General features: G+C 70.9%; 175 protein-coding genes and 5 pseudogenes. 82 read left to right on the top strand and 98 right to left on the bottom strand.

Going from position 1 to position 190,665, the window contains the following annotated elements:
- Nucleotides 1–41 precede the first annotated feature (41 nt).
- The gene (locus tag ACFV6E_RS12530) at nt 42–1,136 is read right to left on the bottom strand and encodes a bifunctional succinyldiaminopimelate transaminase/glutamate-prephenate aminotransferase (protein WP_385461016.1); all 1,095 of its coding nucleotides are present in this window, start codon (nt 1,134–1,136) and stop codon (nt 42–44) included.
- 194 nt (nt 1,137–1,330) lie between these two features.
- Nucleotides 1,331–1,651, bottom strand: a complete 321-nt coding sequence (gene fdxA, locus ACFV6E_RS12525; protein WP_003973842.1) for a ferredoxin — start codon at nt 1,649–1,651, stop codon at nt 1,331–1,333.
- A 140-nt stretch (nt 1,652–1,791) separates the two neighbouring features.
- Between fdxA and ACFV6E_RS12520 the strand changes: the two genes are divergently transcribed.
- Complete coding sequence (locus ACFV6E_RS12520) at nt 1,792–2,844, top strand: GNAT family N-acetyltransferase (RefSeq protein WP_385461013.1); 1,053 nt, start codon at nt 1,792–1,794, stop codon at nt 2,842–2,844.
- Nucleotides 2,845–2,861: 17 nt separating this feature from the next.
- Entirely contained in the window at nt 2,862–3,713 is an 852-nt protein-coding gene (locus ACFV6E_RS12515; protein ID WP_385163270.1) for a transglutaminase-like domain-containing protein, read from the top strand.
- A 55-nt stretch (nt 3,714–3,768) separates the two neighbouring features.
- Here ACFV6E_RS12515 and ACFV6E_RS12510 read toward each other — a convergent pair whose 3' ends face one another.
- The 10 genes from ACFV6E_RS12510 to ACFV6E_RS12465 all read right to left on the bottom strand — a co-directional run bounded on the left by ACFV6E_RS12510 (nt 3,769) and on the right by ACFV6E_RS12465 (nt 13,616).
- Nucleotides 3,769–4,383 carry a response regulator gene (locus tag ACFV6E_RS12510; protein WP_385163251.1) on the bottom strand — a complete coding sequence of 205 codons (615 nt, stop codon included), beginning with the start codon at nt 4,381–4,383 and terminating at the stop codon, nt 3,769–3,771.
- Nucleotides 4,380–5,699 (bottom strand): sensor histidine kinase, encoded by a 1,320-nt coding sequence (locus tag ACFV6E_RS12505; protein WP_385461037.1) that lies wholly within the window; start codon nt 5,697–5,699, stop codon nt 4,380–4,382. The genes ACFV6E_RS12510 and ACFV6E_RS12505 overlap by 4 nt, the downstream gene beginning before the upstream one ends.
- Before the next feature lie 5 nt (nt 5,700–5,704).
- Nucleotides 5,705–6,445: an ABC transporter permease gene (locus tag ACFV6E_RS12500; RefSeq protein ID WP_385461010.1), complete on the bottom strand. Its 741-nt coding sequence runs from the start codon at nt 6,443–6,445 to the stop codon at nt 5,705–5,707.
- Nucleotides 6,442–7,389, bottom strand: coding sequence for an ABC transporter ATP-binding protein (locus ACFV6E_RS12495; RefSeq protein WP_385461007.1), 948 nt, complete (start codon nt 7,387–7,389; stop codon nt 6,442–6,444). Before ACFV6E_RS12495 ends, ACFV6E_RS12500 begins: the two co-directional genes overlap by 4 nt.
- A gap of 256 nt (nt 7,390–7,645) precedes the next feature.
- Nucleotides 7,646–9,790 (bottom strand): hypothetical protein, encoded by a 2,145-nt coding sequence (locus ACFV6E_RS12490; protein ID WP_385461004.1) that lies wholly within the window; start codon nt 9,788–9,790, stop codon nt 7,646–7,648.
- Between the two features lie 160 nt (nt 9,791–9,950).
- The gene (locus ACFV6E_RS12485; protein WP_385163241.1) at nt 9,951–10,370 is read right to left on the bottom strand and encodes a DUF6113 family protein; all 420 of its coding nucleotides are present in this window, start codon (nt 10,368–10,370) and stop codon (nt 9,951–9,953) included.
- Entirely contained in the window at nt 10,370–11,284 is a 915-nt protein-coding gene (mshB, locus tag ACFV6E_RS12480) for an N-acetyl-1-D-myo-inositol-2-amino-2-deoxy-alpha-D-glucopyranoside deacetylase (RefSeq protein WP_385461001.1), read from the bottom strand. Before mshB ends, ACFV6E_RS12485 begins: the two co-directional genes overlap by 1 nt.
- 55 nt (nt 11,285–11,339) lie before the next feature.
- Nucleotides 11,340–11,945: a Uma2 family endonuclease gene (locus ACFV6E_RS12475; protein WP_385163237.1), complete on the bottom strand. Its 606-nt coding sequence runs from the start codon at nt 11,943–11,945 to the stop codon at nt 11,340–11,342.
- 52 nt (nt 11,946–11,997) lie between these two features.
- Nucleotides 11,998–12,906 carry a helix-turn-helix domain-containing protein gene (locus ACFV6E_RS12470; RefSeq protein ID WP_385460998.1) on the bottom strand — a complete coding sequence of 303 codons (909 nt, stop codon included), beginning with the start codon at nt 12,904–12,906 and terminating at the stop codon, nt 11,998–12,000.
- 242 nt (nt 12,907–13,148) lie between these two features.
- Entirely contained in the window at nt 13,149–13,616 is a 468-nt protein-coding gene (locus ACFV6E_RS12465; RefSeq protein ID WP_385460995.1) for an ATP-binding protein, read from the bottom strand.
- Nucleotides 13,617–13,759: 143 nt separating this feature from the next.
- Here ACFV6E_RS12465 and ACFV6E_RS12460 point away from each other — a divergent pair, with 143 nt between their 5' ends.
- Together ACFV6E_RS12460 and ACFV6E_RS12455 are read left to right on the top strand one after the other, a co-directional pair.
- The gene (locus tag ACFV6E_RS12460) at nt 13,760–14,644 is read left to right on the top strand and encodes a helix-turn-helix domain-containing protein (RefSeq protein WP_385460992.1); all 885 of its coding nucleotides are present in this window, start codon (nt 13,760–13,762) and stop codon (nt 14,642–14,644) included.
- Nucleotides 14,641–14,853, top strand: a complete 213-nt coding sequence (locus tag ACFV6E_RS12455; RefSeq protein WP_385163227.1) for a DUF397 domain-containing protein — start codon at nt 14,641–14,643, stop codon at nt 14,851–14,853. Before ACFV6E_RS12460 ends, ACFV6E_RS12455 begins: the two co-directional genes overlap by 4 nt.
- A 27-nt stretch (nt 14,854–14,880) precedes the next feature.
- Here ACFV6E_RS12455 and ACFV6E_RS12450 read toward each other — a convergent pair whose 3' ends face one another.
- A complete protein-coding gene (locus tag ACFV6E_RS12450; RefSeq protein WP_385163224.1) occupies nt 14,881–15,075 on the bottom strand; it encodes a hypothetical protein in 195 nt (64 codons plus the stop codon).
- Between the two features lie 177 nt (nt 15,076–15,252).
- Between ACFV6E_RS12450 and ACFV6E_RS12445 the strand changes: the two genes are divergently transcribed.
- Nucleotides 15,253–17,382 (top strand): prolyl oligopeptidase family serine peptidase, encoded by a 2,130-nt coding sequence (locus ACFV6E_RS12445; RefSeq protein ID WP_385460989.1) that lies wholly within the window; start codon nt 15,253–15,255, stop codon nt 17,380–17,382.
- Nucleotides 17,383–17,547: 165 nt separating this feature from the next.
- Here ACFV6E_RS12445 and ACFV6E_RS12440 read toward each other — a convergent pair whose 3' ends face one another.
- From ACFV6E_RS12440 to ACFV6E_RS12385, 12 genes are all read right to left on the bottom strand, one after another.
- Entirely contained in the window at nt 17,548–18,621 is a 1,074-nt protein-coding gene (locus ACFV6E_RS12440; RefSeq protein ID WP_385460986.1) for an ABC transporter ATP-binding protein, read from the bottom strand.
- Complete coding sequence (locus tag ACFV6E_RS12435; RefSeq protein WP_385460983.1) at nt 18,614–19,588, bottom strand: ABC transporter ATP-binding protein; 975 nt, start codon at nt 19,586–19,588, stop codon at nt 18,614–18,616. Before ACFV6E_RS12435 ends, ACFV6E_RS12440 begins: the two co-directional genes overlap by 8 nt.
- Before the next feature lie 5 nt (nt 19,589–19,593).
- The gene (locus ACFV6E_RS12430) at nt 19,594–20,571 is read right to left on the bottom strand and encodes an ABC transporter permease (RefSeq protein ID WP_385163214.1); all 978 of its coding nucleotides are present in this window, start codon (nt 20,569–20,571) and stop codon (nt 19,594–19,596) included.
- Between the two features lie 17 nt (nt 20,572–20,588).
- Nucleotides 20,589–21,512 (bottom strand): ABC transporter permease, encoded by a 924-nt coding sequence (locus tag ACFV6E_RS12425; RefSeq protein WP_385163212.1) that lies wholly within the window; start codon nt 21,510–21,512, stop codon nt 20,589–20,591.
- 58 nt (nt 21,513–21,570) lie between these two features.
- Nucleotides 21,571–23,199 (bottom strand): ABC transporter substrate-binding protein, encoded by a 1,629-nt coding sequence (locus ACFV6E_RS12420; protein ID WP_385163209.1) that lies wholly within the window; start codon nt 23,197–23,199, stop codon nt 21,571–21,573.
- 197 nt (nt 23,200–23,396) lie between these two features.
- On the bottom strand, nt 23,397–24,542 hold the full coding sequence (locus ACFV6E_RS12415; protein WP_385163206.1) for an ABC transporter ATP-binding protein: 1,146 nt from the start codon (nt 24,540–24,542) through the stop codon (nt 23,397–23,399).
- Nucleotides 24,535–25,593, bottom strand: coding sequence for an ABC transporter ATP-binding protein (locus tag ACFV6E_RS12410; protein WP_385163203.1), 1,059 nt, complete (start codon nt 25,591–25,593; stop codon nt 24,535–24,537). Before ACFV6E_RS12410 ends, ACFV6E_RS12415 begins: the two co-directional genes overlap by 8 nt.
- A gap of 11 nt (nt 25,594–25,604) precedes the next feature.
- Entirely contained in the window at nt 25,605–26,537 is a 933-nt protein-coding gene (locus ACFV6E_RS12405; RefSeq protein WP_385163201.1) for an ABC transporter permease, read from the bottom strand.
- Nucleotides 26,530–27,462, bottom strand: a complete 933-nt coding sequence (locus tag ACFV6E_RS12400; protein ID WP_385163199.1) for an ABC transporter permease — start codon at nt 27,460–27,462, stop codon at nt 26,530–26,532. Before ACFV6E_RS12400 ends, ACFV6E_RS12405 begins: the two co-directional genes overlap by 8 nt.
- A 166-nt stretch (nt 27,463–27,628) precedes the next feature.
- A complete protein-coding gene (locus ACFV6E_RS12395; protein ID WP_385163196.1) occupies nt 27,629–29,251 on the bottom strand; it encodes an ABC transporter substrate-binding protein in 1,623 nt (540 codons plus the stop codon).
- A gap of 620 nt (nt 29,252–29,871) precedes the next feature.
- Nucleotides 29,872–31,779: a translational GTPase TypA gene (gene typA, locus ACFV6E_RS12390; protein ID WP_385163193.1), complete on the bottom strand. Its 1,908-nt coding sequence runs from the start codon at nt 31,777–31,779 to the stop codon at nt 29,872–29,874.
- A gap of 360 nt (nt 31,780–32,139) precedes the next feature.
- Nucleotides 32,140–34,479, bottom strand: a complete 2,340-nt coding sequence (locus ACFV6E_RS12385) for an ABC transporter family substrate-binding protein (protein ID WP_385460980.1) — start codon at nt 34,477–34,479, stop codon at nt 32,140–32,142.
- Nucleotides 34,480–34,854: 375 nt separating this feature from the next.
- Between ACFV6E_RS12385 and ACFV6E_RS12380 the strand changes: the two genes are divergently transcribed.
- Genes ACFV6E_RS12380 through ACFV6E_RS12365 form a run of 4 tightly spaced genes read left to right on the top strand, consistent with a single transcriptional unit; the run spans nt 34,855 to nt 38,793 of the window.
- On the top strand, nt 34,855–35,184 hold the full coding sequence (locus ACFV6E_RS12380; protein WP_385163189.1) for a hypothetical protein: 330 nt from the start codon (nt 34,855–34,857) through the stop codon (nt 35,182–35,184).
- A gap of 21 nt (nt 35,185–35,205) precedes the next feature.
- Nucleotides 35,206–36,042, top strand: a complete 837-nt coding sequence (locus ACFV6E_RS12375; RefSeq protein WP_385460977.1) for a hypothetical protein — start codon at nt 35,206–35,208, stop codon at nt 36,040–36,042.
- Between the two features lie 16 nt (nt 36,043–36,058).
- On the top strand, nt 36,059–38,026 hold the full coding sequence (locus ACFV6E_RS12370) for a fumarate reductase/succinate dehydrogenase flavoprotein subunit (RefSeq protein ID WP_385460974.1): 1,968 nt from the start codon (nt 36,059–36,061) through the stop codon (nt 38,024–38,026).
- On the top strand, nt 38,023–38,793 hold the full coding sequence (locus ACFV6E_RS12365; protein WP_385163183.1) for a succinate dehydrogenase/fumarate reductase iron-sulfur subunit: 771 nt from the start codon (nt 38,023–38,025) through the stop codon (nt 38,791–38,793). The genes ACFV6E_RS12370 and ACFV6E_RS12365 overlap by 4 nt, the downstream gene beginning before the upstream one ends.
- Before the next feature lie 21 nt (nt 38,794–38,814).
- On the opposite strand, the gene ACFV6E_RS12360 is transcribed toward ACFV6E_RS12365, so the two are convergent.
- The 8 genes from ACFV6E_RS12360 to ACFV6E_RS12325 form a co-directional block, all read right to left on the bottom strand.
- Nucleotides 38,815–39,858, bottom strand: coding sequence for a hypothetical protein (locus ACFV6E_RS12360; protein WP_385461034.1), 1,044 nt, complete (start codon nt 39,856–39,858; stop codon nt 38,815–38,817).
- A 436-nt stretch (nt 39,859–40,294) separates the two neighbouring features.
- Nucleotides 40,295–42,919, bottom strand: a complete 2,625-nt coding sequence (locus ACFV6E_RS12355; protein ID WP_385163181.1) for a SpoIIE family protein phosphatase — start codon at nt 42,917–42,919, stop codon at nt 40,295–40,297.
- Nucleotides 42,920–43,247: 328 nt separating this feature from the next.
- Nucleotides 43,248–43,655: an ATP-binding protein gene (locus ACFV6E_RS12350; protein WP_385163262.1), complete on the bottom strand. Its 408-nt coding sequence runs from the start codon at nt 43,653–43,655 to the stop codon at nt 43,248–43,250.
- A 213-nt stretch (nt 43,656–43,868) separates the two neighbouring features.
- On the bottom strand, nt 43,869–44,273 hold the full coding sequence (locus ACFV6E_RS12345; protein WP_385163179.1) for an NUDIX domain-containing protein: 405 nt from the start codon (nt 44,271–44,273) through the stop codon (nt 43,869–43,871).
- Nucleotides 44,270–44,398: a hypothetical protein gene (locus ACFV6E_RS12340; protein ID WP_385163177.1), complete on the bottom strand. Its 129-nt coding sequence runs from the start codon at nt 44,396–44,398 to the stop codon at nt 44,270–44,272. The genes ACFV6E_RS12345 and ACFV6E_RS12340 overlap by 4 nt, the downstream gene beginning before the upstream one ends.
- A gap of 138 nt (nt 44,399–44,536) precedes the next feature.
- Nucleotides 44,537–44,719, bottom strand: a complete 183-nt coding sequence (locus ACFV6E_RS12335) for an SPOR domain-containing protein (RefSeq protein WP_385163175.1) — start codon at nt 44,717–44,719, stop codon at nt 44,537–44,539.
- Between the two features lie 458 nt (nt 44,720–45,177).
- Nucleotides 45,178–45,930 (bottom strand): GntR family transcriptional regulator, encoded by a 753-nt coding sequence (locus ACFV6E_RS12330; protein WP_385163173.1) that lies wholly within the window; start codon nt 45,928–45,930, stop codon nt 45,178–45,180.
- Nucleotides 45,931–46,078: 148 nt separating this feature from the next.
- Complete coding sequence (locus ACFV6E_RS12325) at nt 46,079–47,392, bottom strand: DUF4190 domain-containing protein (RefSeq protein WP_385460972.1); 1,314 nt, start codon at nt 47,390–47,392, stop codon at nt 46,079–46,081.
- 94 nt (nt 47,393–47,486) lie between these two features.
- Here ACFV6E_RS12325 and ACFV6E_RS12320 point away from each other — a divergent pair, with 94 nt between their 5' ends.
- Together ACFV6E_RS12320 and ACFV6E_RS12315 are read left to right on the top strand one after the other, a co-directional pair.
- Nucleotides 47,487–48,692: a serpin family protein gene (locus ACFV6E_RS12320; protein ID WP_385460969.1), complete on the top strand. Its 1,206-nt coding sequence runs from the start codon at nt 47,487–47,489 to the stop codon at nt 48,690–48,692.
- 9 nt (nt 48,693–48,701) lie between these two features.
- Nucleotides 48,702–49,796, top strand: a complete 1,095-nt coding sequence (locus ACFV6E_RS12315; protein ID WP_385460966.1) for a pyridoxal-phosphate dependent enzyme — start codon at nt 48,702–48,704, stop codon at nt 49,794–49,796.
- Nucleotides 49,797–50,032: 236 nt separating this feature from the next.
- Here ACFV6E_RS12315 and ACFV6E_RS12310 read toward each other — a convergent pair whose 3' ends face one another.
- The 4 genes and pseudogenes from ACFV6E_RS12310 to ACFV6E_RS12295 form a co-directional block, all read right to left on the bottom strand.
- Complete coding sequence (locus ACFV6E_RS12310) at nt 50,033–50,869, bottom strand: oxidoreductase (protein ID WP_385163165.1); 837 nt, start codon at nt 50,867–50,869, stop codon at nt 50,033–50,035.
- Between the two features lie 152 nt (nt 50,870–51,021).
- Nucleotides 51,022–51,969, bottom strand: coding sequence for an aldo/keto reductase (locus ACFV6E_RS12305; RefSeq protein ID WP_385163163.1), 948 nt, complete (start codon nt 51,967–51,969; stop codon nt 51,022–51,024).
- A gap of 244 nt (nt 51,970–52,213) precedes the next feature.
- Nucleotides 52,214–52,549 (bottom strand): annotated as a pseudogene (locus ACFV6E_RS12300) (glycosyltransferase); the annotation flags it as partial.
- Nucleotides 52,550–52,551: 2 nt separating this feature from the next.
- On the bottom strand, nt 52,552–53,388 hold the full coding sequence (locus tag ACFV6E_RS12295; RefSeq protein WP_385460963.1) for a MerR family transcriptional regulator: 837 nt from the start codon (nt 53,386–53,388) through the stop codon (nt 52,552–52,554).
- 219 nt (nt 53,389–53,607) lie between these two features.
- Between ACFV6E_RS12295 and ACFV6E_RS12290 the strand changes: the two genes are divergently transcribed.
- Nucleotides 53,608–54,273, top strand: a complete 666-nt coding sequence (locus tag ACFV6E_RS12290; RefSeq protein WP_385460960.1) for an HAD family hydrolase — start codon at nt 53,608–53,610, stop codon at nt 54,271–54,273.
- The gene (locus ACFV6E_RS12285; protein WP_385460957.1) at nt 54,273–55,121 is read left to right on the top strand and encodes a DUF1932 domain-containing protein; all 849 of its coding nucleotides are present in this window, start codon (nt 54,273–54,275) and stop codon (nt 55,119–55,121) included. The genes ACFV6E_RS12290 and ACFV6E_RS12285 overlap by 1 nt, the downstream gene beginning before the upstream one ends.
- Before the next feature lie 33 nt (nt 55,122–55,154).
- On the opposite strand, the gene ACFV6E_RS12280 is transcribed toward ACFV6E_RS12285, so the two are convergent.
- Nucleotides 55,155–55,739, bottom strand: coding sequence for a guanylate kinase (locus ACFV6E_RS12280; RefSeq protein WP_385460954.1), 585 nt, complete (start codon nt 55,737–55,739; stop codon nt 55,155–55,157).
- Complete coding sequence (locus ACFV6E_RS12275; protein ID WP_385460951.1) at nt 55,736–56,776, bottom strand: AAA family ATPase; 1,041 nt, start codon at nt 56,774–56,776, stop codon at nt 55,736–55,738. The genes ACFV6E_RS12280 and ACFV6E_RS12275 overlap by 4 nt, the downstream gene beginning before the upstream one ends.
- A gap of 165 nt (nt 56,777–56,941) precedes the next feature.
- On the opposite strand from ACFV6E_RS12275, the gene ACFV6E_RS12270 reads away from it, so the two are divergent.
- The 6 genes from ACFV6E_RS12270 to ACFV6E_RS12245 are packed head-to-tail and all read left to right on the top strand — an operon-like array spanning nt 56,942 to nt 63,212.
- Nucleotides 56,942–58,192: a methionine adenosyltransferase gene (locus tag ACFV6E_RS12270; protein WP_385460948.1), complete on the top strand. Its 1,251-nt coding sequence runs from the start codon at nt 56,942–56,944 to the stop codon at nt 58,190–58,192.
- Complete coding sequence (locus ACFV6E_RS12265; protein ID WP_385460945.1) at nt 58,192–59,136, top strand: fructosamine kinase family protein; 945 nt, start codon at nt 58,192–58,194, stop codon at nt 59,134–59,136. The genes ACFV6E_RS12270 and ACFV6E_RS12265 overlap by 1 nt, the downstream gene beginning before the upstream one ends.
- On the top strand, nt 59,133–59,888 hold the full coding sequence (locus ACFV6E_RS12260) for a histidine phosphatase family protein (RefSeq protein WP_385460943.1): 756 nt from the start codon (nt 59,133–59,135) through the stop codon (nt 59,886–59,888). Before ACFV6E_RS12265 ends, ACFV6E_RS12260 begins: the two co-directional genes overlap by 4 nt.
- Complete coding sequence (serS, locus tag ACFV6E_RS12255) at nt 59,881–61,176, top strand: serine--tRNA ligase (protein ID WP_385460940.1); 1,296 nt, start codon at nt 59,881–59,883, stop codon at nt 61,174–61,176. Before ACFV6E_RS12260 ends, serS begins: the two co-directional genes overlap by 8 nt.
- Nucleotides 61,177–62,199, top strand: a complete 1,023-nt coding sequence (locus ACFV6E_RS12250; RefSeq protein WP_385460937.1) for a glycosyltransferase — start codon at nt 61,177–61,179, stop codon at nt 62,197–62,199.
- Entirely contained in the window at nt 62,193–63,212 is a 1,020-nt protein-coding gene (locus ACFV6E_RS12245) for a hypothetical protein (RefSeq protein WP_385460934.1), read from the top strand. Before ACFV6E_RS12250 ends, ACFV6E_RS12245 begins: the two co-directional genes overlap by 7 nt.
- 60 nt (nt 63,213–63,272) lie before the next feature.
- Here ACFV6E_RS12245 and ACFV6E_RS12240 read toward each other — a convergent pair whose 3' ends face one another.
- On the bottom strand, nt 63,273–64,181 hold the full coding sequence (locus tag ACFV6E_RS12240) for an alpha/beta fold hydrolase (RefSeq protein ID WP_385460931.1): 909 nt from the start codon (nt 64,179–64,181) through the stop codon (nt 63,273–63,275).
- Nucleotides 64,182–64,458: 277 nt separating this feature from the next.
- The gene (haaN, locus tag ACFV6E_RS12235; protein WP_385460929.1) at nt 64,459–64,974 is read right to left on the bottom strand and encodes a cyclophane-containing RiPP N-acetyltransferase HaaN; all 516 of its coding nucleotides are present in this window, start codon (nt 64,972–64,974) and stop codon (nt 64,459–64,461) included.
- Between the two features lie 128 nt (nt 64,975–65,102).
- Here haaN and cutA point away from each other — a divergent pair, with 128 nt between their 5' ends.
- The 4 genes and pseudogenes from cutA (at nt 65,103) to ACFV6E_RS12215 (ending at nt 67,436) form a co-directional block, all read left to right on the top strand.
- Entirely contained in the window at nt 65,103–65,429 is a 327-nt protein-coding gene (gene cutA, locus ACFV6E_RS12230) for a divalent-cation tolerance protein CutA (protein ID WP_385163152.1), read from the top strand.
- 105 nt (nt 65,430–65,534) lie between these two features.
- Nucleotides 65,535–65,834 (top strand): annotated as a pseudogene (locus ACFV6E_RS12225) (Uma2 family endonuclease); the annotation flags it as partial.
- Between the two features lie 92 nt (nt 65,835–65,926).
- Nucleotides 65,927–66,241, top strand: a complete 315-nt coding sequence (locus tag ACFV6E_RS12220; protein ID WP_385163150.1) for a hypothetical protein — start codon at nt 65,927–65,929, stop codon at nt 66,239–66,241.
- A gap of 58 nt (nt 66,242–66,299) precedes the next feature.
- Nucleotides 66,300–67,436: a hypothetical protein gene (locus tag ACFV6E_RS12215; RefSeq protein WP_385460926.1), complete on the top strand. Its 1,137-nt coding sequence runs from the start codon at nt 66,300–66,302 to the stop codon at nt 67,434–67,436.
- Nucleotides 67,437–68,102: 666 nt separating this feature from the next.
- Here the strand turns inward: ACFV6E_RS12215 and ACFV6E_RS12210 are convergent.
- Nucleotides 68,103–68,711 (bottom strand): hypothetical protein, encoded by a 609-nt coding sequence (locus tag ACFV6E_RS12210; RefSeq protein WP_385460924.1) that lies wholly within the window; start codon nt 68,709–68,711, stop codon nt 68,103–68,105.
- A gap of 777 nt (nt 68,712–69,488) precedes the next feature.
- On the opposite strand from ACFV6E_RS12210, the gene ACFV6E_RS12205 reads away from it, so the two are divergent.
- Both ACFV6E_RS12205 and ACFV6E_RS12200 read left to right on the top strand, forming a co-directional pair.
- A complete protein-coding gene (locus ACFV6E_RS12205; RefSeq protein WP_385163144.1) occupies nt 69,489–69,845 on the top strand; it encodes a DUF6234 family protein in 357 nt (118 codons plus the stop codon).
- A 338-nt stretch (nt 69,846–70,183) separates the two neighbouring features.
- Nucleotides 70,184–70,351: pseudogene (locus tag ACFV6E_RS12200) on the top strand (DNA mismatch repair protein MutT); the annotation flags it as partial.
- A gap of 83 nt (nt 70,352–70,434) precedes the next feature.
- Here the strand turns inward: ACFV6E_RS12200 and ACFV6E_RS12195 are convergent.
- Together ACFV6E_RS12195 and ychF are read right to left on the bottom strand one after the other, a co-directional pair.
- Nucleotides 70,435–70,947: a topology modulation protein gene (locus ACFV6E_RS12195; protein WP_385460921.1), complete on the bottom strand. Its 513-nt coding sequence runs from the start codon at nt 70,945–70,947 to the stop codon at nt 70,435–70,437.
- A gap of 356 nt (nt 70,948–71,303) precedes the next feature.
- Nucleotides 71,304–72,392, bottom strand: a complete 1,089-nt coding sequence (gene ychF, locus ACFV6E_RS12190) for a redox-regulated ATPase YchF (RefSeq protein WP_385460918.1) — start codon at nt 72,390–72,392, stop codon at nt 71,304–71,306.
- Nucleotides 72,393–72,784: 392 nt separating this feature from the next.
- Here ychF and ACFV6E_RS12185 point away from each other — a divergent pair, with 392 nt between their 5' ends.
- On the top strand, nt 72,785–73,423 hold the full coding sequence (locus ACFV6E_RS12185) for a DUF6542 domain-containing protein (RefSeq protein ID WP_385460915.1): 639 nt from the start codon (nt 72,785–72,787) through the stop codon (nt 73,421–73,423).
- Nucleotides 73,424–73,507: 84 nt separating this feature from the next.
- On the opposite strand, the gene ppgK is transcribed toward ACFV6E_RS12185, so the two are convergent.
- Both ppgK and ACFV6E_RS12175 read right to left on the bottom strand, forming a co-directional pair.
- Nucleotides 73,508–74,263 carry a polyphosphate--glucose phosphotransferase gene (gene ppgK, locus ACFV6E_RS12180; RefSeq protein ID WP_385460912.1) on the bottom strand — a complete coding sequence of 252 codons (756 nt, stop codon included), beginning with the start codon at nt 74,261–74,263 and terminating at the stop codon, nt 73,508–73,510.
- Nucleotides 74,264–74,319: 56 nt separating this feature from the next.
- Nucleotides 74,320–75,324 (bottom strand): 4-hydroxy-3-methylbut-2-enyl diphosphate reductase, encoded by a 1,005-nt coding sequence (locus ACFV6E_RS12175; protein ID WP_385460909.1) that lies wholly within the window; start codon nt 75,322–75,324, stop codon nt 74,320–74,322.
- 118 nt (nt 75,325–75,442) lie between these two features.
- Here ACFV6E_RS12175 and ACFV6E_RS12170 point away from each other — a divergent pair, with 118 nt between their 5' ends.
- From ACFV6E_RS12170 to ACFV6E_RS12155, 4 genes are all read left to right on the top strand, one after another.
- Complete coding sequence (locus ACFV6E_RS12170; protein ID WP_385460906.1) at nt 75,443–76,864, top strand: APC family permease; 1,422 nt, start codon at nt 75,443–75,445, stop codon at nt 76,862–76,864.
- A gap of 267 nt (nt 76,865–77,131) precedes the next feature.
- Nucleotides 77,132–78,340, top strand: coding sequence for an exodeoxyribonuclease VII large subunit (gene xseA / locus ACFV6E_RS12165; protein WP_385163130.1), 1,209 nt, complete (start codon nt 77,132–77,134; stop codon nt 78,338–78,340).
- Nucleotides 78,341–78,449: 109 nt separating this feature from the next.
- Nucleotides 78,450–78,683: an exodeoxyribonuclease VII small subunit gene (locus ACFV6E_RS12160; protein WP_385163128.1), complete on the top strand. Its 234-nt coding sequence runs from the start codon at nt 78,450–78,452 to the stop codon at nt 78,681–78,683.
- A 778-nt stretch (nt 78,684–79,461) separates the two neighbouring features.
- Nucleotides 79,462–80,052, top strand: a complete 591-nt coding sequence (locus tag ACFV6E_RS12155; RefSeq protein ID WP_385177987.1) for a malonic semialdehyde reductase — start codon at nt 79,462–79,464, stop codon at nt 80,050–80,052.
- Nucleotides 80,053–80,126: 74 nt separating this feature from the next.
- Here ACFV6E_RS12155 and ACFV6E_RS12150 read toward each other — a convergent pair whose 3' ends face one another.
- A complete protein-coding gene (locus ACFV6E_RS12150; RefSeq protein ID WP_385167628.1) occupies nt 80,127–80,645 on the bottom strand; it encodes a DUF4245 domain-containing protein in 519 nt (172 codons plus the stop codon).
- Between the two features lie 125 nt (nt 80,646–80,770).
- On the opposite strand from ACFV6E_RS12150, the gene glpX reads away from it, so the two are divergent.
- Nucleotides 80,771–81,808 carry a class II fructose-bisphosphatase gene (glpX, locus tag ACFV6E_RS12145; RefSeq protein WP_385167626.1) on the top strand — a complete coding sequence of 346 codons (1,038 nt, stop codon included), beginning with the start codon at nt 80,771–80,773 and terminating at the stop codon, nt 81,806–81,808.
- Between the two features lie 92 nt (nt 81,809–81,900).
- Here the strand turns inward: glpX and ACFV6E_RS12140 are convergent, their stop codons facing one another.
- Both ACFV6E_RS12140 and ACFV6E_RS12135 read right to left on the bottom strand, forming a co-directional pair.
- Entirely contained in the window at nt 81,901–82,278 is a 378-nt protein-coding gene (locus tag ACFV6E_RS12140; RefSeq protein WP_385167625.1) for a WhiB family transcriptional regulator, read from the bottom strand.
- A 199-nt stretch (nt 82,279–82,477) separates the two neighbouring features.
- Complete coding sequence (locus ACFV6E_RS12135; RefSeq protein ID WP_385167623.1) at nt 82,478–83,239, bottom strand: DUF1707 domain-containing protein; 762 nt, start codon at nt 83,237–83,239, stop codon at nt 82,478–82,480.
- Nucleotides 83,240–83,428: 189 nt separating this feature from the next.
- Here ACFV6E_RS12135 and ACFV6E_RS12130 point away from each other — a divergent pair, with 189 nt between their 5' ends.
- Nucleotides 83,429–85,105: a fumarate hydratase gene (locus tag ACFV6E_RS12130; protein ID WP_385167620.1), complete on the top strand. Its 1,677-nt coding sequence runs from the start codon at nt 83,429–83,431 to the stop codon at nt 85,103–85,105.
- A gap of 16 nt (nt 85,106–85,121) precedes the next feature.
- On the top strand, nt 85,122–85,832 hold the full coding sequence (locus tag ACFV6E_RS12125; protein WP_385167618.1) for a hypothetical protein: 711 nt from the start codon (nt 85,122–85,124) through the stop codon (nt 85,830–85,832).
- Nucleotides 85,833–85,861: 29 nt separating this feature from the next.
- Here ACFV6E_RS12125 and ACFV6E_RS12120 read toward each other — a convergent pair whose 3' ends face one another.
- A complete protein-coding gene (locus ACFV6E_RS12120; protein WP_385460903.1) occupies nt 85,862–86,359 on the bottom strand; it encodes an ATP-binding protein in 498 nt (165 codons plus the stop codon).
- A gap of 242 nt (nt 86,360–86,601) precedes the next feature.
- Between ACFV6E_RS12120 and ACFV6E_RS12115 the strand changes: the two genes are divergently transcribed.
- The 6 genes from ACFV6E_RS12115 to ACFV6E_RS12090 all read left to right on the top strand — a co-directional run bounded on the left by ACFV6E_RS12115 (nt 86,602) and on the right by ACFV6E_RS12090 (nt 94,147).
- Nucleotides 86,602–87,453, top strand: coding sequence for a helix-turn-helix domain-containing protein (locus ACFV6E_RS12115; protein WP_385460900.1), 852 nt, complete (start codon nt 86,602–86,604; stop codon nt 87,451–87,453).
- Between the two features lie 3 nt (nt 87,454–87,456).
- Entirely contained in the window at nt 87,457–87,651 is a 195-nt protein-coding gene (locus tag ACFV6E_RS12110) for a DUF397 domain-containing protein (protein ID WP_385460898.1), read from the top strand.
- A 57-nt stretch (nt 87,652–87,708) separates the two neighbouring features.
- The gene (locus tag ACFV6E_RS12105; RefSeq protein WP_385167610.1) at nt 87,709–89,106 is read left to right on the top strand and encodes a class II fumarate hydratase; all 1,398 of its coding nucleotides are present in this window, start codon (nt 87,709–87,711) and stop codon (nt 89,104–89,106) included.
- Nucleotides 89,107–89,179: 73 nt separating this feature from the next.
- Nucleotides 89,180–89,878, top strand: a complete 699-nt coding sequence (locus tag ACFV6E_RS12100) for a DUF402 domain-containing protein (RefSeq protein ID WP_385167609.1) — start codon at nt 89,180–89,182, stop codon at nt 89,876–89,878.
- A gap of 402 nt (nt 89,879–90,280) precedes the next feature.
- The gene (locus ACFV6E_RS12095) at nt 90,281–92,419 is read left to right on the top strand and encodes a SpoIIE family protein phosphatase (protein ID WP_385460895.1); all 2,139 of its coding nucleotides are present in this window, start codon (nt 90,281–90,283) and stop codon (nt 92,417–92,419) included.
- A gap of 264 nt (nt 92,420–92,683) precedes the next feature.
- The gene (locus ACFV6E_RS12090) at nt 92,684–94,147 is read left to right on the top strand and encodes a catalase (protein ID WP_385460892.1); all 1,464 of its coding nucleotides are present in this window, start codon (nt 92,684–92,686) and stop codon (nt 94,145–94,147) included.
- A 57-nt stretch (nt 94,148–94,204) separates the two neighbouring features.
- On the opposite strand, the gene ACFV6E_RS12085 is transcribed toward ACFV6E_RS12090, so the two are convergent.
- Nucleotides 94,205–96,481 (bottom strand): transglycosylase domain-containing protein, encoded by a 2,277-nt coding sequence (locus tag ACFV6E_RS12085; protein ID WP_385460890.1) that lies wholly within the window; start codon nt 96,479–96,481, stop codon nt 94,205–94,207.
- 239 nt (nt 96,482–96,720) lie between these two features.
- Between ACFV6E_RS12085 and ACFV6E_RS12080 the strand changes: the two genes are divergently transcribed.
- The 5 genes from ACFV6E_RS12080 to ACFV6E_RS12060 all read left to right on the top strand — a co-directional run bounded on the left by ACFV6E_RS12080 (nt 96,721) and on the right by ACFV6E_RS12060 (nt 101,795).
- Entirely contained in the window at nt 96,721–97,662 is a 942-nt protein-coding gene (locus ACFV6E_RS12080) for an SPFH domain-containing protein (RefSeq protein ID WP_385460888.1), read from the top strand.
- On the top strand, nt 97,659–97,937 hold the full coding sequence (locus tag ACFV6E_RS12075) for a hypothetical protein (RefSeq protein WP_385167601.1): 279 nt from the start codon (nt 97,659–97,661) through the stop codon (nt 97,935–97,937). Before ACFV6E_RS12080 ends, ACFV6E_RS12075 begins: the two co-directional genes overlap by 4 nt.
- A 308-nt stretch (nt 97,938–98,245) precedes the next feature.
- Nucleotides 98,246–98,770, top strand: coding sequence for a PadR family transcriptional regulator (locus ACFV6E_RS12070; protein ID WP_385167599.1), 525 nt, complete (start codon nt 98,246–98,248; stop codon nt 98,768–98,770).
- Between the two features lie 2 nt (nt 98,771–98,772).
- Complete coding sequence (locus tag ACFV6E_RS12065; protein ID WP_385461031.1) at nt 98,773–99,462, top strand: ABC transporter ATP-binding protein; 690 nt, start codon at nt 98,773–98,775, stop codon at nt 99,460–99,462.
- Nucleotides 99,459–101,795, top strand: a complete 2,337-nt coding sequence (locus ACFV6E_RS12060) for an FtsX-like permease family protein (RefSeq protein ID WP_385460886.1) — start codon at nt 99,459–99,461, stop codon at nt 101,793–101,795. Before ACFV6E_RS12065 ends, ACFV6E_RS12060 begins: the two co-directional genes overlap by 4 nt.
- A gap of 23 nt (nt 101,796–101,818) precedes the next feature.
- Here ACFV6E_RS12060 and ACFV6E_RS12055 read toward each other — a convergent pair whose 3' ends face one another.
- Nucleotides 101,819–102,778 carry a LysR substrate-binding domain-containing protein gene (locus ACFV6E_RS12055; RefSeq protein WP_385461028.1) on the bottom strand — a complete coding sequence of 320 codons (960 nt, stop codon included), beginning with the start codon at nt 102,776–102,778 and terminating at the stop codon, nt 101,819–101,821.
- A gap of 185 nt (nt 102,779–102,963) precedes the next feature.
- On the opposite strand from ACFV6E_RS12055, the gene ACFV6E_RS12050 reads away from it, so the two are divergent.
- Nucleotides 102,964–103,518, top strand: a complete 555-nt coding sequence (locus tag ACFV6E_RS12050) for a peroxiredoxin (protein ID WP_385167595.1) — start codon at nt 102,964–102,966, stop codon at nt 103,516–103,518.
- A gap of 5 nt (nt 103,519–103,523) precedes the next feature.
- Complete coding sequence (locus ACFV6E_RS12045; protein WP_385167593.1) at nt 103,524–104,057, top strand: alkyl hydroperoxide reductase; 534 nt, start codon at nt 103,524–103,526, stop codon at nt 104,055–104,057.
- Nucleotides 104,058–104,182: 125 nt separating this feature from the next.
- On the opposite strand, the gene ACFV6E_RS12040 is transcribed toward ACFV6E_RS12045, so the two are convergent.
- From ACFV6E_RS12040 to ACFV6E_RS12025, 4 genes are all read right to left on the bottom strand, one after another.
- Nucleotides 104,183–105,670 (bottom strand): AI-2E family transporter, encoded by a 1,488-nt coding sequence (locus ACFV6E_RS12040; RefSeq protein WP_385460883.1) that lies wholly within the window; start codon nt 105,668–105,670, stop codon nt 104,183–104,185.
- A 147-nt stretch (nt 105,671–105,817) separates the two neighbouring features.
- Complete coding sequence (locus tag ACFV6E_RS12035) at nt 105,818–106,531, bottom strand: transglycosylase SLT domain-containing protein (protein ID WP_385167589.1); 714 nt, start codon at nt 106,529–106,531, stop codon at nt 105,818–105,820.
- A gap of 439 nt (nt 106,532–106,970) precedes the next feature.
- Nucleotides 106,971–108,296, bottom strand: a complete 1,326-nt coding sequence (locus tag ACFV6E_RS12030) for a PhoH family protein (RefSeq protein ID WP_385167587.1) — start codon at nt 108,294–108,296, stop codon at nt 106,971–106,973.
- 316 nt (nt 108,297–108,612) lie between these two features.
- Nucleotides 108,613–109,386, bottom strand: coding sequence for an isoprenyl transferase (locus ACFV6E_RS12025; RefSeq protein WP_385167585.1), 774 nt, complete (start codon nt 109,384–109,386; stop codon nt 108,613–108,615).
- An 844-nt stretch (nt 109,387–110,230) separates the two neighbouring features.
- Here ACFV6E_RS12025 and ACFV6E_RS12020 point away from each other — a divergent pair.
- The gene (locus tag ACFV6E_RS12020) at nt 110,231–110,575 is read left to right on the top strand and encodes a DUF192 domain-containing protein (RefSeq protein WP_385167583.1); all 345 of its coding nucleotides are present in this window, start codon (nt 110,231–110,233) and stop codon (nt 110,573–110,575) included.
- A gap of 234 nt (nt 110,576–110,809) precedes the next feature.
- Here the strand turns inward: ACFV6E_RS12020 and ACFV6E_RS12015 are convergent, their stop codons facing one another.
- The 16 genes from ACFV6E_RS12015 to ACFV6E_RS11940 form a co-directional block, all read right to left on the bottom strand.
- On the bottom strand, nt 110,810–111,580 hold the full coding sequence (locus ACFV6E_RS12015) for a class I SAM-dependent methyltransferase (protein ID WP_385460880.1): 771 nt from the start codon (nt 111,578–111,580) through the stop codon (nt 110,810–110,812).
- A gap of 70 nt (nt 111,581–111,650) precedes the next feature.
- Nucleotides 111,651–112,523 carry an LLM class flavin-dependent oxidoreductase gene (locus tag ACFV6E_RS12010; protein ID WP_385167579.1) on the bottom strand — a complete coding sequence of 291 codons (873 nt, stop codon included), beginning with the start codon at nt 112,521–112,523 and terminating at the stop codon, nt 111,651–111,653.
- A gap of 57 nt (nt 112,524–112,580) precedes the next feature.
- Nucleotides 112,581–113,228, bottom strand: a complete 648-nt coding sequence (locus ACFV6E_RS12005) for an OmpA family protein (protein ID WP_385167577.1) — start codon at nt 113,226–113,228, stop codon at nt 112,581–112,583.
- A 3-nt stretch (nt 113,229–113,231) separates the two neighbouring features.
- Complete coding sequence (locus ACFV6E_RS12000; protein ID WP_385460877.1) at nt 113,232–113,822, bottom strand: hypothetical protein; 591 nt, start codon at nt 113,820–113,822, stop codon at nt 113,232–113,234.
- 15 nt (nt 113,823–113,837) lie between these two features.
- Nucleotides 113,838–114,377, bottom strand: coding sequence for a pilus assembly protein TadG-related protein (locus ACFV6E_RS11995; RefSeq protein ID WP_385461025.1), 540 nt, complete (start codon nt 114,375–114,377; stop codon nt 113,838–113,840).
- Nucleotides 114,378–114,442: 65 nt separating this feature from the next.
- Nucleotides 114,443–114,655 (bottom strand): hypothetical protein, encoded by a 213-nt coding sequence (locus ACFV6E_RS11990; protein WP_385460874.1) that lies wholly within the window; start codon nt 114,653–114,655, stop codon nt 114,443–114,445.
- A 114-nt stretch (nt 114,656–114,769) separates the two neighbouring features.
- Nucleotides 114,770–115,501 carry a response regulator gene (locus tag ACFV6E_RS11985; RefSeq protein ID WP_385167572.1) on the bottom strand — a complete coding sequence of 244 codons (732 nt, stop codon included), beginning with the start codon at nt 115,499–115,501 and terminating at the stop codon, nt 114,770–114,772.
- A complete protein-coding gene (locus tag ACFV6E_RS11980; protein ID WP_385167570.1) occupies nt 115,494–116,924 on the bottom strand; it encodes a sensor histidine kinase in 1,431 nt (476 codons plus the stop codon). Before ACFV6E_RS11980 ends, ACFV6E_RS11985 begins: the two co-directional genes overlap by 8 nt.
- 16 nt (nt 116,925–116,940) lie before the next feature.
- Nucleotides 116,941–117,831, bottom strand: coding sequence for a DUF5936 domain-containing protein (locus ACFV6E_RS11975; protein ID WP_385167569.1), 891 nt, complete (start codon nt 117,829–117,831; stop codon nt 116,941–116,943).
- Between the two features lie 13 nt (nt 117,832–117,844).
- Nucleotides 117,845–118,786: a type II secretion system F family protein gene (locus ACFV6E_RS11970; RefSeq protein WP_385167567.1), complete on the bottom strand. Its 942-nt coding sequence runs from the start codon at nt 118,784–118,786 to the stop codon at nt 117,845–117,847.
- Nucleotides 118,783–119,148 carry a hypothetical protein gene (locus ACFV6E_RS11965; RefSeq protein WP_385460871.1) on the bottom strand — a complete coding sequence of 122 codons (366 nt, stop codon included), beginning with the start codon at nt 119,146–119,148 and terminating at the stop codon, nt 118,783–118,785. The genes ACFV6E_RS11970 and ACFV6E_RS11965 overlap by 4 nt, the downstream gene beginning before the upstream one ends.
- Nucleotides 119,145–120,491 (bottom strand): CpaF family protein, encoded by a 1,347-nt coding sequence (locus ACFV6E_RS11960; protein WP_385460868.1) that lies wholly within the window; start codon nt 120,489–120,491, stop codon nt 119,145–119,147. The genes ACFV6E_RS11965 and ACFV6E_RS11960 overlap by 4 nt, the downstream gene beginning before the upstream one ends.
- A gap of 18 nt (nt 120,492–120,509) precedes the next feature.
- On the bottom strand, nt 120,510–120,974 hold the full coding sequence (locus tag ACFV6E_RS11955) for a TadE family protein (protein ID WP_385168965.1): 465 nt from the start codon (nt 120,972–120,974) through the stop codon (nt 120,510–120,512).
- Entirely contained in the window at nt 120,971–122,593 is a 1,623-nt protein-coding gene (locus ACFV6E_RS11950) for a CpaE family protein (protein WP_385168968.1), read from the bottom strand. The genes ACFV6E_RS11955 and ACFV6E_RS11950 overlap by 4 nt, the downstream gene beginning before the upstream one ends.
- 225 nt (nt 122,594–122,818) lie before the next feature.
- Nucleotides 122,819–123,532: a Flp pilus assembly protein CpaB gene (gene cpaB / locus ACFV6E_RS11945; protein WP_385168971.1), complete on the bottom strand. Its 714-nt coding sequence runs from the start codon at nt 123,530–123,532 to the stop codon at nt 122,819–122,821.
- 79 nt (nt 123,533–123,611) lie between these two features.
- The gene (locus tag ACFV6E_RS11940) at nt 123,612–124,526 is read right to left on the bottom strand and encodes a hypothetical protein (protein ID WP_385168973.1); all 915 of its coding nucleotides are present in this window, start codon (nt 124,524–124,526) and stop codon (nt 123,612–123,614) included.
- A gap of 449 nt (nt 124,527–124,975) precedes the next feature.
- Here ACFV6E_RS11940 and ACFV6E_RS11935 point away from each other — a divergent pair, with 449 nt between their 5' ends.
- The 4 genes from ACFV6E_RS11935 (at nt 124,976) to ACFV6E_RS11920 (ending at nt 132,364) form a co-directional block, all read left to right on the top strand.
- Nucleotides 124,976–126,709: a chitinase gene (locus ACFV6E_RS11935; RefSeq protein ID WP_385460865.1), complete on the top strand. Its 1,734-nt coding sequence runs from the start codon at nt 124,976–124,978 to the stop codon at nt 126,707–126,709.
- A 100-nt stretch (nt 126,710–126,809) separates the two neighbouring features.
- Nucleotides 126,810–127,355, top strand: coding sequence for an SseB family protein (locus ACFV6E_RS11930; RefSeq protein WP_385460862.1), 546 nt, complete (start codon nt 126,810–126,812; stop codon nt 127,353–127,355).
- Nucleotides 127,352–127,864, top strand: coding sequence for a hypothetical protein (locus tag ACFV6E_RS11925; protein WP_385168982.1), 513 nt, complete (start codon nt 127,352–127,354; stop codon nt 127,862–127,864). The genes ACFV6E_RS11930 and ACFV6E_RS11925 overlap by 4 nt, the downstream gene beginning before the upstream one ends.
- Before the next feature lie 12 nt (nt 127,865–127,876).
- Nucleotides 127,877–132,364, top strand: coding sequence for a DUF6531 domain-containing protein (locus ACFV6E_RS11920; protein ID WP_385460859.1), 4,488 nt, complete (start codon nt 127,877–127,879; stop codon nt 132,362–132,364).
- A gap of 503 nt (nt 132,365–132,867) precedes the next feature.
- On the opposite strand, the gene ACFV6E_RS11915 is transcribed toward ACFV6E_RS11920, so the two are convergent.
- Nucleotides 132,868–133,089: a hypothetical protein gene (locus ACFV6E_RS11915; protein WP_385168987.1), complete on the bottom strand. Its 222-nt coding sequence runs from the start codon at nt 133,087–133,089 to the stop codon at nt 132,868–132,870.
- A 158-nt stretch (nt 133,090–133,247) separates the two neighbouring features.
- Between ACFV6E_RS11915 and ACFV6E_RS11910 the strand changes: the two genes are divergently transcribed.
- Nucleotides 133,248–134,087: a MerR family transcriptional regulator gene (locus ACFV6E_RS11910; RefSeq protein WP_385460856.1), complete on the top strand. Its 840-nt coding sequence runs from the start codon at nt 133,248–133,250 to the stop codon at nt 134,085–134,087.
- Nucleotides 134,088–134,198: 111 nt separating this feature from the next.
- On the opposite strand, the gene ACFV6E_RS11905 is transcribed toward ACFV6E_RS11910, so the two are convergent.
- Both ACFV6E_RS11905 and ACFV6E_RS11900 read right to left on the bottom strand, forming a co-directional pair.
- Nucleotides 134,199–134,546 carry a hypothetical protein gene (locus ACFV6E_RS11905; RefSeq protein ID WP_385168992.1) on the bottom strand — a complete coding sequence of 116 codons (348 nt, stop codon included), beginning with the start codon at nt 134,544–134,546 and terminating at the stop codon, nt 134,199–134,201.
- Between the two features lie 87 nt (nt 134,547–134,633).
- A complete protein-coding gene (locus ACFV6E_RS11900; RefSeq protein WP_385168995.1) occupies nt 134,634–135,071 on the bottom strand; it encodes an ATP-binding protein in 438 nt (145 codons plus the stop codon).
- A 239-nt stretch (nt 135,072–135,310) separates the two neighbouring features.
- Between ACFV6E_RS11900 and ACFV6E_RS11895 the strand changes: the two genes are divergently transcribed.
- Entirely contained in the window at nt 135,311–136,162 is an 852-nt protein-coding gene (locus ACFV6E_RS11895) for a helix-turn-helix domain-containing protein (protein WP_385168998.1), read from the top strand.
- Nucleotides 136,163–136,171: 9 nt separating this feature from the next.
- Nucleotides 136,172–136,363 (top strand): hypothetical protein, encoded by a 192-nt coding sequence (locus ACFV6E_RS11890; protein WP_385169001.1) that lies wholly within the window; start codon nt 136,172–136,174, stop codon nt 136,361–136,363.
- 25 nt (nt 136,364–136,388) lie between these two features.
- Here ACFV6E_RS11890 and ACFV6E_RS11885 read toward each other — a convergent pair whose 3' ends face one another.
- Nucleotides 136,389–137,735, bottom strand: a complete 1,347-nt coding sequence (locus ACFV6E_RS11885; RefSeq protein WP_385169004.1) for an Nramp family divalent metal transporter — start codon at nt 137,733–137,735, stop codon at nt 136,389–136,391.
- 223 nt (nt 137,736–137,958) lie between these two features.
- Here ACFV6E_RS11885 and ACFV6E_RS11880 point away from each other — a divergent pair, with 223 nt between their 5' ends.
- Nucleotides 137,959–139,317: a M14 family metallopeptidase gene (locus ACFV6E_RS11880; protein WP_385460853.1), complete on the top strand. Its 1,359-nt coding sequence runs from the start codon at nt 137,959–137,961 to the stop codon at nt 139,315–139,317.
- Nucleotides 139,318–139,564: 247 nt separating this feature from the next.
- Here the strand turns inward: ACFV6E_RS11880 and ACFV6E_RS11875 are convergent.
- From ACFV6E_RS11875 to ACFV6E_RS11855, 5 genes and pseudogenes are all read right to left on the bottom strand, one after another.
- Nucleotides 139,565–140,212 (bottom strand): annotated as a pseudogene (locus ACFV6E_RS11875) (hypothetical protein); the annotation flags it as partial.
- Between the two features lie 143 nt (nt 140,213–140,355).
- The gene (locus ACFV6E_RS11870; RefSeq protein ID WP_385169008.1) at nt 140,356–141,840 is read right to left on the bottom strand and encodes a GntP family permease; all 1,485 of its coding nucleotides are present in this window, start codon (nt 141,838–141,840) and stop codon (nt 140,356–140,358) included.
- A gap of 150 nt (nt 141,841–141,990) precedes the next feature.
- The gene (locus tag ACFV6E_RS11865; RefSeq protein ID WP_385169011.1) at nt 141,991–142,413 is read right to left on the bottom strand and encodes a RidA family protein; all 423 of its coding nucleotides are present in this window, start codon (nt 142,411–142,413) and stop codon (nt 141,991–141,993) included.
- Between the two features lie 28 nt (nt 142,414–142,441).
- Nucleotides 142,442–143,203 carry an IclR family transcriptional regulator gene (locus ACFV6E_RS11860; RefSeq protein ID WP_385460850.1) on the bottom strand — a complete coding sequence of 254 codons (762 nt, stop codon included), beginning with the start codon at nt 143,201–143,203 and terminating at the stop codon, nt 142,442–142,444.
- Nucleotides 143,200–144,258 carry a sugar kinase gene (locus ACFV6E_RS11855; RefSeq protein WP_385461022.1) on the bottom strand — a complete coding sequence of 353 codons (1,059 nt, stop codon included), beginning with the start codon at nt 144,256–144,258 and terminating at the stop codon, nt 143,200–143,202. Before ACFV6E_RS11855 ends, ACFV6E_RS11860 begins: the two co-directional genes overlap by 4 nt.
- Nucleotides 144,259–144,502: 244 nt before the next feature.
- Between ACFV6E_RS11855 and ACFV6E_RS11850 the strand changes: the two genes are divergently transcribed.
- Both ACFV6E_RS11850 and ACFV6E_RS11845 read left to right on the top strand, forming a co-directional pair.
- On the top strand, nt 144,503–145,786 hold the full coding sequence (locus ACFV6E_RS11850; RefSeq protein ID WP_385460847.1) for an amino acid deaminase: 1,284 nt from the start codon (nt 144,503–144,505) through the stop codon (nt 145,784–145,786).
- An 88-nt stretch (nt 145,787–145,874) separates the two neighbouring features.
- Nucleotides 145,875–147,497 (top strand): amidohydrolase family protein, encoded by a 1,623-nt coding sequence (locus ACFV6E_RS11845; protein WP_385461019.1) that lies wholly within the window; start codon nt 145,875–145,877, stop codon nt 147,495–147,497.
- A 33-nt stretch (nt 147,498–147,530) separates the two neighbouring features.
- Here the strand turns inward: ACFV6E_RS11845 and ACFV6E_RS11840 are convergent, their stop codons facing one another.
- Complete coding sequence (locus ACFV6E_RS11840) at nt 147,531–148,439, bottom strand: serine protease (protein ID WP_385460844.1); 909 nt, start codon at nt 148,437–148,439, stop codon at nt 147,531–147,533.
- Nucleotides 148,440–148,702: 263 nt separating this feature from the next.
- Between ACFV6E_RS11840 and ACFV6E_RS11835 the strand changes: the two genes are divergently transcribed.
- On the top strand, nt 148,703–149,914 hold the full coding sequence (locus ACFV6E_RS11835; RefSeq protein WP_385169021.1) for a pyridoxal phosphate-dependent aminotransferase: 1,212 nt from the start codon (nt 148,703–148,705) through the stop codon (nt 149,912–149,914).
- Between the two features lie 239 nt (nt 149,915–150,153).
- Nucleotides 150,154–150,573 (top strand): hypothetical protein, encoded by a 420-nt coding sequence (locus ACFV6E_RS11830; RefSeq protein WP_385169024.1) that lies wholly within the window; start codon nt 150,154–150,156, stop codon nt 150,571–150,573.
- A 370-nt stretch (nt 150,574–150,943) separates the two neighbouring features.
- Here ACFV6E_RS11830 and ACFV6E_RS11825 read toward each other — a convergent pair whose 3' ends face one another.
- Nucleotides 150,944–152,779: a phosphoenolpyruvate carboxykinase (GTP) gene (locus tag ACFV6E_RS11825; RefSeq protein ID WP_385169027.1), complete on the bottom strand. Its 1,836-nt coding sequence runs from the start codon at nt 152,777–152,779 to the stop codon at nt 150,944–150,946.
- A 326-nt stretch (nt 152,780–153,105) separates the two neighbouring features.
- Here ACFV6E_RS11825 and ACFV6E_RS11820 point away from each other — a divergent pair, with 326 nt between their 5' ends.
- From ACFV6E_RS11820 to ACFV6E_RS11805, 4 genes are all read left to right on the top strand, one after another.
- Nucleotides 153,106–153,819: a hemolysin III family protein gene (locus tag ACFV6E_RS11820; RefSeq protein ID WP_385169030.1), complete on the top strand. Its 714-nt coding sequence runs from the start codon at nt 153,106–153,108 to the stop codon at nt 153,817–153,819.
- Between the two features lie 83 nt (nt 153,820–153,902).
- On the top strand, nt 153,903–154,535 hold the full coding sequence (locus ACFV6E_RS11815) for a TetR/AcrR family transcriptional regulator (protein ID WP_385171488.1): 633 nt from the start codon (nt 153,903–153,905) through the stop codon (nt 154,533–154,535).
- A gap of 73 nt (nt 154,536–154,608) precedes the next feature.
- Nucleotides 154,609–155,340: a Mut7-C RNAse domain-containing protein gene (locus ACFV6E_RS11810; RefSeq protein ID WP_385171485.1), complete on the top strand. Its 732-nt coding sequence runs from the start codon at nt 154,609–154,611 to the stop codon at nt 155,338–155,340.
- Nucleotides 155,341–155,387: 47 nt separating this feature from the next.
- Nucleotides 155,388–155,825 carry a hypothetical protein gene (locus tag ACFV6E_RS11805; protein ID WP_385460841.1) on the top strand — a complete coding sequence of 146 codons (438 nt, stop codon included), beginning with the start codon at nt 155,388–155,390 and terminating at the stop codon, nt 155,823–155,825.
- Nucleotides 155,826–155,855: 30 nt separating this feature from the next.
- Here ACFV6E_RS11805 and ACFV6E_RS11800 read toward each other — a convergent pair whose 3' ends face one another.
- The gene (locus ACFV6E_RS11800; protein ID WP_385171479.1) at nt 155,856–157,898 is read right to left on the bottom strand and encodes a thioredoxin domain-containing protein; all 2,043 of its coding nucleotides are present in this window, start codon (nt 157,896–157,898) and stop codon (nt 155,856–155,858) included.
- Between the two features lie 275 nt (nt 157,899–158,173).
- On the opposite strand from ACFV6E_RS11800, the gene ACFV6E_RS11795 reads away from it, so the two are divergent.
- Nucleotides 158,174–161,395: a tetratricopeptide repeat protein gene (locus tag ACFV6E_RS11795; RefSeq protein WP_385460838.1), complete on the top strand. Its 3,222-nt coding sequence runs from the start codon at nt 158,174–158,176 to the stop codon at nt 161,393–161,395.
- Between the two features lie 227 nt (nt 161,396–161,622).
- Here ACFV6E_RS11795 and ACFV6E_RS11790 read toward each other — a convergent pair whose 3' ends face one another.
- Together ACFV6E_RS11790 and mca are read right to left on the bottom strand one after the other, a co-directional pair.
- Entirely contained in the window at nt 161,623–161,862 is a 240-nt protein-coding gene (locus ACFV6E_RS11790; protein WP_385171473.1) for a hypothetical protein, read from the bottom strand.
- On the bottom strand, nt 161,855–162,715 hold the full coding sequence (gene mca, locus ACFV6E_RS11785) for a mycothiol conjugate amidase Mca (protein WP_385171496.1): 861 nt from the start codon (nt 162,713–162,715) through the stop codon (nt 161,855–161,857). The genes ACFV6E_RS11790 and mca overlap by 8 nt, the downstream gene beginning before the upstream one ends.
- Nucleotides 162,716–162,891: 176 nt before the next feature.
- Here mca and ACFV6E_RS11780 point away from each other — a divergent pair, with 176 nt between their 5' ends.
- Nucleotides 162,892–163,290: a DUF4307 domain-containing protein gene (locus ACFV6E_RS11780; RefSeq protein ID WP_385171470.1), complete on the top strand. Its 399-nt coding sequence runs from the start codon at nt 162,892–162,894 to the stop codon at nt 163,288–163,290.
- 276 nt (nt 163,291–163,566) lie between these two features.
- The gene (gene greA, locus ACFV6E_RS11775; protein ID WP_385171469.1) at nt 163,567–164,064 is read left to right on the top strand and encodes a transcription elongation factor GreA; all 498 of its coding nucleotides are present in this window, start codon (nt 163,567–163,569) and stop codon (nt 164,062–164,064) included.
- Between the two features lie 116 nt (nt 164,065–164,180).
- Here the strand turns inward: greA and ACFV6E_RS11770 are convergent, their stop codons facing one another.
- The 3 genes from ACFV6E_RS11770 to ilvA all read right to left on the bottom strand — a co-directional run bounded on the left by ACFV6E_RS11770 (nt 164,181) and on the right by ilvA (nt 167,519).
- Nucleotides 164,181–164,987 (bottom strand): ABC transporter permease, encoded by an 807-nt coding sequence (locus ACFV6E_RS11770; protein WP_385460835.1) that lies wholly within the window; start codon nt 164,985–164,987, stop codon nt 164,181–164,183.
- On the bottom strand, nt 164,984–166,021 hold the full coding sequence (locus tag ACFV6E_RS11765; RefSeq protein ID WP_385460832.1) for an ATP-binding cassette domain-containing protein: 1,038 nt from the start codon (nt 166,019–166,021) through the stop codon (nt 164,984–164,986). Before ACFV6E_RS11765 ends, ACFV6E_RS11770 begins: the two co-directional genes overlap by 4 nt.
- A 268-nt stretch (nt 166,022–166,289) precedes the next feature.
- Nucleotides 166,290–167,519 carry a threonine ammonia-lyase gene (gene ilvA / locus ACFV6E_RS11760; protein WP_385460829.1) on the bottom strand — a complete coding sequence of 410 codons (1,230 nt, stop codon included), beginning with the start codon at nt 167,517–167,519 and terminating at the stop codon, nt 166,290–166,292.
- Nucleotides 167,520–167,683: 164 nt separating this feature from the next.
- Between ilvA and ACFV6E_RS11755 the strand changes: the two genes are divergently transcribed.
- The 3 genes from ACFV6E_RS11755 to ACFV6E_RS11745 all read left to right on the top strand — a co-directional run bounded on the left by ACFV6E_RS11755 (nt 167,684) and on the right by ACFV6E_RS11745 (nt 169,199).
- Nucleotides 167,684–168,199: a MarR family winged helix-turn-helix transcriptional regulator gene (locus ACFV6E_RS11755; RefSeq protein WP_385171494.1), complete on the top strand. Its 516-nt coding sequence runs from the start codon at nt 167,684–167,686 to the stop codon at nt 168,197–168,199.
- Between the two features lie 257 nt (nt 168,200–168,456).
- A complete protein-coding gene (locus ACFV6E_RS11750) occupies nt 168,457–168,954 on the top strand; it encodes a sigma factor-like helix-turn-helix DNA-binding protein (RefSeq protein WP_385171458.1) in 498 nt (165 codons plus the stop codon).
- Entirely contained in the window at nt 168,951–169,199 is a 249-nt protein-coding gene (locus ACFV6E_RS11745) for a hypothetical protein (RefSeq protein ID WP_385171455.1), read from the top strand. Before ACFV6E_RS11750 ends, ACFV6E_RS11745 begins: the two co-directional genes overlap by 4 nt.
- 13 nt (nt 169,200–169,212) lie before the next feature.
- On the opposite strand, the gene ACFV6E_RS11740 is transcribed toward ACFV6E_RS11745, so the two are convergent.
- Nucleotides 169,213–170,370 carry a cystathionine gamma-synthase gene (locus ACFV6E_RS11740; RefSeq protein WP_385171453.1) on the bottom strand — a complete coding sequence of 386 codons (1,158 nt, stop codon included), beginning with the start codon at nt 170,368–170,370 and terminating at the stop codon, nt 169,213–169,215.
- A 583-nt stretch (nt 170,371–170,953) separates the two neighbouring features.
- On the opposite strand from ACFV6E_RS11740, the gene ACFV6E_RS11735 reads away from it, so the two are divergent.
- From ACFV6E_RS11735 to ACFV6E_RS11720, 4 genes and pseudogenes are all read left to right on the top strand, one after another.
- Nucleotides 170,954–172,072, top strand: coding sequence for a hypothetical protein (locus tag ACFV6E_RS11735; protein WP_385171450.1), 1,119 nt, complete (start codon nt 170,954–170,956; stop codon nt 172,070–172,072).
- 255 nt (nt 172,073–172,327) lie between these two features.
- Complete coding sequence (gene msrA / locus ACFV6E_RS11730; protein WP_385460826.1) at nt 172,328–172,996, top strand: peptide-methionine (S)-S-oxide reductase MsrA; 669 nt, start codon at nt 172,328–172,330, stop codon at nt 172,994–172,996.
- A 36-nt stretch (nt 172,997–173,032) separates the two neighbouring features.
- Nucleotides 173,033–173,671 (top strand): hypothetical protein, encoded by a 639-nt coding sequence (locus ACFV6E_RS11725; RefSeq protein WP_385460823.1) that lies wholly within the window; start codon nt 173,033–173,035, stop codon nt 173,669–173,671.
- 33 nt (nt 173,672–173,704) lie between these two features.
- Nucleotides 173,705–174,046 (top strand): annotated as a pseudogene (locus ACFV6E_RS11720) (Uma2 family endonuclease); the annotation flags it as partial.
- Between the two features lie 98 nt (nt 174,047–174,144).
- On the opposite strand, the gene ACFV6E_RS11715 reads toward ACFV6E_RS11720, so the two are convergent.
- Entirely contained in the window at nt 174,145–174,558 is a 414-nt protein-coding gene (locus tag ACFV6E_RS11715; protein ID WP_385171444.1) for an ATP-binding protein, read from the bottom strand.
- A gap of 210 nt (nt 174,559–174,768) precedes the next feature.
- On the opposite strand from ACFV6E_RS11715, the gene ACFV6E_RS11710 reads away from it, so the two are divergent.
- From ACFV6E_RS11710 to ACFV6E_RS11685, 6 genes are all read left to right on the top strand, one after another.
- Entirely contained in the window at nt 174,769–175,611 is an 843-nt protein-coding gene (locus ACFV6E_RS11710; protein WP_385171442.1) for a helix-turn-helix domain-containing protein, read from the top strand.
- Entirely contained in the window at nt 175,608–175,838 is a 231-nt protein-coding gene (locus ACFV6E_RS11705) for a DUF397 domain-containing protein (RefSeq protein WP_385460820.1), read from the top strand. Before ACFV6E_RS11710 ends, ACFV6E_RS11705 begins: the two co-directional genes overlap by 4 nt.
- Before the next feature lie 127 nt (nt 175,839–175,965).
- Nucleotides 175,966–176,559 carry a DUF4291 domain-containing protein gene (locus ACFV6E_RS11700; protein WP_385171491.1) on the top strand — a complete coding sequence of 198 codons (594 nt, stop codon included), beginning with the start codon at nt 175,966–175,968 and terminating at the stop codon, nt 176,557–176,559.
- Nucleotides 176,560–176,734: 175 nt separating this feature from the next.
- Nucleotides 176,735–177,088, top strand: coding sequence for a DUF6247 family protein (locus ACFV6E_RS11695; protein WP_385171437.1), 354 nt, complete (start codon nt 176,735–176,737; stop codon nt 177,086–177,088).
- On the top strand, nt 177,085–177,357 hold the full coding sequence (locus ACFV6E_RS11690) for a hypothetical protein (RefSeq protein WP_385460817.1): 273 nt from the start codon (nt 177,085–177,087) through the stop codon (nt 177,355–177,357). Before ACFV6E_RS11695 ends, ACFV6E_RS11690 begins: the two co-directional genes overlap by 4 nt.
- Nucleotides 177,358–177,526: 169 nt before the next feature.
- Complete coding sequence (locus ACFV6E_RS11685; RefSeq protein WP_385171432.1) at nt 177,527–178,474, top strand: DUF5829 family protein; 948 nt, start codon at nt 177,527–177,529, stop codon at nt 178,472–178,474.
- A gap of 16 nt (nt 178,475–178,490) precedes the next feature.
- On the opposite strand, the gene ACFV6E_RS11680 is transcribed toward ACFV6E_RS11685, so the two are convergent.
- On the bottom strand, nt 178,491–178,877 hold the full coding sequence (locus ACFV6E_RS11680; protein ID WP_385460814.1) for a VOC family protein: 387 nt from the start codon (nt 178,875–178,877) through the stop codon (nt 178,491–178,493).
- A 164-nt stretch (nt 178,878–179,041) separates the two neighbouring features.
- Nucleotides 179,042–180,082, bottom strand: coding sequence for an NAD(P)-dependent alcohol dehydrogenase (locus tag ACFV6E_RS11675; protein WP_385460811.1), 1,041 nt, complete (start codon nt 180,080–180,082; stop codon nt 179,042–179,044).
- Nucleotides 180,083–180,253: 171 nt separating this feature from the next.
- Between ACFV6E_RS11675 and ACFV6E_RS11670 the strand changes: the two genes are divergently transcribed.
- On the top strand, nt 180,254–181,306 hold the full coding sequence (locus ACFV6E_RS11670) for a helix-turn-helix domain-containing protein (protein WP_385460809.1): 1,053 nt from the start codon (nt 180,254–180,256) through the stop codon (nt 181,304–181,306).
- A 113-nt stretch (nt 181,307–181,419) separates the two neighbouring features.
- Here ACFV6E_RS11670 and ACFV6E_RS11665 read toward each other — a convergent pair whose 3' ends face one another.
- The 5 genes from ACFV6E_RS11665 to ACFV6E_RS11645 form a co-directional block, all read right to left on the bottom strand.
- A complete protein-coding gene (locus ACFV6E_RS11665; protein ID WP_385460806.1) occupies nt 181,420–184,743 on the bottom strand; it encodes a S8 family serine peptidase in 3,324 nt (1,107 codons plus the stop codon).
- A gap of 205 nt (nt 184,744–184,948) precedes the next feature.
- On the bottom strand, nt 184,949–185,632 hold the full coding sequence (locus tag ACFV6E_RS11660) for an ABC transporter ATP-binding protein (protein ID WP_385460803.1): 684 nt from the start codon (nt 185,630–185,632) through the stop codon (nt 184,949–184,951).
- A gap of 84 nt (nt 185,633–185,716) precedes the next feature.
- Nucleotides 185,717–187,231 carry an ABC transporter permease gene (locus tag ACFV6E_RS11655; RefSeq protein ID WP_385460800.1) on the bottom strand — a complete coding sequence of 505 codons (1,515 nt, stop codon included), beginning with the start codon at nt 187,229–187,231 and terminating at the stop codon, nt 185,717–185,719.
- 223 nt (nt 187,232–187,454) lie between these two features.
- The gene (locus ACFV6E_RS11650; RefSeq protein ID WP_385177081.1) at nt 187,455–188,717 is read right to left on the bottom strand and encodes an Ig-like domain-containing protein; all 1,263 of its coding nucleotides are present in this window, start codon (nt 188,715–188,717) and stop codon (nt 187,455–187,457) included.
- Nucleotides 188,718–188,951: 234 nt separating this feature from the next.
- Nucleotides 188,952–189,311: a hypothetical protein gene (locus tag ACFV6E_RS11645; RefSeq protein WP_385177083.1), complete on the bottom strand. Its 360-nt coding sequence runs from the start codon at nt 189,309–189,311 to the stop codon at nt 188,952–188,954.
- A 110-nt stretch (nt 189,312–189,421) separates the two neighbouring features.
- Between ACFV6E_RS11645 and ACFV6E_RS11640 the strand changes: the two genes are divergently transcribed.
- Together ACFV6E_RS11640 and ACFV6E_RS11635 are read left to right on the top strand one after the other, a co-directional pair.
- Nucleotides 189,422–189,784, top strand: coding sequence for a hypothetical protein (locus ACFV6E_RS11640; RefSeq protein WP_385177085.1), 363 nt, complete (start codon nt 189,422–189,424; stop codon nt 189,782–189,784).
- Nucleotides 189,785–189,891: 107 nt separating this feature from the next.
- A complete protein-coding gene (locus ACFV6E_RS11635) occupies nt 189,892–190,638 on the top strand; it encodes a DUF2625 family protein (RefSeq protein ID WP_385177087.1) in 747 nt (248 codons plus the stop codon).
- Nucleotides 190,639–190,665 lie beyond the last annotated feature (27 nt).

Genomic DNA, 190,665 nt, shown 5'->3' with positions numbered 1-190,665 from the left:
GAACCAACGTTCCCCGGACCCCCGTCCGCATGCCGTGGCGGCTACTTCAGGCGCTCCACCGCGGCCGCCACCCGCTCGTCACTCGCCGTCAGCGCCACCCGCACGAACCGCTCGCCCGCCGAACCGTAGAAGTCGCCGGGGGCGACCAGGATGCCGCGCTCGGCGAGATGCGACACGGTGTCCCAGCAGGACTCGTCCCGCGTCGCCCACAGGTACAGGCTCGCCTCGCTGTGCTCGATGCGGAAGCCGTGGCCGAGGAGGGCCTCGCGCAGCAGCGTGCGGCGGGCCGCGTAGCGCTCGCGCTGCTCGCGCACGTGGGTGTCGTCGCCGAGCGCGGCCACCACGGCCGCCTGGGTCGGCGCGGACGTCATCATCCCGCCGTGCTTGCGGATCTCGAGCAGCGGACCCAGCACCTCCGGATCACCGGCCAGGAACGCCGCCCGGTAGCCCGCCAGGTTCGACCGCTTCGACAGCGAGTGGACCGACACGATCCCCTCGTACGAGCCGCCGCACACGTCCGGGTGCAGCACCGAGACCGGGCCGGCCTCCCAGCCCAGCTCGATGTAGCACTCGTCGGAGAGCAGCAGGACGCCGTGCTGCCGCGCCCACGCGACGATCCGGGTGAGCTCCTCCTTCGACAGCACGCGGCCGGTCGGGTTCGACGGCGAGTTCAGCCAGAGCAGCTTGAGACCGGCGGGGTCGAGGTCGGTCGGGTCGTCGTAGGCCACGTGTTCCGCGCGGGCCAGCCGGGCGCCGACCTCGTACGTCGGGTACGCCAGTCGGGGGTAGGCGACCCTGTCGCCGGGGCCGAGGCCGAGCTGGGTCGGCAGCCAGGCCACCAGCTCCTTGGAGCCCACCACCGGCAGCACGTGCCGGTGGGTGACGCCGCGCGCCCCGAGGCGCCGCTCCACCCAGCCGGTCAGGGCGTCGCGCAGTTCGGGCGTGCCCCAGACCGTCGGATAGCCCGGCGAGTCGGCCGCCGCGACCAGCGCCTTCTGGATCAGGTCAGGCACCGGGTCGACCGGGGTGCCGACGGACAGGTCGACGATGCCGCCCGGGTGAGCGGCGGCCGTCGCCTTGTAGGGCTCCAGCTTGTCCCAGGGGAAGGTGGGGAGCCGGTCGGAGACTGCGGACACGGGTTCGGGCTCACTTTCTCGTGCGGACGACGCGGCTGGGCGCCGTACCCACGGCACTTACGGCTGGTGCTGACGGCTCGCGCCGTACGCGACGGCGGCTCGCGCCGGACGTACGGGGCGGCTCGCGCGCCAAACGCCTCGGTCCCGCACGGCGCGGGGCCGTGCGGGACCGAGGCGGCGCGGATCCGGGCCGCTTACTGGTTCTGCGGCGGCAGCGCTGCGACGAAGGGGTGGTCGCGCTCGATCAGGCCCAGCTTGCTGGCGCCACCGGGCGAGCCGAGCTCGTCGAAGAACTCCACGTTCGCCTTGTAGTAGTCCTTCCACTCTTCCGGAGTGTCGTCCTCGTAGAAGATCGCCTCGACCGGGCACACCGGCTCACAGGCTCCGCAGTCGACGCATTCGTCCGGGTGGATGTACAAGGACCGCTGGCCCTCGTAGATGCAGTCGACCGGGCACTCCTCGATGCACGCCTTGTCCTTGACGTCGACACAAGGCTGCGCGATGACGTAGGTCACGCTGTCGTTCCTCCTCGATAGGGCGCTGGCGGGCCTCCTCAGGCTCCGCCGCCTGGCGCGCGGGAGCGCGGCGTCGTCGATGCCCGCACCTAGTATCTCCGTTCTTGGGCATGATCCGAACAGGAGGGGTGAACTGACCTGTGGAAATCTCCGCGGCCGGGCGCCTTGAGGTCCGCATCACCGCCGCTGACGTGGGCAAACGCGTCTCTGTACGACGGGTGAACGAAGATGGGGACACGGCAGAGAAGTTCACCGACACGGTGGGTGTTCTCACATCATGGGACGACGGTGTGCTGCTGATCACACGGCGCGGCGGCGAACGCGTCCCGATTCCGGAAACCACGCTGGTCGCGGGCAAGGTCGTACCGTCCGCCCCGGCGCGCAGGCGGGGCCCCGCGGCCTCGTACGAGGAACTGGCGCGGGTCGCGGCGCGGGCCTGGCAGCCGGTGGAGAGCGAGCGGCTCGGCGCCTGGGAGCTGCGGGCCGCCTCCGGGTACACCAAGCGCGCCAACTCCGCGCTGCCGCTCGGCGATCCCGGTCTGCCGCTGGACGCCGCGCTCGCCGCCGTCCGCGACTGGTACGCCGCCCGGGACCTGCCGGCCCGGATACAGACCGCCACCGGCGCCGAGGGCACTCAGGAACTCCTCTGCGCGGAGCTGGCGGAACGCGGCTGGACGCGTGAGGTGACGGCGGGGCTGTGGACCGGCGCGCTGGCCCCGGTCGCCGACCGGGAGACGGCCGCCGAGGTGCGGCTCGACCGGCACGCGGACCGGGCGTGGCTCGACCGGTACCAGCGCAAGGGGCTGAGCGAGGTGGCGCTGCGGGTGCTCGGCAGTGGGCCGTCCGTGTGGTTCGCGACCGTCCCGGGTGCCGACGGCGCGGCGCCGGCCGCGATCGGGCGGTGCGTGGTGGACGGGCGGTGGGCCGGATTCGCGGCCGTCGAGGTCGACCCCGCGTACCGCCGGCGGGGGCTCGCGAAGGACGTGATGGCCGCGCTGGCCGGGCGGGCCCTGGCGGAGGGCGCCTCGGCGGCCTGGCTCCAGGTGGAGGCGGACAACGCCGGGGCGCGTGCCCTGTACACGGGCCTGGGCTTCGAGGCCCACCACGCCTACCACCACTACCGGGCACCGGAGGCGGCCGGGGCGTCCGGCGGGCATCCCGGTACGGGCGCCGCCGCTTCGGGGCCGGTGTGAGCGGGGGCGAGGGCGCCCTGCGCGGGCCCGAGCCGCCGGAGTCCGGGCGGGCCGCGGAGGTGCGGCGGCGGTTCGCCGAGGAGGCGCGCTCCGAGCGGCCCGATCTGGCGCTCCTGTGCCTGCTGGTCGGGGCGGCGGCCGACCGGGACCTCGACGAGGCCGGGACGGACGCCGCGCAGATCGAGCTGGACCGGCTGGCCGGGCAGCTTCCGTTCCGGCCCGGCGGTCCGCGGTCCTGGGCCACCGCGCTGGCCGAACTGCTCGGCGGCCGCTGCGGGTTCCGCGGTACGCCCGCCGCCTACCAGCGCCTCGAGTCGTCGCTGCTGCACGAGGTGCTGCTGCGGCGGCGCGGGCTGCCGATCCTGCTGTCCGTGGTGTGGATGGAGGTCGCGCGCCGGGCCGGGGCACCGGTGTACGGGGTCGCGCTGCCCGGGCACTTCGTGGTGGGCTTCGGCCCGCCCGGTGACCAGGTCCTGGCCGACCCCTTCGACGGCGGCCGGGTGCTCACCGGTCCCGACGCCGAACTGCTCGTCGCGGGCGCGACCGGCGCGCCGCTCGACCCGTCGATGCTCACGCCCGCCGACCCGCTCGACGTGGTACTGCGGATCCTGAACAACATCCGCGCCTGGGCCGCCGCCCGGCCCGAACGCTCCGACGTCGCCCTGTGGGCGATCGAACTGTCCCTGCTGCTGCCCTCGCACCCCGCGCGGCTGCGCTACGAGCGGGCCCAGTTGCTCGTCCAGCGCGGCGACTTCCGGACGGGCGCCGCGGAACTGGACGCGTACGCGGAGGTGGTGGCCGCCGTGGACGAACCGGCGGCCGACCGGGTGCGCAGGCAGGCCCGCGCCGCCCGGGCACTGCTCAACTGACCTGCGCGCACGGCGGGGACAGGCAGGGCGGGACCGCGGCCGGCCCGTCCCACGGCTACAGCCAGCCCTTCTCTCGGGCCGTGCGGACCGCCTCCGCGCGGTTGCGGACGGCCAGCTTCTGGATCGCCGTGGACAGGTAGTTGCGGACGGTGCCCTGGGACAGGTGCAGGGCACCGGCGAGTTCGGCGTTCGTGGCGCCGTCCGCCGCCGCTCGCAGGATCTCGCGCTCGCGGTCGGTCAGCGGGTTCGCCCCCTCCGCGAGGGCCGCGGCGGCGAGCGTCGGGTCGATCACCCGCTCCCCGGCGAGCACCGCGCGCACCGCGGCCGCGAGCTGGGCCGCGGGCGCGTCCTTCACCAGGAAGGCGTCGGCCCCCGACTCCATGGCGCTGCGCAGATAGCCGGGACGCCCGAAGGTGGTCAGCACGACCAGCTTGACGGCCGGGAACTCCCGGTGCACCAGGGCCGCCGCCTCGATGCCCGTGGCACCCGGCATCTCGATGTCGAGGAGCGCCACGTCCACGTCGTGCGCGCGGACCGCGTCCAGCACCTCGTCGCCGCGCGCCACCTGGGCGACGACCTCGATGTCCGGCTCCAGGCCGAGGAGCGCGGCCAGGGCCTCCCGGACCATCGACTGGTCCTCGGCGAGCAGGACCTTGATCGTACGGCTCATGAGCCGGATCCTACGGTGTCACCGGCGGCCCCGGCGGCCCCGCCGAGGTGGTTGGATGCCCCCGCCGGACCGGAGCCGATACGGTCGGACGCACCCGCCGGGCCGGAGCCGAAACGGTCGGACGCCTCCCCCGGACCGGAGCCCGAACCGCCGGACGCCCCCGCCGGACCGGCCACGGGCACCCGGGCGACCAGCCGGAAGCCGTGCCGCGTCCGGTCCGCCTCCAGTGATCCGCCCGCCTTCGCCAGCCGCTCCGCCAGTCCCGTCAGACCGTTCCCCGGGCCCTTGCCCGTGCCGCCGGATCCGTCGTCCTCCACGGTCAGTTCGAGGATGTCGCCCGCCAGGGTCGGCCGGCGCGCGAGCCCCACCGTGCAGCGCCGGGCCCCGCTGTGCCGGACGACGTTGGTGACCGCCTCGCGCAGCGCCCAGGCCAGCGCCGACTCGCTCTCCTCGGCGACCGCACCGGGGTCGGGTCCGGGCGGCAGGTCCGCGGCGACCCCGGCGGCGGTCAGCGCGACCTGGGCGCCCGCCAGTTCGCCGGAGAGGCGGGGCCGCCGGTAGCCGGTGACCGCCTCCCGGACGTCGACCAGGGCCTGGCGGCTGACGCTCTCGATGTCGGCGACCTGCTGGGCCGCCTTGTCCGGGTGCCCGGGAAGCATCCGGCCCGCCAGCTCGCTCTTGAGGGTGATCAGCGACAGCGAGTGCCCCAGCAGGTCGTGCAGGTCCCGGGCCAGCCGCAGCCGCTCCTCGTTCGCGGCGAGCTGGGCGACGGTGGCCCGCGCCCTGCGCAACTCGACCGTCGTCCGCACCAGTTGCCGCACGCCCGTCATCGCGAACCCGCCGAGCAGCGCCGGGATCGCCAGGTCCGCGTCCGGGCCCCGGTCGTAGCGCAGCCCTATGAGCAGCATCAGGACCGTGGCCGCCGGGATCGTCCACCGGGCGGCGCGCATCGGCAGCGTCGCCCCGCAGGAGACGGCGACGTAGACGAACAGCACCAGCCAGTCCGCGCCGAGGGTCAGCGAGAGCGCGGTGGCGAGCGCGGCCAGCGCGGCCAGCACACCGACGACCAGACGGGGCGAGAACGGCTTGGCCGTGTGCCGGAAGACGAGGCCGAAATAGACGGCGACGAAGGCCACCAGCCCGGCCCAGCCGCACACGGTGCCGGCCGGGGTGTGGCCGCCGGACACCAGGTCGTGCAGCGGGGCGCCGAGGAAGACCAGCCAGATGCCGATCCACAGCAGCTTGCGCAGCGCCTCGCGGCGGTTGGCGGGCGGCCGGCCCGGCTGCACCGGCCCGCGCTCGTCGGCCTCGGTCATCGCGCTCACGCCTTCAGCGTGTCCTTCCGGTAGAGCCAGGCCGCGCCGCCAACGAACAGGACGAAGGAGACGGCGAGGACGGCGAGATCCTTGGCGTGCGGGGCGTCACCCAGCTCGATGGCCTGTCCGAGAGCAGCGTACGCGTGCGTGGGCAGCCAGTCGGCGATGTCCTGGAGCCAGCCGGGGAACGTCGTCGTCGGCATCCACAGGCCGCCGAGCATCGACAGACCGAAGTACACGATCATCGTGATCGGGCGGACGGCGTCGCCGCTCGCGAGATAGCCGATGGCCACGCCGAGCGCGGCGAAGACCAGGCTGCCGGCCCATATCGCGCCGGTGAGCGCCAGCCACTGCCAGGCGTCGAGCCGGACGTCCTTGACGGCCGCGGCGACCACGAACACGATCACGATGGACGGCAGGCTGATCACGGCGGCGCTCGCCGTCTTGGCCAGCACATAGCCGCGGCCCGGCAGTGGGGTCAGCCGCAACTGCCGCACCCAGCCGCTCTCCCGCTCCTTCGCTATCCGCTCGCTGTTGCCCATCAGGACGGCGGTCAGAGCGCCGAAGGAGGCCATGGAGACCATGAAGAAGGTCGGCAGGGTGAGCCCGGTGCCGTCCACCATGGCCGTGCCGTCCTGGCCGCCGGCGATGATCAGGAACAGGGCGGAGGGGTAGATCACCGAGAAGAACAGGAACTTGCGGTTGCGCAGGGCCCGGGTGATCTCCAGCTTGACCAGGCTGTTCACTTCGCCTTCGCCTCCTCGGCCGCGGTGATGGCCACGAACGCCTGCTCCAGGCCGAGTCCGGCCACTTCGAGATTGCGGGGGAAGACACCGAGTCCGTAGAGCGCGTGCACGGTGGCGTCCGCGTCGGACGACTTCAGGCGGAACGTACGGCCCGACACGTCCATCGATGTGAGGAACGGCAGCGTGCGCAGCGCGGCCTCGTCGACCGCCCCGGACCGGTCGTCCGGCAGCTCGAAGGAGATCCGGCGGGCGCCCGCCTTAGCCTTGATCTCGGCGGCGGTGCCGTCGGCCAGCAGCCGGCCCCGGTGCAGCACCAGCACCCGGTCCGCCACCGCGTCCGCCTCCTCCAGGTAGTGCGTGGCGAACAGGACCGTACGGCCCTGGTCCGCCTGCTCGCGGATGGTGGACCAGAACGCCTGGCGGGCGGAGACGTCCATGCCGGTCGTCGGCTCGTCCAGGACGATCAGATCGCTCGCTCCGGCGGTGGCGAGCGCGAAGCGGACGCGCTGCTCCTGCCCGCCCGAGAGCTTGTTGACCTTGCGGTCGGCAAGCTGCGTCAGGCCCGCGCGGGCGAGCACGTCCGTGACCCCGTACGGCTTCGGGTGCAGGGCGCAGGCCAGCTTCACCAGCTCGGCGACCGTCACCTCGTCCATCAGGCCGCCGCTCTGGAGCATGGCGCCCACCCGGCCGCCGACGACGGCCTCGCGCGGGCCGGTGCCGAATATCCGGACCGTGCCGCTGTCGGCGTGCTTGAGGCCGAGCAGCAGGTCGAGGGTGGTCGACTTGCCCGCGCCGTTCGGGCCGAGGAGGGCGACGGTTTCGCCCGGGTGCAGCTCGAGCGTGAGCCCGTCGACGGCCCGCACTCCCCCGTAGCTCTTGTTCACCTGATGGAAGGCGACCACCGGAGTGGTGATCGAAGTGGTGGCCGCCGCAGTCGTCTTCATGCGATCCATCGTGGCCGCGGCGGGGGTGCCCGCGGCAGTGCGAGGTGTCCTCAATACCGGATGACAGATGTCATGCGGTATTGAGAACGTCCTAGTGCCCCGGCAGGCAACGTTTGCCCGTCGAGGAGCGGCGTTCGGTGCGTGCTCTCGGCGTGCCGGGCGCAAGCCCTCGTACTGGACGTACTTGGGTTTGTGCCCGGTGCGGCGAGAGTGCGTGCCGGGCGTCGCGACGGGGCGAACGTTGCCTGTTGGGGCACTAGCTCGGGTTCGTGTCGATCACCGCGATGCGGTCCGCCGCGCTGGTGGACAGCAGGGCCGGGCGGAGTGCGCTGATCACGTCCTCCACCGTGACGGCCGTCTTCTTGCCGGTCCCCCGGGTGACCAGGACGCCGTCGAAGGTGTTGCCGTAGAGCTGCTTCAGCGCCGTCTTGTCGTAGTACTCGACGAGCTTGCCGTCCTGCGCCTTGACGCCGAGGAACTTCCACAGGGAGTTCTGCGGGCTGAACGACACCGCGTGCAGGTCGTCGGTCTTGACCGTGACGTTCGCGGACATGGCGGGCTGGGCGAACTTCTTCATCATCCGGTCGACCTCGGCCTTGGCCACCGTCGGTTCCTTGGTGACCGTCGGCACCTTCACCGGGGTGGACGAGCCGGTCTCCACCTGGGTCCGGTACGCGTTCTCCACGGCCTGGGTGGACGACGCCGCGTCGATGCCCTTGCCCGTCTTGCCGTACACGGCGACGGCCTTGCCGGACTCGAACTTGATGGTGCCGTCGCTCGCCGAACCGGAGCCGCCCGCGGCGCGCTCCAGCGCGGCCTGCAACTTCTCCTCGTCCACCGGCATCACGGGCTCGACCACGCGCTTCTGCCCGAACAGCGAGCCGATCACGGAGACCGGGTTGTAGTCGCTGGTCGCGGCCGCGCTGACGGTGGCCTTGCTGTCGAGCTGGAGCCCCGACTGGTCCGGCTTCAGCGACACGGTGTCGCCGTCGACCGAGAGCTGGAGCGCCTTGTTGGTGCGCTCGCCGAAGGCGTTGTCGAGCTTCTTGACGGCGTCGTCGCGGGTGCCGCCGCCGATGTCCACGCCGAGCACGGTGGTGCCCTTGGGCACGTCCGAGCGGTTCATCAGCAGTCCGGCACCGTAGGCGACACCGCCTATGGCCACCAGGCCGACGGCGAGGAGCACCAGCTTGCTGCGCCCCTTCTTCTTGGCCGGCTTGGCGGACTTCGCGGCGGCCGGGGCCGGGGCCGGTTCGGGCGCCTTCGGGGTGTGCGGCACCGGTCCGTCGGTGGGCCCGCCCGGCGGGAACGGCGAGCTCTGGCCGCCCGGTACGACGGGGATGCCGCTGGTGACGGTGTGGCCGGAGACGTTGTCGTTCGCGCCGTAGCCGTGGCCGTCCGGCTCGGGGACCTGCCGCTGCGGGGTGAGGATCGCGGTGTCGTCGCTGAGGCCGCCGCCGGGGACTCCCGGAATTCCGGGGACTCCCGGGCCGGTGGGGGTCGCGCCGGGACCACCGGGAGGCAGCCCCTGGCCGCCCTGGGACGGACCGGGGGTGCGCGAGCCCGCGCCGGGCGGCATCATCGGGCCGTCGCCGGTGACCGGGCCGCCGGTCGGTCCCGCCGGACCGCCCTGGCCGTTCTGGCCGTTCGCGTCGAAGTACGGCAGGGAGTCGCGGCCCGTGCCGTCGCCGCCGGCCGCCGCGGACGGCTGCGAGCCGGTGCCGCCGAGAGCGCCGGAGACGTCGAAGGAGCCGGTGCCGCCGCCATGGCCGGGAGCCACGGGACCGGCGCCGGTGGCACCGGGGAGCCCGGCGCCGTTCGTGCCGCCGGGGCGTCCGCCGGCCGTGCCGGGGCGCGGGCCGCCCATCGGACCGGCCTGGCCCGCGGGCCTGCCCGTGCTCTGGGCGGGCCCGCCGGTGTCGGCCGGGCGTGAACCGCCCGGCAGTCCGGCGCCGTTGGTGCCGCCGCCCGCACCGCCCTTCGGCGTGGCCTTGCGCGGCGCGAACCAGTCGCTCGTCTTCTCCTTCTTCTCCTCGGCGGGTGCCGGGGGCTCGGCGGCGTCGGCCGCGGGAGCCTGAGGAGCGGACGCGGGCAGGCGCATGGAGCCCGTCGTCTCGGCAACGGCGCCCGTGCCGTCCGTGCTGTCGGCGGACGCGTCGGCGTCCGCCATCGGCGTGCGCACGACCACCGGCGGGATCGGCCGGGACCCGGGGATGTTGATCCGGATCCGGGTCGTCAGCGTGGTCTCGGTCTTGCGTTCCTCCGGCTGCGTGGCCGAACGGCCCGCGTCGGCGGCGGCGTCGGAAGCCGCGGGGGTGCCGTACGGCGGCGTCCCCGACGGGTACGCGGCTCCACCGCGCCCGTTGGGCCCGGAGGACGAACTGTCAGTTTCACGACTCAAGGCAGGTTCTCCCGGTTGGCTCCGCCGCCCGTTTACTCGACCTCAACTCGGGCAGCTCGGCGGCGCGCACCACCATACTGGCCGCGTCCGGCACGCAACTCGCGCCCGCGGGGGAAACCCCCACGGGACCCGCACCTCGCCGATACGGCGAAGTGGTACGTCACTTGCCAAGTCGGACGTCATGCCCGTTCGGTTGCCGCCCGAAGCCAAGGGTGGCGCACATCACACCCACAACCATCCCGCCGAGCAGGAAAAGGTTGGAGCCGAGTCCCGCGGCGAAGAGGAAGTCGCCCTCGGGGCGGGTGGTGGTGAGCAGGACGACCGCGATCATCCAGCCGAGGGCCGGCGCGACGGCGCCCGCCCGGTTGCCCAGGGCGCGTGCGCCGCCGAGGAAGCAGCCGGCCGCGCCCGCGAGCGCGAGCAGCAGGCCGCCCGGGAACCAGGCGCCCTGGAGGAGCGCCCCGGCCAGCCCAGTGAGGGCGCCCAGCAGGGCCAGGCCGATCCCCGCGGCGATCTTCCCTGCCGAGGGCTTCGGCAGGGGCTGTGCGAGTGCGCTGCCGCGCTGGCCTGTCGTGCTCATCAGGCGTTCGCCCTTCCCGAGGGTGCCGCGGCGATGCCCGCGAAGAGGTCCGTCTCCATGCCCGTCATGCTGCCGGACGGGCCGCGGTCGCCGCGCACCAGCTCGTAGTACTCCGTCGGGAACAGCGGCTGCGCCAGCTCGTTCGAGAGGGCGAACCACGGTTCCGCGACCTCGATCTGGGTGGCGTGCGCCCTCATCGCCGCGGCCTTTGCTGCCGCGAAAGCCGAGCCGTCGACCGCCGTGGTGACGGTCGTGTCGTCGACCACGCCCGGTACGTCGCCGACCTCGGCGGACTTGACGAAAGGGAGGTCCGGAAGGGCTCCGCGCAGGTCCGCGAAGGCCGCTTCGGCCACCGAGCGCGGTACGCGGTTCCAGTACACCTTGGCAATGCGCCAGGGCTCCCCGAGGTCCGGACGGAAGGCGGGGTCGGCGGCCAGGTCGGCCGCGCGCATGGCCACGCGGTGGGTCTGGATGTGGTCGGGGTGGCCGTAGCCGCCGTCCGGGTCGTAGGTGACCAGGACCTGGGGGCGGATCTCGCGGACCACCGCGACCAGGTGCGCCGCGGCCTCGTCGACGTCCGCCCGCCAGAAGCAGCGCGGGTCGTCGTTGTCCGGGCCGCCCATCATCCCGGAGTCCCGGTAGCGGGTGTCGCCGCCGAGGCGGCGGTGGTCCGTCACGCCCAGCTCGCGCATCGCCGCGTCCAGCTCCGCGAGGCGGTGGCTCCCGAGGGCGTCGCCCGTCAGGTGCGCGAGTCCGGGCGGGATGACCTCGCCCCCTTCGCCGAGGGTGCAGGTCACCAGCGTCACCTGGGCGCCCTCGGCCGCGTACCTGGCCATGGTGGCGCCGTTGTTGATCGACTCGTCGTCCGGGTGCGCGTGCACCAGGAGAAGACGCCGGTCGGGGGGTTCGGTCATGGGTCCACCCTACGAGGGCGCCGTCCGCGGCAGGACGGCGAGTTCAGGAGCCGGCTTACGCCGAGCCGTCGTCCCTGTAGCGGGGCAGGCCGTCCGTCGGAATCGTCCAGTCACCGATGGTGACGTCCTCGCCGTAGACGAAGTCCTTGCGGGTGGCGTAGCGGGGACCGTCCGGGGTCGGGTGGATGTCGGTGAAGACGGCGCCTGCGCCGGTGCGGGGGTCGAAGACCGCGTAGACGGGGACACCGAGCAGTGGATAGTCGCGCACTTTGCCGACCCAGTCGTTGTCCGGATTGGAGCGGGAGACGACCTCGATGGCGGCGATGAGCATCCGGGGATCGATGGATCCATCGGTGTCCATGTCCTCTTCGCTGATCACCATGACATCAGGGCGACGCATGACGCCCGCGGGCTCGTCTTCCACATCGGGCTCACCCGTGTGGGCCACGATCTCCTCCGGCATCACCTTTTCCAGGCGCTTACGGAGCCGCAGGGTCGTCAGCTCGTGCCGACCACTGGGCGACATCATGTCGTGGACGATCCCTTCCTTGGTGATCTCGAATCTGCCCGGCAGCGTGTCGTCCGTGGAGTGGACGAAATCGCGCATGGCCCGGTAGAGACGCGCGGCACCCCGCTCCGCGTTGCCCGGTACGACGGTCATGGCGCTCGCTCCTCGTCGTCTGTGCCCAGGGGCAAGGATCGTCACGTTCATGCTAGGCGCCCTTCGTGGGGTCGGTTCGGCAGTCGCGGCACAGGCGGGTCCCAGCCGAACGGAAGCCGCGGTCGCAGCCGTCGCAGTTGCGCATCTCGTGGATTGCGGGTGGCGGGGCGGCCGGGGCGCGGAACGGGGGCGGCGGTGGCAGCCGGGCCGCGAGGCGGTGGGCCAGGAGGGCGGCGGGGCGGCGCAGGCCCTCCGGGGGCAGATCGGCGGTCAGCGCGTGACGTACGGCGGTGGCGCTGACGTCTCGCTCCAGCCAGGCCGCGACACCGGGGGCCAGGTGATCGGTGTCGCAGGAGGACAGGAGCAGGCGGGAGTCATGGCGGCGCAGGCCGGAGAGGAGGTCCGTGGCGGCCTGGAGGAGGTCGGGGGCCGGACACGCGGGTTGCGGTACGGCGGGGAGCGGCTTGCGGGGGCCGCGCTTCTCGCGCTTCGGCGGCGCGTGTGCATGGTCGCGTGGTGTCCCCTCCCTCGCTCGCTCAAGGGTCGCGGAGCGCGGCGCGTCGGCGCGCCGCCCGGCCGCGCCCGGCTGGTTGCACGAGACCGTGCGGGTGACGATCCGGCCGCCGGGGACGCGTTCGCGCGTACGGCGCAGATAGCCGTGGGCCTCCAGCTCACGCAGGGCGGCGGCGATCCGGGTGGCTCCCTCCGGGAAGCGGGCCGCGAGGGTCTTGATGTCGACGCGGGCGCCCTTGGGCAGCGACTGGAGGTGGACGCCGAGCCCGATCGCGAGCAGCGACAGCTCGTGGTGCTGGGCGAGGTGGTTGCCGACCACTGTGAAGCGGGTGGTGTGGCGGGTGTTGTCGTGGGCGAGTCCGCCGGGGCGGGGATGCCCGTTCGGGGGCTTGTTGCCCGCGATACGGGACTCGGCGCGCGGGGGCGCGCTAGGGTTCTGGTTACCCATCGGGAAGTCCTTACCTTCCTCGGTGGTCAGGCCCTCGCACTGGGATGCCAGTCCCGGCGGGGGCCGTCGCATGTCTGCGGCTGTGTGGTGCGGTTGCGCTGAGCGTAGAGCCGCGGAGGGCCGTGAAATCCAGCTGAGCCCCGGATGTTCACCCGCCCGAGTGAGCACGGCCTGTGGCGTGGACCGCGGGCGGGAGGGGTGGGGTTCGGCAGGGTGCTTTCCCCCTTGCGTTCTTGTGTTCTTCAGCCGCCGCGCTCACCGGAACGCGTGGGGGCGGGTTCCGGTGACGACAACGCCAGTTCGGCCCAGACGATCTTGCGTGGGCAGGGCCCGTCGGCGACCCCCCAGCGGTCGGCGAGGGCCTCCACGAGCAGCAGGCCACGGCCGGACTCGGCGTCGGGCCCGGGCTCGCCCGCCGCCGGCTTCCGGTCGCCGCGCGCGTCGGTGATCTCGATGCGCAGGGTGCGGCCGACCACGCGGAGCGTGAGACGGAAGCTGCGGCCGGGCAGCCGGCCGTGCGTCGCGGCGTTCGCCGCCAGCTCCGCCACGACGTGGGACGCCCCCTCGCACGGGAGCCCCCAGCTCCGGAGCTGATCGGCCGCGAGCAGCCGGGCGAGGCGGGCACCGCGCGGGGTGGCCGAGAGCAGCACGCTGAAGTGGTGTGCGAGCTGGTCGAGTTGCGGCCCTGCCTGGGCGAAATCCTGGTTCACGTCACCCAGCGTGGCCGACGCGACATACCGTTACGGGTAATCGCGGTGTTGCGTAGTGTCACTGTCCGGTGCTGTCCGGACTGTCGGAGCGGTTGGTCCGGGTGAGGCGTGGCGATACGCGACGGCACTACGGAGGAGCGCGCATGTCGGTTGACGCGGAAGCCGCACGACTTGAGAGCGGCGCGGAGGGGCCGGACGAGCCGGGGTGGGAGGTGGACCCGGACGACGACTGGGCGCTCGCCGTGGTGACCACCGTCGGGCGGCAGTTGAAGCTGCGGAGGGAGGCCTCGGGGATGCGGGCCGCCGACTTCGCCGTGGCGGCCGGGTACGGCGAGGATCTCGTCTACAAGATCGAGAGCGGGAAGCGGATCCCCCGGCCCGAGTACCTGGACAGGGCGGACGAGGTACTGGGCGCCGACGGGCTCCTCGCGGCCATGAAGGAGGACGTCAAGAAGGTCCGGTATCCGAAGAAGGTGCGGGATCTTGCTCAGATGGAGGCGCGGGCGGTTGAGATCGGCGTGTACGTCTGCCACAGCATCAGTGGTCTGTTGCAGACGGCCGAACACGCCAAGGCGGCGTTCGAATCACGACAGCCTTCGTACTCACGGCAGGAAGTGGAGCGGATGGTGGCCGCCCGTGTGGCCCGGCAGGCCATCTTCGAGAAGGAACCGGCCCCGGCGCTCGGCTTTGTGCTGGAAGAAGGGCCGCTGCGCCGCCCCCTCGGGGGCAGAATGGTATGGCGAGCACAGCTCGAACACTTGCTTGCGGTGAGCGAGTTGCGCAACGTCACGCTTCAGGTGATGCCGACGCACTGCGAAGTGCATCCAGGCTTGGATGGCAAGATCGAGTTGCTGAAGTTCGAGGACGGCACCGCGGTGGGGCGAGCCGAGGGCGCGTTCAACGGCCGACCGACCTCGGAGCCAAGGCAGCTCCGCATCCTGGAACTGCGGTATGGCACCATCCGGGCGCAGGCCCTCCCACCCCGGGAGTCGTTGGCCTTCATCGAGCAATTGCTGGGGGAAACATGATCCGCAAGGCCGCCGCCGGGAATGCCGCGGACCTCGCCTGGTTCAAGAGCAGTTACAGCGACGGCAACGAGGGCGACTCGTGCGTGGAGATCGCCACGCAGCCCGGCACCGTCCACGTCCGTGACTCCAAGAACCCCCTGGGCCCCCGCCTGGCCATCACCCCCTCCGCATGGGCGGACTTCCTCCCATACGCCTCCGAGGGGGCGTGACGGCCCGGCGGAACGGCCTGGCGCGGGTCAGAACTTGATGCTGCCGATCATGCCCGCGATGTTGTTGGTCAGCTCGTTGATCGTCGGGGCGATCGTCGAGGAGGCGAGATAGAAGCCCAGCAGGACGCATACGAGGGCATGGACGGCCTTCAGTCCTGATTTCTTCACCAGGATGAAGACGATGATCGCCAGCAGCACCACCGCCGAAATCGAGAGTGCCACGGCGGCTCACCTCCAAAGATCCCAGGGACATGGGGGGTCGGACTCGGGGGACAGCAATTCCTTACAGCAGCCAGCGGGGTTCATACCCACACAGCGCTAGTGATCATAACTATCCGTACGCGCGCATCGATCGGCGCACGGCCGCACAAGGGGGCGCATGGCCAATATGGTCGGGGCATGAAGACCGAGCCCTCAGAGCCCCCTTCCTTCCCGCGACTCCAGGCGCGCACCCAGCGGTTCACACTCGGCGCACCCCGTGCGTTCACCGTGTCGCCGGACGGCGGCCGAGTCGTCTTTCTGCGCTCCCGTTCCGGCACGGACCGGGCGAACGTGCTGTGGGTCCTCGACGTCGGCAGCGGTGAGGAGCGGGTCGCCGCCGACCCGCCGGCCCTGCTCAAAGGCGCCGCCGAGCGGCTGTCCGCCGAGGAGCGGGCGCGGCGCGAGCGCAGCCGCGAGGGCGGTGCCGGGATCGTCGCGTACGCCACCGACAGCGCCGTCGAGTTGGCCTCCTTCGCGTTGTCGGGGCGGCTCTTCGCGGCCGAGCTGCGCGTCGGCACCGCACGTGAACTGCGCGTTCCCGGACCCGTGATCGACCCGCGGCCGTCCCCCGACGGGCGGCTGATCGCGTACGTCAGCGGGGGCGCCCTGCGGGTCGTGGGGGCCGAGGGCGCGGACGACCGGGTGCTCGCGGAGCCCGAGTCGGAGACGGTCACGTACGGGCTCGCCGAGTTCATCGCGGCCGAGGAGATGGGGCGTTCGCGCGGGTTCTGGTGGTCGCCGGAGGCAGACCGGCTGCTGGTCGCCCGGGTCGACGACGCGCCGGTGCGGCGCTGGTGGATCGCCGATCCCGCCCATCCCGACCGGGCTCCGCAGCAGGTCGCGTATCCGGCGGCGGGCACCGAGAACGCGGACGTCCGGCTCTTCGTCATGGGGCTGGACGGGCAGCGCGCGGAGGTGCTCTGGGACCGGGAGCGGTACCCGTACGTGGCGCATGTGCACTGGTCAGCGGCTGGTGCGCCGCTCGTCCTGGTGCAGGCGCGTGATCAGCGCAGCCAGCTTTTCCTGGCGGTGGATCCGGTCACCGGGGCGACCCGGATGGTGCACGCCGATGAAGATCCACATTGGCTTGATCTTTTCCCTGGTGTGCCGTGCTGGAGTCCGGGCGGACAGCTCGTACGGATCGCCGACGAGGGCGGTGCGCGGGTGCTCGCCTTCGGGGAACGTCCGCTGACCGGACCGCAGTTGCAGCTGCGTGCCGTGCTGGACGTCTCGGACGACGACGTGCTGGTCTCGGCGTCCGCGGGCGAGGGTGCCGCGTCCCCGGAGACCGGCGAGATCCACGTGTACCGGGTCAACGAGCTGGGTGTGGAGCGGATCTCGCAGGAGCCGGGGGTGCACTCGGCGGTCCGGGGCGGCGGGGTGACCGTGCTCGTGTCGTCCGTACCGGACAAACCGGGCGCCGACGTGCAGGTGCTGCGCGACGGCAAGCGCGTCGGGACCGTGGCCTCTTATGCGGAACATCCCGGTCTGTCCCCGCGCGTGACGCTCACCGAGGGGGGCGCACGGCGAATTCCATGCGCCGTGCTGCTGCCTACGGACTACGACGGTGAGGCTCCCCTTCCGGTGCTCATGGACCCCTACGGAGGTCCGCACGGGCAGCGGGTGCTCGCCGCCCACAACGCCTTCCTGACCTCGCAGTGGTTCGCCGACCAGGGGTTCGCGGTGATCGTCGCGGACGGCCGCGGCATGCCGGGGCGCTCCCCCGCCTGGGAGAAGGCGATCAAGGACGACATGGCCGCGGTCGTGCTCCAGGACCAGGTCGACGCCCTGGACGGGCTCGCCGGGCGCTTCCCCCTCGATCTGCACCGGGTCGCGATCCGTGGGTGGTCGTTCGGCGGCTATCTGGCCGGGCTCGCGGTGCTGCGCCGGCCCGACGTCTTCCACGCGGGTGTGCTCGGCGCCCCGGTCACCGACCAGCGGCTGTACGACACGCACTACACGGAGCGGTACTTGGGCGATCCGAACCGTCAGCCCGAGGTGTACGCGGCCAATTCGCTGATCGACGACAACGGGCTCGTACTGGCCGCCGGACCCGCGCGGCCGACGATGATCGTGCACGGGCTCGCCGACGACAACGTGGTGGTCGCCCACAGTCTGCGGCTGTCCTCCGCGCTGCTCGCCGCGGGCCGCCCGCACGAGGTGGTGCCGCTGTCGGGCGTCACGCACATGACCCCGCAGGAGCAGGTCGCCGAGAACCTGCTGCTGCTCCAGGTGGACTTCCTGAAGCGGTCGCTGGGGCTGGACTGACGGCCGCCACGCGGTGAGATGCGACGGACCGGGGCGACATGGCTCGCCCCGGTCCGTCTACGGCACCCGCACGGCCGTACGGTGTTCACCTTGGCGCGTCCGTATATCGGTACCGCTTCCGTCAAGTTGCCCCTGTGTAAACGAACTTTGTCGCCGTTTGTGCGCTTATGCCGAGGGCTCGGACGGCCCCTCGGGCGGTGCCGGCCGGCTCGTCTCCGGCGGGACCACGTGTTTCTCCTCCGCGAAGTGGCACGCCGACGGGTGCGCGGCCGGGCCCTCGGTGTAGCGGAACTCCGCGGGCACGGCCAGCAGCGGCACTTCGAGCGCGCACCGCTCCCGCGCCTTCCAGCAGCGGGTGCGGAAGCGGCAGCCGGACGGGATGTTCGCCGGGGACGGGACGTCGCCGGACAGGATGATCCGTTCGCGGTGCTCGCGCGCCTCCGGGTCCGGTACGGGCACGGCGGACAGCAGGGCCTGGGTGTAGGGGTGCGTCGGGTGGTCGTAGATCTCGGCGTCCCGGCCGGTCTCCACGATGCGGCCGAGGTACATCACCCCGACCCGGTCGGAGATGTGCCGCACGATCGACAGGTCGTGCGCGATGAAGACGTACGAGAGGTCGAACTCGTCCTGGAGGCGGTCCAGGAGGTTGACGACCTGCGCCTGGACGGAGACGTCGAGGGCGGAGACCGGTTCGTCGGCGACGATGATCTCCGGGCGCAGGGCGAGGCCCCGGGCGATGCCGATGCGCTGGCGCTGGCCGCCGGAGAACTGGTGCGGATAGCGGTTGATGTACTCCGGGTTCAGGCCCACCACGTCCAGCAGTTCCTGGACCCTGCGCCGCCGGTCGCCCTTCGGCGCCACCTCCGGATGGATGTCGTACGGCTCCCCGATGATGTCGCCCACCGTCATCCGCGGGTTGAGCGAGGTGTACGGGTCCTGGAAGACCATCTGGATGTTGCGGCGGACCGCCTTCAGGGCCCGGCCCGACAGCTTGGTGATGTCCTCGCCCTTGTAGCGGATCTCGCCCGCCGTCGGGCGTTCCAGGTTGACCAGCATGCGGGCGACGGTCGACTTGCCGCAGCCCGATTCGCCGACGATGCCCAGGGTCTCGCCCCGGTCGAGACGGAAGTCGACGCCGTCGACCGCCCTGACGGCTCCGACCTGCTTGCGGAACACGATGCCCCGGGTGAGCGGATAGTGCTTGACCAGGCCGCTGACCTCCAGAATCGGCTCAGGCATCCAGGCACTCCCTCCAGAAGTGGCACGCGCTGCCGCGGACCTCGGAGACCTCGTACAGCGGCGGTTCGTCGGTGCGGCACACGTCGCGGGCCATCGGGCAGCGCGGGTGGAAGGCGCAGCCCGGCGGGATGTGCGTCAGGTTGGGCGGCAGGCCCTTGATCGCGTAGAGCTCCCGGCCCTTCTGGTCCAGGCGCGGGATCGACTCCAGAAGCCCTCTGGTGTACGGGTGCGCGGGGGCCTTGTAGATGTCGTGGACCGGGGCCGACTCGACGATCCGGCCCGCGTACATCACGGCGATCCGGTCGGCGACGTCGGCGACCACGCCGAGGTCGTGGGTGATGAGGATGAGGCCCATGTCGAGCTCGCGCTGCAACTCGGCCAGCAGGTCCATGACCTGGGCCTGGACGGTGACGTCGAGGGCGGTGGTGGGCTCGTCGGCGATGATCAGGGCCGGTTCGAGCGCGAGCGCCATGGCGATCATGATGCGCTGGCGCATGCCGCCGGAGAACTGGTGCGGGTAGTCCCGTACGCGCTGGGCCGCGGCCGGGATACGGACCCGGTCCATCAGCTCGACCGCCTTGGCGCGGGCGTCCTTGCGGGACATGCCGCGGTGGACGGTGAACATCTCGCCGAGCTGGTCGCCGACCGTGAGTACGGGGTTCAGGGACGACAGCGCGTCCTGGAAGATCATCGCCATCTCGGCGCCGCGGACCTTGCGCCGCTCGTCCTCTTTCAGCTTCAGCAGGTCGCGGTTCTGGAAGAGAATCTCGCCGCCCGTGATGCGGCCCGGCGGCGTGTCGAGGATGCCCATGATCGCCTGGGCGGTCACCGACTTGCCCGAGCCGGACTCGCCCAGCACGGCGAGCGTCTCGCCCTTGTCCACGTGGTAGTCGACGCCGTTGACGGCCTTCGCCACCCCGTCCCGGGTGCGGAACTCCACGCGCAGGTCGCGCACTTCGAGCAGCACGGCCGTCACCTCAGCTTCGGGTCGAGGGCGTCGCGCACCGCGTCGCCGAGCATGATGAACGCCAGCACGGTGATCGCGAGGGCGCCGGCCGGCCAGAGCAGCATGTGCGGGGCGTTGCGGATGTACGGGGACGCCGCGGACAGGTCGATGCCCCAGGAGACGGTGGGCGGCTTCAGACCGACGCCGAGGTAGGACAGCGTGGCCTCCAGGGCGATGTACGTGCCGAGCGCGATGGTCGCGACGACGATCACCGGGGCGACGGCGTTGGGCGCGATGTGCCGCAGCAGCAGCCGGGAGTTGGAGGCACCGAGGGCCCGCGCGGCCTGTACGTAGTCGTGCTGCTTGGCGGTGATGACGGAGCCGCGGGCGATCCGGGAGATCTGCGGCCAGCCGAGCAGCACGATGAAGCCGATGACCGGCCAGACGGTGTTGCTGGTCACCACCGAGAGCAGCACCAGGCCGCCGAGGACGACCGGGATCGCGAAGAAGATGTCGGTGACGCGGGACAGGATCGCGTCCCACGCGCCGCCGAAGAAGCCCGCGAGGCCGCCGAGGACGGCGCCCAGGACCGCGACGCCGAGGGTGGCGAGGACTCCGACGAGGATCGAGATGCGGGTGCCGTACACCGTGCGGGTGTAGACGTCGCAGCCCTGGCCGTCGTAGCCGAAGGGGTGGCCCGGCTGGGAGCCCTCCTGGGCGCGCGAGAGGTCGCACTTGAGGGGGTTGCCGGAGGCGATCAGGGAGGGCCAGATCGAGATGACCACGAGGAAGAGGATGACCAGCGCGGAGACCAGGAAGACCGGGTTGCGCCTCAGGTCGCGCCAGGCGTCGGACCAGAGGCTACGGGGTCTGCCCTGGGGGCCGGAGGCTTCGGGGCCGCCCGGTGGCTGCTCCAGGGTGGTCGCCTCGCTCGCGGCGAGGTCCATGGCGCCGCCCTGGCCGGTCGCGGCGACGGCCTTCTCCGGCTCGTAGGGCTCAGGCATGGCGGATCCTCGGGTGCTCAGGCATAGCGGATCCTCGGGTCGAGTACGGCGTACAGGAGGTCGACCAGCAGGTTGGCGACGAGGAAGACGAGGACGAGGACGGTCACGAAGCCGACGACGGTCTGGGTGTTCTGGCGCAGGATGCCCTGGTAGAGCTGGAAGCCGACGCCGTGGATGTTGAAGATCCGCTCGGTGACGATCGCGCCGCCCATCAGGGCGCCGATGTCGGTGCCGATGAACGTGACCACGGGGATCAGCGAGTTGCGCAGCAGGTGCCGGAAGATCACCCGGCGCCGGGGCAGGCCCTTGGCGACGGCGGTGCGGACGTAGTCGGAGCGGGCGTTCTCGGCGATGGAGGTGCGGGTCAGCCGGGTCACGTAGGCCAGCGAGACCGAGGCGAGGACCAGGCCCGGCACGATCAGTTCATCGAAGGGCGCTTCCGAGGAGACCGAGGGTCTGATCACGGCCCATTCGACGCCCAGCAGGAGCTGGAGCAGCAGGCCGGTGACGAAGGTCGGCACCGAGATGACCACGAGGGTGAGCAGGAGGACCACCGTGTCGACGGGGCGGCCGCGGCGCAGGCCGGTGATCACGCCCAGCAGGATGCCCACCACGATCTCGAAGAGGATCGCGACGATCGTCAGCCGGATGGTGACCGGGAAGGCCGTGCCCATCAGCTCGGTGACCTTCTGACCGTTGAAGGCGGTGCCGAAGTCACCGGTGAACACGTTGCCCATGTAGGTCAGGTACTGCTGCCACACGGGCTTATCGAGGCCGAACTCCTTCTTGAGCTGGGCGGCGGTGGCGGGATCGCAGCTCCGGTCGCCGCACAGACCCGCGACGGGGTCACCCATCACGTTCACCATCAGGAAGATCAACAGGGTGGCGCCGACGAAGACCGGGATCATCTGGAGCAGGCGCCGGATCACATACCGTCCCATGGGGGCTCCGGAGGTTCAGGGGGCGGCGCCCTGAAGGCCAGGGGCCGCCCCGCGCGGCCTAGCTGACCTTGATCTCGTTGTAGACGGGCACGCTGAACTGGTTGAGCGCCACGTCCGAGATCCGGTCCGAGTAGCCCGCGCTGCCGTTCTGGTACCAGAGCGGGATGGCGGCCATGTTGTCCCGGACGACCTCCTCGGCCTGCTGGAAGGACTTGATCGCCTTCGCCGTGTCGGTCTCGGTGTTGGCCTTGTCGACTAGACCGTCGAACTCGTCGTTGGACCACTTGCCGTCGTTGGACGAGGCGTTGGTGTAGTAGAGCGGCTGGAGGAAGTTCTGGATCAGCGGGTAGTCCATCTGCCAGCCGGCCCGGAAGGGGCCCGACATCTTCTCGTCCGTGATCTGGTTGCGGAAGTCGGCGAAGGTGCCGACGGGGTTGCCGACGCACGCCTTGTCGTTGCCCAGCGCGTTGTTGATGCTGTTGCACACGGCGTCCACCCACTCCTTGTGGGAGCCGGTGTCCGCGTTGTACGTGATCTTGATCTGGCCGCCGGGCAGACCGCCGCCGTCCTGGACCAGCTTCTTGGCCTCGCCCGCGTCGTACTCACAGGCGTCGCCGCACAGCCCGTCCTTGTAGCCGCCGTCCGCGCCGAGCACCGGTGAGGTCCAGTCGGTGGCCGGGGTGCGGGTCTTCTGGAAGATCGTCTCGGTGATCTGCTTGCGGTTGATCGCCCGCGACAGGCCCTTGCGGACCTTCTCCATGCCGCTCTTGTTCCACCGGTCGTCGTAGAACGGGAAGGCGAGCGTCTGGATGATCCCGGCGGGGGTGTTGATGTACCGGTCGCCGAGGTCGTTCTTGGCGTTCTTGAGCTGGGAGGCGGGCACGTCGTCGACGAGGTCGAGGTTGCCGGCCATCAGGTCGGTGTAGGCGGTGTTGTTGTCGGTGTAGACCTTGAGGTCCACCCCGCCGTTCTCGGCCTTGTCGTCACCGGGGTAGTCGTCCCACTTGCGCAGCGACATCTGCGAGCCCTTGGTGTACGAGTCGACGGCGTACGGGCCGTTGCCGACGGGCTTCTTCAGCCAGGCGTCGTGGTCGTCGAAGAACGCCTTGGGCAGCGGCGCGAAGGCGGCGTAGCCGAGAGTGTCGGGGAAGGTCGAGAACTTCTGGTTGAGCTTGACGGTGAAGGTCTTGTCGTCCTTCACGGCCAGGCCCGACAGGGTGTCCGCGCTCTGCTTGCCGGAGTCGGGGTGGGCCTTGTCGTAGCCGTCGATGTAGCCGAAGAAGTACGCGTTCTTCTGGTTGTTCTTCAGGCTCGCGCCGTAGTTCCAGGCGTCCACGAAGGACTGGGCGGTGACCTTCTCGCCGTTGGAGAAGGTCCAGCCGTCCTTGACGGTGATCGTGAAGTTCTGCGAGTCCGAGGTGTCGATCTTCTCGGCGAGCATGTCCTCGGCGGCGCCCGTCTTGGCGTCGTACCGCTTCAGCCCGCGGAAGATCATGTCGAGGACCTTGCCGCCCTGCACCTCGTTGGTGTTGGCCGGCTCCAGCGGGTTCTGCGGGTCGCCCCAGGACGAGCTGAGCACGCCGGTGCCGTCCCCGCCGCCGTCGCCGCCCCCGCCTCCGCAGCCCGTCGCCACGAGCGCGACCGCCGCCGCGCCCGCGGCCCATCTGGCGTGCGTGGCTCCACGCATGGAGTGCCTCCTCGAAGTGCGCCGCCTCCAGCGCCGGAGCGCTGTACCTTCTCGCCAGATTCGAGGCAGAAGAGGCGTACCGCACATCCACCCGGGCCATTCGGCGGAATCCGGGGGCGAGGCACCGACCCGGAAACGCCGGGTTCCCGGCACCGAAGCACGGTGCCGGGAACCGGACAGGAGCCGTCAGGAGAAGGTCACGCCACGTGCACGACGTCCTTCTCCTCCGCGAAGTGGCACGCCGACTCGTGCGCCGCCGGGGTGTCCTTGCCCACGAAGCGCTGCGGGACCGCGAGCAGCGGCGTCTCCTCGGCGCAGCGGGCCTCGGCCTTCCAGCAGCGGGTGCGGAAGGAGCAGCCCGACGGCGGGTTGGCCGGGGACGGCACGTCACCGGTGAGGATGATCCGCTCCCGGTTCTCCCGCGCCTCCGGGTCCGGCTGCGGCACGGCCGACAGCAGGGCCTGGGTGTAGGGGTGCGTCGGGTGGTCGTAGATCTGCTCGTCGCTGCCGATCTCCGCCATCTTGCCGAGGTACATCACGCCGACCCGGTCGGAGATGTGCCGGACGATCGACAGGTCGTGCGCGATGAAGAGGTAGGAGAGGTTGAACTCGTCCTGGAGCTTCTCCATCAGGTTGATGACCTGCGCCTGCACCGACACGTCCAGGGCCGACACCGGCTCGTCGCAGATGATGACCTCGGGGTTGAGCGCGAGGCCGCGGGCGATGCCGATGCGCTGGCGCTGACCGCCGGAGAACTGGTGCGGATAGCGGTTGATGTACTCCGGGTTCAGGCCGACCACGTCGAGCAGTTCCTGCACCTTGCGGCGCCGGTCGCCCTTCGGGGCCACCTCGGGGTGGATGTCGAAGGGCTCCCCGATGATGTCGCCGACCGTCATACGCGGGTTCAGCGAGGTGTACGGGTCCTGGAACACCATCTGGATGTTCCGGCGCACGGCCTTCAGGGCGCGCCCGGACAGCTTGGTGATGTCCTGGCCCTTGTAGAAGATCTCGCCCGCGGTAGCCCGCTCCAGGTTCATCAGCAGCTTGGCCACGGTGGACTTGCCGCAGCCGGACTCGCCCACGATGCCCAGGGTCTCGCCCTGGTACAGGTCGAAGGAGACGCCGTCGACGGCCTTGACCGCGCCGACCTGCTTCTTGAACAGGATGCCGAGGGTAAGCGGGAAGTGCTTCTTCAGGTTGCGCACCTGGAGGATCGGCTCACCGCGGTCGACGGGCGCCTCGATCGCGGCGACCGCCTCCGACTCGGAGTGGGCGTCGACGACGTCCACCTCGGAGACGTTCGGGGTGGCCTCCTGCTCGTCGTTCTTGCTGAGCTCAGCCATGGATCGTCTCCTTCCAGAAGTGGCAGGCCGAGGCGCGGCCGGCCAGTTCGGTGCCGTCCCGCTCGGTCACCTGGTACAGCTCCGGGATGTCCGTGCGGCACACGTCCTGCGCCTTCGGGCAGCGCGGGTTGAAGGCGCAGCCGGTCGGCACGCGCAGCAGGTTGGGCGGCAGACCCTTGATCGCGAAAAGCTCGGAGCCCTTCTGGTCCAGACGCGGGATCGAGTCGAGCAGCCCGCGTGTGTACGGGTGCGCCGGGCGCTTGTACAGCTCGTGGACCGGGGCGCGCTCCACGATCCGGCCCGCGTACATCACGGCGATCTTGTCCGCGACGTCGGCGACCACGCCGAGGTCGTGGGTGATCAGGATCAGACCCATGTTGTACTCGCGCTGGAGCTCCGCGAGCAGGTCCATGACCTGGGCCTGGACCGTCACGTCGAGGGCCGTGGTGGGCTCGTCGGCGATGATCAGGTCCGGCTCCAGGGCCAGCGCCATGGCGATCATGATGCGCTGGCGCATACCGCCGGAGAACTGGTGCGGGTAGTCGTCCACCCGGGCCGCGGCGGCCGGGATCTTCACCCGGTCCATCAGCTCGACGGCCTTGGCCTTGGCCTCCTTCTTGGAGAGGCCCTGGTGCACCCGGAACATCTCGCCGAGCTGGTAGCCGACGCTGAGGACCGGGTTGAGCGAGCTGAGCGCGTCCTGGAAGATCATGGCGATCTTCTGGCCGCGGATCTGCCGGCGCTCCTCGGCGGACATCTTCAGCATGTCCTGGCCGCGGAAGAGGATCTCGCCCTGCGGGATCTTCGCCGGCGGCATGTCGAGGATGCCCATGATCGCCTGGGCGGTCACGGACTTGCCGGAGCCGGACTCGCCGAGCACGGCGAGCGTCTCGCCCGCGCTGACGCTGTAGTTGACGCCGTTGACGGCCCTGACCACGCCCTCGCGGGTGTGGAACTCGACGTGCAGGTCCCGCACGTCCAGCAGCGGGCCGTCGCCGGCGTCGCCCTCGTGCGGGGCGGGCACCGGGGCGGTGTCTTCGATGATGGTCACGTACGCCTCCCTCAGCGCTGCTTCGGGTCGAGGGCGTTGCGGACGGCCTCACCGAGCATGATGAACGCCAGCACCGTGATGCTGAGCATGATCGACGGGTAGAGCATGATGAACTGCGCCACCCGGATCTGGTTGCCGCCGTCCGAGATGTCGTTGCCCCAGGACACGCCGTTGAGGCCGAGTCCGAGGAACGACAGCGTGGCCTCGGCGCCGATGTAGACACCGAGCGAGATGGTCGCGACGACGATCACCGGGGCCATCGCGTTGGGCAGCACGTGGCGGAAGAGGATGCGGCGGGTGCCGGCGCCGAGCGCCTTGGCCGCCTGCACGTAGTCCGCCTGCTTGATGGTGATCACCGAACCGCGCATCACGCGCGCCGTCTGCGTCCAGCCGAGGAAGGCCAGCGCGCCGATGACGACCGGGATGGTGCGGTCGGTGAAGGAGTTCAGCATCACCATCGTGCCGAGCAGGAACGGAATGCCGAAGAACATGTCCGTCACCCGGGACAGCACGGCGTCGAGCCAGCCGCCGAAGTAGCCGGCGATCATGCCGATCAGCCCGCCGAGGACGGTGACGAGCAGGGTGGTGCCGGCGCCGACGAGCAGCGAGGCGCGGGTGCCGTAGATGGCGCGGGCGTACACGCTGCGGCCCAGGGCGTCGTAGCCCAGCCAGTCGCCCGAGAAGACGTGGCCGTAGTTGGGGTGCTGCAAGTAGTGGTTGGCCAGGTCCTGCTCCGCCGGGTCGGTGCTCGTGAACAGGCCCGGGAAGGCCGCCATCACCAGCAGGAGCACGATCAGCACCGCGGAGACGATGAAGACCCAGTTGCCGCGCAGGTCCCGCCAGGCGTCGCCCCACAGGCTGCGGGTCTTCTCCGGCTTGACTTCCGGCGCGTTGGTGGCGGTGGTGACGACGGGGTCGTCGGCGGTCGTGGTCAGCTCAGGCATAACGGATCCTCGGGTCCAGGACCGCGTACAGCAGGTCGATGATCAGGCTCATGAGGAGGTAGACGAGGACGAGGATCGTCACCAGGCCGACGAGCGTGGTTCCCTCACGGCGGACGATCGACTCGTAGATGGTGCCGCCGACGCCATGGATGTTGAAGATGCCCTCGGTCACGATGGCGCCGCCCATCAGGGCGCCGATGTCGGTGCCGAGGAAGGTGACCACCGGGATGAGCGAGTTGCGCATCAGGTGCACGCCGACGATGCGGCGCCGGGGCAGGCCCTTGGCGATGGCCGTACGCATGTAGTCGGCGCGCAGGTTCTCCGCGACCGAGGTACGCGTCAGGCGTGCCACGTAGGCGAGCGAGGCGCAGGCCAGCACCAGTGCGGGCATCAGCAGCTGCATGAAGTCGGTGTCGTCGACCACCGCCGGCTCGAGCCAGTCGAGCTGGAAGGCGAAGACCGTCTGGAAGATGTAGCCGAGCACGAAGACCGGCACCGAGATGAGCAGCAGCGTCAGGAACAGGACGGCGGTGTCGGCCGCCTTGCCCGCGCGCAGACCGGCGACGATGCCGAGCAGCAGGCCGACGGTCGCCTCGATGAGGAACGCCAGACCGGCCAGGCGGAGCGTCACCGGGAACGCCTCGCCGAGGATGTCGGTGACCGGGCGCCCACTGGCGACCTGGGTACCGAAGTCGAAGTGCAGAACCATGTTCCGCATGTAGTCCCAGTACTGGACCAGGACCGGCTTGTCGAGGCCGTACTCGTGCCGCAGCGCGTTCAGTACCGCCGGGCTCGCGCCCTTGTCCCCGAAGAGCCCTCGCACGGGGTCGCCGGGAAGGGCATAGACCATCAGGAAGATGAGCAGGGTTGTCCCGATGAACACCGGGATCATCTGGAGCAGTCGTCGTGCGACATAGCGCCCCATGGTGCCTCCATGTCAGTCACAGCGGCAGGCCCTTTTCACCGCACGCGTACGGCTTCCGAACGGAAGTCGTCGTACGTACGCGGTGAAAAGGGCCCCCCGGCCGATCGGCCGCCGCCGTGCCGCACCCGGTTCGGGGTGCGGCACGGCACACGCTGTTCGCCAGCGGTTACTTCTTGACCTGAACGCCGGTCAGGATCGGGTCGCCGTCCTGGGCGTACTTCACGCCGGTGACGTTCTCCGAGTAACCCGCGTTGACCTTGTAGTACCAGAGCGGAATGCTCGGCATGTAGTCCGGCAGCTTCTTCTCGAGCTCCTGGTACTTCTTCTCCGACTCCTCGAGCGTCGCCGCCGAGTCGGCCTCGGAGATCAGCTTGTCGACCTCCTTGTTGGAGAAGCCGCCCTGGTTGCCGTCCGACTTGGTGCCGAACAGGTCCCGGAGGAAGTTGGCGTTGAACGGGTAGTCGAGCACCCAGCCGGAGCGGTAGGTCGACTTGACTTCCTTGGCGTCACGGGCGTTGAGGTCCGCCTGGAAGTCCGCCTTGGAGTCGCCGGTGCAGGCGACGCCCGTGGCCTTGGTGATGGAGCCGCAGACGGCCTCCACCCACTCCTTGTGACCGCCGTCCGCGTTGTACTGGATGGAGATCTTGTTGCCCGGGACGCCGCCACCCTCCTTGATGAGCTTCTTGGCCTGGGCGGGGTCGTACTTGGTGACGTCGCCGGCCGCGTCCGCCTGGTAGCCGAGGACGCCCTTGGCGACCCAGCCGGTGGCGGGCTCACGGGTGCCCTGGAGCACCGTCTTGGTGATGGTGTCCCGGTCGATGGCCATCGAGATGCCCTGGATGACCTTCGGGTCGACGTCCTTCCACTGCTTCGTGTAGTACGCGATACCGATGGTCTGGATGGCGGAGTACGCCTGGTCCACGGCGCGGTCGCCGAGGTCGGCCTTGTAGACCGGCAGGTCACGCGGGGCGACCTGGCGCATCACGTCGAGGTTGTTGGACTTCAGGTCCTGGTAGGCCGTCTCGAGCTTGGAGTAGTTCTTGAAGATCACTCCGCCGTTCTTGGCCTTGTTCGAACCCTGGTAGTCGTCGTTGCGGACGACCTCGATCTGCTTCTTGTGCGACCAGGAGACGAACTTGTACGGGCCGTTGCCGACCGGCTTCTGACCGGCGGCCGTCGGGTCCTTGTAGAAGGACTCCGGCAGCGGCGAGAAGACCTCGTAGCCCAGCTTGTAGACGAAGTAGGGCAGCGCCTTGGTCAGCGTGATGGTGAAGGTCGAGTCGTCGACGACCTTCAGGCCGGACATCTCGGTGGCCTTCGCCTTGCCCTTGGCCGGCGCGACGTCGTCGTAGCCCTGGATGTCGGAGAACCAGAAGCTGTTGGTCTGCTTGTTCGACGGGACGGCGGCCCAGTTCCACGCCTTGACGTAGGACTCGGCGGTCACCGCGGTGCCGTCGTGGAACTTCCAGCCGGACTTCAGCTTGACCGTGAAGGTCTTGTTGTCCTTGGTGTCGACCGACTCGGCGTTCATCATGACGATCTTGCCGCTCGAGTCGTAGTCGACGAGCGGGGTGAACAGAGCCCGGGTCACGATGCTGCCGTTGGACTCCATGGCGTTGGCCGGCTGCAGCGGGTTCTGCGGCTCGCCCACCTCGACCGAGAACTTCCCGTTCGGGTCGACGGCGGCCTTGCTGCCGCTGTTGTCGTCATCGCCACCACCACAGGCGGTCGCGCCCAGCGCCACAACCGCGGCCATTGCGACCCACTTGGCGCTCTTGGCACCGCGCATGGGTTCCTCCTCATGAGTCCATTGGTTCACCGCAAAAGGGAGCACGAGACACACCACCGTCACTCAGGACGGAAAAGATGCCGGTGCCCCCTGCGCTCGAAAGTCGGCGCCGCCTGCGGCGCGTGACCCTGAATCCGAGCTCTACGCGCCTAACTATCTGCCATGCGCCAGTGCCCGGCCACACTCACAAGGTCTCGGTTCGATCACACCTGCCACCTACATCTTCCAAAATCCGGACAAAGTGTTTGCTGAAAGATCCCTGCGAAACGGACTTGTTACACATCTATCGGTCGCAGGTGTCCGCATTCCGGACGATCAGGAGAGGAAATTGGGTTGCGGACTACCGTGCGAAGCACCACGGCGCCTTCGGCATGCCCTGGCCCGGAACGCGGAGCGTGTAACGCCCGCCTTCGCCCGGACTCACGTGGACAGCAAGGTAGTGCCAATCGGCCACCCTGTGAGGCCCCGGTGCGCAATCAAAGGGTTTTCCCTAGTCTACGCGCGTAGGGTGCCCTGTCCGCCCCTGAACCACGCGAAGGGGCGCCCCGCGACCGCGGAACGCCCCTGACGACCGGTGCCGGCCCGCGCTGCCCCGAAGGGCCGCGCGGGCCGGCCCGGACTCAGCCGTGCTTGGCGCGGCTGGCGGCGCGGGCGCGCTCGCGGGCGTCCAGGTTCACCTTGCGGATGCGGACGGCCTCCGGGGTGACCTCGACGCACTCGTCGTCGCGGCAGAACTCCAGGGACTGCTCGAGCGACAGCTTGCGCGGCGGGACGATCGCCTCGAACGAGTCGGCCGAGGACGACCGCATGTTGGTGAGCTTCTTCTCCTTGGTGATGTTCACGTCCATGTCGTCGGAGCGCGAGTTCTCGCCGACGATCATGCCCTCGTACACCTCGGTGCCGGGCTCGGTGAACAGCACGCCGCGCTCCTGGAGGTTCGTCATCGCGAAGGCGGTGACGGCACCGGAGCGGTCGGCGACCAGCGAACCGTTGTTACGGGTGGCCAGCACGCCGAACCAGGGCTCGTGCCCCTCGTGGATCGAGTGCGCGATACCGGTACCGCGGGTGCTGGTCAGGAACTCCGTACGGAAGCCGATCAGGCCACGAGACGGGACGACGAACTCCATGCGCACCCATCCCGAACCGTGGTTGGACATGTTGTCCATCCGGCCCTTGCGGACGCCCATGAGCTGCGTGACCGCGCCCATGTGCTCCTCGGGCACGTCGATCGTCATGCGCTCGACCGGCTCGTGGGTCTTGCCGTCGATCTCCTGGGTGACGACCTGCGGCTTGCCGATGGTCAGCTCGAAGCCCTCGCGGCGCATCTGCTCGACCAGGATGGCCAGCGCCAGCTCGCCGCGGCCCTGCACCTCCCAGGCGTCGGGACGCTCGGTGTCCAGCACCCGCAGCGAGACGTTACCGATCAGCTCGCGGTCCAGACGGTCCTTGACCTGGCGCGCGGTCACCTTGCGGTCCTTGACCGCGGCCTTGGCGTCGGCGCCCTTGCCGGTGCCGCCGCGGCCGACCAGCGGCGAGGTGTTGGTGCCGATGGTCATGGAGATCGCGGGCTCGTCGACCGTGATCAGCGGCAGCGCGATGGGGTTCTCGGTGTCGGCGAGGGTCTCACCGATCATGATGTCCGGGATGCCGGCCACGGCGCAGATGTCGCCGGGACCCGCCACCTCTGCGGGCTTGCGGGTGAGCGCCTCGGTCATCAGCAGCTCGGTGATACGGACGTTGGACATCGAGCCGTCGCGCTTGATCCACGTGACGGTCTGGCCCTTGCGCAGTTCGCCCTGCTCGACACGGAGCAGCGCGATCCGGCCGAGGAAGTTGTCGGCGTCCAGGTTGGTGACGTGGGCCTGGAGCGGCGCGGACTCGTCGTAGGACGGGGCCGGGACGTGCTCCAGGATGGTGGAGAAGAACGGCTCCAGGCTGTCGCTGTCGGCCGGCACGGTGCCGTCCTCCGGCTTGGTCAGCGAGGCGATGCCGTCACGGGCGCAGGCGTAGACGATCGGGAACTCGATCTGGTCCTCGTCGGCGTCCAGGTCGAGGAAGAGGTCGTACGCCTCGTTCACGACCTCGTCGATGCGCGAGTCGGGCCGGTCCGTCTTGTTGATGCACAGAATGACGGGCAGCCGGGCCTGAAGAGCCTTGCGCAGCACGAACCGCGTCTGCGGCAGCGGCCCCTCGGAGGCGTCCACCAGCAGCACCACCGCGTCGACCATCGACAGACCGCGCTCGACCTCGCCGCCGAAGTCGGCGTGGCCGGGGGTGTCGATGATGTTGATGGTGATGGCCTCGCCGCCATCCTTGGGGTGGTACTTCACGGCCGTGTTCTTGGCCAGGATCGTGATGCCCTTCTCACGCTCCAGGTCGTTCGAGTCCATCATGCGGTCGTCGAGCGACTCGGCGGCGTGCGCGGCGAAGGCACCGGCCTGCTTGAGCATGGCGTCGACCAGGGTGGTCTTGCCATGGTCGACGTGGGCGACGATGGCGACGTTACGGATGTCGTGGCGCGTGGCCATAGTGAGGCGCTTCTCCCGGGATAGTGGACGGCCGCCGCCGAGCGGGGCCTGCCGGGCTGTACACGCCACGGCCTCACCCCATGGTACGTGGCCGAGAAGCAGCCGTCCTCCGCGGGCCACCGCACCCGGAACACGAGGACCCCATGCCCCGCGGCGACCGCCCCTCCCCGTGCACCGGAAGGGGTGTCTCGCGCGACGCCCCCACGACCGCCGGCCGCCGCCCCTCCCCGTGCACCGGAAGGGAGGTAGGGCGCGATGCCCCCCACTCCCCGCAGGCCGCCGACGCACGGAAGGGGCCGTGCCCCGACCCGAGGACCGGCCACCGCGCCCGGCGGAAAGCCGCCCGCAGCCCGCAGCCCCTCAGCTACGAGACGGCGCGGGCCCGGACCGGGCCCCCTTCTTCAGGAACCCCATGTCCTCGTAGACAGGCGTCTGGAACCCGAAGGCACCGGCGTTGACCAGCCCGCTCCGGGCCGCCATGAGCTGCGGCCGCTGATAGAGCGGAATCGATCCTGCGGAGGCCCAGATCCGGGCGTCGGCCTTCCGCACCAGCGCCCGCGCCTCGTCCTCGTCGAGCTCACCGACGGCCTGGTCGAAGAGCTGGTCGACCTGGTCGGTCCCGACCCGCGTGTAGTTCTGCTCGACGTTGAGCGACCCGTCGGCGGCCGGGACCGGCTTGGCGTAGATGGGCCGGGCGTCGGTGGCCGGGAAGGCGGACGCGGGCCACGAGTACAGCGCCATGTCGTACTGCCCGGACGCGATGTGGTCCTTGAAGTAGCTGTCGTCGTCGACCTTGGAGATCTCGGTGCGGATCCCCACCTTCCGCAGCATCCGGGAGATCCGGTCACCCACGGTGCGCAGCGACTGCGACCCGGGCCCCGAGGGCAGCACGAAGCGCAGGGTCAGCGGCTTGCCGTCCTTGGCGAGCGACCCGCCCGCGGCACCCCCGGCACCCCCGGCACCCGCAGGCGCGGCCGTACCCCGCGGAGCGTACGCACCCGGCGCCCCGCCCTGCCGGGGATGCCCATCCCCGTACCGCCTGCCGTCCAGATGCCCGCCGGCCTGCTCGTCCGCGGCCCGCCGCCGCTCGGACCCGGGCTTGTCCGCGTACCCCTGCCCTTCACCCTCCCCCTCACCCTCCCGCTCCCGCTCCCGCTCCCGCTCCCGCTCCCGGTCACCCTCAACCGGAGCGGCCTTGTTGTCCTCCCCGACGATGTAAGTACCGTCGTCCCCCGATCCGTCGCCCCCCGCCCCCTCCTCCTCGGACTGCTTGCCCTCCGCCCCGGCGGCGGGCTTCTTCGTCGCCTTGACCGCCCCGCCGGGCACCCAGCCGGCGTCCGCGAGCAGCGCCTGCGCCTCCGCGGTGTCCTGCCCGCCGAGCGTGCCGCTGCTGTCCGCGTACGCCGGCTGCCCGGAAAGCGCGAGGTGGCTGCCGACCGGTACGGCGGGCAGCCCGAGCGGCTTCAGGACGAGCCGGGCGAGCTCGCGCCGGTCGATGGCGCGGGCGACGGCCCGGCGCACCCGTTCGTCGGCGAGCGGCCCCTCGGAACCGTTCAGGGCGAGCTGGGTGAACGAGGGCTCCAGCGACTTGCGGACGGTGTATCCGCGCAGCACGGTCTGCTGCCCGGCCCACGCGGCGGCGGCCTTGCGCCGCTTCTTCCGGGCGAGGGCCTCCTCGCCGGCGGCCTTCTCGTCGGAGCCGTTCGCGACGGCCCAGGAGTGCAGCGCCCGCCCGGCCGAACCGGGGGCACCGGACCCGCGCGGGACCGTACCGCCACCGCCACCGCCACCGCCACCACCGCCACCGCCACCGCCGCCGGGCCCCGAGGCGGCCGTGATCCGGCGGGCCTCCTCGGGGTCGATGTCCGCGAGGTCCACCCGGCCCGCGGCGAGGGCGTCGGCCCGCTCGTCGCGGGGCACGGTGCGCAGCACGATCTGGGTGAGCTTGCTGGGGCGGCCCCACCAGCGCGGGTTGCGGGTGAGGGTGAGGTCGCCGTCCGCGCGGTCGGCGCCGCCGAGCGCGAAGGGACCCGCGGTGACCTTCAGCTTCCGGCGGGCGCCGTCGTTGAAGGTGTCCGGGGTACCCATGATCTCCTTCGGGTACAGCGGCGAGAACAGCGACTTCCAGTCGGCGTACGGCCTGCCGAAGGTGACCTTGACCTCCAGGTTGCTGGCGCCGCGCTCAATCTTCTGGATGCGGTCGTAGCCGGCGTTGCGGGCGGTCCAGTACGCGGTGTCCTTGCCGGACAGGGCGCGCCACTGGGCGGTGAAGTCGGCGGCGCCGATCTCCCGGCCGTTGCTCCAGACCGCCTGCTGGTTGAGCCGGTAGACCACGACCTGCTTGGGCTCGCGCTCGACGATCCTGGCGGACTCCAGGTAGTCGGCGTTGCGCACCGGGCGGCCCGTGGCGTCGAGCCGGTACAAGGCGGGCAGCACGGCGCCCGCGACCCGCGTGGTCGCCGGGTCCGCGTCGGCCTGGAAGCTGTTCAGGGTCTCCGGCATGCTGTCCACGGCCCAGCGCAGGGTGCCGCCGTCGGCGATCCGGTCGCGCGAGGTGGCCGCGATGTCCTGCCCCGCGACGGGCCTGCTCGCCTCGTCATCGGCGCCGCAGGCGGTGAGCAGGGGCACCGCGAGGGCGCCCGCGGTGAGGAACGAGACCGAGCGCAGCACCGCGCGCAGTCCGACGCCGTCGTGGGACATCACTGCAACCTCCGGGTTCTGCGGGACCGCTCCGCTCGGTTGAACGGCACCGGTTTCTGATCACATTCGGCCCTATATGGAGCTGATCAGATCAATTCACCTGTACTCGCCCACTGAAAGGGAAATGGGTACGGACACCGCGGCGACACGACACACACCCCGGAATGCCCCTCGGAAGACCACCCGGGCGGCCCAACCGCAGGTCGTTCACTCGCGCCCCAAGGGCGCGCAGGGAGCGCCCCCGGCGCTTTCGGAGGGCCGCGATCCGGGAATCCGTGCAGATCCCTTCACACGGGCTTGTGCGACGCGCCACACTCGCAGGCGCATGAACGTTGCCGCCTTGGACAAAGCCGTCCGCGGAAGTGAGGGCAAGTCATGTCCGTGCACGACGACCTGACGTCAGTACAGCGCTGCCTGGACGACCTCGTGCGGTCCGTGGGGCGCCTGGAACAGCGAATCGGCGGCAGCGGTCTTGAGATGCGCCGCGTCCGGGCCGACGCCGACCACCTCCGCGAGAGTGTGGCGCTGCTGCGCGAGACGGCGGGGTCCGGCCCCGCCCCGGGACGCGCGGCGACCGGATCCGCCGGGCCCCCCGAGGACCGGCGCCCCGACCTCGTGCCGATCCCCGACACCCCGTACGACGCCTCCCTGTGGACCGACTCGGACGACGAGGGTCTCGGCGCCCGTGACCGGCACGCCCCCTGACACCCCCACCGGAGTCCGAAGTTGACCACTGGCACGGAACCCACCGGTACGGAATCCCATCCGAACGGCGGCGGCGTACGGACCGGTACGCGCGCCGCGATCGCCGCCCCGCATCTGCGGACCGACCGCTGGTGGCTGGCGCCCGCCGTCACCGCGGCCGGACTGCTCGCCTTCGTCGTGTACTCGACGTGGCGGGCCTTCGCGGACACGAACTACTACGCGGCGCCCTACGTCTCGCCCTTCTACTCGCCCTGTCTGGCCGAACGGTGCGAGACCATGCACGCCGGGCCCAACGCCGACCTCTTCGGGAGCTGGTGGGCCATCTCGCCGGCGGTCATCATCCTGATCTTCCCGCTCGGCTTCCGGCTGACCTGCTACTACTACCGCAAGGCCTACTACCGGGGCTTCTGGGCGTCGCCCCCGGCCTGCGCGGTGGCCGAACCGCACAAGAAGTACTCCGGCGAGACCCGCTTCCCGCTGATCCTTCAGAACATCCACCGGTACTTCTTCTACGCCGCGATCGTCGTCGCCGGCATCCTCACGTACGACACCGTGCTCGCCTTCCGCGACGAGCACTACAACTGGGGCCACATGGGCCTCGGCACCCTGGTGTTCCTGGTCAACATCGTGCTGATCTGGGCGTACACCCTGTCCTGCCACTCCTGCCGGCACATCGTCGGCGGCAGGCTCAAGCACTTCTCCAAGCACCCCGTGCGCTACCGGATGTGGAGCTGGGTGGGCGTGCTCAACGCCCGGCACATGCTGCTCGCCTGGGCGTCGCTGCTGAGCGTCGCGCTCGCCGACTTCTACGTGTACCTGCTCGCGTCCGGCGTCTTCGACGATCCGCGTTTCTTCTGATGAGTGAGGCTCTGAGATGTCCGTGGTCGACCGGCAGGAATGGGACGTCGTCGTGGTCGGCGCGGGAGGCGCCGGACTGCGCGCCGCCATCGAAGCCCGCGAACGCGGCGCCCGCACCGCCGTGATCTGCAAGTCGCTGTTCGGCAAGGCGCACACGGTGATGGCCGAGGGCGGCATCGCCGCCGCCATGGGCAATGTGAACGCCGGCGACAACTGGCAGGTGCACTTCCGCGACACCATGCGCGGCGGCAAGTTCCTCAACCAGTGGCGGATGGCCGAGCTGCACGCGCAGGAGGCACCCGACCGGGTGTGGGAGCTGGAGACGTGGGGCGCCCTGTTCGACCGGACACGGGACGGCCGGATCTCGCAGCGCAACTTCGGCGGCCACGAGTACCCGCGCCTCGCGCACGTCGGCGACCGCACCGGCCTGGAGCTGATCCGCACCCTCCAGCAGAAGATCGTCTCCCTCCAGCAGGAGGACCACCGCGAGACCGGCGACTACGAGTCCCGGCTGAAGGTGTTCCAGGAGTGCACGGTCACCCGGGTGCTCAAGGACACGGCGTCCGACAGCGGCTCCGCCGCGGGGCGGGTCTCCGGGGTCTTCGCGTACGAGCGCGAGTCGGGCCGCTTCTTCGTGCTCGAAGCCCCGTCCGTCGTCATCGCCACCGGCGGCATCGGCAAGTCCTTCAAGGTCACGTCGAACTCGTGGGAGTACACGGGCGACGGGCACGCGCTCGCGCTGCTGGCCGGGGCCCCGCTGCTGAACATGGAGTTCGTGCAGTTCCACCCCACGGGCATGGTCTGGCCGCCGTCGGTCAAGGGCATCCTCGTCACCGAGTCCGTCCGCGGCGACGGCGGGGTGCTGCGCAACTCCGAGGGCAAGCGGTTCATGTTCGACTACATCCCCGACGTCTTCAAGGAGAAGTACGCGCAGTCGGAGGACGAGGGCGACCGCTGGTACGAGGACCCGGACCACAACCGCCGCCCGCCCGAACTGCTCCCCCGCGACGAGGTGGCCCGCGCCATCAACGCCGAGGTCAAGGCGGGCCGCGGCTCCCCGCACGGCGGGGTGTTCCTGGACGTGTCGACGCGGATGCCCGCCGACGTGATCAGGCGCCGGCTGCCGTCGATGTACCACCAGTTCAAGGAGCTCGCCGACGTCGACATCACGGCGGAGGCGATGGAGGTCGGACCCACCTGCCACTACGTGATGGGCGGCGTCGCGGTCGACTCCGACTCGGCGGCGGCCCGCGGTGTGCCGGGGCTGTACGCGGCCGGTGAGGTGGCCGGCGGGATGCACGGCTCCAACCGGCTCGGCGGCAACTCGCTCTCCGACCTGCTGGTCTTCGGGCGCCGCGCGGGGCTGCACGCCGCGCAGTACGCGGCCTCGCTCGGCGGGGCCCGGCCGCCCGTGGACGACGTACAGATCGACACGGCGGCGGCCGAGGCGCTGCGGCCGTTCTCCGCGGAGGGCCCGGAGCCCGGACCCGCGGACGGCCGCCCGCAGGAGAACCCGTACACCCTGCACCAGGAGCTCCAGCAGGCCATGAACGACCTGGTCGGCATCATCCGCCGGGAGGTCGAGATGCGGACCGCGCTGGAGAAACTGGCCGATCTGCGGGTACGGGCCCGCCGGGCGGGCGTCGAGGGCCACCGGCAGTTCAACCCCGGCTGGCACCTCGCCCTCGACCTGCGCAACATGCTGCTGGTCAGCGAGTGCGTGGCGCGGGCCGCCCTGGAGCGCACGGAGTCGCGCGGCGGCCACACCCGCGAGGACCACCCCGCGATGGACCGGGCCTGGCGCCGGCTCAACCTGCTGTGCCGGCTCACCGATCCGACCGGCGGCCTCGCGGCCACCGACCCGGTCCGCGGCCAGATCGAGCTGACCCGCGAGACCACCGAACCCGTCCGCCCCGACCTGCTCGCCCTCTTCGAGAAGGAAGAGCTGGTCAAGTACCTCGCCGAAGAGGAGCTGTACGAGTGAGCAGCTATGAGGCCCGCTTCAAGGTGTGGCGCGGGGACACCGGGGGCGGTGGCCTCGAGGACTTCTCGGTGGAGGTGAACGAGGGCGAGGTCGTCCTCGACATCATCCACCGCCTCCAGGCGACCCAGGCCCCCGACCTGGCGGTGCGCTGGAACTGCAAGGCGGGCAAGTGCGGTTCGTGCTCCGCGGAGATCAACGGCAGACCGCGGCTGATGTGCATGACGCGGATGTCGGTCTTCACCCCCGAGGAGACGATCACCGTCACCCCGCTGCGCGCGTTCCCGGTGGTACGGGATCTGGTGACGGACGTCGGCTTCAACTACACCAAGGCGCGTGAGGTCCCGGCCTTCGTACCGCCGGAGGGTGTCGGACCCGGCGAGTACCGGATGCAGCAGGAGGACGTGGACCGTCCGCAGGAGTTCCGCAAGTGCATCGAGTGCTTCCTGTGCCAGGACACCTGCCATGTCGTCCGTGACCACGAGGAGAACAAACCCGCCTTCGCGGGCCCGCGTTTCCTGATGCGCGTGGCCGAGCTGGACATGCATCCGCTGGACGCGGCGGCCGAGGGCGGCCTGGACCGCAAGCGCACCGCCCAGGACGAGCACGGCCTCGGCTACTGCAACATCACCAAGTGCTGCACGGAGGTCTGCCCCGAGGGGATCAGGATCACGGACAACGCCCTGATCCCGCTGAAGGAGCGGGCCGCCGACCGCAAGTACGACCCGCTGGTGTGGCTCGGCTCGAAGATCCGCCGCCGGTCCTCCTGACCCCGGGCAGGGCCGGGCCCGTCAGCGCACCCAGCCCTCCCGGTACGCCGTCCAGTCGTCCTTCGTCGCCGCGAAGTCCACGTACAGGGCGACGCCGAAACGTTCGCGGTCCGCGTCGGTGCGGGACAGGCCGAGGCGGACGCCGCGCACCCCGGCGGCGGCGGTCTCCGCGTGATTCCAGTGGCCGAACCGGTTCTCGTGGTAGAAGGGCAGCCCCATCAGCAGATCCGTCGAGTCCGGGGTGACTTCGAGCGCAAGCGCGGTCTGCTGGGCCACGTAACCGCCGTAGGTGCTCTGCAAGGGCTGCATGGTGTCGTACGACATGACGGCGATCTGGTCGACGCGGCGGGCGACCTCGCCGAAGAACTCCTGCGACCACCACTTCGGGTGTCCGGCGACCGTGCCCCAGAAGGAGTGGAAGCCCGGCAGCGGGTCGATCTGGTGCGCGGCGACGGACAGTTGCGCGTGCCGTTCCCCGGTGAGGCGGTGCAGCGAGTCGAGCAGGGAGAGGTAGTCGCGGTCCCCCGAGTGCAGGGGCTCCAGGTCGAAGTGGGCGCCCTCGAAGCCCGCGTCCAGGATGGCGCGGGTGGAGCGGACGACGGCGGCCCGGGTCCCGGCACGTTCGAGACGCATGCCGTCCGGGGTCTCGGTCGCCAGTACGTCGCCGAGCCACGCCTGTACCCGGACGCCCGGCAATTCCCGGTGCACGGCCTTCACCAGCCAGCCGGCCTTCGGATAGGCCGACGCGGGCAGGGTGCCGTCGTGCTCCAGCGGGCCCGCGTGCACGTACAGGTCCCGGATGCCGGTCGTCTTCAATTCCCGCGCCAGGGCGGCGACGTCGGCGTCCTTCTTCCGCCCGTCGACCCAGGCGTGCCCGAGCCAGATCGCGTCCCGGCCCCTGGTGTACGTGCCGTCGGCCGGGTCGCCGGTGTAGTTGACGCGCAACGCGATCTCGGCACCGAGGACGGGGAGAACGAGCGCGAGGACGAGGACGTAGGCGGTACGCCGGGTCCAGCGCGCCCAACGTCGCCGCCGGGCCCGCTCCGCCGCCGACTCCGGCACCACTGCCGACTCCGACCTGGCCCCCGCCGCCGACTCCGACTTGCTTGCCGGCACCGACTTGTCCTCCGGCACCACCGCAGACTCCACCGCCGACCCCCGCCCGGCTTCCGGCACCGACTCGGTCTTGGGCTCCGCCGCCGGCACCGACTTGTCCTCCGGCACCACCGCAGACTCCACCGCCGACCCCCGCCCGGCTTCCGGCACCGACTCGGTCTTGGGCTCCGCTGCCGGCTCCGGATCAGGTGCCGGCGTCGGCTCCGGTGTCACGTCCTCCGCGTCCGCCGGTACTGCGCCGTTCTCCGGCACCCGTTCCGTCCGTTCCACTCCCGGATCCCCCTCGCGGCTCGCCCCCGCCCCTGTGGCCGGTGTCGCCACAGGGGACGACGGCTGCCGGGGCTCCGGTTGCGATCTTGGCCGGATCCGGTCCCCGGCGCTCGGGTCAGAACAGGCTGAGCAGAGCCTCCGCCGGGTCCGTGAGCGCCGTACCGCCGTCGGGGAGCGGGAGTTCGAACCACACCGTCTTGCCGCGCGGCGTACGCCGGGAGCCCCACGCCGCGGAGAGCAGGCCGACGAGCTGGAGCCCCCGGCCGCCCTCGTCCGTGTCGCGGGCCCGGCGGCGACGCGGCTGCACCAGACCCGCGTCCCAGACCTCGCACACCAGCGTCCGGTCGAGCAGCAGCCGCAGCCGTATCTCGCCCTCGCCGTACCTGAGCGCGTTCGTCACCAGCTCGCTGACCAGCAGCTCCGCCGTGTCCACCAGCGGTTCCAGGTCCCACGAGAGGAGCTGGCCGCGCGCGTACTCCCGGGCGCGGCCCACGCTGCGCGGCTCCCGCGGCAGCGTCCAGTCGCCGACGGACTCGGCGGGCAGCCCCTGTACACGTGCCAGCAGCAGGGCGATGTCGTCCTCGCCGTGCCGGGTGTTCAGGGTGCTCAGGACGTGGTCGCAGACGTCCTCCAGGGGTGCGGAGGGGTCGGTCAGGGCACCGACGAACGCGTGCAGCCCCTCGTCCAGCGGGTGGTCGCGCGATTCGACGAGTCCGTCCGTGTAGAGCGCGAGGAGTGCTCCCTCCGGCAGTTCGACCTCCACCTCCTCGAACGGTTCGCCGCCGACGCCGAGCGGCATGCCCGGCGGTACGTCGAGCATCAGCGCGGTCTCGCCCGGCTCGACCAGGACCGGCGGCAGATGGCCCGCGTTGGCGAAGGTGCACCGGCGGGTGACGGAGTCGTAGACCGCGTACACGCAGGTGGCGAGGTAGACCTCGGAGAGGTCGGCGTCGCGGGGCTGGCGGGCCGTGCGGGTGGCCTGCTGGACGCCCCCGGGGGTGCCGAGCCCGCGGGCGATCTCGTCGAGCGCCGAGAGGACCTCGGCCGGTTCGAGGTCGAGCAGGGCCAGGGTGCGGACGGCGGTGCGCAGTTCGCCCATCGCGACGGCGGCGCGCAGCCCGCGGCCCATGACGTCGCCGACGACCAGCGCGGTGCGGTGGCCCGGCAGTTCGATGACGTCGAACCAGTCGCCGCCGACCTCGGTGGCCGCGTTGCCCGGGAGGTAGCGGCAGGCGATGTCGAGGCCGGACGCCTCGGGGTCGCCGGGCGGCAGCAGGGACCGCTGGAGGATCAGCGCCCGCTGGTGCTCGCGCCGGTAGAGCCGGGCGTTGTCGATGCAGACGGCGGCACGGGCCGCGAGCTCCACCGCCAGGCCGCGGTCGCGTTCGCCGAACGGCTCGCTGCCCTTGGCGCGGGCGAACTGCACCAGGCCCACGACCGTGTCGTGCGCGACCATCGGCACGGCGAGCGTGGACTGTATCAGGCTGCCCTCCTCGGCCGGCACGGGCTGCGGCCGGCCGGTGCGCAGGGCGTCAGCGCACGGCGAGTTGAACGGGTAGTGGTGGACGGCGCCGACCGCGACGGGCGCGGGGCCGCCGTTGAAGGGCGCGTCGGAGACGGCACTGGAGAAGGCGACGCGGCGGAGTTCGGCGCTGCCGTCGGCCAGTCCCGGCGGGGCCTCGTCGCCCGCCAGGAGCCCCTGGTAGAGGTCGACGGTGGCGAGGTCGCAGAAGCCGGGGACGACGACGTCGAGGAGTTCGCGTGCGGTGGTCTCCAGGTCGAGCGAGTTGCCGATGCGGGCGCCGGCCTCGTTCAGGAGGGCGAGATTGCGCCGTGCGGCGGCGGCCTCGCGGGCGGCGGCGCGGCGGCCGGTGATGTCGGTGCCCAGCCAGGCGATGCCTATGGGCCGGCCCGTGCCGCTGTGCACGCGGTAGAGGTTGATGGACCAGTGCCGGCGTTCGTCGGAGCCCGGGACCTGGCCGGTGACGTGCATCTCCGTGATGGAGTTGCCGGTTTCGAGGACCCGGCGCAGGGTCGCGGCGACCCGCTCGGCCTCCGAGCGCGGCAGGTAGTCGTGGACGCTGTGGCCGCGGTGGTCGTCGACCTTGCCGCCGAACACCGAGGCGAAGCGCTGGTTGGCCCGGCGAATCCGCAGGTCGGTGTCGATGAGCAGGAAGGCGAACGGAGATTGACCGAAAATCGCCTGCGAGGCGGCGAGGTCCGTCTCGATCCGGCGCAGGGTGCGGACGTCCACGACGATGCAGACGGCGGACCGCTCGCCCTGCTCGGTCGTGGTGGGCATCACATAGACCTCGGCGAGCCCGCTCACCCCCTCGCCGCCCTCGTCGGCGGGCGGCACCCGGAAGGGGACCACGCCGGTCCACTCGCGGCCGTCGAGGATCTCGGCCATCTTGCGGTGCCCGCGCTCGCGCCGGTCCGCGGCGACGAACGCCTCGATGGGGTCCGTGCCGACGGCACGCTCGGCGCTGATGCCGAAGAGCCGCTCCGCGCGCGAGCTCCACTGATCGACGAGCCCGTCGGGGCCGACGGAGAACGAGGCGACCTTGATGTAGTCGTACATCGAGCCGGGCGGGCTGCTCTGCCACATCGTGTCACCCGCGGACTCCGCCGTCAGTGCGGTCTCCGCGGGCCCGCGGGGCGCGTCGTCCCCCGTGGCGTCGGCCCTCTCGCCGTCCGACGGGTCATCGGACTCCGTGGCCCTCGCTGGTATCTCGCTCACGCGAACCGTCCCCTCCAGCTCACCGCGTCCGGCACCGGTCACCGGAGGCGGCTGCCCGCAGTATCCAGCACTACGGCGCCGCACGACACGGTGTTCACGATCACAGCACGGTCCCGATGGTTTTAGGACCTGCCGGCACATACTCCCAGTCTTCTAACCAGGTGAGGCGCGCTCGAACCAAAAGCTGCGGACCGTACCACTGGCTGGAATCGATCTCTTCCGCCCCTGTTCACCCCGGTGCACCCGTGCGTACCGGCCGGGTGCCCGCCCCGCGGGGCGGCCATGCCGGTGGGCCGCGAGCCCCTCGCGCCACGTCCGGCCCGCCGGTTCACCCCGGAACCGCCAGTTCGAACCAGACCGTTTTCCCGCACGCGTCGGGCCGCGCTCCCCAGCGCCGCGAGGAGCCGGAGAGCAGTTGAAGGCCCCGGCCGCTCTCCTCGTCCGCGTGCGCGACCCGCTCCCGGGGCAGCTCGGGCAGCGGGTCGGAGACCTCGACCACCAGGGCGTCCGGCATCCCGGCGGGCCGCACGAGCCGTACGCCGATGGGGCCTTCGGCATGCCGCAGGGAGTTGGTCACCAACTCGCTGACCAGCAGGGCGGCGACGTCGCCGAGGATGTCGAGACCCCAGGTGCGCAGTTGGCCGCGGACGCAGGCACGTGCGGTGCGCACGGCGCCCGGATCCGCCGGGAACGTCCACTCGGCGCATTCGCCTTCGGTGTCGAGCACGCCGATCACTTCCCAGGCCAGACCCACACATGTCCGTTTTCATGGGGTTAATGGGCACATACCCGATATCCATGGCGGCTTACCGCACCCATGGGGGCACTCTGGCACGAACGGCGTACAAGGGCGCCGGTCACTGGCACCCGATGCGCCCCGTACGCCCCACGGACCGGAGCCGTACGCCGCCATGGACGATCCGCCGGCCGCGCGGGAGAGGAACGCGGGTCAGAGCAACTGCCCGGCCGCCCGGAGATCGTCGAACAGCAGCTGGTCGACCGGCGGCACCAGCGGCCGGTCCGCGTACGAGAACCAGGCCGTCTCCTCGATCTCGCTGCTCGGCGCGAGTGTCCCCGCGTAGTCCGCGGTGTAGCAGCTCATACGCACCACGGTGCCGGGCGGCAGCCCGGGCACCCCGGCCTCGTACGTGCCCACGTGGACCGCCGTCGCCGCGTCGAGGAGCACGGTCAGCTCCTCCTTGATCTCGCGCAGCAGTGTCCCGAGATCGTTCTCCGCGCCTTCACGCTTGCCGCCGGGGATGTAGAAGACGTCCTTGCCGCGCGGCCGCGCGCAGAGGATCCGGCCGTCCTCGATCCGCACCCAGGCCACCGTGTCGATCAGGCGGCCCGTCACTTCCCGGGATCTCGGACCTTCCGGCTCCCCTGGCTCTTCCGGGTCCCCCTGCTCTCCAGGGCGGCGATCGTCTCGTCGAGCCACTTGCTCTCCTCGGTGGTGGTGGCCCAGACGATACGGCGCATGCCCTGCCGGAACGGATCGGGGGCCCCCTCGGCCCGCACCGGCTCGCCGCCACGGTGGAAGAAGAGGCCCGACGGCCGGTCCGCTCGTCCTGGCCGGCGGCGCCCGGGAGATTCCGGTTCGGGCGCCGGCTCACCGGATCAGAGGGTCCCGCTCTGGCTGATGCGCTCGACCCAGTAGAGCTGCTTGTGCTCCCGGCTGTCGAGGCTGTCCGCGATCTTCTGGGCCTCGGCCCTCGTCGCGTACCTGCCGACTCGGTAGCGATTGCCGTTGTCGTCCTGCCGTATGACGAGCCAGGGGAGAGTCATCGTGCCGTCGTTCATCGCGCCCCTCCTCTGCCCGCCCTCGGCTCGGGTCGCGCCCCGCCCTCCAAGGAAACCGCAATCCGCATATGCCCGAGCGTACGCCTTACCTTCACTCAGCGAATACGGGTCCACACAAAGAGATACGCAATAAGCCATGAGGAAAGGGGGCAACCCAACGGCGCACGGCAGGGAGTGAGCGCCGGGTAGCGCAGGGTATCCGGCGCGCAGTGCGCGAACGGCGCGGAAGGCGGGGCCCGCGGGGGCCCGCAAGAAAGGCCAGATTCCACCGCGCCGCAGGCCGGACCGGTTCAACGGACGGCGAATCGTCCCGCGCTCGACGGGGCGGCGGACGACTTCTGGGGTCTGCCGACGGCGACCGGGACCCCGCGGGCGCGCGCGGCGGCGGTCACTTCACCGGCGGTCGCCGCTCCGCTCCGGCGGTCACTTCACCGGCGGTCGCCGCTCCGCCCCGGCGGTCACTTCACCGGCAAGTGGTACGCCACCCGGTACCGGTCCGCCGGGACGACCACGTCCGCCGTCTCGACCGGGCGCCCCGACGCGAAGTACGTCCGCTGGACGACCAGGACGACATGGCCCGGCACCCCGCCCAGCGCGAGCAGTTCCTCGGCGAGGCCGGGGCGGGCCCCGACCTCCTCCGTCACGTTGTCCACGACCACGTCGATGGCGGCCATGCGCTCGACGACGCCCATACCGCCGAGCGGGCCCTCCTCGGGGAGCATGACGGGCGTGCGGCCGGTCAGGGCGAGCGGCTCCCAGGACGTGGAGAGCATCATCGGCTCGCCCGCGTCCCGGAACACGTACTTCGTGCGCATCACGCGGTCGCCGGGCCGGATGCCGAGCCGCTCGGCGATCGCGCTGCCGGCCTCGGTCTGCTCGCTCTTGGACTCCCAGGTGCCGCGCGCCGAGGCGTCGGCCTGCTCCTGGCGGAACGGGGTGGCGCCGCTGTCGGGGCGGTAGCCGGAGCGGGCGACGCGGCGCGGCACCGGCCGCTCCCGTACATACGTGCCGGAGCCGGAGCGGCCCTCGACCAGCCCTTCGGCCATCAGCACCTTGCGCGCTTCCAGGGCGACGGTGTCCGAGACTCCGTACTCCTCGCGGATGCGGGCCTGGGAGGGGAGGCGGGTGTGCGGTGGCAGCGAACCGTCCACGATCTTCTTGCGGAGATCACCCGCGACACGCAGATACGCCGGCTGCTCACCGAATGTCACTGGCCGCTCCCATCAGGCTGTACAGACAGCAACAGCCTGGCAACCGTATGTTGCGCCATGCAAGCAAAGGCCAGAGAATCACTCGATGTGATGACTTGTACCGGCGAAGGGCTTTACGCAGGCACTTTCTCCCCGCTATAGGCGACGATCACACCTCCAGCTCGCCGCCGTCTCCTCCGTCGCCCTCGCCGCTGCCGCCCTCCTCGTACGTCGGAGGCGTCGTGGCGAGGCCCAGAGCCTTGCGTGCGGTGACCGTCCGGGTGGCGTCGATGTACCCCGCACCCTTGTCGTAGTGGGCGTAGAAGGTGTCCGCGTCGGTCGCCTTCGCGGCCTTCGCCCACTCCTTCTGGCCCGCCTCCAGGTCCTTGACGATGTCGTCCACGGCGCCCGAGGCGTCGGAGCCGAAGGTGTGGTCGCGCAGCAGGCCCGCCTGCTCGGTGAGCGCGTCCGACACCCGGGTCGCCCACTCCTTGTGGCCCGGCAGGTCGTCCTCGACGTACGGCTCCTCGGGGGCCGAGTCCAGCGCCACGTTCAGCACGTGCGCGGCTTCCAGATAGGCGAGCTGGTCCTCGTCGAGCGTGGTCTCGTCATTGCGCAGCGAACCGGTGAGGGACGCCGTCTCGTCGGTGTTCCCGAACATGCAGGTGATCTCGCGGTCGCCGAGGCCCCAGCTCTGCCGGGTGGGCGTGAAGTAGTAGACGTCCACGTCCGCCGGGAGCGCCCAGGAGTCCATGGCGTACTGGTCCTGGAGCGCGTAGCACTTGGTGTCGGCCGTCTCCGTCACCTCGTCGTAGCCGGGGTAGGACCCGCTCGGCAGGGTGAAGCTGGCGAACACCTCGGCGTCGTGCTCGCCGTCGCACGCCACCTTGTCGACGTCGTAGGCCAGGCCCTCCAGCGAGCCGCCCGGCGTGTTGAAGCACTCCCCCTTGTCGACGGTGAAGGTGACGCCGCCCGCGTCGTCCGCCGCCTCGCTGAAGCCCTCCCAGAAGTCGGAGGCGCCGCCCGTCGTCAGGGCCAGCACCCACAGCAGGACACCGATCGACGACATCACGATGCCGCCGATCGCGAAGCCCTTGCCCTGCTCGCCGCGCTTCTTGATCTGCGTCAGCGCGATGATCCCGAGGATCGCCCCGACGGCGGGCAGGAAGCAGAGGATGCCGAGGACGAGCGCGGTGACCGCGAGGCCGTTCGTCGGGGCGGGGCGGTTGTACGGCGAGTAGCCCTGGTTCCAGACCTGGTACGGCTGCTGCGGGTACGGGCCCTGCGGGTAGGGCTGCTGCGGGTAGGGCTGCTGCTGGTACGGGTCCTGCGCGTAGGCGCCCTGCGGGTACGGGCCTTGCGCGTACGGCTGCTGGTGGGGAGCCTGTGGGTACGGCGGCTGCTGGTCCGGCGCCGCCTGCGGGTGGGGCGGCTGCTGCGGACCCTGCGGCTGCTCGGGTCCGGTGGGCGGGGGTATGGACACGAGTACCGTGCTCCTCAACCGAAATGTCTGCGCGACGAACGTACGACTGTCGTACGTTTGGGCGCATCGTAAGCGGGGTGCGGACGGGGGCGGTATGCGGATACCGGATGCGACGGTCCGGGCCGTGAGCGGTCTGACCTCGCGGTGGGCGCGGACGGTGTCCGGTCCGACCGTCTTCTCGGCGGCCGGTGTCTGGCCGCTGCTGGCGTTCCTCGCGACCGCGGCGCAGGGCACGCTCCGGCGGGACCTGCTGGACGCGGTGGGCCTGCCGTCCGGCGAACCGGCCGCCGCGGCACGGCAGTTGATGGCCGCCATGAACGAGTTGCGCGGCGTCGACACGGCCCTCGGCCTGTGGACGCATCGCGACCTTCCCCTGCGCGCGGAGTGGGTCGCCGGGCTCGCGGCCGGCACGCACGGGGTGCTCACCGGGGACCTGCGGGCCGACCGGGCGGCGCTGGACGCGTGGGCGGCGGAGCGCACGGACGGGCTGATCCGGCGGATGCCGGCCGCGCTGACCGACGACACCGAACTGGTCCTGGCCGGGGCCCTCGCCCTGCGCACGCGCTGGCTGCGCCCGTTCCACGAGCACCCGCTCATGCCGGAGACGGGCCCGTGGCGGGGCCGCGAACTGCTCGGCCTGTACCGCAGGAGCACCCTGCTCGACCGTGTCGGCGTGGCGGACACGCCCGAGGGCACCGTCACCGAGCTGAAGGTGCTCGGCGACCAGGGCACCGACGTCCATCTGCTGCTCGGCGAGGAGCGGATGGCACCGGCGCAGGTCCTGTGCGCGGGCCTGGACGTGCTGGCCGGCGGGCACCAGGTCCTGCCGGGCACCCGGCTCCCGTACGGCTCCCCGGGGCCCGGCCTCGAGGTCGTCCGGGAACACAGCGCCACCCCCGATCCCCCGACGCTCGACGTCACGACGGTGGCCTACGACCTGACGGCCGAGCACGATCTGCTGGCGGCCCACCGGGTGTTCGGGCTGACCGCCGCGTTGCACGACCCCGGCGCGGGACAGTTCCCCGGGATCAGCGCCCACTCGCCGGGCATCGGGGCGGCCCGGCAGTCCGCGGTCGCGGCGTTCGGCGCACTGGGCTTCCGCGCCGCCGTGGTGACCGCGATCACGGCCGTCGCCACCGGCGTACCGCTGCTGCGTCATCCGACCACCGAGGTCCGCGCGACCTTCGACCGGCCCTTCGGCTTCCTGGCCCTGCACCGCACCTCACGTCTGGTGCTCGCGGCCGGCTGGGTCACCGACCCGCAGCCGTTCCGCGAGGGCTATCCGGACATACACCTCTAACCTGCGCGTATGACACCCTTGCCGGACCGTTTCTGTCCCGTCGACGGCACGCGCGTCCCGGCCGGCTCGCTCGCCTGGCGCTGCCCGGCCTGCGGCGGCCCGCTCGATCTCGACTTCTCTCCGACGCCCGCGAACCTCAAATCCCTTTCCGGACGGGTCAATTCGCTCTGGCGGTACGCGGAGTGCCTGCCCCTGGCCGCCCCGACGGTGACGCTCGGCGAGGGCCGCACCCCGCTGGTGGAGCTGCGCGAGGGCGTCTTCGCCAAACTCGACTTCCTCACCCCGACCCTGTCCTTCAAGGACCGCGGCGCCGTCCTCCTCACCGAACTGGCCCTGCGTCTCGGCCCCCGCCAGGTGATCGCCGACAGCAGCGGCAACGCGGGCACGGCCGTCGCCGCGTACTGCGCCCGGGCCGCCCTGCCCTGCACGGTGTACGTCCCCACCGGCACCCCGGCCGGGAAGCTGGAGCAGATCGGCGCGCACGGGGCCCGCGTCGAGGTGGTGGACGGCGACCGGGAGGCCGCGGCCGCGACGGCCCGCGAGGCGGCGGACACCCCGGACACCTTCTACGCCTCGCACGTCTTCAACCCGTACTTCCTGCACGGCACCAAGACGCACGTGTACGAGATCTGGGAGGACCTCGGCGGGCGGCTCCCGGACGTCCTGGTCCTGCCCGTCGGCAACGGCACCCTGCTCCTGGGCGCCGCCCTCGCGATCGGCGAACTGCACGCGGCCGGGCTGATCGGCCGGCGGCCCGCCCTGTACGCGGTGCAGTCCGCCGCGGTGGCGCCGCTGGCCGACGCCTGGGCCGCGGGCGCGGACGACCTGACCGGCACGGCCCCCGCCGCCCCCACCTCGGCCGAGGGCATCGCGATCCCCCGCCCGGCCCGGGCCCGGCAGATCCTGCGCGCCGTCCGCGCGACGGGCGGCACCTTCCTGACCGTCACGGACGACCGGATCCGCCACGCCCAGCGCGACCTGGCCTCACAGGGCCTGTACGTCGAACCGACCGGCGCGGCCGCCTGGGCGGCCGTCCGCGAGGGCGCCCTCGGCGAACGCACGGCGGTGGTGCCTCTGTGCGGGACGGGGCTCGCTCGGGGGTGAGGGGGCGGCCGGGGGTGAGGGAGGGAGAGCGCGGCCGGGGATGCGGGGGCGTGACTGGGGATGCCGGGGACGTGACCGGGGGTACGGGAACCCGCGCCCGCCGGGGCGGTGGCGGTGATCGCGGTGATGCGGTGATCGCGGGGGTGGCGGTGGTGGCGGCGCGGGGGCGACCCGTGTGCCGGGCCACCCCGTATCGCGCCGCCCTGTGCCGGGCCGCCCCGTGCCGCGCCGTGCGCTCAGGCGTCGTCGAAGTCCGTCGCCCGGGTGTCCTTCTCCCACGCCGTGATGTCCGCGCGCACCTGGTCGAGGTGGGCCAGGACCGCCGTCACGCCGTCGTCGCCGAGCGGCAGCCGCAGCGGGGTGCGCTCGGAGTCCAGCGCGGCCAGGATCACGGCCGCCGCCTTCGCCGGGTCGCCGGGCTGGGCCCCGTCGCTGCTCCGCACCATCCGGCGGGTGGCGCCCACCGTCGCGTCGTACGCGGATATCTCGTCGCTGATCCCGGCCCGCCCGGTGTCCATCAGCGAGGTGCGGAAGGCGCCCGGCTCGACGATCAGCACCTTGATCCCGAACTCCCTGACCTCGTCGGCGAGCGCCTCGGACATCCCCTCCAGCGCGAACTTCGTACCGCTGTACGCCGCGAAGCCCGCGAAGGACATCTGCCCGCCCATGCTGCTGAGCTGCACGACGGCGCCGGAGCGGCGTGCGCGCATGTGCGGCAGCGCGGCCCGCACCAGCGCGGCGGGGCCGAAGACGTGCACGTCGAAGAGGGAGCGCAGCTCGTCGTCGCTGGTCTCCTCCAGTGCCCCGACATGCGTCCGCCCGGCGCTGTTGACCAGGACGTCGATCCGCCCGTGCCGCGCCACGACGTCCGCGACCACCGCCTCGGCCGCGGCCACGTCCGTGACGTCGAGCGCCAGTGCCTCCGCCCTGCCGGGGTGGGCGGCGACCAGGTCGTCCAGTGCCTCCGCCCTCCGCGCGGCACCGACGACCGTGTCCCCGGCACCGAGCGCCGCCTCGGCGATCGCCCGCCCGAGCCCGCTGCTGGCACCGGTGACCAGCCATACCCTGCTCATGATCTTCCCCCTCCGCCCGCGCGCCGTGCCGTCCACGTGCGCCGCGGCTCCACCCTTGTCTCAAGTCGCACCGCACGTCCACCGCTTATCGAGCGCGCCGGCATAACTGGTCGGCCGAGCCGCCGTCGGCGGTCGGACGATTGCGGCGGTGGTCAGACGGTTTCGTCCAGGAGGCGGCGGTGTTCGGCGGGGAGGGCGAGGCGGGCACCGGCCAGGGCCTCGTCGAGCTGCCGCGGGGTGCTGACCCCGACGATCGGGGTGATGGCCGGCTGCCCGCCGATCAGCCATGCGAGGACGACCTGACCGCGGCTCACACCGAGCTCCGCGGCCACCTTGGTCAGGGCCGCGAGGCGCCGGGTGGTGCCCGGATGGTCGTACGCCTCGGGCAGTTCGCGGGCGGGGTTGTCGTAGAAGCCGTAGAGCAGCGCGGTGTAGACCCACAGGGAGAGGTCCGGATGGCTGTCGACGTAGTCGGTGACCTCCTCGGTGACCCAGCCGAACCGGTGGTCCTCGCCGGGCACCGGCACACCCGGCCGGGGCTGGAGGTAGGAGTGGCGGAGCTGGAGCGCGGTGTATCCGGTCCAGCCGTTCTCCTGGGCGGTCCGCCGGGACCGCTCCACCCGCCACACCGGGTGGTTGGAGCAGCCGAGCCGCCCCACGGTGCCGTCGGCGGCCAGCGCGCCGAACGCCTCCGCGGACTCCTCCAGCGGCACCGAACGGTCCTCCATGTGGGCCCAGTACAGGTCGATCCGGTCGGTGCCGATGCGGCGCAGGCTGCCCTCGGCGGCCGATCTGATCGCGGGTGCCGACAGTCCCTGGCGGTTGGCCGGCCAGTCGCCGGGGCCGACCGGTTCGGCGCCCACCTTGGTGCTGATGTACACCTGGTCGCGCCGGCCCGGACTGCGGGCCAGCCAGCGCCCGAGCACCTCCTCGCTCTTGCCGCCGCGACCGCTCGGATCGTCCCAGAAGGCGTAGCAGTCGGCCGTGTCCAGCATCGTCCCGCCCGCGTCCACGAACCGGTCGAGCAGGTCCATCGACGTGGCGGCGTCCAGCGTGGTGCCGAATTTCATGATTCCCAGCGCGAACTTCACTTCGGGCACGACTCGGTCCTTTACTGAGGGGCTTCACTGCGGGGCTTCACTGCGGGGCTTCACTGCGGGGCTGCATGCGCTGGTGATGCTGGCAGTTGAAGTGCACGCGAGGGCAAGGCCGTACGGGCGTGGATGTCGGACCTGTGCTTGGTCGCCTGCCCGGCCGTCTGTTCGCCTGGTCGCCTGCCCGGCCGTCTGTTCGCCTGGTCGCCTGCCCGGCCGTCTGTTCGCCTGGTCGCCTGCCCGGACGGGGTCAGGTGATCAGCCGCTCGACCGCCTTGAGGGTGCGGCCCGCGCCGTCCTCGGTCGCCATGTGCTGCGCGGCGATCGCGGCGGCTCGCGCGTACGCCTGCCGCTTGACGACGACATCGAATGCGTCGGCGAGCCGTTCCGCGGTGAGGGACCGGAAGGGTATCGGGGCGGTGGCGGCGCCGAGGGCGGCCAGCCGTCCGGCCCAGAACGGCTGGTCGGCGGTGACGGGCACGGCGACCGAGGGCACCCCGGCGCGCAACGCGGCGGCCGACGTACCGGCCCCGGCGTGATGGACCACCGCGGCCACCCTTGGAAACAGCAGCTCGTGCGGTACGTCCGTCATCGGGCTTCCTGGGTGTTGGGGTGGTCGGCTGCGTTCGTCGGGCCGTCCGTGCGTCGGGTCGCGTTGGCGTGTACCGCTCTGCGCAGGTACGCGGCCAGTCCCGGGCGCTGCTGCGACGGCGGTACGACCAGGGCGAAGGCGCGTGCGTCGGCGGCGAAGTCGTCCGCGATGCGCCGGTGCATGCCGGGCGGGCAGGAGGTGAACCAGCGCGAGACGTGCAGGCGGTGTTCCTCGGCGAGGTCCATGACCCGCTCGCCGTCGTACGGTTCCCCCTCGTCGAAGGCGGCGAGCAGTTCCCCGCGCCAGGCCGCGGCCTCGCCCATGAGCTGCCGCCAGTCGTCCTTGGTGTGCGCGGCTGCGCGTGCCATCGACTCCCGCTGCCCCGCCGAGTCCGCCCACCTCAGCTCCGCCTCCGTGGCGTAGCTCAAGTCGAAGGTGATCTCGCCGAACACCTCGAAGCGTTCCCCGGGCGTCAGGGACACCCCGGTCTGCTGCACCTCGATGGCCCGTTCCGCGACCTCGGCCAGCCGTTGCAGCCGGGCGATCTCCTCGCTCAGCCGCCGCTGCCGGGCCCGCAACTGCTCCACGGCGTTCGCCTGCGGGTCCTTCAGGATCGCGGCGATCTCGTCGAGGGTGAAGCCGAGTTCCCGGTAGAAGAGGATCTGCTGGAGCCGGGCCAGGTCGGCGTCGTCGTAGAGCCGGTAACCGGCGTTGCTGCGGCCGCTGGGGGAGAGCAGTCCCGCCTTGTCGTAGTGGTGCAGCGTACGGACCGTCACCCCGGCGAACGCCGAGACCTGGCCAACGGACCGGGTCGCCCCTGCGGCGTGGCTCATCCCTCATCCACCTCCTCTTTCGTCCCGTTCTCCGTACCGTTCCTGGCGGTTCCGCTCCTGACGGTTCCGCTCCTGACGGCTGCGTTCCTGACGGCTGCGTTCCGTCGGCGCCGGCTTGAAGCCTGACGCACGGGGAGGGTCAACCGGGGGCGGCGGCTCGGTCGGCGCCATCAGCTCGGAGCACGGTGGCGAGTGAACGGGACCGTTAAGGTGCGCGGTATGCAGCGCCTCGTACTCTTCGACCTCGACAACACGCTCGTGGACCGGCGGGACACGCTCGCCGCCTGGATCGCGGATTTCGCCGCGCGCCGACGTCTGGGCGCCGACGCGGAACAGGATCTGATGGGGCTGCTCGGTGAACGTGCCTATCCGTCGAGCTTCGAGCAGATCCGCACCCGGTACCGGCTGGCGGACACGGCGGATGACCTGTGGCAGTCCTACCGCGCCGGCATGGCGGCCATGGTGTCGTGCCCGCCCGACGTACTCGACGGCCTGGCCGAACTACGGGCACGGGGCTGGCGTGTCGGAGTCGCCACCAATGGCGCCACGGACATCCAGACGGCCAAGCTTCGGTCCACCGGCATCCGTGCCCGCGTGCACGGCATATGCATCTCCGAAGAAGCCGGTGTACGCAAGCCGGACCCACGGCACTTCGCCCTGGCCGCCGAGCGCTGCGGCGTGATGCCGGCCTCGAACGGCTGGATGATCGGTGACAACCCGGTCAATGACATCGGCGGCGGGCGCGCCGCGGGACTCGGCACCGTCTGGATCGCGGGCGGTGCCCGCTGGCCGGCCGATCTGCCCGCACCCGACCACAGCGTCGAGCGCACCCGCAGCGCCGTCGAGTTGCTTCTCACGGACGGCATCTCAGGACGTACCGCCTGATGGCCACGGTAGGACTGATGCACCCCGGCAGCATGGGTGCCGCGTTCGGTGCCCAACTGGTGGCCCGGGGACACACCGTGCTCTGGTGTCCGAAGGACCGGAGCGATTCCTCCTTCCAGCGCGCCACGCAGGCGGGCCTCGAGGCTGCCGCGCTGCCCGCTCTGCTCGCCCGAGCGGACCTCCTGCTGTCCCTGTGCCCCCCGGACGCGGCGGAGGACGTCGCCGGGCAGGTGGCGGAGCATGGCTTCGACGACAGGACGTACATCGAGGCGAACGCCATCGCTCCGTCGCGGACGCACCGTATCGCCGAACGCCTCCAGGACAGCGTCGTGCTCGACGCCGCCGTGGTCGGTTCGCCGCCGGTGGGCGGCAAGTTCCCGACGCTGTACCTGTCGGGGCCGGCCCGGCCCGCGACCGAGGCCGAGGAACTCTTCGCGGGCACCGACGTACGAACACGCTTCCTCGGTACGGACATCGGCAAGGCCTCGGCGCTCAAGCTCGCGTACTCCAGCTATCAGAAGGTCTCCCGGGTCCTGGCCGCAGTGGCGTACGCGGCTGCCGACACGCACGGGGTGGCCGGGGAACTGCTGGAGATCGCGGCCGGACGCAGTCGCAGTTACCTCGTGGAGACCGACTACATCCCGAAGACGGCTGCCCGCGCCTGGCGCTGGGGCCCGGAACTGGCCGATGCCTCGGTCCTGCTGGCCGAAGCCGGGCTGCCGGACTCCGTCACGCGCGCGGCCGTCGAGACGCTGGCCCGGTGGGACGGCGACAAGGACGCGCCGCTGGACGTCACGGAAGCCCTGTCCGCCTTGCGGGGAGAGCGAGCGCCGGACGGCCAACGGTGAGCGGGCCCGTACCGCGGTCGTCGCGCCCTGTGCTCAGGCGGAAGGCGGCGAGGCACACACGACGGTGTCGATCCGCTTCGCCGCTTCGCGAGGCGCTGTCCCGTCCGTGTCCACGCGCAGCTCCCACCGAGCGTACGGATGAGCCGCGAGATCGACTCGTGTGGCGTCCCAGGCGTGCAGCCGATCCTCGGTGTCGGTGTCGCCACGCAAAGGTGAGCGCCGGGCGGTGGTCTCCCTCGAACACCACAGCAGGATGCGCGTCCAGTGCGCCGGAAAGCGAGCCGTGACCTGCTCCACGCCGGCCATCTGACCGAGGTGGACGACGGGGACCCGGCCACCGTCCATCGCCTGCTCCAGGCCGGGCCGGTCGACGACATAGATGTTGCCGTACCGGTCATTGCGGTAGACGACGTCTCCGGCCGCCTCCAGACCGGCCAGCTGCGCGGGAGTGCTCATCCGGTAACCCGCCGTCCGGCCTTTCCCGATCTTGAGTCGGGTGAACGGGACGTAGCGCGGATCGAGTTCGGTGAGAGCGGCGGTGACCGTGTCCTTGCCCGAGGCCGGTGGACCGTACATCAGGATGCCGCGCGGGGGTCGGTCCGGCAGGCCGGCCGTCACCGGACCACCGCTCCGAAGACCTGGCGTACCTGGTCCGTGAGCGATATGGCGGCACCCAGGCGGTTGTCGACGACCATGTGCGGTACGACGGGTCGCAGGTCAACGTCGATGACGGCAGCGTACGCGTCCCAGTTCTGGAGCTTCCAGCTGTCCCGGGCGGCGGACCGGAAGCCGATGTACTCGTGCATGGTGTCGATGTCGCACAGCATCCACACCACGGCGACGGTGACTCCGCGTGCTTCGCACCGGTTGATCAGGCGGCGCATCCAGCCCGGGTCGGTGGCCTCGGACAGGAAGGGCGCCGTCAGCACGGTGCTGATCGCACAGTCGACGTTCGCGTACGCGGTCTCCAGCAAGCACTGGTATTCCAGCGGGCGGACCTTCTCCCGGTACAGGTCGGTGTGCCGGTCGTTGGGCTCGCTGCCCATCTCGACGAGGAGGCGCTCCACGAGCGGCCGGGTGATCGGGTCCTTGTCGAGCACGGGCCAGCCGGTGAGCCGGGAGACGAAGCGCGCGAACTCCGATTTACCGCTGCCCGCATAGCCTCCGACCATCATCAGCGTCGGCCGGTTCGGATCACCGCCGGTGTGCCGACGCTTCCAGGCATCGAGGATCCGCTGCTGGAGCCCGGGGCCGTCGGCCTCGTCCGTCCCGGGCGCGAGCTGTTGCAGCGCACGCTCGACGGCCAGCACATGTGCCCCGTTGTGCGGCTCGTCCGACTCGGTGAACGACAGCCGTGTCGCCTCGCCGGGAAGCGGGGTGCGAAACCCGAGGTCCGGTTCGGTGGCGCGGTAGAGCAGACAGTAGGCCCGACGGTAGTGCGGACCGGGATACACCTCCCCCTGCTCGTGCTGCCACAGCGTCTGGAAGTTGGCCGCGGGCACGGCGAGTCCGGCGGCAGCGGCGACCTCACGCAGCCGCTCGCCCGCGCCTTCGAGCGTCAGGCCGTGCGCCTCTCGCTGCTCCTTGAGCTTCTCGGGCCGCCACCCGGGACGGTTTCTGCCCACGTCTCTTACCGCCTGCTCCCCTGTGGTCATGATCCAAAGGCTAAGTCTGCCGCCCATGAGCTCGTGTGTAAGCGGAAGTTGAAAAGACAGGTCACTCCCCGATGAAGAGCAACCGAAACGGCTCGTGATACTCCTCGCCGCCCGCTGCCTGTGTCATGGATCCACCCAAGCGGTGATCGGAGAACGGGAGAAGACATGCAGCGCACCAGCACGACGTTCGGCCCCAGTCACCTGGTCATCGAGACCGGGACACCGCGGCCCGACGCCACGACCATCGTGGAGCGCAAAGGACTGGGCCACCCGGACACGCTCGCCGACCACCTCGCCGAACACCTCTCGCGGGCGTACAGCCAGTACACCCTGGAGCGCTTCGGTGCCGTCCTGCACCACAACTTCGACAAACTCGCCCTGCTCGGCGGCGCCAGCGAGGTCCGCTACGGAGAGGGGAAAATGACCTCGCCCGTCCGTGTTCTGATCAACGGGCGCGCCGCAGCCGTCTGCGGCGATGAGCAGATTCCGGTCGAGGGACTCGCCGAGGCCACCGTGCGTGAGTTCTTCGCCGAGCGGCTCCCGGAGGTTGCCGACCACCTCGACCTCCGGTTCCACATCACGAGCAACTCCAGCCCCGGCGCCGTTCTGACCGACGGTGCCGACGCGGAGCGCACGCGCTGGTTCGCGCCGCGCTCGGTGGAAGACCTGCGGGAGCGGCGTGTGCTGCTCGCGAACGACACCTCGCTGGGCACCGGATGGGCGCCGGAGAACCGTTTCGAGTCCTTCGTCCGGGAAATCGTCGACCACTTCAGCGGCACCAGCCCGTTCACGGCACGGCACCCGTGGTGCGGCAGCGACGTGAAGCTCATGGGCTACTGGGACGGCCAGGCCGCCGACGTCGTGCTGTGCGTTCCGCAGAAGTCCTCGTTCGTCGACAGCCGCGCCGCCTACCTCGACAACAAGCACACCGTCCGCACCGAATGCGAACGCCTCGCCGCCGTGCACCTGCCGGGAGCGCCGGTACGTTTCCGCCTCAATGTGCGGGACGTGCCGGAGAAGGACGAGTTCTACCTGACGTACACCGGTAGCTCCATCGAGTCCGGTGACGAGGGAGTCGTCGGCCGCGGCAACCGCGTGAACGGCCTGATCACCCCGCTCCGGCCGATGAACATGGAGGGCGCCAACGGCAAGAACCCCGTCTACCACGTCGGCAAGCTCTACAACCTGGCCGCCACCCGGCTCGCCGAGCGGCTCCACGCCGAGTTCGACGGTCACGCGGAAGTACACCTGGTCAGCGCCACCGGCGAGCGGCTCGACCGGCCCTGGCGCATCCTGGTGCGGCTCTCCTCCGAGGACGTACCGCCGGAGAAGGTGCAGGAGTTGGTCAAGGACGCGCTCGCTGCGTTCCCCGACCTCACCGAGGAGATCGTGCACCGCGGTGTGGTGATGAGCTGATGGCGACCGCGCCGACGCTGCCCACCGTCCCCGCGGGCTGCCGCAGCCGGCTCACCGCTCACTACGGGCCCGCGGTGAACGAGTGGCTCGACACCGTGCCCGCTCTGTTCGCCACGGCCGCTGAGAACTGGGGCTTCACCGTCGGCGCGTACCACGACGCGGGGCACTCCGCCGTCCTGGCGACAGCCGCCGACGCTCAGGGGGCTCCTCTGGTCCTCAAAGCCTGGCCGGACCGGAACCGCTACGTACACGAGACCTCCGCATTACGGCTCTGGTACGACGACGACGGCCCCGCTTCCGCATCCGTCCTGCGCGCCGACGACAACGTTCGGGCAGCCGCGGCGCTGACCATGGTCGGCGGCCATCCCGGCGGCGCGGTCCGGCCCCCCTCCACCGCCGAACACCTTCTGGTCGCCGAGGCACTCCACGGCCTCCATGCCACCGGACGGACAACGCCGCGGGCCGCCATGACGGACTTCCCTGTCCTCGAGGCGTACGTCGAGGAAGAGGTGGTGCCCCGCATCCACCGCAGGAGAGCACGGTTCGCCGGGCGGCAGATGGTCGACGCGGCGCTTTCCGTCCTCGTCGGGCTGCGTGAGGCATCGGACCGCACGACCGTGCTCCACGGTGATCTGTACCGCGAGAACATCCCCTTCGACCTCGACGGGGAGCCCGTACCGCTCGACCCCCTGCCGCTGCGCGGCGACGCCGTCTTCGACTGGGCGTTCTGGGTCGTCTACTACGAACTGGGGGCCCGTACGAACCACCGTTTCCGCCAGGCACTCACGACCTCGGGAATTCCCCTCACGGACCTGCTGCCCTGGTGCGTGCTGCTCAGCCTGGACGGTCTCCTCTACTACGCGGAGACGGGGGACTCGCGCCTGCCCACCATGACCGCCGTTCTGAACGCACTCCTCGTACGCTGCCGAAGGTCCATGCAATGACCACCTTCCTTCTGCGGCACGGCCGCACTCACTACAGCTCGCGCTATCTGGTCAACGGGGACGCCCGGCTCGCGCTCCCGCTCGACGACGAAGGGGCCCGCGCCTGCCGGACCGAGGGCCCCGCCCTGCGGGCGAAGGCGGCCGCCCGCGTCTGGGCCGTCAGCACCTTCACCCGCACCCACCAGACCGCGACTCTGCTCAGCGCCGATCCGGACCTGCGCCCGCACGTCCTCCCCCAGCTCGACGAACTGTCCTACGGCACCTTCGAGGGCGGACCTTTCCTGGACTACGCGACGTGGCTCCAGCAGCACGGCCCCCGAGCACGTCCGCCGGGCGCCCCGGAGTCCCAGCACGAAGGCATCCGCCGCATGCTGTACGGCGTCCGAGCGGCCCTGGACCTCCCCGGCCCACGCGTGATCGTCTCCCATGGCCTGCTGCTGTCCGTGCTCGGCTGGGACCTGACCCGTCCGCCGGGTGCCGCCATGCCCCTCTTCTTCCCGGAAGCACCCTGCCTGGCGCCGTTGCGCTACGCCGACGATCATCTGAAGGAGCGGACGGAGGCACTGCTGTCCGAGCTCGCCGGCCCCGCCCCGGAAGATCACGCCACCCGGCCGGGCTCCGCCCACGCGATCCCGTCCGCGAACGGGAGCGGCCCGGGCGGCGCAAAGAAATCGGACACGGCGACCGCCCACGACCTTGCTACCGTCGGACCACTATTCATTCCGTCCGAGGAGCAAAGCCCTCATGCATGATGCCCGCGTTCTGCTCGACATGGGTGATGAAGCCGTTCGCCGCCTGTCCCGCCGCGGCTACACCCTGGAGCTCTCCGCTCTGGAGAGCCTGCAGTCCCGTCGGAACAAAAGCATCCAGACCGGCGACGAGCTGCGCTCGGAGGCCAAGCGCGTAGCCCAGGAGGTGCAGCGCACGGCGAAGCAGGGCGGTGACATCTCAGCGCTCAAGGAGACGGCGCGCAAGCTCAAGGAGCAGGTCCGCGAGACCGAAGCCGAGCTGGAGACGGTGCAGGCGGAACTGACCGAGCTGCTGCTGAGCATCCCGAACCTGCCGGCCGACGAGGCACCCGACGGTGACTCCGAGGCCTTCGCGGTGGAACAGCGTCGCGTCGGCACCCCGCCGGCCTTCTCCTTCGAGCCCAAGGACCACGTCGACCTCGGTGAAGCCATGGGGATCTTGGACTTCGGCCGTGCGACCAAGCTGTCCGGTCCGCGCTTCAGCGTCCTGCGGGGCGTCGGCGCCGCCCTGGAGCGGGCGCTGGCGACCCTGCTGCTGGACCTGCACACCCGGCGGCACGACTACGTCGAACACTCGGTGCCGTTTCTGGTCACCCGCAAGACGATGACCGGCACCGGCCAGCTGCCGAAATTCGAGGAGGACCTGTTCAGGACCGGTGTCGCCGATCGCGACCTGTTCCTGATCCCGACCGCCGAGGTCCCGCTCACCAATCTCTACGCGGACGAGATCGTCCCGCCCGCAGAGCTGCCGATCGCCCTGACCGCGCACACGCCGTGCTTCCGCTCGGAGGCCGGCTCCTACGGACGGGACACTCGCGGCCTGATCCGGCAGCACCAGTTCGCCAAGGTGGAAATGGTCCGCATCTGCGCCCCGGACCAAGCACGAGCCGAGATGGAGAAGATGGTCGGCCACGCGGAGGCCTGTCTGAAGGAACTGGACCTGGCCTACCGTGTGGTCACCCTCGCCGCGGGCGACACCGGCTTCTCCGCGCAGCTCACCTACGACCTCGAGGTCTGGCTGCCCAGCCAGAGCACCTACCGGGAGATTTCGTCGGTCTCCGACTTCGGCACCTTCCAGGGCCGTCGGGCCGGCATCCGTACCCGGGACGCGAACGGCAAGCCCACCCCGGCCGCCACGGTCAACGGCTCCGGCCTGCCCATCGGCCGCACCCTGGCCGCCGTCCTGGAGCAGCACCAGCAGGCCGACGGCTCGATCCTGCTGCCTCAGTCCCTCGTCAAGTACCTCGGCTTCCGCCGGATCAAGGCGGACGGCACGCCCTCGGAGGCATAAGTGATAGTCGGCGTCTGCGACTTCCCCGGCAGTTACGCTTTCCCCCCGGCCGGATACGGCGGGATCGAACGATGGCTCTGGGCGGTCGCAGTAGGCGCCCGAGCCGCAGGCGCCGACGTCCACCTCCTCGGTCCGCTCTGGCGCGAAGACCTCGCCCCGCAGTGGACCCGCCGACCGGTCCGTCTGGAGGATCTGGAGGCGGGGTCCCGCACCGCCCGCGACCTGCGGGCCACCAACTACGACCTGCTCGTCGTCGGCCACGAATACCCGACCCTGTCCGCCTGGCGTCGCATGCGCGACACGCTGGACTGCGACGTGGCCACCTTTCAGCACAATCCCGACTTCCAGCACGCCAGTGACGCATTCGACGGCGAGCGCACCCGGCTGTACTGCTACTCGCCGGAGATGACCGAGCGGTACGCCGCCCACCAGCCGATTCCCGAACTCGCTGTGCACCTGGGTCTGGACGAGACCGAGCCCCCGTCCGCTCCGGGCCGCGACCTGGTCTGGCTCGGCCGCATCGACGAGGAGAAGGCTCCGCACCTGGCCGTACGTGCCGCCCAGATCCTCGGCCGCCGCATACGACTGGTCGGTCCGGTCTTCTCCACGGCCTATGTACGCAGCCATGCCCGGCTCTTCGACGCCGGCCATGTCGAATGGGTCGGTGAGGTGGGCGGCCCCGCGAAGACCGCTGCCTTCCGTGACGCCTCCGTGTTCGTCTACACCTACGGCCGCACCTATGTGGAGGCAGGCGCCGCCGTCTTCGGCGAATCACTTCGCGCCGGCACTCCCGTAGCCGCTCTGGCCTGGCGCAAGGGCACCTGCGCCGAAGCCGCGCTGTGCGACCGCACGGGCGCGGTCACTGTCGTCGACCCGGGGCAGGACGACGAGGCGGCGGCCCGGTCCCTGGCGGAGGCCGTGGTACGCGCCGAGGCCCTCGGCCACCGCGAGGTCCAGGCCATCGGGCAGCACCGCTTCGATCCGCAGCGCCACTTCTCGGCACTGGCGTCCCGGCCGTGCTGACCGCCGCCCGGCTGCCAGGCGTTCTCCGCAGGGCACTCGGCCCCCACTGGGAATTCACGCTCGACGGCGACCGCCTGTCCATCGAGCACCCGAAACGGGGCACCCCCTACCGGCCGCCCCGGCGTCACCTGCCCTGGCCGGAGCTTCTGGCCACGCTCGAAACCTCCTTCGCCGACCTCGGCGTCCCCCGCGCCGAGCCGCTTCCTCTGCGCTGGGGACGCGAGACCGAACTGACTGTCTCAGCGGTACAAGCCCTCGACCCGTATCTCAAACACCGCCGCCCCTTCCCGTACCGCCGGGGCTTCCTGCCGCAGCCGGTCGTCCGGCTCACCGGCCGGCGCGACGAACACGGCAATCTTCGCGACGGCTTCCTGACGTCCTTCGTCAACGCGTCCCGCATCCAGCCCATCAGCGACGTGAGCGAGTACGGCACCGTCCTCGACGAGTGGCTGACCGTCCTCTCCCGACTGAGCCTCCACGCACGCCACCTCAGCATCTACGGCGACCTCAGGATCTGGCAGCGCCGACAGGTGCGGGGCATCACCCTGCGCTACGACCACGCAGGTCTGGAGCTCGGCGACATCGTCCTGCTCTGGAACGCCGAAGACCCCTCCTGCATGGCGGTCGACCTCGGCACCGCCCTCGAACGCCTCGCCTGGGTCCGCTCCCGCCGCCGATGGCACGAGCTCATCCACGGCCGCTTCACCGACACGGCCGCGCCTGCGACCCTGGACGCCCTGCGTACGGCCACCTTGCTCCTCGGTCAGGGCATCGCACCGGCAGCCCGTGGCGCAGGAAGCATCACCCGCAGGATCATCGACGCGATCCCTTCTTCGATGCCGCCATTGGGCCTGAGCGCCGCCGTGCGTGAGAACCACGCGTTCTGGGCCCTGACAGCGCAGCTCGTCCCCTGGCCGGACATCAGCCGTCGTCTGGAGGGACTCACGCCGATGTGCGGGCAGCCCGTCCTACGCGCACGGTGGAGCCCCGTGACGCTCGGAAGCAGTCAGTGACCTGACTCCGGGGGTGAATCGGCGGGAACTCAAGGTGCCTACCGGTGGGTTCTCCCGGTGCTACCGGTGAGCAGTGGCCGAAGCGGTGACCCGCTGGATGGCCTCGATGGCTATGTCGGGGCGGTCGACGTGGATGTAGTGACCGCTTCCGGCGGCGGTGCTGAGGCTGCTGCGGCGGGAGAGCGCACGCCACTCGCGCTGGCCGTCGGCCCACATCCGCTCCAGGGCGGGCCCGTAGTCGGGGACCTCGGAGTACTGGGACTCGTGCTTGATGATCCGCACCGGGATGTTCCCGGCGGAGCGGACCCCGGCGTCGGCGATGAGGAACCGCTCCGGGTTCTGCCCCTCGTTCACCGCGATGGTCTGGTCGCGCAGCTCGGCCGCCATGCCGGTGGCCGATGCGGGGATCGCCTTCGTGACCCCGGCGGTCAGGGCGGGGATCGTGGCGTCCATCAGGACCAGGCCCTTGACCCGGTCCCGGTGGTCGGGGGCGTAGCGGGCGGCGATGTAACCGCCCAGGGAGTGGCCGGCCAGGACGACCGGGCGGTCACCGGCGATCCGGTCGAGCACCCCGGTCAGGATTCTGCCGGTGTCGTCGATGGTCTGGGTGCCGTTCGGCTGGTCGCTCGCGCCCTCGCCGAGCCGGTCGTAGGAGCAGACGCGGACCTTCTCACTCAAGGATTTTTGCAGGTCGGCCATCGTGTCGAGACCGTCGCCCCCTCCGGCCATCAGGACGACCACCGGCTTGCGTCCGGCCGAGCGGCCGGAGCACGAGACGTTGACGGAGTGACCGCCGACGCGGATCTTCCTGGTGCCCGAGACCACGCCCCCGTGGCCGTGCCGCCCGGTCGCGGCGGAGGCCAGCGGCGACTGCGCCTGGGCGGCAGCCTCCCCGTAACCGGCGATGCCCGCGCCGGCCACGGCACAGAACGTCACGGCCACAGCGGTTGCCTTGAACGAGCGGTTCACGGGGGCCTCCAAGAGACATGGTGAAGTCGAGAGACGTCGGGAGAAGACGAGGAAGAAGAAGACGACACCTCGTACGCTATGGAGCCCGCGACCCCGAATCGTCACCCCGACGAGGGCTTTTCCGCGTAGCTCTCAAGGGGGACGAACGACCTCCGAGGCGGGAGACGGGCACCGACGGGCCACCGGCAAGATGCCCACGGATACCGACGGACACCGACGGATACCGACGGACCCCGACGGACCCCGACGGACCCCGACCGGCACGGTCAAGGCACCGTCAGACGCCACCCTGTCCACCCTGTCCACCCTGTCCACCCTGTCCACCCGAGTCCACCCGATAAACGATCTTCCCGTCCAACTCCGCGAAACCGAGCGCCGTATAGAAGTCCCGCGCCCGCGGATTGTCGCGATCAGTCAGCCACTCCACCCGGCTGCAACCGGGGCGGGCGGCGGCCAGCGTACGCAGTTCGCTCATGAGCCGGGCTCCCACACCCTGCCGACGGAGGCCGTCGCGTACGTACAGCTCCTTGAGGAACAGGGAGTGGGTGGAACCCGCCGCGGGCCAGAGGAAGGAGTACGAGGCCAGACCGGCGAGGTCGCCGTCCGCGTCCTCGACCACGAGGGCGCACGCCAACGGCGGCGAACCGAACAGAGCCTCACCGACCTGCGCGCGGCGCTCCTCGAACGGCTGCACCTCGCTCGCCCCGTAGAACCGCTCGATCTCCTCGACCAGCCCGGCCAGACCGTCGACGTCGCGCTCCTCGGCGGCCCGAATGGTCACGCCCATGGTCATCTCGCTCTCCCCTCACCGTCGTTGCCTGCCGACAACCTCTCACCAGCGCACTCGCACCAGCCACCGCACCGGCCCCGTCAGGCCCCACTGGGTAAGGTCGAGTGACACCGAGCGGGGGAGGCAGCGCCATGGCCAGCGACATCGTGATCGCGCAGACGACCGTCGACGACGAGGAGCGGGCGCAGGTACTGGCGCGCGGCGCGGTCGAGAACCGCCTGGCGGCGTGCGCCCACATCGACGCGCCGTTCACCGCGGTGTACCGCTGGAAGGGCGCCGTCGAGACGGCCCGGGAATGGCGCGTCTCGTACAAGACGACCCTCGACCGGCTCCCGGAACTGGAGGCGTGGGTGACGGCCGAGCACCCCTACGACGTCCCGGAGTGGATCACCCTGCCGGTGACGGGCGGATCCGACGCCTACCTCGCCTGGGTGGTCGAGGAGACGCGTCCGCAGTAAGCGCCGTATCGGGCAGGGGAGACCAGCAGGCGTCGTGCTCGTGATGTGGTGCTGACGGTGACGGCGGCGGGACCATGACCTGCGGCGACGCCGATCTCGACTCGCGACCGGAACCGCACCTGGTTTGCGCCGGACGAAGTGCGACTCGTCGTCGAGGTCGTCTCCCCCGAGTCGGCCCACCGCGACCGCACGGTGAAGCTCCACAAGTACGCCGAGGCCGGTATCCCGCACTACTGGTGCATCGAGGACGAGAACGGCTCCCCCGTCGTCCACGCCTACGAACTCGACGCACCAACCCGCGCCTACGCACCCGCCGGCATCTTCCGCGGCACCCTCGAGCGCCCGGTGCCGTTCGAAGTCAGCCTGGATCTCGACAGCCTCGTACCGCTGCGCCCGGGGACGTGAACAACAGCCACCGGCACCCATCCGACGCAACGGACGGACGGCTGACCGCGCGAGGGCCCGAGCCACGCGCCGCGCCAGTACCGTGGTTCTCCGTGGACGGACAGCTGAGTGACGCGGAGCTCGACGAGCTGATCGAGCAGGCCACCGTGGACGCCTACGGTGACGACGAGCAGCTCACCGGTCTCTTCACGATGATCGAGGAGCATCTGGCCGTCCCCTTCACGACGGTCGTCCTCGGAGTCGAGGTCACAGTGAAGAAGGTGGACCTGCTGCCCGGCAGCCAGATCGTGGCCGTCTGCACCCGGGGCAGACACCGGCAGACGATCGGCATCCTCGACCTTCCCTTGCCGGACCCGGCGCCCGAGGGTGTCGAGTGGGTCGAGGCCTACCGGCGCTGGGGACCGTGACGGCGCAGAACTCGGCGTACGGCGCGGGGACGACTGCTGCGGCGATAGGGTCCACCCTGTGAGCGAGTACCAGTACTACGAATTCCAGGCGCTCGACCGGCCGCTCAGCTCCGAGGAGCAGGAGCAGCTGCGGGCCATCTCCACCCGGGCCCGCATCACCGCCACCAGCTTCACCAACCACTACGAGTGGGGCGACCTCAAGGGCGACCCGCGCCGCATGACCGAGCGCTACTTCGACGCCCACCTCTACGTCGCCAACTGGGGCACCCACCGGCTGCTGCTCCGCCTGCCCAAACAGTCCCTGAGCCTGCCCACGGCGCAGGTCTACTGCCTCGGCGCACACGTCGATGCCTGGACCACCCGCACCCACCTCCTGCTCGACCTGACCAGCGAGGACGAGGACGGCGACTGGATCGAGGGCGCCGACGACTCACTCGCCGCCCTCATCGGCGTACGCGACGAACTCACCACCGGCGACCTGCGCCCCCTCTACCTCGCCTGGCTCTCCGCGCTCACCGCCCGGGAACTCGAGGACGACGACGAAGACGAGTACCGGACCTGCCCGGAGCCACCCGTCCCCGCCGGACTCGGCGAACTCACCGCACCACAGCGCGCACTCGCGGACTTCCTGCGCGTGGACGCCGACCTGCTGACCGCCGCGGCCCAGGCCAGCCCCGCCCCGCCCAAGAAGCCGGCCAAGCCCACGAAGAAGGAACTCGCCCCGCTGATCGCCGCCCTGCCCCAGAAGGAGAAGGACGCCCTGCTGCTGCGGCTCGCCCTCGGAGGCCCGGAACCCGGTCTGCACACCGAACTCCTGCACCGTCTGCGCGGCACCACCACCCCGACCCCTGCGGCCCCCGGTCGCCGGTCCGCCACCCACCTCCTGGACGCCGCCCACACCCTGCGCACCGAACGCCGCCAGCACGCCGAAGCCGAACAAGCCGCCGCACGCGCCCGGCACCTGACCGCCCTCGCCGACCAGGCCGAATCCGTCTGGCAGCAGATCGAGGCGCACATCGCCACCAGGAAGCCCAGCGCCCACGACCAGGCCGTCACCCTCCTCGCGGACCTGCGCGACGCCTGCGCCGCCCCCGGACAACGCACCGACTTCCACCAGCGCCTGACCCGCCTGCGCGAGGCCAACCGACACCGCCCCGGCCTCCTCCGGCGCCTCGACGGGCGCAACCTTCGATAGGGCCGCCGGATGGCTCGGACTCCCGGCTGTACGGGCGCGAAGCCGTGCACACGGCTCCCGATACCGTCGACGTCTCCGCTGTTCCAGCCGGTCACACACCTTCCGGCCACCACGGACCGGCCACGCCGGATGCCAGCGCTCCTGGGCAGCCTGGCGTGACCGGCGCGGCCGGGTCGTTCCCCGGCAGTTCCGAGGATCGATCGAGCTGCTGAAGTGGGGCGGTCGGCCTGCCGCCTCACTCAGGGCGACGGCCGGAAGCCGGCGGACATGTCGAGGTGGAAGGGGGAGCCTGAAGCCGGCGGGCTCCAGCCTTCGCGAAGGGCTGCTTCGATGGCTCGGGCGACGTCGGACGGCAGTACCGGTCTGGCCTCGCGTCCCATCCAGTTGCCCGAATGCGGCTGGGCGGTGGCGGCCACCAGCGTCGTCCCCGGGGCTGAGGGCTGTCGGCAGAGTGACTTCCGGCTTTGACCTTGGCCAGGCGGGCTGTCTCGCGAGGTCATCGAGTGGAACGGCGCTTTGGCGTTCGTGAGTTATTTTCCGACGGCTCCCTGGGCCGCTCAGGGGTCGACCGGGGCCGGCGCACGTGTTCTCGGCGTTTCCTCAGGCCGAGAACGAGAGATAACGCCGTCTCAGATGGTCGGGGTGAGAACGAGAGGTAACGCCGTCTCAGATGGTCGGGGTGTCGTCAACAATTGGCCTGTGGATCTCAACGACCGGCTTCCACCCCGCGGAGAACTCGATGAAGTCCGCACGGGTGGGGTAGGTGTCGATCGCGCGACGGTCACGCTTGGGGCTGTCGCTCCCCTTGCGCCCCCGGGGAATCTGCTCCTCGAAGATGTCGACCTTCACGTCGGGAACCTCCTTGAGGCCCTGGCGCCAGATCTGCACGACGTCGGCGCCGAACGCCTGCCGGGCCGCAGCGTAAAGGGCCGTGAGGGCCCCCTTGTCCCCACCAGGGACGAAAAGTGCCAGGTCCAGCACGACACCGGCGGACTGCAGGACCTCGATGGTCACCGAGCCGTTCTCGTCGGCCACATAGATTCCGGCTTCATTCTCATCGTCAGGAAGGCAGGAAACCTCTTCCTGGAATACGGTTCTCGCCGTGATCGAGCCGCCCTCAAAATCCTCACCGGACTTGGCCAGAAAAGCAGGGACATAGCAGTCGGGAAGTTTGAGTTCTGCCGTGTCGGCGGAAACGAAGATCCTGTCCTTCACGCCGAGCTTCGTCACCTCTTCCAGCGAGAGGCGGCGAGCGGCGATCTTCTCCGTGTTCACGATTTCCCTTTCAGGTTGCACTGTCCCTCCGAACGAGGACGCTACCACGAAACCCCGAGGTCAACTGCCCAGTAATCGCTGGGTAAATGGCCTCCGATGACCTGCACGCGAGGATACCGAAGCGAGTGCCACTCGGCCGGGAACACGCCTCCACCAGGCAGTGGCCCTCGTCATGGTGTTGGGGATCAACTAACGGTTGCATTCCGGTGCGTTGGGCAGCACGGAGGGACTAAGAAGAGAGTTTCGGTAGATATCGCCCATGCCCCCTTCGGGGAGGTGGCGGCGAGATAAGTCGAAGCGTTCGTCGTACATCTCGAAGGGCGCCGCGGAAACCAACCGGATGGTTCGACGGCGCAACAACGCAGACACCCCCCGGCGACATCTGCATGGAGCGCGAACCGGAAGTCGCGTACTACCGCGCCCTCTTCGGTCAAGTCCTCGGCGTAGTCGTCTGACGCCCGCTTGCTGTCGTCTCGTCATGTCGGGCGGGGTTCGGTAGATGGTCACCTCGGAGAACGACCTGCCACAGATCCTGGCTCCACTCATGAAACTCGTCGAAGGATCCATCGAACAGAGTTGAGGAACGAGATAGGCAGGCAGTCGACTCAGACACGACTCGGTATCGGCCCGGCGAAGCGCAGTGCAGTGCACGCCGTGACGTACGAGCCTGTGACCATGCGCTTCGAGCCGAGTTCTCGTGCACCGCGCTTGCCGGGACCCGATGACCGAGATGGCAGTCTTTCAGACGTGCGAGGCGACGGGTTCGCGGGTGGCTGCATGAGCCTGATCGTGCTGCTCATCGAGATCCCGGTCGCCGTCCTGCTGGTGCTGACCTTGGCCATGCGTGGATGGGCCGGTGCGGACGAGCGAATCGCGACGCCCTCCATGGACTGGGTCCCGGTCCTCTGGCTCGGCGGGTTCACCCTGGGCGTGCTCGTGGTCGCCGCGACCTTCTTGTACTCGGCGCATCCGTTCGCCGGAGCGGTACAACTGCTCGTAGCAGCCGTTGCGCTGATCTTCACAGTGACCGTCTGGCACGAGGAGCATGAGCGCGCCCACCCGTCTCCAGTGCCGACGTGCCCGACAAGGGCCGGGACGCCCTGCGCCTCACCGAGCCCGGAAACCGACCGGTAGAGCCCGCGGCGGACCGCGGAGCGCTAGGCGAACGGCTACGGCAACTGCCTCGGACCGCCATCCGCATGCAGCTTGGCCATGTGCCTCAGATGGCAACGAGTCGCCCGCTGCCGTCTCGGAGCTGCGCCTTCTTCTCTCCGCAAGCCTCGTTGCGCTGAGTGAACGTCGCCGGGATCACGAACCAGACGGATTCCGTCCCCCTACGGCTCAGGAACCCCCAGTCACCTCCGGTGAGTTCGTGGACGATGTGCAAGCCGCGCCCGCTCTCGGACAACACCGCGCCCAACGCCTCCAGGCCGCCGCCGCGGTTCTCCTCGGCCGGAGCGTACGGTGCTCCGGCCCACGAATGGACCGGCGAAGCCGAAAACCGCGAACCCCGCAAACACGCCCAGGTCCGCTGGGTCGATGCCGATGCCATCCCAGAAGAGTTCGTGGACACCACTCCGAGCGCCGTCCACCGCTACCTCGCCGACGGCCCCCAGGCGTCGCTGGACGGGTGGAAGTAAGGACCAGCACTGCGCCACCGTGACCTGCACCTCCCGCAGCGGGGGCCAGGTGGCCCGCACTTCCATGCGAGGGCGCGGCACCTTCAGGACTGCTCGGCGGCGACCTTCCGCAGCCAGCGGCGAGTCCGCCGCCGGTTGGCCAGCAGCACCACGTCGGCTCGGCCGACGGCAAACTCCTCGATCTTCGCCATGACCCGGGGCCGCATCCTGCGACGGTACGTGACGACGTACTTGATCACGCCCCAGTGGATGCGGTTGTGCACACCGTTGCCCTGGTGCCCCGCCCCATGCCGGATCTGCCGGGAGATGACCCCGTACAGCGCCGCCACGGTCGACACATCCATCAGGACCACCGTGTCGCAGGCTTCGAGCCGGACCTGCAGCGTCGAGTTGTAATTCCCGTCGATCACCCACCGCGGCCGCGCGACCAGCTCGCGTTGCAGGTCGGTGAACTTGTCCATGGGTAGCGCGTTCCACTCATCGTCGTAGAACGCGGCGTCCAGGTGCGTTACCGGGGCGCCGAGAACCCTGCCCAGTTCGCGGGCCACGTGCGATTTGCCGCTGCCCCCGCAGCCGACGACAGCGACCTTCTTCAAGGTGCTCCAGCGTGTAGAGATCGGGTGGCCGGCGGTGACGCGAGGCCTCGTTCGTCGGAGCCTGCCATTCCCGCGCAGCCTGCCTACAGTCAGTAAGCAACGATTCCAGTCGTCGCAACATCCGGCTACGACGAGATCCGCACCCACGAAGGTTCAAATACAGCGCGCTTTCGCGAGCCGCACCCAGCTCCAACCCAGCAACAGTACGGATGACCAAGGACGACAATAGGTGACGACCCGTCAGCTCATACAGCGCGGAAACAGCGTCGGACACAGCGACGGGGTCGCTCCGAATCGGAGCGACCCCGCCTGACCTGCGCATTTGCCAGGTCGCCACATAGATGCTGCGGAGCTAGTTAAACGTTGAACCGGAACTCCACCACGTCCCCGTCCTGCATCACATAGTCCTTGCCCTCCATGCGGGCCTTGCCCTTCGCTCGGGCCTCGGCTACTGCGCCCGTGGTCACCAGGTCGTCGAAGGAGATGACCTCCGCCTTGATGAAGCCCTTTTGGAAGTCGGTGTGGATCACGCCGGCCGCCTCGGGGGCCGTGGCGCCCTTCTTGATGGTCCAGGCGCGGGATTCCTTCGGGCCTGCCGTCAGGTAGGTCTGGAGGCCGAGGGTGTCGAAGCCGACTCGGGCGAGTGTCGCGAGGCCCGGCTCTTCGGCGCCTACCGACTCGAGGAGTTCCATCGCGTCCTCCTCGTCGAGCTCGGCGAGGTCCGCCTCCAGCTTGGCGTTGAGGAAGATCGCCTCGGCGGGGGCGACCAGGGCGCGCTGCTCGTTCTTGAAGTCCTCGTCGGTCAGTTCGTCCTCGTCGACGTTGAAGACGTAGAGGAACGGCTTGGTGGTGAGGAGGTGGAGGTCGTGCAGGAGCTCCTCGTTGCCGGAACCCTGGACGATGCCCGCCGAGAAGAGCGTCTCGCCCTTCTCCAGGATGGCCTTCGCCTCCTCGACCGCCTTGACCTTCGGCGCCACGTCCTTCTTGATCCGCGACTCCTTCTGGAGGCGCGGCAGGACCTTCTCGATCGTCTGGAGGTCGGCGAGGATCAGCTCGGTGTTGATCGTCTCGATGTCGTCCTTGGGCGAGACCTTGCCGTCGACGTGGACGACGTTCTCGTCCGCGAAAGCGCGGATGACCTGGCAGATCGCGTCGGATTCGCGGATGTTCGCGAGGAACTTGTTGCCCAGGCCCTCGCCCTCCGAGGCGCCCTTCACGATGCCCGCGATGTCGACGAAGTCGACCGTCGCCGGGAGCACCCGCTGCGAGCTGAAGATCTCGGCCAGCTTGGTGAGGCGGGCGTCGGGGACGCCGACCACGCCGACGTTCGGCTCGATCGTGGCGAACGGGTAGTTGGCCGCCAGCACGTCGTTCTTGGTCAGGGCGTTGAACAGGGTCGACTTGCCGACGTTGGGCAGACCGACGATTCCGATCGTGAGCGACACGTTGCGACTTCCCGTACGTGAGGATGGGCGGCTGGGCCTGCGCGGTGAGCGGGCCGATCCACCAGTCTACGGCGTGCGGCATCCCGCACCGGCGACGTATCGAACGCTTGGCCAAGGTCTGCCCAACGGCGTGTCCCAGGCGTCATTCGGCACATTAACCGACCTAAGTTGGTTCGGTGGAGCAACACAGCACGCGTTCCCCGCAGCCCAGAGCCCGACGCGGTACGCCGCTGCCCCCGCAGACGGGACGCGGCGGATCCGGCGCCGGTCGGCCCGCCGCGCCCGCCGGCCGGCGCGGCCCCTCGGCCGCCGCACGGGGCGGGCAGGGGGTCCGGCAGAGTGCCGCGCCCGGCCGACGGCCGGTCCCGGCGGTGGCACGGGGAGCACGGCGGATGCCGAACCCCCGGCTCACCGGGCTCGGCAGCGGGCTGTTCTGCGGTGCGCTGATGTTCGCCGTGGCCTGCCTCGACCAGTTGCTGTTCGGGGCGTCGCTGACGGTGTACGGGGTGCTCTTCCTGCCGGTCTGCGCGCTGACCGCCGTCTGGGTGCGGCCCGGCGACCTGGTCTCCGCGCCCGTCGTCGTACCGATCGCCTTCGCCTTCGGGATGCTGCCCGTCGCCGACGGCGGCAAGGGCTTCGGCGGCCACCTGATGGGGCTCGTCACGGCCCTCGCCACCCAGGCGGGCTGGCTGTACGGCGGGACGCTCGTCGCGGGGCTCATCTCGTCCGTGCGGAAGGTGCGGCAGATGGGGCGCAAGGCTGCCGCCGCCGCGGCCGCCCAGCGGCGGCCGCCACAGGTCCACGGGGCGGCCGCGCCTCGGTCAGCCGCGTCGCAGTCAGCCGCGCCACGTTCGGCCGCGCCGCGTTCAGCCGCGGTCCAACCGGGTGCGGCTCAGGCGGCTGGAGCTACGGCTCGTCCGGCTGGGGCTCACCCCGCGGCGGACCAACCGGCTGCGAACCCCACGGCCGCGGGCCCCACGGCTGCGCCCCGCCCCGCTGCGGCGACTCGGCCGCGTCGTCGTCCGGTCTGATCCGGTCGCACGTCCGGACCGACCCGGGCGGCGCCTCGGTGTTCCCGGTGACGTCCGGCGCCGGCACGGCAGGCCGTCCAGCCGTCAGAGCGCCTGCGCCGCCTTCGCCGCGCGCATCGCCGCTCCCACGATTCCCGCGTTGTTCTGGAGCGCCGCCGGGACCATCTCCGCCTTGATGCCCTGGATCAGCGGCAGGAACTTGTGCGCCTTGCGGCTGACGCCGCCGCCGATGATGAACAGGTCGGGCGAGAAGAGCATCTCCAGGTGCGCGAGGTACTTCTGGACGCGGTGCGCCCAGTCCTCCCAGCTCAGGTCCTGGTCCTCCTTGACCTTGGTGGAGGCGCGCTTCTCCGCGTCGTGGCCGTGCAGCTCCAGGTGGCCGAGCTCGGTGTTCGGGACCAGGACGCCGTCGCTGAAGAGGGCGCTGCCGATGCCCGTACCGAACGTGAGCAGGAGGACCGTGCCCTGGCGGTCGCGGCCCTGGCCGAACTGCATCTCGGCGACGCCGGCCGCGTCCGCGTCGTTCAGCACCGTCACCGGGAGACCGCCGAGCCGCTCGCTGAGCAGCGCACGCGCGTCGGTGTCGACCCAGCCCTTGTCCACGTTGGCCGCCGTGCGCACCGTCGAGCCGCCGGTGACCACACCAGGGAACGTGATGCCCACGGGGCCGGTCCAGCCGAAGTGGTCGACGACCTCCTTGACGCCGTCGGCCACCGCGTCCGGCGTGGCCGGATGCGGAGTCAGCACCTTGTGACGCTCTTGGGCCAGCACGCCCTGATCCAGGTCCACCGGAGCACCCTTGATGCCGGAACCGCCGATGTCCACGCCGAAGATCTGCATGGCTCTACGTTACGTCGTACGACTGACAGTCACTCACCGGAGGGGGTCAGGGGTTTTCACTTGCCCGACGTACGCTCCTCGATCAGTGCCGCCGCCTCCGCGCGCAGGTCCCGGCGGAGTTCCTTCGGGAGCGAGAAGGTGATGGACTCCTCGGCCGCCTTGACGATCTCGACGTCCTCGAAGCCGCGGGCGGAGAGCCATTCGAGCACCTGCTCGACCAGGACGTCCGGGACGGAGGCGCCCGAGGTCACGCCGACCGTCGTCACGCTCTCGAGCCACGCCTCGTCGATCTCGTCGGCGAAGTCCACCAGGTACGCCGTACGGGCGCCCGCGAGCTTGGCCACCTCGACCAGGCGCTTGGAGTTGGAGGAGTTGCGCGAGCCGACCACGATGACCAGGTCGGCCTCGGCGCCCATCTGCTTCACGGCGAGCTGGCGGTTCTGCGTGGCGTAGCAGATGTCGTCGCTCGGCGGGGAGATGAGCTGCGGGAACTTCTCCTTCAGCGCGTCCACCGTCTCCATGGTCTCGTCCACCGACAGCGTGGTCTGGGACAGCCAGACGACCTTGGAGGGGTCGCGGACCTCGACCTTGGCGACGTCCTCGGGACCGTCGACCAGGGTGATGTGCTCGGGGGCCTCGCCGGAGGTGCCGATGACCTCCTCGTGGCCCTCGTGGCCGATGAGGAGGATGTCGTAGTCCTCCTTGGCGAAGCGGACGGCCTCCTTGTGGACCTTCGTGACCAGCGGGCACGTCGCGTCGATGGTGGCGAGCCTGCCGGCCGCGGCCTCCTCGTGGACGACCGGGGCGACGCCGTGCGCCGAGAACATGACGATGGACCCCTCGGGGACCTCCTCCGTCCGCTCGACGAAGATGGCGCCCTTCCGCTCCAGGGTCTGCACCACGTACTTGTTGTGGACGATCTCGTGCCGGACGTAGATGGGGGCCCCGTACTGCTCGAGCGCTTTCTCGACGGCGATCACGGCGCGGTCCACACCCGCGCAGTAGCCACGGGGGGCGGCGAGCAGGACACGGCGGCCAGACGAAGCAGTCATGCGACCCATCGTAAGGCCGCGCTCGGCAGGTCGATGTTCGTCCTTTTGGGGACACTGGTCGGGTACGGGTGGGGGCACTGTCGACTTACGGGAGGGGCGGGGCCAGGCGCGACGCTCGGAGGCACGGATGTCCCACACGCAGACCACGCCCGGTGCGGCGGGCGGTCCCGGCGGGGAACACGACCGCGGACGCGGGCTGCGGCGCACCCTCGGTTTCCGCGACCTGGTCGTCTACGGGCTGCTGTTCATCGCCCCCATGGCGCCCGTCGGCATCTTCGGGACCCTCGACGCCAAGTCGCACGGCGCGGTCGCGCTGGTCTACGTCGTCGCCACCGTCGCGATGGCGTTCACCGCCTTCAGCTACGCCCAGATGGTGCGCGTCGTCCCCCAGGCGGGCTCGGTGTTCGCCTACGCGCGCGTGGGGCTCGGCAAGGAGGCCGGGTTCATCGCCGGCTGGATGGCGATGCTGGACTATCTGCTCATCCCAGCGGTGGCCTACCTCTTCTCCGGGATCGCGCTGAACGCCCTGGTCCCGGAGGTCTCCCAGTGGGTGTGGACCGCGCTCGCCGTCGTCGTCACGACCCTGCTGAACCTCTGGGGGGTACGGGCCGCGGCCCGGGTCGGTTTCCTGGTGCTCGCGCTGGAGATCGTCGTCCTGCTGGTGTTCGTGGTGTCCGCGATCGTCGTCCTCGCGCGCGAGGGGGCCGAACGGGGGTGGCTGTCGCCGCTGTCCGGCGACGGGTCCCAGGGCGCGTTCGCGCTGTCCGCGGTGATCGGCGCGGTCTCGGTCGCCGTCCTGTCCTACCTGGGCTTCGACGCCATCGCCTCGTTCGCCGAGGAGGTCACCGGCGGGTCGGAGAAGGTGGCCCGTGCGGTGCTGTTCTGTCTGCTGCTGACAGGTGTGCTCTTCGTGGCGCAGACGTATCTGGTGGCGCTGCTCGAACCGCTGCCGTCCGCCCGGCTCGCCGCCGATCCCGCCGCCCAGGGGTCCGCGTTCTACGACGCCGTCGACGTCTCTGTGGGCACCTGGCTGCACAATCTGGTGGCCGTGAGCAAGGCGGTCGGAGCGGCGTTCGCGGCGCTCGCCGGGCAGGCCGCGGCCGGGCGGCTGCTCTTCGCGATGTCCCGCGAGCGGCGGCTGCCGCGGGCGCTGTCGCGGACCGACTCCGGGGTGCCGCGCGCCGCGGTGCTGTGCGCGGCCGTCATCACGCTGGTCGCCGCGGTCTGGGCGGCGCGGCGCGACGACGGTCTCGACCAGCTGGTGTCCGTCGTCGACATCGGGGCGCTCACCGCCTTCACGCTGCTGCACGCGAGCGTGGTGGGCTGGTTCGCCGTACGGCGCCGGGGGCCGGGCGGGGCGGTCGTCTGGTGGCGGCACCTGCTCGTACCGGTCGTCGGCGCGGCGATCACCGTCGCGGTGATCGTCGAGGCGTCCGGGGCGGCTCAGGTGGTGGGGGCGGTATGGCTGGTGGTCGGGGTTGCGGTGCTGATCGTTCAGCGGGGGCGGGTGCCGGATGTTCCGGGGCCTCGGTCGTCTGGGGCGCGGTGACGTTCGGGGGCGGCTCGTGGGGGCGGCTCGTGGGGCCGACTCGTGAGGCCGACTCGTGAGGCCGACTGGCGCCGACTCGTGAGGCCGACTGGCGCCGGCTCGTGAGGCCGACTGGCGCCGGCTCGTTCGGGGCGTACGTCGGGTGCTGGGCCGCGCGGTCCGGCGCGCGCCGAGGTGCATCCCCATCGTCTGTAAGCCTTCGGCCTACGCAGGCCATCCGTCCCAGGCGTCCGGGCGTTGTCGGTGGTGGCCATTACGCTCGGGCGCATGGCTGTGAACAATTCCGCGGACGCCCCGCTGCCCGTCGGTGAGGTGTCGCGGCTCATCGGTGGCTGGATCGACCGGCTCGGCGCGGTGTGGGTCGAGGGGCAGATCACCCAGCTGTCACGGCGCCCTGGCGCGGGCGTCGTCTTCATGACGCTGCGCGACCCGTCGCACGACATCTCGGTGAGCGTGACCTGCTACCGGCAGGTGTTCGACGCGGTGGCCGACGTGGTCAGCGAGGGCGCGCGCGTCGTCGTCCTCGCCAAGCCCGAGTGGTACGCGCCCCGGGGCCAGCTCTCGCTGCGCGCCTCGGAGATCAAGCCGGTCGGCGTCGGCGAGCTGCTGGCCCGCCTGGAGCAGCTGAAGAAGAGTCTCGCGCGTGAGGGGCTGTTCGCGGTCGAGCGCAAGAAGCCGCTGCCGTTCCTGCCGCAGCTCATCGGGCTGGTCTGCGGACGTGCCTCCGCCGCCGAGCGGGACGTCCTGGAGAACGCCAGGCACCGCTGGCCCGCCGTCCGCTTCGAGGTGCGCAACGTTCCCGTCCAGGGGGTGCACGCGGTGCCGCAGGTCGTCCAGGCGGTCAAGGAGCTGGACGCGCACGACGGCGTGGACGTGATCATCGTGGCCCGGGGCGGCGGCAGCGTGGAGGACCTGCTGCCGTTCTCGGACGAGCAGCTGGTCCGGGCGGTGGCGTCGTGTCGGACCCCGGTCGTCTCGGCCATCGGGCACGAGCCGGACAATCCGCTGCTCGACCACGTGGCCGACCTGCGGGCGTCCACGCCGACCGACGCGGCCAAGAAGGTCGTGCCGGACGTGGGCGAGGAGCTGGAGCGGGTGGCGTTTCTGCGGGACCGGGCGCGGCGTTGTGTGCGGGCCTTCGTCGAGCGTGAGGAGCGCGGGCTCGCGCACGCGTTGGCCAGGCCGTCGATAGAGGATCCGTACCGCATGGTCGACGAGCGGGCGGCCCAGGTCGACTCGCTGCTCGACCGCGGTCGGCGCTGCCTTGGCCACCAGCTCGACCGGGCCGACTCCGAGCTGACGCACACCCACGCGCGCGTGGTGGCGCTCTCGCCCGCCGCGACGTTGAAGCGGGGGTACGCGGTGCTTCAGAAGTCGGACGGTCACGTCGTCCGTGCGCCGGAGGACGTCGGTGCGGACGAGGCGCTGCGGGCGCGGGTCGCCGAGGGCGACTTCACTGTACGAGTCGATGTGTAGCGGTGGTTTGTGTAGCGGTGCCGTGTGTAGCGGTGCCGTGTGTAGCGGTGCCGTGTGTAGCTGTGCCGTGTGTAGCGGTGCTTTCTGTAGCGATGCTTAGGGTGGGCGCATGACCAGCAAGACGGACGAGACCCTCGGGTACGAGCAGGCGCGGGACGAGCTGATCGAGGTCGTGCGCCGGCTGGAGGCGGGCGGCACGAGCCTCGAGGAGTCGCTCGCGCTGTGGGAGCGTGGCGAGGAGCTGGCGAAGGTGTGCCGGCGTTGGCTGGACGGCGCGCGGGCCCGGCTGGACGCGGCGCTTGCGGAGGAGGACGGCGAGGAGGAGCGGCCGTCCGGGGCCTGACCGGACGACGCACCGGCGCCTGCCTCAGCGCCTGTTTCGGCGCCACTTCCGGCGCCTCTTCCGGCGCCTCTTCCGGCGACAGGACGGGGCCCGGGTCGGCCAGGGAGCGCGGCAGCGTGCCGCCGAGTGGTTGGCGGCCTGCCGGTGGGTGGGTCGGGGCCGCGCCGGTACATCCGCCCGTCGCTCCCGCGGTCACCTCCGGCGGTCACATGCTCCCGTTGGTGTGCGACCACGTGATCGACGGGCATTTGATGTACCGGCACGGCCCCTTCCGTGCGATCCCGGCCACACCGCCGACACGGTCCAGTCCGTGCGATCCCAACCACACCGCCCACACGGTCCGGTCCCTACCATCCCGGCCACACCACCCACACGGTCCGGTCCCTACCATCCCGGCCACACCACCCACACGGTCCGGTCCCTACCATCCCGGCCACACGGTCCGGTCCGTGCGATCCCAACCACACCGCCCACACGGTCCGGTCCCTACCATCCCGGCCACACCGCCCACACGGCCGGTCCGTGCGACCCCGGTTACACCGCCCACACGGTCCGGTCCGTACGATCCCGGTTGCGCCGTCGGCACCACTCCCTGACGGTACGGGCCTCCCCGGCGCCGCACCCCGGTTGAAGCCCTCTCCGGTCCCCCTCCTGTGAAGCGGATCACCACGCTCCCGTTTTGGTTGAATCTTAAACCGTGTCGGCGTACTGTCGGTGACGTCGGCCGGGTACTGCGGACCGACGGCTCACCACGCACGTCAGAAGAAGGTTGTTGGCAATGTCTCTCGTTCTCGACCCCGCCGCCCAGGACCTGCTGTTCCGCGAGGCCCGTACCGCTAACACGTTCACCGACGAGCCGGTGACCGACGAGCAGGTGCAGGCCATCTACGAGCTGGTCAAGTTCGGTCCCACCGCCTTCAACCAGTCGCCGCTGCGCATCACCCTGGTCCGCTCCCCCGAGGCCCGCGAGCGCCTCGTGCAGCACATGGCCGAGGGCAACCAGCCGAAGACCGCCACCGCCCCGCTGGTCGCGATCCTCTCCGCGGACAACGAGTTCCACGAGGAGCTGCCGCAGCTCCTCCCGCACTTCCCGCAGGCCAAGGACGCCTTCTTCAGCGAGCGCCCGGTCCGTGAGGGCGCCGCCGCCCTGAACGCCGCCCTCCAGGCCGCGTACTTCATCATCGGTGTCCGTGCCGCCGGTCTCGCCGCCGGCCCCATGACCGGCTTCGACTTCGCCGGTGTCCAGAAGGAGTTCCTGGACGACGACCACACCCCGCTGATGATCGTCAACATCGGCAAGCCGGGCGAGGACGCCTGGTTCCCGCGCTCCCCGCGCCTCTCCCAGGAGCAGGTCATCACCACGGTCTGATCCCACAGGTGGATATGGGAGGAGCCCCCGGCTTGCCGGGGGCTCCTCCCATATCCACCTGAGGGCGGTGGCCCTCAGGACGTCCGCAGCGCCTGCGCCATCTTCGTCAGCTGCTCGAAGGACGCCGTGCCGGTCACCACCGTCGTGGAGCCCTTCTCCTTCAGGACCAGGGCGTCGTACTGGCCGCCCCGGTACCGCTGCCAGGTGTGGTCGCCGATCCGCTGGGTCGCCTTCGTCTCCTCGGCGCCCTGGCTGGCGGTGTCGATGAACGTCGACGGCTTCTGGGTGGACTGCTCCACCGCCACGTACTCGCCGCCGGGCGCGCGGTAGCCCAGGTGCCAGGCGTCGAAGCTGTCGCCGCTGAAGCGGACGGAGGTCGCCTTCCAGGAGTCGGACAGGCCCTCGGGGGCCGCCACGGGGTACGAGGCGGCGCGGCGGGCCGTGAGGAGCTCGACGGAGTAGTCCACCCGCTTGAGCGGGGGCTCGCCCTCCTCGTGCGGAATGAAGAGATAGATGAATCCCGCAACGATGCCGATGAGGCCCAGGGACAGCACCATGTCCCGGACCGTCTGCTTGCCTCTCATACCTGCCACGTCCCCTATGGTCGCAGGTACGGTGGCCTGCTCATCCGTGGGCCCCCCTGCTCATTTTGTCCACCTGGGGATAGAGTCGGGACCACCCTCATCCGGCCGTCGTCGTATCAGAAAGGTGCGCTCCGATGACCGAGCATCAGCATCACCTGCCGTCCGAACTCGAAGTTCCCTCCGAGGCCCCCGACCGCAACCTCGCCCTGGAACTGGTCCGGGTCACGGAGGCCGCCGCGATGGCCGCGGGCCGCTGGGTCGGCCGCGGCGACAAGAACGGTGCCGACGGCGCTGCCGTACGTGCCATGCGGACCCTCGTCTCCACCGTCTCGATGAACGGCGTCGTCGTCATCGGCGAGGGCGAGAAGGACGAGGCCCCGATGCTCTTCAACGGCGAGCAGGTGGGCGACGGGAGCGGCCCCGAGTGCGACATCGCCGTCGACCCGATCGACGGCACGACGCTGACCGCGAAGGGCATGACCAACGCGATCGCCGTGCTGGCCGCCGCCGACCGTGGCACGATGTTCGACCCGTCCGCCGTCTTCTACATGGACAAGCTGGTCACCGGCCCGGAGGCCGCCGACTTCGTCGACATCAACGCCCCGGTGGCCGTGAACATCCGGCGGGTCGCCAAGGCCAAGCGGTCCGCGCCCGAGGACGTCACGGTCGTCATCCTCGACCGGCCGCGCCACGACGGCATCATCAAGGAGATCCGGGAGACCGGCGCGCGCATCAAGCTCATCTCGGACGGCGACGTGGCCGGCTCGATCCTCGCCCTGCGCGAGGGCACCGGCATCGACCTGCTGCTCGGCATCGGCGGCACCCCCGAGGGCATCATCTCGGCCTGCGCGGTGAAGTGCCTGGGCGGCACCATCCAGGGCAAGCTGTGGCCCAAGGACGACGAGGAGCGGCAGCGGGCCCTGGACGCGGGGCACGACCTGGACCGGGTGCTGTTCACCGACGACCTGGTCTCCGGGGAGAACGTCTTCTTCGTGGCGACGGGCATCACGGACGGCGAGCTGCTGCGCGGCGTGCGCTACCGCGCGGAGACCGCGACGACCGACTCGATCGTCATGCGCTCCAAGTCCGGTACGGTCCGCGAGATCTCCTCGGAGCACCGGCTCAGCAAGCTGCGGGCCTACAGCGCGATCGACTTCGACCGCGCCAAGTAGAGACCGGACACAGGACACATCACAGGGGCGCCCCCGTGCGGGAGGGCGCCCCTGTCATGTCTGGCCTCCGGGCCGGGTCTCCGGCCGGTCTGCTATCCGGCCGCGGCTATCGTCCCCGCGGTGCGCGCGGCCTTCTTCAGTTCCAGGTCACGGCGGCGGCGCCGGGCGAGCACCACGCGGCGCTCGGCTGCGGTCAGGCCGCCCCACACCCCGTAGGGCTCGGGCTGGAGCAGGGCGTGCTCGCGGCACTCGACCATGACGGGACAGCGCGCGCAGACCCGCTTCGCCGCTTCCTCACGGGACAGCCGGGCCGCGGTCGGCTCCTTGGAGGGTGCGAAGAACAGGCCGGCCTCGTCGCGCCGGCACACGGCCTCCGTATGCCACGGGGCTTCCTGATCCCTTTCCCGCACTGGCGCCCGCTGGGCTGGTACGGCAGCTACCTGCAGGGACTGATGCGGCGGTTGCAGCACGGTCTACTCCTGACGACGGCTTCGCGAGCGTGCCGGGCGCCGCGGACTGGTTCACAGCGCCCTCCAAGAGACGATGCAGCAAGCCCTACCCGCTGTGCGCGTGCCTATGCACTGAGTTCCGAAGGCAAGGGTGTCCGCGGGGCGGGCCGGCCCGTGCTGCTGGGCCGATCCGCCGCCGGAGCCGCCGGATTCACAAGCGTCAATGCCTCAGGTGTTTGCGCAAACCGCGGTCGTCCCGGCCGAGCAGTCCGCGACCGTCCCGGCCGGCGGCCCGGTCGACCCGCGCCGACACATGGTCCGCCACCCGCTCCAGGATGTCGGCGACGAGCCTGCCGCGCTTGGGCCGTGCCTCGACACTGCCCAGGACGGCTATCCCGTCGACGTAGATCACGGGGGCCTCCGGGTCCCGCGAATCGAGCGTGGCCACCTCGAAGTTGCCGAGGACGCCGCCGCCGCTGCCGCGCAGCGTCACGTTCTCCGGGACGCGGACCTCCACGCTGCCGAAGACGGAGAACGCCTTGATCACCACCTGCTGGTACTCGAATATCGCCTCGCTGAGGTCTATCTCCACGCTGCCGAAGATCGCGTACGCGTGGATGCGGCGGCCGGCGCGGCGGCGGCCCTTGCGGACGGCGGCGCTGAAGACCGCCACCACGTTCTCGTCGGCGTCCAGCGGGACCGTGCCCTCCGCGGGGCGGTTCGGCGCGGACACGTACGACGGTGTCGCGCGGCGCTCGTGCGCGGCGGGCAGGTCGCGCACGAAGACGTCGAGCTCGCCCACCGTCTTGGCGGCGAGCACCCCCTCGACCCGCTCGGCGTGCTCCTCCGGGGTGAGGCGGCCCTCGGCGAGGGCGTCGCGCAGGATGTCCGCGACCCGGTCGCGGTCGGCGTCGGAGCAGCGCAGCTCGGTCGGCGGGACGGGCCCGCGGTCGGACGGGGCGGCGCTCTTCTGAAGGTCCACGGCAGCAGCGTACCCAAACGCGATAGATCGCGACTACCCCTTGTCATGACCTGTGGATGAACCCCGGCGAAATCGTCCAGTGTTCGAACTGAGCCTTACCTCACAAGCCCGGCGTCCGTACCACGTCCTACGCTGGTGGGCGCTGCCCATGGAGGCCAGCCGCTGTCTGTGGAAAGAGGAATGGGCGAGATGCCTGAGTTCGCGTACACCGATCTGCTCCCCCAGGGAGAGGACACCACCCCGTACCGGCTGGTGACCTCCGAGGGTGTCTCCACCTTCGAGGCCGACGGGCGCACCTTCCTCAAGGTCGGGCCGGAGGCGCTGCGCAAGCTCGCCGAAGAGGCGATCCACGACATCCAGCACTATCTGCGCCCGGCCCACCTCGCGCAGCTCCGCCGCATCATCGACGACCCCGAGGCGTCGTCCAACGACAAGTTCGTCGCCCTTGACCTGCTGAAGAACGCCAACATCGCCGCCGCGGGCGTGCTGCCCATGTGCCAGGACACCGGCACGGCGATCGTCATGGGCAAGCGCGGGCAGAATGTGCTGACGCAGGGCGGCGACGAGGAGGCGCTCTCCCGCGGCATCTACGACGCCTACCAGAACCTCAACCTGCGGTACTCGCAGATGGCTCCGCTCACCATGTGGGAGGAGAAGAACACCGGCTCCAACCTCCCGGCGCAGATCGAGCTGTACGCGACCGACGGCGGCGCCTACAAGTTCCTGTTCATGGCCAAGGGCGGCGGCTCCGCCAACAAGTCCTTCCTCTACCAGGAGACGAAGGCCGTCCTGAACGAGTCCTCCATGATGAAGTTCCTGGAGGAGAAGATCCGTTCGCTCGGTACGGCCGCCTGCCCGCCGTACCACCTGGCGATCGTCGTCGGCGGCACCTCCGCCGAGTACGCGCTGAAGACGGCCAAGTACGCGTCCGCGCACTACCTGGACGAGATCCCGGCCGAGGGCTCGGCGCTCGGGCACGGCTTCCGGGACAAGGACCTGGAGCAGAAGGTCTTCGAGCTGACGCAGCAGATCGGCATCGGCGCGCAGTTCGGCGGCAAGTACTTCTGCCACGACGTGCGCGTAGTGCGGCTGCCGCGGCACGGCGCCTCGTGCCCCGTAGCCATCGCCGTCTCGTGCTCCGCCGACCGCCAGGCCGTCGCGAAGATCACCGCCGAGGGTGTCTTCCTGGAGCAGCTGGAGACCGATCCGGCGCGGTTCCTGCCGGAGACGACGGACGAGACCCTCAGCGAGGGGGCGTCGGACGGGGACGTCGTCCGCGTCGACCTCAATCAGCCGATGGACGCCATTCTCGCCGAGCTCACCAAGTACCCCGTCAAGACCCGGCTCTCGCTGTCCGGGCCGCTCGTCGTCGCCCGTGACATCGCGCACGCCAAGATCAAGGAGCGGCTCGACGCCGGCGAGGAGATGCCGCAGTACCTGAAGGACCACCCGGTGTACTACGCGGGCCCGGCGAAGACGCCCGAGGGCTACGCGTCCGGCTCCTTCGGCCCGACCACGGCCGGGCGGATGGACTCCTACGTGGCGCAGTTCCAGGCGGCGGGCGGCTCGAAGGTGATGCTGGCCAAGGGCAACCGGTCGCAGCAGGTCACGGACGCGTGCGACGCGCACGGCGGCTTCTACCTCGGGTCGATCGGCGGGCCCGCGGCGCGGCTCGCGCAGGACTGCATCAAGAAGGTCGAGGTCGTCGAGTACGAGGAGCTCGGCATGGAGGCCGTCTGGAAGATCGAGGTCGAGGATTTCCCGGCGTTCATCGTGGTGGACGACAAGGGGAACGACTTCTTCAAGGACCCGGCGCCCGCGCCCACGTTCACGTCGATCCCGGTCCGGGGTCCCGGCCTCGGCTGATCCGATGGAGCAGCGCATGACCGGTCCACCGGAAGAGCACACGGGCCGCGCGCCCGTGTCGCTCGCGCAAGCCGGACAGGCCCTGCGGGACGGGGCGGCCGTGGTGGTCCCCAACCCGGCGCCGCTCACCCACGTCGTCGCCGGCCCCCGCGCCAGGAGCGTGAACGAGGCCAAGGGCCGCCCCGGTGACCAGCCGGTCGCCGTGTGGGCCCACCATCCCGACACGCTGCGCGTCCTGGAGGACATCTGGGACCTGGGCCCCGACCAGAGGGCGATGGCCCGGTGGATGCTGGCACGGGAACACCTCACCGTTCTTGTACCGGTGCGGGACGGCGCCGGTACGCCGGACTGGGCGCCCCCGGCGGTCAAGGACGGCTGGATGCTGCTGTTCGGCGCCCGGTGGGAGCCGTTGCGGCCCCTGCTGGACGAGCACCCGGTGCTGTACGTCAGCAGCGCCAATCGCACGGGCCGCCCGCCCGCCGCCAGTACGGCGGAGGCGCTGGCCATGTTCCCCGCCACCGTCCCCGTCCTGCGGACGCCCCAGCCGGAACCGGGCGTCCCGCACACGGCGACGCCCGGAGTCGAGCGGCGCGCCACGACCACCGTCCGCGTCCGCCCCGACGGCCGTCTGGAGCTCCACCGGCACGGCGCCCAGGACCAGCGCTGGGCCGATCCCGGCGAGTACCTGCGGGAGTTGGAGGCGCGGTACGCGCAGGCCGCCGCTTGAAACGTTGCGCCCCACCCACGTACGGCGGGTCAGGGCCCGACCGCGCTCGGCGAGGTCCCGAACTCGCACCACAGCAGCTTGCCGATCTGCCCGAAGAGGTCGTCGTCGAGGGGCCGGCCGCCCCAGTCGTCCGCGTAATGGCTCACGAGGAACAGCCCGCGCCCGCTCTCGCCGTCCGGCGGCACGACCACGGGGCCGAACGGCCGCGACCCCGGCCCCGGCCCCGGCCCCTGGTCGAACGGAGGCGGGATCCGCGGGTCGGTGTCCCACACGCTCATCCGCAGCCGCCCACCGCCGAGCGCGCGGAGCCTCAGGCCGGACGGCCCTGCGGAGTGCCGGTAAGCGTTGGAGACCAGCTCGGAGGCCAGCAGCTCCGCCGGGTCGGCGAGTCCGCGCAGACCGTGCTCGGTGAGTACGGCGCGGAGGGTGCGGCGGGCGATGCGGGGGGCGCGGGGGTCGTAGGGGAGGTGGAGGGCGTAGGACCAGAGCTCGCATGTTGCAGGCTGCGGCGGGGCGACGGTGACCATGAAGGGCTCCTGGGGTTGGTGTAGTAGAAGCCGCCTGATCCGCCCGGTCGTGCGGTGGCAGTGCCACGTACACGGGTACGCGGTGCGCTTCCGGCTTACCGGTCATGGCGGTTGAACGGCTGACACCGGAACCGTAGAGCCGGAAGTGATAGGTCTACTACCTTGCAGGTGATATCCCATACGGATCCACTCGTGTGAGGGACAGCGGCCGAACCGCCGGTCGAACGTGCGAGAGGAAGCCCATGCCGCCCACCAACACCCCCACCCTGCGTCAGCGACGGCTCGGCGCAGAGCTGCGCAAGCTCCGCGAGCACGCGGGCCTCACCTCGACCGAGGCCGCACGCAGACTGGGGTTGCAACAGGCGCGGTTGAGCATGATCGAAGCCGGGCGCTATCCAGTGAGCGCCGACCGTGTACGAGCGCTCGCCCTCGCGTACGCCTGCTCGGACGAACCGCTCGTGGATGCTCTCGTCGGCATGACGGGCCGACGGGTCCGGGGATGGTGGGACGAGTACCGGGAGCACCTGCCACCCGACCTCGTCGACCTCGCCGAACTGGAACACCACGCCACCGCGCTGAAAGCCGCCTTGGCCATCCACATCCCGGCCCTGCTGCAGACCCAGGACCACGCCCGCGCCATGCTGGGCCAGGCCGTGCCCGCCTTCCGCCCGCACGAGATCGAGCACCGCCTGTCCCACCGCATCAAGCGCCAGACGGTCCTGTACCGCGACGCCCCACCGGCCTACGCAGCGTTGCTGCACGAGGCCGCGCTGCGTATCCAGTACGGCGGCCGGGACACGGCCCGCGCCCAGTTGTCACGGTTGCTCGACCTGAGCGAGGAGGAACACGTCACGGTTCGCGTGATCCCCTACAGCTGCGCGGCGTTCCCCGGGAACGGCCAGTCGATCAACTACGTGCAGGGCACGCGGGAGCAACTGGACACCGTGCAGTTGGACACCCACCACGGATGCGACTTCCTGGACGCCCAGGCTCAGCTGACCAAGTACCGCACTATCCTCGACCGTATGGAAGCCGTCGCGCTCGCGCCCGACGCCTCCCGCGATCTCATCGCCGACATCATGCGGAGCCTGTGAAGCGTGGCCGTCATACTCAAGCGCACCTGGCAGAAGTCGACGTTCAGCCCGGACGGCTCCGACTGCGTCTACGTGGCCACGGCGTCCGACGGAACGATCCTCCTCCGCGAGAGCGACGAACCGGCCGTCGTCCTCAGCACCGGCCCCCGCCAAATCGCCCACCTGATAGCCGCCCTGCGAGGCACGCCCCGTCAGTGACCCGTCGGCACGCCGTACCCCGGGAACAACCGAACCCCCCACTACGCTCTACCAGACATGAGCGACGTGAACGACGACTACCGCATCGAGCACGACTCCATGGGCGAGGTCCGCGTGCCCGCGCACGCGAAGTGGCGGGCCCAGACGCAGCGGGCCGTGGAGAACTTCCCCGTCTCGGGACAGCACCTGGAACGGGCGCACATCGAGGCGCTTGCGCGGATCAAGGCCGCCGCCGCCAAGGTCAACGCCGAGCTGGGGGTGCTCGACAAGGACGTCGCGCAGGCGGTCCAGGACGCCGCGGCGGAGGTCGCCGAGGGCCGCTGGGACGAGCACTTCCCGGTCGATGTCTTCCAGACCGGCTCGGGCACGTCGTCCAACATGAACGCCAACGAGGTCATCGCCACGCTCGCCACCGAGCGGCTCGGCCGCGACGTGCACCCCAACGACCATGTGAACGCCTCGCAGTCGTCCAACGACGTCTTCCCGTCGTCCATCCACATCGCGGCCACCGCCGCCGTCACCCGGGACCTGATCCCGGCCCTCGAGCACCTCGCGGACGCGCTGGGCCGCAAGTCCGGGGAGTTCGCCGATGTCGTGAAGTCCGGGCGTACGCACCTGATGGACGCCACCCCCGTCACCCTGGGGCAGGAGTTCGGCGGGTACGCGGCGCAGGTGCGGTACGGCGTCGAGCGGCTGAAGGCGTCGCTGCCGCGCCTCGCCGAGCTGCCGCTCGGCGGGACGGCCGTCGGCACCGGCATCAACACCCCCGCCGGTTTCTCGGCGGCGGTGATCGAGGAGGTGGCCCGCACCACGGGGCTGCCGCTCACCGAGGCCCGCGACCACTTCGAGGCGCAGGGCGCCCGGGACGGCATCGTGGAGACCAGCGGACAGCTGCGCACCATCGCGGTCGGCCTGACGAAGATCGCCAACGATCTGCGCTGGATGGCGTCCGGGCCGCGCACCGGGCTCGCCGAGATCAGCCTGCCCGACCTCCAGCCGGGCTCCTCGATCATGCCGGGCAAGGTCAACCCGGTCATTCCGGAGGCCACGCTGATGGTCGCCGCCCAGGTCACGGGGAACGACGCGACCGTGGCCGCGGCCGGCGCCGCGGGCAACTTCGAACTGAACGTGATGCTCCCGGTCATCGCCAAGAACGTGCTCGAGTCGGTCCGGCTCCTCGCGAACGTCTCCCGGCTGCTCGCCGACCGCACCGTCGACGGCATCACCGCCCACCGCGACCGGGCCCGCGAGTACGCCGAGTCCTCGCCGTCCGTGGTGACCCCGCTGAACAAGTACATCGGCTACGAGGAGGCCGCCAAGGTCGCCAAGAAGTCGCTCGCCGAGCAGAAGACGATCCGCGAAGTCGTCCTGGAGAGCGGGTACGTGGACCGCGGGGACCTCACCCAGGAGCAACTGGACGAGGCGCTCGATGTCCTGCGGATGACACATCCGTAACAGCAGCCGTCCCGCGGGACGAAGGGTGACCCGCACCGCAGCGTCGTATGCCGCCGGCACCTAATATCTGTTCATGGCAGACGGTCGAGCGGTGAGACGCATGGAGACGGAAGCGAACGGGCCGACGGCTCACTGGGCCCCCGGGGAGCAGATCCTGTGGCGGTACCGGGAGAACGCCGGTGACGCCTTCCACATCTGCCGCCCCGTGACCGTCGTACGGGACGACGCCGAACTGCTCGCGGCCTGGATGGCCCCCGGCACGGAGTGCGTGAAGCCGGTGCTCGCCGACGGCACACCGGTGCACTCCGAGCCGCTGGAGTCCCGCTACACCAAGCCGCGCGCGGTACGGCGCGACCGCTGGTCCGGCACCGGTGTGCTGAAGCTGGCCCGCCCCGGCGACGCCTGGTCGGTCTGGCTGTTCTGGGAGCCGGGCTGGCGCTTCAAGAACTGGTACGTGAACCTGGAGGAGCCGCTGGCCCGCTGGTCCGGCGGCGTCGACTCCCGGGACCACTTCCTCGACATCGCCGTGCGTCCGGACCGCAGTTGGCGCTGGCTGGACGAGGACGAGTTCGCCCAGGCGCAGCGGGTCGGCCTGATGGATTCACGGCTCGCCGCAGAGGTGCGGGAGGCGGGCCGCTCCGCGGTGGAGGTGATCCGCGCCTGGGGCCCGCCGTTCTCGGACGGCTGGCAGCACTGGCGCCCGGATCCGTCCTGGGGCGTACCGTCACTGCCTGAGGACTGGGACCGTACGCCCGCGCATGTGTCCGCATGAGACCCTTGATGCACCCCCCTGGTAGAAACGTAGGATCGTCCTCCGCATCAGACACGGGTCAAGGGTGGTGCGCGGCACCGTCGTTGAGGGGTGGTGGCCCGGTGGCGGGAGGGCACACAGCGGCAACTCCCGCAACATGGGCTTGGCTTGATCACATGTCACCGAGGGGCGGCAGGACGTGAGCGAGGGGTACGAGGGCTACACCGGTACGGCCTGCGGGCGGCCGGGCGGGCTGTCCGCGCCGGCGGCGGCCCAGGCGCCCGCGCCGCGCGGCACGTCCGTCACGGCGACGGCGGGCCGGCCCGGTCCTGATGATGCGGGAATTCCGTTCCTGGGACACGTAATCCGGGTATCGGCATTCCTGCGGGACGAACTGCACGCGCGGCGCGCAGCCCCGGACGGATGGATTCGACACGCGTGACGGAGCACCCGACCTCCCACGAGCGCCGCCGGCCCAGCACCGGCCGGCCGCCCGCCCCCGCGGACCCCCGCGGGGCGCTCCTGCGTACCTCCGAACCGCCGCGGGCCTCCCCGCCCGCGACGCCGTTCGACCGCGAGGAACCGCACGGAGCCGCCGCGTTACCCTCTCCGGCCGACGGCCAGGACACCGGCACGCCACCCTCCGGCCAGGCCACGCCGCCCGGCACCGGTCCCGAGCACTCCCAGCCGGCCGCCGCCGAGCCCGGCACCCATCGCCCGCGTCCCGCCCCGGAAGGCATCCCGGTGCAGTCCATCCAGTCCCCCGACACCGCCGCAGGACCCGACCGCCAGCCCGGCGACCCGGGCCAGGACCGGCGCACCGGGCAGGGCCGCCCGCCCAGCGGTCCGATGCCGATGCGCCGGGACGGCGACCGGCTGCGGTTCGTGGGCGCCGCGACCCGGCGGATCGCCCGCGGCATAGACCTCGACGAGATCGTCATGGGTCTGTGCCGGGCCACCGTGCCCACCTTCTCGGACGCGATACTCGTGTATCTGCGCGATCCGCTGCCGGTCGGCGACGAGCGCCCCACCGGGCCCGTCGTGCTGCGGCTGCGGCGCACGGACCGCATCCCCGAGGAACGGGACTCCGAGAGCGGCTTCATGCCCGCCCTCCAGCTCCAGCCCGAGCCGAGCGAGCTGTCGGCGCTGACCGCCGAGCTGTGCGAGGTGCGCCCCGGCGGCGCGCTCGCCGAGGTGCTGCGCGGCGTCCGGCCGGTCTTCGCGGACGCGCCCGCCGCCCACGCCGCCCTGCCCGAACTGCTCGGCGACAATCTGAACGTGCCGACCGGGCAGCGCGCCATCCTCGCCCCGCTGCGCGGCCGCCGCCGGGTGATCGGCGCGGCGCTCTTCCTGCGCCGCCCCGAGCGCGTCGCCTTCGAGACGGACGATCTGCTGGTCGCCGCCCAGCTCGCCACGCACAGCGCGCTCGGCATCGACAAGGCGGTGCTGTACGGCCGCGAGGCGTACATCGCCGACGAGCTTCAGCGCACCATGCTCCCCGAGACGCTGCCGCGCCCCACCGGCGTACGGCTCGCCTCGCGCTATCTGCCCGCCGCCGAGACGGCCCGGGTGGGCGGCGACTGGTACGACGCGATCCCGCTGCCGGGCAGCCGGGTCGCGCTGGTCGTCGGCGACGTGATGGGCCACTCCATGACGTCGGCGGCCATCATGGGCCAGCTGCGCACCACCGCGCAGACCCTCGCCGGGCTCGACCTGCCGCCGCAGGAGGTGCTGCACCACCTCGACGAACAGGCCCAGCGTCTGGGCACCGACCGCATGGCGACCTGCCTGTACGCGGTCTACGACCCGGTCTCGCACCGCATCACCATCGCCAACGCCGGCCATCCCCCGCCGGTACTGCTGCACCTGGGCGGGCGGGCCGAGGTGCTGCGGGTGCCCGCGGGCGCGCCGATCGGCGTGGGCGGGGTGGACTTCGAGGCGGTCGAACTGGACGCGCCCGCCGGGGCCACGCTGCTGCTGTACACGGACGGTCTGGTCGAGTCGCGGCTGCGGGACGTGTGGACCGGCATAGAGCAGCTCCGCGAGCGGCTCTCGGCCACCGCCCAGCTGACGGGACCGGACCACCCGCCGCCCCTCGAGGCGCTCTGCGACGAGGTGCTCGACATGCTCGGACCGGGCGACCGGGACGACGACATCGCGCTGCTCGCCGCCCGGTTCCACGGGATCGCGCCGAGCGACGTCGCGTACTGGTTCCTGGAACCGGAGGACTCCGCGCCGGGCCGGGCCAGGAAGCTGGCCCGCAGAGCCCTGTCCCGGTGGGGTCTGGAAGAGCTCAGCGACTCCGTGGAGCTGCTGGTCAGCGAGGTCGTGACGAACGCGGTGCGCTACGCGTCCCGGCCGGTCACGCTGCGGCTGCTCCGTACCGACGTGCTGCGCTGCGAGGTCGGCGACGACGTGCCGCAGCTCCCGCGGCTGCGGCAGGCCCGCGCCACCGACGAGGGCGGGCGCGGCCTGTACCTGGTGAACCGGCTGGCCCGGCGCTGGGGAGCGACCCGGCTGAGCACCGGCAAGGTGGTCTGGTTCGAGCTGAACCGGGGCTGAACGTACGACGGACTCGGGGCCGGCAGCGGGCGACCGCCGCCGGCCCCGGCGTGTTCCGGCACCGGGCTGTCCCGGCCCCGTTCTCTTTCGACGGGAACGCCGCGGCCCGGGGCGTGCATGCGTCACCGCCGCACGGGTACGCGCACAACACCTCGGAACCGAACCGAAATTAGACCCCGTCCAGTTCTTGCCGACACCGTGTCGGCGGAGTTGAGTGGACGGACGAACCGACCTGACGAACTCCACTTCGACAGGAGGAACCTCGTGACGCAGGCAGCCGACAAGGCTCCGTACACCACGAACAACGTCGGTATCCCGGTGGAGAGCGACGAGCACTCGCTGACCGTGGGACCCGACGGCCCGATCCTGCTCCAGGACCACTACCTCATCGAGAAGATGGCCCAGTTCAACCGGGAGCGGGTCCCCGAGCGCGTGGTGCACGCCAAGGGCAGTGGCGCATACGGCTTCTTCGAAGTCACCAACGACGTCAGCCAGTTCACCAGGGCCGACGTCTTCCAGCCGGGCAAACGCACCGAGATGCTGGCCCGGTTCTCCACCGTGGCCGGCGAGCAGGGCTCGCCCGACACCTGGCGCGACCCGCGCGGTTTCGCGCTCAAGTTCTACACCGAGCACGGCAACTACGACATGGTGGGCAACAACACCCCGGTGTTCTTCGTCCGGGACACCATCAAGTTCCAGGACTTCATCCGGTCGCAGAAGCGGCACCCCGTCACCGGCCTGCGCAGCAACGACATGCAGTGGGACTTCTGGACCCTGTCGCCCGAGTCCGCCCACCAGGTGACCTGGCTGATGGGCGACCGGGGCATCCCGAAGACCTACCGGCACATGAACGGCTACAGCTCGCACACCTACATGTGGATCAACGGGGCGGGCGAGAAGTTCTGGGTGAAGTACCACTTCAAGACCGACCAGGGCATCGACTACCTCACCCAGGAGGAGGCCGACGAACTGGCCGGGCACGACGCGGACAAGCACCGCCGTGACCTGTACGAGGCGATCGAGTCCGGGAACGCGCCGACCTGGAGCCTGAAGGTGCAGGTCATGCCGTTCGAGGACGCGGCGGACTACCGCTTCAACCCCTTCGACCTGACGAAGGTCTGGCCGCACGGGGACTACCCGCTGATCGACGTCGGCCGGATGACCCTCAACAGGAACCCCGAGGACTACTTCGTCCACATCGAGCAGGCCGCCTTCGAGCCCGCGAACCTGGTGCCGGGCATCGGCCCCTCGCCGGACAAGATGCTCCTCGGCCGGCTGTTCTCGTACCCGGACACCCACCGGTACCGGATCGGCCCCAACTACGCCCAGCTCCCGCCGAACCGGCCGCACGCCCCGGTGAACTCGTACGCCAAGGACGGCCCGATGCGCTACGAGCCCTCCAAGGCCGCCCGGCCGTACGCGCCCAACTCCTACGGCGGTCCCGCGGCCGACTACGGGCGCTTCGGCGACCCCGCGAGCTGGCACGCCACGGGCGAGCTGGTCCGCGAGGCGTACAAACCGCACCGCGAGGACGACGACTGGGGCCAGGCGGGCACCATGGTCAGGAAGGTGCTGAGCGACGCGCAGCGCGACCGTCTGGTGTCCAACGTCAGCGGCCATCTCAAGGCCGACGTCTCGCGGCCGGTCCTGGACCGCGCGCTGCAGTACTGGCGGAACATCGACAAGGGGATCGGCGACCGCATCGCCGCGCGGGTCGACGGCGGCTGAGGCCGGTCATGCGCGAGGGGCGCCCGGCGGAATGCCGGGCGCCCCTCGGCCGCTCGCTCAGTCGTCCCTCGGTGAGAGCGGGTTGTCGGGGAAGTCGTCGTCCGGTGACGTGGTCGGATCCGTCGGCTCCTCGCTCGTCGTGTCGTCCGAGGGCTCGTCCGATGTCGCCGGCGGACTGGTGGTCGCCGGCGGCGAGGTCGTCGGGTCCTCGGTGGTCGGCGTCGAGGACGGGGACTCACTCGGCGACTCGGTGACCGAGGGCGTCTCGGACGGCTGCACGGCCGCGCCCTGCTTGGTGTCCAGGTCGAACTCGGAGACCTCGCCCATCGCGGCGAAGGTGTACGAGGCCCAGATCTGGGCGGGGTAGCCGCCGCCGTTGATGCGGCCGCTGCCCGGGATCAGACCCGTGGCGCCCGCGAGCGTGACCTGGTTGTGGTTCTTGGCGTCCTCGCCGAACAGGCCGACCGAGGTGACCAGGCCCGGCGTGTAGCCGGTGAACCAGGCGGACTTGTTGTTGTCGGACGTACCCGTCTTGCCCGCCACCTGCTGCCCGTTGCGGTTGACCGCCTGGGCGACGGAGGTCCGGGCCGTACCGTCGTCGACCACGCCGGTCAGCACCGAGGTGACCGTGTCGGCGGCCTCCCGGCTGATGACCTGGTCGCCGATGGGGTCGGGCAGGGTGACCGACAGGTCCTTGTGCTCGACCGACTTCAGCAGCGCGGGCGTGACCTTCTTGCCGTGGTTGTCGAGGGTCGCGTAGACACCGGCCATCTCCAGCGGGCTGGCGCCCATGGAACCCAGCGTCTGCGCGGGCACCGCCTCCAGGTCCTCGGTGTCCATGCCCAGCTCACCGGCTGTCTTCAGCACGGACTCCATGCCGACGTCGACGCCCATCTGCGCGAAGACGGAGTTGATCGACTTGTTCATCGCCGTCTGGACGGAGACGTCGCCGTAGTCCACGTCGTCCTCGTTCGGCGGCGCGAAGCCGACCTTCTGCCCGTCGCTGACCACGGGGCGCTTGCTGGTGCCGTCGTAGACCGTGCTCGCCGTGATCGGGACGTCGTCCTGCGTGGTGGCGTCCTGGTCGACGGCGGCCGCGAGGATGAGCGGCTTGAAGGTGGACGCCGGCTGGTAGTCGCGGCGCGTCGCGTTGTTCACGTAGTGCTTGAGATAGTCCTTGCCGCCGTACAGGGCGAGGACCCGGCCCGTCTTCGGGTCGACGGACGCGGCGCCCGCCTGGACGTCACCGTCGACCGAGCGCTTCTTGGCGTCCAGCTTGCTGGTGAGCTGGCTCTTGACGGTCTTCTCCAGCAGCGCCTGCTTCTTCTTGTCGATGTTCAGCGTCACCGTGAAGCCGCCCGCCTCGACCCGCGCCTCGGCGTCCTCCAGGTCGGAGGCGTCGCCCTGGGCGACGAGCTGCTTCTCCAGCGCCTTGTTGGCGGCGTCGACCAGGTACCCGGTCTGCCCCTCCATGCCGGGCGCGCCCCTGGGGTCCTCGGGCTTGGGGAACGTCAGCTTGTCGCGCTCGGCCGAGCTGAGCCAGTCCTCCTCGACCATGTTGTCGAGGGTGTAGTTCCACCGGTTCTGCACCAGCTTCTTGCCGGTGTCCGTGGCCACCGCCCAGTCGTACTGGCTCGGCGCCTGGAGCAGCGACGCCAGGTACGCGCCCTGGGCGACGGAGAGCTTCTTGGCGTCGACCCGGTAGTACGCCTGCGCCGCGGCCTGGATGCCGTACGCGCCGCGACCGTAGTAGCTGGTGTTGATGTAACCCGCGAGGATGTCGTCCTTGGAGTACTGGCGGTCCACCTTCAGCGAGATGACCAGTTCCTTCAGCTTGCGCGTGACGGTCTGGTCCTGCGTGAGGTAGTAGTTCTTGACGTACTGCTGGGTGATCGTCGAGCCGCCCTGCTTGCCCTTGCCGGACAGGGTGTTGACCAGGCCGCGCGCGGTGCCCTTCAGGTCGACGCCGGAGTCCTTGTAGAAGGACTTGTTCTCGGCGGCGACGAAGGTGCGCTGGACCTCCTTGGGCACCTCGGAGAGGTCGACGATCTCGCGGTTGAGGTCGCCGTCACGGGCCAGGAGCGAGCCGTCGCTGTACTTGTAGACGTTGCTCTGGAGCTGCGCGGAGGCGTTGCCCTCGGGGACGTCCACCACCAGGTACAGCACCACGAACCCGAGCATGCCGAGCAGGCACACCCCGAAGAAGGTTCCGAGGATCTTCTTCCAGGTGAAGAAGCGGCGTATGCCCGTGCGCCTGCCGGTCTTGGACGAGCGCCGGGACGCCGCGCGGCGGCCACCGCGCTTGCGCGCTCGTCTCTCTTCCGCTCGTCCCATGGACCGATCCGCTCCCGTTTCCTTCTCGTCCTTCTCAAACGCCACACAGGCCCGTCGTTCAAGTCAGCTCACGAAGCTAACACCGCGCGCTATGACAAAGGCCCGTCGATCCGGTCTTTTCCGGACGTGAGAATCAGCACCCGTCTCACTGGAACCGACGGCCCAGAGCCGCTTAAGGTTGCCATCGCGGGGTAAAGTGCTATCACTTAGATAGAATCGCGATAGGAACGGGGATCCATATGTCCACTCATGACCCGGCACCGGCACCCGCCGCCGACCTCCCCGAGATGCCCGCCCCGCGGGTACGGGAGTTCCAGGCGCACAGCATCGGCGGCGGGCTCGCGCTGCTGCTCGGCCTCGTCGGACTCCTCGCGGGCGCCGGCCTGATCGCGGCCGGGGCGACGGTCACCGCGACGGGCGCCAAGGCCGCGCTGATCATCGTCGGCATCCTGGTCGGCATCGCCGCGTTCTTCGCGATGTGCGGGCTGAACACGGTGGCGCCGGGCGAGGCCCGCGTCGTCCAGCTCTTCGGGCGCTACCGCGGGACGATCCGCCAGGACGGCCTGCGCTGGGTGAACCCCCTGACCTCGCGCACCAAGATCTCGACCCGGGTGCGCAACCACGAGACGGCCGTCCTGAAGGTCAACGACGCGTACGGCAACCCGATCGAGCTGGCCGCCGTGGTGGTGTGGAACGTCCAGGACACCGCCCAGGCGACCTTCGAGGTGGACGACTTCCTGGAGTTCGTCTCCACCCAGACCGAGGCGGCCGTCCGGCACATCGCCATCGAGTACCCCTACGACGCGCACGAGGAGGGCGGCCTGTCGCTGCGCGGCAACGCGGAGGAAATCACCGAGAAGCTCGCCGTCGAGCTGCACGCGCGCGTGGAGGCCGCCGGCGTACGGATCATCGAGTCGCGCTTCACGCATCTCGCGTACGCTCCCGAGATCGCCTCCGCGATGCTCCAGCGCCAGCAGGCCGGGGCGGTCGTGGCGGCACGGCGGCAGATCGTGGACGGCGCGGTCGGCATGGTCGAGGCGGCACTGGACCGGCTGACGGAGAGGGACATCGTGGAGCTGGACTCGGAACGGAAGGCGGCGATGGTGTCGAACCTGATGGTGGTGCTGTGCGGGGACCGCGCGGCGCAGCCCATCGTGAACACGGGATCCCTCTACCAGTGACGGACTCCTCCCAGGGGGCGGGCGCGCCGGAGCCCGCGCCCCGGCGGCGGCCGCAGCGCAAGCAGGTGCTGCTGCGGCTCGACCCGCTCGTCCACGACGCGCTCGCCCGCTGGGCGGGCGACGAGCTGCGGTCCACCAACGCGCAGATCGAGTTCCTGCTGCGCCGTGCGCTCGCGGAGACGGGCCGCCTCCCGGGCGGCACCGGACCGATCCCGCGCCGGGGCCGCCCGCCGGCCTCCGGCACCCCGGAGAACCGCCCGCCGGACGGCGGCTGACGACGGCTGACGACGAAGGGCGGCCGGCTGACGGTCGGCGGCCGGCGCGGTCCACGACGCGGCGCGGCCGACACGTGACGACCGCGGCCGACGCGTGACGACCGCCCACCGACGCACCGCAGCCGACACGTGGCGACCGCCCGCCAACGCACCGCGGCCGACGCGTGACGACCGCCCGCCGGCCGCCGGTCCCGACGTGGTGACACAACCGTGACAATGGCCTCTGACCTGCGCTCCCCTCCCCTGGGCGACCAGCTCTGCGCTCAGCGTATACATGCGGTGTATACGCCGTGTGTAGAGTGCTCCGCATGTCCATCGGTCACACCCTCCTAGGGCTTCTGGAATCCGGGCCCCGCCACGGTTACGACCTCAAGCGGGCCTTCGACGAAAAGTTCGGCCACGACCGGCCGCTGCACTACGGCCAGGTCTACTCGACCATGTCCCGCCTGCTGAAGAACGGCCTCGTGGAGGTCGACGGGATCGAGGCGGGCGGCGGCCCCGAGCGCAAGCGGTACGCGATCACCGAGGCGGGCATCACGGACGTCCAGCGCTGGCTGGCCACCCCCGAACCGCCCGAGCCGTACTTGCAGTCGACGCTCTACACCAAGGTCGTCCTGGCACTGCTGACCCGCCGCGACGCGGCCGGCATCCTCGACACCCAGCGCTCGGAACACCTGCGCCTGATGCGCATCCTGACCGACCGCAAGCGCAAGGGCGACCTCGCCGACCAGCTGATCTGCGACCACGCCCTCTTCCATCTGGAGGCCGACCTGCGGTGGCTCGAGCTCACCGCGGCCCGCCTCGACAAGCTCGCCGAGGCGGTGACCCGATGACCATCACACCTCCCCCCGGCTCCCTGCTCACCGCGACGGAGCTCCGCAAGACATACGGCCCGACCACCGCGCTGGACGGCGCCGAGTTCTCCATCCACCCGGGCGAGATCGTCGCCGTCATGGGCCCCTCCGGCTCCGGCAAGTCGACCCTGCTGCACTGCCTCGCCGGCATCGTCACGCCGGACTCAGGGTCGATCACCTACAACGGCCGCGAGCTGGCCACGATGAACGACGGCCAGCGCAGCGCCCTGCGCCGCTCCGAGTTCGGCTTCGTCTTCCAGTTCGGCCAGCTCGTCCCCGAACTGACCTGCGTGGAGAACGTCGCCCTGCCGCTGCGCCTCAACGGCACCGGACGCAAGGAGGCCGAGCGCGCCGCCGTCTCCTGGATGGAGCGCCTGGAGGTCGACGACCTCAAGGACAAGCGGCCCGGCGAGGTCTCCGGCGGCCAGGGCCAGCGGGTGGCGGTCGCCCGCTCGCTGGTGACCAACCCGCGCGTGCTCTTCGCCGACGAGCCCACCGGCGCGCTCGACTCGCTCAACGGCGAGCGCGTGATGGAACTGCTCACGGAGGCGGCCCGCTCGACCAACGCGGCCGTCGTCCTGGTCACCCACGAGGCCCGGGTCGCGGCCTACTCCGACCGCGAGATCGTCGTCCGCGACGGCCGGTCCCGGGACATGGAGCGGATCGTATGAACGTCCGCCAGTGGTCCAGGGACCTCGTGATGGGCGCGAGGTTCGCGGTCACCGGCGGCCGGGAGGGCTGGGTACGCCTGCTGCTCACCGGCGTCGGCGTCGGCCTCGGTGTCGCGCTGCTGCTGGTCACCACCTCGATACCGAACCTGCTCTCCGCGCGGCAGGAGACGGAGGACGCGCGGACGGACTACACCTTCAGCCAGCAGACCATGCCCAAGGCCGACGACACGTTGCTCGTCGCGACCATGAGCACCACCTACCGCGACCAGGACATCCGCGGCCGGATGCTGGAGCCGGAGGGCGAGCGGGCACCGGTGCCGCCGGGCGTGTCCGCGCTGCCGAAGACGGGCGAGATGGTGGTCTCCCCCGCGCTCGACCGGCTGCTGAAGTCCGACGACGGCAAGCTGCTGCGCGAGCGGCTGCCGTACCGCACGGCCGGCACCATCGGCGAGAGCGGACTGCTCGGCCCCCAGGAACTCACCTACTACGTGGGGGGCGAGGGGCTTGCCTCGCGGATGAACAACGGCACCATCTCCCGGATCGACGCCTTCCGTTCGCCGCACCAGTCGTCCGACCCCCTGGACCCGGTCCTCGTCCTGCTGATCCTCGTGATCTTCGTGGTGCTGCTGCTGCCGGTCGGCGTCTTCATCGCCGCGGCCGTGCGCTTCGGCGGCGAGCGGCGCGACCGCAGGCTCGCGGCCCTGCGGCTGGTCGGCGCCGACGGCCGGATGACCCGGCGGATCGCGGCGGGCGAGGCGGTGGCGGGCGCGATCGTGGGTCTGGCCTTCGGCGCCGGATTCTTCCTGGTGGGCCGTCAGCTCGTCGCGAAGGTCGAAGTGTGGGGCGAGAGCGTCTTCCCGAGCCAGCTCAGCCCGTCCCCCGCCCTCGCCGCGCTGATCGCGCTCGCCGTACCGGCCGCCGCGGTGGCGGTCACCCTCTTCGCGCTGCGCGGCGTCGTCATCGAACCGCTCGGTGTGGTGCGCGCGGGCCGGCCGCCCCGGCGCCGGCTGTGGTGGCGGCTGCTGCTGCCGCTGGGCGGCGCCGCCCTGCTCGCCCCGATGATCGGCAAGGGCTCGGACGGCGGGGACTTCAACCAGTACATGGTGATCGGCGGCGTCCTGCTGCTGCTCGTCGGCGTCACCGCGCTGCTGCCCTGGCTCGTGGAGACGGTGGTGGCGCGGCTCGGGGCCGGCGCGGTCTCCTGGCAGCTCGCCGTGCGCAGGCTCCAGTTGAGCAGCGGCACCGCGGCACGCATGGTCAACGGCATCGCCGTCGCGGTGGCCGGTGCCATCGCCCTGCAGATGCTGTTCGCCGGGGCCTCGGGCGCCTTCACCAAGTCCACGGGCAAGGACGTCACCCGGGCCCAGATGGAGGTCTCGGTGCCCAAGGGCCTCTCCCTGAGGGAGATGGACCGCAGGCTCACCGACACGCGGTCCGTGCGGCACACGGTCCCGCTGTCCAACGTCACCGTGGGCGACCGCCGCACCGATCCCGAGCTCGTCTCGGACGTCAGTGTGGGCGACTGCGCCGCGCTGCGCGAGCTGGCGAAGCTGCCCTCGTGCGAGGACGGCGACGTCTTCGCCGTACGGGGCGCCCAGGACGACACGGACGGCCCCGCGCTGACCAAGGCGGGCCGGACCGTCTACCTCGACCCCGGCTGGGACGGCGACGCGGTGAAGAGTCACACGCTCGCGTACACGGTGCCCAGGGACGTGAAGCCGGCCGTGACGCGCAAGGACCCGACGGGCTGGGAGCGCGGCGGCCTGCTGCTGACCGAGGGCGCGGTGCCCGAGAAGGCGGCCCAGGCTCTGTGGTCCACGGTGTACGTCCAGATCGACACGTCGGACCCGGACGCCTACGACCTGGTCCGCAACACCGTGGCGAAGGCCGACCCGCTCGCGAACCCGATGACCTGGTCGGCGAGCGATCAGTCCAAGGAGTTCGCCTCCATCCGCACGGGTCTGTTCGTGGGGGCGACCTGCGTGCTGTTCCTGATCGGCGCGAGCCTGCTGGTGTCGCAGCTCGAGCAGTTGCGCGACCGCAGGAAGCTGCTGTCCGCGCTGGTCGCCTTCGGCACCCGGCGCCGTACCCTCGCCCTGTCGGTGCTCTGGCAGACCGCCCTGCCCATCGTGATCGGGCTGGTCCTCGCCACCGTGGTCGGACTGGTCCTGGGCGTGATCCTGCTGAGGATGGCCGCCATCGACATGGGCGTGGACTGGCTGAGCGTGGCGTCGATGGCGGGCAGCGGCGCGGTGGTCGTCCTGCTGGTGACGGCCCTGAGCCTGCCCCCGCTGCTGCGCCTGCTCCGCCCGGACGGACTGCGCACGGAGTAGCCGCCCGGCCAGGGCGTGTTGCTTCAGAGCACCCGCACCGGCAGTGGCCGCAGCGCTTCCCGGAGCGCTGCGGCCAGTTCCTCGTACTCGGCGCCCCGGGCCGCGCCCGCCCGCATCGCCAGGGCGATCCGCCGGGTGGGGGCGGGGTCGGCGAAGTACCCGGTGAGGAGCTGGTTGCTGCGGCTGGTCTCGACCTTGACGGCGGTGCGCGGCAGCAGGGTCACGCCGAGGCCGCCCGCGACGAGCTGGACGAGGGTGGACAGGCCGGCCGCCGTGGTCGTGACGGGCGCGTCCGCGCGGCCCGCCTCCTGGCAGATGTCGAGCGCCTGGTCCCGCAGACAGTGCCCCTCGTCCAGGAGCAGCAGGTTGAGCTCGCGCAGCACCTCGCGCGCTATCCCTTCCCGGCCGCCGAGCCCGTGATCGAGCGGCGTCACCAGTACGAAGTCCTCGTCGAACAGCGGCAGTTCCACCACGCCGGGCATACCGAGCGGCACCGCGAGCAGCAGCAGGTCCAGCCGTCCGACGGTGAGCCCTTCCAGCAGATTCGCCGTCTGCTCCTCGTGCACCTGGAGGTCGAGGTGCGGATAGCGGTCGTGGACCAGCTTCAGGACGGTCGGCAGCAGATACGGGGCGACGGTGGGGATGACACCGAGCCGCAGCGCCCCGGTGAACGGCGCCCGCACCGCCTCGGCCTCCTCCATCAGCGCCCCCACCTCGGCGAGCACCGCCTTGGCCCGTACGGCGAGCCGGGCGCCCGCGGGCGAGAGCAGCACCTTGCGGGTCGTACGTTCGAGCAGGGTCACGCCGAGCGTCTCCTCCAGGGCCGAGACCGCGCCGGACAGGGCGGGCTGGCTCATGCCGATCGCGGCGGCGGCGTCCCGGAAGTGCAGGTGCTCCGCCACCACGGCGAAGGCCCGCAACTGGGCGAGGCTGGGCTGCCGGCGCCCGCCGTTCCTGGCCGTGAGCGCGCCGCCCGCCGGCATGCCCGCACCGCCCGTGGCGCCCGCCATTCCCGTACCCCTTACTCAGTGCGACTGATAGCCCATATCGATCAACCCGACCGAGTGTAGCTATTTCCTGAATCAATGCAGCATGTGCCACGATCGTGGCCGTCCAACCCATGGGAAGCACCCTCACGAGGGGTGCTTCTTCGCTGCAAGGAGAGCGTGTGCTCACTGTTGGTGACAAGTTCCCCGAGTTCGATCTGACCGCCTGCGTCTCGCTGGAGAAGGGCAAGGAGTTCGCGCAGATCGACCACAAGACCTACGAGGGTCAGTGGAAGGTCGTCTTCGCGTGGCCCAAGGACTTCACCTTCGTGTGCCCGACCGAGATCGCCGCCTTCGGCAAGCTGAACGGCGAGTTCGCCGACCGCGACGCCCAGGTGCTCGGCTTCTCCGGTGACTCCGAGTTCGTGCACCACGCCTGGCGCAAGGACCACCCGGACCTGACCGACCTGCCCTTCCCGATGATGGCCGACTCCAGGCACGAGCTGATGCGCGACCTCGGCATCGAGGGCGAGGACGGCTTCGCCAAGCGCGCCGTCTTCATCGTGGACCAGAACAACGAGATCCAGTTCTCCATGGTGACCGCCGGCTCCGTCGGCCGTAACCCCAAGGAGGTCCTGCGGGTCCTCGACGCCCTCCAGACGGACGAGCTCTGCCCGTGCAACTGGTCCAAGGGCGACGAGACCCTGGACCCGGTCGCGCTGCTGGCGGGTGAGTGACCTCCATGTCCCTCGACGCCCTGAAGTCCGCCGTCCCTGACTACGCCAAGGACCTGCGCCTGAACCTGGGCTCGGTGATCGGCAACTCCCAGCTCCCGCAGCAGCAGCTGTGGGGCACGGTGCTCGCCTGTGCCATCGCCTCCCGCTCGCCGCGCGTCCTGCGTGAGCTGGAGCCCGAGGCCAAGGCCAACCTCTCCGCCGAGGCGTACACCGCCGCCAAGGCCGCCGCGGCCGTCATGGCGATGAACAACGTCTTCTACCGCACCCGGCACCTGCTCTCCGACCCGGAGTACGGGACGCTGCGCGCGGGGCTGCGGATGAACGTCATCGGCAACCCCGGTGTCGAGAAGGTCGACTTCGAGCTCTGGTCGCTGGCGGTCTCCGCCGTCAACGGCTGCGGGCAGTGCCTGGACTCCCACGAGCAGGTGCTCCGCAAGGCGGGCGTCGACCGGGAGACGATCCAGGAGGCGTTCAAGATCGCCGCGGTGATCCAGGCGGTCGGCACGACGCTCGACGCCGAGGCCGTCCTCGCCGAGTAGCCGCCCCCGAGGCACGCACGAGGCCCCGTCCACCCGAGGGTGGACGGGGCCTTCGTCGTACGCGGCGGGACTTCGTCGTACGCGGCCGAAACGTTCGTTCCCGCGTGTCAGTCCCGCACCGGACCTCAGTCCTGCCGCGGCGGCGGCTCCCCGGCGGCGTACCGGCGCAGATAGCCGACGACCGTGTTGGAGACCGCCACCAGCGGCACCGCCACCACCGCGCCGCCGATTCCGGCGACCATGCCGCCCGCGGCGACCGCGAGGACCACCGCCAGCGGGTGCACCCGCACGGCCCGTCCCAGGATGAACGGCTGGAGGATGTGGCCCTCGATCTGCTGCACCGCGAGCACCACCACCAGGGTCATGACGGCGGTGAACACGCCCTGCGTGACGAGCGCGACGACCACCGCGAGGGCGCCCGACACCACCGCGCCCACCAGCGGGATGAACGCGAACAGGAAGATGAAGACGGCGAGCGGTACGGCCATCGGGACGTCAAGGAAGTAGATGCCCAGGCCGATGAAGATGGCGTCGATCAGCGCCACTATCACCGTGCCCCGCACATACGCCGTCAGCGTCCGCCAGGCCCGGGGCCCGGCACCGGCCACGCCCGGGCGGGCGGCGGCCGGGACGAGCTTGAGGGTCCACTCCCAGATGCGCTTGCCGTCGTAGAGCAGGAACAGCGTCGAGAACATCGTCAGAAGGATGCCGGTCAGCGCCTCCACGATGACCGTGACGCCCTCCAGGCCCGCGGACGTTATCTGGTCGGTGTTGGCGCCAACCGCCTCGCGCAGGTTCTTGGCGATCTCGTTGATCTGCTTGTCGGTGACGTGGAACGGGCTGTTGAGCAGCCACTTGCGCAGCTCGTCGATGCCGTCCTGGACCTGGTCGGAGAGGTTGTCGATGTTCTCCATGACCTGCCAGGTCACGAACCAGCCGATCAGCCCCATGATGACGAAGCCGAGGATCGCGGTGAGCGCGGTGGCGGGCCCGCGCGGCACGCCGTACCGGCGCAGCCGCCCGACGGTGGGCTGGAGCAGCGCGGTGATCAGCAGCGCCGACACGAAGGCGAGGACGACCAGTTGGACGGCGCTGATGACGCGCATCAGCACCCAGACGGTGCCCGCGAGGACGAGCAGCCGCCAGCCGGCCTCGGCGGCGACCCGTACACCCCACGGCACCGCCGCGGACGGGTCGGGGCGGGCGGCGACGGCGGGCGCGTACAGGACGGGCTCGGGCGCCTGCTCGGGCGCGGGCGCGGCGGCACCGTCGTCGTCCCGGGCCCGGGTTTCCTTCGCACCGGCGTCGGCCGGTTCGCGGACGTCCGGTGTGCCGGCGCCCGGTTCGCGGACGTCCGGTGTGCCGGCGCCCGGTTCGCCGCCGTCCGATTCACCGCCGTCCGCCGCGCGGTCGGCGCGGCGCCCGGTCCCGGCGTCCGCGTGATGCCCGTTCCTCCGGTCCCCGGGGCCGGCCGTCGCCGCGTCCCGGTGGCCGTCCGCGCCGGGCTCCCCCTGCGCGTCCCGCTCGACCTCCGCGCGGCGTTCGTCCAGCCGCTCTCCCAGTTCGGTCAGTCCGGCGCCCAGCCGGCCGAGCCATCGCGGCACTCTCGACATGATCCGTCCTCTTCCCCCGTTGGTCCCCACCACTCCCCCCTTGGAGTTGTTCCGTCCGACCGTACATGGCCCGCGTCCGGACACGACGGAGCCCCTCACCGAGGACGGTGAGGGGCTCCGGAAGGTTGAGCTGCCGTGCGGCCAGGCTCAGTACCAGCTGTTGGCCTGCCAGAACGACCAGGCGTCACAGGGGCTGCCGTAACGCTGGTTCATGTAGTTGAGGCCCCACTTGATCTGGGTGGCCGGGTTCGTCTGCCAGTCGGAGCCGGCGGACGAGTACTTGGAGGCCGGAAGGGCCTGGAAGAGGCCGTAGGCGCCGGAGGAGGCGTTGACCGCCTTGTAGTTCCAGCTCGACTCGTGGTCGACGATGTTGCTGAAGCACTGGAACTGGTCGCCGGCCACCATCTGCCGGGCCATGGCCTGGATCTGCGCGACGGAGTAGGAGCTCTGGACCGAGAAGCTGGTGGCGTCGCGGGTCTCGGAGCGGCTGGCCTCCTTCTTGGCCTCTTCGCGCTCCTTGGCGTCCTTCTCCGCCTTGGCCGCGGCCTTCTGCTTGGTGACCGCGTCCTCGGCCGCCTGCTTGCGGGCGGCCTCCTCCGCGTCCTTCTTGGCGCTCGCGTCCGCGGCGATGGCCTGTGCGTCGGCCTGCTGCGTCAGGGACGCGGTCTGCACCTGGGCCTGCTGACCCGTAGGGATGTCAGCGAGAAGCGTCGCGTCGCTCGCCGTTGCCTCGGCGTCGTTCGCGGACGCGGTGCTGCCTGAGGCAACACCGGTGACGGCGCCGACAGCGGTGACCGCGGTGGCCGAAGCCACTGCGAATCCCCGGACCGAAATCCGGCTCACACGGTTTCCTTCCAGCATCGCCCGCTACAGGTGACCCTCGCGGACGCAATCGTGCCCCTGGCGCTGGCCTCCCAACTGCGGGGTCACGGGAGGCACGGACCCGGTGGGCAACTCCCCGAGGGGAAGCGCCGCGTGGTACTCGGGCGGCATACGACGACGCTATGGAGTTCTGATGTAGCTGAGGTGCTGTGCCTCCCCCAGAGCCATATGGCCTGGGCGGTACCCCCAGGGGTACAACTGTGTCGTATGCGGGGCCTGACAGGAGTGAGACTCTGCCGTACCCCGACACCGCAAGGCAATTCCCGGTTGCGTGTGAAAGCTCACACCTCGTTTGCCTCAAGAGTTTTCCGGAAACGTACGCGCACCAAGGCGCCGCCCGGATAGGCTCTTTCGCCTTTGCCGGACGGCGCCAATTACCGCTCAGATGCCGGGAGTTGAGCCCGTGCGGGCGTCAGGACTAAAGCTGCCCCTCTTCCAGCATTTCGGTCACAAGCGCGGCAATCTGGGACCTCTCGGACCGATTGAGCGTCACATGCGCGAAGAGCGGATGACCCTTCAGTTTCTCGACGACGGCGACCACTCCGTCGTACCGGCCGACCCTCAGATTGTCCCGCTGGGCGACATCGTGGGTCAGCACGACCCGGGAATTGGCCCCGATCCGGGACAGAACGGTCAGCAGTACGTTCCGCTCCAGCGACTGCGCCTCGTCCACGATCACGAAGGCGTCGTGCAGGGAGCGGCCGCGGATGTGGGTGAGCGGCAGCACCTCCAGCATGCCGCGCGCGCTGACCTCCTCGATGACCTCCCGGCTGGTGACCGAGGAGAGGGTGTCGAAGACCGCCTGCGCCCAGGGGCCCATCTTCTCCGCCTCGGAGCCGGGCAGATAGCCGAGCTCCTGCCCGCCCACCGCGTACAGCGGCCGGAAGACCATCACCTTCTGGTGCTGGCGCCGCTCCAGCACCGCCTCGAGACCCGCGCACAGCGCGAGCGCGGACTTGCCGGTGCCGGCCCGGCCGCCCATCGAGACGATCCCGATGTCCGGGTCGAGCAGCAGGTCGAGCGCGATGCGCTGCTCGGCGCTGCGGCCCTTGATGCCGAACGCCTCGCGGTCGCCGCGCACCAGCCGGACGTTGCCCTCGGCCGTGACCCGGCCGAGCGCCTTGCCGCGCTCGGACTGGATGGTCAGACCGGTGTGCACCGGCAGGTCGGCCGCCTCGGGCACATAGGCGTGCCCTTCCTCGAACAGGACGTCCACCTGTTCGCCCGGCAGGGTCAGTTCGGACATCCCGGTCCAGCCGGAGGAGCCCGTGATGGCGAGCTCCGCGCGGTACTCCTCGGCGAGGAGCCCGACGGACGACGCCTTGATCCTGAGCGGCAGGTCCTTCGAGACGACCGTGACGTCGTATCCCTCGGCCTGGAGATTACGGGCGACGGCGAGGATGCGGGAGTCGTTGTCCCCCAGGCGGTAGCCGCTGGGCAGCACGCTGGGGTCCGAGTGGTTGAGCTCGACGCGTACCGTCCCGCCGAGTTCCCCGATCGGGATGGGGGCGTCGAGGCGACCGTGCCTGACCCGGAACTCGTCCAGCAGCCGCAGGGCCTGCCGGGCGAAGTAGCCGAGTTCGGGATGGTGCCGCTTCGCCTCCAGCTCCGTCACCACGACGATGGGGAGCACGACCTCGTGCTCGTCGAAGCGGCTCAGGGCGTTCGGGTCGGCCAGCAGGACGCTGGTGTCGAGAACATAGGTGCGCCGGTCGGGCTTATGGCGCTTTGTGCTGGTCACCACGGAAGGACGTACCCCCTCGGATGAGGTCGGGGAGCGACGAAGGAGATGGACCGGTCACGGCCCGCACCGCGGACCGGCGACCGGCCCTCCGCTTCGTCCGTGCTGACCGCACGGTCGGGCTGGTGCAAAGGGCCTCCCGGGCGGACGGCCCCGTGCCGCCCGCTGAGATCCGACATCCGTTGTTCGGATGTCGACCTGGAGGCTTTATGCCCTCGAACAAGCGCTGCCATGCCACGACTCAGGACGGCGCGCTCGTTAACTCCTGATGACGTACGTCCCGCACCTCTCGTGCCGTACGTCCCCGCGGGTCGCGGGGTCAGCCCCCGTAACGCCGGTGGCGGGCCGCGTAGTCGCGCAGGGCGCGCAGGAAGTCGACCTTGCGGAAGGCCGGCCAGAAGACCTCGCAGAAGTAGTACTCCGAATGGGCGGTCTGCCACAGCATGAAGCCGGACAGGCGCTGTTCGCCGCTGGTGCGGATGACGAGGTCCGGGTCGGGCTGGGCCTTGGTGTAGAGGTGCTTGCCGATCAGGTCGACGTCCACCGACTCGGCGAGGTCCTCGATCGAGGTGCCCTTGTCGTGGGCGTCGAGGAGCATGGAGCGCACGGCGTCGGCGATCTCCTGCCGGCCGCCGTAGCCGATGGCGACGTTGACCACTATTCCGTCGACGTCCGCGGTGGCCTCCTCGGCCTCCTTGAGCACGTGCTGCATCCGCGTGGGCAGCAGGTCGGGGGTGCCGACGTGGTGCACGCGCCAGCGGCCGTCGGCGGCCAGGGTGCGGACGACGCCCTCGATGATCTCCAGGAGGGGGACCAGTTCTTCCTGCGGGCGGTCGAAGTTGTCCGTCGACAGCAGCCAGAGGGTGACGACCTCGACATCGGTCTCGGAGCACCAGCCGAGGAATTCCTCGATCTTGTCGGCGCCGGCCCGGTGCCCCTGCGCGGCGGTGGAGCCCGCCGCCTTCGCCCAGCGCCGGTTGCCGTCCATGATGACGCCGATGTGCTTGGGCACCTGGGCGTGGTCGAGGTGGCCTTCCACCCTGCGTGCATAGAACCTGACCAGCAGACGCCGCAGGTTGTCGCGCAGGTTCACGTGTAGTCAGCCCCTCCGTGCGGATCGGACAGGCGCGAGCGGGCGCAAGCACTGTCCAGATGGCGGTCCCCGGGGGCGAAGCCTACCCCCGCCCGGCGAGGGCCCCGGCATGGGGTGAGCGGGCGACGACGGGCGCCGCGCGCACCGCTCCGATCCGGACACTTCATCGGAACGCCCGGTGCACGCGCCGGTGTCCACGCCCGCACCGGCGCGCGGACCGCCGAACGGGCCGGGCCGCCGCCGGCGATGGGCGTATGCCGGCTCGCCCACCCGCCCACGGTCTCATCGATCGGCCGCGGGACCGGGGACGCCGGTCCGCTCGGCATGGCCCGCATCGCTCGGGGTCCCGGCCCCGGCGGGGTGCGGCGGCCGGGCGGCGGTCACATGGGGGTACCTGGCTGCTTCCCGGGAGCGGGGGGCGCATCCGGCGGGTCGCGCCGGGGCGCACGGCGGCCCGGCGGCACCGTTCCGGACGGGGACAGAAAACGGGCCGGTCCGTGGGGGGGAGACGGACCGGCCCGAGGGGGGGTTTCCACCATAACCCTTCGTAAGTGATGCTGCGTGCATCGGCGTGCCACAACTACTCTCCGAAACCGGACGACGACGCCCGGAGGGTCGCGGAATCCCGGATTCAGGGCTGGATCATGGCCGAATACCAGCGGATTCCAAGGGAAATCAGGTGGATCGGTGGAGATCCAGAGGTTGTACGGGGTGTTCGGGGCCTTCGGCGGGGGTGTCGCGCCGTACTCCGGGCGGGTGACGCGCGACACGGGGAGCGTCTTGACGCGAGCGCGGGTGCCTCGACGCGCACAGGCGCCCTGACGCGGGCGCTAGCGTCGCGGGCATGGCCACGCCTGTCACGTTCGTCACGCCCGATACGTCCGCGCCAGTGCCGCTGGAACTGGCGGAGACGGCGCGCGCCCGGCGCAAGGGGCTGCTCGGGCGCGCCGGGATCGAGGGCGCGCTGCTGCTGAGTCCGGCGAACTCGGTCCACACCCTGGGGATGCGGTTCGCGATCGACGTCGCCTATCTGGACCGGTCGCTGCGGGTCCTGGCGGTACGCACGATGCGGCCCGGCCGGATCGGACTGCCGCGCCCGCGGGCCCGGCACGTCCTGGAGGCGGAGGCGGGGGCGATGGCCGGATGGGGCGTACGACGCGGGGTGCGGCTGGCCGTTCGGGGGCGGTGACTCCCGCACGACGGGGGTGTGCGGCCGATCGTACAGGGGCGGTAACTGCCGTACGACAGAGGGGATTCGGCACCGCGCAGCCCCCTCCACTGCGCGGTACCGCACGCGCAGCTTTGCTCACGCGAATTCCCTTGGTCCGAACTTACTTGAGGCCACAGGCGGGTGCGACCTTTCCTCGATAACGATGTGGAAACCCTGTGAGGACGGCCGCACGGATGCGGAGTTGGGGCGCGGTCACGCCGCCGGCTTACGGGCCTCGATGAGGAAGCGGGTGCTGTGGGCGACGAACGGACCCTCGCGCCCGATCTGCTCGTGCAGACCTCGCAACCGGTCCCGGTACTCCTCGACGGTGAAGCCCGGCACCATCCAGATCACCTTGCGCAGGAAGTGGACGACGGCCCCGACGTCGTGGAACTCCAACCGCAGCCGGGCGGTGCGCACCTGGACCACGTCGAGCCCGGCGGCCACGGCGGCGGCGCGGGCGGCGTCGGGGTGCCGGGCGCTCCTCGTCCGCTCGGGCTGCGGTCCGAGGAAGTACTCGACGACCTCGAAGGCGCTCGCGGGTCCGACCTGCTGCGAGAAGTACGTGCCGCCTGGGCGCAGGACCCGCGCGATCTCCGCCCAGTGCGTGCGGACCGGGTGCCGGCTGGTGACCAGGTCGAAGGCACCGTCCGCGAAGGGCGGCGGCGCGTCCTCGGGCGAGGCGACGACCACCGCGCCGCGGGGGTGCAGCAGCGCGGTGGCCTTCGCCACGTTCGGCGGCCAGCCCTCGGTCGCGACCGTCAGCCGGGGCAACTCCGCTGCGGAGGCGAGCACTTCGCCTCCCCCGGTCTGGAGGTCGAGCGCGGCGGACGCGCGGGCCAGCCGCTCGCCCATCGCCCGCGCGTACCCCCAGGGCGGGCGCTCCTCGGTGGCCCGTCCCTCGAACCAGGAGAAGTCCCAGCCCTCGACGGGCGCGTCCGCGGCCTCGGCGACGAGCTCGTCGAACGTACGGGGCGTGGTCATGCCGTCGATCGTCGCAAGACACCGGCGCCCGCGCGACCGGGTTTCCCCGGCCGCGCTCGACGGGCGGCGCTCAGGGCACGAGGGGGCGTACCTCCCGGGCGACGAAGCGGACGAACCCCTCGGGGTCCGGTTCGTCGGCCGTGGGCTGGAGGACGACGGTGTCGGCACCGGCGTCCGCGAGCCGCCGCACCGCCTCGGCGACGGCCTTCGCGTCCCCGGCCGCGCCGTGTCCGGCCTCCGGGTCCTCCCCGTTCGCCGCGATCTCGGCCCTGAGCCGGTCGGCCGCGCCGGGCCCGGTCGCCGCGTGCATGTATACGACGATCCGGTGCGGGTCCGTGCGCCCCGCCGCGGCCCGCCCCTCGTCAATGAGCGTACGGGCGCGCTTCACTCCTTCGGGGGCGGTGGCTGCGGTCAGCAGGGTCCCGTCGGCGGCCTCGCCCGCCAGGCGCAGGGAGCGCGGCCCGGTCACGCCGGCCAGTACGGGGACGCCGGGCGCGGGCGGCCAGTCGAGCGCGACGCCGTCAAGTCTGACGTACCGTCCGTCGGTCGTGACGCGCTCGCCGCCGAGCAGCGCGCGCAGCGCCGCCAGGTACTCGCGCAGCAGCGTCATCGGCGACTCGGCGCGCGCGCCGACCTGTCCCATCCAGTCCTGCACACCGTGCCCGACGGCGAGGACGGCACGTCCGGGGAACAGCCGGTGCAGGGTGGCGGCCTCCATCGCGGTGACGGCGACGTTGCGCAGCGGGACCGGGAGCAGGCCGACGCCGACGCGCAGCCGCTCGGTCCAGGCGAGCGCGGCCGCCGCCGCGGATATCCCTCCTTCGAGGAAGCAGTCCTCCCACAGCCACAGCTCTTCCAGTCCTGCGTCGTCCGCGAGCCGCGCCAGGGCGCGCAGCCGCTCGGGGGGAAGTTGGGGCCGGAACACGGCGCCGAGTCCAGTCATGCCCACTTTCCTATCCGTGGCGCGCGCCTGCGGACAAGACCATTCGCGGGCTGGTGATCAGCTCTGCTCGCTCGGGCTCGTGGACTCCCCCCTCGGGAACGACACCTCCACCCGGCGGTTCTTGCGGCGGCCCTGCTCGGAGCCGTTGTCGGCGATCGGGTAGTCCTCGCTGTAGCCCCGCACCTCGAAGGTGGTGTCTGCGTCCACGTTCGCCGCGAGCTGGTCGTGGACCGCCTCCGCGCGCTTCTTGGAGAGGGTCAGCCCGTGCGCGTAGGAACCGAGGTTGTCGGTGAAGCCGAAGACCCTCACGTTCGTGGCGTTCTGCGCGTTGATCTCGTCCGCGATCGCCTGGATACGGGAACGGGCGTCGGGGTTCAGCTTGGAGCTGTCCTTGGGGAACAGCACCTCGGCCTGGAGCGCGAACGTGACGTTCTCATTGGTGTCCTCGCGGCGCTCCTCACCGCCGAGGTCCTCCACGACCGACTTGATGTCCAGCACCTTGGCGGGCGCGAGCGTCGCGCCGTCCGCCAGCTTCAGTCCCGGGCTGTTGGCGTCCACCTCGGGGGGCGGTGACGTGGTGACGGTGCCCGGCGGCGCGCTCGGGTCGTCGTCGGCGTGCGCCGGTCCCGGCAGCCCGAGCGTGACCAGCACGGCGAAGGCCGTGAACGTCGTCGCGGTCGCGGTGGTACGGCGTGGCAGACCCATGACTCACTCGCCCTCGGCCAGCTCGATGTCGGCGGGGGGCATGGAGCCGACCTGGAAACTTACCTGGGTGGTGTCTTCGGGGGGGGCGGGGAACTGGGCATACCAGTCGGCCGAGTCTCCCGGCCTCACGCGGGCGAACTTGGTGCAGAGGCACCGACCGGACGTGTCCCGCAGCACGAGGTACTTCTTCTTGCCCTTCTCGTCCACGAGGCTGGCGCCCGCCAGGGAGCCACCGTTGCTGGCCAGCTCAGTCTCGTCGCTCTGCCAGTTGGCACCGAGCCACGAACTGCTGCCTCCATTACTCACCCGGCCCGACACCGTGACAAAGCCTCCCTGGTCCCGGTCGGCGGACGTGATGGTGACGGTGATGTCACCGTCCTTGGCCGTCGCCAGCACCCTGTCCGCCGTCGGTGTCTGCGACTGCTCCTGATCATCTTCCTTGTCCTTGCCAGGCGCGGAAGAGGCCGAGGAACTTGAATCGGATCTGTCGTCGTCGCTTCCTCCGCCGCAGCCGGCCACCGTGAGGAGCAGCCCAGAAGCTATCGCCACCGCGCTCAGCGCCCTGCGGCCCTTCATGGTGTGCCGAAAGTCCATCGGTACGGCTTCCTCTCACTCGGCCAGATGCACAGAGAACATCACGGACGCGTCAGGAAGGTCGTCCGGATCAAAATCTTCGGGGTCGATGTTCACGGTCTCGTCGCCGCAGTCCAGCTCGACCGGTTTCCCGGGGTCCGCGTCGGCGGCGAAGTCGCAGCGCGGCTGAATGACGGCGGCGGCATGGGCCTTGGCCTTCATGCTCTCGGTCCCGGGGATGATGGAGTCGCCGACCGTGTAGTTGGTCTGGATCTCGACCTCGTAGCCGGGATAGCCGCTGATGGTGACCGGCTGGGCGGCGCCCACGAGAGCCGAGTCGTTCTGGGCGGCCAGCTCCTGGGCCGCGGCCGTGGCTCCGGCGCCGGCCGGGGATTCGTCGTCGAGCCAGTCCAGCCAGTCACCGCCCTGGCCGATGGCGGCCGTCAGACCGTCCACCAGCTCCTCGCGGGCGTCCTGGGCCGCGGCCAGTGCGGCGGCGTCCGCCGCGGACTGGGCGCCGTTGCGCGCGGACGCCGCCTGGGCGAAGGCGAAGAAGGCGAACGCGGCGAAGAGCAGGATGCCCGTCAGCCAGATGTAGATGGGGAGGCTCTGTCCTCTGTCGTCACACCGTAGGCGGCCTGTCAGCCGCCTCCACCGATGACCCGGTCGACCGCGTCGCCGATCGCGCCGGAGATCAGCCCGTCCAGCCCCAGCTGGTCGATCAAGGTGAAGATCCCCGCAATAATGATCATCAGACCCGCATACTCCACGAACCCCGCCCCCGCGTCCCGCTTCTCTCCGCGTGCCCGGAGACGGGAGACCACGGCACGCTTCCACCGCTCGATCCTGTTCATCCCCACTGCCCTCCCGCCCGGTACCACAACCGACTTGGGCACCGTACGTGAGAACGCGCCTACTGCGAGTGGGTCCAGGGGCCCAACTTCGTAAGGGGCGGGGCGGGGGCGGAGTCACCGGGTCCACCCCCCGTGGGCGGTGCCCAGCCAGTGGGCGATGGCTTCGCTGCGCGAGGAACTGTGCAGCTTCGCGAAGATCCGGTTGATGTGGTTCTTCACGGTCTTCTCGCTGATGAAGCAGGCGGCGGCGATCTGCCGGTTGTTCATGCCGGACGCGATGAGATCCATGACCTCCACCTCCCGTGAGCTCAGACCAAAATCGACCGGGTCGGCGCCGCGCCGCGACGGTCTCGGGGCGGGCGCGGGGCGGGCCTTCGACGACTGTCCCACAACCGGTTGCAGATGCGAAGGCGTTTCGTTCGGTTCGTACGAAACACCGAGCGATTCCGTGATGGTCGCCCGCCCGTGCCGCAACTCCCGTACGGCGGTGATCAGTTCGGCCGCCGTGAACTCGCCGTGGACGAGGTAGCCGACGGCCCCGCGGCGCAGCGCCTCGGCCACCACCTCGGGTTCTCGGCTGTACGTCAGCATCATCACCGGCGCGAGGCGGGCGAGCGCGGGCAGGGCCGTGAGGCCGTCGGTGCCGGGCATGCGGACGTCGAGCAGGACGACGTCGGGGGCCCGGCGGATCGCGGCGGTCACGGCGTCCTCGCCGTTCGCCGCCTCCGCGACGACCTCGATGTCCGGGTGCGCGCCGAGCAGCGCGGTGAGTCCGGCGCGTACGACGGGGTTGTCGTCGGCCACGAGCACGCGCAGGGGCGGTTGGGAAAGCGCCTGGTCAGGCATGGGCGGCCTCCTCTTGGGGGGTGGGGGGAGCCGGTGGGGGCAGCGGCATGGCCAGCGCGATCTCGGTGCCGCCGCGCGGGGAGCGGCCCAGGTGGAGCCGCCCGCCGAGGGACGCGGCCCGTTCCACCATGCCGAGCAGGCCGAAGTGGCCGGATTCCGTCAGGTGGTCGCGTACTGCGGTGGGGGGCAGGCCGGTCCCGTCGTCCCGGACGGTCAGCCGCAGGGTCCGCGGGGTGACGTCGAGGTCGACCAGGACGTGGGTGGCCCCGGCGTGCCGGTGGGTGTTCTCCAGGGCCTCGGCCGTGACCGCCGCCAGGTGGCGGACCGTCTCGTACGGCAGCGGCGGCACCGTGCCCGTGCGCCGCAGCTCCGCCAGGACACGGGCGCGGGCCCCGAAGTCCCGTACCAGTACGGCCAGCTCCGCGCCCAGGTCCGGGTGTTCGGTCGCCGGATGGGTGCGGCGGCGCAGGTCGGCCAGGAGGGTGCGGGACTCGGTCGCCGCGCGGCGGGCCGCGCCCGCCACGGTGGTCGCCTGCCGCCGCAACGCCTCGGGGTCGCCCGAACCGGCCGAGCCGGCCAGCGCCTCCGCCGCCAGCGCGAGGCCGTGCAGCGTCTTCGTCACCGAGTCGTGCATCTCGCGGGCGAGGCGGGCGCGTTCGGACTCCACGGCCTCCGCGACGGCGAGCCGCGCGTTCGCCTCGGACAGCGCCTGGCTCGCCGTGCCGAAGCGGAACATCAGGTTGCGCAGGGTCACGCCGATGATGCCGGACCCGATGCAGAAACCGGCTATCAGGAGCGTGCTCGCCCCGGCGCCGGGGCGGTGTTCCCAGGCGCGCGAGACGCTGACCAGGACGACCAGTTGGAGGCCGGTGAAGACGCCCGAGCCGCGCCAGCCGTAGAGCAGGCCCGCGAGCAGCGGGGTGCAGACCGTGGCGTAGGCCAGCGGTGAGGCGGGGGACGCGGTCAGCAGCAGGACCGCGCCGAAGGTCAGGTCGACGGCCATGAGCGAGGGGTGGGCGAGCAGCCTCGGTCCGAAGCGGTCCCAGTCACGCAGCATGGCGTACGAGCCCATCACGCCGAGTACGGCGGCGGCGAGGACGCTGTAGCGGGCGAGGCCGCCGGTCGCGTTGGCCATCGCGAAGGGCGCGCCGACGACGATGGCGGCGAGGCGTACGGCGAACGCCTGGCGGCACAGCGCCTGGAGGGCGTTGAGCTGGAGGCGGACGCTGCCCGGGGCGGGGGCGTCGTCGGCAAGATATCCGGCGGCGGTACCGCTCCCGGCCGGCCAGGGTGTTTCCGTTTTCCTGTGTTCCGCCTCGTCCTGCGTCGGCGGCTCCGTGGGCGCGGGGCGCGGGCGGATCCCGGCCCGCGCCCGGCGGCCCGGCGGCGACACCGCCCCCAGCGCGGTCGGCAGGCTTCTCATCGGCGCGGGCTCCTCATCAGCGGCCCAGGATCGAGCCGAAGTCGGTACCGGAGCCCAGGAACATCCCGGTGGCGATCAGGATCATGGTCGCCGGGAGCATGAAGACGAGGGTCACCATGGTCGCCTTGGGGATGGTCTTCGCGGCGCGGCGGCGGGCGTTCTGCGCGTCGGTGCGGCGCATGTCCGTGGCGAGCTGGATGAGGGTCTCGGCGATCGGGGAGCCGAGTTCCTCGCCCTGCTGGAGCGCGGAGACGAACTGGGCGACGGACTCCGAGGAGTTGCGCCGGCGCAGCTCGTCGAAGGCCTGGCGGCGGCTGACGCCCATGTCCATCTGGCGGAGAGTTATCCGGAGTTCGTCGGCCCACGGGCCCTCGTACTTCTCCGCGACGCGGTCCAGGGCCTGCCGGAAGCCGAGGCCCGCGGAGACGACGACCGCGAGGACGTCGAGGAAGTCGGGCAGGGTTCGGTCGATGACGTCCTTGCGTTCGCGGATCGCCTGCCAGATCAGCGCGTCGGCGGCCAGGAGGCCGAAGGCCAGGGTGGCCGCGGCGAACAGGGGCTGCCCGTTGCTGAGGAAGACGAGTCCGAGGACGACGCCGAAGATCCCGTAGACCGCGCGGCGGGCCGCGTAGCGGTTGAGGGTGAGGCCGCCGGGGTTGCCCGCCATGTCGATGCGGCGGCGCTTGGCGTCCACGCGGCGCGGGCCCATCAGCCGCAGGACCAGCGGGGCGAAGCGCATGCCGAGGCGGTCGACGGCCGAGTCCGCCTTGGAGACGCGGGTGGCGCCGACCTCCAGGGCGAGCGCCAGGTCGGTGGGGAGCTTGGCCTCGGCGCGGATCATGCGGATGCCGAGGAGGACTCCCGTGACGGCCGCGCCCGTCAGGACGGCGAGCAGCAGGGCGAGCATGCCGGTGACCCCCTCACACTTCGATCTTGCCGAGGCGGCGGATGACGAAGAAGCCGACCGTGTAGAGGCCGAGCGAGACCAGGATGAGTATCTGGCCGACCGGGGAGCCGGTCACCCGGGCCAGCGCGCCCTCGTTCGAGGAGTTGATCAGCAGCAGGGAGCCGAGGCCGAGCAGCGGAACGGTGAAGGCGGTGGCGTTCACCTCGGAGAGCATGGTGCGTACCTCGCGCCGGGTCTCCTTGCGGTCCTCCAGGGTCTGGGTGAGGTTGCGCAGGGAGCTGACCACCGAGCCGCCCGCCTTGTTGGCGAGGACGAGGGTGGTGACGAGGACTATCAGTTCCCGGGAGGGCAGGCGTTCGGCGAGTTCGCCGAGGGCGTCGTCCACCGAGCGGCCGAGCGTGAGGTGGTTGGCGACCCGGGCCAGTTCCTCGCCCGCCGGGGCCTCCAGCTCCTCGGCCGCCATCGCCAGGGCCGTACGCAGGGCGAGACCGGCGGCGGTGGCGTTGGCGAGCAGCCGGGCCACGTCCGGGAGCTGGCCGATGAATGCCTCGATGCGTTTCTGCCGCTGCCAGTTGAGGAAGATGGCCGCGCTCCAGACGCCGACGAGCGCGGCGATCGGGCCGAAGAACGGCGCGAGCGCCGTGGCGGCGATCAGCCAGAGCGCCACGACCACGGCGGCGACGTAGGTGAAGAACTCCCCCGCCGTCAGGTCCAGGCCCGTCGCGGACAGCCGGAGCTGGATGAGGCGGCCGAGCCGGGTGCGGCGCAGCCGCCGGTCGACCGCCGTGAACCGGCGGACGCGGCCGACCGCCGTACGGACCGGGCCGCCGCCGGAGAGCCGGTCGACCAGGGCCTGGCGCTGGGCCCGGCCGCCGGCGTACGTGTGCGCGCCCGCGACGGCGAGCGTGCCGCACAGGACGGTGGCGCCGAGCGCCAGGAGGGCCGGGCCGTTCATCGCAGTCTCCCTTCCGGCGCGGTGGCCGTGTGCACCCCGGGCCCGGTCGCCCGGATCCCGTGCGTCGCGGTCGCCCGGATCCCGTGCGTCGCGGTCATCCGGATCCCGTGCGTCCCGGCCGCCCGGATCCCGTGCGTCCCGGCCGCCCGGATCCCGTGCGTCCCGGTCGCCCGGATCCCGTGCGTCCCGGTCATCCGGATCCCGTGCGTCCCGGCCGCCCGGAACCCGTACGTCCCGGCCGCCCGGACCCCGTACGTCCCGGTCATCCGGACCCCGTACGTCCCGGCCGCCCGGAACCCGTACGTCCCGGCCGCCCGGACCCCGTACGTCCCGGTCATCCGGACCCCGTGCGTCCCGGTCATCCGATCGCCTGCCTGGAGTTGAGTACGTCGATGCTGTCGACCACGCCGAAGGCGGGCGGCAGCGACTCGTTGGCGACGTACAGCTTCTCGGCGACCGGGCGGGGCAGCGGCAGGTGCTCGAAGTGGCCGCGGACGACCCGGTCGGGGCCGACCGGGCGGGGCACGAAGCGGGCGACGGGCACGATGCGGAACTGTTCGCGGCCGTGGCTGACGAGCAGGGCGATCTCGGTGACCTTGCGGGAGCCGTCGGCGTGCCGGGTGAGCTGGACGACGACGTCGACCGCCGAGTTGATCTGGTCCTTGAGCGCCTCGAACGGGATCTGCACCTCGGACATCGAGCCGAGGGTCTGGAGCCGCATCAGCGCGTCCTCGGCGGAGTTGGCGTGCACGGTGGCGAGCGAACCGTCGTGACCCGTCGACATCGCCTGGAGCATGTCCAGGGTCTCGCCGCCGCGGACCTCACCGACGATGATGCGGTCGGGCCGCATGCGCAGCGAGTTGCGGACCAGGTCGCGGATGGTGATCCGGCCCTTGCCCTCGACGTTCGGCGGCCGGGACTCCAGGCGGATGACGTGCTCCTGCTGGAGCTGGAGTTCGGCGGAGTCCTCGATGGTGATGATGCGCTCGTGGGACGGGATGAGACCGGACAGGGCGTTGAGGAGGGTGGTCTTCCCGGAGCCCGTACCGCCGCTGACGACGACGTTGAAGCGGGCCCTGACGAACGCCGCGAGCAGCATCAGCATCTGCTCGTCCAGGGAGCCGAGGCCGATCAGCTCCGGGAGCGTGTACGCGCGCGGGAAGCGCCGGATGGTCAGGGTGGGGCCGGTCAGGGCGAGCGGCGGGATGATGACGTTGACGCGCTCGCCGGTGGGCAGCCGGGCGTCGACCATCGGGTTGGACTCGTCCACCCGCCGGTTCACGGTGGAGACGATGCGCTCGATGGTCTGCATGAGCTGTTCGGCGGAGGCGAAGCGGAGCGGGAGCTGTTCGACGCGGCCCGCCCGCTCCACGAAGATCGAGTCGGGTCCGTTGACCATGATCTCGGTGATCGACGCGTCGGCGAGGAGCGGTTCGAGGACGCCGAGGCCGAGCGCCTCGTCGACGACCCGCCGGATGAGCTGGGCGCGCTCGGCGGAGGAGAGGACCGGTCCTTCGCGGCTGATGATGTGGCCGAGGACGCGTTCGAGGCGGGCGCGCCGTTCGCCCGCCGCGAGGCTGGACATCTCGGCGAGGTCGATCTCCTCGAGCAGTTTGCCGCGGTAGACGGCGACGAGGTGGCCGTCCTCGCGCGCGGCCCCTCCCTCTTCGGAGGCGGGGGCGGCGATACGGGAACGCAGGCTCATGTCATCGGCTCCTCTCGGTCAGTCGTCCTGGTCGGCGTCATTGGGCATCGTGGCGCGGCGCTCCACGGTCCAGCCGCCCAGGAACGGGATGACCGACGGCACCTGCACCTGCACGGTGGCCGTCGTGGTGTCGGGGCCCTCCGCGGGCAGTACGTCCGGGTTCAGCCAGCCGCTGACGGCGGCCTGTCCGGCGGCGGTGCCGTCCTGGCCGAGCGAGGCGGCGCGCGCGGCGGCGCGGGCGCCCGAACCGGCCTGGTTGATGCCGTAGCCGACCAGGCCGAGCTGGATGGCCGCCATGCCGATGAGCAGCAGCACCGGCAGGAACCCGGCGAACTCCAGCATGGAGACGCCGCGGTCGCCCCGGCGGCGGGGCACCGGGAGGCCGGGCTCCCGTACGCGGAGCCCCCGTGACCGGGGTGCCCGTAACCGGAGCATGCAGCGGCTGGACTCCCGCAGGCCGGGCGTGCCCGGGCGGCCGCTCATCCCGCGTCCTCGCTCTCCACCGCCGCGCCCGCCTCGCCCTGGACCTGCCAGCCCGCGTCGAAGCCGGGGAAGAACAGCGGCACCTGGGCGGTGACGGTGGCCTTCCACACGGAACCCGCGAGCTGGCAGTCGATGCCCGCGCCCTGCCAGGCGTCCGGCAGATGCTGCTTCCCCGCGGACTGGCAGGCGCCGACCGGGTCGCCCTGCACGGCGTGCGCGGCCGTCGCGGCGCGGGCCGCCTCGTCCGCGGCGTTCCCGGCCAGCGTGTACGTGTAGCCGTAGAGCACGCACTGCCACAGGATCGTCATCACGACGAGCAGCAGCGGGAACATCCCGGCGAATTCGAGGGTGACCGCGCCCCGGTCGCCGCGGCGGCGCAGGGCCGCCACGCCCCGGTCGCCGGACGCCTTGCGGCGTCTGCCGCCCCCGCCTCCGCTCTCGGGCGCTGCCGCGACGAGGTCCAGCTCGCCGGCCAGCGTCCACAGGGCCTGTTTCACCGTCGAGCGGGCGTCCAGGTCCTGGAGCCGGCCCGCGTCGACCACGGACTGGAGCTCCTTGAAGGCGGCGGGCACGGCGGAGCGGGCGACGGTGGTGCCGGTGACCCGTTCGACCAGGGAGGGCTGGATCTCCGTACCGCGGGAGTGGCGGTTGACGACCGTGGTGGTCTCCTCCGCCTTGCGTATCTGGAGGCGGTCCCACATCCGGACCATGCGTTTGGCGGCGCGTACGGCGATGACGTCGGGGGTGACCAGGAGCAGCGCCCGGTCGGCCATCTCGACGGCCGCGGCGGTCGCGGAGTTCATCTGCGAGCCGCAGTCGACGATCACGACGTCGTGGCGGGAGCGCAAAGCCGCGAGGACCTGGCGGGCCACCCGGTCGGTGATCTCCTCGCCGCGTTCGCCCTCGGCGGGCGCGAGGAGCAGTCCGACGCCGCTGTCGTGGGTGTAGACGGCGTCCTGGAGGACGCGCGGGTTGATGTCGCTGATCCCGGCGAGGTCCGCCACCGACCTGCGGAACTGCACGTCCAGGTACGAGGCCACGTCCCCGGACTGTAGGTCGAGGTCGAGCAGCGCGACCGTACGGCCCGACGCGCGGGCGGCGAGGGCGAGGTGCACGGCGGTGACGGTGGCGCCGACGCCGCCCTTGGCGCCGGTGACGGTGACGACGGTGCCGCCGGGCCCCGCGTACAGCTCGGGGGCGCCGCTGCCCAGGTGGCGGCGCATGCCGGCGGACCAGGTGGCCGCGGCCTGCACGCGCTCGGCGAGGGCGTCGTAGCCGAGGGGCAGCCCGACGATGCCGCGGGCGCCTGAGTCCATGGCGGCGGTGAGGACGCCCGCGCTGGTGTCGGCGGTGACGAGGACGACGCCGACCGCGGGGAACCGCATCACCAGGTCGCGGATCAGGTCGAGCGCCGGGACCGGGCCGATCCGCTCGTGCACGAGGACGACCTCGGGCAGCTCGTCCAGGGACTCGGCCGCGAGGCGGGCCAGGGTGTCGAGGAGCGCCGTGGAGTCGGGGACGGGCGGGGCGGGTTCGGTGTCGGCGAGCTGGCTCAGCAGGGTGGTGAGCGCGCGGGCCGAGTCGATGTCACCGACGGCGGGCAGGACGCGGACGGTCATCGGCGGACCTCCCGGAGACGGTGCGGACGGCGCGGACGGCGCAAAGGGTGCGGACGGTTCGGGCGGTGCGAACGGTTCGGGCGGTGCGGTCCGTGCGGTCCGTGCGGTCCGTGCGGTCCGTGCGGACGATGCTGACGGTTCGGGGCGAGGGCACGGGGCCGGCGGTCGTGGCCGTGGCCGTGGCCGTGAGGGGTGCCGGCGGGGACGGTCGTCATGCGCGGCCTCCTACTTGTCCTCGTCCAGGGTGTACGTACGGTCCGAGGGGTCCACGGTGGTGCCGGAGCCGCCCGCGACCAGGGCGAGCCGGACGTGCGTGGCGAACGACTCGGCGTACGCGACCCGCTGGGCGTCGGTGGTGCCCAGCGCGAAGGTGATGGGGACGGCCTCGGTGGCGGTGCGCCGCCGGTCGTCGCTGGACTGGCCGGGTTCGAGGGCGGTGAGCTTGCCGACGTCGATGACGCGGGCGTTCGCGACGATCAGCTTGGACTGGTCGCTGCCCTGGTCGTTCTCCGCCTTGAAGGTGGCGTAGATGTTGACCGTCGCGCCCGGGTTGATCTTGCCCGCGACGCCCGTGGCCGCGTCGATCATGATGGCGATCTCCTGCTCGCCCTTGTTCAGGGCGGGCCGGTCCACGATCATGTCCGTCTGGAGCAGCGAGCCCTTCTCGAGCCGGGTGACGGCGATCTTGCCGCGGATCTGCTTGAGGTCGGTGACGGCGGTGGCCGACAGCCAGCGCTCGGGCATGGAGACCTGCTCGAACTGGTCGGCGGTCAGTTCCCGGTACGGTGCTATGTCGCTCTTGAGCCGGTACGCCGCGACCTCGGGGCCGACCTTCGAGTTCACGTCACGGATCACCGAGAGCACCCCGGCGAAGGCGCCCAGGGCGCACAGGGCCGACAGGACCAGCAGGATGACGCCGCGGCGCTGGCGTGAGTTCATGACGCGGACAACCTCGATCGGGGCGGGGACAGCGGGGTCGAGCGGTCGTACGGTCGCGCGGGGGTGTGACTCGGGTGACTCAGGTGGCGCCCGGGGGTAGTGCGCGCCGTGAGGATGCTGCCCGCACGGCGGTGGCCGGAAGCTCCGAAGACGGAGAAAGGGAAGGGTGAGGCGGAAGCGGCGGGGGCGGGGGGAGCGGCGCGGCGCAGAACCCGCAGCGGTCACCGATGAGTTCGAGCCCGCACCAGTGGCACTCCTCGCGCCGGACGGAGGAGACGAGCTGGTAGAGCACGGAGACGTCGTGCAGCCCGGCGGCGAACTCGGCGAGCCGTGCCGTCCCCCACCAGCGCGGCGACTCGGCGGGCAGCGGCACGGTCGCGACGCCCTGGACCCGCCAGGCGGGGCCGAGCGTGCCGGTGACCCAGTCGGAGGGCGGCTGCTCCCCGGCGACGAGCAGCCGGGTGCCGAACTCGGGTCCGGCGAGCTCCTCCTGCTGGCCGATCCGGACGAGCTGCGGCCGCGGGTTGGCGAGCACCGCGAACTGCGCGCCCGGCACCCACGACTTGGCGTGGGACTTCAGGGACACCGGGACCCGGTCGAGCTTGGCGACGGAGCCGAGCAGGGCACCGGCGTAGATGTAGTGGGCGAGCAGCCGCGCGGCGGAGGCGAGCACGCCTGGGCTGAAGTCGCAGACCGAGAGCTGGCGCAACTGCTGGGCCAGCAGGGCGAGTCCGAGGGGCGGCAGGTCGACGCCGAGCACCGCGATGCGGTCGCTCTCCAGCACCGAGCGGACGGTGTGCAGCCGGCGGCTGACGTCACCCGCCGCGGCGGCCGGGTAGAGCGAGATGACGTACCCGTGCTGCTCGATCAGCGCGTGCATGCCGGTGAGGGAGGATTCAAGGGTGTCCAGCGGCTGGACGACGGCGGGCGGGGTCTGCCGGTCGTGCGGCGGGAGCACCAGATCGGGACTGGTGACGGCTATCGCGGTCGGCACGCTGAACACCACCCCGTTCACGGGAGGCGGGGCGGTCGGCCCGCCCCGGATCGCTCCTGGTTCACCTGTTTCACCACGACCGCCACTGATGGCCACGGATACTCGCCGGCCCTCGCTGTGACGTGGCTCTGCATCTGCACCATATCCACGGCGTGCCCCGCTCAACACCGACTTCCCGAGATCCACTAACGGAAGGTACGGGCATGATCGACACAGCGTGATCCGTGCTGAACGCCAACTGGCCTGCACCGCACGGACGTTGATACCGACCGCGGCTGTGCGGTGACCGCAGAGGTCTTGACAAGGTGATTGGTCTGGACCACGTTAGGACCACGTTGCACGCCCAGCGGTGGCCACCGTTCCGCAACCTCCCCGTCCCCCCTCCTTCTCCCTCCCCCTCCCCCTCCCCCCTCTCCCCACCGGAGGCACCAGTGGACCGCGTAACAGGCATGCCCAGACCGCCCCGCCGCAGACGTGCGGGCCGCACCGGCCGCGCCGGCCGCACCTGGGCCGGAGTGCTCGCCACCGCGCTCGGGGCGTCCGCCCTCACCCTCACCGGTCTGGCCACCGAGGCCAGCGCCGCGGACGTGAACAACGTCAAGAACGGCGGCTTCGAGTCCGCGCTCGGCAACTGGACGTGTTCCGCGGGCAGCGGCGCGACGGTCTCCTCGCCCGTGCACGGCGGTTCGGCCGCGCTCAAGGCCACGCCCGCCGGCCAGGACAACGCCAAGTGCACGCAGACCGTGGCGGTGAAGCCGAACTCCACCTACACACTCAGCGCCTGGGTGCAGGGCGGTTACGCCTACCTCGGCGCGACCGGCACCGGTACGACGGACGTCTCGACCTGGACCCCGGACTCGTCGTCCTGGAAGCAGCTCACGACGACGTTCACCACGGGCGCGTCCACCACCTCGGTGACGGTGTACACGCACGGCTGGTACGGGCAGGCCGCCTACTACGCCGACGACCTCTCGGTGTACGGCCCCGACGGCGGCGGTGGCGGCGACCCGGCCCCGACCGTCCCGTCCGCCCCCGCGGGCCTGGCGGTCGCGTCCACCACCTCCTCCTCCGCGAACCTGACCTGGAACACGGTGTCGGGCGCGACGGGTTACAACGTCTACCAGGGCGGCACGAAGGTGCAGTCGGTGACGGGCACGTCGGCGACGGTCTCCGGCCTCTCCGCCTCCACCTCGTACTCGTTCCAGGTGACGGCGGTGAACGCGGCCGGTGAGTCGACGAAGTCGACGGCGGTCACGGCGAAGACGAGTGCGTCGGGCGGCGACACCGGCGGCGGGGGCGCGCTGCCGGCCCACGCGGTGACGGGCTACTGGCAGAACTTCAACAACGGCGCGCAGGTCCAGAAGATCTCCGACGTCCAGTCGCAGTACGACATCATCGCCGTGGCCTTCGCGGACGCGACGTCGACGCCGGGCGCGGTGTCGTTCACCCTGGACTCGGCCGGGCTCGGCGGCTACACCGTCGACCAGTTCAAGGCCGACATCAAGGCCAAGCAGGCCGCAGGCAAGAAGGTCATCATCTCCATCGGCGGCCAGAACGGCACGGTGTCGATCAGCGACTCGGCCTCCGCGACGAACTTCGCCAACTCCGTCTACTCCCTGATGCAGACGTACGGCTTCGACGGCGTCGACATCGACCTGGAGAACGGCCTCAACGCCACGTACATGACGCAGGCGCTGCGCTCGCTCTCCTCGAAGGCGGGCTCGTCCCTGATCATCACGATGGCCCCGCAGACGATCGACATGCAGTCGACGTCGAACACGTACTTCCAGACGGCCCTGAACATCAAGGACATCCTGACGGTCGTCAACATGCAGTACTACAACAGCGGTTCGATGCTCGGCTGCGACGGCAAGGTGTACTCGCAGGGTTCGGTCGACTTCCTCACGGCCCTGGCCTGCATCCAGCTGGAGGGTGGGCTGTCCCCGTCGCAGGTGGGCCTCGGCCTCCCGGCCTCGACGAGCGGCGCGGGCAGCGGCTACGTGGCGCCCTCCGTGGTGAACAACGCCCTGGACTGCCTGACCAAGGGAACGGGCTGCGGCTCCTTCAAGCCGTCGAAGACATACCCCGGCCTGCGCGGCGCGATGACCTGGTCCACGAACTGGGACGCGTCGGCGGGCAACGCGTGGTCCAACGCGGTGGGACCGCACGTGCACGGGCTCTGACCTCGCCTGCGAGTTGATCGCGGCGCCACGTCCACCGGAGATTCCGGCGGGCGTGGCGCCGCGTTGCGTCGCGATCACGCTGTGTGTGATGTTGGGGAACGTGAGTACGAGTGAGGGCGGGGCCGGAGGCGTGGGCGGCCCGGCGGATGACGCGTCGGCGGACACCTCGGCCGGCGCGCCAGCAGACGCGCTGGTGGACGCCGTACGACGGGCGCGGGCGGGTTCGGCGTCCCCGCAGGACGTCTTCGAGGCGTTCCTGGCGGCGCGGGTGTACTGCGAACGACCGGAGAGCCCCGGCTTCCTGACGGTGGACGCCCCCGGCAGTTCTGCCGCGCGGCCCAGGTCGAGCATCTCCACGTACGTCGGCACACTCTCGGAAGAACGGGCAGAACCGCTCCGTCTGGTCCCGGTGTTCTCGTCGCTGGAGCACTTCGCCCGGTACGCGGGCGGTACGGGCGCCTGGTTCTCGACGACGGGTGCCGACGTACTCGGTCTGCTGCCGCCGGGCCTGGACCTGTGGCTCGACCCGGGCGCCGACCACTCGGTACGGCTGGCGTCAGCGGCGACCGGCACCGCCCCCGTACTGACCATCTTGTACCGCGCCCCGTACGGGGACCCGGACCGCGACAGGAGCGCATCGGCGTGAGCGACAAGCAGGGCTGGCTCATACCCAAGGGCGCGGACGGCGGTGAGTTCAAGTACCAGGTGGCGTACCTGAAGTCGATCGCCGGGCCGCTGGACGACTCGATGGAGGCGGCCCGGAAGATCCGCGAGGAGCGGTCGAAGGCGGCGCTCAAGTCGCTGACCACGTTCGAGAAGTCCGGTTCCGGCACGGTCACCGAGGCGGTGCACGGCTTCCTGGACAAGTGGTGCCACGGCCTCGGTGTGATCGTCGACGACTCGGAGCTGATCACGGGCGCCCTGCACGCGTCGATCAACGACTTCCTCGCCACGGACACCGAGGTCGCGTACAAGGCGATGATGGCCGAGCGGCAGAAGAAGTACGAGGACGAGCACCCGGTGTCGACGTGGCTGGAGGAGCACGGCGTCACGGGTGAGCAGAAGCGTTACCTCGGGCCCGTCGGCCGGGGCGACCTGAACCGGGAACTCAAACCCGTCGACCACTCGGACACCGACCCTCAGGACCAGGGTTAGGGCGGCCGGACGATGGCGGACAAGCAGTTCAAGCGCCGGATGTGGATCGACGAGAACGACACCGTCCAGGACTGGGTCCCGGGAAGACCCGCCGATCTCGACACCCTCATCGAGAAGGTCGCGGGCGCGGCGGCGCACTTCGGCGAGGGCGCGGAGAAGCTGCGCACCCTGAACACCGACCCCTGGCAGGGCGAGGCGGCCGAGGCGTTCCGCGGTGCGGTGAAGCGCCTGCCGAAGGAACTCGACGGCGCGGTGGACGCGTTCGTCGAGGCGGGCCTCGCGGTCCTCGCCTACAAGGACGTACTGGTCGCCGCCCAGCGCCTGACCCAGCACATCCTGGAGCACGAGGCGCCGCGGGCGCGCGAGCTGGCGCGGGCGTACGCCACGTCGGTGTCGGAGTACGACACGGCGGTGAAGTCCGGCGACACCGGCGGCGTCACCAAGCCGCCCGAGACCGATCCGGGCAAGACGGCGATGGAGGAACTGTGCGGGCGGATCACCGCCGCGCAGGGCAACGTCGAGGAGGCGGCGAGCGCGGCCAAGAGCCGTCTGGGCAAGGCCGCCGAGAAGGCGCCGAAGAAGCCGACCGGCTGGCAGAAGTTCGCGTCGGGCGCGAAGGCCGCCGGCACGGACATGCTCGACTTCGCGATGGAGGTCAACCCCGCCCGCCTGCTCCTCGAGCCGGACGCCTACGTCCACGACGGCGCCATGGTCCTGGACAGCGGCGTCACGGCGGTCCGCCACCCGGCGGACTTCGCGGTGACCTTCGGCGAGGGCATCGACAACACGTGGGACGCCTTCCAGAAGGACCCGGTACGGATGCTGGGGTACCTGGGGACGAGCGCGGCGCTCGGCGGGGCGGCGAGTTACGGGCGGACGGCGCTGGCCAGGAAGATGGACGTCCCCAATGCCCTGGGCCGGGAAACGGGCCTGGGCACGGGCGGCGACCACCTGGACAGCAACGGCCCGGCGGCTCACAGCCAGTCCGGCAATCGCGCGTCTTCCGATCCCACCGACCCCGTCGACCTCGCCACCGGCAAGATGTACCTGCCTCAGACGGATGTGACCCTGCCGGGCACACTCCCCCTGGTCTTCCGGCGGCGCGTCGAGTCCGGCTACCGCGCGGGCCGCTGGTTCGGGCCTTCCTGGTCGAGCACCGCCGACCAGCGCCTGGAATTCGAGCGGGACCGCGTCGTGTTCGTCACGGAGGACGGGCTCGTCCTGGCGTACCCGCGCCCGCAGGGGAACGAGGAGGTTCTGCCCAGCCACGGCCCCCGGTGGCCCCTGCGCGCCGTCGCCGGGGGCGAGTGGACGGTCACCGACCGCCGGGCGGGGTGGGTCAGGCACTTCGCCGAGCGGGACGAGTCGTACGCCCTGCTGGAACAGCTGGACGACCGCAACGGCAACTGGATCACGTTCGAGTACGACGGTGAGGGCGCGCCGACCGCATGCACGCACAGCGGCGGCTACCGTGTGCGCGTCACCACGGAGGCGCACCGGATCACGGCCCTGCATCTGGCCGGGGCGGGCCCGGAAGGCACCGACGCCGAACTGATCCGCTACGGCTACTCGGAAGCGGGCGACCTGACGGAGGTGGTGGGCTCCTCCGGCCTGCCCCTGCGGTTCTCGTACGACGAGGCGGGCCGGATCACGTCCTGGACGGACACCAACGACCGCGGCTACACCTACGAGTACGACGGCCGGGACCGGTGCGTGGCCGAGGGCGGCACCGAGGGCCATATGCGGCTGCGCCTCGCGTACGGCGACCCGGACCCGGAGACCCGGCTCCGGACGACGACGGCGACCACCGGTAGCGGACACGTCCACGGCTACCTGGTCAACGACCTGTGCCAGGTGGTGGCGGAGACCGATCCGCTGGGCGCGGTCACGTACTTCAGGCGCGACCGCTACAACAGACTGCTGTCCCGTACGGATCCGCTGGGGCGGATCACCACGTACGAGTACGACGAGGCGGGCGATCTCACCGGGGTGGTGCGCCCGGACGGCGGGCAGGCGTCGGCTGAGTACAACGAACTGGGCCTGCCTGTACGAGTGGTGGACCCGAGCGGTGCGTGCGTCGCGCAGACCTTCGACGAGCGCGGCAACCGCACCTCGGTGACGGACGCGGCCGAGGCGACGACTCGGTTCGCGTACGACGAGGGCGGCCGTGCGACGGCGGTCACGGACGCGCTCGGGAACGTGACGCGAGTCGAGTACGACGGGGCGGGCCTGCCGGTACGGATCACGGACCCGCTGGGCGCGTCGACGCGGTACGAGCGGGACGGTTTTGGCCGGCCCGTCTCGCTCACGGACGCCGTGGGTGCTGTGACACACCTGGAGTGGACGGTCGAGGGCCGCCTGACCCGGCGCACGGCGCCCGACGGGACGTCGGAGTCCTGGACGTACGACGGCGAGGGCAACTGCACGAGCCACACCGACCCGATGGGCGCGGTCTCGCGCTTCGAGTACACGCACTTCGACCTGCTCACGGCACGGACGGGCCCGGACGGGGTGCGCTACGAGTTCGAGCACGACACGGAGCTTCGCCTGACGCGGGTGCGGAATCCGCAGGGTCTGACGTGGGAGTACGCCTACGACGCGGCGGGCCGCCTGCTCGCGGAGACGGACTTCGACGACCGCGCGCTGACGTACACGCACGACGCGGCGGGCGACCTGGTGTCCCGCACGAACGCGCTGGGCCAGGTGGTGTCCTTCGAGCGCGACGCGCTGGGGCAGGTGCTGCGCAAGGACGCGGCGGGGCGGGTCACGTCGTACGCGTACGACGCGGCGGGGCGGCTGACGGGGGTGACCGGCCCGGACGCGGCGGTCGAACTGCGCCGGGACGACGCCGGTCGGCTGCTGTCGGAAACGGTCGAGGGCCGGGAACTGTCGTACACGTACGACGTACTGGGCCGTCGCACCACCCGCAGAACTCCCGCCGGTGCGGTGACGACCTGGTCGTACGACGCGGCGGGCCGGCACGCCGGCATGACGGCGTCGGGCCGGGCGCTGGACTTCACGTACGACGCGGTGGGCCGTGAACTGACCCGCGTGGTGAGCTCGGCGATCACCCTGGAGCACGCCTTCGACGCGGCGGGCCGGCTGACCACCCAATCGGTGACGGCCTCTCCCGGCGACCGCCCGGTGCAGCACCGCACGTACACCTACCGCGCCGACGGCAATCTCACCGGCATCGACGACGCGCTGTCCGGCGCCCGCCGCTTCGACCTGGACGCGGCGGGCCGGGTGACAGCGGTACGGGCGGCGGACTGGACGGAGACGTACGCGTACGACGAGGCGGGCAACCAGGTCGCCGCCTCCTGGCCGGCGGACCACCCGGGCCAGGAGGCCGTGGGGCCGCGGGCTTACACCGGGACTCGCATCACCCGCGCCGGGCGCGTCCGCTACGAACACGACACCCTCGGCCGCGTAGTGGTCCGCCAGAGAACCCGCCTCTCCCGCAAACCGGACACCTGGCGCTACGAATGGGACGCGGAGGACCGCCTGACGTCGGTGACGACCCCCGACGGCACGCGCTGGCGCTACACGTACGACCCGCTGGGCCGCCGCACGGCGAAACTCCGCCTGGCGCCGGACGGCGAAACGGTGACGGAGCGCGTCGACTTCACCTGGGACGGCACGACGCTCTGCGAACAGACGACGAGGTCGGAGTCCCTCCCCCACCCGGTGACCCTCACCTGGGACCACCAGGGCCTCCGGCCGATCACCCAGACGGAACGCATCACGTCGGCGGACGCCCCGCAATCGGAGATCGACTCCCGCTTCTTCGCGATCGTCACGGACCTGGTGGGCACGCCGACGGAACTCGTGGACGAGCGGGGGGAGATCGCGTGGCGGACGCGGAGCACCCTGTGGGGCATAACGGCTTGGGCCACGGACAGCACGGCGTACACGCCGCTGCGCTTCCCGGGCCAGTACTTCGACCCGGAAACGGGGCTGCATTACAACTTCGCCCGTTACTACGATCCTGACACTGCGCGGTACTGCACTCCGGATCCTTTGGGTCTGGCCCCGGCGCCGAACCCGGTTACTTATATCCGAAATCCTTATACGAAGTTCGACCACCTTGGACTTGCTCCTGACGCATGCCCACGGGAAGGGGAGATCCTCTACAGAGGCGACATGAGGTCGCCAGACACCCTGCGGGCATCAGGAGGATTCATCTCCGCCGCCCCGGGAAGCGACGTTTCGCTGTACGATTACGTTGTGAATCACACGCCTAGTGACCACATATCCACCTCACGATCGAGCGCCTCGGCTCTGCTTTTCACGCGCCCCGGGGGCTACCTGTATGAATTGGAGTCCCCCGCCGGCGGCATAGACGTGAACACGGAACTGGGCCCCCTGCACCCCACGCCTTACGAGAAAGAGATAGCTTTCCGCAGGGAGATCCCCTTCGGTAGAATCTTGCGGGCATGGGAAATAGACGATTTCTGGGAAATAGACGACGAATTGCTGGTTTATACTCGTGACTCGTAGGCACTCGATTCAAGTCTTCACACCTCACTCCTCCGAAACACGCCTCGCGGACGCCACACTGGAGTGGGAACTCACCGCAGACGAGGCCAGCATTACCCTCGCCACGCCTGCGGAGCAGATCTACCACGCAGAGGGAACCAACCTCTGGGATTGCCTAATTCACATTCGTAGGCAGCTTGAACCTCGCGGCATGCGCATTTGCTGCAACGGTTCACGCAGAGATTGCTACCCGTCAGGCATGGCAATCAACATGGGTGGCGGCCATAAGGTAATTATTAGGGAAATAGGGCGACCGGTGACAAGTTCAGATGCTGTTGTCGAAACATTGGGGCCCGCCCCACTAGACCTAGTCGGCACGGTGGAAGAACAAGAAGCTTTCTATCGAGCATGGCTGGAAAGCCTCCCTGGAATCACTGACCGCCCTTCTTGATGATTCCGTGCCCGCACCGAGCTGGGGCCTGAAACCGGTCAGGCCCCACCGCCGGACGCAGACCTCAGCGGGTTCAGCCTTTGGCCTGGTAGCTGTCCCCCATCGTGGGAAGCGTGTTGTGCTGGGCGATCGCGTTGAAGGAGCCCCGGGCGCTGGCGGCTGCCGAGCGCTGGGCCTCCTCGATGCGTAGTCCGTCGACGTTCTCCGTCGGCCCGCTGCCGCGTCGGACCACTTTCCAGGCGAGCACCGCCACCACGACCGCGAGCAACCCGAAGAACACGCCCAACGTCACCATCACGAACCCCCGTCGACTGCGGCGGACTCCCGCCCCCACCTGACCGCTTCACCATAATCACCGGGTGATCGAATAGGAACGCCGAACCAACGGAACCGCGGGATCCAGGCCGCCTTGTTGACCCTCACACCGTGTCAGGCGATGGACTCGGAGACGTCATGTTCACCATCGGAGATTTCGCCCGGCACGGTCGCGTGTCGGTCCGGATGCTGCGTCATTACGACGCCACCGGACTGCTGCGGCCGGCCCACGTCGCCCCCGCCACCGGCTACCGCTACTACACGGCCGCCCAGCTCGGCCGCCTCAACCGCATCATCGCGCTCAAAGACCTCGGTCTGACCCTCCACCAGGTTCAGCAGATCCTGGACGAGAAGGTCACCACTGAGGAGCTGCGCGCCATGCTGCGGCTGCGGCGGGCCGAGTTGGAAGCCGCTATGGCCGCCGCGGCGGCGCGGCTCGTCCAGGTCGAGGCGAGGCTCCGATCGATCGAGAGCGAGGGGCACATGCCCACGAACGACGTCGTCATCAAGAAGCTCCCGGCGGTGCGGGTGGCCGAGCTGACCGCCACCGCCGCGAGTTACGGGCCCGAGGACATCAGCCCGGTCATCGGCCCGCTCTACGAGGAGCTGTTCCGCCGCCTCGACGCGGCCGGTGTCACGCCCGACGGCCCCGGTGTCGCGTACTACGAGGACTCCCCGGAGGGCGACGGGAGGATCACCGTCCACGCCGCCGTCCAGGTCGCCGCCCTGCTCCAGGACAGCGACCCACTCCAGGACGGCGCCTTCCGCGTGCTCGACCTGCCGCCCGTCGACACCGCGGCGACCATCGTGCACCGCGGCTCCATGGACACTGTCCTGCCCACGGCCCAGTCCCTCGCCCTGTGGATCGACGAGAACGGGTACGAATCGGCCGGGTATCCCCGGGAGATCAACCTGGAGTGCCCGGAGAACCGGGACGACTGGGTGACGGAGTTGCAGGCGCCGGTGACGAAGCCGTGACGCCCCGGGCCACCGGCCCCTGACGCGGGCTCCACGGTCGGGCAGTCGCGGGGTACCGTGACGTGCGACTGCCCGACCGCGGCCAGTGCTGCGACGGGCGCCAAGGAAGACTCAGGCCTCCCGAGCTTCGACGGTGCCGGCCTGGCCGCCTGATGCCCTGCGTGCCGCATCCCTTCGCTCCGCGAGAAGGAGCAGAACCGCGGCGGCGACAAGGAAGCCGAAGCTGACACCCGTACAGGCCATGACCGTCTCGTAGGAGGCCCCGGCGATCCGAGGGACGCCGTTGAGCGGCACGAGGGCGTACCAGCACAGGAAGCCGTAGGCGCGCAGCCGCATCCCGGCCTGCCGCTTCCGCATTCGCAGCGGCGTCTTCCCTGTCAGCAGCGCCGCCACCATCGGCAGCACGAGCACCGTCGACACGACCAACATCACCCAGTAGTACAGCGGATTGCCGTTCACTCCGCCCCCTCCCTGTTCCCAGGCACCAGCAGCCTACGAAGCGTCGATGAGGTATGTCCATGTCGGACGCCGCGCAGCCCTTGCGGCTCACGTCACGCAGACCTGTGCCGTGCCCGCCAGCTCGAACCACACCACCTTCCAGCCGGCCGCCGCACTCGCCTGGCACGCGAGCGGATAACGGCCCCACCTGTCCGCCAGCGCCTCGACCAGGAACAGGCCCCGGCCGAAGTCCTGGTCCGTCGTACAGGGCAAGGGATCGGGCAGTTCCGGGTGGTTGTCCATCACGCCGACGCGTACGACTCCGGGGCGGGCGCGGAGCCTGACGGTCACGGGGCCGTCGGAGTGCTGCACGGCGTTCGCCACCAGCTCGGACGTCAGCAGCTCCGCCGTATCGGCGACTCCACGCACGTAGCTGTAGTCGGTGAGGGCGATGTGAACCGTTCTCCGTGCGATTCGAGGCGCACGACGGTCATTGGCGAGTCGGAGGTGGCACTCCCAGTTGGATGCGGAGACGACGAATGGCATGGAGCTCCCTCGCGGGTGAAGTAGTGGGGGTTGCCGACAGCAACTGGTGGCTCGTCTCCCTTGACGCGGGCCCACCGTCCCAGGGAAGGAACTTTCGGGCAGGCTCACGCGATGCACTGCCAACTGCTGTGTGTAGCTTGTGCATTACCGACTGTAGACCATCTCGGGGTTATGTTGCCCTATTGTCGAGATAACACAAGCACCATTCATGGGAGCCGCCAGCTCCGAGGAAGGAACACATGGCCGCGAGGACATCTCCGACAGAGCGTCAGAAGCGGCTAGGGGCGGAAGTGCGGAGGATGCGCACCTCCGCCGGGCTGACCGGGGAGTACGCCGCCGGGCTGCTTGGCGTCGATCGGGGGAAGATCTCGAACATCGAGTCCGGCACACGCGCCATCAGCGCCGAGCGGCTGCGCACCTTGGCCTGCAACTGCGACTGCAGCGACGAGGCGTACGTCAGCGCCCTGCTCCGGATGGCGGGCCCCACTGAACGAGGCTGGTGGGAGCGGTATCGGGGCAGCCTCCCCGCTGGGCTCCTCGACATTGCCGAGCTTGAACACCACGCCGTGCGGCTGCGCAGCGTGCACCTGATCCATATGCCCGGCCTGCTGCAATGCGGCGACTATGCACAGGCTGTTTTCAAGGCCGCTCTGCCGCCGCTGCCCGCGCATGAGATTGCCCTACGGCTGGCCCTCCGCCTGGAGCGCCAGCAGATCCTCGAAGGAGATGACCCCACTGAGTTCGTTGGGATACTGCACGAGTCGGCACTGCGCATGCAGTTCGGGGGACGTTGGGTGGCTCGCAGGCAGCTCGAGCACTTGCTCGCCATGTCCGAACGGGCCAACGTAACGTTGCGCGTCATCCCGTTCGACGCGGGCTCGTTCCCCGGCGCGGGTCAGACCGTGATCTATATGGAAGGCCCCGCACCCAAGCTCGACACGGTACAGATCGACAGTGCCCACGGTCCGGAATTCCTGTACCAAGACGCCCAGTTGTCCAAGTACCGAGCCCATCTCGACTGGATGGAGGAGCGCTCACTGTCCGCAGACGAGTCGTACGACTTCATTCAGGACATCGCCGGTCAACTTTAAGGAGACTCCATGGCAGACATCACATGGGAAGCCCCGTTCTGTGCCGAAGGCTCGGCTTGCTTCCGCATAGGCACCGACCAAGACGGCAACGCCTACATCGCCATAGCCGGGGCCGAGGACACCTACCTCACCGATACCCGCGAAGCCCTCCGTACCCTCATCCTCGACATCAAGGCCGGAAAGGCCGACCACCTTCTCTAGGCCCGCCCCCGTCCACCGGTGGCCGTCAGAAAAAGTCCGACCACGGCTGGTCCCAGATCTGCTTCACGCACAGGACGAGGAACAGCAGGCCCGCCACGGCGAGCATCGCGTTGCTCAACCACCCGTTGCGCCACTCAGCCGGCGTCCGGGACGAGTTCAGGAGCCAGACCAGGGTCAGGGCCAGGAACGGCATGAACGCCGCGCCCAGGACTCCGTACAGGATGACCAGGCGGAAGGGCTGGCCCTGGAAGAGCAGGACGATGGGCGGGAAGGTGAGCCAGAGGAGGTACGCGCGGAACGGCCAGCTCCGTTCCCTGCGGCCCGCCGCCACATCCTCGCCGGTCAGGTGCTCCGCCCGGCCCTTCCGGTAGCGCTCCACGAAGTCCGCGAACATCAGGCTCACCCCGTGCCACACGCCGATGAGCGACGTGAACGACGTGGCGAAGAAGCCGATCAGGAAGAACTTGGCCGTCGCCGTCCCGTACTCCGCCTCCAGGATGTCGGTGAGCTGGATCAGGCCCTTGTCGCCACTGGCGATGGCCACGTTCGCCGAGTGCAGCAGCTCCGCGCCGACGAAGAGCATCGCGATGACGAAGATGCCGGTGGTGAGGTAGGCGACGCGGTTGTCCAGGCGCATCACCTTCATCCAGCCGGTGTTGGTCCAGCCCTTGGCGTTGACCCAGTACCCGTACGCGGCCAGCGTGATCGTGCCGCCGACGCCGCCGATCAGGCCGAGCGTGTTGAGGACGGAGTCCTTCTCGTCGGGCAGCACCGGGAGCAGGCCCGCGAAGGCGTCGCCGAGATTCGGGGTCACCCGGATCGCCAGGTAGACCGTGACCACGAACATGACGCCCACCAGGACCGTCATGACCTTCTCGAAGACCGCGTACTTGTTGAACCAGACGAAGACCAGGCCGACGAGCCCGCAGATGATCGCCCACGGCTTGATCGACCAGTCGGCGGGGAAGGCGTCGGGCCACAGTGCCTGAAGGGGCAGCGCGCTCGATGACATCGCCGCCGCACCGTAGACGAAACCCCAGATCACGGAGTAGACGACAAAGAAGTACGTCGTCCAGCGGCCGAGGCTCGCCCAGCCGTCGAAGAGGGTGCGGCCGGTGGACAGATGCCAGCGGCCGGCCGCCTCGGCGAGGGAGATCTTGACGAGGCAGCCGATGACGGCGGCCCAGAGCAGGGTGTAGCCGAAGTTGCTGCCCGCGATGAGGGTCGCGACGAGGTCCCCGGCCCCGACACCGGTCGCGGCGACGACGATGCCGGGGCCGATGTACTTCCAACTGGACTTGCGGGGGCGCGAGTCGGCCTCCCCCGACACCGATTCCTCAGGCTTCCCGGACTTCCCAGTTGTCTCCGCCATGTTGCCCAAGGAAGCGTAAAGGGGGTGGGGGCACAAGAGGGCGTGCGGTGCTTGTCCCGAGTGAAGCTTGACCTGTTCATGCCAGAGCCTCACTATGAGCGCCACACCAGCGCCACATCAGCGCCACACCCGCACCGAGCACGTCGCAGTGAAACACCACCACCCCCCAGCTCCGTTCCTACGTCCGGAGACCCCGGACATTACGGAGAAACGAGGAGAATTCATGCGACTTCGCATCCGAGGTGCGAGGGGCACCGGCAGACACACCGCCGCCCTCGCCACCCTGCTCGCGCTCGCCCTCGGCACATCCCTCACCACCACGGTCGTCGACGCCACCGCGACCGGCGCGCAGTCCCGGACGTTCGCGTCCGACGACGGCCGCCAGATCCGCCAGTACGAGATCCACCGGAGCACCACTCCGGTGACCCGTACGGCGATCCAGGCGTCCGGCGTCACCGTGGACGAGGCCGACGAGGAGACCGTCGTCGTCTCCGGCCGCGCGGATCAGATCGAGACGCTGCGCCGACAGGGGTACGAGGTCAGCCTGCTCGGCTCCGCCCCCGACCGCACCTCCGGCTCCGACGGCATCCGGCTCTTCGACTTCCCCTCGGCCGACTCGAAGTACCACAACTACGCCGAGATGAACACGGAGATCGACCAGCGCATCGCCGCCTACCCGGCCATCATGAGCAAGCGCGTGATCGGCAAGTCGTACGGCGGCCGGGACATCGTCGCGATCAAGGTCAGCGACAACGTGGCGACGGACGAGGCCGAGCCCGAGGTGCTGTTCACCTTCCACCAGCACGCGCGCGAGCACCTCACCGTCGAGATGGCGCTCTACCTGCTGCGCGAACTCGGCGCGGGCTACGGCTCCGACTCCCGCGTCACCAGCATGGTCAACGGCCGCGAGATCTGGCTCGTCCCGGACCTCAACCCGGACGGCGGCGAGTACGACATCGCCACCGGCTCCTACCGCTCCTGGCGCAAGAACCGCCAGCCCAACAGCGGTTCGTCGTACGTCGGCACGGACCTGAACCGCAACTGGAACTACCAGTGGGGCTGCTGCGGCGGTTCCTCCGGCTCGACGTCGTCCGAGACCTACCGCGGCGCGTCCGCCGAGTCGGCGCCCGAGGTGAAGGTGGTCGCCGACTTCGTACGCGGCCGGGTCGTCGGCGGGAAGCAGCAGATCACGGCCGGGATCGACTTCCACACGTACAGCGAACTGGTGCTGTGGCCCTTCGGGTACACGTACTCCGACACCACGACCGGGATGACGGCGGACGACCGCAACGCCTTCGCGACGGTCGGCGGCAAGATGGCCGCCAGCAACGGTTACACCGCCGAGCAGTCCAGCGACCTGTACATCACGGACGGCTCGATCGACGACTACCTCTGGGGCAGCCAGAAGATCTTCGGCTACACCTTCGAGATGTATCCGACGTCCAGCTCCGGCGGCGGCTTCTACCCGCCCGACGAGGTCATCGAGCGCGAGACGTCCCGCAACCGGGACGCGGTGCTCCAGCTCCTGGAGAACGCCGACTGCATGTACCGGTCCATCGGCAAGGAGGCGCAGTACTGCTGAGCGCGACGGAGAGACGGCTGATCGGCTGATCGGCTGACCGGCTGACCGGCTGAACCGCCCGGTGGTGCCGCCGTCATCGGCAGCACCACCGGGTGCCGGGGTCCCGGGGTCAGTCCTCCTTGACGGAGTCCTTGCGGCCGGCGTCCGCGCCCTTCTTGTCGGCCTTGTCGGCCTTGTCGGCCTTGTCGGCCGTGTCGGCCTTGTCAGCCGTGTCGGCCTTGTCAGCCGTGTCGGAGTCCTTCTGGTCGGCCGCGTCCTTCTCACCGGCTTCAGCCTTCTCGTCGGCCTCGGTGGCCTCCTCGACCTCCTCGGCCGCCGCGTCCGCCTCGGCCGCGTCCGCCTCCTCCGGCTCGTCCGCTTCCGCGCCGTCCTCGAAGTACGCGTCCAGGACCGCGTCGAGCTGCTCCTCCCACTCCTTGAAGCGGCTGCGGGACGTCGCGTCGACCTCGATCGGGTACCAGCGGCGGTCGGGCGTGTGCACCGTGACGGTGAACCGCTTGCCGAACCGCGCCGTCTCCGTCTCGACCGCCCCGATCTCGTCCCAGCGGAACTCGCACTTCTGGTCGTCGAGGGAGAGCCGTACGCCCCGGTGGTCGGCGACGATCCGCGCGCGGCGGTCGGCGGCCTCGAAGACGGGACCGTCGACATCCTCGGCGTCGGCCTCCGCACTCTCGGCGGCCTCCGCGGTCTCCTCGGCAGCGCTCTCCTCGGCGGGGGCGCTCTCCGCCGAACCGGAGGGCGCCTTCGGCGCTTCGGGCGCGTCATCCACCCCGCCGTCCGCCGGTTCGGCGTCCTCGGGTGCTCCGGACACGGGTGAGGTGAGCCCGGGGATGAAGGCCGGGTCGAACCCGGCGCCCTCCAGGGGCTGGCTGCTCGAACCTATGCGCTGCTCCACAGCGGAGCAGTATGGCCGACTTTCCTGTGCCGGAACCAGTCGGGCTGTTCACCGGGCGGCCCGTACGACCCGCACAACCCATACGGACCGTACGGGACGCACGGACCGTACGGGACGCACGGACCGTACGAGTCGCCCCAGCCCTAGACGAACAGGCTCACCACCGCCGCCACCGCGAAGCCCGCCACCGACAGGACCGATTCCAGGACCGTCCAGGACTTCAGGGTGTCGCGTTCGCTGATGCCGAAGTACTTGGCGACCATCCAGAAGCCGCCGTCGTTGACGTGCGAGGCGAAGATCGAGCCCGCCGAGATGGCCATGATGACGAGGGCGGTGAACGCCTGGGAGTGGTCGCCCTCGGCGAGCAGCGGGGCGACGATGCCGGCCGTCGTGACGATGGCGACGGTCGCCGAACCCTGCGCCACCCGCAGCACCACGGAGATCAGGTAGGAGAGCACGATCACCGGGAGGCCGACGTCGTTGAAGGTGTCGGAGAGCGCCTGGGCGACGCCGCTGGCCTTGAGGACGGCGCCGAAGATCCCGCCCGCGCCGACCACGAGCAGGATGTTGCCGACCGGCTTCAGGGACGAGGTCGACACCTTCTCCAGGGACTTGCGCGACCAGCCGCGGCGGATGCCCAGGAAGTAGTACGCCAGGACCAGGGCGATGGTCAGGGCCACGAAGGGGTTACCGAAGAATTCGATCACCGAGCGGCCGGTCGAGGGGTCCAGCGCGATCGACGAGAACGTGGCGGCGAGGATCAGCACCAGGGGCGTACCGATGATGGCGAGGACGGTCGCCAGCGGGACCGGCTTCTCGGTCGGCTCGACGCCCGCCGCGCGCTGCTCGTCGATGACGGCCCGCCTGGACTCCTCGGCGGCCTCGACCATGTCCTGCGGTACGGGGACGAAGATCCGCTTGCCGATCCAGGCGGAGAACGCCCAGGCGGCGAGGACGGCGGGGATGCCGCAGACGATGCCCATGAGGATGATCCAGCCGAGCTGGACGTGCAGCAGTCCGGCGGCGGCGACGGGCCCGGGGTGCGGCGGCAGGAACGCGTGCGTCATCGACAGGCCCGCGAGCAGCGGCATGCAGTACAGCAGGATCGACTTGCCGGATCGCTTGGCGGCGGCGTAGACGATCGGCGCGAGGACGAAGATGCCGACGTCGAAGAAGACGGGGATGCCGAAGATCAGGCCGGTCAGGCCCATGGCGAGCGGGGCGCGCTGCTCGCCGAAGAGGTTCAGGAGACGGGAGGCCAGTACCTCCGCGCCGCCGCTGACTTCGAGGATCGCGCCGAGCATCGTGCCCAGGCCGATGATGATCGCTACATGGCCGAGGATGCCGCCCATGCCGGACTCGATGACGGAGACGGCCGTCGACTTCTGGACGGTGCCGAAGAGTTCGGTCACGGAGAGACCGGCCGCGAGGCCGACGGCTATGGAGACGGCGAGCAGGGCCACGAAGGGCTGGAGTCTGACCTTGATGATCAGGAACAGCAGGAGGGCGATGCCGAGGGCGGCGACGGTGAGCAGTCCTGCGGTGCCGTCGAGCAGGAGGAGCAGGCCGCCGGTGTGGGGTGGTTCGGCCTCTGCGGCCAGGGCGGTCAGGGGGAGTGCGTGGGACATCGGGCGGGCCTCGGTTTCCTCGGAGCATGACGCTTTCGGGCAGGGGGTATCGCGGCGCGGCGCCCCGGAGGAACGAAGGGGCGACGCGCCGTGACGTCGTACGGAATGCGGGAGAGATGAAGGGAGCCGCTGTCAGCCTCGGCCTCAACCTCAGCCGAGGACGGCCAGCGCGTCGATCTCGATGAGGAGGCCCGCGGGCAGACCGACGTAGACCGTCGTGCGGGCGGCGGGCGGAGCGGTGAGGCCCTGCTCCTCGAAGTACGCGTTGTAGAGGGCGTTCATCTCGGCGAAGTGGTCGACGTCCGTGAGGTAGACGCGGATCATCATCGCGTCGTCCCAGCTCGCGCCGCCCTCTTCGAGGATCGCCTTGACGTTGGCGAGGGTCTGGAGGGTCTGCTCGCGCAGGGTGGGTCCGGCGGGCGTGGGCGCCTGGCCCTCGACGGCCGGGAGGAAGCCGACCTGACCGGCCACCTGGAGGATGTTGCCCTTCCTCACCCCGTGCGAGAACTTCGCGGGCGGCGTGGTGTGGGTCTTCGGGGTGAGGGCGGTCTTCTCGGTCGTACGGTCGGTCATGCGGGGTCCTCTGCTTGGGTCTTGCCGGTCATACGGGGTCTTTCGCCGGTGTCTTGCCGGAGTACTCGCGGCTGATGGCGTCCGCGGTACGGCGCACCAGTGGGAGCAGGGTGAGGAGTTCGTCGGCGGTGACGACGACGTTCGGGGCGGAGACCGACATGGCGGCGACGGCCCGTCCGTCGGCGCCGCGGATGGGGGCGCCGACGCAGTTGATGGACTCCTCGTGGCCGCCGAGGTCGGTGGCCCAGCCCTGTTCGCGCACCGTGGCGAGCTCGCGCAGGAACGCGGGCGCGTTGGGCGTCGAACGGGCCGTGTACAGGGGGTAGTCGAGCTTCTCGGCGAGGGCGCGCCGCTCGGCCTCGGGCAGGTCGGACAGCAGCAGCTTGGCCACCGCGGCGACGGTGATGGCCACCGGCTTGCCGATCCGCGAGTACATGCGCACCGGGTAGCGGCTCTCCACCTTGTCGATGTAGAGCACCTCGTTCTCCTCGTGAACGGCGAGGTGGACGGTGTGCCCGCACTGCTCGTTCAGGCGTACGAGGTGGGGGTGGGCGATCTCGCGGATGTCCAGGTTCTCCACGGCCTGCTGGGCGAGGGCGAAGAGGCGCGCGCCGAGGCGGTAGCGCTGGTCCTCCTGGCGGTAGACGAGCCCGTGTTCGTGGAGGGTGCGCAGCAGCCGCAGGGCCGTGGACTTGTGGACTCCGAGGCGGTCGGCGACCTGCCCGAGGTCGGCGGGCCCCTCGGCGAGCAGCGGCAGGATGCTCAGCGCTCGGTCGACGGTCTGGCTCATGGGGTGCGTACCTCCTCCTCGGCCCGCGCGTCGGCGTGGTCGGCGGCTCGCGTCCAGCCGGGGCCGAGTCGAAGTGTCTCCCACGCGGTGTCGTCGAGGACGGCCAGGCGGTCGGCGTGGCCGCGGGCGGGCGGTGCGGCGAGGTCGCCGGGGACGGTGAGCGCGGCGGCGGCCGCCAGGTGGCCGTGGCGCAGCCGGTCCCGGGCGGGCAGGCCGCGCAGGGTCGCGGAGAGGAACCCGGCGGCGAAGGCGTCGCCCGCGCCGACGGGGGCGACGACGTCGACGTGCGGGGCGGGGACGGCGGTGACGGTGTCGCCGTCACCGTCACTTTCGAAGAGGGTGGCGCCCCGGGCGCCCTGCTTCACGACCAGGGTGCCGGGTCCAGGGAGCGCGGCGCGGATCGCGGCGGGGCCGCCGGTGATCCCCCAGGCCGCCTCGGCCTCGTCCTCGCCGACGAAGACGAGGTCGCTGCCGCGGGCCAGGCCGAGCAGGACCGCGCCCGGGTCCGGGTGCCCCTGCCACAGGTGCGCGCGGTGGTTGACGTCGAAGGAGACGAGGGGGCGGCCGGGGCGGGGCGCGGTCAGTTCGCGGAGCAGGGCCAGGCAGCCGGCGGAGAGGGCGGCGGTGATGCCGGTCAGGTGCAGGACGCGGCCGGGCCTGACGGCGGCCGTGTCCAGGGCGCCGGGGGCCAGCGCGGAGGCGGCGGAGCCGGCCCGGTAGTACGCCACCTCGTGGGCGTCGGTGGCGCGGTCGCCCGCGGTGCGGAAGTAGACGCCGGTCGGGCGGGCGGGGTCGCGGCGCACGGCGGAGGTGTCGACGCCCCAGGACGCGATGGTCTCCACGAGGTGGTCGCCGAAGCCGTCGGCGCCGACCCGGCTGACCCACTGCGCCGAGTGCCCGGCGGCGGCGAGCACGCACGCCACGTTGGATTCGGCGCCGCCGATGGCCCGCTCGAAGGACGGCACGTCGGCGAGGCGGCCGGGCCGGGAGGGGAGGAAGGTGACCATGGACTCGCCGAGGGTCACGACGTCGGCCGGCAGCCCGTCGACGGACATGCCCTCGACAGTCTCGCGCGGCGCGCCCTCACGTACGGGTCCGTTGCTGGTCACGATGGGTGCGGCTCCTAGCTCTCGCGGCCGACGGCGTCGTTGGCGCACCGTTGACCCTGCGTCGGCTGGGATGTTAGACAGCAGTGAGCGACATACGCAATGACTGTTGCAGAGATTGCAACGATGCCAACGCCTGCTCCGTCATCGATGGACGATCGGTGACCGCTGGACTTCACTCCCGGGAGGCCCCATGGGCGCCGACACCGCCGCAGCACGTCTCGCCGCCCTCGCGGCGGACCGCGTCGACCACCGCTTCAAGGGCCTGCCGCCGGACGCCGACGGCCTGACGGTCGGCGAGCTGGCGGCCCAGCGCCGCAACCTCTTCACCGGCGGCTTCACCACCCCTGTACTCGCCCTCTCCGCCGAGCGCCTGAAGCACAACCTGGAACTCATGGAGACGTACGCGACCCGGCACGGGCTCGCCTTCGCGCCGCACGGCAAGACCTCGATGGCGCCGCAGCTCTTCCAGCGGCAGATCGAACACGGGGCGTGGGGCATCACGCTCGCCGTGCCCCACCAGGTGCGCGTGGCGCGGGAGTTCGGGGCCGGGCGGGTCTTCCTCGCCAACGAGCTCGTCGACGCGGCGGCCCTGCGCTGGGTCGCCGCCGAACTCGCCGCCGACCCGTCCTTCCGCTTCGTCTGCTACGTCGACTCGGTGGACGGCGTGTCCCTGATGGACGCGGCCCTGCGCGGGGCGTCCCGCCCGGTGGACGTCGTGGTCGAACTCGCCGCCGGTGAGGGCGCCCGTACCGGTGTCCGTACGGAGGCGGAGTGCGCGGCGGTCGCGGACGCGGTGGCCGCCACCGACACGCTGCGGCTCGTGGGCGTGGCGGGCTACGAGGGCGAGGTGCCGGACGCGGACCCGGAGCGGGTGCACGCCTGGCTGCGCCGGCTGACCGCGCTGGCCGCGGAGTTCGACGAGGCGGGCCGCTTCGCCGGGAACGGGCTCGACGAGATCGTCGTCAGCGCGGGCGGCAGCGCCTGGTTCGACGCGGTCGCGGACGTCTTCGCCGGGATCCCGGAGCTGTCGCTGCCCGTGCTGAAGCTGCTCCGCTCGGGCGCGTACGTCTCGCACGACGACGGCCACTACCGCAGGATCACGCCGTTCACCCGGGTGCCCGAGGAGGGCGCGCTCCAGCCCGCCTTCCGGCTGTGGGCGCAGGTCGTCTCCCGCCCCTCCCCCGCCCAGGCGTTCGCCAACGCGGGCAAGCGCGACGCGGCGTACGACCTCGATCTGCCGCTGGCCCAGGTGGTCCGCAGGGACGGCGCCGAGCGCCCGGCCGCCGGCGTCACCGTCACGGGCCTGTCCGACCAGCACGCCTGGCTGGCCACCACGCCCGAGGCGGACCTGCGGGTCGGCGACTGGGTCGGCCTGGGCCTGTCCCACCCGTGCACGTCCTTCGACAAGTGGCAGCTCATTCCGCTGGTGGAGGCGGACGGCACGGTCGTCGAATACATCCGCACGTTCTTCTAGAGACCGAAGCCAGAGTCCGACCTCAGAGCCCGACCTCAAAATCCGGCCTCAGAGACCGACCTCAACGCACCGAGGAGTTCCCGTGGAGCTGGATCTCGTCATCCGTGACGTGCGCGTCGTCGACGGCACCGGCGGCGCGTCCTACCGTGCCGACGTCGGCGTGTCCGGGGGCCGGATCACCGAGATCCGCCGTTCGGGCCCGCACCCTGCGGGCCCGCGCCCGAACGGGCGCCGGACGCTGGACGCGGCCGGTCTCGCCCTCGCGCCCGGCTTCATCGACATGCACGCGCACAGCGACCTGGCCCTGCTGCGGGACCCCGACCACAGCGCGAAGGCCGCCCAGGGCGTGACCCTGGAGGTGATCGGCCAGGACGGCCTGTCGTACGCGCCGGTCGACGACCGTACGCTCGCCGAGGTCCGCCGGGCGATCACCGGCTGGAACGGCCACGGCGACGACATCGACTTCAGCTGGCGCTCGGTCGGCGGGTACCTGGACCGGCTCGACCACGGCTTCGGCGGCGAGGGCATCGCGGTCAACGCCGCGTATCTGATCCCGCAGGGCACGGTACGGATGCTCGCGGTCGGCTGGGAGGACCGCGCGGCCACCCCGGCCGAGCTGGACCGGATGCGGCACCTGGTCGCCGAGGGGCTGCGGGAGGGCGCCGTCGGCATGTCCTCCGGGCTCACCTACACCCCGGGCATGTACGCGAAGGACGCCGAACTGACCGAGCTGTGCCGGGTGGTCGCGGAGCACGCCGGCTACTACTGCCCGCACCACCGCTCGTACGGGGCGGGCGCCCTCGCGGCGTACGAGGAGATGGTGGCGCTGACCCGGGAGGCGGGCTGCCCGCTGCACCTCGCGCACGCCACCATGAACTTCGGGGTGAACCGGGGGAAGGCGCCCGACCTGCTCGCCCTCCTGGACGACGCCCTCGCGGCCGGCGCGGACATCACCCTGGACACCTACCCCTACACCCCCGGGTGCACGACCCTGGCGGCGATGCTGCCGAGCTGGGCGAGCGTGGGCGGGCCCGAGGCGATCCTCGGCCGGCTGCGCGACGACGCGACCGCCGAGCGGATCCGGCACCACCTGGAGGTCGTCGGCGCCGACGGCTGCCACGGCGTCCCCATCGAGTGGGACACCATCGAGATCTCCGGGGTGAGCGACCCGGATCTGACGGAGTACGTCGGCCGGACCGTCGCGGAGTCCGCCGCCCTGCGCGGCGAGGAGCCCTGGCACACCGCGCGCCGGCTGCTCGTCGAGGACCTCCTCGGCCCGACGATCCTCCAGCACGTCGGCCACGAGGAGAACGTGCGCGCGATCATGCGGCACCGGGTGCACACCGGCGGCTCCGACGGCATCCTGACCGGCGCCAAGCCGCACCCGCGCGCGTACGGCACCTTCCCGCACTACCTCGGGCACTACGTACGGGAGCTGGGCGTCCTCTCGCTGGAGGAGTGCGTCGCACACCTCACCGGGCGCCCGGCCGCGCGGCTGCGGCTGCCCGACCGGGGCCTTGTCCGCGAGGGCTACCGCGCGGACCTCGTCCTGTTCGACCCGGAGACGGTCGCCGCGGGCTCGACCTACGAGGCGCCGCGCACCCTGCCGACGGGCATCCCGCACGTGCTGATCGACGGCCGCCCCGTGATCGAGGACGGCCGCCGTACGGACGTACTGGCGGGGCGGGCGGTCCGCCGGACTCCCCGGTGACCGCCCGCCCGGCCCGTGCATGCCCGTGCAGGTCTACGGCTGGGGCAGGGTGCAGCCGCTGCGGCTCAGGTCGAGCTTGTTGTCGAGTCCGAAGCAGGGGACGATCTGGTAGGTCTCCTGGGCGTAGTTGATGCCCGCGCGGACGGTGACGGTGCCGTTCTCGTCGACCTCGCAGGGGTTGTTCTCGGTGCAGCGCTGGCCGTCCTCGTTGCCGGTGTTGTTGACGGCGACGACCTTGCCGGTGGAGTTGTCGACGACCGGCGAGCCCGACGTACCGCCGATGGTCTGGCAGGCGGAGGTGTAGCGGACCGAGTCCTTCCAGGTCCAGTCGCCCTCCTTGAGGCGGTAGACGAACCCGTCGATGTTGCAGGCGTAGGTCCGCTTCCAGTAGCCGGAGACGACCGTGATGGCGGTCCCGGCGGTCGGGTGGGTGTCCTGGACCGTGAGCGCGCTGATGCCGTAGCTGCTGCTGATCTGCGCGTAGGTGCTGGTGAGCTGGTAGATCGTGACGTCCGTGTCGGTCATCGTGGAGTAGGCGACCTTGCTGGCGCGCAGGGTCGCCACGCGCGTGCCGGAGGCGTTGAGCAGGCCGAAGGTGCGGCTGGACGCCTGGTCGACGATGACCTCGCCGGGCTCGGGGAAGCCGGTCTCCAGACAGTGGCCGTTGGACAGGACGAGCGCCGGGTCGTCGCTCTCGGAGTTCGGGAAGCGGATCACCGAGCCGGAGCAGTTGCTGAGCGCGACGGTGCCGGCGAAGTTCACCGCCTGGACGGCCGGGGCGGCTGCCGTGGCCGCCGATACCGCCGCGTCCGTCGTGGCCGGGGCGGCTTTTCCGGCCGTCGTGGCCGTCGCGGGTGCGGGCTCGGGCGCCGCGACCGCCGGAGCCACGCCGGCCCCGGCGATCACCAGGGCGAAGAGCGCGGCGACGAGAGGCTTTCTCATGTGGGGTCCCCTCATGGTCATGTCTTGTTCCGCTGCGACAGGGGCGGCCGGAGGTCTTCCGGCCACCCGCTGTCTTGACATGCGCATTGTGAAGGGGTGGCGCACCGCCGACAAGGAGCCGTTTCCGGCCCCCGCCGGGCCGCCGGGCCCCTCGAACGGGGGAGGCGGGCGCCTCGACGGAAGGACAAAAAGCTCAAAGTACAACGTCTCACGTGGCGAATAACACGCCCCGCCATCCGCCGCGCCGCCGTAAGCTCACGGACATGCAGGTGATCCAGTCCACGAAGCTCGCCAACGTCTGCTACGAGATCCGGGGCCCGGTTCTCGAGGAGGCGATGCGGCTGGAAGCGGCAGGGCACCGGATCCTCAAGCTGAACACCGGCAACCCGGCGGCCTTCGGCTTCGACTGCCCGCCGGAGATCCTCGAGGACATCCTCCGCAACGTCTCCTCGGCCCACGGCTACGGCGACGCCAAGGGCCTGCTCGCCGCCCGCCGCGCCGTGGTGATGCACAACCAGACCCTCGGCATAGAGACGGACGTCGAGCACGTCTACATCGGCAACGGCGTCTCCGAGCTGATCGTGATGGCCATGCAGGGCCTGCTCGACGACGGCGACGAGGTCCTCGTACCGGCACCCGACTACCCGCTGTGGACCGCCGCTGTGTCCCTGTCCGGCGGTACGGCCGTGCACTACCGCTGCGACGAGCAGTCCGACTGGATGCCGGACCTCGCCGACGTGGAGCGCAAGGTCACCGACCGCACCAAGGCGATCGTCATCATCAATCCGAACAACCCGACGGGTGCGGTGTACGACGAGGCGATGCTGCGCGGGCTGACCGACATCGCCCGCCGCCACAACCTGCTGGTCTGCTCCGACGAGATCTACGACAAGATCCTCTACGACGGCGCCACGCACACCCCGACCGCCGCCGTCGCCCCCGACCTGCTGACCCTCACCTTCAACGGGATGTCCAAGGCGTACCGGGTCGCGGGCTACCGGGTCGGCTGGATGTCGATCTCGGGACCGCGCGCCCACGCCGACTCGTACATCGAGGGGCTGACGATCCTGGCGAACATGCGGCTGTGCGCCAACATGCCGGGGCAGCACGGGGTGGTCGCCGCGCTCAGCGGACGCCAGACGATCAAGGACCTGGTGCTGCCCGGCGGCCGGCTGAAGGAACAGCGGGACACGGCGCACGAGCTGCTCACCCAGATCCCCGGGGTGACCTGCGTGAAGCCGAAGGGCGCGCTGTATCTCTTCCCGCGCCTGGACCCGAAGGTGTTCAAGATCAAGGACGACCGGCGGATGGTGCTCGACCTGCTCCGCCAGGAGAAGATCATGGTCGTGCAGGGCACGGGCTTCAACTGGCCCGAGCCGGACCACTTCCGGGTGGTCACCCTGCCGACGGTCGCGGACCTGACCTCGGCGATCACCCGTATCGGCACTTTCCTGGACGGCTACGGCCAGCACTGACCGCGGGACGCGACCGGTCACCATGCACGTACGGCGGCCGGCCACCGGTCACCATCCACGTACGGCGGCCGGCCATCGGTCACCATCCACGTACGGCGGCCGGCCATCGGTCACCATCCACGTACGGCGGCCGGCCACCGATCACTGTATGTACATGCCACCTTCGTTTTCCCGAACCTGCTCAACTTTAGAACCAATCTAAGCTAGGATGGTTTCCTGACTGCACAGGAGGCCGTCCCATGTACGAACCGATCCGCACCAAGTCGGTCCACACGATGGCCGGCACCTCCACCGACTTCCCGCACCGCTCACGCGAGGAAGAGCTGGACATCCAGCTCGCCGGCCACCTGGCCGCGCTGCTCGCGGTGACGGACGAGCTGCGCGCGCTCGCGCCCTCGGGCGACCTGGACCTGGCGGCCGAACGGCTCGCCGAGCAGGTGTCCCGGTTGCGTGGCGGGCTGCCGCCCGTCCGGTCGTCGGTGGCCGCCGCCATCCATGAACCGCATGTCTCCCTGCTCCACCAGCGGGCGCACGCGCTCGCCGGACGCGCCCTCGTCGTCGCGGCCTCCCGCGCCGACACCGCCGCCGCCATCCTGGCGGCGGAGCGGATGGACGCCCACGCGGCGGCCGGGGACACCCGCGCCCTCGCCTCGCACTAGCCACACCGGCAGTACTGGCAGTACTGGCAGTACTGACGACACCAGCAGCACCGGCGGAGCCATGAGCACCAGTACCTCCGCACCGAGCCCTCCGGGCTCCCCCGATCGGCCCCGGTCCGCGCGCACCCGCAGCGACGCGCGGACCGGGCGCCATTGACCGGCACGCCCTTCACCTTCCGGGAGATCGTCCGGAGCCGTTCCGGGACATCGTCCGGAGCCGTTCCGGGAGCACGCCCCCGCCCCTTCCACGCGCCGCTCGTCGTGGTGCCGCGGTGTTCGCCGTCGCCGGGACCGGACGCGAAGAGGGGCCGCACGCCGTTGTGCGGCCCCCTGTTCCCGGACGGCCGGGACTTCTTCGCTCTGCCGGGGCTCAGCCCAGGCGCCGCACCAGCGCCCGGTACTCCTCCCACAGCTCCGCCGGCGTGTGGTCGCCGAAGGTGTTGAGGTGCTCGGGGACGAGCGCGGCCTCCTCGCGCCACACCTCCGTGTCGACGGTGAGCAGGAGGTCGAGGTCGGCCTCGGACAGGGCGAGCCCCTTGGTGTCCAGGGCGCCCTTCGCGGGCAGCACGCCGATGGGCGTCTCGACGCCGTCGGCCTTGCCGTCGAGCCGTTCGACGATCCACTTCAGGACGCGGCCGTTCTCGCCGAAGCCGGGCCAGACGAACCGGCCGTCGTCGTCCTTGCGGAACCAGTTGACGTAGTAGATCTTCGGCAGCTTCGCCTGGTCCTTGTCCTTCGCCACGTCGACCCAGTGGCCCATGTAGTCGCCCATGTTGTAGCCGCAGAACGGCAGCATGGCGAAGGGGTCGCGGCGCAGCTCGCCGACCTTGCCCTCGGCGGCGGCGGTCTTCTCGGAGGCGACGTTCGCGCCGAGGAAGACGCCGTGGTTCCAGTCGAAGGACTCGGTCACCAGCGGTACGGCCGAGGCGCGCCGCCCGCCGAAGAGGATCGCCGAGATCGGCACGCCCCGGGGGTCCTCCCACTCGGGCGCGATGATCGGGCACTGGGCGGCGGGAACGGTGAAGCGGGCGTTGGGGTGCGCCGCCGGGGTTCCCGACTCGGGCGTCCAGTCGTTGCCCTTCCAGTCCGTGAGGTGGGCCGGGGTCTCCTCCGTCATGCCCTCCCACCAGACGTCGTTGTCGTCGGTGAGCGCGACGTTGGTGAAGACGGAGTTGCCCCACAGCGTCTTCATCGCGTTGGCGTTGGTGTGCTCGCCGGTACCGGGCGCGACGCCGAAGAACCCGGCCTCGGGGTTGATCGCGTACAGCCGCCCGTCCTCGCCGAACCGCATCCAGGCGATGTCGTCGCCGATCGTCTCGACGGTCCAGCCGGAGATGGTGGGCTCCAGCATGGCGAGGTTGGTCTTGCCGCAGGCGCTCGGGAAGGCGGCGGCGACGTACTTCGACTGCCCCTGCGGCGGGGTCAGTTTCAGGATCAGCATGTGCTCGGCGAGCCAGCCCTCGTCGCGCGCCATCACGGAGGCGATGCGCAGGGCGTAGCACTTCTTGCCGAGCAGCGCGTTGCCGCCGTAGCCGGAGCCGTAGGACCAGATCTCACGGCTCTCGGGGAAGTGCGAGATGTACTTGGTGGGGTTGCAGGGCCAGGGGACGTCCGCCTCACCTTCGGCCAGCGGGGCTCCGAGCGTGTGCACGGCACGCACGAAGAACCCGTCGGAGCCGAGTTCGTCCAGGACCGGCTGCCCCATCCGGGTCATGGTGCGCATGGAGACGGCGACGTACGCCGAGTCGGTGATCTCCACGCCGAGGGCGGACAGCGGCGAGCCGAGCGGGCCCATGCAGAAGGGCACGACGTACATGGTCCGGCCGCGCATGGAGCCGCGGAAGATCCCTCCGTCGCCGTCCTTGCCGGTGAAGATCTCCCGCATCTCGGCGGGGGCCTTCCAGTGGTTGGTCGGACCGGCGTCCTCCTCCTTCTCGGAGCAGATGAACGTACGGTCCTCGACCCGCGCGACATCGGTCGGGTCGGAGGCGGCGTAGTAGGAGTTGGGGCGCTTGATCGGGTCGAGCTTGCGGAAGGTGCCCTTGCGGACGAGCTCCTCGCTCAGTCGCTCGTACTCGGCCTCGGATCCGTCACACCAGACCACGTTGTCCGGCTGCGTCAGTTCGGCGATCTCGTTCACCCACGAGATCAGTTCCTGGTGCTGGGTGGGGGGGACGGTGGGGGGAGCCGCGATGTCGCGCGCCACGATCGCTCCTAAATGAGGGGTTTTGTTGTTGAATGCCCCTTGGGGGCTGCGACCCGGATGCTTCACGGTGATGGATCTTTGGCGCTCATCCGGTGCCGACCGCACTCATTTGATCATCCGACGCGTCTGCCCATCTGTCCAGAGGGGCGCACAGGTGAGCGAGGTGAGCATCACCACTCGGCCGCGGGTTTCCTCCGGCACATCGTGGGTTCACTTCAGGTACCCCCTCAGGAGTCCCGGGCGTGCCGTGAGATCATCACCACGTTCGACCGCTCATCCGCCGGGACTGACACGTAACTTACGGTTCCGTAGGTACGATTCGGCCCATGACTGCGTCCGTCCCCGAATCGAACACGGACACGCCGGCCGTCGGCCGCGGTCCTGTCGAGATCCCCCTGCCGCATCCGGTCAAGCCGATGCTCCGCGGCTGGCTGCACGCCGGCATGTTCCCGGCCGTGCTCATCGCCGGTCTCGTACTCACCGCGCTCGCCGATTCCTCACGCGGGCGTATCGCGTGCGGGATCTACGTCCTGACCGCCTGCCTCCTGTTCGGGGTCAGCGCGCTCTACCACCGGGGCAACTGGGGCCCGCGGGCCGGCGGGCTCCTGCGCAGACTGGACCACGCCAACATCTTCCTGATCATCGCCGGCACGTACACCCCGCTGACGATGCTGCTGCTGCCCGGCGGCAAGGGGCAGTGGCTGCTGTGGGGCATCTGGGCCGCGGCCGCCGCGGGCATAGTGTTCCGGGTCTTCTGGGTCGGCGCCCCGCGCTGGCTCTACACCCCCTGCTACATCGCGATGGGCTGGGCCGCCGTCTTCTTCCTGCCCGACTTCCTGCGCGCGGGCGGCATCGCGGTCCTCGTCCTGGTCGTCGTCGGCGGACTCCTCTACAGCGCGGGCGGCGTGATCTACGGAATCAAGCGCCCCAACCCCTCCCCGCGCTGGTTCGGCTTCCACGAGGTCTTCCACTCCCTCACCCTCGCGGCCTTCGTCGTCCACTACGTCGGCATCTCGATCGTGGCCTACCAGCACGGATGAGAGCCTGTGTCATATCCCCGGCCGGGGATATGACACAGGCTCTGAGCACCGGGCCGACGCCCGGCGGGCGCCGATGCCGGACAATGAACGCCATGCCCCCGACCGCACACAGCTCCACCCCGGCCGCGCAGCCCCCGGCGGGGCTGCGCGAGCGGAAGAAGACCAAGACCCGGACCGCCATCCGCGCCGCCACGTACCGGCTGATCAGCGAAGAGGGGTACGAGGCGGCGACCATCGACCGGATCGCCGAGGCCGCGGAGGTCTCCCCCTCCACGGTCTTCCGGTACTTCCCGGCCAAGGAGGACATCGTCCTCACCGACGAGGACGACCCGGTCCTGGAGGCGGAGCTGCGGGCCAGGCCCGTGGACGAGCCGTGGCCCGACTCCCTGCGGTACGTGCTGCGCAGGGCCGTCGACCTCGGCGCCGCCGAGCAGCCCGAGCTGTCCCGGCTGCGGGCCCGGCTGATGCTGGAAGTGCCCGCGGTGCGCTCCCGGATCACCCAGAGCATGTCGGTCACCGGCCGGATGCTGTGCCGCGTCGTCGCCGAGCGCACCGGCCGCGACGCGGACGGCCTGGAGGTACGGGTCCTCGCGATGTCCCTGATCGGCGGCCTGCTGGAGACCACCGCGTACTGGGCGGAGCACGGCCACCGGGACGACCTCGGGGAACTGGTCGACCGCGCCCTCGACGTCATGCGGCGCGGCCCGGCGGGCTGAGCGTTGCTCTTGACCGTCGGGCCCTGCCGGAATGCGGAGGCCGGGGCGCGGGCCCGCGTGGCATGCTGAGCCGGTGAACGGACCGGAGATCACCGTCGAATTCGCCCCCGAGCTGGGCCTGTTCGTGCCGCACCGCCGGCGCGCGGGCGCCACGGAGGTGGTCACCGACGGCACCTCCTCGCTCGGCCACGTCGTCGAGTCGCTCGGCGTGCCGCTGACCGAGGCCGGCACGCTGGTCGTGGACGGCCGCGAGGTGCCGCCCTCCCACGTACCGGCGGCGGGCGCGGCCGTCCGGGTCGAGGCCGTCCGGCGCCCGCAGTCCGTGCCGGGCGCGCCGCTGCGTTTCCTGCTCGACGTCCACCTCGGCACCCTGGCCCGCAGGCTGCGGCTGCTCGGCGTGGACGCGGCGTACGAGTCCACGGACATCGGCGACCCGGCCCTCGCCGCCCGCTCGGCCGCCGAGCGGCGCGTCATGCTCAGCCGCGACCGCGGTCTGCTGCGCCGTCGCGAGCTGTGGGCGGGCGCGTTCGTCTACAGCACCCGCCCCGACGAACAGCTCGCCGACGTCCTCGGCCGCTTCGCGCCCGAACTGCGGCCCTGGACCCGCTGCACCGCGTGCAACGGCGTGCTCCGGGCGGCCACCAAGGACGAGGTCGCCGACCGGCTCGAAGGCGGCACCCGGCGGTCGTACGACGTCTTCGCCCAGTGCGCGGAGTGCGGCCGGCCCTACTGGCGCGGCGCCCACCACGACCACCTGGAAGCCATCGTGGAACAGGCACTGAGCATGACCGCCCAGGGAAACTGAGTAGCCGCCCGGATCACCGGGGCCGCTTCCCGGGGTGGGATGGGGCCATGACAGCGAAGCCCTTCACCACGGACGCCACGGACTCCACGGACACCACGGGCTCCACGGATGCCACGGACGCCACAGGCACCACGGGCACCACGGCCCTCAGCGGACCGTCATCGACGGATTCCACCGCGGGTGTCCGCGCCCGCCTGCTCGCCGTGGGGGCGGTCACGGGACTGATCATGCTGCTGCCGATCGTCGTCCTCGCCTGGCTCGCCGTGCTGTCCACCGACCGCGGCACCGGCTGCCTGATGTACGGCGAGGGCTGCTCGGACGTGCCCGGCGGACTGCTCTGGGCCCTGTTCTGGACCGCGCTCACGGCCGGTGTGACGGCGGTCGTCTGGGCCCCGGACCGATGGCCGGCGGCCAGGACCGGGACCGTGCTGCTCCAGTGGGGCGCCCAGGTGACGCTGGCGGCCCTGATCATGAGCGGCGCCTGACCCGGACGCGGCCCGGGGACCCGGTACGCGTCAGGGCGCGTTGACCGCCCCCAGCGCCTCGGCGAGAGCCTGTACGTCGGTCGTCGGGGCGTCGCACGTGAAGTTCCGGCAGACGTACGCCGCCGGTGCGCCGCCGACCAGGGGACGGTCCGCGAGCAGCGGCAGCTCGTCGCCGTCCGGCGGGCCCGCCGCGACGACCGCGCCCGGCGCGGTGCCGAGCAGCGCCGTCCGGTGCAGGGCCCGGGTGGCCGGATCGCCGTCCGGACCCACCACGGCCACCTCGCGCGGCCCGTCGAGCAGCGCCTCGGCCACCGCGAGACCCCAGCCGATGAAACGGGGGACGCGCGGGCCCAGCGTCTTCACCACGCCCAGCGCCCGTTCCGCGGCGGTGCGGTGGGGTTCGGCGCCGGTGTGCGCGGCGTACGACAGCAGGGCGCCGGCGGCGGCGCTCCAGCCGGAAGGGGTGGCGTTGTCGGTGGGGTCCTGCGGGCGCCGGATGAGCTGCTCGGCGTCGGCCGCCGTGTCGTACAGGGCGCCCGAGTCGGGGTCGGCGAACCGGGTCAGCACATGGTCGAGCAGCAGCCCGGCGAACTCGGGCCAGACGCCCTCACCGGTGACGGCGGCGAGTGCGAGGAAGCCCTCGGCGACGTCCGCGTAGTCCTCCAGTACGCCCGCGTTGGCGCCGGCCCGGCCGTCCTTGCTGGTGCGGACGAGCCCGGCGTGGTCGTCCAGGTGAACGCGGACGAGCAGATCGGCGGCGGCGAGCGCGGCCTCCGTCAGGTCGGGCCGGTCGAAGAAGGCGCCGGTCTCCGCGAGCGCGGCGATGGCGAGCCCGTTCCAGGCGGCCACGACCTTGTCGTCGCGCCCCGGGGCGGACCGCCCGTCACGCGCGGCGAGCAGCCGGGTGCGGACGGACTCGACCCACCCGGCGTCGAACACCTCGTCCCGCTGCGGAAGTTGCAGCACGGAGGCACCCTCCTCGAAGGTGCCCTCCTCGGTCACGCCGAAGTACCGCGCGGCCGGCTCGGCGTCGGCCTCGCCGAGCACCTCGCGCAGTTGCTCCGGCGTCCACACGTAGTACGCGCCCTCGACGTGCCGGCCGCTGCCGTCGTCGCTGTCCGCGTCGAGCGCCGAGGCGAACCCGCCCTCGGGGGTGCGCAGTTCGCGGACCATGAAGTCGGCGGTCTCCAGGGCGACCCGGCGGGCGAGATCCGACCCGGTGGCCCGCCACAGATGCGCGTACACCCGGCAGAGCAGCGCGTTGTCGTACAACATCTTCTCAAAATGGGGCACGACCCAGTCCCGGTCGACCGAGTAACGGGCGAAACCGCCGCCGAGCTGGTCGTAGATACCGCCGCGGGCCATCCGCTCGCAGGTGTCACGCGCCATCTGAAGGGCGCCCTCCGAGCCGGTGCGGGCGTGGTGCCGCAGCAGGAACTCGATCACCATGGACGGCGGGAACTTGGGCGCGCCCCCGAACCCGCCGCGCTGGGCGTCGTACTCACGGGTGAGCGCGAGCAGCGCGGCGGCGAGTTCCTCCTCCCCCGGCACCTGCGCGTCCCCGAGGTTCAGCTCCCGCCCCGCCAGGTCCCGCACGATCTTGCCCGCGACCTCGGCGACCTCCTCGCGCCGGTCGGTCCAGGCACCGCGCACCCCTTCGAGCACCTGCCGGAAGGACGGCATGCCGTGCCGGGGCTCGGGCGGGAAGTAGGTGCCGAAGTAGAAGGGCTCGGCGTCCGCGGTGAGGAAGACCGTCATGGGCCAGCCGCCCTGCCCGGTGGCCGCCTGCACCGCCTCCATGTAGACGGCGTCGACATCGGGCCGCTCCTCGCGGTCGACCTTGACACTCACGAAGTGCTCGTTGAGATACGCGGCCGTCCCCGCGTCCTCGAAGGACTCGTGCGCCATGACGTGACACCAGTGGCAGCTGCTGTACCCCACGCTCAGCAGCACGGGCACCCCGCGCTCACGTGCCTCCTCGAACGCCCCGGCCGACCACGGCCACCAGTCGACGGGGTTCTCGGCATGCTGAAGCAGATACGGGGACGTCTCGTGGGCCAGTCGGTTGGACACGGTGGAACACCCTCCGGTGGGACCTGACCAGGCGGTTCGAGCCGGGCCGCGGGTTCACTCTACGGATCTGGCGGGCGTGGCGCCCCTGACCGGGGCGCCAGGGGCGCCCGTTCAGGGGCGCGGGGCTGTGTCATGTGCGGCTCCGCCGCGTGGGCGCGACCAGCCCCGACGGCGCCGCACCCGCCCGGGAACAGCCAGCGGCACTCTCGCGCAACCGCCCCGCACACCCGACACTGGTGACTCAGGGGAGGAACCGCTCTGGAGGGGGACGTGACATGCGGGACAGCCACCGGGCGGAGGCCGAGCGGCTGTTGGCCAGGGCCGTCGAGGAAGAGGTGCGGCGCTCGGGCGGGCGTACCGACGGCACCGTGCTGCTGTCGCGGGCGCGCGGCGGGCTCGACGCCATGGCACGGACGGCGCAGGAGGAGTACGAGGCGTACGTCCGCGCGCTGGACGAGGCGGAGGCGGGCCGGCTGACGTTCGGTCAGCGCTACGCGCGCGAGGGCGCGGGGACGCCGCTCCTCGTGGCGGCCGTCGCGGCGGTCGGGGCCTGCGTCGGGGACCTCGCGCTCGGCACCGGCGCCGGTACGGCGCTGGCCGCCGGTGCCGTCGTCGGCGTGGTGGGCGCCGCGACGACCGTGGCGAAGGTGACCGCCTCGCACCTGCCCGCGGCCAGCCGGCACGCCGGCGCCAGGAACCAGCCGGGCGGCCCCGAACAGCTCCGGCTGCAATGGCTGACCGCCCTGGAGGTACGGGGTATCCGCCCGTTCCTCGACCAGCAGCGGGTGCTCAGCGCGTCGACCGGCATGAAGAAGGGGGCGCCGCAGCTGCGCCGTACGGACAAGAGCGCGGCGGCGCGCAGACGAACCGTCCTGGAGCGGTCCTTCGGGCAACTGCCCGAGCCCGACGGAGTGTTCGCGGGCCGCCGGCAGGAGCTGTCCCGGGTGGCGCAGTGGGTGCACGCCGCCCGCGCGAGCACCGAGACGAAGCCGACCGTCGTGGTGCTGCACGGCCCGCCGGGCTCGGGACGCAGCACGCTCGCCGTCCGGGCGGCGCACGAACTGCGGGACCAGTTCCGCGGCGCGTGCGTGGTGGACCTGCGCGGCGACAGCCACGACGAGCCGCCGCTGTCCACCCGGGACGCGCTGCTGCACCTGCTGAACCGGCTCGGCGCGCCGCGCGAGCAGCTCCTGTTCCGCGAGCGCTCCTCGCAGGACCAGCAGGTACGGCGGCTGAGCGAGCTGTACCACCAGCATCTGACCGGCCTCGCGGTCACCGTCGTGCTCGACGACGCCTCGGACGCCGAACAGGTGCGGACGCTGATCCCGGAGCGGTCGGACAGCCTGGTCCTGGTGACCGCCCGGGCCCCGCTCGACCTGCCCGGCGACCTCCCCGCCTGGGTGCACCAGCTCCCGCTGGAGGCCCTGGACGCGGCGGGCGCCGAGGAACTGCTGACGGCCGCCGCCCAGGACGCCTCCGCCCCGTACGACGGGGAGGCGGCCGACCGCATCCGCGAGCTGTGCGGCGGGCTGCCGCTGGCCCTGCGCCTCGCCGGTTCCGCGCTCGGCCCGCGCACGCACCGGCAGCTCGCCGCCGACCTTGGGGCGTACGGGCCCGTCGAGCCGGTCGAGCGGGCCCTGTGGCTGCGCTACACCGACCAGTCGGAGCCGGCCCGGCGGCTGCTGCGGCGCCTCGCGCTGGCCGGCCGGGCCTCGCTCGGCGCCGCCGCGGCGGCCTCGCTGCTGGCGACGGAGGAGCCGGACGCGACCCGCCATCTCACCGCGCTGGCCCGCGCGGGCCTGATCGACCACGTCCGCGGCAGCCGCTACCGCCTGCACGACGTCGTACGGAGTTTCGCCCAGGCCCGGCTGCTCGACGAGGAGGAACCGGCCGAGCGCACGGCGGCGCAGGAGCGGCTGATCGTGAACTACGCGGAGCTGGCCGACTCGGTGATCCGGCTGGTCGACGGCAAGACCTCGACCCGCGCGGACTCCGCGTTCCAGCACAGCGCGGTCGGCCCGCACGGCTTCACCTCGCTGGACGCGGCGCTGCGCTGGCTGGACGACGAGTCGAGCTTCATCACGGCGGCGCTCCGGCACGCGGAGGGCGTGAACCAGGCGGCCGTACTGAATCTGCTGGGCGCGCTGTGCGACTACTGCCTGCTGCGCGGCGACCTCTACCGGCTCGGCGAGATCAGCGAGCTGACGCAGGCCGTCGACCAGGGCCTCCTGGTCCGCTCGGTGCAGTGGCGCACCGGTATCGCGGCCCGCCAGCTCGGCGAGCTGGACAAGGCCCGTACGACGCTGTCCTCGGTCGTCGACCTGTACTTCGAGGCGCACCACGACGCGGGCGCGGCCCGCGCGCTCGGTTCCCTCGGGATCACCCTGCACCACCAGGGCAATCTGACCGAGGCGGCGGCCAAGCTCCAGGAGGCCCTGGACCTCCAGACCGCCCCCGAGCTGGCGGCGGACCGCGCCTGGAACATGCACGCGCTGGCCGCGGTGGAACGCGACCGGGCCCGGCTGTCCTCCGCCCTCGACCTGCTCACCCAGGCACTGGTCCTGCACCGCGAGGGCGAGTCCCTGCACGGCGAGGCGTGGACCCACTACCAGCTCGGCCAGCTCGGTCTGCGCATGGGCGACGTATCGCGCGCGGAGGCCGAGCTGCGGGCGGCCCTCGACCTGTACGGCCGTACCCGCGACAACCGCGGCGAGGCGTGGGCGCTGACCCAGCTCGCCCGCGCCCAGATGGTCGGCGGCCACCCGTCGTCGGCGGTCGACGGCCTGCGCCAGGCGGCCTCCCGCCACCGCGAGAACGAGGACGCGCGCGGCGAGGCGTGGACGGTGTACTACCTCGGTCAGGCCCTGGAGGAGACCGGCAACCTGGACCAGGCGGTACGGGAGCTGGAGCGGTCCCGCACGATGTTCTCCCGGATGCGCGACGTGTACGGGCTCGCCTGCGCCCGGCACCACTCGGCCCGGGTGACCCGCGACCAGCGGGCCGCCCAGACGGGGTCGCTGCGCAACTCCGGTTTCGCCCGGCAGCTCCTCGTCGACGCCCGCGCCGACTTCCAGCGGATCGGCGTGGCCCACGGCGAGGCGTGGACCTGCCTGGAGCTGGCCGTGGTGGACGCGGGCAACGCCCGTACCCAGCAGGCGCTGGCCCTGTGCGACGAGGCGGTCGGCCTCTTCACGTCCTACGGCGACCGCCGCGGCGAGGACTGGGCGCGCTTCCTGCGCTGCACCCTGCTGCCCTACGCCGCGCCCGGCGGCTCCGAGGTCGGCACGGCGGTGGCCCAGGAGGAGCTGGCCCAGCTGTCCCGCAACGCCCACCCGGCCCGCGACACCAAGCTGGACGACTACCTGGAGGCCTACGCCCTCCTCCTGGAACGCGGTGTCAACCTCGACTCCGGCTGGCAGGCCTGGCGCCTGGGCATGGTCCCGGACCGCCACGCCCGGGAGGTGATGGGGGTACCGGTGACGACGTCGCGGCGCTGACGCGCCCTGTAAGGGGCGCGGGAGCGCCCGGTAGGGGCGCGGGGAACTGCGCGACCAGCCACGACGGCGCCGCGGACGCTGGACAGCAGCCCGCGGCAGACGCTCGGCGCAGCCCTGCGCGGGCTGCGCCGCACGGGGGCGCGGCCCTACGCGGCTGCCGCGGCTGCCCCAGCTGCGAGGCCGCCGGCCACGCAGACCCCGGCCGGCCTGGGCCGGGAGAGACGGTCTCAGCCCTGCTTGGGCTCAGCCGCGCCGCCGGCCACCGGCTCCTTCTCCGGCACCTCATGGAAGTCGACCTTCCGCATGTGCCGGTTCATGGACTTCATCAGTCCCCACACGGCCAGGGCCATCACCGCGAAGACGATGAAGCCCAGCACACCAGGAGTGACCTTGTTCTCGTCGACCTCCTTGGCGAGGGGGACGAGGTGCGTCATTGCCAGACTTGCGCTTGCGCTCATGTCAAGCATTGTCGCGGATGCCCGCAAAGAGGTCGTCCTCGGGGAGGGAGGTGTCGACGAGCGACTTGGCGAGCTCGTACTCCTCCGTCGGCCAGACCTCCTTCTGGAGCTCCAGCGGGACCCGGAACCAGCCGCCGTCGGGGTCGATCTGCGTGGCGTGCGCGATCAGCGCCTTGTCCCGCACCTCGAAGAAGTCCGCGCACGGCACGTGCGTGGTGAGCGTGCGCTCCACGTGCCCGGACGACTCCCACCGCTTCAGCCAGTCCTCGTACGGCGAGTCCAGGCCCCGCTCCAGCATCGCGTTGTGCAGCGCCTCGGTGCGCGGCCGGTTGAAGCCCTGGTTGTAGTAGAGCTTCTGCGGCTGGAAGGCCGGCCCGTACTCCGGCTCCGGGTACTTCTCGGTGTCCGCGGCGCCCTCGAAGGCCACCATCGAGATCTTGTGGGTCATGATGTGGTCGGGGTGCGGATAGCCGCCGTTCTCGTCGTAGGTGGTGATCACCTGCGGCTGGAAGAGACGGATCTGCTTCACCAGCTCACCGGCCGCCTTGTCCACGTCCTCCAGGGCGAAGCAGCCCTCGGGAAGCGGCGGCAGCGGGTCGCCCTCGGGCAGTCCGGAGTCGACGAATCCGAGCCACCACTGCTTGATCCCGAGGATCTCGCGGGCCTCGTCCATCTCCTTCTTGCGTACCTCGTGAATGTGCTCCTCGATGTACTTGTCGCCCTGGAGCTTCGGGTTGAGGATGGAGCCGCGCTCCCCGCCCGTGCAGGTCACGACCAGCACGTCCACCCCCTCGGACACGTACTTCGCCATGGTGGCCGCGCCCTTGCTCGACTCGTCGTCGGGGTGGGCGTGAACGGCCATCAGTCGCAACTGATCAGTCAAGACTCAATCCTCAGTAAGTCGGCAAATCGGCGCCCGCGTGAACCGGCGTGATGGGCGGCTTCTATAGTGACGGAACCGGCGCGCGAATAATTCCGGGCGGGCCCCGTCAAGCCCCTCCCGAACTGCCGCCGCGGGCCGCGCGCGAGAGGACGATCATGAGTACGGCGAGCTCCAAGCTGTCCGAGAGCCGGTACGGCCGCTCCGCCGACGAGCGCGCCGACCGCAAGCTCAAGGCCGTCGGTGCCGTGCTGGCCGTGGGCCTGGCCCTGCTGGTCGGCTGGTTCGCGTACTACTACGTCGCCGGCAACGAGATCAGCGGCGAGGTCATCACCTTCAGCGCCTCGGAGGACTCCGTGTCCGTGCACCTGGAGGTGCGCAAGGACACGGACGCGAGCGGCTACTGCACGGTGCGCTCGCAGAGCGCCGACGGCCAGGAGGTCGGCCGCGCCGACTTCCGCTTCGCCCAGCACTCCTCCCGTATCGACAAGGTCGTCACACTGCGCACGACGGCACGCGGCTCCACGGCGGAACTGCTCGGCTGCCACGCCGACTGAGACGGTGCCCCGGCGCGCTGACACGGTGCCCCGGCGCGCTGTGACGGTTTCTTATCGGCCAGGACCGCTTCTGACCGCTCCGGACCGTTCGCTGCCGACACGGCCAAGCCCGGACACCCCATGTCCGACTCTGACCAGCAACGACGTAATTCTCGTCGCTTATGTCCTCCCCCTTGGCCCGCTGAATTGTTAGGCTCGTGGTTTCGCCCACCCGTGAAGGAACATTCTTCTGGGTAGGGCGATGCTTTGTATTCCCAGTACCTACGAGGAGCACCTGTGACCCAGACCAGCGAGAACGTCACCTGGCTGACCCAGGAGGCGTACAACAAGCTCAAGGACGAGCTTGAGTACCTGTCTGGTCCCGCGCGCACCGAGATCTCAGCCAAGATCGCGGCCGCGCGCGAGGAGGGCGACCTGCGCGAGAACGGCGGGTACCACGCGGCCAAGGAGGAGCAGGGCAAGCAGGAGCTCCGAGTGCGCCAGCTCACCCAGCTCCTGGAGAACGCCAAGGTCGGCGAGGCCCCCGCCGCGGACGGTGCGGTCGCCCCCGGCATGGTCGTGACCATCGCCTTCGACGGTGACGAGGACGACACCCTGACGTTCCTGCTCGCCTCCCGCGAGTACGCGAGCTCCGACATCGAGACGTACTCGCCGCAGTCCCCGCTGGGCTCCGGCGTGAACGGCAAGAAGGTCGGCTCGGACGCCCAGTACGAGCTGCCGAACGGCAAGCTGGCCTCGGTGAAGGTCCTCAAGGCCGAGCCCTACCAGGGCTGAGCCCGCCCGCCCCGCCCTTCGGCGGAGCCCCCGGCGCCCGCGTGGCACCGGGGGCTCCGTCATGCGCGGGCTCACACGCCCCAGACAACTCACACGGCTCACACGGCTCACACGGCTCACACGGCGGCCGAGCGGTACTTGCGCACCGACAGCGTGCGGAAGACCACGATGATCAGCACGGAGTAGATCAGCGAGGCCCACACCGGGTGCTGCATCGGCCAGGCGTCGGACTGCGACAGCCCCGGGTCACCGAAGAGCTTGCGGCACGCCTGCACGGTCGCGCTGAACGGGTTCCACTCGGCTATGTGCCGCAGCCAGGGGGTCATCTGGCTGGAGTCCACGAACGCGTTCGAGATGAACGTCACCGGGAACAGCCAGATCAGACCGCCCGAGGTCGCCGCCTCCGGCGTCCGCACCGACAGGCCGATCAGCGCGCCGATCCAGGTGAACGCGTACCCCGTGAGCAGCAGCAGACCGAAGCCGGCCAGGATCTTGGCGAAGTTGGTCGGCTCCGCGAAGCCGGGACGCCAGCCCACGAGGAGCGCGACTATGGCGAGGACGAGCAGCGTGAGGGCCGTCTGCACGAGATCCGCGACCGTGCGCCCGGTGAGCACCGCGCCGCGTGACATCGGCAGCGAGCGGAACCGGTCGATGAGCCCCTTGTGCATGTCGTCCGCGATACCGGCGCCCGCTCCCGCGGTGGCGAACGTGACGGTCTGCGCGAAGATGCCCGCCATCAGGAAGTTCTTGTAGACGTCCGGGTCGGTGCTGTCGCCGATCTTCATCGAGCCGCCGAAGACGTACGTGAAGAGGATCACGAACATCACCGGCTGGACCAGGCCGAACAGGACCATCTCGGGGATCCGCGTCATGCGGATCAGATTGCGCTGGGCGATGACCAGGGAGTCGCTCACGGTGCTCACTTGGACTGCTCCTTTCCGGCGCCGGCGGTGCGGCCCCTGCTGTGGGCGTCCTGCGGCGCCCCGTCGTCGTCGGCTCCGCCCGTCCCGCCGGTCTCCTCGGCCGCGTGGCCGGTGAGCGAGATGAAGACGTCGTCCAGCGTGGGCCGGCGAAGACCGATGTCGTCGATCTCCATGCCGCGGGCGTCCAGCTCCCGGATGACCTCGGCGAGCAGCTTGGCGCCGCCGGTCACCGGGACGGTGAGCTTGCGGGTGTGCTCCTCGACCGTGGTCTCGCCCTTGCCGAAGCCGCGCAGCACCTCGGCGGCGGCCGGGATGTGCTCGCGGTCGTGGACCACGAGCTCCACGCGCTCGCCGCCGGTCCGCGCCTTCAGCTCGTCGGAGGTGCCCCGGGCGATGACCCGGCCGTGGTCGACGACGCAGATGTGGTGCGCCAGATGGTCGGCCTCCTCCAGGTACTGCGTGGTGAGCAGAAGCGTCGTGCCGCCGGAGACGAGGTGCTTGATGACCTCCCAGAGCTGCTGGCGGTTGCGCGGGTCGAGGCCGGTCGTCGGCTCGTCCATGAACATCACCGGCGGCGAGACGACGAGCGCCGCCGCCAGGTCGAGGCGGCGGCGCATACCGCCCGAGTACGTCTTCGCGGTGCGGTCGGCGGCGTCGGCGAGGTGGAACTGCTCGAGCAGCTCCCCCGCGCGGGCCTTCGCGGCCTTCGCGCCCATCTGGTAGAGCCTGCCGACCATCTGGAGGTTCTCCCGGCCCGTCAGATACTCGTCGACCGCGGCGAACTGTCCGGACAGACCGACCGAGCGGCGCACCGCGTCGGGGTCCTTGAGCACGTCGATCCCGGCGACGACCGCCTTGCCCCGGTCGGGCCGCAGCAGGGTCGTCAGACACCGGACGGCGGTGGTCTTGCCCGCTCCGTTCGGCCCGAGCAGGCCGAGGACGGTGCCCTCCGGGACATCGAGATCGACGCCGTCCAGAGCCCTTACGTCGCCGAAGGTCTTCACCAGACCTTCGGCATAGATGGCGCCTGGCATGTGAGGTCTCCCAAGGGTGGTGGATTCCTGCTTACTTTTGGCGTTTTTTAACCAGTGGCAGAACTCGCCCTCACCCTGAAGGGTGGAGCCCCGAGGGCTTGCGACAGCGGTCCCCCGGCACTGTGGCGAGAGACACACAGTAACGCGATGAGACACACAGTAACGCGATGTATCGCGTCTCACAACGCAATTATCCGATCCGGTCCGAGGGGCCGCCCGTCGACAGCCCGTCCGGTTCCCGGCCTCGGTCGATGACCGGCCCCTGCCCTCAGTCGATGACCGTGTAACCCGCCTCGCGCAGCGCGCGGTTCACGTCGGCGCAGTGCTCGGGCCCCTTGGTCTCAAGATGCAGCTCCACCTCGACCTCGGTGAGCCCCAGCCGCGGATCGGTCCTGACGTGGCTCACGTCGAGGACGTTGGCGTCGGCCACCGACAGCACCCCGAGCAGCGTCGCCAGGGCGCCGGGCCGGTCGGTCAGCCGCAGCGTCACCGCCAGATAGCGGCCCGCCGCGGCCATGCCGTGGCGCAGGATGCGCTGCATCAGCAGCGGATCCACGTTGCCGCCGGAGAGCAGCGCCACGACCGGCCCCTCGAAGGCGTCCGGCGCGCTCAACAGCGCCGCGACAGGGCTCGCGCCCGCGGGCTCGACGACCAGCTTCGCCCGCTCCAGGCACAGCAGCAGCGCGCCGGAGAGGTGGTTCTCGGAGACCGTCACCACGTCGTCCACCAGTTCGCGGACCAGGCGAAACGGTACGTCACCGGGGCGGCCGACCTTGATCCCGTCGGCCATCGTCGCCGGGTTCGCCACCGCCGTGGGGCGCCCGGCCGCCAGCGAGGGCGGGTACGCCGCCGCGCCCGCCGCCTGCACCCCGACCACCCGCACGTCCGGGCGCAGCGCCTTCACGGCGACCGCGATGCCCGCGGCGAGGCCGCCCCCGCCGACCCCGACGACGATCGTGCGCACCTCGGGGCACTGCTCCAGGATCTCCAGGCCGACCGTGCCCTGCCCGGCGATGATGTCGGGGTGGTCGAAGGGGTGGATGAACACCGCGCCCGTCCGCTCCGCGTACTCCTGCGCGGCGGCCAGCGTCTCGTCGACCACCTGTCCGTGCAGCCGCACCTCGGCGCCGTAGTCCCGGGTGGCCGCGACCTTGGGCAGCGGCGCGCCGGACGGCATGAACACCGTCGAACGCACGCCGAGCAGGGACGATGCCAGCGCGACGCCCTGCGCGTGGTTGCCGGCGCTGGCCGCCACGACACCCGCGGCCCGCTCCTCCGGCAGCAGCCCCGCGATCCGCACGTACGCGCCGCGCAGCTTGAACGAACCCGTCCGCTGGAGGTTCTCGCACTTCAGCAGCACCGGCGCGCCGACGAGCTGGGACAGGTGCCTGCTGCCCTCCATGGCGGTCACCCGCGACACGCCCGCGAGCATCTTCTGGGCGCCGAGTACGTCGTCCAGGGTCACCGTCTGCAAGGAGTCGGGCGTGCTGTAGCTCATGACCACCAGTCTCCCAGCTCCCCGTGTGTCACTCCTGGCGTGACCACGGGACGAGACTGGTTTGCGCAGCGCCGGTACGGCCCGCCTCCCGGCCGCGTACCCTGTCCCCCAACCCAGGACCCCACGCATGAATTGAGCCCCCGGCCATGCCCACAACACCAGAAATGTCGATGGACATGACGACCGTCGGTGACCCCGGTCTCCTCGACACGCTTCAGCACGAGGTGGCGGTGTTCGCCCGTCGTGCCGAACAGACCCGGCTGGGCGGAGTGGGGCAGGTGCGCAACTCCATGGACCGCGCCGCCTACCTGCTGCTCAACCGCCTCGACAAGGAAGGTCCCATGGGCGTCAAGGCACTCGCCGCCAGCATGGGGATCGACTCCTCCACCGTCACCCGGCAGGTGGCCCCGCTCGTCGACACGGGGCTGGTCAAGCGCACCTCGCACCCCGAGGACGGCCGCGCCGTGGTCCTCCAGCTCTCCCCGCGCGGGCTGTCGCGCCTCGACGAAGTGCGCTCCTCACGGCGTCAGTTGATGGCCGAGCTGACACACGACTGGGCGCCGGAGGAGCGCGAGGTGTTCTGCACGCTCCTCACGCGCTTCAACACCGCGCTCTCCGCCCGCCAGGCCACCCAGGGCGTACCGGGGGCCCCGGGCGCGGACCCGCAGCCCGGTTCCTAGGCCGCGTCCGCACACCCGTACGGGCCCGCCCGCGAGGCCGGTTCCCGTCGCCCGGACGGGCCCGCAGCAGGGGTATCCGGACCGGTGGCGTCCGTTCCGCCGTCCGTTCCCGGCCCCACGCGCGCGTGCCGCCCGCCGCACTCTTGACCGGAAGGCGTGCCCTGGCCTCATATGAGATCGGGAGCGGATCGCAGGTCCCACAGGCCCCTTCTCGGATCCCTCCGGGCCGGCGGGGCCGCCTTCAGGCGGGAGGCGTGGTGCGAGAACGGCGCGCGGTGCAGGACGCACGCCGGGCCCGGGAGTTCGAGGCGTTCGTCGCGGGCGCGGCAGGCCGGCTGCTGCATGCCGCCACGCTGCTCACGGCGGAACCCCCCGACGCCAACCCGCGCGCGCGGCGGCTGCTCACCCAGGCCCTCGCCCACACGTACGCCTCCTGGGACCGGCTGCGCGGCGAGGACCCGTACGACCGGGCCCGGTGCCAGGTGGCCGTCCGCTTCGCGCGCGGGGCCTGGCACCAGTACGGCAGACCCGGCCGGACCCGGCCGGACACCGGCACCGTGCTGGCCCGCCTGAGCGCCCACGAACGGCTGGTGCTCGTCCTCAGGCTGTACGAGGGCGTCGCCGAGGAGCAGACGGCGGCGCTGCTCGGCCTGTCCACCGAACGGGTACGGGCGATCTGCGCCCGCGCGATGGCGACGCTGCTGCATCCGCCGCGCGGACCGGCACCCGCTCTTGCGGAGGTGGCACCCTCGTGAACCGGACCGAACGCGAGGCGACGGTACGGCGGATGCTGGAGCAGTCGCCGCCGAAAGTACCGGCCGACCTGTACCCCGACGTCGTACGCCGGGGCGGACGCATGCTGCGCCGGCGGACGGCGGCCCGCCGGCTGCTGTGGCTGCTGCTGCTCGCGGCGGCGGTCGCCTTCGTCGTCTGGGCGACGACGGCCCGCCCGTGGGTGGAGCCGCCGTCGGACACGACCCCACCCCTCACCGGCTGGTGAACCCTTTCGCCGCTCAGTACTCCAGGGCCTGCTGAAGGTCCTGGAGGACGTCGTCGACGTTCTCGATGCCCACGGAGAGGCGTACGAGGTCGGCGGGGACCTCCAGGGCGGAACCGGCCGCGGAGGCGTGCGTCATCCGTCCCGGGTGCTCGATGAGGGACTCGACGCCGCCCAGGGACTCGCCGAGGGTGAAGATCTTCGCGCGGTTGCAGACCTCGACGGCCGCCTCCTCGCCGCCCTCGACCCGGAAGGAGACCATGCCGCCGAACGCCTTCATCTGCTTGGCGGCGGTCTCGTGACCGGGGTGCTCAGGGAGACCCGGGTAGAGAACGCTCGTCACGCGCGCGTGCCGGGTGAGCATGTCGGCGACCTTGGTGGCGTTCTCGCTGTGCCGGTCCATGCGCACCGACAGCGTCTTGGTGCCGCGCAGCACCAGCCAGGAGTCGAAGGGACCGGCGACCGCACCCATCGCGTTCTGGTGGTACGCCAGCTCCTCGCCCAGCTCCTGGTCGCCGGTCACGAGCGCGCCGCCCACGACGTCCGAGTGACCGCCCATGTACTTGGTCAGCGAGTGCACGACGACGTCCGCGCCGAGCGCCAGCGGCTGCTGGAGGTAGGGGGTCGCGAAGGTGTTGTCCACCACCAGGCGCGCGCCCGCCTCGCGCGCCACCTGCGCCACGGCGGCGATGTCGGTGATGCCGAGCAGCGGGTTGGACGGCGTCTCCACCCAGATGACCTTGGTCCGCGGGGTGAGCGCGGCCCGTACGGCGGCGGGATCGCTGGTGTCGGCGACCGACCACTCCACGCCCCACCGCGAGACGACCTTCGCGAAGAGGCGGAACGTACCGCCATAGGCGTCGTTGGGAATGACCACGTGGTCGCCGGGCGCGAGCAGCGTACGCAACAGGCAGTCCTCGGCGGCCAGTCCGGACGCGAACGCGAGCCCGCGGCGACCGCCCTCCAGGGCGGCGAGGTTCTCTTCCAGGGCGGTCCTGGTCGGGTTGGCGCTGCGGCTGTACTCGTAGCCACCGCGCAGTCCGCCGACGCCGTCCTGCTTGTAGGTCGAGACCTGGTAGATCGGCGGGACGACCGCGCCCGTCAGGGGGTCGGCGGTGTTGCCCGCGTGGATCGCCAAGGTCTCGAAGTGCTGACTGATGTGCCTGTCGCTCATGGGGCCGAGCGTAGTGCGCCCCGGGGGCCGGTGCGGGTCGCGTCGTCAGGGTCGTCCGGCGGACGCCCCCGCCCGCCGTGCGGGCCGCCTCCGCCGGGCCCGGGGCGGGCCGGGCCGACCGGTGGACCGGGACCGGCCGGACAACCCGGCGGACCGGGGCCGACCGGTGAGCCGGGGCCAGCCGGACAACCCGGCGGACCGGGGCCGACCGGTGAGCCGGGGCCAACCGGACAACCCGGCGGACCGGGGCCGACCGGTGAGCCGGGGCCAACCGGACAACCCGGCGGACCGGGGCCGACCGGTGAGCCGGGGCCAGCCGGACAACCCGGCGGACCGGGGCCGACCGGTGAGCCGGGGCCAGCCGGACAACCCGGCGGACCCGGGCCGACCGGTGAGCCGGGGCCAGCCGGACAACCCGGCGGACCGGGGCCGACCGGTGAGCCGGGGCCAGCCGGACAACCCGGCGGACCGGGGCCGGTCGGTGAGCCGGGGCCAGCCGGACAACCCGGCGGACCGGGGCCGGTCGGTGAGCCGGGGCCGGTCGGGTTGGCCAATTGTCGGACCCGTCTGGTTCGCTTGTGTCATGGAGATTCTCTGGGTCCTGATCGCGCTGCTCATGCTGGGGGCGGTCCTCTGGCCGTTCATGCTGCGCAGGCGGGCGGGCATTCAGCCGGCCCTGCCCGGTGATCCGGACGCCGCCGACCCGGCGGACTACGGCTTCGTACGGCAGGAGGAGCTGGACATCCGGATGCCGGGCCCGGACTCCGACCTGCTCGACGTCCTGGACGTGGTGCAGCGCACGCAGGACCACCGGGCGGCCTCGCAGCTCCTGGCGGGCACGGAGGCGGCGGGCGAGACCCGCTGGCAGCGGGTGCAGGCGTTCGCGGGCGCCGCCTCGCTGGAGCTCGCGCAGCGCCCCGGCGGGGTCAGCGAGTCGCCCGGCGGACAGTGGCTGCGGGTCTGGCGGGCCGAGGCGCCCAAGGACGCGGGCGGCGCGGCGGTGCACGCGGAGTTCCTGGTGCAGCAGGCGTGGCGCACGTCGACGCCGGGCACGGACGAGTTCCGGATCATCATGGAGGAGGCGAAGGCGGCGTGCGGGGAGGCGGCGCTGCTGGCCCCCGGTGACCCGATCCCGTACATCGTCGAGCTGTCGGTGGCGCGCGGACTGGCGTACCCCCAGCCGGAGTTCGAGCAGCTCTGGCTGAAGATCCTGGACCGCGCGCCGGCCCACATGGGGGCGCATCTGGCGGCGCTGCACTACTGGTGCGAGAAGTGGCACGGCTCGCGCGAGCTCGCCTACTCCTTCGCGGAGGCGGCGGCGGCCCGCGCCCCGCAGGGCTCCCTCCTGGCCGCGATGCCCCTCTTCGCGGTCTTCGAGCACCTGCCCGAGGTCAACCTGGTCAGCGGCTTCTACCAGAGCGAGGTCGTGACGAAGGCGGTGCACGGCGCGCTCTACGCGGCGCACGCCGCCCGCCCCGACGACCCGATGCTGGCCCACGTCCGCCACCTGCTGCTCTTCTTCCTGGTCCGCGGCGAACGCTGGGGCGAGGCGATGGACCAGGTCCTCCACATCGACGGCCACGTGGGCGCCCTCCCCTGGACCCTGACCTCCGACCCGGCCGCGGACTACGCGGTGTACCGGGCACTTGCGGTGGCGGGGTACGAGGCGAACGGGGGGAGCCCGGCTACGTTGCGGCACTGAGGCGGGGCGGGGGCGCACCCACTCCGGCCGGAAACGACCCACGAGCCGGTGGGCTCCCGGAGCCGGGGACGACCCACGAGCCGGTCGGCTCCCGGAGCCGGGGACGACCCACGAGCCGGTCGGCTCCCGGAGCCGGGACCGGGACCGCCCGATACGGCGCCCGGCGGTCCCCCGGTGGCCCGGAATGCCCACCCCCTCCCGGGCGTTGAACAGCGCGGATACCACCCCACTCCTTGACCGACCAGTGGAGGCCGCATGTTCCTGTACAGCCGCACGCCCCAGTTGCCCACCCCCGAGCAGGCGCTGCGCGGCCGCCCCGAGCCGATCTTCACGGTCCCCGACCAGCACGCGGTCCTCGGCACCTCGCTCACCGGCCCCTACCCGGAGGGCCTGGAGACCGCCGACTTCGGTATGGGCTGTTTCTGGGGCGCGGAGCGAAAGTTCTGGCAGCTCCCGACGGGCGTGCACACGACCCTGGTCGGCTACCAGGGCGGCTTCACCGAGCACCCCACGTACGAGGAGGTCTGCTCGGGCCTGACCGGCCACACGGAGGCGGTCCGCGTGGTCTACGACCCGGACCTGATCTCGTACGAGCGCCTGCTCCAGGTCTTCTGGGAGTCCCACAACCCGACGCAGGGCTTCCGCCAGGGCAACGACGTGGGCACGCAGTACCGCTCGGCGATCTACACCCACACCCCGGCCCAGGCAGCCACGGCGGCCGCGTCCCGCGAGGCGTACCAGAAGGTCCTCACGGCCGCGGGCCACGGCGAGATCACCACGGAACTCCTCCCGGCGGAAGGCCGCCCCTTCTACTTGGCCGAGCCCTACCACCAGCAGTACCTGGACAAGAACCCGGCGGGGTACTGCGGGATCGGGGGAACGGGGGTTTCCTGTCCGGTCGGCGTGGCGCCGGCCGCGGGCTGACACTCCCGCATGGGCTTCGGTACGGACGCACGCCGAGTGCGTGACGAGCGGCTTCCGCTCCTGCGACGGCATGCCGCGCTGCGGTGTGCCGTCGGGCGGTACTGCCCGCTCGGCTTCAACGCGACGTGGGCCTACCTGACCGCGACCGCGGGCCCCGCGCCCGACCTGCGCAGGGACCCGGCGGCCCTGCTGCGCGCGCTGGACATGCTGGAGGAGAGCCGAGCGGTCCACCTCACGGAGGTGGCGGAGTTCGCCGCCCGCCGACACCTGGAGAAGGCAGCCGGCCGACGATCTCCACACCCTTCCGACACGGCCGCGCTACGAGGCCCCCGCTGGCCGAGCACCTCACCCCCGTCCCGCCTGGGACTGATCGCCGCCGTCGCGAACGGCCATGCGGCCTTCCGGCAGTTCCCGTACCCCGACGAAACGCTCTCCTCAGACACCCGAGTACGCCAACTCGCGGATCTGCACGCCTGGTTGGACGCCTCCGCCTCGGCGTACCTCGAAGCTCTCGGCCGCCCCGCCTCCGCGGCAGTAGCGGAACTGACCGCCACCATCGACGCCATCGACGACCTCACCGCACCGGGCTACGCCCCCTTGAACGGCTGTCTGCTCCCGTGGCTGCGCTTCGCGAACCTGCTCGCCTATGCCGTGGCGGCCTCAGCGGCGAAGTGACGCACCCGCCCTGTGACCGGGCACGGCAAGGGCCGAGGCCCTCGGATCCTCGCGAACGCCCTGGACGTGGCCGCCGGCCCCGGCTGGAACGCCGACGCTGGCTTCGACATCCGGCTGCAGGACGTTCCGCTCACCAATCGCCGCCCGGACGTCGTCGTCTACCGCGCGGACACGATCGACGTCACGCCGACCCGGCCCGAACACGTACTGCTGGTGGTCGACGTGGTGTCGCCGGGCTCGGAGACCACCGACCGCATCGTGAAGGTCGACCAGTACACCAAAGCAGGCACCGGCTTCTACTGGCGCATCGAGCAGGCCGCCACGGGTGTCCCCCTCGTCTACACGTATGTCCTCGACCCCGCGACGAAGACCTACGGTCATCTCCGTAGGACAGTCCGGCGTGGGGGCAACCTGTTGATCTGAACGGAGGGCAGGCCCTCACACCGGCCGCGCTGACACGTGAGCACGCCGGCCTACGCAGCAGCCAGCTCGCACCACACGACCTTGCCCCGGCTGCCGTCTCCTGCCAGCGGCTGCCAGCCCCACACGTCGGCGCACGCCCGGACGAGCGCCAGCCCTCGCCCTTCCTCCGCGTCGACGACCTGCTCCAGCGGCACAGGCGACTCCGGCGGCTCGGGGTCGGTGTCCCACACCCCGAGCCGGAGCACACCAGCAGACCAACGCACACGCAGCGCGACCGAACCCTTGGTGTGGCGTACGGCATTGGACACCAGCTCGGTCGCGAGAAGTTCGGCGACGTCGACCAGACGAATCAGGTCGTGCATGGTGAGGATGAGGCGAAGGGTGCGGCGGCTGATGGTGACAGCACGCAGGTCACTGGGGATGTAGAGACAATATTCCCAGGGCTCGTTCACGTTTTCGGGCATGTCTCAGCTCCATCTGGGTGGGGTGAGGGGAGATTGCAGGCAGCCGGTGGGGCTGCCGCGACAGTCACGGCAGGGCGGAGCTACGCGCTCTCACTGCGCCCGCCATGTGTCACTGACGGTAGACCTTTATTTACATACCGAGCAACCCGATCGCCTAACCTGTCCCCGAATGAGCTGCGGTCACAGGCGCGTTGAACCGAGGAGCAGTTGATGGGCTTGAGGCGCGAACCAACGGCACGCCAAGTGCGCTTGGCCGCCGAACTACGCAGGCTTCGCGATGCTGCGGGCCTCAAGGCCCGCGAAGCGGCGGAACTGCTCGACGTGAGCTCCGTCCAGATCAGCCAGATCGAGTCCGGCCTTTCGGGCGTGAGCGAGGAGCGGCTGCGTCGACTCGCGGCCCACTACATGTGCACGGACGAGGAGTTGATCTCAGCCCTTGCAGCCATGGCGAGGGATCGGACACGCGGCTGGTGGGAGGAGTACCGCTGGCTGCTGCCCAAGGCGTTTCTGGACCTGGCCGAGCTGGAGTACAACGCGACTTTCCTGAGAGAGGTCCAATTCCTCTACATCCCCGGCCCCCTTCAGACGGAGGAGTACGCTCGCGCCGTCTTCTCCTGCCGCGTCCCCGAGCTTCCTTCCGCAGACGTCGAGTTGCGCGTACGTCATCGGATGCAACGCAGGACGGCCCTCGAAGGGACTCCGTACGAGGCAGTGGTCCATGAGGCGGCGCTGCGCATCATGGTCAGCGACCGCACCGCGTCACGAGCGCAGCTCTCCCACCTCCTGAATCTCTCGGAAGCGGAGTGCCTCACCGTGCGTGTCATTCCCTTCGACCTGGAAGGGTTCGCCGGTGCCACGAGCGCCATGACGTATGCGGGAGGCGCTGTGCCGAGGCTGGACACCGTCGTACGCGACGGCCCTCATGGTGCGGCCTTCATCGATTCCGCAGCCCAGCTCGACGCGTTTCGAACCCTCTTTCATAAAGTGGAGGCCGTGTCGCTCCCTCCCGAGCGGTCACGCGAATTCATCCACCGGCTGGCGAAGGAGCTGTGAGGCACCACATGGTCACCCCCGACATATGGCGGAAGTCGTCCTACTCCGGACCCGGCGACGGCGACTCATGCGTGGAGATAGCCAACCGCCGCACGCACATAGCTGTCCGCGACTCCAAGGACCCGGCCGTCGGCCTCCTCGCCCTCCCGCCCGGATCCTTCGCTTACTTCATCGAAGCTCTGAAGGATGGCTCCGCTCACAGGAACTTCGCCCGGTTGCGCGGCTGAGGAGCCTTGGACAGCGGCGCGGGCCACCATGTTCACCTGGTGACGGCAGGTATGGGCCTGCAAAATCGATGGCCCGCCGCGGTCCGCCGGCCGCACTCTGTACGCCATGGAAGAACCGTCGTACCCCATGGAAGAACCGTCGCGCAGAATCCGCGCGTTGCACACCGCGTCCACGGTCACCGTCTACCAGGCGTACCGGCCGGAGATCGGCCTGCCCGCTGTCCGTGAAGGGCGGTTTCCCGCCGGGTGGAAGCGGGACCGGATGACGTGGATCAAGCCGTCGTTCCTGTGGATGATGTACCGCTGCGGCTGGGGCACCAAGGAAGGGCAGGAGACCGTCCTCGCCGTCGAGATCAGGCGTGACGGCTTCGAGTGGGCGCTGCGGCACGCGTGCCTGTCGAGCTACGTCCGCGGGGTGCATCCCGACCGGGTCACCTGGCAGCGCGAGTTGAAGCGCGCGCCCGCCCGCGTGCAGTGGGACCCCGAGCGGGACCTGCATCTGCGACCACTGCCCCATCGCTCGCTCCAGCTCGGGCTCTCGGGCGAGGCCGTGCGGCGGTACGCGGACGAGTGGACGGTGGCCATCCGCGACGTGACGCCGCTCGCCCGCGAGATCCGGGCCCTCGTCCGCGGCGGTGACGTGGACACCGCCCGCCGGCTGCTGCCCCAGGAACGCCCGTACCGGATCGCGGAGGACGTGCTCTCCCACCTACAGGGGTGATCGACCGACTCGCCCCAACAGTCGGCAGCGAGGGCGGACGAATGGTGAGCGCTGCCTATCGGTCCGCTCGGCCAAGCAGACGTATCGCTTCTCCCTCACTCGTTCGAGCGGAGGCCGGGCGCCAGCGCCGGTTAGGCTGACACTCGGGACCAGAATCGCGCCCATGGGAGTAGCTATGACCACCTCCGCCTCTGGGCAACCGCTCATCCCCCAGCCCCCTGCCACGGTTGCCGCGCTTCGGCAGGCCGTCGGACAGATTGCGCCTGCCGCACTGCCGGCTTTCACACGGGAACTGGACCAGGCTGCCGACCAATCCCGGCAGGGCTCGGATCTGTCACCGCTCCAGCGGTTCGTCGCCCAGTGGGCCGTGTACGTATACGTTCAGCGCCAGCCGGACCTGGCGGCGGACTTCCGACGCTGGGAGGACACGGCCGAGTCCGGCGACGCCGCCCAGGCGCGACAGGCCGCCTCTGAGATCGGACGAATCCTGGACGAGGCCCACGAAGCCATCGGTCTCACGACCCGGTGAGCGCAAACTGGCGCTGGGAGTACGACCCCGACCGCGACCATGTGGTGGGTGGAATCCCTGTTCATGTCGTCGCGGAAGTGGAACGCCTGGCCGGCCAACTCGTCGATCTTGCGAGTACAGGCATCGACGTCAGCGACATAGGCAACGGTCCCCGCCCAGGTGGTCTGCGTCGTATGGATGCTGCCGGGGGATGGTTCTACTTCCTGATGGCACCGCGCGATCCGTTGATCATTGTCGTGCGCATCGTGCCCCCGTTCGACGCACTGTAGGCGGGATCGGCTCGCCGTCTCGCCGGACTCGTCGTCCGGCCCATCCCCCAGAGCCGGGCAGCGACAGCAACGCCCTTCACTTCCACCCTCGTTGAAGTTCGACCGGCTTCTGACGGATAGAGACCGGAACCATCCCATCCGCCGTACTTGGCTGCCTACGATCGCCCGCATGCTGCTCAGACGGAAGTCAAGCGTGTTGCGTGTGTTCGCCGTGCTTGCTGTCGCCCTGGCGGGGCTGCTGCAAGGCGGCGCGGTCATGGCCTCGGCCGCCGACGACGGGACCACGCCCCAGAAGCCCGTGCTGTTCTACAACCACTCCTACGCCGTGCTCGACCGGGAGACCGCCGATGCCATCGAGCACTCCGAGTATCTGAAGGACTTCGCCAACTTCCAGGTGCGTACGACCACCGGGACCGGCGGGCAGGTCTGGACCGGTCGCTATCTGATGGGGCGTGAGACCTATCTCGAGCTCTTCGGAGTCGGTGATTTGGCAGGCCCCGACGGCGAGTTCGGTGCCGCCGGGCTCGGGCTCTCCGTCGAGCGCGCCGGTGACCTCGCCACCGTCACCGAGCGGCTGCCCGCCGAAGGTGTCGCCGATCCGATCGAGTTCGCGCAGACCCGTGACTTCGGCGACGGCGTCCCGGTGCCCTGGTTCGACGCGGTCCTGACCGCCGCGACGTACGACGCGTTCGGCGCCTGGGCGATGGAGTACCGGCCCGAGTACTTCGCCGATCCCCGTAGCAACACCGAGCCTGCCTCCGGGCCCGGTGACGTCGGCCGCGAGCGGTACCTGTCCGACGACTACCGCGAGCATCTGATGCGGGACGTGGTCTCGGTCCGGATCGGGGTGACCGCGAGCGACCTCGCCGACACCGTGCCGCTGCTCAAGGCCGGCGGGCTCGCCGTCCGGGACACCGCGGACGGCGGTGTCGTCGCGTACGACGGGGCCACGACCATTCGCTTCGACGCCGTTCCCCGCGAGCGGGCCGGGCTGCGGCAGATCCAGTTCTCCCTCAACCAGTCCGTCAAGGAGCGGCACGTGGAGGACATCGGGCGCTCCGACCTCGTCGTCGGGCCCGGTGCTCGCGCGGTGTGGACCTTCGACGGACCGGAGTGATCCGCACGGCCCCCGGTCAGTCGGTCCCGCTTCCGTACGGCCTCGTCAGGATCTCCAGGTTGTGGCCGTTCGGGTCCTCGAAGTACGTGCCCCGGCCGCCGTCGTTGCGGTTGATCTCGTCGGGGCGGGTGTGGTGCGGGTCCGCCCAGTAGGCCAGGCCCGCCTCGCGGATACGGGCGAAGATCGCGTCGAAGTCGTCCTCCGAGACCAGGAAGGCGTAGTGCTGTGCGGGGATGGGTCCTGACGCGTCCGCGAAGTCCAGCGTGACTCCGTTCGGGATCGGGACCGGCATGAACGGACCGTACTGGGGGGCGACCTCCAGGCCCAGGATGTCGGCCAGGAACTGTGCCGAAAGCTTTTTGTCGCGGGCGGCGACGATCGTGTGGTTCAGCTCGACGGCCATCGTGCGGACCTCCCATGCCGTTATGGTTACGGATCCACGCTAAGCACCGCGCCCGGCCCGCACCATCGGTCCGAGGGACCAACGGGCCGTCCGTCCCAGGGACCAGCAGAACGTGCCCCGGAGTCCTACGACTCCGGGGCACGCCCCACTCGGCAGCGGGTACCTCAGATCGTCGCCACGTCGATCACGAAGCGGTAGCGCACGTCGCTGTTCAGCACCCGCTCGTACGCGTCGTTGATCGCGGAGGCGCTGATCAGCTCGATCTCGGCGCCGAAGCCGTGCTCCGCGCAGAAGTCCAGCATCTCCTGGGTCTCCTGGATGCCGCCGATGCCGGAGCCCGCGAGGGTCTTGCGGCCGCCGATGACCGAGAAGAGGTTCAGCGCGACGGGCTCCTCGGGGGCGCCGACATTCACGAAGGCGCCGTCCGAGCGGAGCAGCGACAGGTACTGGTCCAGGTCCAGCGGGGCCGAGACCGTGGAGAGGATCAGGTCCAGGGAGCCGCGCAGCTCCTCGAAGGTCTTCGGGTCGCTGGTGGCGTAGTAGTGGTCCGCGCCCAGCTTGAGGCCGTCGTCCTTCTTGCGCAGCGACTGAGAGAGGACGGTGACCTCGGCGCCGAGGGCGTGCGCGATCTTGACGCCCATGTGGCCGAGGCCGCCCATGCCGAGGATCGCGACCTTCTTGCCGGGGCCCGCGTTCCAGTGCCGCAGCGGGGAGTACGTGGTGATGCCCGCGCAGAGCAGCGGCGCGGCGACGTCGAGGGAGAGGCCGTCGGGGATGCGGACGGTGTAGTTCTCGTCGACGACGATGTGCGTGGAGTAGCCGCCGTAGGTGGGCTCGCCGTTCTTGTCGAGGGCGTTGTAGGTGCCGGTGTTGCCCTTGACGCAGTACTGCTCCAGGCCCGCCTTGCAGTTGTCGCACTCGCGGCAGGAGTCGACCATGCAGCCGACGCCCACGCGGTCCCCGACGGCGAACCTGGTGACACCGGAGCCGACCTCGGTGACGATGCCGGCGATCTCGTGTCCCGGCACCATCGGGAAGATCGCCTCGCCCCAGCCCTCGCGGGCCTGGTGGATGTCCGAGTGGCAGATTCCGGCGAACTTGATCTCGATCAGGACGTCGTGCTCGCCGACCGGGCGGCGCTCGATCGTGGTCCGCTCCAGCGGAGCCTTGGCGGCGGGGGCGGCGTACGCGGCGACTGTGGTCATGCCGGGGTATCTCCTAAGGAGGGGGTCCTGCGCCGGGCCGGTCCGGCCCGGTACGTCCTCCAGCGTGCCGGGCCGGGCGGCATCCGCCCAGATCACGGTGCAACGTACGTCCGGTGGTCCTACCACTGGCGGGGTCAGGCTCAGGGGCGTACGACCAGGAATACTGGATGTATGGACGCACAGCCGACACCGGGGCCCGCAGGCGAGGACACATCCGCCCCGGACCGGACCGCTGACGGTCGCGGTACGGCCGCCGACCGGACCGCTGACGGTCGTCCGGCCACCCATCGGGCCGCTGACGGCCCTCCCGCCGCCGACCGGACCGCCGGCAGCCGCACCGCCGCCGGGCGGCCGCTGGACCGCCGCGCCGAGCTCAGCGAGTTCCTGCGCAGCCGGCGGGCCCGGCTGAAGCCGGAGGACGTGGGGCTGCCCGAGTTCGGGCGGCACCGCAGGGTGCCGGGGCTGCGCCGCGAGGAGCTGGCGCAGCTCGCCGGGGTCTCGGTGGCGTACTACACGCGCCTGGAGCAGGGCAACGGACGCAATGTGTCGGCGGAGGTGCTCGACGCGATCGCGCGCGCCCTGCGGCTGACCGGTGCCGAGCACGCGCACCTCACCCACCTGGCCAAGCCCAAGCAGCACCGGAAGAAGCAGACGGCGCGTCCGCAGCAGGTGCGGACCGCGCTGCGGCAGCTGCTCGACACGATGGAGGGCACCCCCGCCTACATCACGGGCCGGCGGTCGGACGTGCTCGCCTGGAACCGGATGTGCGCGGCCCTCTTCGGCGACTGGGGCGAGCTGCCCGCGCAGGAGCGGAACTGGGCCCGGCTGATCTTCCTGCGGCCCGAATACCGTGACTTGTTCCTGGACTGGGAGCAGAAGGCGTCCGACATCGTCAGCTATCTGCGCATGGACGCGGGCTGCCACCCGGACGATCCCCGGCTGTCGGCCCTGGTCGGCGAGGTGTCCGTGAAGAGCCAGGAGTTCCGGCGGCTGTGGGCGACGCACGACGTCAAGGAGAAGACCCACGGCGTCAAGCGGTTCCGGCATCCGCTGGTCGGCGAGCTGACGCTGCGCTTCGAGACGTTCGCGCTGCCGGACGACACCGAGCAGTCGCTGGTCGTCTACCACGCCGAGCCGGGTACGGCCTCCGCGGAGGCGCTGCGGCTGCTGGCGAGCTGGGGCGCGGACGCGACCCGGGCGGGTTCGGCGGCCGACCGGACCTAGGACGGACCAGGAGCGGACCAGAAGCAGACCAGGAGCGGACGAGGAGCGGCCCGTGGGAAGCGCTGCTTCCCGCGGGCCGCCCCACGTTCCGGCTCAGCGCCGGAACGTCCGCGTCACTTCCCGTAGTACGCGTTGTAGATCGAGATCGTCGACTTGTTGCCCTTCTTGTCGGCGATCTTGGCGTGGAACGAGATGGCCTTGCCCTTCGCCGGGTTCTTGACGGTGACCTTGCCGCTCTTGACGGTCAGCTTGGTCCACGTCTGGCCGTAGTCGTACGACACGTACACCGCGAGGGACTTGAGGTTCTTGCCCGCGGCCGCGCCCTGGACGGTGACCGGGACGGAGACCTTCTTGCCGGCCGCGACCCGGTTGTCCAGGCCGGTGGCCGCGTTGAAGCGGACCGTGGAGACGGGCAGCGTCGCGCTGGTGGCCTTCTTGGAGCGGAAGGTCCAGCTCGCGTCGATGCGGGTGGAGGCCGCGGCGATCTTGACGCTGCGCTTGACCGACGTCGTCAGCTTGTACTCGGCGTCGCCGGACGGGACGGTGAACGCCTTCTCGCCGAAGAGCGGGTCGTCGTTCGTGCCGACCTTGGTGCCGTTGCGGTAGAGCGTCGTGGCGACCGAGCTGAACGTCGAGGAGCCGGCGTGGGTCTTGCCGTCGGCGAACAGCGGCAGCGAGCCGTAGATCTTGTTGCCCTCGCGGAAGACACCGTAGGAGCCGCCGATCCGGGGCCCGAAGACGGCCGTGTTGAACGTCTTCTCGTAGCTGTTGCCCGCCTTGAAGGTCTGCGCGGCGCCGAGCGTGTAGTACGCCTCGCTGATCGGCCAGCCGTCGGCGTCGGTGCCGCCGGACTGCTCGAAGTCCAGGCCCCACTTGACGCCGCCGTCGGTGGACAGGTGCAGCGTCCGGGTGCCGGGGAGCTTCTGCGGGACGGCGATGGAGGAGCCGCCGAGGCTGGTGGGCTGCATGCCGAACGCGGAGACGGAGCCCTGCTTGCCGCTCGCGCCGCCGCCGAGACCGACCTTCACCTTGGCCAGCTCGCTCGCCTTGTAGTGCTTGGTGTAGCCGGTGGCGAGCTGCTTGACCTTGGCAGCCGAGGTGACGTCGTACTCCTCGGTGTCACCCGCGGTCCAGTGCCCGTCCCACTGCTGGGTGACCGAACCGTCGGTGATCTGCGGGCCGAGGTGGGCGGTGCGGAAGCCCGCGTACGAGTCGAGCCACCAGCCGAACGACCAGGAGCCGTCGTCCGTGTCCACCGAGAAGTCCGGGGAGGCGAACTCCGACTTGGCGGCCGTGGCGGGGACGGTGATGTCGACCGGCTTGGCCGTCCGCGCGTCCAGCGTGACCGTCGCGTCCTTGGTGACGTTCAGCTTCGGCTGGGCGATCCAGTCGGCACCCTTGGAGAAGTCCTCGGGGTCGACGTAGAAGGACGAGTTGAGGATGTAGGTGCCCTTGGGGACGCGGATCTGCACGGTGCCGGAGGCGTCGTACGGCATGTAGTACGCGTCAGCCGCCAGACCCGTGAGACCGGCCAGGTCGGTGCCGTAGTTCACGGCCGGCTTGCCGTCCCGGTCGATGTGCTTGAGCGTCAGGGTGTACGACTCCACCTCGCGCTGGACCGCCGCGGCCGTGCGGACGCTCTGGCCGCCCCCGGTCGCCGTGACGTACGCGGAGTAGGCGCCGTCCGTGGTGCCGCCGAGGCGGGTGTCGGCGGTGAGGTCCACCGACGCCTTGCCGCCCGCGGGGACGGTGACCGTCTTGGCGCCGAGCGTGAAGAAACCGGCGGGCGCGGCCTGGCCCTTGGGGTTGGTGCCCGCGACCGTCAGGTCCAGCGTCACGTCGGTCGTGCCGAGGTTGCGGTAGGTGACCTGCCGCGTGGCCGGGGTGTCGTCGGTGTGCGGCCACTGCTGGGTGCCGAAGCTCACCGAGACCGGGTCGGCGATCACGGACTGCGTGATGGCCTTGTCGACCTGGATGCGGCCCGAGCCCTGCTCGAACGGCGTGTACGCGCCGCCCTTGGCGGAGCCGGTCAGCGCGCCCTTGAGCTCGGCGTACTTCCAGTCGGGGTGCTGCTGCTTGAGGATGGCGGCGGCGCCCGCGACGTGCGGGGTGGCCATCGACGTACCCGAGATGGTCAGGTAGCCGGCCGGGTTCTGGCCGACCTCCTGGTCGATGACGCTGCCCGGGGCCGCGGCGGCCGTGATGTCCACGCCGGGGGCGGTGACGTCGGGCTTGACGGCGCCGTCGAGGCCGGGTCCGGTGCTGGAGAAGGAGGCCAGCTTGTCGTTGTCGTCCACGGCGCCGACGGTGAGCGCGGCGGCCGCGCTGCCCGGGGAGCCGATGGTCTGGTCGCCCCACTCGCCCTCGTTGCCCGCGGCGATGGCGAAGAGGAGGCCCTTCTCCTCCGAGAGCTTGTTGACCTCGGCCTCGAGCGGGTCGATCTCCGGGGTGTCGCCGCCGCCCAGGCTGAGGTTGACGACGTCGGCGCCCTGTTCGGCGGCCCACTCCATGCCGGCGAGGATGCCGGAGTCGTCCCCGTAGCCGTCGTCGCTGAGCACCTTGCCGTTGAGGATCTTCGCGCCGGGCGCGACGCCCTTGAACTTGCCGTCCGACTTGGCGCCCGTGCCGGCCGCGATGGACGCGACGTGCGTGCCGTGTCCGTAGTGGTCGGTGGCGTCGGCCGAGGTGGAGAAGTTCTTCGACGCCAGGACCTGGTCCTTGAGGTCCGGGTGGGTGGCGTCGACGCCGGTGTCCAGGACGGCGATCTTGACGCCCTTGCCGTCGTAGCCGGCCGCCCACGCGGCGGGGGCGCCGATCTGCGGCACGGACTTGTCGAGGCTGGCCTTGCGGACGCCGTCGAGCCAGACGTGGGCGACACCGGAGGCGGCGGCGCCGTCGTCGGTGACCGCGTCCCACAGCTCGGTGGTGTCCTGCTTCGGCGTCAGGACCGCGTCCGCGTTGAGCGACTTGAGGGTCCTGCGGACCTTGGTCGCACCGGCGTCGCGGACGTCGGCCTTGGCGGTGGCCGCGGCGCCCTTGTAGCCGACGATCACCTTCAGGCCCTGCTTCTGGGCCTTGCGGCTGGCGGCCTTGTTCAGCTCGGTGACGTCGAAGAGCCGCTGGTCCAGCTTGCCGGTGGCGAGCAGGCGCCGCGCGTCGGCCGGCACCGCGTAGGTGTGGCCGTCCGCCTCGCGCACCTGCACGGGTATGTGCTCGCGGCCCTTGGCGGGCTCGAAACCGGTCACGCGGCCCTTGTCGCCGACGACGACCCGGTCACCGGTGATCAGGGTGATGCGGTGCTTGGCCGTGAGGCCGTTCCCCGTGGACTTCGTCGCGGCGGCCGCCTGCTCGGGCTCGGCGGACGCCGGGCTGGTCATGCCCGCCGCCAGTGCCACCGAGGCCGCGGCGGCGACGGTGGCCGCGCACGCTCTTTTCACTTGTCTGCGCAAGTCTCCCCCTGGAGATGAGGTCCGGGCGAACCCCCGTTCACCCGGCCGGGGGTGGTCCCGTACACATGCGCGTACACCCCCCGGACGGGTCAGTATGCCGGGGGGTTGATCAATCGCTCAATAGAATGGCGGGGGCGCGGAGTCGATGGCTTGTTCCCCGCCCCTTGTACGGCCGGGCCGCCCGCCTTCTCCGTCAGCCGCCCGCGTTCTCCTTCACCGTGATCCTGCCCTTGCGGATGGTGGCGAGCCGCGGGGCCTTCTTCGCGATCGTCGAGTCGTGCGTGACCATGATGAAGGTGAGCCCGTGCTCCTTCCACAGCGTGGTCAGTACGTCCATGATCTCGTCGCGCGTCGACTCGTCGAGGTTGCCGGTGGGCTCGTCCGCGAGCAGCACCTTCGGCTGCTTCACCAGGGCCCGGGCGATCGCGACGCGCTGCTGCTGGCCGCCGGACAGCTCGGCCGGCAGATGCCCGAGCCGCTCGGCGAGCCCGACCGACTCCAGCGCCTCGGCGGCCCGCCGGCGCCGCTCCTTGGTCTTCACCCCGAGCGGTACGAGGGCGGTCTCGACGTTCTCCTGGGCGGTGAGCGTCGGGATCAGGTTGAAGCTCTGGAAGACGAAGCCGATGTTCTCGCTGCGCACCTTGGTGAGCTTGGCCTCGGACAGCTTGGCCAGATCCGTGCCGTCGAGGTCGATGCTGCCCTCGGTCGGGCGGTCGAGTCCGCCGAGCATTTGCAGCAGGGTGGACTTGCCGCCGCCGGTGGGGCCCTGGATGACGAGCCGGTCGCCGTCCGCGATGGTCAGGTCGATGCCGGCCAGCGCGTGGACGGTCTCCTTGCCCCGCGTATAGCGCTTGGTGACGCCTCTGAGTTCGTACATGGTGCAGCTCCTGGTTGCGTAAGGGTGGTGGGCGCGGGGGCCGGGACGGAGACGCCCCGGCCCCGCTCTCGGCGCGGCGCGGCGTTATTCCACGCGGCGCAGGGCGTCCGCGGGCCGCAGCCGGGAGGCGCGCCAGCCGCCGAAGGCACCGGCGATCAGTCCGCCGGCGACGGCCAGGACGACCGCGACGGCGATGGTGGAGAGGCTGACGGGCGCGGTGAGCGCCACGTCGAGGGCCTTGCTCGCGGCCTGCCGGCCGGGGCCGCCCATGCCGCCGCCCTGGCCGCCGCCGGGCCCGCCGCCGAAGCCGCCCCCGCCGCCCCCGCCGCCGCCCGAGGTGCCGAGCTCCGCCTGGAGGGTCGGGCTGATCGCGGTGACGACGTAGGCGCCCGCGAGGCCGAGGGCGATGCCGAGCGCACCGCCGACCAGTCCGTTGACGATGGCCTCGCCGACGACCTGCCGGGTCACCCGGCCCGACTTCCAGCCGAGTGCCTTGAGCGTGCCGAACTCGCGCACCCGGCGGGAGACGGCCGAGGAGGTCAGCAGGCCCGCCACCAGGAAGGCGGCCACGAGCACCGCGATCGACAGCCACTTGCCGACGTTCGAGGCCAGGTCGGAGGCGGTCGACAGGGAGCCCGAGACGGTGTCGGCGAGATCGGCGGACGTGGTGACCGTCGTACCCGAGATGTTCTTCTGGATGGTGGACTTGACGGTGTCGATCTGCTGCGAGTCCGACGCCTTGACGTAGATCGTGGTGACCTTGTCCTTGGAGTCGCTGATCGTCTGCGCCTGCTTCAGCGGCACGTACAGGTTGGCCGCCGCGTCGCCGCTGTCGGGCGTCGCGATGCCGATGACCTTGTACTTGACGCTCTTGACGGTGACGGTGTCACCGACGGCGAGCTTCTTCTCCTTGGCGTAGGACTTGTCCACGACGACGACCTTGGCGTTCGTCTCGGACGTCTTGAAGGTACGGCCGCTGGTGATCTTCGAGGAGGTCAGCGGGCCCAGGGCGGGCTCGGTGACGTCCGTGCCGAAGACGGAGTAGTTGTTGACGTCGAACTCGGCGCCGCCGCCCTCGACCCGGCCCTGCGGGGACTGCTGGCCGCCGCCCGGGGTGCCGCCCTGGCCGTTGCCGCCGCCCTGCTGGCCGCCGCCGTTCTGGTCCTGCTGGAACTGGCCCTGCCGGAACTGGCCGCTGACCTTGATGACCTGGAGGCTCAGGCCGCCGACCGCACCCGAGACACCCTTCTGGTCGCCGACCTTGGTGACCGTCCCCGCGGACAGGGTCTGGAAGCCCTGCACCATGACGCGGTCGCTGCTCTGCTCCTCGTCGGAGTCGTTGTCGCGCGCGTCGAAGTTGAAGCGCGGCCGGCCGCTGTCGTCGCCGTCGCCGGACTGGGCCGCCGCCGCCTTGGTGACGGTCATGTCCGTGCCCAGGCCGTACAACGACTGGAGCACCTTGCCCTGTGCCTTCTCCATGCCCGAGGAGACGGAGCTGACCACGATGACCAGGGCGATGCCCAGGGCGAGTCCGGAGGCGACGACGAGGGCCGCCTTTCTGCGGCGGCGCAGTTCGCGCCTCAGGTAGGTGAAGAACATGCCCGCAAGCTAGGAAGGGACCGTGATGACGGGATAAGGCCGGGATAAGAGAACGATGAGAAGGCTGTGAGCAAGGGGCAGTACGAGCTGTGCGGGGGCCCGGAATCCTGTGCTCCGCACAGGAGACGGGGCGGCCCGCGAGCAGTACGACGACGGCGGCGGCCCCCCTGATGCCAGGGAAGCCGCCGCCGGAAGATCGGAGAGGATCGGAGGTGAGGGGCCGTCAGGCCGCCGAACCCGCCTTCCAGTCCGCCCAGTTCATGTTCCAGCCGTTGAGGCCGTTGTCCGGGGAGACGGTCTTGTCGCCGGTGTTCTTGACGACCACGACGTCACCGATCAGCGAGTTGTCGTAGAACCACGCGGCCGGCGTGCTCGAGTCGTTGGCACCCTTGGTGTCGGACAGACCCACGCAGCCGTGGCTGGTGTTGACCGAGCCGAAGATCGACTTGGCGCCCCAGTAGTTGCCGTGGATGAACGTGCCCGAGCTCGACAGGCGCATGGCGTGCGGCACGTCCTTGATGTCGTACTCGCCCTTGCCGTCGTCGTCCGTGAAGCCGACGGTCGCGCCGTTCATCCGGGTCTCCTTGAACTTCTCGGAGATCACCATCTGGCCTTCGTACGTCTTGTTGTCCGGCGAGCCCGCGGAGATCGGGATGGTCTTGACGGTCTTGCCGTCGCGCGTGACCTTCATGGTCTTGGTCTGCGCGTCGACCACCGAGACCTGGTTGCGGCCGATCTTGAAGGTGACCGTCTTCTGCTGCACGCCGTAGACGCCGTCCGCGCCCTCGACGCCGTCGAGCGCCAGCTTCAGGGTGACCGTGGAGCCGCCCGTCCAGTAGTCCTCGGGGCGGAAGTCCAGGCGGTTGGCGCTGAACCAGTGGCCGACGACCTCCTGGCCGCTGCTGGAGGAGACGGTGATCCCCTTCTGCACGGCGGCCTTGTTGGTGATCGCCTTGTCGAAGTTGATCGAGACCGGCATGCCCACGCCGACGGTGGAACCGTCCTCGGGCGTGAAGTTGCCGATGAAACTGTTGGCCGGGGAGACGGTCGTGAAGGAGCCGTTCTCGTGGGCGACGCGCCCCGAGGAGTCCTCGGCGGTGGCCGTGATCTTGTACTTGGTGGCGCGCTCGAGCTGGCCGCTCGGCGCCCAGCTCTTCTTGTCGGCCGATATCTCGCCCGCGACGTCGGTGCCGTCGGCGGTCGTCATCGCGACCTCGGTGAGCGAGCCCTTGCTGACCGTGACCTTGGTGCCGTTGTTGATGGAGGCGTTGTCGGAGCCGTCCTCGGGCGTGATCTTGATCTGGGCCTCGGACGTCTTCTTGGCGGCGGCCTCGTCGACCTTCGCCTGCGAGGTGCTGTCGCCGTCCGACCCCCCGGCGCTGTCCTCCCCGCTGCACGCAGAGAGCACCAGCACCCCGCCGAGCAGTGCGGACGCGACCGTCAGGCCCCTGCGCCGCTTACTGACCGTCATCACACGCTTCTCCATCGTTGCCGAAAACCCAAAGACCCCGGACGTCCCCGTAAGAACTTTCAACGCTACGACCGGCCCCACCCGTTCCACATCCCGCCGAGGTGTGGGGCACGCCACGTCCGGCCCGCCGAACCGGCCGTCCGGCCACGGGCCGGGGCATGCCGATGCCCGGGATACCGGTGCGCCTGCTGAGACGAGAGAACCCCGGGCGGCGGTTGCCCCCCGGGGTCAAGTTTCTCCCAAGTCGCTTCAGCCGACCCGGACGCCTGCCTCGTCGTCCTCCGCGTCGTCCTCCTCGGCATCATCGTCGCCCAGCTCCCAGTCGGGCGAATCGGGGTCGTAGTCGATCGTCTCGCTGCTCCACGACGCCTGGGCCAGATCGGCCCCCGGCACCTCGCTGACCAGGTCGATCGGGTCGACGAGATAGGCGAGGGCCTCCGCGGTGTCGTCCGTCACGGCGGCCTCGGCATGCGCCCGCTCGCCGTCCGGCATGTCCGTGTCCGCCGCGATCCGCCGAAGCGCCGCCCCGGTGACGGCGTCGGCGTCGTCGACCTCCAGCACCAGTTCGACCCGAAGCCGTACAAACCGTGATGTCTCAGGAGTGTCCATGGGAGGGAGCGTACGGCCCGTGGGTTGCGCGACTTTCCCACGACCCGCGCCTTTCATTAGCATCGCCCCACACGGCCAATTCGCCAGCGTCACAAGGGGATCGATATTCCGTGTCCGCCGCACGTCGATCGTTGCTGACCGCCACCGCCGCGGGGACCCTCCTGGGAGCCCTGTGGTTCGTCCCGTCCGCCAACGCCACGCAGAACGCGTCCGCGCAGCAGTCCTCGACCGGGACGTCACAGACCTCGCAGACCTCCGCGACGTCGAGAAGCGCCGACGCCGCGCTCGGCGCGTCCTCGGCGACGGACACGGCGCAGACCTCCGCCGGGTCGGCGGACGGCGACGGCACGCGGCTCGCCGACACCGGCAGCGTCGACACCACGCCGTACGTCATAGGCGGCACGCTCTTCCTCGGCCTCGGCGCCGGATTCGTCGCGTACTCGGTACGCCGGGAACGCACGGCCGCCTACTGAGCGACCGCACGACCCGCTCAGCGAACGGCCTGCTCAGCAACGTACGACGCAACCAGAGCGGCCCGTCGACGACGGTGCCGCGGCCCGCCAGACCCCCGGGTGGATCCATGCGAGACCTGACCGAGCTGACCGATGTCGAGGCGCCCGCGTGGCCCCTTCTCTCCGAGGTCCTGGCACGCGGCGAGGTGCACGTCGACGTCCTGCCCGCGGAGCCCGAGCGGGCCCGCGCCGCGCTCCACCAGTTGCAGATAACCACCCGCTCCCACCTCGGCGCGGTCGTCCTGAACTGCGGCGGCCTGGTCGTGGACAGCGGCTGGCTGCGGGTCTACGGCAGCCCGGGGCCCGATCCGGTCACCGATCTGCCCGGGGTGCCGACCCTGCCCTCGCTGGCCGAGGTGAACGGATTCCCCCCGGTGCCCGACCCCGCCTGGCGCCCGCGGGACGGGCTCGTCGTCGCGCACGACGTCCTCGGCGGCGTGTTCACCGTGAACGGACCCGACCCGCAGGCGGCGGGACGCCCCGGGGCACCCGGCGAGATGGTGTACTTCGGCCCCGACTCGTTGCGCTGGGAGGGCCTGGAGGCCGGCTACGGGACCTGGCTGACCTGGCTGCTGGGCGGCGGGATAACGCAGTTCTACGGGACGCTGCGGTGGCCCGGCTGGCGGGCCGAGACCGGCGCGCTCCAGGGGACGCAGGGACTGTCCTTCGCGCCGTACCTGTGGACGGCCGAGGCCAAACGCGACCTGCCCGGCACGAGCCGCCGCGCCGTCCCCCTGTCCGAGCTCATGGGCGTGGCCAGAGCCTTCTGCCACCAGCTGGACGACTTGGACCCGGGGTTCCTGGGCCGGATGTGAGGGCCCCGCGGCGCACCCCGTCAGGGG

Origin of the sequence: Streptomyces sp. NPDC059785, from assembly GCF_042732375.1 — a bacterium.
In the GTDB taxonomy this organism is placed as follows: domain Bacteria; phylum Actinomycetota; class Actinomycetes; order Streptomycetales; family Streptomycetaceae; genus Streptomyces.
The sequence above is the reverse complement of the archived record's forward strand: the minus strand, read 5'-3'. Positions and strand labels throughout refer to the sequence as shown.

Bases quoted from the DNA above. Each gene is read 5' to 3' on its own strand.
- ACFV6E_RS12510 (WP_385163251.1), bottom strand. From the start codon at position 4,383: ATGAGCCGTACGATCAAGGTCCTGCTCGCCGAGGACCAGTCGATGGTC.
- ACFV6E_RS12505 (WP_385461037.1), bottom strand. From the start codon at position 5,699: ATGACCGAGGCCGACGAGCGCGGGCCGGTGCAGCCGGGCCGGCCGCCC.
- ACFV6E_RS12495 (WP_385461007.1), bottom strand. From the start codon at position 7,389: ATGAAGACGACTGCGGCGGCCACCACTTCGATCACCACTCCGGTGGTC.
- ACFV6E_RS12485 (WP_385163241.1), bottom strand. From the start codon at position 10,370: ATGAGCACGACAGGCCAGCGCGGCAGCGCACTCGCACAGCCCCTGCCG.
- mshB (WP_385461001.1), bottom strand. From the start codon at position 11,284: ATGACCGAACCCCCCGACCGGCGTCTTCTCCTGGTGCACGCGCACCCG.
- ACFV6E_RS12475 (WP_385163237.1), bottom strand. From the start codon at position 11,945: ATGACCGTCGTACCGGGCAACGCGGAGCGGGGTGCCGCGCGTCTCTAC.
- ACFV6E_RS12470 (WP_385460998.1), bottom strand. From the start codon at position 12,906: ATGGGTAACCAGAACCCTAGCGCGCCCCCGCGCGCCGAGTCCCGTATC.
- ACFV6E_RS12460 (WP_385460992.1), top strand. From the start codon at position 13,760: ATGTCGGTTGACGCGGAAGCCGCACGACTTGAGAGCGGCGCGGAGGGG.
- ACFV6E_RS12455 (WP_385163227.1), top strand. From the start codon at position 14,641: ATGATCCGCAAGGCCGCCGCCGGGAATGCCGCGGACCTCGCCTGGTTC.
- ACFV6E_RS12445 (WP_385460989.1), top strand. From the start codon at position 15,253: ATGAAGACCGAGCCCTCAGAGCCCCCTTCCTTCCCGCGACTCCAGGCG.
- ACFV6E_RS12440 (WP_385460986.1), bottom strand. From the start codon at position 18,621: ATGCCTGAGCCGATTCTGGAGGTCAGCGGCCTGGTCAAGCACTATCCG.
- ACFV6E_RS12430 (WP_385163214.1), bottom strand. From the start codon at position 20,571: ATGCCTGAGCCCTACGAGCCGGAGAAGGCCGTCGCCGCGACCGGCCAG.
- ACFV6E_RS12425 (WP_385163212.1), bottom strand. From the start codon at position 21,512: ATGGGACGGTATGTGATCCGGCGCCTGCTCCAGATGATCCCGGTCTTC.
- ACFV6E_RS12420 (WP_385163209.1), bottom strand. From the start codon at position 23,199: ATGCGTGGAGCCACGCACGCCAGATGGGCCGCGGGCGCGGCGGCGGTC.
- ACFV6E_RS12415 (WP_385163206.1), bottom strand. From the start codon at position 24,542: ATGGCTGAGCTCAGCAAGAACGACGAGCAGGAGGCCACCCCGAACGTC.
- ACFV6E_RS12405 (WP_385163201.1), bottom strand. From the start codon at position 26,537: ATGCCTGAGCTGACCACGACCGCCGACGACCCCGTCGTCACCACCGCC.
- ACFV6E_RS12400 (WP_385163199.1), bottom strand. From the start codon at position 27,462: ATGGGGCGCTATGTCGCACGACGACTGCTCCAGATGATCCCGGTGTTC.
- ACFV6E_RS12395 (WP_385163196.1), bottom strand. From the start codon at position 29,251: ATGCGCGGTGCCAAGAGCGCCAAGTGGGTCGCAATGGCCGCGGTTGTG.
- typA (WP_385163193.1), bottom strand. From the start codon at position 31,779: ATGGCCACGCGCCACGACATCCGTAACGTCGCCATCGTCGCCCACGTC.
- ACFV6E_RS12385 (WP_385460980.1), bottom strand. From the start codon at position 34,479: ATGTCCCACGACGGCGTCGGACTGCGCGCGGTGCTGCGCTCGGTCTCG.
- ACFV6E_RS12380 (WP_385163189.1), top strand. From the start codon at position 34,855: ATGTCCGTGCACGACGACCTGACGTCAGTACAGCGCTGCCTGGACGAC.
- ACFV6E_RS12370 (WP_385460974.1), top strand. From the start codon at position 36,059: ATGTCCGTGGTCGACCGGCAGGAATGGGACGTCGTCGTGGTCGGCGCG.
- ACFV6E_RS12340 (WP_385163177.1), bottom strand. From the start codon at position 44,398: ATGCGCCGTATCGTCTGGGCCACCACCACCGAGGAGAGCAAGTGGCTC.
- ACFV6E_RS12335 (WP_385163175.1), bottom strand. From the start codon at position 44,719: ATGAACGACGGCACGATGACTCTCCCCTGGCTCGTCATACGGCAGGAC.
- ACFV6E_RS12320 (WP_385460969.1), top strand. From the start codon at position 47,487: ATGCGGATACCGGATGCGACGGTCCGGGCCGTGAGCGGTCTGACCTCG.
- ACFV6E_RS12315 (WP_385460966.1), top strand. From the start codon at position 48,702: ATGACACCCTTGCCGGACCGTTTCTGTCCCGTCGACGGCACGCGCGTC.
- ACFV6E_RS12310 (WP_385163165.1), bottom strand. From the start codon at position 50,869: ATGAGCAGGGTATGGCTGGTCACCGGTGCCAGCAGCGGGCTCGGGCGG.
- ACFV6E_RS12295 (WP_385460963.1), bottom strand. From the start codon at position 53,388: ATGAGCCACGCCGCAGGGGCGACCCGGTCCGTTGGCCAGGTCTCGGCG.
- ACFV6E_RS12290 (WP_385460960.1), top strand. From the start codon at position 53,608: ATGCAGCGCCTCGTACTCTTCGACCTCGACAACACGCTCGTGGACCGG.
- ACFV6E_RS12285 (WP_385460957.1), top strand. From the start codon at position 54,273: ATGGCCACGGTAGGACTGATGCACCCCGGCAGCATGGGTGCCGCGTTC.
- ACFV6E_RS12275 (WP_385460951.1), bottom strand. From the start codon at position 56,776: ATGACCACAGGGGAGCAGGCGGTAAGAGACGTGGGCAGAAACCGTCCC.
- ACFV6E_RS12270 (WP_385460948.1), top strand. From the start codon at position 56,942: ATGCAGCGCACCAGCACGACGTTCGGCCCCAGTCACCTGGTCATCGAG.
- ACFV6E_RS12265 (WP_385460945.1), top strand. From the start codon at position 58,192: ATGGCGACCGCGCCGACGCTGCCCACCGTCCCCGCGGGCTGCCGCAGC.
- ACFV6E_RS12260 (WP_385460943.1), top strand. From the start codon at position 59,133: ATGACCACCTTCCTTCTGCGGCACGGCCGCACTCACTACAGCTCGCGC.
- serS (WP_385460940.1), top strand. From the start codon at position 59,881: ATGCATGATGCCCGCGTTCTGCTCGACATGGGTGATGAAGCCGTTCGC.
- haaN (WP_385460929.1), bottom strand. From the start codon at position 64,974: ATGACCATGGGCGTGACCATTCGGGCCGCCGAGGAGCGCGACGTCGAC.
- cutA (WP_385163152.1), top strand. From the start codon at position 65,103: ATGGCCAGCGACATCGTGATCGCGCAGACGACCGTCGACGACGAGGAG.
- ACFV6E_RS12205 (WP_385163144.1), top strand. From the start codon at position 69,489: ATGAGCCTGATCGTGCTGCTCATCGAGATCCCGGTCGCCGTCCTGCTG.
- ACFV6E_RS12185 (WP_385460915.1), top strand. From the start codon at position 72,785: ATGCCGAACCCCCGGCTCACCGGGCTCGGCAGCGGGCTGTTCTGCGGT.
- ppgK (WP_385460912.1), bottom strand. From the start codon at position 74,263: ATGCAGATCTTCGGCGTGGACATCGGCGGTTCCGGCATCAAGGGTGCT.
- ACFV6E_RS12175 (WP_385460909.1), bottom strand. From the start codon at position 75,324: ATGGGTCGCATGACTGCTTCGTCTGGCCGCCGTGTCCTGCTCGCCGCC.
- ACFV6E_RS12170 (WP_385460906.1), top strand. From the start codon at position 75,443: ATGTCCCACACGCAGACCACGCCCGGTGCGGCGGGCGGTCCCGGCGGG.
- xseA (WP_385163130.1), top strand. From the start codon at position 77,132: ATGGCTGTGAACAATTCCGCGGACGCCCCGCTGCCCGTCGGTGAGGTG.
- ACFV6E_RS12160 (WP_385163128.1), top strand. From the start codon at position 78,450: ATGACCAGCAAGACGGACGAGACCCTCGGGTACGAGCAGGCGCGGGAC.
- ACFV6E_RS12155 (WP_385177987.1), top strand. From the start codon at position 79,462: ATGTCTCTCGTTCTCGACCCCGCCGCCCAGGACCTGCTGTTCCGCGAG.
- glpX (WP_385167626.1), top strand. From the start codon at position 80,771: ATGACCGAGCATCAGCATCACCTGCCGTCCGAACTCGAAGTTCCCTCC.
- ACFV6E_RS12130 (WP_385167620.1), top strand. From the start codon at position 83,429: ATGCCTGAGTTCGCGTACACCGATCTGCTCCCCCAGGGAGAGGACACC.
- ACFV6E_RS12125 (WP_385167618.1), top strand. From the start codon at position 85,122: ATGACCGGTCCACCGGAAGAGCACACGGGCCGCGCGCCCGTGTCGCTC.
- ACFV6E_RS12120 (WP_385460903.1), bottom strand. From the start codon at position 86,359: ATGGTCACCGTCGCCCCGCCGCAGCCTGCAACATGCGAGCTCTGGTCC.
- ACFV6E_RS12115 (WP_385460900.1), top strand. From the start codon at position 86,602: ATGCCGCCCACCAACACCCCCACCCTGCGTCAGCGACGGCTCGGCGCA.
- ACFV6E_RS12105 (WP_385167610.1), top strand. From the start codon at position 87,709: ATGAGCGACGTGAACGACGACTACCGCATCGAGCACGACTCCATGGGC.
- ACFV6E_RS12100 (WP_385167609.1), top strand. From the start codon at position 89,180: ATGGCAGACGGTCGAGCGGTGAGACGCATGGAGACGGAAGCGAACGGG.
- ACFV6E_RS12095 (WP_385460895.1), top strand. From the start codon at position 90,281: ATGGATTCGACACGCGTGACGGAGCACCCGACCTCCCACGAGCGCCGC.
- ACFV6E_RS12085 (WP_385460890.1), bottom strand. From the start codon at position 96,481: ATGGGACGAGCGGAAGAGAGACGAGCGCGCAAGCGCGGTGGCCGCCGC.
- ACFV6E_RS12080 (WP_385460888.1), top strand. From the start codon at position 96,721: ATGTCCACTCATGACCCGGCACCGGCACCCGCCGCCGACCTCCCCGAG.
- ACFV6E_RS12070 (WP_385167599.1), top strand. From the start codon at position 98,246: ATGTCCATCGGTCACACCCTCCTAGGGCTTCTGGAATCCGGGCCCCGC.
- ACFV6E_RS12060 (WP_385460886.1), top strand. From the start codon at position 99,459: ATGAACGTCCGCCAGTGGTCCAGGGACCTCGTGATGGGCGCGAGGTTC.
- ACFV6E_RS12055 (WP_385461028.1), bottom strand. From the start codon at position 102,778: ATGCCGGCGGGCGGCGCGCTCACGGCCAGGAACGGCGGGCGCCGGCAG.
- ACFV6E_RS12045 (WP_385167593.1), top strand. From the start codon at position 103,524: ATGTCCCTCGACGCCCTGAAGTCCGCCGTCCCTGACTACGCCAAGGAC.
- ACFV6E_RS12040 (WP_385460883.1), bottom strand. From the start codon at position 105,670: ATGTCGAGAGTGCCGCGATGGCTCGGCCGGCTGGGCGCCGGACTGACC.
- ACFV6E_RS12035 (WP_385167589.1), bottom strand. From the start codon at position 106,531: ATGCTGGAAGGAAACCGTGTGAGCCGGATTTCGGTCCGGGGATTCGCA.
- ACFV6E_RS12020 (WP_385167583.1), top strand. From the start codon at position 110,231: ATGGCCACGCCTGTCACGTTCGTCACGCCCGATACGTCCGCGCCAGTG.
- ACFV6E_RS12015 (WP_385460880.1), bottom strand. From the start codon at position 111,580: ATGACCACGCCCCGTACGTTCGACGAGCTCGTCGCCGAGGCCGCGGAC.
- ACFV6E_RS12010 (WP_385167579.1), bottom strand. From the start codon at position 112,523: ATGACTGGACTCGGCGCCGTGTTCCGGCCCCAACTTCCCCCCGAGCGG.
- ACFV6E_RS12005 (WP_385167577.1), bottom strand. From the start codon at position 113,228: ATGGGTCTGCCACGCCGTACCACCGCGACCGCGACGACGTTCACGGCC.
- ACFV6E_RS12000 (WP_385460877.1), bottom strand. From the start codon at position 113,822: ATGGACTTTCGGCACACCATGAAGGGCCGCAGGGCGCTGAGCGCGGTG.
- ACFV6E_RS11990 (WP_385460874.1), bottom strand. From the start codon at position 114,655: ATGAACAGGATCGAGCGGTGGAAGCGTGCCGTGGTCTCCCGTCTCCGG.
- ACFV6E_RS11985 (WP_385167572.1), bottom strand. From the start codon at position 115,501: ATGCCTGACCAGGCGCTTTCCCAACCGCCCCTGCGCGTGCTCGTGGCC.
- ACFV6E_RS11980 (WP_385167570.1), bottom strand. From the start codon at position 116,924: ATGAGAAGCCTGCCGACCGCGCTGGGGGCGGTGTCGCCGCCGGGCCGC.
- ACFV6E_RS11975 (WP_385167569.1), bottom strand. From the start codon at position 117,831: ATGCTCGCCCTGCTGCTCGCCGTCCTGACGGGCGCGGCCGTCACGGGA.
- ACFV6E_RS11970 (WP_385167567.1), bottom strand. From the start codon at position 118,786: ATGAACGGCCCGGCCCTCCTGGCGCTCGGCGCCACCGTCCTGTGCGGC.
- ACFV6E_RS11965 (WP_385460871.1), bottom strand. From the start codon at position 119,148: ATGACCGGGACGCACGGGGTCCGGATGACCGGGACGTACGGGGTCCGG.
- ACFV6E_RS11960 (WP_385460868.1), bottom strand. From the start codon at position 120,491: ATGAGCCTGCGTTCCCGTATCGCCGCCCCCGCCTCCGAAGAGGGAGGG.
- ACFV6E_RS11955 (WP_385168965.1), bottom strand. From the start codon at position 120,974: ATGAGCGGCCGCCCGGGCACGCCCGGCCTGCGGGAGTCCAGCCGCTGC.
- ACFV6E_RS11950 (WP_385168968.1), bottom strand. From the start codon at position 122,593: ATGACCGTCCGCGTCCTGCCCGCCGTCGGTGACATCGACTCGGCCCGC.
- cpaB (WP_385168971.1), bottom strand. From the start codon at position 123,532: ATGAACTCACGCCAGCGCCGCGGCGTCATCCTGCTGGTCCTGTCGGCC.
- ACFV6E_RS11935 (WP_385460865.1), top strand. From the start codon at position 124,976: ATGCCCAGACCGCCCCGCCGCAGACGTGCGGGCCGCACCGGCCGCGCC.
- ACFV6E_RS11920 (WP_385460859.1), top strand. From the start codon at position 127,877: ATGGCGGACAAGCAGTTCAAGCGCCGGATGTGGATCGACGAGAACGAC.
- ACFV6E_RS11915 (WP_385168987.1), bottom strand. From the start codon at position 133,089: ATGGTGACGTTGGGCGTGTTCTTCGGGTTGCTCGCGGTCGTGGTGGCG.
- ACFV6E_RS11910 (WP_385460856.1), top strand. From the start codon at position 133,248: ATGTTCACCATCGGAGATTTCGCCCGGCACGGTCGCGTGTCGGTCCGG.
- ACFV6E_RS11900 (WP_385168995.1), bottom strand. From the start codon at position 135,071: ATGCCATTCGTCGTCTCCGCATCCAACTGGGAGTGCCACCTCCGACTC.
- ACFV6E_RS11895 (WP_385168998.1), top strand. From the start codon at position 135,311: ATGGCCGCGAGGACATCTCCGACAGAGCGTCAGAAGCGGCTAGGGGCG.
- ACFV6E_RS11890 (WP_385169001.1), top strand. From the start codon at position 136,172: ATGGCAGACATCACATGGGAAGCCCCGTTCTGTGCCGAAGGCTCGGCT.
- ACFV6E_RS11885 (WP_385169004.1), bottom strand. From the start codon at position 137,735: ATGGCGGAGACAACTGGGAAGTCCGGGAAGCCTGAGGAATCGGTGTCG.
- ACFV6E_RS11880 (WP_385460853.1), top strand. From the start codon at position 137,959: ATGCGACTTCGCATCCGAGGTGCGAGGGGCACCGGCAGACACACCGCC.
- ACFV6E_RS11870 (WP_385169008.1), bottom strand. From the start codon at position 141,840: ATGTCCCACGCACTCCCCCTGACCGCCCTGGCCGCAGAGGCCGAACCA.
- ACFV6E_RS11865 (WP_385169011.1), bottom strand. From the start codon at position 142,413: ATGACCGACCGTACGACCGAGAAGACCGCCCTCACCCCGAAGACCCAC.
- ACFV6E_RS11860 (WP_385460850.1), bottom strand. From the start codon at position 143,203: ATGAGCCAGACCGTCGACCGAGCGCTGAGCATCCTGCCGCTGCTCGCC.
- ACFV6E_RS11855 (WP_385461022.1), bottom strand. From the start codon at position 144,258: ATGTCCGTCGACGGGCTGCCGGCCGACGTCGTGACCCTCGGCGAGTCC.
- ACFV6E_RS11850 (WP_385460847.1), top strand. From the start codon at position 144,503: ATGGGCGCCGACACCGCCGCAGCACGTCTCGCCGCCCTCGCGGCGGAC.
- ACFV6E_RS11840 (WP_385460844.1), bottom strand. From the start codon at position 148,439: ATGAGAAAGCCTCTCGTCGCCGCGCTCTTCGCCCTGGTGATCGCCGGG.
- ACFV6E_RS11835 (WP_385169021.1), top strand. From the start codon at position 148,703: ATGCAGGTGATCCAGTCCACGAAGCTCGCCAACGTCTGCTACGAGATC.
- ACFV6E_RS11830 (WP_385169024.1), top strand. From the start codon at position 150,154: ATGTACGAACCGATCCGCACCAAGTCGGTCCACACGATGGCCGGCACC.
- ACFV6E_RS11820 (WP_385169030.1), top strand. From the start codon at position 153,106: ATGACTGCGTCCGTCCCCGAATCGAACACGGACACGCCGGCCGTCGGC.
- ACFV6E_RS11815 (WP_385171488.1), top strand. From the start codon at position 153,903: ATGAACGCCATGCCCCCGACCGCACACAGCTCCACCCCGGCCGCGCAG.
- ACFV6E_RS11805 (WP_385460841.1), top strand. From the start codon at position 155,388: ATGACAGCGAAGCCCTTCACCACGGACGCCACGGACTCCACGGACACC.
- ACFV6E_RS11795 (WP_385460838.1), top strand. From the start codon at position 158,174: ATGCGGGACAGCCACCGGGCGGAGGCCGAGCGGCTGTTGGCCAGGGCC.
- ACFV6E_RS11790 (WP_385171473.1), bottom strand. From the start codon at position 161,862: ATGCTTGACATGAGCGCAAGCGCAAGTCTGGCAATGACGCACCTCGTC.
- mca (WP_385171496.1), bottom strand. From the start codon at position 162,715: ATGGCCGTTCACGCCCACCCCGACGACGAGTCGAGCAAGGGCGCGGCC.
- ACFV6E_RS11780 (WP_385171470.1), top strand. From the start codon at position 162,892: ATGAGTACGGCGAGCTCCAAGCTGTCCGAGAGCCGGTACGGCCGCTCC.
- ACFV6E_RS11765 (WP_385460832.1), bottom strand. From the start codon at position 166,021: ATGCCAGGCGCCATCTATGCCGAAGGTCTGGTGAAGACCTTCGGCGAC.
- ilvA (WP_385460829.1), bottom strand. From the start codon at position 167,519: ATGAGCTACAGCACGCCCGACTCCTTGCAGACGGTGACCCTGGACGAC.
- ACFV6E_RS11755 (WP_385171494.1), top strand. From the start codon at position 167,684: ATGTCGATGGACATGACGACCGTCGGTGACCCCGGTCTCCTCGACACG.
- ACFV6E_RS11740 (WP_385171453.1), bottom strand. From the start codon at position 170,370: ATGAGCGACAGGCACATCAGTCAGCACTTCGAGACCTTGGCGATCCAC.
- ACFV6E_RS11735 (WP_385171450.1), top strand. From the start codon at position 170,954: ATGGAGATTCTCTGGGTCCTGATCGCGCTGCTCATGCTGGGGGCGGTC.
- msrA (WP_385460826.1), top strand. From the start codon at position 172,328: ATGTTCCTGTACAGCCGCACGCCCCAGTTGCCCACCCCCGAGCAGGCG.
- ACFV6E_RS11715 (WP_385171444.1), bottom strand. From the start codon at position 174,558: ATGCCCGAAAACGTGAACGAGCCCTGGGAATATTGTCTCTACATCCCC.
- ACFV6E_RS11710 (WP_385171442.1), top strand. From the start codon at position 174,769: ATGGGCTTGAGGCGCGAACCAACGGCACGCCAAGTGCGCTTGGCCGCC.
- ACFV6E_RS11700 (WP_385171491.1), top strand. From the start codon at position 175,966: ATGGAAGAACCGTCGCGCAGAATCCGCGCGTTGCACACCGCGTCCACG.
- ACFV6E_RS11695 (WP_385171437.1), top strand. From the start codon at position 176,735: ATGACCACCTCCGCCTCTGGGCAACCGCTCATCCCCCAGCCCCCTGCC.
- ACFV6E_RS11685 (WP_385171432.1), top strand. From the start codon at position 177,527: ATGCTGCTCAGACGGAAGTCAAGCGTGTTGCGTGTGTTCGCCGTGCTT.
- ACFV6E_RS11680 (WP_385460814.1), bottom strand. From the start codon at position 178,877: ATGGCCGTCGAGCTGAACCACACGATCGTCGCCGCCCGCGACAAAAAG.
- ACFV6E_RS11675 (WP_385460811.1), bottom strand. From the start codon at position 180,082: ATGACCACAGTCGCCGCGTACGCCGCCCCCGCCGCCAAGGCTCCGCTG.
- ACFV6E_RS11670 (WP_385460809.1), top strand. From the start codon at position 180,254: ATGGACGCACAGCCGACACCGGGGCCCGCAGGCGAGGACACATCCGCC.
- ACFV6E_RS11660 (WP_385460803.1), bottom strand. From the start codon at position 185,632: ATGTACGAACTCAGAGGCGTCACCAAGCGCTATACGCGGGGCAAGGAG.
- ACFV6E_RS11655 (WP_385460800.1), bottom strand. From the start codon at position 187,231: ATGTTCTTCACCTACCTGAGGCGCGAACTGCGCCGCCGCAGAAAGGCG.
- ACFV6E_RS11650 (WP_385177081.1), bottom strand. From the start codon at position 188,717: ATGGAGAAGCGTGTGATGACGGTCAGTAAGCGGCGCAGGGGCCTGACG.
- ACFV6E_RS11645 (WP_385177083.1), bottom strand. From the start codon at position 189,311: ATGGACACTCCTGAGACATCACGGTTTGTACGGCTTCGGGTCGAACTG.
- ACFV6E_RS11635 (WP_385177087.1), top strand. From the start codon at position 189,892: ATGCGAGACCTGACCGAGCTGACCGATGTCGAGGCGCCCGCGTGGCCC.